At 60.7% G+C, this 230,686-nt stretch carries 186 protein-coding genes, 3 tRNA genes and 1 riboswitch (2 of these 190 only partly in view); of the genes, 103 read left to right on the forward strand and 86 right to left on the reverse strand.

Annotated elements, in window-relative coordinates:
• Both CAQU_RS03455 and CAQU_RS03460 read left to right on the forward strand, forming a co-directional pair.
• Positions 1–811 carry the 3' portion of an NCS2 family permease gene (locus tag CAQU_RS03455; protein WP_075725257.1) on the forward strand. Its footprint begins 638 nt before the window's first position, so 811 of the gene's 1,449 nt are visible here — the last part of the coding sequence; the start codon falls outside the window, past its left edge; its stop codon occupies positions 809–811.
• Positions 811–1,638 (forward strand): TrmH family RNA methyltransferase, encoded by an 828-nt coding sequence (locus CAQU_RS03460; RefSeq protein ID WP_075725259.1) that lies wholly within the window; start codon positions 811–813, stop codon positions 1,636–1,638. Before CAQU_RS03455 ends, CAQU_RS03460 begins: the two co-directional genes overlap by 1 nt.
• An 84-nt stretch (positions 1,639–1,722) precedes the next feature.
• On the opposite strand, the gene CAQU_RS03465 is transcribed toward CAQU_RS03460, so the two are convergent.
• From CAQU_RS03465 to serC, 3 genes are all read right to left on the reverse strand, one after another.
• Complete coding sequence (locus CAQU_RS03465) at positions 1,723–2,700, reverse strand: DUF6928 family protein (RefSeq protein ID WP_075725261.1); 978 nt, start codon at positions 2,698–2,700, stop codon at positions 1,723–1,725.
• Positions 2,701–2,742: 42 nt separating this feature from the next.
• On the reverse strand, positions 2,743–3,954 hold the full coding sequence (gene sepH / locus CAQU_RS03470) for a septation protein SepH (protein ID WP_075725263.1): 1,212 nt from the start codon (positions 3,952–3,954) through the stop codon (positions 2,743–2,745).
• Between the two features lie 165 nt (positions 3,955–4,119).
• A complete protein-coding gene (gene serC / locus CAQU_RS03475) occupies positions 4,120–5,253 on the reverse strand; it encodes a phosphoserine transaminase (RefSeq protein ID WP_075725265.1) in 1,134 nt (377 codons plus the stop codon).
• A 1,060-nt stretch (positions 5,254–6,313) separates the two neighbouring features.
• Here serC and CAQU_RS03480 point away from each other — a divergent pair.
• Both CAQU_RS03480 and CAQU_RS03485 read left to right on the forward strand, forming a co-directional pair.
• A complete protein-coding gene (locus CAQU_RS03480) occupies positions 6,314–7,609 on the forward strand; it encodes a citrate synthase (protein ID WP_075725267.1) in 1,296 nt (431 codons plus the stop codon).
• Between the two features lie 476 nt (positions 7,610–8,085).
• On the forward strand, positions 8,086–8,445 hold the full coding sequence (locus CAQU_RS03485) for an FKBP-type peptidyl-prolyl cis-trans isomerase (RefSeq protein WP_075725269.1): 360 nt from the start codon (positions 8,086–8,088) through the stop codon (positions 8,443–8,445).
• A 93-nt stretch (positions 8,446–8,538) separates the two neighbouring features.
• Here CAQU_RS03485 and CAQU_RS03490 read toward each other — a convergent pair whose 3' ends face one another.
• Positions 8,539–10,041 (reverse strand): carboxyl transferase domain-containing protein, encoded by a 1,503-nt coding sequence (locus CAQU_RS03490; RefSeq protein WP_075725271.1) that lies wholly within the window; start codon positions 10,039–10,041, stop codon positions 8,539–8,541.
• A gap of 148 nt (positions 10,042–10,189) precedes the next feature.
• On the opposite strand from CAQU_RS03490, the gene CAQU_RS03495 reads away from it, so the two are divergent.
• The 7 genes from CAQU_RS03495 (at position 10,190) to CAQU_RS03525 (ending at position 20,087) form a co-directional block, all read left to right on the forward strand.
• Positions 10,190–11,032 (forward strand): aldo/keto reductase, encoded by an 843-nt coding sequence (locus tag CAQU_RS03495; RefSeq protein WP_075725273.1) that lies wholly within the window; start codon positions 10,190–10,192, stop codon positions 11,030–11,032.
• Between the two features lie 242 nt (positions 11,033–11,274).
• The gene (locus CAQU_RS03500) at positions 11,275–12,090 is read left to right on the forward strand and encodes an enoyl-CoA hydratase (protein WP_075725275.1); all 816 of its coding nucleotides are present in this window, start codon (positions 11,275–11,277) and stop codon (positions 12,088–12,090) included.
• A 120-nt stretch (positions 12,091–12,210) separates the two neighbouring features.
• The gene (locus tag CAQU_RS03505) at positions 12,211–14,646 is read left to right on the forward strand and encodes an HAD-IC family P-type ATPase (RefSeq protein ID WP_075725277.1); all 2,436 of its coding nucleotides are present in this window, start codon (positions 12,211–12,213) and stop codon (positions 14,644–14,646) included.
• A gap of 580 nt (positions 14,647–15,226) precedes the next feature.
• Entirely contained in the window at positions 15,227–15,571 is a 345-nt protein-coding gene (locus tag CAQU_RS03510) for a DUF485 domain-containing protein (RefSeq protein ID WP_075725279.1), read from the forward strand.
• A 2-nt stretch (positions 15,572–15,573) separates the two neighbouring features.
• Positions 15,574–17,202: a solute symporter family protein gene (locus CAQU_RS03515; protein ID WP_075725281.1), complete on the forward strand. Its 1,629-nt coding sequence runs from the start codon at positions 15,574–15,576 to the stop codon at positions 17,200–17,202.
• A 347-nt stretch (positions 17,203–17,549) separates the two neighbouring features.
• Positions 17,550–18,644 (forward strand): hypothetical protein, encoded by a 1,095-nt coding sequence (locus CAQU_RS12920; RefSeq protein WP_211276130.1) that lies wholly within the window; start codon positions 17,550–17,552, stop codon positions 18,642–18,644.
• Positions 18,645–18,647: 3 nt separating this feature from the next.
• On the forward strand, positions 18,648–20,087 hold the full coding sequence (locus CAQU_RS03525) for a cation:proton antiporter (RefSeq protein WP_075725284.1): 1,440 nt from the start codon (positions 18,648–18,650) through the stop codon (positions 20,085–20,087).
• A gap of 76 nt (positions 20,088–20,163) precedes the next feature.
• Here CAQU_RS03525 and CAQU_RS03530 read toward each other — a convergent pair whose 3' ends face one another.
• Positions 20,164–21,063 carry a DUF1906 domain-containing protein gene (locus tag CAQU_RS03530; RefSeq protein WP_075725286.1) on the reverse strand — a complete coding sequence of 300 codons (900 nt, stop codon included), beginning with the start codon at positions 21,061–21,063 and terminating at the stop codon, positions 20,164–20,166.
• A 228-nt stretch (positions 21,064–21,291) separates the two neighbouring features.
• Between CAQU_RS03530 and CAQU_RS03535 the strand changes: the two genes are divergently transcribed.
• Positions 21,292–21,873, forward strand: a complete 582-nt coding sequence (locus tag CAQU_RS03535) for a TetR/AcrR family transcriptional regulator (protein WP_075725288.1) — start codon at positions 21,292–21,294, stop codon at positions 21,871–21,873.
• A 78-nt stretch (positions 21,874–21,951) separates the two neighbouring features.
• Here CAQU_RS03535 and CAQU_RS03540 read toward each other — a convergent pair whose 3' ends face one another.
• From CAQU_RS03540 to CAQU_RS03550, 3 genes are all read right to left on the reverse strand, one after another.
• Positions 21,952–24,294, reverse strand: a complete 2,343-nt coding sequence (locus tag CAQU_RS03540; protein ID WP_169836021.1) for a 3-hydroxyacyl-CoA dehydrogenase/enoyl-CoA hydratase family protein — start codon at positions 24,292–24,294, stop codon at positions 21,952–21,954.
• A gap of 10 nt (positions 24,295–24,304) precedes the next feature.
• The gene (locus tag CAQU_RS03545) at positions 24,305–25,510 is read right to left on the reverse strand and encodes an acetyl-CoA C-acyltransferase (RefSeq protein WP_075725289.1); all 1,206 of its coding nucleotides are present in this window, start codon (positions 25,508–25,510) and stop codon (positions 24,305–24,307) included.
• A 110-nt stretch (positions 25,511–25,620) separates the two neighbouring features.
• Positions 25,621–26,796 carry an acyl-CoA dehydrogenase family protein gene (locus CAQU_RS03550; protein WP_075725291.1) on the reverse strand — a complete coding sequence of 392 codons (1,176 nt, stop codon included), beginning with the start codon at positions 26,794–26,796 and terminating at the stop codon, positions 25,621–25,623.
• 605 nt (positions 26,797–27,401) lie between these two features.
• On the opposite strand from CAQU_RS03550, the gene CAQU_RS03555 reads away from it, so the two are divergent.
• Positions 27,402–28,901 carry a 3-oxoacid CoA-transferase gene (locus CAQU_RS03555; protein WP_075725293.1) on the forward strand — a complete coding sequence of 500 codons (1,500 nt, stop codon included), beginning with the start codon at positions 27,402–27,404 and terminating at the stop codon, positions 28,899–28,901.
• Positions 28,902–29,105: 204 nt separating this feature from the next.
• Here CAQU_RS03555 and CAQU_RS03560 read toward each other — a convergent pair whose 3' ends face one another.
• Entirely contained in the window at positions 29,106–29,381 is a 276-nt protein-coding gene (locus tag CAQU_RS03560; protein ID WP_075725295.1) for a cg0963 family protein, read from the reverse strand.
• Between the two features lie 284 nt (positions 29,382–29,665).
• Here CAQU_RS03560 and CAQU_RS03565 point away from each other — a divergent pair.
• The 4 genes from CAQU_RS03565 to CAQU_RS12580 all read left to right on the forward strand — a co-directional run bounded on the left by CAQU_RS03565 (position 29,666) and on the right by CAQU_RS12580 (position 31,372).
• Positions 29,666–29,738, forward strand: a tRNA-Arg gene (locus CAQU_RS03565).
• Between the two features lie 396 nt (positions 29,739–30,134).
• Positions 30,135–30,416, forward strand: coding sequence for a PadR family transcriptional regulator (locus CAQU_RS03570; RefSeq protein ID WP_281248017.1), 282 nt, complete (start codon positions 30,135–30,137; stop codon positions 30,414–30,416).
• Positions 30,417–30,420: 4 nt separating this feature from the next.
• Positions 30,421–31,119, forward strand: coding sequence for a DUF5808 domain-containing protein (locus CAQU_RS03575; protein WP_075725299.1), 699 nt, complete (start codon positions 30,421–30,423; stop codon positions 31,117–31,119).
• Positions 31,112–31,372 (forward strand): hypothetical protein, encoded by a 261-nt coding sequence (locus CAQU_RS12580; protein ID WP_157108885.1) that lies wholly within the window; start codon positions 31,112–31,114, stop codon positions 31,370–31,372. The genes CAQU_RS03575 and CAQU_RS12580 overlap by 8 nt, the downstream gene beginning before the upstream one ends.
• Here CAQU_RS12580 and CAQU_RS03580 read toward each other — a convergent pair.
• Complete coding sequence (locus tag CAQU_RS03580; RefSeq protein WP_075724155.1) at positions 31,323–32,669, reverse strand: IS256 family transposase; 1,347 nt, start codon at positions 32,667–32,669, stop codon at positions 31,323–31,325. The genes CAQU_RS12580 and CAQU_RS03580 overlap by 50 nt on opposite strands.
• A gap of 219 nt (positions 32,670–32,888) precedes the next feature.
• Between CAQU_RS03580 and CAQU_RS03585 the strand changes: the two genes are divergently transcribed.
• Both CAQU_RS03585 and CAQU_RS03590 read left to right on the forward strand, forming a co-directional pair.
• Positions 32,889–33,623, forward strand: a complete 735-nt coding sequence (locus tag CAQU_RS03585; protein WP_211276146.1) for an ABC transporter ATP-binding protein — start codon at positions 32,889–32,891, stop codon at positions 33,621–33,623.
• 1 nt (position 33,624) lies between these two features.
• Positions 33,625–36,165: an ABC transporter permease gene (locus CAQU_RS03590; protein ID WP_075725303.1), complete on the forward strand. Its 2,541-nt coding sequence runs from the start codon at positions 33,625–33,627 to the stop codon at positions 36,163–36,165.
• 103 nt (positions 36,166–36,268) lie between these two features.
• On the opposite strand, the gene CAQU_RS03595 is transcribed toward CAQU_RS03590, so the two are convergent.
• The gene (locus CAQU_RS03595; RefSeq protein WP_075725305.1) at positions 36,269–36,691 is read right to left on the reverse strand and encodes a hypothetical protein; all 423 of its coding nucleotides are present in this window, start codon (positions 36,689–36,691) and stop codon (positions 36,269–36,271) included.
• Positions 36,692–36,844: 153 nt separating this feature from the next.
• On the opposite strand from CAQU_RS03595, the gene CAQU_RS03600 reads away from it, so the two are divergent.
• Positions 36,845–37,156 carry a hypothetical protein gene (locus tag CAQU_RS03600; protein WP_075725307.1) on the forward strand — a complete coding sequence of 104 codons (312 nt, stop codon included), beginning with the start codon at positions 36,845–36,847 and terminating at the stop codon, positions 37,154–37,156.
• Positions 37,157–37,255: 99 nt separating this feature from the next.
• On the opposite strand, the gene CAQU_RS03605 is transcribed toward CAQU_RS03600, so the two are convergent.
• The 4 genes from CAQU_RS03605 to CAQU_RS03620 all read right to left on the reverse strand — a co-directional run bounded on the left by CAQU_RS03605 (position 37,256) and on the right by CAQU_RS03620 (position 39,814).
• Positions 37,256–37,507: a mycoredoxin gene (locus CAQU_RS03605; RefSeq protein ID WP_075725309.1), complete on the reverse strand. Its 252-nt coding sequence runs from the start codon at positions 37,505–37,507 to the stop codon at positions 37,256–37,258.
• Between the two features lie 136 nt (positions 37,508–37,643).
• Positions 37,644–38,156: a dihydrofolate reductase gene (locus CAQU_RS03610; protein ID WP_281248008.1), complete on the reverse strand. Its 513-nt coding sequence runs from the start codon at positions 38,154–38,156 to the stop codon at positions 37,644–37,646.
• Between the two features lie 102 nt (positions 38,157–38,258).
• Positions 38,259–39,056 (reverse strand): thymidylate synthase, encoded by a 798-nt coding sequence (locus CAQU_RS03615; RefSeq protein WP_075725311.1) that lies wholly within the window; start codon positions 39,054–39,056, stop codon positions 38,259–38,261.
• Positions 39,053–39,814 carry a 3'(2'),5'-bisphosphate nucleotidase CysQ gene (locus tag CAQU_RS03620; protein ID WP_075725313.1) on the reverse strand — a complete coding sequence of 254 codons (762 nt, stop codon included), beginning with the start codon at positions 39,812–39,814 and terminating at the stop codon, positions 39,053–39,055. Before CAQU_RS03620 ends, CAQU_RS03615 begins: the two co-directional genes overlap by 4 nt.
• Before the next feature lie 186 nt (positions 39,815–40,000).
• On the opposite strand from CAQU_RS03620, the gene CAQU_RS03625 reads away from it, so the two are divergent.
• Both CAQU_RS03625 and CAQU_RS03630 read left to right on the forward strand, forming a co-directional pair.
• Positions 40,001–45,196 (forward strand): Lhr family ATP-dependent helicase, encoded by a 5,196-nt coding sequence (locus CAQU_RS03625; RefSeq protein WP_075725315.1) that lies wholly within the window; start codon positions 40,001–40,003, stop codon positions 45,194–45,196.
• Positions 45,183–46,079, forward strand: coding sequence for a DNA-formamidopyrimidine glycosylase family protein (locus CAQU_RS03630; protein WP_075725317.1), 897 nt, complete (start codon positions 45,183–45,185; stop codon positions 46,077–46,079). Before CAQU_RS03625 ends, CAQU_RS03630 begins: the two co-directional genes overlap by 14 nt.
• A 54-nt stretch (positions 46,080–46,133) precedes the next feature.
• Here CAQU_RS03630 and CAQU_RS13065 read toward each other — a convergent pair whose 3' ends face one another.
• From CAQU_RS13065 to pgi, 5 genes are all read right to left on the reverse strand, one after another.
• Entirely contained in the window at positions 46,134–46,691 is a 558-nt protein-coding gene (locus CAQU_RS13065) for a TM2 domain-containing protein (protein ID WP_245797285.1), read from the reverse strand.
• 248 nt (positions 46,692–46,939) lie between these two features.
• On the reverse strand, positions 46,940–47,548 hold the full coding sequence (locus tag CAQU_RS03640) for an RNA methyltransferase (RefSeq protein WP_075725318.1): 609 nt from the start codon (positions 47,546–47,548) through the stop codon (positions 46,940–46,942).
• A 97-nt stretch (positions 47,549–47,645) separates the two neighbouring features.
• Entirely contained in the window at positions 47,646–48,881 is a 1,236-nt protein-coding gene (locus CAQU_RS03645) for an MFS transporter (RefSeq protein ID WP_075725320.1), read from the reverse strand.
• Positions 48,882–49,062: 181 nt separating this feature from the next.
• Positions 49,063–49,704, reverse strand: a complete 642-nt coding sequence (locus CAQU_RS03650; RefSeq protein ID WP_157108886.1) for a hypothetical protein — start codon at positions 49,702–49,704, stop codon at positions 49,063–49,065.
• A complete protein-coding gene (gene pgi, locus CAQU_RS03655) occupies positions 49,685–51,331 on the reverse strand; it encodes a glucose-6-phosphate isomerase (protein ID WP_075725324.1) in 1,647 nt (548 codons plus the stop codon). The genes CAQU_RS03650 and pgi overlap by 20 nt, the downstream gene beginning before the upstream one ends.
• 234 nt (positions 51,332–51,565) lie before the next feature.
• On the opposite strand from pgi, the gene CAQU_RS03660 reads away from it, so the two are divergent.
• Positions 51,566–51,961: a hypothetical protein gene (locus CAQU_RS03660; RefSeq protein ID WP_157108887.1), complete on the forward strand. Its 396-nt coding sequence runs from the start codon at positions 51,566–51,568 to the stop codon at positions 51,959–51,961.
• Between the two features lie 68 nt (positions 51,962–52,029).
• Here the strand turns inward: CAQU_RS03660 and CAQU_RS03665 are convergent, their stop codons facing one another.
• The gene (locus tag CAQU_RS03665; protein ID WP_075725328.1) at positions 52,030–52,338 is read right to left on the reverse strand and encodes a chorismate mutase; all 309 of its coding nucleotides are present in this window, start codon (positions 52,336–52,338) and stop codon (positions 52,030–52,032) included.
• 170 nt (positions 52,339–52,508) lie between these two features.
• Here CAQU_RS03665 and pcrA point away from each other — a divergent pair, with 170 nt between their 5' ends.
• Complete coding sequence (gene pcrA, locus CAQU_RS03670; RefSeq protein WP_075725330.1) at positions 52,509–55,034, forward strand: DNA helicase PcrA; 2,526 nt, start codon at positions 52,509–52,511, stop codon at positions 55,032–55,034.
• Positions 55,035–55,149: 115 nt separating this feature from the next.
• Here pcrA and CAQU_RS03675 read toward each other — a convergent pair whose 3' ends face one another.
• Positions 55,150–55,887 carry a M23 family metallopeptidase gene (locus tag CAQU_RS03675; protein WP_075725332.1) on the reverse strand — a complete coding sequence of 246 codons (738 nt, stop codon included), beginning with the start codon at positions 55,885–55,887 and terminating at the stop codon, positions 55,150–55,152.
• A 438-nt stretch (positions 55,888–56,325) separates the two neighbouring features.
• On the opposite strand from CAQU_RS03675, the gene CAQU_RS03680 reads away from it, so the two are divergent.
• The 4 genes from CAQU_RS03680 (at position 56,326) to CAQU_RS03695 (ending at position 61,738) form a co-directional block, all read left to right on the forward strand.
• Entirely contained in the window at positions 56,326–58,218 is a 1,893-nt protein-coding gene (locus tag CAQU_RS03680) for a cell division protein PerM (RefSeq protein ID WP_157108888.1), read from the forward strand.
• 236 nt (positions 58,219–58,454) lie between these two features.
• Entirely contained in the window at positions 58,455–59,093 is a 639-nt protein-coding gene (gene purN / locus CAQU_RS03685) for a phosphoribosylglycinamide formyltransferase (RefSeq protein WP_084562766.1), read from the forward strand.
• Between the two features lie 84 nt (positions 59,094–59,177).
• Positions 59,178–60,734: a bifunctional phosphoribosylaminoimidazolecarboxamide formyltransferase/IMP cyclohydrolase gene (gene purH / locus CAQU_RS03690; protein ID WP_075725336.1), complete on the forward strand. Its 1,557-nt coding sequence runs from the start codon at positions 59,178–59,180 to the stop codon at positions 60,732–60,734.
• Between the two features lie 158 nt (positions 60,735–60,892).
• The gene (locus CAQU_RS03695) at positions 60,893–61,738 is read left to right on the forward strand and encodes an HpcH/HpaI aldolase/citrate lyase family protein (RefSeq protein ID WP_075725338.1); all 846 of its coding nucleotides are present in this window, start codon (positions 60,893–60,895) and stop codon (positions 61,736–61,738) included.
• Positions 61,739–61,829: 91 nt separating this feature from the next.
• Here the strand turns inward: CAQU_RS03695 and CAQU_RS03700 are convergent, their stop codons facing one another.
• The 6 genes from CAQU_RS03700 to rpmB all read right to left on the reverse strand — a co-directional run bounded on the left by CAQU_RS03700 (position 61,830) and on the right by rpmB (position 64,709).
• On the reverse strand, positions 61,830–62,516 hold the full coding sequence (locus CAQU_RS03700; RefSeq protein WP_075725340.1) for a TetR/AcrR family transcriptional regulator: 687 nt from the start codon (positions 62,514–62,516) through the stop codon (positions 61,830–61,832).
• A gap of 14 nt (positions 62,517–62,530) precedes the next feature.
• A complete protein-coding gene (locus CAQU_RS03705; protein WP_075725342.1) occupies positions 62,531–63,460 on the reverse strand; it encodes a putative nucleotidyltransferase substrate binding domain-containing protein in 930 nt (309 codons plus the stop codon).
• Positions 63,461–63,734: 274 nt separating this feature from the next.
• Positions 63,735–63,983 (reverse strand): 30S ribosomal protein S18, encoded by a 249-nt coding sequence (rpsR, locus tag CAQU_RS03710; protein ID WP_075725344.1) that lies wholly within the window; start codon positions 63,981–63,983, stop codon positions 63,735–63,737.
• A gap of 12 nt (positions 63,984–63,995) precedes the next feature.
• On the reverse strand, positions 63,996–64,301 hold the full coding sequence (rpsN, locus tag CAQU_RS03715; protein ID WP_075725345.1) for a 30S ribosomal protein S14: 306 nt from the start codon (positions 64,299–64,301) through the stop codon (positions 63,996–63,998).
• A gap of 3 nt (positions 64,302–64,304) precedes the next feature.
• On the reverse strand, positions 64,305–64,469 hold the full coding sequence (gene rpmG / locus CAQU_RS03720) for a 50S ribosomal protein L33 (protein WP_027013145.1): 165 nt from the start codon (positions 64,467–64,469) through the stop codon (positions 64,305–64,307).
• Between the two features lie 3 nt (positions 64,470–64,472).
• Positions 64,473–64,709 carry a 50S ribosomal protein L28 gene (rpmB, locus tag CAQU_RS03725; protein ID WP_075725347.1) on the reverse strand — a complete coding sequence of 79 codons (237 nt, stop codon included), beginning with the start codon at positions 64,707–64,709 and terminating at the stop codon, positions 64,473–64,475.
• A gap of 1,057 nt (positions 64,710–65,766) precedes the next feature.
• Here rpmB and CAQU_RS03730 point away from each other — a divergent pair.
• From CAQU_RS03730 to CAQU_RS03755, 6 genes are all read left to right on the forward strand, one after another.
• On the forward strand, positions 65,767–66,033 hold the full coding sequence (locus CAQU_RS03730) for a type B 50S ribosomal protein L31 (RefSeq protein ID WP_075725349.1): 267 nt from the start codon (positions 65,767–65,769) through the stop codon (positions 66,031–66,033).
• A gap of 15 nt (positions 66,034–66,048) precedes the next feature.
• Positions 66,049–66,222 carry a 50S ribosomal protein L32 gene (gene rpmF / locus CAQU_RS03735; protein WP_075725351.1) on the forward strand — a complete coding sequence of 58 codons (174 nt, stop codon included), beginning with the start codon at positions 66,049–66,051 and terminating at the stop codon, positions 66,220–66,222.
• 394 nt (positions 66,223–66,616) lie between these two features.
• Entirely contained in the window at positions 66,617–67,309 is a 693-nt protein-coding gene (locus CAQU_RS03740) for a response regulator transcription factor (RefSeq protein ID WP_075725353.1), read from the forward strand.
• On the forward strand, positions 67,306–68,775 hold the full coding sequence (locus CAQU_RS03745; protein ID WP_245797286.1) for a HAMP domain-containing sensor histidine kinase: 1,470 nt from the start codon (positions 67,306–67,308) through the stop codon (positions 68,773–68,775). Before CAQU_RS03740 ends, CAQU_RS03745 begins: the two co-directional genes overlap by 4 nt.
• 255 nt (positions 68,776–69,030) lie before the next feature.
• Positions 69,031–70,635, forward strand: a complete 1,605-nt coding sequence (locus CAQU_RS03750; protein ID WP_245797287.1) for a S1C family serine protease — start codon at positions 69,031–69,033, stop codon at positions 70,633–70,635.
• A gap of 179 nt (positions 70,636–70,814) precedes the next feature.
• A complete protein-coding gene (locus CAQU_RS03755; protein ID WP_075725357.1) occupies positions 70,815–71,384 on the forward strand; it encodes a MogA/MoaB family molybdenum cofactor biosynthesis protein in 570 nt (189 codons plus the stop codon).
• Between the two features lie 270 nt (positions 71,385–71,654).
• On the opposite strand, the gene mscL is transcribed toward CAQU_RS03755, so the two are convergent.
• From mscL to CAQU_RS03770, 3 genes are all read right to left on the reverse strand, one after another.
• Positions 71,655–72,059 carry a large conductance mechanosensitive channel protein MscL gene (gene mscL / locus CAQU_RS03760; protein WP_075728353.1) on the reverse strand — a complete coding sequence of 135 codons (405 nt, stop codon included), beginning with the start codon at positions 72,057–72,059 and terminating at the stop codon, positions 71,655–71,657.
• A gap of 158 nt (positions 72,060–72,217) precedes the next feature.
• A complete protein-coding gene (locus tag CAQU_RS03765; protein ID WP_169836022.1) occupies positions 72,218–72,733 on the reverse strand; it encodes an SAF domain-containing protein in 516 nt (171 codons plus the stop codon).
• A 351-nt stretch (positions 72,734–73,084) separates the two neighbouring features.
• Positions 73,085–73,696, reverse strand: a complete 612-nt coding sequence (locus CAQU_RS03770; RefSeq protein WP_084562770.1) for a 5-formyltetrahydrofolate cyclo-ligase — start codon at positions 73,694–73,696, stop codon at positions 73,085–73,087.
• A gap of 480 nt (positions 73,697–74,176) precedes the next feature.
• Between CAQU_RS03770 and CAQU_RS03775 the strand changes: the two genes are divergently transcribed.
• The 7 genes from CAQU_RS03775 to CAQU_RS03805 all read left to right on the forward strand — a co-directional run bounded on the left by CAQU_RS03775 (position 74,177) and on the right by CAQU_RS03805 (position 81,091).
• Positions 74,177–75,094 carry a UTP--glucose-1-phosphate uridylyltransferase gene (locus CAQU_RS03775; RefSeq protein WP_075725359.1) on the forward strand — a complete coding sequence of 306 codons (918 nt, stop codon included), beginning with the start codon at positions 74,177–74,179 and terminating at the stop codon, positions 75,092–75,094.
• A 15-nt stretch (positions 75,095–75,109) separates the two neighbouring features.
• Positions 75,110–76,360, forward strand: coding sequence for a molybdotransferase-like divisome protein Glp (gene glp, locus CAQU_RS03780; RefSeq protein ID WP_075725361.1), 1,251 nt, complete (start codon positions 75,110–75,112; stop codon positions 76,358–76,360).
• A 61-nt stretch (positions 76,361–76,421) separates the two neighbouring features.
• Positions 76,422–77,108 carry a GNAT family N-acetyltransferase gene (locus tag CAQU_RS03785; protein ID WP_075725363.1) on the forward strand — a complete coding sequence of 229 codons (687 nt, stop codon included), beginning with the start codon at positions 76,422–76,424 and terminating at the stop codon, positions 77,106–77,108.
• Positions 77,109–77,381: 273 nt separating this feature from the next.
• Positions 77,382–78,560, forward strand: coding sequence for a divisome protein SepX/GlpR (gene sepX, locus CAQU_RS03790; RefSeq protein WP_157108890.1), 1,179 nt, complete (start codon positions 77,382–77,384; stop codon positions 78,558–78,560).
• A 156-nt stretch (positions 78,561–78,716) separates the two neighbouring features.
• A complete protein-coding gene (locus CAQU_RS03795) occupies positions 78,717–79,124 on the forward strand; it encodes a DoxX family protein (protein ID WP_075725367.1) in 408 nt (135 codons plus the stop codon).
• On the forward strand, positions 79,121–79,777 hold the full coding sequence (locus CAQU_RS03800) for a zf-HC2 domain-containing protein (protein WP_075725369.1): 657 nt from the start codon (positions 79,121–79,123) through the stop codon (positions 79,775–79,777). The genes CAQU_RS03795 and CAQU_RS03800 overlap by 4 nt, the downstream gene beginning before the upstream one ends.
• Before the next feature lie 126 nt (positions 79,778–79,903).
• Positions 79,904–81,091, forward strand: a complete 1,188-nt coding sequence (locus CAQU_RS03805) for an alpha-amylase family protein (protein WP_075725370.1) — start codon at positions 79,904–79,906, stop codon at positions 81,089–81,091.
• Positions 81,092–81,213: 122 nt separating this feature from the next.
• Here the strand turns inward: CAQU_RS03805 and CAQU_RS03810 are convergent, their stop codons facing one another.
• Positions 81,214–82,743: a dolichyl-phosphate-mannose--protein mannosyltransferase gene (locus tag CAQU_RS03810; RefSeq protein WP_075728360.1), complete on the reverse strand. Its 1,530-nt coding sequence runs from the start codon at positions 82,741–82,743 to the stop codon at positions 81,214–81,216.
• Between the two features lie 63 nt (positions 82,744–82,806).
• Between CAQU_RS03810 and rsmI the strand changes: the two genes are divergently transcribed.
• The 13 genes from rsmI (at position 82,807) to CAQU_RS03875 (ending at position 101,820) form a co-directional block, all read left to right on the forward strand.
• The gene (gene rsmI / locus CAQU_RS03815) at positions 82,807–83,757 is read left to right on the forward strand and encodes a 16S rRNA (cytidine(1402)-2'-O)-methyltransferase (protein ID WP_245797290.1); all 951 of its coding nucleotides are present in this window, start codon (positions 82,807–82,809) and stop codon (positions 83,755–83,757) included.
• A 381-nt stretch (positions 83,758–84,138) separates the two neighbouring features.
• On the forward strand, positions 84,139–85,860 hold the full coding sequence (locus tag CAQU_RS03820) for a BCCT family transporter (RefSeq protein WP_075728364.1): 1,722 nt from the start codon (positions 84,139–84,141) through the stop codon (positions 85,858–85,860).
• A 231-nt stretch (positions 85,861–86,091) separates the two neighbouring features.
• The gene (locus tag CAQU_RS03825; RefSeq protein ID WP_075725372.1) at positions 86,092–86,574 is read left to right on the forward strand and encodes a DIP1984 family protein; all 483 of its coding nucleotides are present in this window, start codon (positions 86,092–86,094) and stop codon (positions 86,572–86,574) included.
• A 385-nt stretch (positions 86,575–86,959) separates the two neighbouring features.
• Positions 86,960–88,051: a zinc-binding dehydrogenase gene (locus CAQU_RS03830; RefSeq protein ID WP_075725374.1), complete on the forward strand. Its 1,092-nt coding sequence runs from the start codon at positions 86,960–86,962 to the stop codon at positions 88,049–88,051.
• A gap of 340 nt (positions 88,052–88,391) precedes the next feature.
• Complete coding sequence (locus CAQU_RS03835; protein WP_075725375.1) at positions 88,392–91,100, forward strand: hypothetical protein; 2,709 nt, start codon at positions 88,392–88,394, stop codon at positions 91,098–91,100.
• Between the two features lie 368 nt (positions 91,101–91,468).
• A complete protein-coding gene (metG, locus tag CAQU_RS03840; protein ID WP_075725376.1) occupies positions 91,469–93,310 on the forward strand; it encodes a methionine--tRNA ligase in 1,842 nt (613 codons plus the stop codon).
• 192 nt (positions 93,311–93,502) lie between these two features.
• Positions 93,503–94,339, forward strand: coding sequence for a TatD family hydrolase (locus CAQU_RS03845; protein ID WP_075725377.1), 837 nt, complete (start codon positions 93,503–93,505; stop codon positions 94,337–94,339).
• 398 nt (positions 94,340–94,737) lie between these two features.
• Positions 94,738–95,886: a resuscitation-promoting factor gene (locus CAQU_RS03850; protein ID WP_075725378.1), complete on the forward strand. Its 1,149-nt coding sequence runs from the start codon at positions 94,738–94,740 to the stop codon at positions 95,884–95,886.
• A 148-nt stretch (positions 95,887–96,034) separates the two neighbouring features.
• Positions 96,035–96,931: a 16S rRNA (adenine(1518)-N(6)/adenine(1519)-N(6))-dimethyltransferase RsmA gene (gene rsmA / locus CAQU_RS03855; RefSeq protein ID WP_075725379.1), complete on the forward strand. Its 897-nt coding sequence runs from the start codon at positions 96,035–96,037 to the stop codon at positions 96,929–96,931.
• Positions 96,928–97,965 carry a 4-(cytidine 5'-diphospho)-2-C-methyl-D-erythritol kinase gene (locus tag CAQU_RS03860; protein ID WP_075725380.1) on the forward strand — a complete coding sequence of 346 codons (1,038 nt, stop codon included), beginning with the start codon at positions 96,928–96,930 and terminating at the stop codon, positions 97,963–97,965. The genes rsmA and CAQU_RS03860 overlap by 4 nt, the downstream gene beginning before the upstream one ends.
• Positions 97,966–98,026: 61 nt before the next feature.
• Positions 98,027–99,880 (forward strand): ABC-F family ATP-binding cassette domain-containing protein, encoded by a 1,854-nt coding sequence (locus CAQU_RS03865; RefSeq protein ID WP_075725382.1) that lies wholly within the window; start codon positions 98,027–98,029, stop codon positions 99,878–99,880.
• A gap of 124 nt (positions 99,881–100,004) precedes the next feature.
• Positions 100,005–101,426, forward strand: a complete 1,422-nt coding sequence (locus CAQU_RS03870; protein WP_075725386.1) for an L-serine ammonia-lyase — start codon at positions 100,005–100,007, stop codon at positions 101,424–101,426.
• A 70-nt stretch (positions 101,427–101,496) separates the two neighbouring features.
• Positions 101,497–101,820 (forward strand): putative quinol monooxygenase, encoded by a 324-nt coding sequence (locus tag CAQU_RS03875; protein ID WP_075725388.1) that lies wholly within the window; start codon positions 101,497–101,499, stop codon positions 101,818–101,820.
• A gap of 76 nt (positions 101,821–101,896) precedes the next feature.
• Here CAQU_RS03875 and CAQU_RS03880 read toward each other — a convergent pair whose 3' ends face one another.
• Positions 101,897–102,403: a hypothetical protein gene (locus CAQU_RS03880; protein ID WP_075725390.1), complete on the reverse strand. Its 507-nt coding sequence runs from the start codon at positions 102,401–102,403 to the stop codon at positions 101,897–101,899.
• A 388-nt stretch (positions 102,404–102,791) separates the two neighbouring features.
• Between CAQU_RS03880 and ppk2 the strand changes: the two genes are divergently transcribed.
• The 4 genes from ppk2 (at position 102,792) to CAQU_RS03900 (ending at position 106,991) form a co-directional block, all read left to right on the forward strand.
• The gene (gene ppk2, locus CAQU_RS03885) at positions 102,792–103,718 is read left to right on the forward strand and encodes a polyphosphate kinase 2 (RefSeq protein WP_245797291.1); all 927 of its coding nucleotides are present in this window, start codon (positions 102,792–102,794) and stop codon (positions 103,716–103,718) included.
• Positions 103,719–104,015: 297 nt separating this feature from the next.
• Positions 104,016–105,437: a chloride channel protein gene (locus tag CAQU_RS03890; RefSeq protein ID WP_075725394.1), complete on the forward strand. Its 1,422-nt coding sequence runs from the start codon at positions 104,016–104,018 to the stop codon at positions 105,435–105,437.
• A 101-nt stretch (positions 105,438–105,538) separates the two neighbouring features.
• The gene (locus tag CAQU_RS03895; protein WP_075725396.1) at positions 105,539–106,615 is read left to right on the forward strand and encodes an enoyl-CoA hydratase/isomerase family protein; all 1,077 of its coding nucleotides are present in this window, start codon (positions 105,539–105,541) and stop codon (positions 106,613–106,615) included.
• A 166-nt stretch (positions 106,616–106,781) separates the two neighbouring features.
• Entirely contained in the window at positions 106,782–106,991 is a 210-nt protein-coding gene (locus tag CAQU_RS03900; protein ID WP_075725398.1) for a DUF6767 domain-containing protein, read from the forward strand.
• Between the two features lie 256 nt (positions 106,992–107,247).
• Here CAQU_RS03900 and pnuC read toward each other — a convergent pair whose 3' ends face one another.
• The 3 genes from pnuC to CAQU_RS03915 are packed head-to-tail and all read right to left on the reverse strand — an operon-like array spanning position 107,248 to position 111,310.
• Positions 107,248–107,937 (reverse strand): nicotinamide riboside transporter PnuC, encoded by a 690-nt coding sequence (gene pnuC / locus CAQU_RS03905; protein WP_075725400.1) that lies wholly within the window; start codon positions 107,935–107,937, stop codon positions 107,248–107,250.
• Positions 107,934–109,589, reverse strand: coding sequence for a DUF6882 domain-containing protein (locus tag CAQU_RS03910; RefSeq protein WP_075725402.1), 1,656 nt, complete (start codon positions 109,587–109,589; stop codon positions 107,934–107,936). The genes pnuC and CAQU_RS03910 overlap by 4 nt, the downstream gene beginning before the upstream one ends.
• A gap of 56 nt (positions 109,590–109,645) precedes the next feature.
• On the reverse strand, positions 109,646–111,310 hold the full coding sequence (locus tag CAQU_RS03915) for a peptide chain release factor 3 (RefSeq protein ID WP_075725404.1): 1,665 nt from the start codon (positions 111,308–111,310) through the stop codon (positions 109,646–109,648).
• A gap of 176 nt (positions 111,311–111,486) precedes the next feature.
• On the opposite strand from CAQU_RS03915, the gene CAQU_RS03920 reads away from it, so the two are divergent.
• A complete protein-coding gene (locus CAQU_RS03920) occupies positions 111,487–112,365 on the forward strand; it encodes a hypothetical protein (RefSeq protein WP_075725406.1) in 879 nt (292 codons plus the stop codon).
• Between the two features lie 120 nt (positions 112,366–112,485).
• On the opposite strand, the gene CAQU_RS03925 is transcribed toward CAQU_RS03920, so the two are convergent.
• From CAQU_RS03925 to phoA, 3 genes are all read right to left on the reverse strand, one after another.
• Positions 112,486–113,613 (reverse strand): permease, encoded by a 1,128-nt coding sequence (locus CAQU_RS03925; RefSeq protein ID WP_245797292.1) that lies wholly within the window; start codon positions 113,611–113,613, stop codon positions 112,486–112,488.
• Complete coding sequence (locus CAQU_RS03930) at positions 113,610–114,494, reverse strand: TIGR03943 family putative permease subunit (protein WP_075725408.1); 885 nt, start codon at positions 114,492–114,494, stop codon at positions 113,610–113,612. Before CAQU_RS03930 ends, CAQU_RS03925 begins: the two co-directional genes overlap by 4 nt.
• A 190-nt stretch (positions 114,495–114,684) precedes the next feature.
• On the reverse strand, positions 114,685–117,876 hold the full coding sequence (gene phoA, locus CAQU_RS03935; protein ID WP_075725410.1) for an alkaline phosphatase: 3,192 nt from the start codon (positions 117,874–117,876) through the stop codon (positions 114,685–114,687).
• 827 nt (positions 117,877–118,703) lie between these two features.
• On the opposite strand from phoA, the gene CAQU_RS03945 reads away from it, so the two are divergent.
• The 7 genes from CAQU_RS03945 to rbsD all read left to right on the forward strand — a co-directional run bounded on the left by CAQU_RS03945 (position 118,704) and on the right by rbsD (position 125,387).
• Positions 118,704–119,321 (forward strand): hypothetical protein, encoded by a 618-nt coding sequence (locus tag CAQU_RS03945; protein WP_075725414.1) that lies wholly within the window; start codon positions 118,704–118,706, stop codon positions 119,319–119,321.
• Positions 119,322–119,496: 175 nt separating this feature from the next.
• Positions 119,497–120,522 carry a LacI family DNA-binding transcriptional regulator gene (locus CAQU_RS03950; protein ID WP_075725416.1) on the forward strand — a complete coding sequence of 342 codons (1,026 nt, stop codon included), beginning with the start codon at positions 119,497–119,499 and terminating at the stop codon, positions 120,520–120,522.
• Positions 120,519–122,072: a sugar ABC transporter ATP-binding protein gene (locus CAQU_RS03955; RefSeq protein WP_075725418.1), complete on the forward strand. Its 1,554-nt coding sequence runs from the start codon at positions 120,519–120,521 to the stop codon at positions 122,070–122,072. Before CAQU_RS03950 ends, CAQU_RS03955 begins: the two co-directional genes overlap by 4 nt.
• A 2-nt stretch (positions 122,073–122,074) precedes the next feature.
• Complete coding sequence (locus CAQU_RS03960; protein ID WP_075725420.1) at positions 122,075–123,046, forward strand: ABC transporter permease; 972 nt, start codon at positions 122,075–122,077, stop codon at positions 123,044–123,046.
• Between the two features lie 47 nt (positions 123,047–123,093).
• A complete protein-coding gene (locus CAQU_RS03965) occupies positions 123,094–123,996 on the forward strand; it encodes a D-ribose ABC transporter substrate-binding protein (RefSeq protein WP_425429703.1) in 903 nt (300 codons plus the stop codon).
• Positions 123,997–124,023: 27 nt separating this feature from the next.
• Entirely contained in the window at positions 124,024–124,980 is a 957-nt protein-coding gene (locus tag CAQU_RS03970; protein ID WP_075725424.1) for a ribokinase, read from the forward strand.
• A 20-nt stretch (positions 124,981–125,000) separates the two neighbouring features.
• Positions 125,001–125,387 carry a D-ribose pyranase gene (gene rbsD, locus CAQU_RS03975; RefSeq protein ID WP_075725426.1) on the forward strand — a complete coding sequence of 129 codons (387 nt, stop codon included), beginning with the start codon at positions 125,001–125,003 and terminating at the stop codon, positions 125,385–125,387.
• Between the two features lie 52 nt (positions 125,388–125,439).
• Here the strand turns inward: rbsD and pth are convergent, their stop codons facing one another.
• The gene (gene pth / locus CAQU_RS03980; protein ID WP_084562780.1) at positions 125,440–126,099 is read right to left on the reverse strand and encodes an aminoacyl-tRNA hydrolase; all 660 of its coding nucleotides are present in this window, start codon (positions 126,097–126,099) and stop codon (positions 125,440–125,442) included.
• A gap of 254 nt (positions 126,100–126,353) precedes the next feature.
• On the opposite strand from pth, the gene CAQU_RS03985 reads away from it, so the two are divergent.
• On the forward strand, positions 126,354–126,722 hold the full coding sequence (locus tag CAQU_RS03985; RefSeq protein ID WP_211276131.1) for an iron chaperone: 369 nt from the start codon (positions 126,354–126,356) through the stop codon (positions 126,720–126,722).
• Between the two features lie 94 nt (positions 126,723–126,816).
• On the opposite strand, the gene CAQU_RS03990 is transcribed toward CAQU_RS03985, so the two are convergent.
• The 3 genes from CAQU_RS03990 to CAQU_RS04000 all read right to left on the reverse strand — a co-directional run bounded on the left by CAQU_RS03990 (position 126,817) and on the right by CAQU_RS04000 (position 129,862).
• Positions 126,817–127,794 (reverse strand): hypothetical protein, encoded by a 978-nt coding sequence (locus tag CAQU_RS03990; RefSeq protein WP_075725430.1) that lies wholly within the window; start codon positions 127,792–127,794, stop codon positions 126,817–126,819.
• A 177-nt stretch (positions 127,795–127,971) separates the two neighbouring features.
• Entirely contained in the window at positions 127,972–128,904 is a 933-nt protein-coding gene (locus CAQU_RS03995; protein WP_157108891.1) for a hypothetical protein, read from the reverse strand.
• A gap of 142 nt (positions 128,905–129,046) precedes the next feature.
• On the reverse strand, positions 129,047–129,862 hold the full coding sequence (locus CAQU_RS04000; protein WP_075725432.1) for a hypothetical protein: 816 nt from the start codon (positions 129,860–129,862) through the stop codon (positions 129,047–129,049).
• A gap of 443 nt (positions 129,863–130,305) precedes the next feature.
• Between CAQU_RS04000 and CAQU_RS04005 the strand changes: the two genes are divergently transcribed.
• The 6 genes from CAQU_RS04005 to CAQU_RS04030 all read left to right on the forward strand — a co-directional run bounded on the left by CAQU_RS04005 (position 130,306) and on the right by CAQU_RS04030 (position 136,503).
• On the forward strand, positions 130,306–131,739 hold the full coding sequence (locus CAQU_RS04005; protein WP_075725434.1) for a glyceraldehyde-3-phosphate dehydrogenase: 1,434 nt from the start codon (positions 130,306–130,308) through the stop codon (positions 131,737–131,739).
• Positions 131,740–131,936: 197 nt separating this feature from the next.
• The gene (locus CAQU_RS04010) at positions 131,937–132,287 is read left to right on the forward strand and encodes a DUF2200 domain-containing protein (protein ID WP_075725436.1); all 351 of its coding nucleotides are present in this window, start codon (positions 131,937–131,939) and stop codon (positions 132,285–132,287) included.
• 337 nt (positions 132,288–132,624) lie between these two features.
• Positions 132,625–133,626 carry a hypothetical protein gene (locus tag CAQU_RS04015; protein WP_075725438.1) on the forward strand — a complete coding sequence of 334 codons (1,002 nt, stop codon included), beginning with the start codon at positions 132,625–132,627 and terminating at the stop codon, positions 133,624–133,626.
• Between the two features lie 147 nt (positions 133,627–133,773).
• Complete coding sequence (locus CAQU_RS04020; RefSeq protein ID WP_075725440.1) at positions 133,774–134,745, forward strand: hypothetical protein; 972 nt, start codon at positions 133,774–133,776, stop codon at positions 134,743–134,745.
• An 81-nt stretch (positions 134,746–134,826) separates the two neighbouring features.
• Positions 134,827–135,006, forward strand: a complete 180-nt coding sequence (locus CAQU_RS04025; protein ID WP_075725442.1) for a hypothetical protein — start codon at positions 134,827–134,829, stop codon at positions 135,004–135,006.
• Positions 135,007–135,171: 165 nt separating this feature from the next.
• Positions 135,172–136,503: a glycoside hydrolase family 16 protein gene (locus tag CAQU_RS04030; protein ID WP_075725444.1), complete on the forward strand. Its 1,332-nt coding sequence runs from the start codon at positions 135,172–135,174 to the stop codon at positions 136,501–136,503.
• Between the two features lie 249 nt (positions 136,504–136,752).
• On the opposite strand, the gene CAQU_RS04035 is transcribed toward CAQU_RS04030, so the two are convergent.
• Both CAQU_RS04035 and CAQU_RS04040 read right to left on the reverse strand, forming a co-directional pair.
• Positions 136,753–137,397: a 50S ribosomal protein L25/general stress protein Ctc gene (locus tag CAQU_RS04035; RefSeq protein ID WP_075725446.1), complete on the reverse strand. Its 645-nt coding sequence runs from the start codon at positions 137,395–137,397 to the stop codon at positions 136,753–136,755.
• 407 nt (positions 137,398–137,804) lie between these two features.
• Positions 137,805–139,562 carry a hypothetical protein gene (locus CAQU_RS04040; protein ID WP_075725448.1) on the reverse strand — a complete coding sequence of 586 codons (1,758 nt, stop codon included), beginning with the start codon at positions 139,560–139,562 and terminating at the stop codon, positions 137,805–137,807.
• Positions 139,563–139,700: 138 nt separating this feature from the next.
• On the opposite strand from CAQU_RS04040, the gene CAQU_RS04045 reads away from it, so the two are divergent.
• A complete protein-coding gene (locus CAQU_RS04045) occupies positions 139,701–140,651 on the forward strand; it encodes a restriction endonuclease (protein ID WP_075725450.1) in 951 nt (316 codons plus the stop codon).
• Between the two features lie 55 nt (positions 140,652–140,706).
• On the opposite strand, the gene CAQU_RS04050 is transcribed toward CAQU_RS04045, so the two are convergent.
• The 10 genes from CAQU_RS04050 to CAQU_RS04095 form a co-directional block, all read right to left on the reverse strand.
• The gene (locus tag CAQU_RS04050) at positions 140,707–142,431 is read right to left on the reverse strand and encodes a hypothetical protein (protein ID WP_075725452.1); all 1,725 of its coding nucleotides are present in this window, start codon (positions 142,429–142,431) and stop codon (positions 140,707–140,709) included.
• Between the two features lie 100 nt (positions 142,432–142,531).
• Positions 142,532–143,290 (reverse strand): hypothetical protein, encoded by a 759-nt coding sequence (locus CAQU_RS04055; RefSeq protein WP_075725454.1) that lies wholly within the window; start codon positions 143,288–143,290, stop codon positions 142,532–142,534.
• Between the two features lie 375 nt (positions 143,291–143,665).
• The gene (locus CAQU_RS04060; RefSeq protein WP_075725456.1) at positions 143,666–145,768 is read right to left on the reverse strand and encodes an N-6 DNA methylase; all 2,103 of its coding nucleotides are present in this window, start codon (positions 145,766–145,768) and stop codon (positions 143,666–143,668) included.
• Between the two features lies 1 nt (position 145,769).
• Complete coding sequence (locus CAQU_RS04065) at positions 145,770–146,225, reverse strand: PIN domain-containing protein (protein WP_075725458.1); 456 nt, start codon at positions 146,223–146,225, stop codon at positions 145,770–145,772.
• A 631-nt stretch (positions 146,226–146,856) separates the two neighbouring features.
• Positions 146,857–147,867, reverse strand: a complete 1,011-nt coding sequence (locus CAQU_RS04070; RefSeq protein WP_075725460.1) for a hypothetical protein — start codon at positions 147,865–147,867, stop codon at positions 146,857–146,859.
• 24 nt (positions 147,868–147,891) lie between these two features.
• Positions 147,892–148,021: riboswitch (SAM riboswitch) on the reverse strand.
• A 160-nt stretch (positions 148,022–148,181) separates the two neighbouring features.
• A complete protein-coding gene (locus CAQU_RS04075) occupies positions 148,182–149,657 on the reverse strand; it encodes a PepSY-associated TM helix domain-containing protein (RefSeq protein ID WP_075725462.1) in 1,476 nt (491 codons plus the stop codon).
• A 707-nt stretch (positions 149,658–150,364) separates the two neighbouring features.
• Positions 150,365–151,282, reverse strand: a complete 918-nt coding sequence (locus CAQU_RS04080; protein ID WP_075725464.1) for a siderophore-interacting protein — start codon at positions 151,280–151,282, stop codon at positions 150,365–150,367.
• Positions 151,283–151,322: 40 nt separating this feature from the next.
• Positions 151,323–153,554, reverse strand: coding sequence for an ATP-binding cassette domain-containing protein (locus CAQU_RS04085; RefSeq protein WP_075725466.1), 2,232 nt, complete (start codon positions 153,552–153,554; stop codon positions 151,323–151,325).
• The gene (locus CAQU_RS04090) at positions 153,554–154,135 is read right to left on the reverse strand and encodes an ABC transporter permease (RefSeq protein WP_157108892.1); all 582 of its coding nucleotides are present in this window, start codon (positions 154,133–154,135) and stop codon (positions 153,554–153,556) included. The genes CAQU_RS04085 and CAQU_RS04090 overlap by 1 nt, the downstream gene beginning before the upstream one ends.
• A gap of 184 nt (positions 154,136–154,319) precedes the next feature.
• Positions 154,320–154,814, reverse strand: a complete 495-nt coding sequence (locus tag CAQU_RS04095) for a DUF2798 domain-containing protein (RefSeq protein WP_075725470.1) — start codon at positions 154,812–154,814, stop codon at positions 154,320–154,322.
• A gap of 600 nt (positions 154,815–155,414) precedes the next feature.
• Here CAQU_RS04095 and CAQU_RS04100 point away from each other — a divergent pair.
• From CAQU_RS04100 to CAQU_RS04115, 4 genes are all read left to right on the forward strand, one after another.
• The gene (locus tag CAQU_RS04100) at positions 155,415–156,308 is read left to right on the forward strand and encodes a hypothetical protein (RefSeq protein WP_157108893.1); all 894 of its coding nucleotides are present in this window, start codon (positions 155,415–155,417) and stop codon (positions 156,306–156,308) included.
• 450 nt (positions 156,309–156,758) lie between these two features.
• A complete protein-coding gene (locus CAQU_RS04105; RefSeq protein WP_075725475.1) occupies positions 156,759–159,443 on the forward strand; it encodes a DNA methyltransferase in 2,685 nt (894 codons plus the stop codon).
• Between the two features lie 38 nt (positions 159,444–159,481).
• Positions 159,482–161,518, forward strand: coding sequence for a DEAD/DEAH box helicase (locus tag CAQU_RS04110; protein WP_075728372.1), 2,037 nt, complete (start codon positions 159,482–159,484; stop codon positions 161,516–161,518).
• 4 nt (positions 161,519–161,522) lie between these two features.
• Positions 161,523–162,740 (forward strand): GIY-YIG nuclease family protein, encoded by a 1,218-nt coding sequence (locus tag CAQU_RS04115; RefSeq protein WP_075725477.1) that lies wholly within the window; start codon positions 161,523–161,525, stop codon positions 162,738–162,740.
• A gap of 352 nt (positions 162,741–163,092) precedes the next feature.
• Here the strand turns inward: CAQU_RS04115 and CAQU_RS13275 are convergent, their stop codons facing one another.
• Positions 163,093–163,308 carry a DUF4357 domain-containing protein gene (locus CAQU_RS13275; RefSeq protein WP_075725479.1) on the reverse strand — a complete coding sequence of 72 codons (216 nt, stop codon included), beginning with the start codon at positions 163,306–163,308 and terminating at the stop codon, positions 163,093–163,095.
• Positions 163,309–163,500: 192 nt separating this feature from the next.
• On the opposite strand from CAQU_RS13275, the gene istA reads away from it, so the two are divergent.
• Together istA and CAQU_RS04130 are read left to right on the forward strand one after the other, a co-directional pair.
• Complete coding sequence (istA, locus tag CAQU_RS04125) at positions 163,501–165,129, forward strand: IS21 family transposase (protein WP_075725481.1); 1,629 nt, start codon at positions 163,501–163,503, stop codon at positions 165,127–165,129.
• Positions 165,122–165,874 (forward strand): ATP-binding protein, encoded by a 753-nt coding sequence (locus CAQU_RS04130; RefSeq protein ID WP_075725483.1) that lies wholly within the window; start codon positions 165,122–165,124, stop codon positions 165,872–165,874. The genes istA and CAQU_RS04130 overlap by 8 nt, the downstream gene beginning before the upstream one ends.
• Before the next feature lie 81 nt (positions 165,875–165,955).
• On the opposite strand, the gene CAQU_RS04135 is transcribed toward CAQU_RS04130, so the two are convergent.
• From CAQU_RS04135 to CAQU_RS04155, 5 genes are all read right to left on the reverse strand, one after another.
• Positions 165,956–166,921: a GIY-YIG nuclease family protein gene (locus CAQU_RS04135; protein WP_075725485.1), complete on the reverse strand. Its 966-nt coding sequence runs from the start codon at positions 166,919–166,921 to the stop codon at positions 165,956–165,958.
• A 233-nt stretch (positions 166,922–167,154) separates the two neighbouring features.
• Positions 167,155–169,164 (reverse strand): DUF2075 domain-containing protein, encoded by a 2,010-nt coding sequence (locus tag CAQU_RS04140; protein WP_169836023.1) that lies wholly within the window; start codon positions 169,162–169,164, stop codon positions 167,155–167,157.
• A gap of 303 nt (positions 169,165–169,467) precedes the next feature.
• Positions 169,468–170,445 (reverse strand): ribose-phosphate diphosphokinase, encoded by a 978-nt coding sequence (locus CAQU_RS04145; protein ID WP_075725488.1) that lies wholly within the window; start codon positions 170,443–170,445, stop codon positions 169,468–169,470.
• Between the two features lie 94 nt (positions 170,446–170,539).
• On the reverse strand, positions 170,540–172,012 hold the full coding sequence (gene glmU, locus CAQU_RS04150) for a bifunctional UDP-N-acetylglucosamine diphosphorylase/glucosamine-1-phosphate N-acetyltransferase GlmU (protein WP_075725490.1): 1,473 nt from the start codon (positions 172,010–172,012) through the stop codon (positions 170,540–170,542).
• A 451-nt stretch (positions 172,013–172,463) separates the two neighbouring features.
• Positions 172,464–173,738, reverse strand: coding sequence for an MFS transporter (locus CAQU_RS04155; protein ID WP_075725492.1), 1,275 nt, complete (start codon positions 173,736–173,738; stop codon positions 172,464–172,466).
• An 837-nt stretch (positions 173,739–174,575) separates the two neighbouring features.
• Here CAQU_RS04155 and CAQU_RS04160 point away from each other — a divergent pair.
• The 3 genes from CAQU_RS04160 to CAQU_RS04170 all read left to right on the forward strand — a co-directional run bounded on the left by CAQU_RS04160 (position 174,576) and on the right by CAQU_RS04170 (position 178,831).
• Complete coding sequence (locus CAQU_RS04160) at positions 174,576–174,800, forward strand: hypothetical protein (protein ID WP_075725494.1); 225 nt, start codon at positions 174,576–174,578, stop codon at positions 174,798–174,800.
• Positions 174,801–175,422: 622 nt separating this feature from the next.
• Entirely contained in the window at positions 175,423–176,499 is a 1,077-nt protein-coding gene (locus CAQU_RS04165) for a hypothetical protein (RefSeq protein WP_157108894.1), read from the forward strand.
• A 295-nt stretch (positions 176,500–176,794) separates the two neighbouring features.
• On the forward strand, positions 176,795–178,831 hold the full coding sequence (locus CAQU_RS04170; RefSeq protein WP_075725498.1) for a hypothetical protein: 2,037 nt from the start codon (positions 176,795–176,797) through the stop codon (positions 178,829–178,831).
• A gap of 356 nt (positions 178,832–179,187) precedes the next feature.
• Here the strand turns inward: CAQU_RS04170 and CAQU_RS04175 are convergent.
• Positions 179,188–179,259 (reverse strand) — tRNA-Gln (locus CAQU_RS04175).
• Between the two features lie 144 nt (positions 179,260–179,403).
• Between CAQU_RS04175 and CAQU_RS04180 the strand changes: the two genes are divergently transcribed.
• The 3 genes from CAQU_RS04180 (at position 179,404) to CAQU_RS04190 (ending at position 186,459) form a co-directional block, all read left to right on the forward strand.
• Positions 179,404–180,078, forward strand: a complete 675-nt coding sequence (locus CAQU_RS04180) for a TetR/AcrR family transcriptional regulator (protein WP_075725500.1) — start codon at positions 179,404–179,406, stop codon at positions 180,076–180,078.
• A 189-nt stretch (positions 180,079–180,267) separates the two neighbouring features.
• Positions 180,268–184,134: a transcription-repair coupling factor gene (mfd, locus tag CAQU_RS04185; RefSeq protein ID WP_084563158.1), complete on the forward strand. Its 3,867-nt coding sequence runs from the start codon at positions 180,268–180,270 to the stop codon at positions 184,132–184,134.
• Between the two features lie 318 nt (positions 184,135–184,452).
• Entirely contained in the window at positions 184,453–186,459 is a 2,007-nt protein-coding gene (locus tag CAQU_RS04190; RefSeq protein WP_157108895.1) for a hypothetical protein, read from the forward strand.
• A 140-nt stretch (positions 186,460–186,599) separates the two neighbouring features.
• On the opposite strand, the gene efeB is transcribed toward CAQU_RS04190, so the two are convergent.
• From efeB to efeU, 3 genes are all read right to left on the reverse strand, one after another.
• Positions 186,600–187,847, reverse strand: coding sequence for an iron uptake transporter deferrochelatase/peroxidase subunit (gene efeB / locus CAQU_RS04195; RefSeq protein ID WP_075725504.1), 1,248 nt, complete (start codon positions 187,845–187,847; stop codon positions 186,600–186,602).
• A 3-nt stretch (positions 187,848–187,850) separates the two neighbouring features.
• Positions 187,851–188,993: an iron uptake system protein EfeO gene (gene efeO / locus CAQU_RS04200; protein WP_075725506.1), complete on the reverse strand. Its 1,143-nt coding sequence runs from the start codon at positions 188,991–188,993 to the stop codon at positions 187,851–187,853.
• 209 nt (positions 188,994–189,202) lie between these two features.
• Positions 189,203–190,051 carry an iron uptake transporter permease EfeU gene (efeU, locus tag CAQU_RS04205; RefSeq protein ID WP_075725507.1) on the reverse strand — a complete coding sequence of 283 codons (849 nt, stop codon included), beginning with the start codon at positions 190,049–190,051 and terminating at the stop codon, positions 189,203–189,205.
• A 597-nt stretch (positions 190,052–190,648) separates the two neighbouring features.
• Between efeU and CAQU_RS04210 the strand changes: the two genes are divergently transcribed.
• Positions 190,649–191,410 (forward strand): MazG nucleotide pyrophosphohydrolase domain-containing protein, encoded by a 762-nt coding sequence (locus tag CAQU_RS04210; protein ID WP_075725509.1) that lies wholly within the window; start codon positions 190,649–190,651, stop codon positions 191,408–191,410.
• Positions 191,411–191,634: 224 nt separating this feature from the next.
• On the opposite strand, the gene CAQU_RS04215 is transcribed toward CAQU_RS04210, so the two are convergent.
• Entirely contained in the window at positions 191,635–192,060 is a 426-nt protein-coding gene (locus tag CAQU_RS04215) for a hypothetical protein (protein ID WP_075725511.1), read from the reverse strand.
• Between the two features lie 483 nt (positions 192,061–192,543).
• Here CAQU_RS04215 and CAQU_RS04220 point away from each other — a divergent pair, with 483 nt between their 5' ends.
• From CAQU_RS04220 to CAQU_RS04245, 6 genes are all read left to right on the forward strand, one after another.
• A complete protein-coding gene (locus tag CAQU_RS04220) occupies positions 192,544–193,332 on the forward strand; it encodes a lytic transglycosylase domain-containing protein (RefSeq protein ID WP_075725512.1) in 789 nt (262 codons plus the stop codon).
• 443 nt (positions 193,333–193,775) lie between these two features.
• Positions 193,776–195,059 carry a phosphopyruvate hydratase gene (eno, locus tag CAQU_RS04225; RefSeq protein WP_075725514.1) on the forward strand — a complete coding sequence of 428 codons (1,284 nt, stop codon included), beginning with the start codon at positions 193,776–193,778 and terminating at the stop codon, positions 195,057–195,059.
• A 188-nt stretch (positions 195,060–195,247) separates the two neighbouring features.
• A complete protein-coding gene (locus tag CAQU_RS04230; protein WP_075725516.1) occupies positions 195,248–195,937 on the forward strand; it encodes a septum formation initiator family protein in 690 nt (229 codons plus the stop codon).
• 175 nt (positions 195,938–196,112) lie between these two features.
• Positions 196,113–196,670: a DUF501 domain-containing protein gene (locus CAQU_RS04235; protein ID WP_075728374.1), complete on the forward strand. Its 558-nt coding sequence runs from the start codon at positions 196,113–196,115 to the stop codon at positions 196,668–196,670.
• A 6-nt stretch (positions 196,671–196,676) separates the two neighbouring features.
• Positions 196,677–197,645: a Ppx/GppA phosphatase family protein gene (locus tag CAQU_RS04240; protein ID WP_075725518.1), complete on the forward strand. Its 969-nt coding sequence runs from the start codon at positions 196,677–196,679 to the stop codon at positions 197,643–197,645.
• Positions 197,646–197,775: 130 nt separating this feature from the next.
• Positions 197,776–197,849 (forward strand) — tRNA-Leu (locus CAQU_RS04245).
• Positions 197,850–198,015: 166 nt separating this feature from the next.
• Here the strand turns inward: CAQU_RS04245 and CAQU_RS12585 are convergent.
• On the reverse strand, positions 198,016–198,228 hold the full coding sequence (locus CAQU_RS12585; RefSeq protein ID WP_075725520.1) for a hypothetical protein: 213 nt from the start codon (positions 198,226–198,228) through the stop codon (positions 198,016–198,018).
• A gap of 662 nt (positions 198,229–198,890) precedes the next feature.
• On the opposite strand from CAQU_RS12585, the gene CAQU_RS04255 reads away from it, so the two are divergent.
• Positions 198,891–199,703 carry a Bax inhibitor-1/YccA family protein gene (locus tag CAQU_RS04255; protein WP_075725522.1) on the forward strand — a complete coding sequence of 271 codons (813 nt, stop codon included), beginning with the start codon at positions 198,891–198,893 and terminating at the stop codon, positions 199,701–199,703.
• A 312-nt stretch (positions 199,704–200,015) separates the two neighbouring features.
• Here CAQU_RS04255 and CAQU_RS04260 read toward each other — a convergent pair whose 3' ends face one another.
• The 3 genes from CAQU_RS04260 to CAQU_RS04270 form a co-directional block, all read right to left on the reverse strand.
• Positions 200,016–200,519: a hypothetical protein gene (locus tag CAQU_RS04260; protein WP_075725524.1), complete on the reverse strand. Its 504-nt coding sequence runs from the start codon at positions 200,517–200,519 to the stop codon at positions 200,016–200,018.
• A 166-nt stretch (positions 200,520–200,685) separates the two neighbouring features.
• Positions 200,686–201,210, reverse strand: a complete 525-nt coding sequence (gene greA, locus CAQU_RS04265) for a transcription elongation factor GreA (RefSeq protein WP_075725526.1) — start codon at positions 201,208–201,210, stop codon at positions 200,686–200,688.
• Between the two features lie 415 nt (positions 201,211–201,625).
• Entirely contained in the window at positions 201,626–202,063 is a 438-nt protein-coding gene (locus tag CAQU_RS04270) for a DUF4307 domain-containing protein (protein WP_075725529.1), read from the reverse strand.
• A gap of 411 nt (positions 202,064–202,474) precedes the next feature.
• On the opposite strand from CAQU_RS04270, the gene mca reads away from it, so the two are divergent.
• The 3 genes from mca (at position 202,475) to CAQU_RS04285 (ending at position 204,691) form a co-directional block, all read left to right on the forward strand.
• Complete coding sequence (mca, locus tag CAQU_RS04275; RefSeq protein ID WP_075725531.1) at positions 202,475–203,344, forward strand: mycothiol conjugate amidase Mca; 870 nt, start codon at positions 202,475–202,477, stop codon at positions 203,342–203,344.
• Positions 203,345–203,507: 163 nt separating this feature from the next.
• The gene (locus CAQU_RS04280) at positions 203,508–203,777 is read left to right on the forward strand and encodes a hypothetical protein (protein WP_075725533.1); all 270 of its coding nucleotides are present in this window, start codon (positions 203,508–203,510) and stop codon (positions 203,775–203,777) included.
• A gap of 143 nt (positions 203,778–203,920) precedes the next feature.
• Positions 203,921–204,691, forward strand: a complete 771-nt coding sequence (locus CAQU_RS04285) for an isoprenyl transferase (RefSeq protein WP_157108896.1) — start codon at positions 203,921–203,923, stop codon at positions 204,689–204,691.
• A 120-nt stretch (positions 204,692–204,811) separates the two neighbouring features.
• Here CAQU_RS04285 and coaA read toward each other — a convergent pair whose 3' ends face one another.
• Positions 204,812–205,738 carry a type I pantothenate kinase gene (gene coaA, locus CAQU_RS04290; protein ID WP_075725537.1) on the reverse strand — a complete coding sequence of 309 codons (927 nt, stop codon included), beginning with the start codon at positions 205,736–205,738 and terminating at the stop codon, positions 204,812–204,814.
• Between the two features lie 157 nt (positions 205,739–205,895).
• Here coaA and glyA point away from each other — a divergent pair, with 157 nt between their 5' ends.
• Entirely contained in the window at positions 205,896–207,200 is a 1,305-nt protein-coding gene (glyA, locus tag CAQU_RS04295) for a serine hydroxymethyltransferase (protein ID WP_075725539.1), read from the forward strand.
• An 87-nt stretch (positions 207,201–207,287) separates the two neighbouring features.
• Here glyA and CAQU_RS04300 read toward each other — a convergent pair whose 3' ends face one another.
• Positions 207,288–208,070 carry an alpha/beta fold hydrolase gene (locus CAQU_RS04300; RefSeq protein WP_075725541.1) on the reverse strand — a complete coding sequence of 261 codons (783 nt, stop codon included), beginning with the start codon at positions 208,068–208,070 and terminating at the stop codon, positions 207,288–207,290.
• A 70-nt stretch (positions 208,071–208,140) separates the two neighbouring features.
• Positions 208,141–208,518 (reverse strand): DUF5997 family protein, encoded by a 378-nt coding sequence (locus CAQU_RS04305; protein WP_075728376.1) that lies wholly within the window; start codon positions 208,516–208,518, stop codon positions 208,141–208,143.
• 236 nt (positions 208,519–208,754) lie between these two features.
• On the opposite strand from CAQU_RS04305, the gene CAQU_RS04310 reads away from it, so the two are divergent.
• The 4 genes from CAQU_RS04310 (at position 208,755) to CAQU_RS04325 (ending at position 212,204) form a co-directional block, all read left to right on the forward strand.
• Positions 208,755–209,618, forward strand: coding sequence for a type 2 periplasmic-binding domain-containing protein (locus CAQU_RS04310; protein ID WP_075725543.1), 864 nt, complete (start codon positions 208,755–208,757; stop codon positions 209,616–209,618).
• Positions 209,619–210,049: 431 nt separating this feature from the next.
• Positions 210,050–210,730 carry an LGFP repeat-containing protein gene (locus tag CAQU_RS04315; RefSeq protein WP_075725545.1) on the forward strand — a complete coding sequence of 227 codons (681 nt, stop codon included), beginning with the start codon at positions 210,050–210,052 and terminating at the stop codon, positions 210,728–210,730.
• Positions 210,731–210,952: 222 nt separating this feature from the next.
• Entirely contained in the window at positions 210,953–211,498 is a 546-nt protein-coding gene (locus CAQU_RS04320) for a GNAT family N-acetyltransferase (protein WP_075725547.1), read from the forward strand.
• A gap of 250 nt (positions 211,499–211,748) precedes the next feature.
• Entirely contained in the window at positions 211,749–212,204 is a 456-nt protein-coding gene (locus CAQU_RS04325) for a hypothetical protein (protein WP_157108897.1), read from the forward strand.
• Here the strand turns inward: CAQU_RS04325 and CAQU_RS04330 are convergent.
• The 5 genes from CAQU_RS04330 to CAQU_RS04350 all read right to left on the reverse strand — a co-directional run bounded on the left by CAQU_RS04330 (position 212,201) and on the right by CAQU_RS04350 (position 217,269).
• Complete coding sequence (locus CAQU_RS04330; protein ID WP_075725549.1) at positions 212,201–212,425, reverse strand: helix-turn-helix domain-containing protein; 225 nt, start codon at positions 212,423–212,425, stop codon at positions 212,201–212,203. The two genes, CAQU_RS04325 and CAQU_RS04330, sit on opposite strands and share 4 nt — an antisense overlap.
• Positions 212,426–212,428: 3 nt before the next feature.
• On the reverse strand, positions 212,429–212,926 hold the full coding sequence (locus CAQU_RS04335) for a DUF2975 domain-containing protein (RefSeq protein ID WP_075725550.1): 498 nt from the start codon (positions 212,924–212,926) through the stop codon (positions 212,429–212,431).
• Between the two features lie 218 nt (positions 212,927–213,144).
• The gene (locus CAQU_RS04340) at positions 213,145–214,776 is read right to left on the reverse strand and encodes an MDR family MFS transporter (protein ID WP_075725551.1); all 1,632 of its coding nucleotides are present in this window, start codon (positions 214,774–214,776) and stop codon (positions 213,145–213,147) included.
• A 124-nt stretch (positions 214,777–214,900) separates the two neighbouring features.
• A complete protein-coding gene (locus tag CAQU_RS04345; protein ID WP_075725552.1) occupies positions 214,901–216,490 on the reverse strand; it encodes an MDR family MFS transporter in 1,590 nt (529 codons plus the stop codon).
• Between the two features lie 122 nt (positions 216,491–216,612).
• A complete protein-coding gene (locus CAQU_RS04350; RefSeq protein WP_075725553.1) occupies positions 216,613–217,269 on the reverse strand; it encodes a TetR family transcriptional regulator in 657 nt (218 codons plus the stop codon).
• A 530-nt stretch (positions 217,270–217,799) separates the two neighbouring features.
• Between CAQU_RS04350 and CAQU_RS04355 the strand changes: the two genes are divergently transcribed.
• Complete coding sequence (locus CAQU_RS04355) at positions 217,800–218,948, forward strand: hypothetical protein (protein ID WP_075725555.1); 1,149 nt, start codon at positions 217,800–217,802, stop codon at positions 218,946–218,948.
• Between the two features lie 106 nt (positions 218,949–219,054).
• Here CAQU_RS04355 and CAQU_RS04360 read toward each other — a convergent pair whose 3' ends face one another.
• The 8 genes from CAQU_RS04360 to glpX form a co-directional block, all read right to left on the reverse strand.
• Positions 219,055–223,053 carry an AMP-binding protein gene (locus CAQU_RS04360; RefSeq protein WP_075725556.1) on the reverse strand — a complete coding sequence of 1,333 codons (3,999 nt, stop codon included), beginning with the start codon at positions 223,051–223,053 and terminating at the stop codon, positions 219,055–219,057.
• Positions 223,053–223,286 carry a phosphopantetheine-binding protein gene (locus CAQU_RS04365; protein WP_075725557.1) on the reverse strand — a complete coding sequence of 78 codons (234 nt, stop codon included), beginning with the start codon at positions 223,284–223,286 and terminating at the stop codon, positions 223,053–223,055. The genes CAQU_RS04360 and CAQU_RS04365 overlap by 1 nt, the downstream gene beginning before the upstream one ends.
• Positions 223,287–223,367: 81 nt before the next feature.
• Positions 223,368–225,041, reverse strand: a complete 1,674-nt coding sequence (locus CAQU_RS04370; protein WP_075725558.1) for a (2,3-dihydroxybenzoyl)adenylate synthase — start codon at positions 225,039–225,041, stop codon at positions 223,368–223,370.
• Positions 225,042–225,075: 34 nt separating this feature from the next.
• Positions 225,076–226,320, reverse strand: coding sequence for an isochorismate synthase (locus CAQU_RS04375; RefSeq protein ID WP_075725559.1), 1,245 nt, complete (start codon positions 226,318–226,320; stop codon positions 225,076–225,078).
• Complete coding sequence (locus CAQU_RS04380) at positions 226,310–227,122, reverse strand: SDR family oxidoreductase (protein ID WP_211276132.1); 813 nt, start codon at positions 227,120–227,122, stop codon at positions 226,310–226,312. The genes CAQU_RS04375 and CAQU_RS04380 overlap by 11 nt, the downstream gene beginning before the upstream one ends.
• 34 nt (positions 227,123–227,156) lie before the next feature.
• Positions 227,157–227,792, reverse strand: coding sequence for an isochorismatase family protein (locus CAQU_RS04385; protein WP_075725560.1), 636 nt, complete (start codon positions 227,790–227,792; stop codon positions 227,157–227,159).
• Between the two features lie 237 nt (positions 227,793–228,029).
• A complete protein-coding gene (locus CAQU_RS04390; RefSeq protein ID WP_075725561.1) occupies positions 228,030–229,427 on the reverse strand; it encodes a class II fumarate hydratase in 1,398 nt (465 codons plus the stop codon).
• Between the two features lie 414 nt (positions 229,428–229,841).
• Positions 229,842–230,686 carry the 3' portion of a class II fructose-bisphosphatase gene (gene glpX / locus CAQU_RS04395; RefSeq protein WP_075725562.1) on the reverse strand. The gene runs 160 nt beyond the window's last position, so 845 of the gene's 1,005 nt are visible here — the last part of the coding sequence; its start codon lies off the right edge, out of view; the stop codon is at positions 229,842–229,844.

The raw sequence follows: 230,686 nt of genomic DNA on the forward strand, positions 1-230,686 counted from the left end.
CGGTGGCTTGTTCATCGGCATCGTGGTGACCACCATCATCGGCATGATCGTGGAGTCTATGACCCACGCTGGCCCGTCCTTTGTGGACGGTAAGCCGAACCCGCAGGGCTGGAATTTTGCGGTTCCGACGCTGCCTGATTCTTTTGGTGGCCTGCCTGATTTGTCCATTGTGGGCAAGGTGGATCTGTTGGGGGCGTTTGTGCACGTCGGTGTGCTTAGTGCTTCTTTGCTGGTGTTCACCCTGGTGTTGGCGAACTTCTTCGACGCGATGGGCACGATGACCGCATTGGGTAAGCAGGCTGGTTTGGCCGGCGAGGACGGCACTTTGCCGGACATGAAGAAGGCCCTGGTGGTTGAGGGTATGGGCGCGATCGCCGGTGGCGTGTCGTCCTCGTCCTCGTCGACGGTGTACATCGATTCCGCGGCGGGTATCGCCGATGGTGCGCGCACTGGTTTGGCGAATGTGGTGACAGGTTCGCTGTTTTTGGCGGCCATGTTCCTAACCCCGCTGTATGAGATTGTTCCCATTGAGGCGGCCGCGCCGGTGTTGGTTGTGGTGGGCGCGATGATGATGGGGCAGATCAAGGATATTGATTTCTCCCGTTTCGATATCGCGTTGCCGGCGTTTTTGACGATCGTCGTGATGCCGTTTACCTACTCCATCGCTAACGGTATTGGTGTCGGCTTTATCGCTTATGTGCTGCTGGCTGCTGCCCGTGGCCGTGCACGTGAGGTGCACTGGCTGTTGTGGGTGATTGCGGTGCTGTTCATGGCGTACTTCACCATCGATCCCATTATGAGCTTGCGCTAATGGTGTCTGTGATTCGGATTGAGGATCCGCTGGATCCGCGCCTGGATGATTACCGGGATTTGAACCGCAGTGATTCCCGCCCGGATCTTCCGGGCGGGAAGGGCTTGGTCATTGCCGAGGGCTTGTTGGTGGTTCCGCGTTTGTGTCAGTCGCGTTTCCCGGTGCGTAGCGTCGTCGGGTTTGGTTCGCGGTTGGCGAGCTTTATCGACGAGTTTGGCGATCCGGGGGTGCCGGTCTATGAGGTGACGCGCGAGGTGTTGGCGCAGGTTGCCGGTTTTGATTTGCACCGGGGTTTGTTGTGCGCTGCGGATCGTGCGCCGGCGTTGTCGGTGGATGAGGTGTTGGAGGGGGCTCGCAGCGTGGTGGTGTTGGAGGGGGTGGGCGACCACGAGAACATTGGCAGTATTTTCCGTAATGCTGCTGGTTTGGGGGTGGATGCTGTGTTGTTTGGGGCGGGGTGCGCTGATCCTTTGTATCGGCGTGTGGTGCGCGTGTCCATGGGGCATGTGTTGCGTTTGCCTTTTGCCCACATGGAGGGCACCCGTACGACCTGGCAGCGTGGCTTGGATGAGTTGAAGCAGCGGGGTTTTACGGTGGTGAGTTTGACTCCGGATCCGGCTGCGGTGCATCTTGCGGAGGCTATGGCTGGGGCTGAGAAGGTGGCGTTGTTGTTGGGCGCCGAGGGGCCTGGTTTGACGGAGCATGCGATGCGTGCGACTGATGTGCGGGCCCGGATTCCGATGGCCCCGGGCACGGATTCTTTGAACGTGGCGACCGCTGGTGCGGTGGCGTTTTATGAACGTGATCGGGCGCTGCGGTTGGGCTAGCCCCAGCATGCATGCGTGCGCGGCCTGAAAAAATTCCCGCTGGTGTGGGGTTTTCAGGCCGCGTGTGCGTGTGTGGGGTGGTGTTTAGTGGGTGGTGGGGGTGTCGTCGGTGGGGGGTGAATCGGTGTCGGGGAGGTCGCCGGCGAGGATGTCTTCGGGGTCGAGGGGGGTTTCGGGGCGGGTTTTGTGGGGGCGTTGTGGGGGCGCGGTGCCGATGATGGTGGCGGCTTTGTTGCGGGCTGCGTGCAGGCTGTTGCGGGTGGCGGTGAGGAAGTTGTGGGAGCTGCGCCGGATTTTGTCTTTGGTGCGTTCCAGGTTGCTTTCGAGCTCGTCGAGGGGTTGCCCGTCGTAGTTTTCGTAGTCGTCGTAGTCGCGGTCTTGGGCGAGGCCGAGTTTGGTGCTGGCGGCGGTGACCATGACGCCGATGCTGGGGGGCCGGTTGGGGGCGACTTTGGGTTGTTTGCGGCCGTCGATGGCGAAGGCTGCGACGTGGATTGGGGGGTGGGTGGAGTTCAGGTCGACGCCGATCCAGGCGCGTTCGGCGGCGCGTGCCAGTTCGGCGGGGGCGAAGGGCAGGGTGATGGAGCTGCGGGCGTTGCTGTTGGGGTGTTCGCCGGACCAGTAGGGCGCTTCGAAGGTGCCGGGCAGGCCGGTGTCTTCGAGAACTTGGTCGGGTAGGGCGCTGAGGGCTCTTTTGAGGGTGTTGCCTTGGAGGTGGGCGAAGGCGCCGAAGCCGTCGTTGATGCGCCAGGCGATGGCGTAGGTGTCGGCGGCGGGGACGGAGGAGAGCAGCCAGCTGGGCAGCTGGGTGATTCTTTCGATGTCTTCCAGGGCGGTGTGGACGACGGTCACTCCGGGGAATCCGCCGATGTAGAATTCGCCTTTTCCGGCGGCGGCGGAGCGGTTCATGGTGAATTCGCCGATGGGGGTGATGGGCCAGCGGGGGTTGAGCAGCGCGAGATATTTGCGGCCGAATCCTCGGTCGGCGGGGCCTGCGGAGGCGATGACCGATTCGGGGTCGGCGGCCGTGACAAACCAGACGGTGACGTGGGTCAGCGACACGGTGGCTGCTCTCCTAGGGGTGCTGGTGTGGTGGGGGTGGGGTTATTTGCGGGGGCGTTTGGTGTTGGCGCGTACGCCCAGCAGGACGTCTTCCCAGTGGGGGGTGACGGCTTTGCGTTTGGGGGCTTTTTTGGTCGGCTCTGGGTGTTTGAGGAGGCTTTCGCCTTCCAGCAGTGAGTCGTCGTCGCCGGTGAGGGTGGTGGTGTCTTCGCCGATGACGGGGAGGTCGTCGCGGGTGCGTTCGGTGCTGGTTTCTTCTTCCCCGGTGGTGGGGGCGGTGAGGTCGTCGTTGACGACGCCGAGGTTGCCGCGGCCGGCGCGGCTGATGGTGCGCACGGGGCGGGCGAAGTCGGGGTCGATGAGGTCGGCGGCGAGGGCGTTGCGGGCGACGGCGGTTTCGGGTGATTGTCCGCGGCCGTGGTAGGACCATTCGGCGGTGTTGGTGGACAGTCCGGCTTTCCAGGTGAGGACGACGACCCATTGGTGGGAGGCGTCGCGGTAGGCGTCCCAGTGGGCGCTGGTCAGGTCGAGGTCGCGGGCGGCGAAGGCGGTGGCGATGACTTCGAACAGGGTCAGTGGGCTGGGGCCGTCGTCGCGGACGGGGTGGGCCCTTTTGGCCATGTCGGCGATGCGGGCGCGTTCGAGGAGCACAGGGTGTGCGAAGGGCTCGATGCGGGAGCGTGCCACGTCGGCTTCTTCGGCGACTTCGTCGATGGTTTTGCCGGAGCGGATGCGTTCCTGGATTTCGCGGGGCCGCAGGGTGAGCGGGTTGGAAAGGCCCGGATCGGGGGTTTGTGCTTCGCGGCGCGGCTGTGCGGCAGGTGCGGACTGCCCGGGGTCTTCGCTGTTGTGGGTGTGCTGGGTATCGCCGGTATCGCCGGTATTGCCGGTGTCGCTTGCGGTGGCTGTGTCACCGGTGTCGACCGTGTCAACCGAGTCAACCGTGTCGCCGGTGTCGCCGGTGCTGTTTTCGCCTGCGGCGGGGACGGGGGCGGCTGGGTCGCTGTTAGCGGTATCGGCCCCGGGGTCAACGGCGTCGCGGGTGGCGGAGGAGTCGTCGCGGGCGGAGCTCAACGCGGTGATGGGGGTGGCGGCTGGGGTGCCGGAGATGAGCGATTCCAGCGCGGCGCGCACCTCGTCGGTGACGGCGAGGAAGAAGTGGTGGGTGTCTTCTGTGCTGTCGTCTCGCTGGGCCTCACGAAATACCAGCGAGGAGGCGTCGGAGTCATCGGCGATAAGAATGAGCTCTCGCATAAATGGGTCCTCTTGTTCTCGTGGGAATGCGGCAACGCGCCGGGGTGAATAACACCACTGTAACTGACGAACGCGCGGTACCGGGAAGTTTTTCCACTCGGTACCGCGCGTTGCGTGCGGGTGGCGGGGAGCACCTTGGTGTTGGTGTTCCCGGCCGGGGAGGCGTTATGCCTTGCGGGCGAGCCCGTTATCGAGGACGTAGTCGATGGCCTTGGTGAGGGTTTCGACGTCGGCGGTGTCGATGGCGGGGAACATGCCGATGCGCAGCTGGTTGCGGCCCAGCTTGCGGTAGGGCTCGACGTCGAGGATGCCGTTGGCGCGCAGGATCTTGGCGATCTGGGCGGCGTCGACGGTGTCGTCGAAGTCGATGGTGCCGACGACCAGGGAGCGCTTGGCGGGATCCTGGACGAAGCAGGATGCCTCGGCGCGGTTGTCGGCCCAGGAGTACAGGGCGGTGGAGGAGGCGGTGGTGCGGGCCACCATGCCGTCGAGGCCGCCGTTGGCGTTCATCCACTGCACCTGGTTGTCGAGCATCAGCAGGGTGCCGACGGCCGGGGTGTTGTAGGTCTGGTTCTTGCGGGAGTTATCGACTGCGGTCTGCAGGTTCAAAAACGCCGGGATGAAGCGGTCGGAGGAGTTGATCTTCTCGATGCGCTCGATGGCGGCGGGGCTCATTGCGGCGAACCACAGGCCGCCGTCGGATGCGAAGCACTTCTGGGGGGAGAAGTAGTAGGCATCGGCCTGGGACATGTCGACGGGCAGGCCGCCGGCGCCACTGGTGGCGTCGATGAGAACCAGGGAGCCCTCGGAGTTTTCGGGGCGCACCACATCGACCATGGCACCGGTGGAGGTCTCGTTGTGGGCCCAGCCGATGACGTCGCAGCCGTCCATGGCGATCGGGGCGGGCGCGTCGCCCGGCTCCGCGTTGACGATGGTCGGCTCGTCCAACCAGGGGGCCTTCTTGGAGGCGGCGGCGAACTTCGAGGAGAACTCGCCGAAGGTGAGGTGGCCGGACTTGTTCTCAATCAGGCCGAAGGTTGCGGCATCCCAAAATGCGGTCGCACCACCCAGGGAGAGAATGATTTCGTAGCCATCCGGCAGGGAGAACAGTTCGCTCAAGCCCTCACGAATGCTGCCGACGACGTTCTTGACCGCCGGCTGGCGGTGGGAGGTGCCGATGATGGACTGCTTGCCGTCGACGATCGCCTGGATCTGCTCCGGGCGGACCTTGGAGGGGCCACAGCCGAAACGGCCATCGTTGGGCAGAAGTTCGGAGGGAAGGGTGGGGAAATCAGACATAAGCGGTGCTTTTCTGTTCGACTTTAGGGGACTGGCACGCCGAGAAAACTTTCCCGCACAATCACGCCCGGCTGGGGCGGACGGCCGCCGCCTGGCGGTGGTGCGGGGAAAAGGGGGACTGGCCTTGCCTGACTCCATACTCTAGCGGTGCCGGTGGGGGTGTCGCTGCGCGCGGGGTAGGCGGGCGGGGGTGTGTAACAGCAGATGTGAAAAGTATCGGGTGTTGCAACGTTGCGAAGATTGCGCGAACGCGTGCAGCGCCCCGCATGGTAGGGGGTAGTAAGTGGGGGTAAAAGTTGGGGCCGTGGCCTGGGGTTTTGTCGCACGAATCGATTCCCGTTGACCGCGCCCGGATTTTCTGTCGTGTTCATCACAGCTTTGGTGCACTGTGGGGCAACCCACGGAGCTTTGTCGGGCAGGTTCTGCGCGCTGCGAGTGGGCTTACCGGCAGGAAGCCCTGCCGCATATGCAGGCTCGGTGGATAAAAGCACCGGGCCGGTATAGCGTGAACCGCACGCCCTTTCTGAAAGTGCTACTTGCACAACGGCTACAACGGCCGGTGCCGACTGTGAACAACGGTCGCACCCGAGGCGTTGTGACCGGGTGGCAGCGTGGCAGCGTTGAGGAAAGCGGCAGTGTACCGACGAAAGCGTTCGCGTCTCCCACCGGAGAACACAAAGAAATACTGGGCCCTCGCGCCGCGCACCACCCCGAAATGCGACACTCAACGTGTTCGCCCGGGGGCGACGCGGTCGAGACCACCGCAGCATCGGCCAGCTCGAGGCGACCTCGCGCCACCCCAACCTGGCGGGATCATCCACGGTGCCACCCGCCAACAGGCGGATCGCACCAGATGGCACCAACGCCTATGGGGTGATTTTTTCGGGTCGAACGCTGCAGGTTAGAGCCCCCTTAGTGTCAAAAGTGGGAAACTCGCGAACTTACCGGATAACATCACCGGAATCAGTGGGCGCCACCCCTCGCGGGGTGGGTAGGCACGAATGTAACCCGTTCGTTGCTCGCCCCGGCGCCCAAGAAGAATAAATGCGAAAGGCACACAGTGGCATCTGACAACAAGGACAAGGCAGTTCTTCACTACCCCGGCGGCGAGTTCGAAATGGACATCGTCCGCGCTACCGAGGGTTACGACGGCATTGCGCTCGGCAAGATGCTCGCCGAGACCGGCATGGTGACCTACGATCCCGGCTACGTGAGCACCGGCTCCACCGAGTCGAAGATCACCTACATTGACGGCGAGCAGGGCATTCTGCGCTACCGTGGCTACGCCATCGAGGACCTGGCAGAAAAGGCCACCTTCAACGAGGTGTCCTACCTGCTGATCCACGGCGAACTGCCCACCCAGGAGCAGCTGCTCAAGTTCAACGATGAGGTTCGCCACCACACCCTGCTGGACGAGGACTTCAAGAAGCAGTTCTCCGTCTTCCCGCGCAACGCCCACCCCATGGCCGTGCTGGCTTCCTCCCTCAACATCCTCTCCACCTACTACCAGGACGAGCTGGACCCGTTGAACCCGGAGCACCTCGACAAGGCCACCGTGCGCCTGATGGCTAAGGTTCCCATGCTGGCCGCCTACGCACATCGCGCCCGCCACGGCGAGCCCTACATGTACCCGGACAACTCCCTCAACGCGCGCGAGAACTTCCTGCGCATGATGTTCGGCTTCCCGACCGAGCCCTACGAGGTCGACCCGCTGCTCGTCAAGGCCCTCGATCAGCTGCTGATCCTGCACGCCGACCACGAGCAGAACTGCTCCACCTCCACCGTCCGCATGGTCGCCTCCGCGCAGGCCAACATGTTCGTCTCCGTCGCCGCCGGCATCAACGCCCTGTCCGGCCCGCTGCACGGCGGTGCAAACCAGGCCGTGCTGGAGATGCTCGACGAGATCAAGGCCAACGGTGGCGACGCCACCGACTTCATGAACCGCGTGAAGAACAAGGAGCCCGGCGTCCGCCTGATGGGCTTCGGCCACCGCGTGTACAAGAACTACGACCCGCGCGCCGCCATTATCAAGAAGACCGCCCACGAGGTCCTGGAGAAGCTCGGCGGCGACGACACTCTCGAGCTCGCCATGAACCTCGAGGAAATCGCACTGGCCGACGACTACTTCATCAGCCGCAAGCTGTACCCGAACGTCGACTTCTACACCGGCCTGATCTACCGCGCCATGGGCTTCCCGACCGACTTCTTCACCGTCCTGTTCGCCATGGGCCGCCTCCCCGGCTGGATCGCCCAGTACCGCGAGCTCGTCGAGAACCCGGCCTCCAAGATCTACCGCCCCCGCCAGGTCTACACCGGCGAAACCCTCCGCGAGTTCATCCCCCGCGACAAGCGATAAGGCCACCGCGCACCCCCACAAAGTGGGGGATAGGCGCCAGTCGCCACGCACACAACGCCCCGCACGTACGTTGCCCTCGCACCCCACCAGGTGCCGCAACGCAAACGGCGGGGCGTTGCCCATCACCAGCCAAAAACCACCAACACCCGCCTGGGTCACACCCCCACCACCCGGCACCCCGCCCGGGGTGCCCCTGGGTAAAAAGGGGCGATTTCTGCTCGGAGTCGCTAGGATAGTGGGGCACAACAGCGCGGCCCTGTGCCGCGCCCAACCATGCACCGGGGCACGCGAGGTACGAAAAAGTCTTCCCGGCACCACCGCCGAAACCACTTTTTAGGACATCGCCTGCGCACCCATGCGCCCGCCCCACCACCCGCACACCCGTGCAGGAACCCGCCCGCCAGGCAGCATCTGCACGCGCCGCGGGCACATGGTTGGATCGCTAACAACTTTTGCTTTATGCACAAGGAGCCACAATGGAAAAGCCCGTCATCGAGGTCCCGCAGGGTCCCAAGCCGGAAGACATCGTCATCAACGACCTGGTCGTCGGAACCGGCAAAGAAGCCACCCCCGGCAGCACCCTGACCGTCCACTACGTGGGCGTCGACTTTGAAACCGGCGAGCAGTTCGACTCCTCCTGGGACCGCGGCCAAGCCATCGAATTCCCCCTCGACGGCCTCATCGCCGGCTGGCAGGAAGGCATCCCCGGCATGAAAGAAGGCGGCCGCCGCCAACTCATCATCCCCCCGGAGGCCGCCTACGGCCCCGCCGGCTTCGGACACCCCCTGTCCGGCTGCACCCTGATCTTCGTCATCGACCTGATCGAAGTGCACTAAACCCCACCCCTTAAAAACAGGCTGTGGCCCCGACCAAACGGTCGAGGCCACAGCCTGTCACTGTTTTCAAGGGCAACACACGCCCGATGCCCGCTAGGCGGGAGAATCCCCCAGCTGCTCATAGTGGCGGAAACGCTGCTCCCGGCCCACCCGCTGCGGCGCATTATCCAGCTCCCACAAAGTGTGATCGATCGCAGCAATCACCCGCTCCACAAACGCCTCAGGCTCCTCCGCAGCATCCGGGTTCTCCGGGATCAACGCATCAACAATGCCCGCAGCCCGCAAATCACGCGCCGACACCCCCTGCTCCTCCATCATCTGGGGCGCATGAGTGGTGTCGCGATAAATAATCGCAGACGCCCCCTCCGGAGGCAGCGGCGACAACCACGCATTCTCAGCAGCCAACACCCGATCACTGGGCAACATCGCCAAGGCGCCACCGCCACAGCCCTGACCCAAAATGATCGACACCGTGGGCACATCCACATCCACCAGCTCGCCCAAAGTACGCGCAATAGAGCCCGCCATGCCATTTTCCTCGGCGTGCTGGCTCAACTCCGCACCCGGCGTATCGATGATGCTGATGAGCGGCAGCTTCAACTCGTGCGCCAGCGCAATACCGCGACGCGCGAAACGCAACGCCGCCGGCCCCAACTCATCCTCACCATGCGGGGGCTGCGCATGCCGATCCTGGCCAATCAACACCACCGGGCGGTGCCCGATGCGAGTAATCGCCACTGTCACCGCCGGCCCCACCCGGCCATCGCCAGTACCCGACAGGGCAATCAAATGCTTACTCAGCTTGCCCGTGAGATCCCGCAACCCGGGACGGTCCCTGCGGCGCGTGATCTCAATGGACTCCCACGCAGAGCGCTGCAGCTCACCGGCATCTTGCGGCCACGGGCCCAAATCATGATCCGGGTGCGTCGGACGCAACACATCCACAATCTTGATCACCGCATCCCGCAGCTGGCTAGGATCCAGCACCCCATCAATCACCCCATGGGCAGCCAAGTTCTCACCCGACTGCACCCCCTCGGGCATGGGGGTGCCGGTGGTCAACTCCACCACGCGCGGGCCTAAGAAGCCCAACAACGCATCCGGCTCCGCAAACGTGAAATGACCCGCAGAACCCCAGGAGGCCATCACCCCACCGGTGGTGGGATTGCGCAAGTACACCAAAAACGGCAAGTGGGCGTCCTTGTGGCGATACACCGCGGTCGTAATAGAGACCATCAGCGCAAAAGCCGGGGTGCCCTCCTGCATGCGGGTGCCACCAGAAGACGGCGAAATCAGCAACGGCAACTGCTCTTGGGTGGCCCGATGAATACCAGCAATGATCCGGCGGGCCGTGGCCGCCCCAATCGAACCGCCCAAGAAACCAAACTCGCTGAGCACAAACGCCACGCGGGTGCCCTTCACGGTGCCCTCGCCGGTAATCACCGACTCGTCCACCCCGGACTTCTCCCGGGCCCGCGCCAGCGACGCCCGGTAATCCTCAGAAATGTCCCCATACTCCGGGGGAGTATCCCAACTGATGAAGCTGTCGGGGTCGAGAACCTGGTCAATAAGGTCATGTGCGGATGTGCGACTCATGACACAACACGGTAGCCCCGGTGTCGAAACCTGTCCGGAAAATCACCCAAAAACACCCCCACCACCCCCACCGCTGCCGGCCCCACACCACCCCAACCCTTCACGCCCCGCCCGTGGCCCCTGCACAACACGGCCCGGAAGTGTTTCAATGGTGGGTATGACGAAGATGCTGACGCTCAACGACTCGACCCCCATGCCGCAACTCGGCTTCGGGGTGTGGGAACTCACCGGCGATGTCGCCTATAACTCTGTCCGTCGCGCCATCGAGGTCGGCTACCGCCACATCGACACCGCCTCCCTGTACAAGAACGAAACCGAGGTCGGCCGCGCCATCAACGATGCCGTAGCCGCCGGCGACGTCACCCGCGACGAACTGTTCGTCACCACCAAACTGTGGAACGACCAGCACCACGAACCGGAAGTCGGCTACCAGCAATCCCTGGAACGCCTCGGCCTCGACTACGTCGACCTCTACCTTTTGCACTGGCCCTGCCCGGCCCAGCGCTCCATGGTCAAAGCCTTCGACGGTATGGCCAAAATGCAGGGCTACGGCACCGTGCAATCCATCGGCGTGGCCAACTTCTACCCCGAGGCCCTCGACGAACTGATCACCCGCTGCGGAATCGTGCCGGTGGTCAACCAAGTCGAGCTCCACCCCGGCTTCTCCCAAAGCGACATCCGCGCCGCCGACGCGGAGCGCGACATCGTCACCCAGGCGTGGTCCCCGCTGGGCCGTGGCAGCATCCTGGACAACCCCGTCCTCGTCGACATCGCCCGGGAACTCGACGCCACCCCCGCACAGGTCTGCATCGCTTTTGTGCTCGGCCTGGGGCTGTGCGCCCTGCCCCGCAGCAGCAACCCGGAGCGCATCGAGGAAAACTTCCGCGCCCAATCCCTGGTGCTCAGCGAGGAGCAAATGTCCCGCATCCTCGCCCTCGATAGTGACGAAAATCGCATTGGTCCCGACCCGCGCGTCTGGCCCGAAAGCTAGGATCACAAACATACCCCGGCGACAACCGACAACACTGCCGAACCGGCACCCAGCACGGTTGACAGCTCGCGGGCGTTTCCCCACCTTCAGCGGTGGCGGGCGCGCCCGCGTTTGCCTATCTGCCCACCTGTGAGTACCCCGCAGTATTCGCGGTGCCGGGGAAGACCACACCCACCAGCCCCTGTCAGCGCTCGCGCTGGCCCAGCCGAATCAGAAGACACCACAAAGGGGGATCTGCGCACATGACCGGCCAGGATCTGCACGCACAACTTCACGACACCTTGCGCGCCCACACCTCCGAGGTGCTGCGCCTCGAGGTCGACCGCCACGTCCTCATCGCCACTATCACCCGGGAACACAAGCGCAACGCCCTCGATGAGCACACCTGCAATGAGATCGCTGCCGTGCTCAATGACATTGCGGCCGTCGATGAACAGCAGCCCGTCGACCCGCCCATCCGGGCGGTGCTGATCCGGGGCGAGGGCAGTGCTTTTTGTGCCGGCGCAGACCTGTCGGGCTCCGTATACGGCGACACCTTTCACGCCGCACTGCATGGCATGCTGCAGTCGATCATCTCCTTCCCCTACCCGGTCATCGCGGACGTGCAGGGGCCTGCGGTGGGGGCGGGCACCCAGCTGAGCTTGGCCTGCGATTTGCGGGTTGTGGGCCCGGCAGGCTGGTTCATGGTGCCGCCCGCCAAGCTGGGTTTTGCCCTCGACAACTGGACGCTGCGCCGCACCGAGCACCTCGTCGGCGGCGGTTATGCCCGCACCATCATGCTCGCCGGGATGAAAGTCGACCAGGAAAAAGCCCTCGTCAGTGGGTTTGCCTCCAGCGGTGGGGATAGTGCTGCGGCGCTCGAATTCGCCCACCAGGTGGCCGGTGGTGCCCCGCTGTCTGTCAAGCACCTCAAAGACGTGTTGAACGACGCCGGCTACGGCTTCGAACTGACCGCCAAACAGCAGGCCGCCTACGAGCAGTGTTGGGCCAGCCAAGATGCCCAGGAAGCACGCACCGCGCGCGCCGAAAAACGCGCCCCGCACTTCCGCGGGCACTAAACCCCCAAACAGCGCACCCCACCCGCACCCCGGGCCGATAGGCCACGGTGGCGCGGGTGGTTTTTCTTCTCGCATCTGCCCCGGTGGGGGATAAGCGGGGATCTTTTAAGATAAGTGGGTATGACCGTTGTTCACGAGTTGACGCTTCGCACCACCACGGCCCCCAGCGGGCTTGACCCCCAAGACGTCGACGAACGGGTGCGCCGCGGCGAAGCCAACGAAACCACCCGAACAACGGGACGCACCACCGCAGACATCATCCGCAGCAACCTGCTGACCCGCATCAACGCCATCCTGGGCGTGCTGTTTGCCTGCGTTATCTTCACCGGATCCATCGTCAACGGCGCCTTCGGCCTGCTGATTATCGCCAACTCCGCCATCGGCATCATTCAGGAACTGCGCGCCAAAAGAACCCTCGATAAGCTCAGCATCCTCGCGGAAGCCCCGGCCACAGCAATCCGGGGCGGCAGGCCCCAAAAAATCCCCCAGCACGAACTAGTCCTTGATGATCTGGTGTCGGTGAGCGCAGGCGACCAGATCGTGGTTGATGGGGTGGTCCGACACGTCACGGGTCTCGATGTGGACGAGTCGATGCTCACGGGCGAATCCCTCCCGGTGCACAAATACCCGGGCGATACCGTACTGTCCGGCTCCTTCGTCACCGCAGGCTCCGGCGTGTACCAGGCTGTCGCCGTCGGACGTGACTCCTACCAGTCGAAACTGGTGGAAGAAGCCGGCGCTTTCAGCCTGACAGACTCCGAGCTGATGAAAGGCATCGACAAGATCCTGCGGGTCATCACCTTCCTGCTCATCCCCGTCGGTCTCCTCACCATCTGGGTGCAGCTGACGGAAACCGGGGCAGAACTCAACCGCGCCATCCTGGCGATGGTGGCGGCACTAGTGCCGATGGTGCCCGAAGGATTGGTGTTGATGACCTCGGTGGCATTTGCCGTCGGGGTGGTGCGCCTAGGCAAACGCCAAGCGCTCGTCAATGAACTGCCCGCCATCGAAGGGCTCGCCCGCGTCGATGTGGTGTGCGCCGACAAAACCGGAACCCTGACCGAAAACCGCATGGTCATGACAGGTATTGAATGCGCGGACGGAGTGGAAGAACCCCTCATCGCGGCCGCCCTGGATGCGGTAGCCCGCGCCGATGACGCCCCCAACGACACGATGCGCGCGATTGCCGAAGCACTCAGCCACCGCCAGCAAGAACACTCTTACCAGGCCCAATGCGTGCGCCCCTTTGATGCGGCGGTGAAATTTTCCACCTGGCAGCTATCCGCCGAACACCACCAAGAAGATCTATTTGTTCTCGGCGCCCCCGACGTTGTGCTCGGCCCAGGAGCCCTGGCCACAACCGCCAACACCCTGGCCGCCAAAGGCCTGCGCGTGCTGGCCTGCGGTGCTGTGCGGTCGGATAACGCCCTGGCGCAAGCCAACGGGGCGGTGCCCGACGACGCAGTCGTGGACCAGCCCTGGGGACTCGTCGTGGTAGAACAAGCGATCCGCCCCGAAGCGCCCGCCACGGTGGAGTACTTCCAACGCCAAGGCGTGGAAGTCAAAATCATCTCCGGAGACAACGCCACCAGCGTCGGCGCGGTCGCCCGCGCGGTGGGAGTAACCGGAGAAGTCGTCGATGCCCGCGATTTGCCCCGCTGGGAAGACGACCCACAAGCCTTCGGTGAGGTGGTCGCCCGCGCCCGCGTTTTCGGCCGGGTCACCCCAGAACAAAAACGCGACATGGTGCGCGCCCTGCACCGCCGCGGACGCACCGTCGCGATGACCGGCGACGGCATCAACGATGTGCTCGCCCTCAAAGAAGCCGCCATCGGTGTTGCCATGGGATCCGGGGCCGCAGCCACCCGCTCCGTCGCGCAACTGGTCCTGCTGGATAACTCCTTTGCCACGCTGCCCGAAGTCGTGCGCGAAGGCCGCCGAGTGATCGGCAACATCGAACGCGTCGCCAACCTCTTTCTCACCAAAACTGTTTACTCGATTGTGCTGGCGCTGGTGGTTGGCCTAGCCACCATGAACTTTCCCTTCCAACCCATCCACGTCACCGTGGCGGGCTGGTTCACCATCGGTATCCCCGGATTCATCCTCTCGCTAGCGCCGAACGCGGAGCGCGCCCAACCAGGGTTTGCGCGCCGGGTGTTGCGCTTGGCGATTCCTTCGGGCGTGATTATTGGTGCCCTAACCGTGGCGTTGTGGCTGTGGATTAATCCGGGTGCAACGGCTTCGGAACAGGCGCTGACCCAAGCCTCCACGGCGGCGTTTGCTGCGCTGATCATCATGGGGGTGTGGGTGCTGGGCGTGGTGGCCCGCCCATGGAATGCGTGGCGGGCATCTTTGGTGTTGGCATGCGCGGGCGCCTACGTGCTGATCTTTACCTATCCGCCGCTAGCGACCTTTTTGAAGCTGGACGCCACCAATGCCGTGCTGATGCTCAAGGGGATTACGGCCGGCCTGGTGGGTGCTGGCTGTATTGAGGCGACGTGGTGGATTGGCCGGGTGGTGGGGGCTTTGCGAGTCCGCAACGCTGCGAAGAAATAGTGGCAAAGCGGGGGATCTTTTGGGGCGGGGCAATATATGATGTCTCGCCCCGCGATAGGGATGAGGGGGCTGGGGTTCGCCGACGGTGGTGTTTGTGGGGCGGTGGGTGGCGTGGTGGGGGAGTAATGCGGCCCATCTCTAGCCCTTTCGGGGGACTGTTTGATGGCTATGCACGCATTAACAATTGCAATGTGCAGCTTTGCAAAGTTTGCAAGTAGCGAAAATGAGATAAAACGGGGGTGAAACAGGGGAGGGGATTTTTCCAGGCTGGCCGATTTTCGGGGGTGATTTGCGAAAGCTTCGAAGAAAACTTTCGGCAAGTATTTACACATTGCAATGTGAGCTATGTAACTTTCATAACACAGCGGTTGTTTATGACTAGCGCCACAGTCTTGCGGCCAATCCCTCCTCCTTCACATCAGCGGAGGGTGCAGGTCACAACACCGGAGGCGAACCGATGGGCCACCACCGCCAGGAACATCCTGGGCTGCAAGCGCGCCACTCGGCACAGTTTCCCGGCACCGCTGGTCAAAACACCCATCCCTACCGTGACGTTTTAAGAAAGTGAGTTGAGCTACACATGAGCGCACAAGCGACGCCTCGTGACTCGCGCCGTGAACCCACGGCCGCCGAGTTCCGGGCCATGCAAGCCAGCCCCGAATTCCAGGATCTCAAGCACACCTTCCGCAAGTTCACCTTCCCGATGACTGCGTGCTTCTTCATTTGGTACGTGATCTACGTGCTTCTCGCGATTTACAACCCCGGCCTGTACTCCAAGTCCATCGCCGGCAACGTCAATCTCGGTGTGTTCATGGGCCTCGCCCAGTTCCTGACCACCTTCATCATCACGGCGCTCTACATTCGCTACGCGAACACCGAGATCGAGCCCCGTGCCACCAAGATTCGTGAAGAGATGGAGGGCTAGAGATGACTCACTTCACTTTGCTCGCGCAAGACGCAGCCGACGCCCCGAACGTCGGTAACCCCATCCTGAACATCGGCATCTTCGTCGCGTTCATTGTCATCACCATGGCAATCGTTATGCGTGCCGGTAAGACCACCTCCGAGGCTTCCGACTTCTACACCGGTGGCGCCCAGTTCTCCGGTAAGCAAAACGGCCTCGCCATCGCGGGCGATTACCTCTCGGCCGCATCCTTCCTCGGTATCGTCGGCGCCGTCGCCCTCAACGGATACGACGGCTTCCTCTACTCCATCGGCTTCTTCGTCGCTTGGCTGGTGGCCCTCCTGCTGGTCGCTGAGCCGCTGCGAAACACCGGTAAGTTCACCATGGCCGACGTTTTGTCCTTCCGCCTGAAGCAGAAGCCGGTCCGCCTGGCTGCAGCCTTCGGCACCCTGGGCGTGTCCCTGTTCTACCTGATCGCTCAGATGGCCGGCGCTGGCTCCCTGGTGTCCGTGCTGCTGGACATCCACGACCGCACCACCCAGTCCATCATCGTCGCCGTCGTCGGCGCCGTGATGATCGCCTACGTGCTGCTCGGCGGCATGAAGGGCACCACCTACGTGCAGATGATTAAGGCCGTCCTGCTGATTGCCGGTGTCGGTGGTATGACCATCGCCATCATGATCGGCGTGAAGGGCAACTTCTCCGAGCTGCTGCAGCAGGCTGTCAACATGCACGACGGCAACCACGCAGTGCTGGATCCGGGCCTGAAGTACGGCAAGACCTCCACCACCAAGCTGGACTTCGTCTCCCTGGCGCTGGCTCTGGTGCTCGGCACCGCCGGCCTGCCCCACGTGCTGATGCGCTTCTACACCGTGCCGACCGCTAAGGAAGCACGCCGCTCCGTTACCTGGGCTATCGCCCTGATCGGTTCCTTCTACCTGATGACCTTCGTGCTGGGTTACGGCGCTGCCGCCCTGGTCGGCCCCGAGGCCATCAAGGCTGCACCTGGTGGCGCAAACGCCGCCGCACCGCTGCTGGCTCTCGAAATCGGTGGCCCCATCGTGATGGCTCTTATTTCCGCAGTCGCCTTCGCTACCGTGCTTGCCGTCGTCGCCGGCCTGGCGATTACCGCCTCCGCTTCCGTGGCACACGACATCTACCACTCCATCATCCGCGACGGCCAGTCCACCGAGGAGGAGCAGGTCCGCGTCTCCCGCATCACCGTGGTGGTCATCGGCATCATCTCCATCGTGCTGGGCATCCTGGCCATGGGTCAGAACGTCGCCTTCCTGGTGGCCCTGGCGTTCGCTATCGCAGCATCCGCCAACCTGCCGACCATCCTGTACTCCCTGTACTGGAAGAAGTTCAACACCACCGGTGCACTGGCCTCCATGTACACCGGCCTGATCACCGCCCTGGTGCTCATCATCTTCTCCCCGGCAGTTTCCGGCTTCGAGAAGTCCATGTTCCCCAACGTTGACTTCCACTGGTTCCCGCTGAACAACCCCGGCCTGATCTCCATCCCGCTGGCCTTCATCGCCGGCTTCGTTGGAACCATGGTTGGTAAGCCCGACAACTTCGACGACCTGCAGGCCGAGATGGAAGTTCGCTCCCTGACCGGTGTCGGTGTCGAAGCCCCGGTCGACCACTAAGAGACGTCGCTGCGACGGCGGGTTGTAAAACCCTTAGCCACACCAGCCGCCTGGCACGTCACAGGCCACGCGCAGGCCGCCCCGGCGGCTCGGTGACACGCTGACACAACCCGCCTGGGGTCCTCGCCCCAAGCGCCCGGCGAGAACCCCACGCGGCACTCGCAGTACCTAAATTCACACACCCCGCCCGCTGGCTTTTTACGACGTATAGAAAAGCCAAGCGGGCGGGGTGTTTTGTGAGCGAAAACCCACCGCCGGTGAAACGTTTTTGAGAAGAGCACAAGCGAATTACAGCGGTGGGGTCAGATGTAGCTATTTTCAGTCCCACTAGGTTTATGATGTTCTGCATGACCTCAGCGCCCCCGGGATCCACGCGGTCCCCGCACCACCACTGGCTGATGAAAGTGCCAGTGGTGGTTTCTGTGTGCGCGCTCGCCACCTTGCCGTGGGTGATCGCCCACGACTCCAGTGGTCAAACAGTCAAAACCGCCCCGCAGAGTTCTCAGCCGCGGGCGACGGGGAGTAATGCCCCCAACCCGCAGACGGTGAAGCTGTCGGACGAGAACCTGCAGTTGTTCGTCAACAATCCCACCGGCTCGCAGGTGTCTTACACCCGCCTGTCGGATGGTTTTCACACCGGCACCGCAACGGAGCGTTTTGCGCGGCCTGCGCTGTCGCTGATCAAGCTCTACATCGCCGACTACGTGGTCGAGCATGGCACCCCGGAGGACACAGAGGAAGCCATCGAGATGATTGAGGTCAGCGACGATGCGGCGGCTGAAGACCTTTATGCCCGTTACCCGGACGCAATCGATGCGACCGCCCGCAAATATGGCCTGTTGTCCACCAGGGCATCCGAGTCCTGGGGCTATAGCGTCACCAGTACCTATGACGTGGTTTCCTATATCACCCAAAAGCTGCGCGATGATCCGCGCAGCCCGGTGCTAGCGGCGATGCGTAAAGCGCAGCCGGTCGCGGCGGATGGTTATGAGCAGGACTTCGGCACCGCTATTTTGCCGGGCGTGCAGGGCTCGAAGTGGGGCTGGTCGAATGACCTGGATCTGCATTCCTCGGTGTCTTTCGGCCCGGACTTTGTTGTCGCTGCCGCGGTGACAGGCTCGGCGGATGATTTGACGAAGCTGGTGCGCACTCAGATGGGGAAGTATTTCGATATTCCTCCGGCGCCGCCGACACCGTCGACCTCGCGGGCTAAACCCACCGGCCGTCCGACGACTTCTAGCGAAAAACCCGCGGGCAGTGTGTCGACTTCTCGTGAGTCTGCTTCCGGTAGCAGTGTGGCTACGAGTGAGCCTGCTCCGCTATCATCTGCCCGAACACACAGTCCCGCTGTGCAGGGACCGAAACCCATGTCTGCGGCGCCGTCGGCGCCGCGACCGTCGACCTCAGCTTCGCGCACGACCAGCGCAACGAAAGGCCCATAGAACATGACCATCCTCGCATCGGGAGCATCCGTCGAGCCTGGCGTCATCGTCTCCATCATGTGGATTGCCATCGCGGCACTGCTGTCGCCACTGTTGAGTTTTTTGACTCGCAAGCGTGTGCCGGGCGTGGTGTTCATGCTGGTGCTTGGTGTGCTCATCGGCCCGGAGGTGCTTGACCTGGCCCATTCGGATGGGTCGAATGCGCTGCTGCGCGAACTCGGCTTGGGCATGCTGTTTTTGCTGGCCGGCTGGGAGATTGATCCGGATACGATCCGTGGCAAGCAGGTCCGCAGCGCGAGCGCGGTGTGGTTATTGTCCCTGGTGCTGGCGGTGTCTGGTTCCTTGGTGTTTTTCGGAACCGATGACATTCTTCGCAGCATCGTGATGGGTATTGCGGTCAGTTCCACCGCGATGGGCACCCTGTTGCCGGTCATTAAGACCGCAGGTGTGTCGGATTCGCCGGTGGGGCGCGGCGTGCTGGTTCATGGCGCGGTCGGTGAGCTCGGCCCGGTGTTTGCGATGGCGTTGCTGCTGTCGACCCGCGCGACGTGGCCGACTCTGGCGTTCCTGCTGATCTTTATGGGTGGGGCGCTGCTGGTGGCCTTTGTGCCGCGCACTGTTTCCCGCCTGGTGCCCTGGGTGGGGCGCGCGGTGCGCGACGGGGCGAGCCACACCTCGCAGACGATTATGCGCGCCGTGATTGTGCTGTTGACCGCTTTGATGGCGTTGGCTGCGGTGTTCGAGCTGGATGTGGTTTTGGGCGCGTTTGCGGCCGGCATCATCCTGCGTGGGCTGGTTCCGCCGCGCGCCCGCAAGACGGTGGAGGCTCGCCTGGATGTGATGGGTTATGGCCTGCTGATCCCGGTGTTCTTTATTACCTCCGGTATGTCCATCCAGATCGATGAGGTCAAGGATGCGCCGTGGCTGGTGGTGATGGGTGTGCTGGTGATTCTGGTGGCTCGTGGCCTGCCGATTTTCCTCGCGGAGCGTTTCACCGATACCGGTTCCGGGATTGTGGGCCTGCGCGATCAGCTGCAGTTGTCGTTGTATTCCGCGACTGGTTTGCCGATCATCGTGGCGGTGACCGATGTGGCTGTTAGCCGCGACCTGATTGATGAGGGCGTTGCCTCGATTTTGGTGTGCTGTGGCGCGGCAACGGTGTTGCTGTTCCCGATGATGGCGTATTTTGCCGGTACTTATCTGCCTGGGCCGGACGATGAGGAAGACTGCCCCGTGCAGAAGGAAAACGCGGCCCGGGAAGAGCACGACGAGTACAAGCAGGAAACCAGCGCTGCGGAAGCGAAGGCGAAAAAGGAAGCGACTGTCGGCGCGCAGGCCGCCGTGGAGCCTGTGGCGGAAAAGAAGCGCCCGAAGTCCACTACCGGTGCCGATAGTGAGATCACCATCGATGATGATCATCCCTCCAACAACAAAGACGACTAGGTTTTTCTAGGCGCACACAAGGCCTCAACCCCTGGAAGGAAAAAACGGGGTTGAGGCCTTGCGTGTTTGTGTGGGGCTAGCTGGACAGGGAGGAGCCGCCACCGGCGAGCTTGCCGAGGAGGGGGCCTAGCTCGTTGAGGGCTTGTTGCTCCTCCGGGTTAAGCCCGAGGGCGTCGCCCAGCGGGGCGGTCAGCTCGGGGTTGTAGATGGGTTGCTCGATGGTGGTGTCGGTGTGGGTTTCGGGAACCCTAGGTGCCACTACCCCGGGGCTCCACTGTCCCCAGTCGCGGGTGAACACGTCGTTGACGTCGCAGGTGATGCCGTCGACGGTGACCTGGCGGTTTTGGGGCAGCTGGTGGATGTTGGCCCGCGGGTGGATACGCCCCTGGGAGCCCCAGTCGTGCATCCAGTAGAACTGCCCGATGCCGTCGTTGACGCACCAGTCGACGACGTTGTAGTTGCCGTACACACCCAGCTGGTATCCCGCAGCTGCCAGCGCGGTTTGGGAGGCCACGAGGAAAGGCTTGATCTGCTGGAGGTATTGGGCGCGGGTGGGGTTATCGTCGATGGCCATGTAGATGGGGCGGTTGATGGGGCCGCCCGCCGCGCGGTGGAGGGCGATGGCTTGGGGAACGTGCTGGGCGGCACCGGCGGCGCCGGCGCGCCAATCGGCGGTGGGCCCAACGCCGAACTGGTACACGCTGGCGATCGAGAGCTTATTGGCGGCGAAGTCGTTGGTTTCGGTGCGCCGGACCGGCTTGCCGAGCATCCACGCAGCACCCGGCCGGGCGGTGGAGACATAGCGCACGGCGCCGATGTAGCCGGCGGCGGCGACGGCCCGCCCGCTGGGAACACCGGCGGAGTAGTCCAGTACTTTGCCGATGACTGGGCGGGCGTGCGCGGGGGCCGCGCCGATGGTGGTGGCGCCGGCTAGTGCCAGTGTGCTCAAAAGGAAGTGTCGGCGGGTGATTGCCATGAAGTACTCCAGGTAGAAAGAGGGGCGTTTGCGCGTGGGGCGAACGAGGGTGCGGGTGGGGTGTCGAAGGCAGCGCAGCTAACACCATGAGCAACGCTAATTCAATCCAATCGCATAAAAGAACTGCTGTCACTTTAGCAACAGTTTGGGGGTGGGGGTACCGCACTACCGCAAAAAGTTCCCCTTAACCCCCACCGCTGCGACGAAAACCCTGCACACCATGAAACAATGGGAGACGTGAAACAGGTCGAACGCAAAGCCCAGATCCTCCAAGCAGCTCTGGCGCTTTTCGCCGAGCGCGGCTACTACGGCACCTCCATGGCCGACATTGCCGCCAGCATCGACATGCGCGCCTCAAGCCTGTACAACCACTACTCCTCCAAACACGAGCTGCTGGCGACCATCATGACCCACAGCCAAATGGACCTGCTCGCCGCCCACGGCGCCGCCCTGGCCGGAAAAGCCACCCCCACCCAACAGCTGGCGGCCAGCATGGATTGCCACCTCACCTTCCACGCCCAAAGGCAGCAGGAAGTCCTCGTCGCCAACCGCGAAGTGAAAATGCTGCAAGACCCAGAACGCACCATGCTGACCCAGCTGCGTCGCGACTACGTCTCCCGCTGGGTAAACATCCTGGAGCGCGGAAACGCAGCCGGCGAATTCACCTGCGAAAAACCCCGCCTGACCGCCTACGCACTCATCGACATGGGCATCGGTGTCGCCATCTGGTACCGCGCTGACGGCGAATACAGCCTGGAAGAAATGATCGCGCACTACCAAGACATGGCGCTGCGCACCGTCGGCGCCTAACCGACTCCAACCCCTCCCAAAAACCAAAAAGGCCCAACCCCCAAAAACAAAAGGGGATTGGGCCAAAAACAGCGCGGGCTAGCGCCTTTTACGTCCCGCACCGCTGAGCACCGCCGCAGCACGCTCCGCGTGACCGGGCTGACACAACAGGGGAGCACACAGCGCGCAATTGCGCTGCAAGTAGGTGGCCTCAGAAAGAATCCCACCAGCAGCCGAGGTGTCCGCACCAGCCTCAAGCAGCTGTGCAAGCGCATGGGCGATACGCCCATCAACCTCATCGGCACCGTCTGCAGACTCCAACCACTGTTCAGCCAAACCAGGCTGGCCAGCGCCGACCTTATAGGCCACAAACTCAGCCGCAGCTGGAGCCACATAGTCACGCGCCAACTCGCGCGCCACCACAATCGCCTGATCCAACACACCAGCACCTAAAGCGATGACCTGATCATGCTCACCCAGCAAACCCGCAGCACTTAACGCATAAGCGCCCTTCATCGGCGTGGTCTCCAGACTCAAAGCAAACGCCTTTGCCAAAGCCCGCGCGTCACGATCCGGCGATTCATCCAGGTGCGCCCTAATCCGCTGTGCCGCGCGCAGCGGGCCAGACCAACCGGGGAACAACCCCACCGAACGCTCCGGAAAACCAACCACACAGTCCTGATGGAACACCGCCGCATCAGTATGCAGCAGCAGCTCCAACCCACCCCCCAAGGCGAAACCCCGCACCGCAGCAACAACAGGGAACTCCGCCTGACGCATCCGCGCAAACACCCGCGCACCAGTGTCAATAAACTCACGCAAACGCGCCTCATCGCCATCAGCACCAGCCTGCGCCAAGGTCCCCAAATCGGCGCCAGCACAAAACGCGCGCGGATCATCCGAAGCCAGCACCAACGCGCGCAACCCCAAGGGATTGCCGTCCGCGCACACTCGATCCAGCAACTCAAACACGGCCGGGCTCATAGAACCACGCTTCGTCAACGCGCTGAAAATACCCGTGCCATCCGGCAACACAATCAACTGCGCATCATCATTTTTCTCCCCAACCCCACACTCAGCAGCCAACGCAGCAATCGTCTGCTGGCCCGTCGTGCTAGGCCGATCCACCACCTGCCCGGTAGTAGAAAGACACTTACCCGCAGCCGGATAAAAACCACCAGCAGCCGCCGCGGTACGCAAAAACTCCGGCACCTCAATACCATCAGCCTCCATCCGGCTGATGACACCATCAAGGCCCACCCCATCCGCAAGCGCAAAAGGCCCCTGCTTCCAGGAATAGCCATGAATCATGGACTGATCAATGTCATCGACATTATCGGCAATCTCCGGGGCAATACTCGCGCAATAGCGCACCACCTCCAAAAACACCGCCCGCGCATAACGACCACCCGGCGAATCCGCATCCACAACACCCGCCGTATCCGCAGCCATCAGCGCAGCATCCTCCACGGGGCGACGATCCCGATACGTCATCGACTCCGGATCAATGACCTGTTCACGACCCTTATAGATACCCGACTCGCCAGTACGGCCCGTCAGCCCCCGCTCAATCAGGCCAGTAAACAACGGATGATTATCCACCCGGAAACGCCGATAAGCATCAAACTCATCGACCTTCGTCAAAAAACTTCCCCACACATCAGGCACCAACTGCAAACCAATGTAGTCAAACAGACCAAACACACCAGTGCGCGGAGTAGTGAAAATGCGCTGATTGATAGCATCCGCCAACTCCGGAGAAATGTCCTGCTCAAAAGCCAAAATCGCGGCAGCAGCCATCCACAAATTCCCCACCCGGTTGGCCAAAAAACCCGGAGTATCACGACACGGCAAAGCCACCTTACCCAGCTGGTGCGTAATCACCTCCGAGATATGCTCAACCACCCCCGCATCAGTGCGCTTACCAGAAACAACCTCCACCAAATTCATCACACGCGGCGGATTAAAAAAGTGCGTAATCACAAACCGTCGCGCCATCGACTCACCCATCTGCTCCGACAGCTGCGCCAAAGGAATAGTGGACGTATTCGAACTCAGCACAGCATCAGCAGACAACACAGCCTCAAGACGGGCATACACATCCCGCTTCACCTCAAGGTTTTCGAAAACAGCCTCAATCACCCACTGGCTATCAGCAATCCTTTCGAAATCATCCTCCGTATTGCCCACCGTGACGTTGTCCGCAAAATCCGGGTGAGTAAACCCACCCCGCTTCAGCTGCAACTCAAGACCCCGCCGCGCACGAGCATCCCGATCTGAGCCATCCGGAACATCCAACAGCAAAACCTGCACCCCATTCGACGCCAACAGCGCCGCAATGCCAGAACCCATAGAACCCGCCCCAATAACCGTGGCCTGGCGGATGGGATTATCGATCGTGATCGTGTGCGGCGCAGTCACCGCTCGCGCAGAAATACTCATAACGTCCTCCCTACTTCGCGCCATCGAAAGCAAGATTCTCAACAACCAGGGCAATACCCTGGCCACCACCGATACACAACGTGACCAAACCGAAACGCACATTGTTCCGACGCTGGTAATACAAAGCCTTAGTCGTCAAAATCGCCCCAGTAGCACCCACCGGGTGACCCAAGGCGATCGCCCCACCCTGAGGATTCGTCTTCGCCTCATCAAAACCAAGCTCGCGACTCACCGCCACAGCCTGCGCAGCAAACGCCTCATTGGACTCAATCACCCCAATGTCATCCAAGCTCAGACCAGCATGCTGCAACGCCTTCGGCACCGCCGCAACCGGCCCAATACCCATGATCTCCGGGGGCACACCAGCAATACCCCACCCACGAATAACCCCCAACGGGGACAACCCATGCTCCTGCACCGCATCCCCAGACGCCAACACCAACATGCAAGCACCATCATTAATGCCCGACGCATTACCCGCCGTCACAGACCCACCCTCAGCAAACACCGCAGGCAACTTCGCCAACGTCTCCACCGTGGTCTCACGCGGATGCTCATCAGTATCAAAACTGACCTCCCCCTTCCGCGTCTTCACCGCAACCGGCACAATCTGATCAACAAACTCCCCACCAGCAATCGCCGCCGCCGCCCGAGACTGACTCAACTCGGCAAAACGATCCTGATCCTCACGACTAACGCCATACTTCTCCGCCACATTCTCCGCAGTCACCCCCATATGACCATTACCGAACGGGCAGCTGAGCAAACCAGTCAACCAATCCGTCAACCGACCATCGCCCATCTTCTTGCCACGACGCATCCCATCAACGGTGTACGGAGCCTGGCTCATCACCTCACTGCCCCCAGCCAACACCACATCCGCCGTGCCAGAAGCAATCTCCAACGCGCCAGAAATAATAGCCTGCACCCCCGAACCACACGCCCGATTCACATTCAAAGCAGTCGCCGAATCCGGCACCCCCACACGCCGCCCGATATCACGAGCCACATACAAAGTCTGCGGACTGGTCGCAATGATATTGCCGACCACCAAAGAATCAACGTGGCGGGCATCAAGACCAGCCTGAGCCAACGCAGCCTCCGCAGTGATCGCACCAAGCTCTGCAGGACTAAAACCGGACAAGGAACCCATGAAAGTGCCAATGGGTGTGCGCTTAGCAGCGCAAATGTAGATATCTCGAGCCACGTTGCTCATCGAAAACCTTTCCACATGCGACACCAAAACGATGCGCATGCTGTGGTGAAAAGTGCCCCGCAGCAGCAGGACACGCGAAGGGGAGGGAGGTGTAGGGGTGGCGCGCCGGGTTAGACGAAGGCGCCCTTGCCGGTGATGGAACGGCCGACGATGAGGGATTGGATGGAGTCCGTTCCTTCGTAGGTGTGCAGCGTTTCCATGTCGACCATGTGGCGGATGACGTGGTTTTCCAGCAGGATGCCGGAGCCTCCGAGCATGTCGCGGGCGTCAGCGGCGATGGTGCGCGCCAGGCGGGTGTTGTGCACCTTGGCGAGGGAGGCCATCTCGGGGGTGAGTTTGCCGGCAGCCTCCAGGTCTGCGAGGCGGCGGCAGTGCAGGGTCATCGAGGTCACCTGCTGGAGCATGTCGGCCAGGCGCTGTTGGATGAGCTGGAAGTGGATCAGCGGTTTGCCGAACTGGACGCGCTCGCGGGCATGCGCCAGGGCTGCCTCGTAGCAGGCAATGGCGTGGCCAAGCGCCATCCACGCCACCCCGGAGCGGGTGGCGGACAGCACGGCGGAGACATCCTTGAAGCTGGAGACCCCCGGCAGGCGGGCGGAGTCGGGTACTCGGCAATCCTTCAGGGTGATCAGGGATTGGTCGATGGCGCGCAGGCAGGCTTTGCCGGTGATGACCTCGGCGGAATAGCCCGGGGTGTCCTGCGGGACGAGGAAGCCGCTGACCCCACCGTCCGGGGTGCGCGCCCAAATGATGGTGAGATCTCCGGTGGCGCCGAAGCCGATCCACCGCTTTTGCCCATTGAGGACCCACTCGTCGCCGTCCTTGGTGGCGCTGGTTTCCAGCGAGACCGCATCGGAGCCGTGGTCAGGCTCGGTCAGTCCGAAAGACCCCAGAATCTTCGCGCTGGCCAAGTCTTCGAGGTACTTGTCCTGCTGTTCCTGCGAGCCATACGTGCGGATGGCGCGCATGACCAGGCCTGCCTGGACGGCGATGATGGAGCCCATGGATCCGTCGATGCGGGAGATCTCCATCAGGACTAGGCCTGCAGCCAAGGGGGAGAGCTGGGTGTGACCGGCAATGTCGAGGCCATCGTTGAAAAGGTCGAGTTCGGCCATGCGGTTGATCAGGGCGCGGGGCGTTTCGCCTTTTTCCCAGTGCTCGTTGATGACGGGCAGGCAGTCGGCCTCAAAGGCGCGGGCCCGCTGCCAAGCGTCGAGGTCTGCGCCGGAGACGTCGTCGAGGACGCGGTAGTAGTCGGTGCTGGGGCCGAGCAGATCGTGGCTCATGTGAAACTCCTAAAAGTGGGGGACTGCGCTGTCGCTTACCCTTTGCGGGACAAGCCGCGGATAAAGGGTGGCGATCCTGCGCGGTCGGAAGCGTGGTGGAAGAGAAAAAGAAGACGACGAGAAACAGCCAGGACTGCTGGGGTTGTTCTCGTGGTTTTGGGTGTTGTCACGGTCATTGCTGCAAGCCGCTGCCCAAAAAGTGGTGGCGGTGGCTGCTGCCGGCTCAGCGCTTGGGCGCTGGCATCACAATCTGTTGTGCGCTGCTGACGTCGCGGGACGGTCAGGCAGTTGTCGTATTAGCTCTAAAACTAATCACCATTCGTATTTGCGAGTATGACCCCAATCACTTTTACGCGCAAGCACTTTCGCGAAAAAATATGCAAAACACCCCCAAATGCGAAGACGGGCATAAAAATTTCAGGGGAAAATCCGAAAATGTGTTGACGGACACAATTTTTGAGCACTAGGCTATCGTCAAGCTCATTAGTGAAAGAACGAATCGCCATTCGTATCCGATTTTCGTTTGTCACATCCCCACCCCAGGCCCGCCCAAGGCCCGGTTCCATCACCCCCACAAAGGACCTTCCTGGAAAGAGGATCACCACATGAGCAAGAACAAACTCGTCACCACCCTCGATGACGCACTCGCCGGCCTACAGCCCGGTATGACCATCACTGTCGGAGGCTTCGGTATCTGCGGCAACCCCTTCACCCTCATTGAGGGAATCGCGGAACGCGGCATCGGAAACCTCACCGTCTACTCCAATAACCCCGGCTCCCACCCGGAGCGTGGCCCCCTCGGCTTGGCGCACCTGGTCGAACGCAAGCTGGTCAGTCGCTTCGGTGGCTCACACAACTCCTTCAATAAGGAATTCGAGCGCCAGTACCTCGCCGGGGAGATCGAAGTTGAGCTCATTCCGCAGGGCACCCTGGCGGAAAGGATGCGTGCCGGCGGCGCCGGCATTCCCGGCTTCTACACCGCCACCGGAACCTCCACCTTCGTGGCCGAAGGCGGGTTGCCGGAAATGTTTGACGGCCAAGGGGGAGTGAGCAAGCAGTCGCAGCCGAAGGAAACCCGGGTGCTGGAATTCCAGGGCCAGGAACGCGAGTATGTCTTCGAGCGCGCCATCACCTCCGATTTTGGTTTCATTCGTGCTCACAAGGTCGACAAGGCCGGCAACTGCGTATTCCGCAATACGGCGCAAAACTTCAACATGGAAGCCGGCATGTGTGCCGACATCACGGTGGTGGAGGCGGAGCACGTCGTCGAGGTCGGGGAGCTTGATCCGAACGAGATTCACCTGCCGGGCATTTTCGTCGACCGCATTCTTCAGCTCACCCCGGAGCAGGCGGAGAACAAGCCCATCGAGATCGTCATCACCCGCCCGAAGGGCGGCGAGGATCCCACCGAGGCTATCGCCCACCACGAGCCGCTGGTGCGGGAGGACGGCAAGGGCTGGACCCGTAACGGCATCGCCGCCCGTGCCGCCCTGGAGCTCAACGACGGCGACTACGTGAACCTTGGTGTCGGCATTCCCACCTTGGTCGCTAATCACGTGCCCGACGGGGTCGATATCACCCTGCAGGGAGAAAACGGCATCCTGTCCATCGGCCCCAGCCCCACCGAGGACGAGGTCGATGCGGACCTGATCAACGCCTCCAAGGCCACCATCACGCTGCTGCCCGGCTCTGCGACTTTCAGCTCGTCCATGAGTTTCGCGATGATCCGCGGCGGCAAGATCAATGCCGTGATTCTCGGGTCCTTGCAGGTGGCCGAAAATGGCGATATTGCCAACTGGGGTATTCCGGGTAAGAAGATGAACGGCATGGGCGGGGCCATGGACCTGGTCAACGGTGTCGATCACGTCATCGCCCTGATGGAGCAGCGCTCCGACAAGCACACCGAGCCGAAGCTGCTGCACCGCTGCACCTACCCGCTGACCGGTTCCCAGTGCGTCAAGCGCGTCATCACCGACCTGGGTGTCTACGACATCACCGAGGACGGTTTCCTCCTGGTAGAGCTCGCCCCCGGAATCACCGTCGAGGACGTGGTGAATCACTGCCGAGTTGAGGTGAAGATTTCCGACAACCTCAAAACCAACTAGCCCTGCACCTGCCCGCTGGCCTTGACCCGGAAAACACCTTCCAGTTCAAGGCCGGCGGGCAGTGTTCGCCATCTGGCCATATAAGGGCAGTGGGCGCACAAAAAGGGGCTGGTCTTGCTGAAAATCTGCAAGACCAGCCCCATTTTTCAGGTGCGTGAGAGCCACCTGTTCTTCGCGCGGATGCGCGGAGATTGTGAAAGCTTTTTACTCGTCGTCGGAGTCGTCGAACATGGAGTTACGGTCGTTCGGGGTGAGCTGACCGTTCATGTCGGAGAAGTTCTTGGCGATGGTGCGAGCCATGAACATTTCGCAGGCGCCGTTGAGCTTCTTGGCGTCGTACATGTTCAGGGTGAGCAGGCGCTCCTTGGTGCCGTCCTCGTTGAGGCGGTCGATCTCGAGGTACTCGAAGTCGTTCTGGTCGGCCAGGGTGCACAGAACCTTGTTGCCGTTGATGTCAGTGAAGGTGGGCTTTGCGGTCATGGAGTTCCCCTTGAAAGTTACAGTCAGCGCAGCACCAAACAATCACGTCTGCGCTGTAGTTAATACGGTTACTATCCACCCTAGAACGAATCCACCCGGGGTGCCCGGAATCCGCCCAAAATGTTTGCAGATTCACCACCTCAATTACCCCCAAAAGGGTTGCTTGGCGTGCGCGGGGCCTAGGGGATGGGCGAATGATTGCCAGCGTTGAGGGATGCTGTAACCTATGTGTCAGCGCGCACCAGTGGCCCCACTTTTGTGGGGCTGTCAGTTGGTGGTGTCTGGCCCTAGTAGCTCAGTGGATAGAGCACGGCTCTCCTAAAGCCGGTGTCGGAGGTTCGATTCCTCTCTGGGGCACAATTTTCTACCGCTTATCGCGTTTGGCCCCGAACGAGGTTTTCCTTCAGAATTTTGACGAAGGGTTTCTCGTTTGGGGTTTTGGTTTGGGGGACTAGGGGGATCTAGAGGGTTTCTCCATCGTCCAGGTGTTGGAATCGCATTCAACTTAGTTGTTCGTGCCGTGGTGAGCGTTTTGTTCCTGACGGGGGGATTGTGGGGTGTTTTCTGGGGTCTCGGGGCAGGTTTATTTGGTAATTGCTTGCAACATCAGTGGTGGTCATCTAGTGTCAGATTTAGTACCTTGCTTTGCAAGGTAGTGGGTTTTGGAAGCCCATCACGAGCGCATAGAAAGGCAATGCCACGGCAGAGTCACAACTCCGAAAGGGAGCCCTGGAATTAATCGTTCTAGGGGTCATAGAAATTCAACCCACCTATGGTGCGGCCTTGATTGAGCGATTAAGCGAACTAGCCGGAATCGAAATCACAACAGGAACCCTTTACCCATTGCTGGCCAGATTAAAAAAACAAGGTTTTGTCGAGACCGAGTGGGAGCAATCGCCAGTAGGGCCACCACGGAAAATATATTCGCTGTCTTCAAAGGGGAGATCGAAATTGTTGGATCTTCACGGTGAATGGTCTGCAATCGCAAGATCAGTCGACACGGTCATGGCCCACATTCAGGACAAGAAAGTTTAGGGCGATGGATTTAACACAGTTTTTTCGACCTGACCAGCAGGGTGGCTATCGCATTTTTGGTGTGCCGGTCGCTTTTGGTAGAGGCAGCCAGGAAAGAATCTTAAACCTGTATGAAACGGAAAATCCTGAGATCTTCGTGCCGAAGGTTGTCGGGGTCGGTTGGGATATCAACATTGGTGCCCTAGCAGTTAAGGCCGGGCTGTTACGTCCGGATGATTCGCTACCCGATATGCGAAAGTACGTCGATAAGGCTACAGAACGGTTTCTTGCGCATGCCCCAAAGATCGGCGCAGCACTAACTGTTGTCAGTGCGATTCCCGTGGCCAAGCTGGCGGAAGCTCCCACGAGTTGGCATCTGTCGGGAAAGCCAAGGAACCAGCGACCTGGACCGGTTGCTGCCCTCTTTCCGTGCCTCGTGAGTGTTTCTTCCGCTGTTATTTCGACGCGCGCAATGCAGCGAGGACAAAAGCAGTCGCCAACAGGGGCTGAATTACTTACTGCTTCTTCAGCCCTTGGAATGCAGATGATGTGCATGTTGAGTGTGCAGGCGACACGGTTGTCTGCGGCGCGCCCCAACGCAGTAAATCCCTGGCCCTTGCTCGCGGTTGTTTCCCTCCCGCTGAGCACAGTTGGCATTTTTGTCGCTCTAGTTCACACAACACTTGCAAACATCAACCGGGAAATGGAGAACCACCATGAATAACGTCGATAACCTGCGGGATTTACCACCATCGGTCTTAGTTATCGTCTCAGCGCTCATTACCCTGCAAGCAATCCTGATTTTGGTTTCATTGTGGAAGCTCTGGCGGACGAAAATCGACAAGATTGCAGGTTATTCAAAGCTTGTTTGGTTGATCGTCATCTTGATGGGGGAGTGTGTCAAGTTTTTTGTGTGTGAACTTCGGCTTACAGGTAAGGCTCGAACCGATCCGGGTAATGTGCTGACAGCTGATTGATGGCCGCAACCCACCCAGTCACACGCACCCCCTCAACAAACCGGCTCGTTCCCGCACGGGCACGCCCGGCCTTCTTTTTCGTTTTCTCCGCCTGCCGGTCCTCGATGTGGCAGATCATCAACCACAACGCCTTGACCGCGGCAGCATCATTAGGAAACTGCCCCCGATTCCTTGTCGCTTTACGCAACTGCGCATTCATCGACTCGATCGCATTCGTGGTGTAGACAACCTTCCTCGCCTGCGGCGGGAACTGCAAAAACGGTATGAAACGCTCCCACGCATCCCGCCAAGCCTTCACCGCCTGCGGATACTTCAGCCCCATGTCGCTGGCATCAAACTCGTCCAAAAACGCAAGCGCCTGCTCTGCCGTTGCAGCGGTGTAGATCTTCTTCAAAGCAGCCGCGACCGCGCTACGGTCCTTTGCCGCCACCCACCGCAGTGCGGTGCGGATCAGGTGCACCACACAGGTCTGCACCATCGCATCAGGCCAGGTGGCCTGCACCGCCTGTTCGAAACCTTTCAGCCCATCACAGCAGACGATGAACACATCTTTGACCCCACGGTTAGCCAACTCCGCACAGACCTGGGCCCAAAACGCCGCGCCCTCATTGTTTGCGATCCACAGCCCCAAGATCTGCCGGGTACCCTCCATGGTGATGCCGACCGCCATATAGCAGGCCTTGTTGACGACCCGGGCACCATCACGGATTTTGATGCGCAAAGCATCCAGGTAGATCACCGGGTAGAACTCCTCTAAGTCCCGGTGCTGCCAGGCAAGTACCTCATCTAGGACCTGGTCGGTGATCTGGGAGATCGTCTCATGCGACAAATCCACACCCAACGTGGTGGCCAGGTGGTGCTGGATGTCACGAAGGCTGGTGCCTGCGGCATACAGAGAGATGATCAGGTCGTCGACATCGGTGATCCTGCGGGCTCCTTTGGGCACCATCCGTGGGGTGAAGCTGCCGCTGCGATCCCTGGGCACGGTGATGTCGATAGGCCCGTACTGGGACTGGACGGTTTTGTTGTAGGAGCCGTTGCGGTGATTGTCGGCCGTGCCGTGGCGGGCTTTGCCTGTGCGGTCTCCTGCTTGGTAACCGAGGTGGGCGTCCATTTCGGCTTGCAGTGCGGTGTTGATCCCGGTCTGGATCATCGAACGCACCATGTCGTTGATGTCGGTTGATGATGTGGCGAACTCTTTGAGGATCTCGGCGAGTTCAGGGCTGGACATCAGTCGCTTCTCTAGTTGTTTAAGCCGGGCTTTGTCTTGCGGGTCGCGGGTGGTCATGGTGGTCATTGTGGAGCATCCTCCTCGATGGGTGGTGATTTAACACGTCACACACAAACCATCTGACACTCTCGCGCAGGGGGCAGGGATGGGAGGGGTTTTGGTCAGGCTTTGGGCGAGCCGGCGTCTGCGCGCCTTTAGGGGTATTAATCAGGGTCTTCCCCGATGTGCTGTGTTGTTGGACGGTGAAAACTAGAAAGTACAAGGTTTTCCAGCCAAGGAGGCATGATGAGCACACCGGGCACACCGATTGTGGAGCTTCGGAAAGTGACGAAGGTTTATGGAAGCGGCGAAGCTTCCGTGAAGGCTTTAGATGGCGTCGATGTGACTATCGGCAGGCAGCAGTTCACGGCGATCATGGGCCCCTCGGGTTCCGGCAAATCGACGTTATTGCACGTGTTGGCGGGTTTGGACAATCCGACTTCCGGGCAGGTGGTGGTTGATGGGCATGACATCACCTCCATGGATGATGACGCGTTGACGGTGTTCCGCCGGGAGGAGATTGGGTTTATTTTCCAAAGCTTTAACCTGGTTCCCACGCTGAGCGCAGAGGACAATATTTTGCTGCCGATGAAGCTGCGGGGGCACACGCCCAGCGCGGAAGACAAGCAGTTTATGGCGAAAGTGATTCGTATGCTGGGCCTAGAGAATCGGCTGCGCCATAGGCCAAAGGAGATGTCTGGCGGGCAGGTGCAACGCGTCGCGGTGGCGCGGGCTTTGGTGGCTCGTCCGGCGATGATTGTTGCTGATGAGCCGACGGGAAACCTTGACTCGGAGTCGACCGCTGAGGTTTTAGAACTGCTGCGCTCGGCTGTCGATGAGCTCGGGCAAACGGTTGTCATGGTGACCCACGATGAACAAATTGCGTCCCAGGCAGATCGGATTTTGGTCGTCAGGGATGGCCGTATTGCTCAAGATCGAGTCCCACTGCGCAGCACCAGCCCGGCAGGGGAGAAGCACTAAGATGCGTACCCTTTTGCTGAGCAATATCACCAGTCATAGTCGTAGATATGTGGCCACCGGGATCGCCGTGGCTATTTCAGCGATGTTTGTGTTCGCGGCGCTGATTTTTTCCTCCGCGCTCAACCATTCCCTCACCAAAGGGATCACGAACACCTACGAAAACGTCAGCGCCGTTGCAAGCATCAACGATGATGTTTTGGAAGCGGCTCGAAACGGTGAAGACGGACAAAAGTATCCTTTCGATGCTGCGGAGGTAGAAGATTTTCTGCAGCACCAGCCGGGGGTCGCGGGGGTGTATCGGGAAACTTTTAGTTCTGCTTTTATCAGGACCTCTGGCAATTCAATTTTGAACGTCAAGTATGTGCCGCCAACGCCGTTCTATCGCCCGTCGTTGGATTCAGGGCAGTGGCCTAGCAATAACACCGAGGTTGCGTTGCCCCATGATTACCTTGAAGCCTGGGATTTACACGTGGGCGATCGGGTGTTTTTGGAGCCTTTGACCTCCGTTGCGGAGCAACCTTTAGTTGAACTGACGATTTCTGGCAGCTATCAATCGGCGAAGGGGCGGATCAACGGGCCGTACATCACCCACGAGCTGTACAACCAGGTTTTTCCGGGAGAGGAAACGTCTAACTTTTTTATAGCTGCGGCTTCCCCTGATGACACTGCGCACGCCCAGCAGGATTTTGTTTCCCGTCTGCGAGCTGAGGTTGACAGCTCGGATGCTCCGGTGGCCAGGGCTATTGCGCAGTCAATGACTGTGCTGACTGGGGTTGATGCGATGCAGGTGGATCTGGACAGGATTGAGTCTCAGCGGGCTGCTGCTTCTGCTGTGCTGCTGGTTTTCCCACTGATCACGATTTTTGTGGCAATCATCGTGATTGCCAGCAGTTTTAGGGTGCTTCTTCAGCAGCGCAGGAAGGAGTTGGCGCTGTTGCGTTCCCTAGGTGCTACGCGCCGGCAGGTACGAAGGCTTTTGCTGTGGGAGGCTGCCGTTTTAGGCGTGGTTGCGGCCACGATTGGTGTCGTGTGTGCGGCTGTGATCGGGGTGGTTGGGTTGAAGAGCACCGGATATGCGGATTCTTTTGGTGAAGCGTGGGGATCTGTAAATCCGCTTGATGCGGTGGCTGTCCTTGCGGGGGCGGTGGCTGTGACTGTGCTTGTTGGTGTGCGGCCTGCTGCCGGATCCGCCCGAATTTCGCCGATGGCGGCGTTGGCTCAGGCACACATTGATTCTCAACCGCCTGCTGCTGGTCGGAAAAACATCCTTTTTGGTGGGATTCTGATTGCTGTTGGTGTGGCTGCTATGGCGCTTGGATTGACGGTCTTTGCCGGTGAGAACAAGGGTTTTGTGGTCGCAGTTTTGGGTGGTTTGGTGTCTTTGTTGGGGGTGTTGGCCATTGCGTCCACGACGTTGTGGCGGGTTACTGGCCTGGTGGGTGCCCCTTTTAAGGCTGTGATTCCGCAGTTGGCTGTGGCTAATACTGCCCGTAATCCGCACCGGACTGCCGCGACAGGAACCGCCAGCATCATCGGTATTACGTTGATTGTGCTGTTGTCGGTGGGGGCTGCCTCGACTAAGCAGACCCTGATGTCCGAAATTGACTACAAGCGCCCATACGACCTAGTGGTTGCGGATTCTGGTCGGGTTATCGGTGACGATACTGTGACTGCTTTGCGAAAAGCTGCGGGAATTGCCGCGGTGGCTGGTGTGCACACGGCACCGGTGGAGGTTTCTGCGCACAGCGGTGGCACGCCCACGATGATGACTGCGTGGGCGGCCAGTGATCTTGATGATGCTGTGCACGCACCGATTCCCCAGCCGAGAAATGGTGAGGTGGTGGTCTCGCAGGGTTTCGCCGAGGGCGAGCGGGTCACTGTTTGTCCTGCGGAAGCTGCGACTGACAGGTGCCACACGTTGTACGCGAAGATCTACCCTCGCTTAGGCGACTCCGTGATGCTTTTGACCGAAGCTGATGCGCGCGCAATCGTGCCGGATATCACCACGAATGTGGCGGTGGTGAAACTAGCTGAAGGCGCGCGAGCCGATAAGACCAGCGCCGCTATTCACGAAATTGTTCCTTCCGCATCGGTTAGTGGCAGTGCGCAGGAGCGAGAAGCCTACATCGAGATGATTGACCAGGCTTTTAGCGTGGTTGCTGTGTTGGTTGCGATTTCGGTGCTGGTTGCGCTTGTCGGCCTGGCGAATACGTTGTCGCTGTCGGTGCTGGAGCGAACACACGAAAATGGTCTGTTGCGTGCTTTGGGTTTGCGCCGCAAAGACATGCAGAAGATGCTGCTGGTTGAGGCAGTGCTGATCAACAGCACTGGCTTGTTAGTCGGTCTGTTGCTGGGAACGGTGTACGGCATTGTGGGTTCCTATGCCCTGCCGGTAGAGGTTCATGCGCATCATATTTCGATCCCGTGGCTGATCATCGCCTCGGTGGTGTTGATCAGTACGCTGGCGGCTGTGTTGTCGTCGATTGTGCCCGGAAGACGAGCCGCCCGGGTGTCGCCAACCCAAGCGTTGGCTGCTGAATAAGAAAAGATCCGAGTGACCACGGGATGCGCGGTCACTCGGATTCTGTGACGACTTCTTTGACGACATTGCCAACAGGAGGGGGCACAGCCGGGTGCGATGTGTCCTAACGCGGGACTGCCGGCGGGTGGTGCGTTTTCCGGAACACCAGCACGCTGCCCACGATCAGCAGCACGAGGTGGGTGACCCACAGGGCTTTTTGGGCGAGCGCGTCATAGGGCGCCTCCAGCGGCTGGAAGGCATAGAACACCAGGTGGGCGGCTATGAGTGCGACAAACACTAGCGCGCCGGCCCGGGCAGTGTTTTTGGTGGTGAACGCGGCGATGAAAGAGACGATCCCTGCAGCCAGTGCCACCGCAAGGTAGGTCAGGTTCAGCAGGAACACTGCCACCTCGGTGGTGTCGCCACCGAGAGTGCGACTCATGATGATTGCTGCGGTGATGGCGATGGTGGCGATCCACCACAGCCAGCCCGCAAACCGGGCGGAGTTTTCCCGCCGGAACACAGATGTGGAGGTACTGCCGCGCATGAGGTGCTCCTTCCCAAAAGCGTCTGGGTTGTGGCCGGGGTGGGGAGGCGACGCCCAGTCGGTGGAGGATGGGGCTTTTTAGTCTAGTCACCCGAACAAAAATCCGACGGCGATTTTCAAACAGGGCATTACTTGCGGCGGTAGGGTTGAGTCATGATGCTGGATCGAATGCTACGTCGCCGCACCTACCATTTTTTGATCGATGGCTATCGTTTTCAGGCGGTGGTGTCCCCGTTGTCGTTTTCGGTGGAGTGGGTGGATTGCCCCAGTGTGTACGTACCCAGCGGGTATTCCTCTACTGCGATGCTCGGCGGCGGTTTTGGCCCACAGCGACTGATGACTCGTTTGCTGGCGTGGTTGCGGGCGCCGCTGCCGAGTGAGGAGGAGATCCGCGCAGACATCGAGTCCTGGTTGGAATCCACCTTGGAAGACGCCGCTGAGGACGGGGTTGATCTGGGCCGCTAGGCCCAATAGTTGGGTGCTATGAAAAACCTCCCCGGCGCTGGTGCCACCGAAAAGGTGGGGTGCGCGGGGAGGCTTTTTAAGGCTTTGAGCGGGATTAGCCTAGCTAGTGAGTTCTTCCAGCTTGGCGCGCACGGCAGAAGCCGGCGGGTTGGTGACGTGGGTGCCGTCGGAGAACTTCACGGTCGGCACCACGCGGTTGCCGTCGTTGACGGATTCCACCCACTTGGCGGCCTCTGCATCCTGTTCCACATCAATGTTGGTGTACGGGGTGTTGGTGCGATCCAAAGCCTTGGTCAGGCGCTGGCAGAAGGGGCACCAGGTGGTGGTGTACAAAGTGACGTGGTTGCTCATAGTGTGAAAACCTTTTCTGGTCGAAACGTGTAAGAACTTGGTGCAAGTCTATGTAAAAAGCGCGCCATCGTGGGGAATGAAACCGCACACGGATGCGCGGTGGGGAAGTAGCAGCGCCCCGATGAGTTGGCGGGTGCTAGCGGGTATAGCGCACAAACCGGAAACGCACCGGTGTGTCATGCGCACCCACACTCACATAACCTTTTTCGGAGGTTTTCCATTCCCCAACCTCAGCTGCCGTGAAACCCTGCAGGTCAGGGGCGTGCACTGCGGTATCGCCTAGGTCTTCGGCAAGGAGCACATCGATCTCGGTGACGATGACCTCGTCGACCTGGTCAATGGTGGCCGCATAAATGGTGCCACCGCCGATGATGAATCCGTCCGCGGGCAAAGAGCCCAGATCCTCCTGCACCCGTGCACCGGAAGACCACGGTCCTGGCGTGCGGGAAGAAATCACAATATTGTCCCGCCCGGGCAGGGGGCGAAAACGCGGCGGCAAGGACTCCCAGGTTGCCCGCCCCATCACGACCGGGTGCCCGGCGGTGGCGTTTTTGAAATGCGCCAGATCCTCCGGCAAGTGCCACGGCATGTCTTGGCCATCGCCGATGATGCCGTCCGTCGACTGCGCCCAAATAGCCTTCAAACTCAAAGCCTTTGTCCTTATCTTTGAAAAAATGCACCCCACACGCGCGCGGGGCATGAACAAAGCCCACGCCAACTCAGCGTCGGCATGGGCTGTGCGCATGGTGAGCTACACCGCGACCTGCGCGCGGATCAGCGGGTGCGGGTCGTAGCCGGTGACCACAATGTCATCGAAGGTGTAATCGAAAATGCTGGGCTTGTGGTTGAGCTCCAGCTGGGGGTAGGGGCGCGGCTCGCGGGACAGCTGCAGCTGCACCTGCTCCCGGTGATTGTCATAGATGTGGCAATCCCCACCGGTCCATACGAACTCGCCGACCTCAAGGCCGGCTTGCTGCGCAAACATGTGCGTCAACAGGGAATAGGACGCGATGTTAAACGGCACGCCCAGGAACATGTCCGCGCTGCGCTGGTATAGCTGACAGGATAGTTTCCCATCGGCCACATACAGCTGGAACAAAAGGTGGCACGGCGGCAATGCCATGTTGTCCAGCTCGGAAACATTCCAGGCGGAGACAATATTGCGGCGGGAATCCGGGTTGTTTTTCAGCATGTCCAGCGCGCCCGCAATCTGGTCAATGTGGCGCCCATCAGGGGTCGGCCAGCTGCGCCACTGCACCCCATATACCGGACCCAAATCCCCATCCTGATCAGCCCACTCATCCCAAATGGTGATGCCGTGCTCATGCAGGAAAGAAATATTCGACTCGCCCCGCAGGAACCACAACAGCTCACCAACTACCGACTTGAAGTGCACCTTCTTCGTCGTGATCAGGGGGAAAGACTCCGCCAAATCGAAACGCATCTGCTGGGCAAATAGGGAAGTGGTGCCGGTGCCGGTGCGATCGTCTTTGTGGGTGCCCTCCCGCATGATGCGGGCCAGCAAATCCTCGTAGGGGGTCGCGATCATGCGAAGCTTCCGTTGGCCTCACGGAACTCGGCCGCGAACTTCAACATGTCCTCCGCCAACTCCGGGCGACAAATCAGCACGTCCGGCAGGTAGGTGTCCTTGTTGTTGTAGGTCAACGGGGACCCATCCAGGCGGGAGCAGTGCAGGCCAGCAGCCAAGCACACACCCACCGGGGCGGCAGAATCCCACTCGTACTGGCCGCCGGCATGCACATAAGCATCCGCATCGCCCAGCAACACGTGCATGGCCTTCGCACCAGCCGAACCCATCGGCAGGGTGTCAAAACCCATTTTCTCCGCCACGAAGCTTGCGACCTGCGGCGCACGGTTGTGGCTCATCACGATCTTGCGGGACAGCGGGCCTCCCACCGCCTTGGCGTCCTCAGAGGTAAACACCACGCCCAAGTCCGGCAAACCAACCGCGGCATGAATCGGGCGGCCATTTTCCACCAGGGCGATGTGCACCGCCCAGTCCTGGCGGCCCGTCGCGAACTCCTTCGTGCCGTCCAACGGGTCGATGATCCACACGCGATCCTTAGCCAAACGCGCCGGATTATCCGCCGCTTCCTCCGACAGCACCCCATCGTCGGGGCGGTGCTGGCTCAACACCCGCGCAATCCAGTTCTGGGCCAGATCATCGCCGGCATCACCCAAGTTACGGCCACGCAACAAGCCAACATTGCGCACGCCCTTGAGGATTTCACCCGTGCCCTGGGCAAGGCGGCGGGTCAGGATGGCATCATCAACTTTCGCAGTCATGCCCTCAACACTAGTTGGTTTTTCCTCCGCACGCGCACCCACGCCGCCCACGCCCCGCGGGTGCAAAAACCAACCGCAGGTTGTAGCCCACCCGCTCCACGCCCGCACCCACCCCACAGTGCATCCGCTAGTGTGCCCGGCGCCTGCTCAACAACCCCTTGCGGGCCGTGTTTTACAGTGGGGGGCATGGTTGATTCGGCGTTGACAGGCTTCCGCCCAGAGGTAGCCACCTGGTTTTCCGAGGTGTTTTCCGCACCCACTGCAGTCCAACGCGGCGCCTGGGAAGAAATCTCACGCAACCAACACGCCCTCATCGTCGCCCCCACCGGTAGCGGTAAAACCCTCGCCGCCTTCCTGTGGGCGCTGAACTGCCTGGCCGGCAAACCCGGCCAGCTGCCCCTGCCCGATGTGCTGGAAAACCCCCGGCCGGCCCCACCGGCAGGCGCCGACACAAACGCCGACACCCCTGACTCCACCGCTGTCCCCACTGCCGGCGACCCCAGCACTCCCAGCACCGGGGTGCGCGTCATCTACATCTCCCCGCTGAAAGCCCTTGGCGTCGACGTCGAACGCAACCTCCGGGCGCCACTGACCGGTATTAGCCGTACCGCCGCCCGCATGGGTCTACCCATGCCCGAGATCCGCGTCGGGGTCCGCAGCGGCGACACCACCGCTGCGGAACGACAAAAACAACTCAAAAACCCACCAGACATCCTCATCACCACCCCCGAATCGCTGTACCTGATGCTGACCTCCAAAGCATCCCAGGTGCTGCGCACCGTCGACACCATCATCATCGACGAAATCCACGCCGTCGCCGGCACCAAACGCGGCGTGCACCTAGCGCTGTCGCTGGAAAGGCTCGAACACCTCTGCGCCACACCCCCACAGCGCATCGGACTATCCGCTACCGTCAGGCCGCTGGAAACCGTCGCACGCTTCCTCGGCGGGCACCGACTCGTCAGCATCGTCAACCCGCCCGCCACCAAAAAGTGGAACATGTGCGTGCACTCCCCGGTGCCCAACATGAGCGACCTTCCCACCCCGGAACCCGGCTCACGCATCGGCGAAAACCTCGTCGACGACCAACTCGGACTCACCGCGCCCCTGGACGCCCGCGCACCCTTTGAGCCGGACAATCAACCGGGTATCCAGCCGGACAGCCAGCCGGATAGCCAGCCAGAAAACCTTGGCGCGATCGCCTCCGCCATCCTCCCGCCCCCTACTCACACCCCCGCCGAGCAACAGCCAGAACAGGCCACAGACCCCGGGGCGCTGTGGGCCACCCAAGGGCCGGTGGCCACCCCGGTTGCGGGCACCGTCCACTTCGACGACACCCCCGCCGAGACCCCCACCGCCCCCACGGCGCCCGCCCCCGGGGAATTCACCGACGCCGACGAACAAGCCTTTACCCTGCAAGGCACCACCGCCACCGAAAACTCCATCTGGCCCTTCATCGAAAACGCCGTCTACCAAGAAATCACCACCGCCACCTCCACCCTCGTCTTCGTCAACTCCCGCCGCACCGCCGAACGACTCACCAGCCGCATCAACGAGCTCTACGCCAGCGAACACGCCCCCGAACAACTCAGCGCCAGCATGCGCCGCCCACCGGCACAGCTCGGCAAAGTCGGCGACGTCGCCGGCACCGCCGCCACCCTCATCGCCCGCGCCCACCACGGATCCGTCAGCAAAGACGAACGCGCCACCACCGAAGCGATGCTCAAAGCCGGCGAACTCAAAGCCGTCGTCGCCACCTCCTCCCTCGAACTCGGCATCGACATGGGGGCAGTCGACAAAGTCGTCCTCGTCCAATCCCCGCCCAGTGTCGCCAGCGGCCTGCAACGCGTCGGACGCGCCGGCCACAACGTCGGCGCCGAAAGCACCGGCAGCTTCTACCCCCTCCACCGCGCAGACCTGATCTCCACCTGCGTAGTCGTCGACCGCATGCGCCGCGGCGACATCGAAGAACTCACCGTCCCCACCAACGCCCTCGACGTACTCGCCCAACAAACCATCGCCATGGCAGCCCAAGGCGAGATCACCGCCGACGACTGGTACGACACCGTCCGCAAAGCCATGCCCTACGCGCAGCTGCCGCGCCCCGTCTTCGACTCCGTCATCGACCTCGTCAGCGGCGTCTACCCCTCCACAGACTTCTCCGAACTCCGCCCCCGCGTCATCTACGACCGGGTCAGCGGCATCCTCAGCGCCCGCCCCGGCGCCCAACGCATCGCCGTCACCTCCGGCGGCACCATCCCCGACCGCGGACTCTTCGGCGTCTTCCTCGTCGGCGGCGCCGACGGCGGAGCACCCCGCCGCGTCGGCGAACTCGACGAAGAAATGGTCTACGAATCCCGCGTCGGCGACGTCTTCACCCTCGGCGCATCCTCCTGGCGCATCGAAGAAATCACCAAAGACCAAGTACTCGTCACCCCCGCCCCCGGCCACACCGGCCGACTACCCTTCTGGAACGGCGACCAAGCCAGCCGCCCCTACGAACTCGGCCTCGCCATCGGCGCATTCCGCCGCACCGCCCTCAACGATCCCACCACCCTCGACGCGATAGGCATCGACGACTACGCCCGCAACAACGTCACCGACTACCTCACCGAACAACAACAAGCCCTCGGCGTCATACCCGACGAACGCACCCTCGTCCTCGAACGCTTCCGCGACGAACTCGGCGACTGGCGCGTCATCCTCCACACCCCCTTCGGCCGCGCCATCAACGCCCCCTGGGCGCTCGCCGTCGGCCACCGCATCGCCCACACCACCGGCATGGACGCCCAAGCCGTCGCCGGCGACGACGGCATCATCATCCGACTACCCGAATCCGACACCGAACCCGGCATCGACCTATTCACCTTCGACGCCGACGACATCGCCACCATCGTCACCGAACACGTAGGAAACTCCGCCCTGTTCGCCTCCCGCTTCAGGGAATGCGCCGCCCGCGCCCTCCTCCTGCCACGCCGCCACCCCGGCAAACGCGCCCCCCTATGGCAACAACGCCAAAAAGCCGCCCAACTCCTCGACGTCGCCAAACGCTACCCAAGTTTCCCCATCATCCTGGAAACCGTCCGCGAATGCCTCCAAGACGTCTACGACCTGCCCCACCTCGAACACATCTGCCGCGAAATCGCCGCCAACACCATCCGCATCGCCGAAGTCACCACCGACACCCCCAGCCCCTTCGCCACCTCACTGCTGTTCAACTACACCGGCGCCTTCATGTACGAAGGCGACAGCCCCGCCGCCGAAAAACGCGCCGCCGCCCTCGCCCTCGACCCCGCACTACTCGCCCAACTCCTCGGCGACATCGAACTCAAAGACCTCCTCGACCCCGACGTCGTCCTCGAAGTCTCAGCACTAGTCCGCCGCACCCACCCCACCCGCCAAGCCACCACCCCCGAACACCTCATCGACGCCCTCCACACCCTCGGCCCCATCCCCGTCGAAGAACTACACCACTACGTCACAGAAGAACTATTCTCCCCAAACCTGATCGACAACCTCCTCGCCCTCCCCGGCCACCGCGTCATGCAAGTACGCATCGCCGGACGCGAACACCTGGCCCTGACCCAAGAAGCCGCCCTGCTACGCGACGCCCTCGGAATCCCCGCCCCACCCGGAGTCGCCGCCCACCCCGACACCATCCCCGACGCCGCCGAACAACTCATCAGCCGCTACGCCCGCACCCACGGGCCCTTCACCACCCAAGACGTCGCCGACGCCTTCGGCCTCGGCTACGCCATCGCCCACAACACCCTGCACCACCTCGACGGCATCAACGACGGCCGCTACAGCGCCGACACCCCACAATGGTGCGACACCGGCGTCATCCGCATGATGCGCACCCGCTCCCTGGCCAAAGCCCGCCAACAAGCCGAACCGGTCTCCCACACCGCCCTCGCCCGCTTCATCACCGACTGGCACCACATCGCCCCCACCGGCGCCCGCCCCACCCTCCACGGCGTCGACGGCGTCTACCAAGTCCTCGAACAACTCGCCGGCGTCCGCCTGCCCGCCAGCGCCTGGGAAACCCTCATCCTGCCCAGCCGCGTCGCCAACTACCACCCCAGCATGCTCGACGAACTCTGCCTCTCCGGCGACGTCACCATCCACGGCGCCGGCCAAGCCGGCAGCAACGACCCCTGGATCATGCTGCTCCCCATCGACTACGCCGCCGAACTCGCCCCACTCACCACCACCGACGACCCCCAACACAGCGGCCTGCACGAAAAACTCCTCACCATCCTCGGCAGGGGAGGAGGCTACTTCTTCCCCGAACTCGTCGCCGAAACCAACGGACCAGACGACGACGGCCTGGTCATCCCCGGCACCACCAACGAACAAGACATCCGCCGCGCCCTCTGGGAACTCGTCGAACGCGGCCTAGTCACCCCAGACGGCTTCGCCCCCATCCGCGCCCGCCTCGCCGGCGGCACCACCGCCACCACCGCCCACAAAAAACGCCGCACCCCCAACCGCTCCCGCCTACGCATGGGCCGCACCAGCTTCGCCCAAGAACACCGCGCCACCAGCACCCCCGCCGACATGCGGGGACGCTGGTCACTGGCCACCACCCCCAACCCCGAACCCACCGCCCGCTCCGTCGCCCACGGCGAAGCCTGGCTCGACCGCTACGGAGTCGTCACCCGCGGCAGCGTCGTCAGCGAAGACGTCACCGGCGGCTTCGCCCTCGCCTACAAAGTGCTCTCCACCTTCGAAAACAACGGCAAAGCCCTCCGCGCCTACGTCATCGAAGGCCTCGGCGCAGCCCAATTCTCCACCACCGCCATCATCGACCGCATCAGAGGCCACCAAGACAGCGCCGACCAAACCGGCTGGCCCAGCGGCACCACCGAACCTAACACCTACCTCCTCGCCTCCTGCGACCCCGCCAACCCCTACGGCGCAGCCATCCCCTGGCCCGACACCATCCGCGGCAGCCGCGCCGCCGGCGCCATGGTCACCCTCACCGACGGCGTCCTCACCGCCCACCTCAGCCGCGGCGGCAAAACCCTCCAACTCGTAGAAGACCTCCCCGCCGGCATCACCACCGCCGACACCATCCCCCGCATCATCGCCGCCCTAAGCGACGCCATCGCCCAACAACGCATGCAAGCAATCACCATCGAAACCATCAACCACACCCCCGTGTTCGACTCCCCCCACATGGCCCACCTCCGCGCCGCCGGAGCCGCACTGACCCCCAAAGGCCTCAAAATCACCGCCGCCACCACCGCACCCAGCCCACACACCCGCCCCCACAACCGCCGCGCCACCGACCTCAACCCACAAGCCACCACCAGCGACATCCCCACCCACAACAACCCCTTCGGCACCACCGGAAGAGGACGCAATGCCCGAAGGTGATTCCGTCTACCAACTCGCCCGCCGCCTACACCCCCTAGTCGGCGCCACCGTCACCCACACCAGCCTCCGCGTCCCAGACCTCGCCACCACCAGCCTCACCGGCCACACCCTCAACAACCTCTGGCCCTACGGCAAAAACCTCTACATGCAATTCGGCGACAACATCCTCCACACCCACCTAAAAATGGAAGGAAAATGGGCACTACACCGCCAAGGCACCACCTGGCGCGCCCCCGGCCACACCGCCCGCGTCGTCCTCCACTTCAACACCCAACCCCCCAGCGAACTCGTCGGACACAGCCTCGGATTCGTCCGCCTCCTCCACGTCAACGACTACCCCGAACACATCAAAAACTTCGGCCCCGACCTCCTCGCCGCCACCTTCGACCACGACACCGCCGCCCACAACCTCGCCAAACGCCCCGACCGACCCATCGGCGCAGCACTACTCGACCAAAGCAACCTCGCCGGCATCGGCAACGAATACCGAGCCGAAATCTGCTTCCTCTGCGGCGTCCACCCCGGACAAGCAACCAAAAACACCAACATCGACCAAATCCTCACCGTCTCCCGCAGACTCATGTGGGCCAACCGCCTATCACCCATGCGCGTCACCACAGGCGTGAAAAAAGCCGGCGAAAACTCCTACGTCTTCGGCCGCGCCGGACGCCCCTGCCGACGCTGCGCAACCCCCATCGTCAAAGACACCCTCGGCGGAATCGACCGCGGCGGCGACAGCGGAGAACTAGAAAGAATCATCTGGTGGTGCCCCCAATGCCAACCCACACCCCCACACTGGCAATACGACCACCGACTCACCGGCGCCGGACTCATCAACGACCTACCACCACACCACCCCACACATCGAAACACCGCCACCTAAGCGCCTCAAAGGCAACCAAGGCGGCGGCACACAACCCAACACAGCGGGGGAGCACTAACCCAAACGACGCCCCGAGGAATCAGTCGCCAAGCGACCATTGCGGGTCAAAATCATAAAGAAATCAACCAACGCCCAAATATTGACCGCAAAAATCAGCAACAAACCATCATCAATCACAGACAACACCACCCCAGCAAAAGACAAACCCAACTTAATAAACCCCTGCTTGGTGTAACCCAAGTAGAAATCATGAATGCCAAAAGCACCAGTGAAAAACGCCAAAATAGCCGCGATCGCCATCCGCTTATCCGACACCTGCGGATAACCCAACCCACCCGGGGCGAACTGGGACCCAGTAGGAGCAAACATCTGCTGCGGGGCATAGCCAGCCGGCTGCTGCACCACCGCCGGATCAGCTGCAGGCTGCTGATAACCCGCCTGCACCGGATACTGCTGCTGGAATCCACCCTGCGGGGCCTGCGGCTGCTGGTAGCCACCCTGCGGAGCTTGCGGCTGCTGGTAGCCACCAAAAGCGTCACCAGGCTGAGCACCAAAACCAAAAGAACCATTCGGCTGCTGGGGCTGACCAAAATTACCGTGGGGAGTAGTCATGAAAAATACCTTTCACACCAAGACGCACACAACGTCTCAACAAACAGGGAAACCCACCGGGACACCCCGGGTGGGAAAGAAAAACGAAGCGAAAAAATCTTTCCTCGTAACTTCTTTTCTGTTGTCTTAGATGAGCACGCGGGCGAAAAGGTTACACCGCAAACTTTTCCCACCAACGACACAGCGCCCGGCGCCCCCCATTGGAGAAACAACGGGGGCGCGCCGGGCGCTGAAAAGTCGCGGGAAAGCTACTGTTGCTGCGGTTGCTGTTCGGCGGGGGTGGCTTCGCCGTCAGCGGGGGCCGGTGCCTGTTCCTGCGGCTCGCCGGCAGGCTGATCTTGCCCCGGAGCTGCCGGATCGGCACCTTGCTCAAGTTCTTGGGAGAAGAAAGGATCTTCCGGCAGGTGCATCTCCCACTTGCCGGCGTTAAAGACAAACTCCATCGGCTCGCTGGCCTGGTGGTAGCTGGACGCGGCTGCAGCATCAGTGCACAAATCAACCGTGTCGGTGGGGACCTTCTTCACGTCGATCCAGCCGTCCTTGTTGCCGATGACCAGCAACTGCTGGTCGTCTTTCGGGCCTTTTTCGGGATAATCCTCCACCGGCTTATCTACCTGGTATTCGATCATGCTGCGCGTGGTGCCGGGGCAGCCAACGACGTAGAAATCGACCGGGTGCTCAGAATCGGCGTACAGGTCCTCAATGCCGAAGGTTTGCTTCGTCATCAGGTCGGCGTCTTTCAAACGATCGTCAAAACTGTTGTCCACTGAGGCGCCACCGCTGGAGCAAGCAGAAAGCCCCAGCAGTGCGGCAGCTGCGGTCAAGGAAACGGCGCGACGGAGGTGTGAAGAGCTCATGGTGGGAAAGTCTAGCGCACATCAGCTGTGCAGCAACTGCCACAGTGCCCGCGCGCACCCACCGTCACGGGGACATCCGGCCTGGTGAACAGTGCTTTTAGGCGCGTCCGGGCGGGATCAACCCCAACTGCTGTTCCACCGTCGTGTTGCGGGTTGCGAAAAAGCCACCCACCGCGACGATCGTCAACACCACGGCGGTAACTACGTTGGGCCACACCCACCCGGCGACGTGTTCGTGCAAAATGCCATAAAACAGCGGCCCGCCACAGGCGATGGTGTAGCCGGCGCCCTGCCCGAAAGCAGACAGGGCAGTTGCGCCGGCCATGGTGCGTGCTCGCACATTGACCAAGGTCAAACCCATGGGGAAGGTGCAAGGTCCTAAAGCGGAAATGATTACCCACAACCAGGGTGCGCGCATGGGGGCCAGGGCGATACCGAAGTTACCGATGATGAACAGGATCAGGAAGAACACGATCGCTGGGAAAGGATCTTCGAAACGGCCCACCAGCCACGGGCCGATGAACGCCAGAGCCAGACCCAGGCCGGCCCACACCGACAGCATCAGGGCGGCGAACTGGGGACTGGCGCCCCCATCGACATACATCTGGGGCAAAAACAGCATCATGGCGTAGGTCGCGAAGGAGGTGAACCCGAACATGGTGGCTAAGCCCAGGCCGACTGGGGTTTTCCACACGGGTAGCATTTTCTCTCCGCGTTTGGAAGCCTGGTCCGCAACTTTCGACCTGGGGGTGGCTAGAAGGGGAATCCAGGCCAGTGCTGCGAGGATTGCCATCAGTGACCAGGAGCCTAGGCTGATTCGCCAGCCGTGCCCATTGGTGCTGGAATCACCCCACAGTGCCAGCGGTTCGGCGAGCAGTGGGGCGCCGGCCATGCCGATCTGCATTACCACCAAATACGTCATGGACCAGCCGGGTACCCGGGATGGGTAGAAAGCCCTAACTGCCAGGGGGAGCAACGCATTGGTCACGCCGATCGCGAATAGTGCGCACAGTGAGCCGGCGAACATTCCCGTGAAGGTGGGGATCGCTACTCGGAGGATCTGGCCGCCAGCGGTGAGCACCATCGCAAGAAACAATGCGCGCGGGATGGTGAGAACTTTGAGCAGTTTTGGGCTTGAAATCGCGGAGACCGCGAACATGGCGGTGGGGATCATTCCCAGCACACCAATCTGGGTGCCGCTTAGCCCCAGGTCATGCATCAGGCGTGGCAGCAGTGGGGAAAGTCCGGTGACTGCCGCTCGCATGTTCAGCGCCGTCAGGATGATGGCAAGTCCAGCTACCCAATGAGGACGAACACGCGATGAAGATGTCATGGAGGGACATTGTAGGCGCTTAGCCGTAATCAGTTTCAAACTGGGCGGGGCAGGACAGCGGTGATTGAGCTTAGGGCAGTCCTAAAGCTGGAAGCGATGGCACAAAAGAAGGCGCCGACTGCCTCATATAGGAAGCAATCGGCGCCGATCTTTAAGGGGGCGTCGAGTCGATGACTGTCCGCTAGTTGGTTGGGATCTTGAAGTTTTCGCCTACCTGCGGAACCTGGTTGGCCGGCGAAGCCGGGGCGGGGTTGGGATCCATCTGCTCCGGGGTGCCCGCGTGGTCTTGACCGCTGTGATCCTGACCGGGGTGGGTGCCGGAGTGGCCTTGGCTCGGGTGGACGCCCGCGTGGCCTTGACCGGTGTCATCGGTGCTGGCACTGGTGGTGGTGCTGGTGGGGCTGGCGTACCAGGAGCCATCGTCGTCCTTGGTCATCTTCAACGGGGTGGTGATGTCGGTGACTTCCCACCCAGTCGAGGACTTGCACAGGTTGAAGCGACTCAGGTCATACGTGCGAATCTTCGCTTGGTTTTGGGCGTCGAAAAGCAGCAGCGCGGACTTGTCCTCGTAGCCGTCTTCCGGGTATTTCGCCGGTGCGGAAAAACCGAGGGTTTTGGCGAGGTCCTTTGCGGAGGTCTTGGGGCAGACGATCAAGTACCGCGTTTGATCATCGGTGTGGCCCAAGGTCACCGTCACCTGTTTCGCATCCCGGCTTTCCAAGTCGCCGAAGGCAAGGTCGCTGGTCAACGTGGAACACCCGGCTAGCGCCAACGCGAAGGGAAGCGCTAGCCCGAGTGTGCGCTTAGCCTTCACGGTTGGCACGGAACCAGGAGATCAGGCTGTCGGTGGAGCTGTCGCCAGAGTCGACGTTCTCGTCGCCGTTGACGGCGGGCAGCAGGTCGCCGGCCTGCTTCTTGCCGAGCTCAACGCCCCACTGGTCGAAGGAGTTGATGTCCCAGATCACGCCCTGAACGAAGACAATGTGCTCGTAGAGGGCAATCAGCGAGCCCAGGATGAAGGGGGTGAGTTCCTCAGCCAAGATGGTGGTGGTGGGGCGGTTGCCGGGCATGACCTTGTGAGTCACCAATTCCACCGGCACGCCTTCTGCGGAGATTTCCTGCTCGTTCTTGCCGAATGCCAACACCTTGGTCTGGGCGAAGAAGTTGCTCATCAGCAGGTTGTGCATGCTGCCGGTGCCGTCGGCGGTGGGCAGATCCTGGCGGGGGCGGGCGAAACCGATGAAGTCCGCCGGGACTAGGCGGGTGCCCTGGTGCAGCAGCTGGAAGAAGGCGTGCTGGCCGTTGGTGCCGGGCTCACCCCAGTAGATTTCGCCAGTGTTGACGCTCACGGCGGAGCCATCGCGGCGCACGGACTTGCCGTTGGATTCCATGGTCAGCTGCTGCAGGTAGGCGGGGAAGCGAGCCAAATCCTGGGAGTAGGGCAGCACGGCGTGAGTGTCGGCGCCGTAGAAGTCGCCGTACCAGACTCCGAGCAGGCCCATCAGCACGGGCAGGTTCTTGTCGAGCTCGGCGGTGCGGAAGTGGACGTCCATGGCGTGGAAGCCTTCGAGGAAACGCATGAAGTCCATGGGGCCAATCACGGCCATCAGGGACAGGCCGATGGCGGAGTCCACGGAGTAGCGGCCACCAACCCAATCCCAGAAACCAAACATGTTGCGGGTGTCGATGCCGAATTCGGCTACCTTTTCCGCGTTGGTGGACACTGCCACGAAGTGCTTGGCGACGGCCGATTCGTCACCGTCGAAAGCCTCAAGCAGCCAGCGCTTGGCGGCGTGGGCGTTGGCGAGGGTTTCCTGGGTGGTGAAGGTCTTCGAGGCGACGACGAACAGGGTGGAACCCGGGTCGAGGTCGTCGACCTTGGCGTGGAAGTCTGCGGGGTCAACGTTGGATACGAAGCGGGCGGAAATGCCCGCGGTGGCCTCGGAGCGCAGGGCCTGGACTGCCATGGCGGGGCCCAGGTCGGAGCCACCAATGCCGATGTTGACGATGGTCTTGATGGTGTGTCCGGTGTGTCCGAGCCATTCGCCGCTGCGCAGTGCGCGGGCGAAGTCACGCATGCGGGACAGCACGTCGTGGACGTCGGCGGCCACATCTTGACCATCGATGCTCAGTTCGTCTTCGACGGGCATGCGCAGGGCGGTGTGCAGCACTGCGCGGTCTTCGGTGTTGTTGATGTGGGTGCCGTTGAACATTTCCTCACGGCGCTGCTCCAGGCCGGCGGCCTTGGCCAGGTCAACCAGGAGGGACACGGTTTCGGAGGTGATGAGGTTTTTCGACAGGTCGACGTGGAGGCCCGCAGCATCGAGGGTGAGGGACTCGGCGCGTTGTGCGTCGGCATCGAACAGTTCGCGCAAAGTGGTGTGCGCCAGCTCGTTGTGGTGGGTTTCAAGCTTCTGCCATTGCTCGGTGCTGGAGATGTCGAAAGACATGCGTTTCATTCCTTGTGTGAGATAAAAACTGTGGTCGCTTCACCTCGAATAAGTCGGCGTGGCTGAATCCATGCGCAACCGTTTCGGTGAACCGGCCCTGTTCTTTCCTAATCTAGTCGCCTGCAGCGATTTACGCCTGTGCAGGTGTGGACAGTCCTGGGGCGTGGTGGTGTGGGGTGGAAAAAGTGTGCGGAAACCATTGACATGGCTGTGCTGGCGCTGCACAGTGAGAGCATGGAACACCGCACTGATTCATCGCAGGACAAGGAAGATAAGGACAAGGCGCCGTTGGCGGGCACTGTGTCGTGGAATCTTGACTGTGTGCCCGAGCAGTTGGCCGCTCAGCTTGCTGAGGCCGCGGCGGAACACCGTGTGTCGGTGGAGACCCTCGTTGTTGAGGTGTTGAGCGAGTATGTGCGGTGGGAGCGTTTGGCGAAGCTGCGTGATCGTTCGAGCCACGATGAGTATGACGAGTCGGAGCAGGGTTTTACGTCCTGGACGGAGCAGGTGGAGTTTTTCCATGCGCGCTTGCGTTCCCGCGCGGAGTCTGCGGCTGATGGTGTTGAGGTGGAGCCCCCGGTGCAGCGTCCGGGTGTGACTCGTGGTGGGCAGGGTCCTGCGGAGGGATGAGAAATAACTGACGCCCTGCTTCCCGTGTGTGTTCGGGCAGCAGGGCGTTGTGGTGTTTTTGGGTTAGGTTAGCCGAGTTTCCCGCGGCCCATGCGCAGCAGGATGGATGCGAGGGCGGGGCCTTCTTCGCCGATTTCTTGGCGGAATTGGTTGATGATGGCGACTTCGCGGGTGTGGACCAGTTTGGTGCCGCCGGAGCCCATGCGGGTTTTGCCGATGGCTTGGGAGACTTCGGAGCGGCGTTTGACGGCGTCGAGGATGACGCGGTCGAGGCGGTCGATTTCTTCGCGATAACGACGGATTTCCGCGTCGGAAAGGGGATCATCGGTGCCGGAGGGCACCCGGATGTCAAAGGTGTCGTTCGCTTCTTGTGTCATAGCCCCATATTTTGCCACAGCTTGCGTGGGGAACCAGTTGCGTTTTACCCCCAGTTGGGCGGGGTGTGGCTGGGGCGGGTGCTGGTGGTCGGTGGCCGGTGGTGTTTCGACCCGGTGTTCGACGGGGCAACTGCTGCGCTTGCGCCGTGGGCGGTAGGTTATAGGGCACTATGCCACTTCAGAATCCTTTTTCTCGTCCGTCTGTGTCTTCGTCTTCTTCCCAGGGGGTGGGGGCTGCTTCGACTAGCGGGGCGCACCCGTTTTCGCCTGGAGTGCGTGCGGGGGCGGATCCGGCGGCTGCGGCGCAGCGTTCGGCGGAGAAGCTGGTTGAGGGGTTGAATCCGCAGCAGCGTGAGGCGGTGGAGCACATTGGTTCGCCGCTGTTGATTGTGGCGGGTGCGGGCTCGGGCAAGACTGCTGTGTTGACCCGGCGAATTGCGTATCTGTTGGCCTTGCGCAATGTGGCGCCGTGGGAGGTTTTGGCTATTACCTTCACGAATAAGGCTGCTGCTGAGATGCGTGAGCGGGTGGGCCAGCTGGTGGGCCCGGTGGCGGAGCGGATGTGGGTGGCGACGTTCCACTCGACGTGTGTGCGGATTCTGCGCCAGCAGGCGCAGCTGGTGCCGGGGCTGAATACGAATTTTTCGATCTATGACACCGATGATGCGCAGCGTTTGTTGGCGCAGATCGCAAAGGATAAAGGGCTGGATGCGAAAAAGTTCACGCCCCGGGCGCTGCTGAATGGGATTTCGAATTGGAAAAACGAGCTGATTGGCCCGGAGGAGGCGCTGGCGGAGGCCAAGGCCACGCATAACCGTTACGAGGAGGTCATTGCTGAGGTCTTTGGGGAGTATCAGCGGGCGCTGCGGCAGGCTAATGCGGTCGATTTTGATGATCTGATTGGTGAGGTGGTGCGGATTTTCCAGCAGCATCCTCCGGTGGTGGAGTATTACCGGCGCCGTTTCCGCCATGTGCTCATCGATGAGTATCAGGACACTAACCATGCGCAGTACATGCTGGTCAGTGCCTTGGTGGGTACCGAGGTCACGGCTGATGGTTTGCAGCCGAGTGAGTTGTGTGTGGTCGGTGACGCGGATCAGTCGATTTATGCGTTCCGTGGTGCGACGATTCGTAATATTGAGGAGTTTGAGCGGGATTATCCGCAGGCGAAAACCATTGTGTTGGAGCAGAATTATCGTTCCACCCAGATGATTTTGGATGCGGCGAATGCGGTGATTGATCGTAATGATGGTCGTCGTGCGAAGAAGCTGTGGACGGCGCAGGGCGCGGGGGAGAAGATCGTCGGATACGTGGCCGATAATGAGCACGATGAGGCGCGTTTTATTGCCGGCGAGATTGATGAGTTGGTGGATCGGGGGATGGCGTATTCCGACATTGCGGTGATGTATCGCACGAATAATGCCTCGCGTGCGATTGAGGATGTGTTTATTCGTTCGGGTATTCCGTACAAGGTGGTTGGCGGTACGCGCTTTTATGAGCGCAAAGAAATCCGGGACATCATTGCGTATTTGCGGGTGATTGAGAACGAGGAGGATGCGGTGAGTTTGCGCCGCATCATCAATACTCCGCGCCGTGGAATTGGGGATAAGGCCATTGCGGCGGTGAGTTTGCATGCGGAGACCCATCGGGTGAGTTTTGCGTCGGCTTTGCATGCGGCGGCCCATGGGGAGGTTGATGGTCTGTCGACCAGGGGTAAGTCTGCGATTGCTGGGTTTAATCAGTTGCTGGATGGGTTGCGGATGGCTGCGTTGTCGGCGCGTGACGAGGTGACGGGTTATCCGGATCTTGGGGTGGTGGTGAGTGAGGTGTTGGATTCGACGGGGTATCGCGATGAGTTGGCGAAGTCGAATGATCCGCAGGATGCGGCCCGGCTCGACAACGTCAATGAGTTGGTGGCGGTGGCCCGCGAGTTCGCTTCAGAGGCCGCGAATCTGCGTGCGTATGAGGAGATGGATGGCGGCCCGACTCCTGCGGAGGATGGCCAGCCGGAGCCGGGGAGCTTGGCGGCGTTTTTGGAGCGGGTGTCTTTGGTTGCGGATGCTGACCAGTTGCCTGATGGGGAGGAGTCCGTGGTGACGTTGATGACGTTGCACACGGCGAAGGGTTTGGAGTTTCCGGTGGTGTTTTCGGTGGGCTGGGAGGATGGCCAGTTCCCGCATACTCGCTCTTTGGGGGATCCGACGCAGCTGCAGGAGGAGCGGCGTTTGGCTTATGTGGGTATTACGCGCGCGTGCCAGCGTCTGTATGTGACGCGGGCGATGATGCGTAGTGCGTGGGGTAGTCCCGTGACGAATCCGCCGTCGCGTTTTTTGGGGGAGATCCCGGATGCGGTGATTGATTGGCGCCGTGAGGCCCCGGAGTTTGATGCGTGGGGTGAGCCCTCCTACGGGTCGTATGGTTCTTCGTCGGGCTATGGCGCTGCGCGTGGTTATGGGTCTTCTTATGGTTCTTCTGCGAAGCCGAAGCGGCCGCGTGGGGGGATTCCTAAGGCGAATGTGGGAAAGAAGGATTTGCAGTTGGTGGTGGGGGATCGGGTGGTGCACGACAAGTATGGGTTGGGCACGGTGATGGAGGTGTCGCATGGTGCGCCGGCCGATACGGTGGTGGTTGATTTTGGTTCTTCGGGCACGGTGCGTTTGATGCTGTTGGGTAATGTGCCGTTGGAAAAGCTGTAGCTTTTTCGCTGTGGTGGGGCCTTGCCGGATGGTGGGGCCCCATTTTTTTGGGGTTGGGTGGGGGGCATGAAAAAACCGCCTCACGAGGTGTGAGGCGGTTTGTGTGTGGAGTTTTTTAAACGCTGATGCCGCGTGCGGCGAGCCACGGGATGGGGTCGACCGCGGAGCCACCACCGGGGTGTACTTCGAAGTGGAGGTGCACGCCAGTGGAGAATCCACGGGAGCCCATGCCGGCGATTTTGGTGCCGGCGGTGACGTGTTGGCCGACGGAGACGTCGATGGTTTCCATGTGGCCGTAGACGGTGATGGTGCCGTCTTCGTGCTTGATGCGGACCCACTGGCCGTAGCCGGAGGCGGGGCCGGCGTCGATGACGGTGCCGTCTTCGACTGCGAGGATCGGGGTGCCGAGGGAGTTGGCGATGTCGATGCCGGAGTGGAAGGTGCCCCAGCGCGGCCCGAAGGGGCTGGTGAGGATGCCTTCGGCGGGCTTGACGACCTGCGGTGCGCGGGCGGCTTCGTCGGCTGCCATGCGCTCAGCGTTGTACTGGATTGCCTTGGAGAGCTGGTCGGCCAGGTTCAGTACCGGCTTGAATTCGGCGATCTCCAGGATCTGGGGGGCTTGGTCGAAGATGACCGGAGCTGCGTTGTCGGCGGCGAGCTCGTACTGGGGGGTTGCCTCGCTGTGGGCGGGGGCTGCGTCGACACTGGTGTGTGCGACGGCGGTGCCTGCGGCACCTGCGGTGCCGACAGCAGAAGTCGCAACGGCCAACAGGGCTGCGCGGCCCTTGGTGGTGTGCGAGACGCTGGTCTTACGGTGTGCGCCTGCACGGTTGCGCTGAGCCTGCTTTTGCATTGAAGCCTCTTCCTCAGGGTCCTACCGGGATTACGGTGGTTGTTGGACGGGGAATATCTAACGGTGTTGTGCGTTGATATTTTCGTCCTGCACTTGCCTGGCATCTTTCTTTCGGCTGATGTGCCGGTGGAAGGTGTCTTGTTGGCGGTGCGGTGGCGGTTGCCATCGAGTGGACCACATGCAATCGTGACCATCCCGTTATCTAACGAGAGTCAACGATAACGGTTTGGTTGCGGTCGGGCAACCCGTTTGGGCAAAAATCAGGCTTTATGGTGCAGTCGTGACTTCAGGAGTGAACGTTACGTTCGTTATCGAATCGTTACTGAAAATTGCGTGCCGTGTCTTCCGGGGTGGTTGGGGTGGGGGCGAGGGGTCAAATTTTGGGGTCTGTGGCACGCCTTCCTGTATTGGGGTGGACAACGTGGCACAGTGGGGCGGGTGAGTAAGAAGACAAGCCCACAGGCGCGATCTGCCCGCAATCCACGCCCCGGCCGCCGTCCGGAGAAGACGGTGAGGGCGCGTTCCGCACGGGGGTCTGGCGCCTCCTCGCGCGCCTTGGAGGGGGCTGTGGTTGAGGGGTGGAAGCCGCTAGTGCGGGGCTACTGCCTCCCGATAATCGTTCTCAATGTGATAGTGGTCACTCTTGTGATTGCTGTGGCGTTTGGGGCGTTATTGATTTCTGGATCTTCCTTCGTGGCGCTGCCCGCGACGATCGCCCAACTGTTTTTGCTTACCCTTGGCTCACCGGTGTCCTCCCGGGACACCACCTTGGGGGTCGTCCCGCTGCTGCCCGCCTTGGCGGTGTGGCTGGCTACTGCCCACCGGGTGCGCGGGGTCATCGGCGGCCGCATTAGTTTGCGCCAACTGTCGGTGTTGGGCGCCTCCACCATCGCAGTACCTCTATTACTGGTCTTCGTCGCCTACGGCATGCTCATCGATGCCTCCGCCGTCATTCCCGTCGCTGTCCCACCCATGGCAACCTCCGTGGGGCGAGTGGCGCTGCTCGCGGCGCTGGCCTTCGTTGCCGGCGGCGGAGTAAAGCTGTATTCGGCGCTGGCCCGCAAGTTCTTACTCCCCGAATTTTTCGTGCACGGCGTGGCCCTGGGCGCGCGCTTCGTGGCTTACTCCCTCGTGGTGTGGGCTGTGGCCGCGCTGGCCGCGGTAGGCCTGCACTGGGAGATGGTGGCCGAATTCCTCGACCACTTCCCCTCAGCCGGGGCACGCACCGGCATCGGCGTGCTCAGCGTGCTGTACCTGCCCACCATGGCCGCCGTAGCACTCGTGCTCGGCGGACTCGGCTACCTGATGATCGGCACCACCTTCGTCAGCCTGGGGCAGGAAACAGTCCTGCAACAACAACTGCCACCCCTGCCGCTGTTCGCGGCCCTGCCGCAAACCACCTGGCCGGAATGGCAACGCCTCGCCATCGCCACCACGGTGAGCATCCTGATCGCCTTCCTCGTCGCCTACCGGGCCCCACGCACCAGCCCCACCTGGGCCAAAGTCTTTGGGCAGCTGGCGGTAGCCACCGTGTCCGTCGCCGCGGGCGTGGCCGTGCTGGTTTTCATGTCCACCGGACAAATCGGCGTGATGGGCAACCTCACCGCCTCCCTGTGGCCGGCAATGCTCAGCCTGGCCGGCTTCTTCTTCGCCGGCAGCCTCTGCGCCCTGGTAGTCACCGCACTGCGCGAAAACCGCACCCGCGACACCACCCCAGCCGAAGCTGCAGCCCAGCCAGACACCTCAAACGCCGACGCCGAGGAACAGCCCGACGACCAGCCGCACCCGCAGCAGGACGGCGAAGCTGACGCGGAGACAGACGGTGACACCGACCCGGACGAAAATCCCGCGGCACCCGCCGATGAGACACTAGCCGACGAGGCGGCAACAGGCAGCGCCGATCAGGACGAAAACGCGCACTCCCCGGCCACCGAGCCCCTCGACGCCACCGCGTCCGAACAGTCCACCACTCAGACAGATTCCGACACCGCAGCCCCAGCAGACGATGAGGCAGATGCGCACAGCGACGAGTCGGCCCGCGCGGAGACTTCCGATAACAGCACAGGCACAGCAGGCGCAGAGGATGTAAAGGATGCAGAGGGCGCAGAGGATGCAGATGCAGAGGGCGCAGAGGATGTAGAGGGCACAGCAGTAAACAAGGAACCGGACGCACGCGACGACGCACTCCAAGCGGACAACGCCAAACACGCCGGTGGTGCCGAAGACCTTGAAGCGGACGCCGAAACCTCAGACGAAAACGCAGACGGAAACGCGGATACAGGCACAGGCGAAAACGCAGACAAAAAAGATGCAGAGGAAGACAACCCCTAAACACCCCAGCAGCCAATTCCGCCCCACCGGATAAACCCAAAAACCGTCAGCAACACAGCTGACAGTGCTCCTCAATCGGTCACCGCGTGCGGAACAAATCTGCATTTCAGCATCCAACACCAACCCCCAGCCCCACCCAGCCTGAGGAAAAACCCCAGCTAGTTGGGCTTCCGGGGGTAGCTAAACCCCCGAGCCTTTTAGCAAAGGGGGTACCACCGTCATCTAAGATATTCCGCGTGACCCCAACTACCACCGGTAAAAAACCACGCCTGCGCATCGTCGTACTGGCCTCCGGCGCAGGCACCCTCGCCGAAGCCATCTTCCGCGCAGCAGGAGACAACTACCAGGTCGTAGCACTGGTCACCGACACGACATGTCCGGCACTCGACAAAGCCACCGCCGCAGCAATCACCTCGACGGTGGTGCCGCTGTCCGACTACCCCGACCGCGACACCTGGAACACCGCGCTGACCCGCACGGTCTCCCAATACCAGCCAGACATCGTCGTATCCGCAGGATTCATGCGAATCCTCAACGCGTCGTTCCTCCAGACCTTTGACTCCCGCGTCATCAACACCCATCCCGCACTCCTGCCCGCCTTCCCCGGCGCACATGCAGTGCGGGATGCACTGCATTATGGGGTAAAAATCACCGGCACCACCGTCCACGTCGTGGACACCGGCGTCGACACCGGCCCCATCATCGCGCAACAAGCAGTCCCCGTCGCACCCGACGACACCGAAAGCTCGCTGCACGAACGCATCAAAAAAATCGAACGCGAACTCATCGTGACGGTCCTCAACGACAACCCCCTCGCCGCTATCGCCGCGGCACTGAACACCCGGGGCGATGGCGCCCCACACCACAACCAGTGACCACCACTGCAACGGTGCGGTGCCGCACACACGCGGCACCCACCACCTCGACAACAAACTGTGTGAAAGCGACGGCAAACCACCATGAGTGATGACAAGAAGGCCATCAAACGCGCCCTTATCAGCGTGTACGACAAAACAGGACTCGAAGACCTTGCCCGCGCGCTCAACGACGCCGGCGTGGAAATCGTCTCCACCGGATCAACCGCCTCCACCATCTCCAACCTCGGCATCCCCGTCACCCCCGTCGAAGAACTCACCGGGTTCCCCGAATGCCTCGAAGGCCGCGTCAAAACCCTGCACCCCAAAGTGCACGCCGGCATCCTCGCCGACACCCGCAAAGCCGACCACCTCGCACAGCTCGACGACCTCGGCGTCGCAGCCTTCCAACTCGTCGTCGTCAACCTCTACCCCTTCACACAAACCGTCGCCTCCGGCGCCGACTTCGACGCCTGCGTCGAACAAATCGACATCGGCGGGCCCTCCATGGTGCGCGCCGCAGCCAAAAACCACCCCTCCGTCGCCGTCGTTGTCGACCCCAACCGCTACCAAGACGTCACCGCCGCCCTCAACAACGGTGGCTTCACCCGCGAACAGCGCACCGCACTAGCCGTCGACGCCTTCCGCCACACCGCCGCCTACGACGTCGCCGTCGCCACCTGGCTCGGTGAACAACACAACGACGAGGAATACCAGCCCTGGATGGGGCTGTCCCTCAACCTGGCACACACCCTCCGCTACGGCGAAAACCCCCACCAAACCGCGGCCCTGTATCTCGATCCCGCCAACGCCACCGGGCTGGCCCACGCCACCCAGCTGCACGGCAAGGAAATGAGCTACAACAACTACACCGACTCCGACGCCGCCTGGCGGGCCGCCTGGGACCACGAACGCCCCTGCGTCGCCATCATCAAGCACGCCAACCCCTGCGGCATCGCCGTTTCCGACGAATCCATCGCCGCAGCCCACCGCGCCGCCCACGCCTGCGACTCCGTCTCCGCCTTCGGTGGCGTCATCGCCGCCAACCGCGAAGTCAGCGTCGAAATGGCCAAACAAGTCGCCGAAATCTTCACCGAAGTCATCATCGCGCCCTCCTACGAAGACGGCGCCGTCGAGGTCCTTAGCCAAAAGAAAAACATCCGCATCCTCGTCGCCGAAGCCCCCCACGCCGACACCAAAGAACTCCGCCAAGTATCCGGCGGCATGCTCGTCCAACAGCGCGACCTCGTCGACGCCGAAGGCGACAACCCCGCCAACTGGACCCTGGCCGCAGGCGAACCCGCCGACGCCGACACCCTCGCCGAACTCGAATTCGCCTGGCGCGCCGTCCGCGCCGTGAAATCCAACGCCATCCTGCTCGCCCGCGACGGCGCCACCGTCGGCGTCGGCATGGGTCAAGTCAACCGCGTCGACTCCGCCCGCCTCGCCGTCCAACGCGCCGGCGCCGACCGCGCCCGCGGCAGCGTCGCCGCCTCCGACGCCTTCTTCCCCTTCGCCGACGGTTTTGAAGTCCTCGCCGAAGCAGGAGTCCGCGCCGTGGTCCAGCCAGGTGGTTCCATCCGCGACAACGAAGTCATCGAAGCCGCCACCAAAGCAGGCATCACCATGTACCTAACCGGTGCCCGCCACTTCGCGCACTAAAACCCACCACCAAAAGCCCTGTGCACGCCTCCCCACAAGGGGGCAGCACAGGGCTTTGGCATGCGCCCAACCCACCCACAACCCCCGCCCCCGGGGCATACTAGAAAACACCAACCACCAAACCAAACCACCGAAGATTCGCACAGGAGAAACCCCACATGCCACGCCTCAACCCCGGACCCGCAGTCCTATTCGTGCCCTCCAACCGGCCCGAACGATTCGCCAAAGGCGCAGCAGCCGCCGACACCGTCATCCTCGACCTCGAAGACGGCGCCGGCAACTGCGACAGGAACGAAGCCCGCAGCAACATCGCCAACAGTGGACTCGACCCACAACACACCATCGTGCGGGTCTGTGGCCCCGACGACGAAGGCTTCGCCGACGACGTCGCAGCCATCAAAAACACCAACTTTCACACCATCATGGTGCCCAAAGTCCAAGCCGAACTCCCCGACATCCTCGACGGCTTCGACATCATCGCCATGATCGAAACCCCCACCGCCGTGATCAACCTGCCCCACATCGCCGCCGACCCCCGAGTCGTCGGCCTATTCTGGGGTGCTGAAGACCTCACCCAATTCCTCGGCGGCACCCACTCCCGCATCCAACCCGACGAAGGTGGCCCCACCGGCCGGCCCGGCCCCTACCGCACCACCATGTCCGTCACCCGCTCCCTGATGCACCTCCACGCCGCAGCGAACGGAAAATACGTCCTCGACGCCGTCCACGCAGACTTCAAAGACGATGCCGGACAATACGAAGAAGCCGCCGACGCGGCGCGCAGCGGATTCGCCGGCACCTGCTGCATCCACCCCGCCCAAGTGCCCGTCATCCGTCGCGCCTACACCCCAGACGAACACCAACTGCAATGGGCCCGCCGAGTCGTCGAAGAAGCCCAAGCCCACCCCGGAGCTTTCAAACTCGACGGCGAAATGATCGACGCACCCCTGATCAACCAAGCCCACCGGGTGGTTAGCCGCGCCGACAACATCAACCCGGCCTAAACCGCGCCCAACAACACAACGGCGGGTGACGGGAAACCACCGCAGTTTCCCGTCACCCGCCACGCGGGAAAAGCACAAGCACACACGCCAACTATTTCTCGTCGGCGTTAGCCTCCGCCTGATTGAGCACCCCAACACACCAAGCAACCCGCTCTGCCGGAAGCTCCGCGCCAATCACCTTCAACGCGGCATCAGCCAACATGATGGCCGTATCCGGCAAGGCCTGCTCGCCGGAAGGAGAAAAGGGGGCGGTGCCATTGTTTGGGCGCATCTCCGTCACCGTCTGGGAAAGCAAAAACGGCAGCTGTGCCCGCGGGTCACCCGCGCCGACAATATCCTCGGCAATTTCCTCAAACACCCGCGCCAGGGCAGCCCGCTCATGGTGGAACTCCGCGAACTCCTCACTGACCGCAATCGGCAACTGGTACAGGCGGCCCAAGTTCCACCGGGAACTCAGCAACAGGCGCGCCTCGGCCGCGACTAAAGCCCACAAACGCAGACTCGGAGTGCCCCCGGCCTCCGAAAGAGTTTCCGCAATCTGCATCGACGGCTCCGTGGTGGACTTCAGCAAGCTGATAAAAATATCCGACTTGGAAGGGAAGTGGTAGTACAAAGAAGCCTGCCGAATACCCACCGCATCGGCAATCTGGTGCGTCGAGGTGGTGGCATAGCCCTGGGTGGTGAACAGCTCAGCAGAGGCGTCGAGAATCTCCTCCCGAGCAGTACTTCCTTTCCTGCGGGGGCTGTGTTTGCGGGGGCGTCCAACTGCGCCAGCCATAAGACAATGATCCTTTACGCATCGTGGTGGCGGGCAGCAACGCTACGAGCCACATCGGCTAGTTCACGGCAGCTTGCGCCAAGCAGGCTGCGCTGGATGAGGGGGAGGTTGCTAAAACGCTGCGGCTTAACACCGGTGCGAGTAGACCACAGGAACAGATAGGTGCGCATACCGGCTGCCCACGCCTGATTCAAGCTGGTAGCTTCCGCTTCGGTCAACACGCCTCTGGCGGCAGCCACCGCGAGCCGGGTCGGTGTGTGCGTGGAGCGCACCCCGGCCGCGAAACCAGCCCACCGGGCCAAACGGGCTGCAGGAACGACAAGGTGCTCGCGGATATCAAAAACCACATCCTTGTCCGGCAACCCACTTTTTACCGACAAGGCCGGCGGACGATGAGACAAGGCATCGGCGCGCAAAACATCTGCAACCACCTTCAGCCCGCTATCGCCACATTCGGCGCGAGCAGCCACATTGATGGCGAAGTTGCCCCAGGTGCCGGCGTCGTTGATCAGACCAAGCACCTCCGCGTCACGGCGCGCCACCGCATCGCTGGCCTCCAGCTGCCATTGATCAGCGCTGCGGGCGGGCAGGGGAGTACGAACCGTCAGGCCTGCACTGCGAAGAAGCTCCGCCGCCTTGTCCTGATCACTGTCGGTGCCCCACGTCAGCAAGCGCACCCGGGAATCAACCAAGCCCTCGAGACGACCGAAAGCACCCGAAGGATAAAACTGTGCCTCCGGGCTAGCGTCTTCTTTGAGGGCAGGGGAGTTGAGCACCTGGATGACGATGGTCGAAAACCACGCGCCGAGTTCTTTGGCGTCTCCGTCGTGGTGGGCGGCCTGCTGAAGCAGATCGTGGGCATCAGCGAGAATGCCACGAGCCATCGCAGTGCTCACGCACTGGGGGGCCTCAGCGGCGAGCTGATGGAGGGAGTCATGCAACATGGATTATCGCTTTGCGCCGGGGTGGATGGGGAGTAAGAGTTCGCACGTCCGGTTGGGTCGGTGCGGGTTAGCAACATTTACGGTGAATTCACCGGATGGATGTTTCTCACATAGTACAAGCACCATGGCCTGTAGCCGGTGCTCGGTGCCTAGGTATGCGTAAAGCCCACCGGAAATAACCGGTGGGCTTTAACAGTGGGCGTCGGATCGAAATTCAACGCCCGTCGCATCAAGTGCGATAAAGGCTGTCAAACTGTCCTTGCGACCGTCGTGTTTAGCGGCTGGTGAAAGGCAGGAGAGCCATTTCGCGAGCGTTCTTCACGGCGGTGGCGACCTGACGCTGCTGCTGCGGGGTCAGGCCGGTGACGCGGCGAGAACGGATCTTGCCACGATCGGAGATGAACAGGGACAGGGTGTTGATGTCCTTGTAGTCCACCTCAGAGATGCCCTTAGCCTTGAGCGGATTCTTCTTGGGGCGGCGGGACTGCTCCATCCGCGCCTTCTTCATGTTGGTGCGCTTCATTAGAAAACTCCCTTACCAGCTGGACTTACGAACGCCGGGAAGCTCACCGCGGTGAGCCATCTCACGGACACGGACACGAGACAAACCGAACTTGCGCAGGTAACCGCGCGGACGGCCGTCGGCAGCGTCGCGGTTGCGAACGCGGACCGGGGAGGCGTCACGGGGCTGGCGGTTCAGCTCGTACTGAGCGTCCAGGCGCTCCTCGTCGGTGGAGTTGGGGTTCTTGATGATGGCCTTGAGCTCGTTGCGGCGCTCCGCGTAGCGGGCGACGATTTCCTTGCGCTGCTCGTTCTTGGCGATCTTAGACTTCTTAGCCATGAATTATCGCTCCTCGCGGAATTCGACGTGCTTGCGGGCGATCGGATCGTACTTCTTCAGGGTCATACGATCCGGGTTGTTGCGCTTGTTCTTACGGGTGACATAGGTGTAACCGGTGCCAGCCGTAGACTTCAGCTTGATGATTGGACGAATATCATTACGTGCCATCTGTTAGATCTTCTCCCCACGTGCGCGGATCGCGGCAACGACGGACTCGATGCCATCGCGATCGATAACCTTCAGGCCCTTGGTGGACACAGTCAGGGTGATGGTACGGCCCTCAGAGGGCAGGAAGAACTTGCGGCGCTGCACGTTGGGATTCCAACGGCGGTTGGTGCGCCGGTGCGAGTGCGAGACCGACTTGCCGAAACCCGGCTGACGTCCCGTGACCTGGCAAATTGCCGACATGGACTTTCTTTCTCCTAGCCGCCCACGTGCAACGGTGGCCGCAGCCGCACCAGAAAACAACTTTCCGGGGCGCGACCAATGCCAGCTGACGGGGCGTTAAACGAACATTTTGACAACAGCAAGGGACAACCATACATGTTTTTGGCCGTGTTTCCTAATCGGGATTCTCATACCACCCCGCGGTAAGGAAGCGTCCCCGCGACACAGCGTGAAGCGATCTTCGATTTTGGCCATGTCGACTGTTATTAGTGTGACTGCTGGCGTGGAATGGTGCACTTGGGGCGATTGGCTCCGTGCGGACCGTCATGCTTCTTTGCAAGCGAAGAATCTGACAATCGTTCACGGGGAGCGATTCTTCACCCTCGTTGGTGCTCGCGGGATCGCGTGCCTCAAAGCTTTTGTGACGGGCCGAAGATGACTTTCGAGGGACTGTTGGCGTCTGAAGACAAGGTGGATTGCTAGCTGACGTCATCGCGCGCGGCATTCAACCCGTTTCCGTATATATAGGGACGGCGTGAAATGCGGTGGGGTAGGGCGAGCTTTGTTGTGCTGTGCGGTCGCTTCCAAGACCCTTATTCGTTTATCGTCACGGTCGGGGTTCGATTGGTTTTCCTGCCGGGTTTTCTTCGCCTGCCCGCGCTTGCCCTGCTCGCAGGATAGGCGTGGGCGTATTTTTAGAGGACATGAGTGTCCTAACCCGGTAGAGTCGCTGCAAGTGATATCGCCGTTTTTATCGTTCTAGATGTGCGTTTAGAGGGCGTGTTGCTAGTGGAGGCAGGGGTGGCAAAGGGGTAGGGGTAGTGGGGATTTAGGTTTTTGGCGTTGCTAACTGTAGGATTCCCTAGAGTTGCCCACATATGGGCTCCGCTCGTAGACACCATTTCTGTTAAACGCAGCCAAGGAATGACTCTCCACTTAGTTCACCTTGAGTGTTGAGAATGCTGCGCTTAACCGGCGAGGTCTCGGTTCCGGCGGCTTATCAACAGGAACCACTCTCCGGCTTCCAGGCTGGAAGAGCTCTACGGCAATGGTCAACCTTATTTTTAAAAGGATCGGTATGAAGAAGGATATCCACCCTGACTACCACCCGGTGGTCTTCCAGGATGCCGGCACGGGCTTCAAGTTCTTGACCCGTTCCACCGCCACCTCCCAGCGCACCGTCGAATGGGAAGATGGCAACGAGTACCCGCTGATCGTCGTTGACGTCACCAGCGAGTCCCACCCGTTCTGGACCGGCGCACAGCGTGTCATGGACACCGCTGGTCGTGTCGAGAAGTTCCAGCGTCGTTACGGCAACCGCGCTCGTCGCACCAAGAAAGACTAAAGGAGGGAAAGAAAAATGGCAGTTCCGAAGCGTCGCATGTCGCGTGCTAACACCCACTCTCGCCGCTCTCAGTGGAAGGCCGACAATGTCGCCCTCCAGGAGGTCAAGATCAACGGTCGCGCTCACCTGATCCCGCGCCGTCTGGTCAAGGCAGCTCAGCTCGGCCTCGTTGAGGTTGAGCAGTTCTAAGAGCCTTGTGAGACTCCATCGCCTTCGTGTTGAAGGTTGATAAGTAGAAAACCCGCTATCTACCATTGGTAGGCAGCGGGTTTTTGCTGTGACGTGCACTATTGGGGTGGGGGTGGAAAGTTAAGGGTTTCGTTAATTTTTTGGTTTCCGTGGGGTTGTTGAGGGTTTCCATGGGTAGACTAGTTTCTTAGTATCCGAGCTGTTTCTGGGTCAGGCGCTCTAGAAAAGCCCGTTGTTTTTACTGTGGGTATATTTCAGGGCTTCTGCTTCCAATGGGGCTTGGATGATTGACGTAACGTTTGAAAGTTCGTCTAGTGTCTGAACACCGCTTGTGGCGGTGTCTTTGGCACGTTGATCGCATTAATGTCGGTAGTTTTTCGCACGCAGAGGCACAATGAAAATTCTTGTAGTAGATGACGAGCAGGCCGTCCGGGAATCACTGCGCCGGTCTTTAACGTTTAACGGCTACACGGTTGTGCTTGCCGAAGACGGCGAACACGCCTTGAAGATGATTCAGTCCGAGCAGCCAGATCTGGTGATCTTGGATGTGATGATGCCGAGGCTGGATGGTCTTCAGGTGTGTCGCACGCTCCGCGGAGACGGTGATGACCGACCCATTTTGGTGTTGACGGCGCGCGATGGTGTGTCCGATCGTGTTGCCGGCTTGGATGCTGGCGCCGATGATTACCTCCCGAAGCCTTTTGCGTTGGAGGAGCTTTTGGCGCGTGTGCGTAGCTTGTTGCGCCGTGCTGCGGCGGAGGCTACGACGACGCAGTCGACTGCGCGTCTGACGTTTGAGGATTTGCGCCTGGATCCGGAGACTCGGGATGTGGTCCGCGGTGATCGTCAGATCAGCCTGACGCGGACGGAGTTCGCGTTGTTGGAGTTGTTAATGCGCAACCCGCGTCGCGTTTTGTCGCGTACTGCGATCCTGGAGGAAGTGTGGGGTTATGATTTCCCGACTTCCGGCAACGCCCTCGAGGTGTACATCGGTTATCTGCGACGTAAGACTGAGGCTGGAGGGGAATCCCGTCTGATTCACACTGTGCGCGGTGTGGGCTACGTTCTGCGGGAGACTGCACCGTGATTTTGAGAAAAACTGTGGGCCGTCAGGCTCCGCAGGGCGTGAATCGTTCGTCGCGGAGAACTTCGCTTCGTTGGCAGCTGTCAGTGGTGACGGCGTCGATGGTGGCGTTGGCCGTGCTGGTGATGTCGATTGTGGCGTACTGGACGGTGTCTGCTTCTTTGTCGCACCAGGTCGATGAGGATCTGGATGCGAAGGCGAATTCTTTGCTGTCGAAGAGTTTTGATCCGAATTTTCTGATCAACCCTGGCGCCGAAGTGGCGATGTTTAAGGTGTACAACCCGGACATCCGTATCGCTTATTTCGGGGCGGGGTCGATGGCTGGTGTGGGCGACCCGATTGACTTCCAGGATGAGGCAGCGGTGCTTCAGAATGAGAAGGATCGTACGGTGCGCACCGCCGGTAATGAGCGCATTTTGGCTAAGCGTAATGCTGCGGGTGCGCGGGTGATTTTGGCTCAGGATATGGGGCCGACTCACCAGATGATTTCTTCGTTGGGCATTGTGCTGCTGTTGATTGGTGGCTTGGGCGTGCTGGTTGCGATTGCTGCCGGTGCGGTGGCTGCCACGGCTGGTTTGCGGCCGGTGAAGCGGTTGCAAAACGCTGTTGATTATGTGGCTCGTACCGATGATTTGCGTCCGATTGCGGTGGAGGGCACTGATGAGGTTGCGCAGCTGACGAATTCTTTCAATGGCATGTTGAGCGCGTTGCAGGCTTCTCGAAACCGACAAACTGAGCTGGTTGCTGATGCTGGACATGAGTTGAAGACTCCGTTGACGTCGCTGCGTACCAACATTGAGCTGTTGATGATGGTGAGTCAGGCGGGCGGCGCGCAGATCGCGGAGCAGGATCGTCGTGATCTTGAGCGTGATGTGATTGCTCAGCTTGATGAGTTGTCCACCTTGGTTGGTGACTTGGTTGATTTGGCTCGTGAGGATGGTCCCGAGAAGGACTTCGAGTGCGTCGATTTGGTTGAGACCGTGGAGACGTCTTTGGAGCGTGTGCAGCGGCGCCGTTCCGATGTCACGTTTGATGTTCGTACCACTCCGTGGTTTATCGAGGGTGATTCTTTCGCGTTGAGTCGTGCGGTGTTGAATCTGCTGGATAATGCCGCGAAGTGGTCGCCGGAGGATGGCGTGGTGCGGGTGGTAATGCAGGAGCGTGGCGGCCAGTTGGCGTTGACGATTTCGGACTCTGGCCCGGGTATTCCGGTGAATGAGCGTGAGAAGGTCTTTGAGCGGTTCTATCGTTCGATTCAGTCTCGTTCGATGCCGGGTTCCGGTTTGGGCTTGGCAATCGTGAAGCAGGTGATTAATCGACACAATGGCACGATTGTTGCCAGTGAAAGCGATGATGGCGGCACCATGATGACGGTGACTTTGCCTGGTGGTCCCGATGTTGAGTCCCATCGGACGAAGAATGAGGCTTCGCGCGCGAAGCGCTCTAATGGGTGGGGCTTCCATATTTAGCCCCCTTGTTGGTTGTGTCCGGCCGTGTGTTTCGCCCTTTGCGGGGTGGGGCAGACGGCCGGTTGTTGTTTTTGTCGGGGGTTGTGTCTGACAGATTGCCTGGGGTGGGTTAGCCTGGGGCGCATGCGGTATTCCGCCTGGGGAGGCCGTAGTTTCGCAATAGCTGTCAAGCCACAGGAAACGCGGAACTTTTTAATAAAAATTTGAATTTATCTTTCCAGCCCTTCACCAGTGCGAAGGGTCATTATTTGTTCTATGCGATACGAAGACATGCCCAAGAACCCCTTCCACAATGATGACGCTGCTTCCGAGGCTCAGGCTTCGCAGCGGCGCGCTGAAGGGGAGTACACCCAGCCGCGGGATGCTGTGGCGCAGCAGCCCCTGACGCCCTCCCAGTCGAATTCTGCGCCGCAGTGGGGTGGTGATGCCGCCATCCAGGATGCTCAGCAGCAGCGCAGCGATACCGCTGCGGACTCTGCCCCGGCTCAGCCGTACAGTTCGGTGGCGAAGCCGCCGGTGGCTCCGCGGACGTTGGCGGATGCTGCGGCGCAACAGGTAAACGATGTGCGGGAGACCATAAGTTTTGATGCCGTTCCGGAGCAAGCTCCCCGGCACTATGCGCCGGCTGGCGCTGCGGGTGGTTTCAGCGCTCCCCGGAATCCTTATGCCTATGAGGCGCAGCAGCCGCTGGCTGCTGGTGGGGCTGGTGGTGTGCCGCCGACCGGGCAGGGCTTCGAGGGGCCGGCTTTTGCTCAGCCTGCCCCGCAGGGCCACAAGGCTGTGAAGGAAAAGAAGAAGGTGTCTTTGGGCACCGCTTTGGCGATGATGTTGGTGGGCGCTATTGGCGCTGGCACTTTGACTGGTGTGGCTGCTACCCAGTTCGCCCCGGAGAACAGCACGGCTGTTAATGCGTTGAATGAGCCGACGATTCACCGCACGGCGACTAAGGAGCCGGGCAGTGTGGAAGATGTTGCCTCGAATGTGTTGCCGGCAGTGGTTTCTATTCGGGTGGCTGGCCCGTCTGCTGTTGATGAGGGGTCGGGGTCGATTATTTCCTCCGACGGCTATGTGTTGACCAATAATCACGTGGTGGATGCGGCCTCGCAGGGCGGGCAGATTCAGGTCACTTTAAATGATGGCCGCACTTTTGGTGCGGATCTGGTTGCCGGGGATCCGTCCTATGACGTGGCTGTGATTAAGTTGCGCGATGCCAAGGATTTGCCGGTGATCAACTTCGGTAATTCTGATGACATCAAGGTGGGCCAGCAGGTTGTGGCGATTGGTTCTCCGCTGGGGTTGTCTGCGACGGTGACCTCTGGCATTGTTTCGGCGTTGAATCGTCCGGTGCGGGCTTCTGGTCAGGCTGGGGGAGAGTCTTCGTTGATTGATGCGATCCAGACTGATGCTGCTATTAACCCGGGTAACTCCGGTGGGCCTTTGGTGGATATGTCGGGCAATCTCATCGGAATGAATTCGGTGATTGCGTCGATGTCTCAGGGTGGTTCGGAGGCAGGTTCGATTGGTTTGGGTTTTGCTATTCCGGTCAATCAGGCCCGCAAGATCGCCCAGGAGCTTATCCAGGACGGTAAGGTGACTACTCCGAAGATTGGGGTGCGTTTGGCACCGCAGTCCCGGGTGAAGGGCGCTGTGGTGGGGCAGGTTGATGAGGGTTCGCCGGCCCAGGAGGCGGGTATTGCTCCGGGTGATGTGATCATCGGTGTTGATGATCGTGCGACGGATTCGGCTGATGCGCTCATCGCGGCTATTCGTTCTCACAATGTTGGCGACAAGGTGACGTTGAAAGTTACCTCAATTGACAACCAGAACGACGTGAAAGATGTGCCTGTCACGCTAAGCTAGGGAGAAATAGACACAGGCGCCCCGCGCTTCCTGCTTTGTGGGAAGCACGACGCTGGTCACCGGCATTGCGAACTTGTGTCCGCGGTGCCGGTGTCCGCGCATCTGCCCTCCGTTTGGTGGGGTGTGGGGTGCGGTGTGCACAGTTTTGTATAGCGTCCCACCTAGATTAGGACCCCGCCATGGAACACTCCTCACACGCCCCCGTTGATCTTGATGGCATCGCTGAGCCGGATCCGGAGGTTTTGCGCGCCGAGGAAAGCGACGGCGGCGCCAAGCCGCAGCGTCGTGCGCTCGTCGTGTTAGTTGGTGATTCGATCACTGACCCGGATTCCACTGCCCGCCTGGTGACTGAGTTGCTCAACGAAGACGATTTCACCGTCGATGCGGTGGTGGGGGTTCCTTCCAAGGGCAAAGCGATCCGCAAGGCGTTGGAAACTGCTGTGGTCGGTGGCGCGGATTTGGTGCTCACCATTGGTGGTACTGGGGTGGGGCCGCGCAATAAGACCCCTGATGCGACCCGTGCGGTGCTTGACCAGATTCTGCCTGGGGTGTCCCAGGCGTTGCGTGCGTCGGGTTTGGCTTGCGGTGCGATTGATGCTGGTACTTCTCGGGGTATTGCGGGAGTGTCCGGTTCCACCATGATCGTTAATCTGGCGCCGTCGCGGTCTTCCATTCGTGATGGTATGGCGACGTTGGGTCCGTTGGTGCACCACGTTTTGGATCAGCTGGATCAGTGGACCTGTGAATAGGCCGGAGCCGAAAGCTGCGGGGTTGCGTAAACGGTCCCGGCGGAAGCCGTCCGTGGAAAAATCGGCCACCGGTGGTGACTTGGCGCCGGAGTTGTTGCGCACTGAGCGGGCTGTCGGGCAGAAGAGTTCTGCAGGTTTTGATGAGCAGTTCTGGCGTGAGCAAATGCCACCCCATTGGGGTGTGAGTCGTTAAAGGCAATTAAAAAACCGCGCTTCCCGTGTGACGGGGGCGCGGTTTGTGCTTGTCAGCGGTGAAGCTGATGAAAGCTATTAGATGTTGCGAGTCTTGAGCAGGTCGCGGATCTCGGTGAGCAGCTGGGTGTCGACTGCGACTGCTTCCTCTTCTTCCTCGACGGCGCCGGCGCGGGCAGCCTGGGCGGCCTTGACCTTGTTCATCGGGACGACGATGAGGAAGTAGACGATGGCGGCGACGATGATGAAGTTGATGGCGGCGGTGATGACGGCACCGAAGTTCATGAAGGTGGCTTCGTTGCCGGCCTTGATGAAGAAGCCGAGGCCGTCAGCGTCGGCGCTGCCGAAGGAGGCGATCAGCGGGTTCACGAGGTTCTCAGTGAAGGCGGTGACGATAGCGGTGAAAGCGGTTGCCACGACCACTGCGACGGCGAGGTCGACGACGTTGCCACGCATGATGAAGTCTTTAAAGCCCTTGAGCATGAGGATCTCCTTGTAGGTGTTGTCCATTTGGGGTAGGGCAACACGCTCAAAGGCGTGGGCCCGCCATTCCACACGGTGTGGTTGGTGTAGGTGAGCTTAATGGGAAAGGCCCGAAAAACCTAAGAAAAAACTAAATCTCTTACTGGGATGCGTGTCCACTAGGGGTCGTTGTGGGCGCGCGCCCCTGTGACCACAACCGCAACAGGGGTATACATTGAGATCGCTGCCACTTTCCGTGCGTCGCTTTCGGGGAGGGCAATCAGGACGGCCGTGGCGTTTTTCCCGGCCGTGCTTTCCGTGGTGGAAATAATGGTTCCACCAGCGGATATGACCCGGGGTTCTGAAGTGTTTTCGTCGGCAACGACCACGGAGACCACATCGCCATGCTGCAGCAGTGGAGCCAGAGCTGGGTCCGCGAGGGGCAGGGGCACCATATTGCCTGGCTCGCTTCTGTCGTTAATGGTGTTTATCGTCACAAATGTGTTAGTGAGATCCTCTCCCAGCACATTGAGGGGTGAAAAAGTATCACCCGTTGTTAATCCGTGGGCAGCGATTTTTCCGACGATTGCATCCTTGTCGAGATGTCCTTCGGGGGCGAGGCCGGCGGGTTGGGTGCGGGTGGTGAGGTCTGCTGCGGTGATCTTGTGTCCCGCGATGATGTCGTGCGCGGCCACTGTCACTGTTTCGCTTTTCTGGCTGATCGCACTTGCAAGTGCTGCCAGGAGGAGGGAAAGGGCCAGAACTCGGCGCAGGAAAACCGTCCTGCGCCAGCTGGGGGTTAATAGGTGGGGTGCAAAGATTTTGCGAAGTCTGGGCTCCAGCTTGTGTCCTGGGGTGAGTGCTGAAGGTGTTGGGCTTTGGGTGGTGGGGTCGGGGTGGCCGGATTGGGGGTTCATGTTGTTGTGACGCAGCAACGCCCCACTGCTGGTTCTGGGTGAACCGCGCGTGGGGCGTTGCTGGGCTGCGCTGGGGCGAGCCGTCGTCGGGGTGGTGCGCTATGTGCGCGTGGGATAAGGGGTTGGTTTCTAGTTTTTGGTTCCGTTGCACCAAAACAAACCGGATGGCGTGATGACGCCACTGACCCGCATGTCGTGTTCTTCCACGGGGAGCTCATTGAGTACTTCCTCGTCGTAGAGCAATGCGATAACGGGCGCATTGACGTCTACCAGTGCACGGTCGTAGAAGCCGCCGCCTTGTCCCAGGCGGTAGCCGTCGCGGGTGCACGCGAGGGCGGGAACAAAAATGAGGTCGCACGTGGAGAATGCGTGGCCGCCGGCGACTGGTTCCTGTGCCCCAAAGGAGGTTGGAATCAGTGGGCCGTCAGCCCAGCCAAGATCCATTTCCGCATCTTCGAGGGTGCGGGGGATCAGTGGCCTGCAGTGTTTGGAGAGTGCTGGCAGGAGTGATTGTCCGCCTGGCTCTCCGGTTGTAGGAAAGTAGGCCGCGACCTGAGCGGCGCCATGTGATAGCGACGCGGCATGGGCAGCGATTGCGTCGTCCAGTTCGCCGTGGGCGCGGAGTTGCCGCGCCTGGCGAATCTGCGCGCGAATGGACTGCTTGGCCGCGGCCATTTGTGCGCTGTTGGCGGAAACGGCCGTGGTGACCTTGGTTCCGCGCTGGTTGGATGATGTGCCCATGACTCCACTGTACGACTGCTAGGTGTTATCTTTTGAAAAAGGATAGCCTTTTGCTTACGTGTTTTGCAGCGTTTTTTACAAAAAGCCTGGCAGTTGCCTGTTTTTCTAAATGGAAAATATCTCAAAAAACTTCAAGCATGATGTGGGGAATACCTGTTTTTCGTGCATGGATGTTGAAAAAGTAGTTTCAACACCGGGCCCCACCAGATAAGGTGCGTTTCATCTTATGTGTTTTGGGGTGTGGGGGTGGCGTTGGCGGGGGCACGTTTCGGAGAATGTTCCGATTTTTGGGCGGGGGTTGGGGTAGTGTGTGGGGGTAGACGGGCGCTATGAAAAAAGTGATTAGCCCCACGTAACTATGTGTGTGGCACCACAGTATAAAGCTTTGACCAGCAAAGTTTCTCGGTGGTTGCCATGTTCACTAACTGAGGGCAGTGTGCCGCTAATGTGCTACTGCCCGCAAATGTAAAGTGTGCGTTTATGAATCTTCCCATTGCCGATCACAAATGGTCCGTGAAGACGGTCGTCGTTCCGGCAGCAGGAATGGGTACGCGATTCCTGCCCGCCACCAAGACGGTTCCGAAGGAACTTCTTCCCGTCGTTGATACCCCCGGTATCGAGGTCATCGCCAGCGAAGCTGCCGCTTTGGGTGCAAGCAAGATGATCATCGTCACCGCCCCGAAAAAACAGGGCGTGCTGGCACACTTCGACCCCTACCCGGAACTCGAGGCCCTGCTAGAGGAACGCGGCAAGTCCGCCCAGCTGGAAAAAGTCCGCCGCGCCCCTAACCTCATCGAGGCCATTCCGGTGACCCAGGAACGCCCCTTAGGCCTGGGGCATGCGGTCAGCTTGGCGGAAGCAGAACTGCATGACGACGAAGACGTCGTCGCGGTGATGCTCCCCGACGACTTGGTCTTGCCCCAGGGCGTGATGGAAACCATGGCCAAAGCCCGCGAAAGCGTCGGCGGCAGCGTGCTGTGCGCCTGCGAGGTGCCCCGCGAGGAGGTCTCCAACTACGGCGTGTTTGAGGTAGAACCCGTCGACGACCCGGCCACCCCGGGGCTGAAAAAAGTCATCGGCATGGTTGAAAAGCCCGCCGTGGAAGACGCTCCCTCCAACTACGTGGCCACCGGACGCTACCTATTGGATCGAGAAATCTTCGACGCGCTGAGAAAAATCACCCCGGGTGCTGGTGGCGAACTGCAGCTGACCGACGCAATTGCTATGTTGATCGACAAGGGTCATCCGGTACATATCGTGGTCCATGACGGCGCGCGTCATGACTTAGGTAATCCGGGCGGCTACATTCGTGCCTGTGTGGATTTCGCGTTGCGGGATCCCCAGTACGGTCCGGGTCTTCGCCGCTACCTTACGGCCCGGCTTTCACAGGAAGACTAGAAACCCACACCCATCATGCGCAGCGTCGAAGAACAGCTGGTCAGAGTCACCAGCCTGCCAGTGTCCCCGGAGCCTGTCCGGATCGCAATCTCCGAGGCGTTGGGCTTGATGTGTGCCGAAGAAGTCGAAGCCACCCGCCCACTGCCGGGCTTTCCCCAAGCCGCCATCGACGGCTATGCGGTGCGCGCCGTGGACGTGGGCGGCCAACGCCCACTATCGGGAGCCGAACCCGTCGCAGTGAACTCGGTGAGCCTGCCGGTCGTCGGCGAGGTGGCCGCCGGCTCGGCGCAACCCTTGCGCCTGCAACCAAAACAAGCCGTCCGCGTGTGGACCGGCGCCCCGCTACCCGCCCTTGCGGATGCGGTGCTGCCACTGCAGTGGTCGGATAGGGGCACCAATCGGGTGCGCCCCACCCGCTCGGTGAAATCAGGAGAATTCGTCCGCCGCGTCGGCGATGACATTTCCCCCGGCGACGTCGCCGTCCAACCCGGAGACATCCTCGGCCCCGCACAAATCGGCCTGTTAGCGGCAGTGGGGCGCTCCAAAGTGCTGGTCTACCCCCGCCCCCGCGTCTCCGTCATCTCCGTCGGACGCGAACTCGTCGACATCGACCGCGAACCCACCCTCGGGCAAGTCTTCGACGTCAACTCCTACGCCCTCGCGGCCGCCGGCCGCGAAGCCGGCGCCGACGTGCACCGCGTCGGCATCGCCGAAGGTGAACCCCGACGAGTCCGCGACATCATCGAAGGCCAGCTACTGCGCAGCGAAATCCTGGTCATCTCCGGCGGCGTTGGCGGCGCCGGAAGCGAGGTCATTCGCAAAGTGCTCGCCGAAATGGGCGACGTCGACACCGCCCGGGTCGCCATGCACCCCGGCAGTGTGCAAGGCTTTGCCAACATCGACGGCAAACCCGTCTTCCTCGTCCCCAACAACCCCGTCTCGGCGCTGGTGATCTTCGAAATCTTCATCCGCCCCGTCATCCGCCAAGCACTCGGCAAACGCTCCGCGCAACGCCGCTACGTGCGCGCCCGCAGCGTCAACCGCATCCAATCCCGCTACGGCCGCCGTGGATTCGTCCGCGCCAAACTCATGCGCGACGCAGACACCTCCGACTACCTCGTCCAAGGCCTCGGCGGCGCCACCGGCGCCCCCGCCCACCTGCTCGCCGGCATGGGAGAAGCCAACGCCATCGTGCGGATCCCCGAAAACGTGGAACTCGTCCAGCCCGGCGACGTCGTCGACGTGCTGTTCCTCTCCCAACGATGAACCACCCCCACCCACACACCGGCCACGCGCCCCACCGGCACCACCGCACCAGCGGAACAGCATGCTAAACCGACTGCGATCCCTACTCAACGGCGAACTACCCGCCCGGCCCCACCCAGACCACCCCGGCTGGCCCGGGAAAGTCGGCGACGTCCTCCTCGCCGACGGCGGCCTCGTCACCGTCCGCCCCCTCAAAGTCGGCGACTTCAGCTCATGGCGCCGCATGCGCCTCGAAGACGAACACCTCATCCGCCCCGTGGAACCCACCGTGCGCGGCAGCTGGGCCGAGGCCCACACCCGCGCCTCCTTCATGGAACAACTCGCCGGACTGCGACGCCTAGCCAGCTTCGGACACGTGCTACCGCTCGCCATCGAAGTCGACGGGCTTTTCGCCGGACAACTCACCATCGGCGGCATCGAACGCGGAACCGCCCTAAGCGGATGGGTCGGCTACTGGGTATCCAGCCGCTACACCGGCCGCGGTGTTGCCCAAGCCGCCCTCGCCCTCGGCGTCGACCACGCCTTCAACAAAGTCGGACTCCACCGCCTCACCGCCACCTTCCTCCCCGACAACCCCACCTCCGGCAGCGTGCTCAAAGCAGTCGGTTTCCGCCGCGAAGGCTACCTCCGCGGCAACCTCCACATCGACGGGCGCTGGCGCGACCACGAATTCGTCGCCCTGCTGCGCGAAGACTACCCCGAGACCGCAATCAGGCGCCTCCAACAACGAGGCACCCTGCGCCACTAACCGCAACTGTGCTGCACCACCACGACAGCAATAGTGGGATTTCGTGGGGAAACCTCCCGCCGGCTCGGTGTGGCTTCACCATTGTCGCCAGCAACGCACGATAGGTTTAAAGACACCGTGCGAAGGCACCACTATCCGTGGCGTTGCACCAACAACAGCCCATCCCACACCGGGAAGGCACACCAGCGACGCACGGGGTCTTTCACAACCGGAAAAACCCGCACACCGCGCGAGTTTTTCCCAAGAAAACACTGCTAGGGGTTAGTAAAGAACATGTCCTCAACATTGGGTGTTGCCCTGCTGATTGTGCTGTGGCTTTTCGTCCTGGCACCAATCTTCGTGCGCAACCAAAAGCCAATCCGCAAAACCACGGAGGCTTTCGACCAGACCCGCGTCGTCGTGGCCGGTGGCCAAGAACCCACCCGCCCGCGCCGCCCGCGCCTGCTGCCCACCGACGTGCACGTTAGCCGCGAGGAAAATAGCGAAGCCGAAGACGTCGAAGAACACGACATCATCATCGACGATGACTTCACCCCTCGCCGAAACGACGACGTCAACGCACTGCAGGTCCTCGACGGCGCCATCGAAGAACCCGTCGAAGCGAAAGCCACCTCGACGACCGAGGCCAGCGACGCCGAAACCGAACGAGAAGCAGAAGCCGCAGCAGAAGCGGAGACTGAAACCGCAGGTGAAGTCGCCTTAGCCCCGGCAGAAAACACCCCGGAAGAGCGAGAAACCACCCCCGCGCACACCGCCGCCGACGCCGATGAAGACGGGGAGGAACTGGCAAGTGTCAGCACCCTCTACGCGGATGCTGAGGATGCCATCGACATCGACGACTCCTACTTGAGCCCCGCCGATCTTTTGCACCCAGAGGCCGACTACGAGGACTACCCGGACGCTTCCGAGTACTCCCAGCCCGCCGCAGACCCCGAGGTGCCGGCCGCGGCCACGCAGCTTCGCGACGAGGACCTGGAACTGACCGACGAAGACTACGCCTTCGCCCAGTCCCGTCGCTCCCGCACCGCCTACAACCCCGAGCGCGAAGCCGAAAAATGGGCCAAGCTTGCCCAACGCCGCCAGCGCACCCTGATCGGCTTCGGTGTGGCCGTCGTGCTGAGTTTCCTTGTTGCCGTACTGGTGGGTAGCTTCGCCTGGGTACTGCCGGTGCTGGCCATCGGCTTTTCCATCGCCTACATGGTCGCCCTGCGCAACCAGGTGGTGGTGGAACGCCAACTGCGCGCCCAGCGCATCGCCCGCCTGCGCCGCCAACGGCTTGGCGTGCGCACCGCCGGCGACAACTCCCACGTGCCGGATCGTCTCCGCTCCCCGGGCGCGATCGTGCTCGAAGCCGATGACGACTGCCCGGATTTTGATGAGCTCGATGTGATGTACACCGGCCTGCACATCGAGGAAGAACTGCCGGTAAGCCACGACCGCCACGCCGTCTAACCCCCCAATGGGGACACTTTAAGCAGACAGTTTTCACCCCGCCGCCACACAGAATCGCACCCCGATGATGTGGCGGCGGGGTTTTTGCTGGCAAGCAGCGGGCGGCGTCGTGTAGTTGAGGGGAAAAAGACTACCCATCGACTAAGGTAAAGCGCCATGGATAAGCCAGTCGTGAGGGACTCAGCCCTACTCTTTCTCCGCCTCGTTGTGGGATTCGTGTTTGTGTTCCACGGCTGCATGGTTTTCTTCGGGCATGGCGGCGTAGACGCCACGGCCGCGGACTTCGCCGCCAACGGGGTGCCCCAACCCCACCTGTCCGCCTACATCGCCGGGGTCAGTCAAATCCTTGGCGGCGCCTGCCTGCTGATCGGGGTGCTCACCACCTTCGCGGCCGGCGCGCTGGCACTGTTTATGATGTGCGCGATGTACTTCGTGCACGGCGAACACGGCTTTTTCGTCGGCGATAATGGTCTGGAATACCCGCTAGTGCTTACCACCGCCTTGCTGATGATCGTGGTGTTTGGTGCCGGGCGGGCCAGTTTGGACGAAGTGCTGTCGCGATGATCGAGTGCACGCAGGTACAGGCCGCGCTGTCGGCCCGACTCGATGGGGAACCAGTCGGGTTGGATGATGATGTCATCGACGCCCACGTGTCCGGCTGCCAGCAGTGCGCCACCTTCCTGGAGCGCGCCGCCCTATTGAACCGCTCGCTGAGCATCAACAGCCAGCCCGCGGCCATCCCGGATCTGTCGGATGCGATCCTGTCCACCGTGGAGCCGGAGTTTCGTCGCCAGGCCGCCAGCCGGGCGGCGTGGGTGATGGCGGCGCGGGCTTTACTAGTGGTCGTGGGGGTGCTGTTCGTGTGGTTCGGGGTGCGCACCTTTGCTGGCAGTATCGGGGTCGAGGACCCGCAGACCCAGGCGCTGGCGTTGGATGCCGCGGCGGTGCGCATGACACTGGCCTTTGGAGCATTGTTTGCGGCGTGGCGTCCCGGTGCCATGGGGTATTTGATGCCGATGTATGGGGCGCTATTTGCATTCAGCGTCGGCCTGCGGGTGCGTGACGTGCTGTTGGGCACCATCACCGTCGGCGAGGTCACCTTTATCGCCCTGGTGGGCGTGGCGGCGGTGGCGCTGGTGGTGGGCTGGATGGCTAATTCTGGGGCGGTGGCTATTCGCCAGATGTGGCAAACCCTCAGCGCAACTCCGCGCGGCTAGAGCGAAGCACCTAAAACATTGGCGGCGCCGGTGGTGCCGCCGATGGTGTCTTTTGCAACAGGCGGGGGCTCATCGGTGGTGTCATCTTGCCACGCACAGGTGGGGTGCTGGACTAGATTTGGCAGTGTGAGCTTTTCAGATCATGCAATCCTTTGGCACGTGTACCCGCTGGGATTTGTCGGTGCGCCGATCCGGCCGGAATCCCCCGAAGATCGCGGGGTGGGGCATAGGTGGGGGCACCTGGTGGCCTTTTTGGACTATGCGCAACAGTTGGGCACCAACGTGATCCAGCTGGGCCCGATTTTCCAGTCGGCCTCCCACGGTTATGACACGCTGGATTTTTTCGCCATCGATGACCGCCTGGGGGATGAGGCGGATTTTGTGGAGTTCATCGCCGAGTGTGAATCCCGTGGCCTGAAGGTAATTGTCGATGGGGTGTTTAACCACGTGGCCGCGGGAAGCCAGTACGACACCGCCCCGCTGGTGAGCGACACCGTGTTTGAGGGGCATGGCAGTTTGCGGGAGCTCGACCACAGTCGTGCCGAGGTGGTCGATTTGGTGGTCGAGGTGATGAGTTATTGGTGTGAGCGTGGGGTTGCGGGGTGGCGTTTGGATGCTGCCTATGCGATGCCGCCGGAGTTTTGGGCGCAGGTTGTGCCGCGGGTGCGGGAGAGGTTCCCGCAGGCGTGGTTTGTGGGGGAGATGATCCACGGCGATTATGCGGATTATGTGCAGCGTTCGGGGTTGGATTCGGTCACCCAGTATGAGCTGTGGAAGGCGGTGTGGTCGAGCATTAAGGACCGGAACTTCTTCGAGTTGGAATGGAGTTTGCGCCGCCATAACGAGTTTTGCGCGGTGTTTCGCCCGATGACTTTTGTCGGCAATCATGATGTGAACCGGATTGCGACGACGGTGGGGGCTGATGGGGCTGCGTTGGCGCATGCGGTGCTGTTGACTGTGCCCGGGGTGCCGGAGTTGTATTACGGCGATGAGCAGGGTTTTACGGGCACGAAGTTTGAGCGGGTTGGTGGCGATGATGAGGTGCGGCCGAGTTTTCCGCAGTCTCCGAGTCAGTTCAGCCCGCTGGGGGAGAAGATGCACCGGTGGGTGCAGTTGTTGATTAGTGTGCGGCGTCGTCATCCGTGGCTGGTGGATGCGCGGGTGGAGACCCTTGAGGTCACTAATGAGCAGTTGGGGTATGCGGTGATCGGTGCGGAAGACTCGCAGCGTGTGGAGGTGTGGCTGGATGTGGCTGCGGGTTCTGCCCGGGTGGTTGAGTCTGGCCAGGTGGTGGCGGAGTATCCACACTGCTAGGTGATGGCAGGCTGCAGGCTGTGGGCCTGCAGCGTGTGAGCATGAAAAAGCCTGCTCCCCCGCGTTGTCCTTGTGGGTTGTGGTGACAGGGGCGCGCGGGGGAGCAGGTGAGGTGGGGTGGATTATTTCCAGCTGGGCATCCACAGCAGGGAGTCGAAGATGGGTTTGGGGAGGGCGATGCCGTAGATGATGGGTAGCCAGAAGAAGAAGCTGGCGACGCAGAGTGCGAGGTAGACCTGGACGAGTCTTTCGCCGGCGAGGGTGTTGCCTTTGATGCCGTGGGTGCGGATGCGGTCGAGGGCTTGGGCGAGCAGGATGAGGGTGAAGGGGACGAGGCCGGTGGCGTAGAAGAAGTACATTTGCCGGTCGTAGCCGATGACCCAGGGGATGAATCCGGCGGCGAAGGCGTAGAGGGGCAGGGTGGTGGCCCAGGTGTGTTTTTTCAGGGTCATCCACAGTGCCCACAGCAGCACGGGGATGGTGAGCCACCAGACGGTGGGGACGCCGAACATGTAGATGAGGCGGTCGCAGGTTTGTCCGCCGAAGCAGGTGATGTCGCGGTCGGAGAGGTAGAGGATGGGGCGGCCGCTGACCAGCCAGGTGAAGGGTTTGGATTCCCAGGGGTGGTGGTGCCCGTTGGAGGTGGTCAGGGAGGCGTGGAAGCTTAACACGCTGCGGTGGTAGTAGATCCAGCTGCCCAGTGCGTCGGGCAGGAGGGAGAGGTAGGAGTCGTCGTCGTAGAGGCCTTGGGCGCGGGCGTGGCGGTAGACGCTGGTTTCGGAGGCGAACCAGGCGCGCCAGCTGAGGGCGTAGATGATGATGGGGACGATGACGATGGCGAAAAAGCTGGCGAATCCGTCGCGGGTGATGGCGCCGATGAGGGGTTTGGTGATGGTGTAGCGGCGGCGTAGCCAGTAGTCGTGGGCGACGAGGTAGAGGCCGAAGAAGGCCATGTAGTACAGGCCGGACCATTTAACGGATAGGGCGAGTCCGCAGCTGACGCCGGCGGCGAAGCGCCACCAGCGAAAGCCCATGTAGGGGCCGAGGTCGGTGTGGTGGAGCAGGTTGTGGGTGTAGGCGGCGTGGAAGCGGCTTAGGGTGTCTTCGTGGTCGCGGGCGAGCGCGTAGGTGGCGGTGAGGACGAAGAGGGTGAGGAAGATGTCGAGCATGCCGAAGCGGGAGGCGACGACGAGGACTCCGTCGATGGTGGCCAGCAGGGCGGCGATGCCGCCGACCCAGCGGGAGCGGGAGATTTCGCGCCCGAGGAGGTAGATCATGACCAGGACGAGTACGCCGAAGATGGCGGTCATCAGGCGCCAGCCCCAGGGGGTGTAGCCGAAGATGTATTCCCCGAGGGCGATGAGTTGTTTGGCTAGTGGTGGGTGAACCACGAGCCCGTATCCGGGGTTGGATTCGATGCCGCCGATCAGCGGGTTGCTGGTGGATTGCACCATGTCGAAGGCCTGGGGCACGTAGTGCTTTTCATCAAACACGGGGGTGCCGCTGCCGGTGGCCCGGCCGAGGGCGGTGAATCGGCTGATGATGCCGGCGAGGGTGATCAGCACCGTGATGATGGTGTCGGTGCGGGTCCATGCCAGCCGGGGGGTTGGCGCGGGGATGTCGCGGGCGTAGCGGGGTGGCCCGGCGGGCAGCTGCGCGGCCCCCGTGGTGTCGGCGTCGGCGGTCGTGGTAGTCACGGCTAAGGATTGTAGGGCATGCTTAAACGCATGGATAGGCAGCAAGCAACCCCTGATATGACCCCCGCGCACGATGCGAGCCCTCATGGTGCTGGCGTGGCGAGCCCGCATGAGCTTCTCGATGAGGTGTTGCAGGCGCCGCTGCCGCAGGGCGTGGTGATTGCTGCGACGCCGTTGGGAAATATCGCGGATGCGTCGTTGCGGTTGATTGCGGCGTTGGCGAAGGCCGATGTGATTGCCGCGGAAGACACTCGGCGTACGCGGGCGTTGGCTAAGGCGTTGGGGGTAAGTCCGCGGGGCAGCATTGTGTCGAACTTCGATCACAATGAAAAGGAGCGGGTGGGCATGCTGGTGGAGCGGGCGCGCACGGGCACGGTGCTGGTCGTCACGGATGCTGGTATGCCGGTGGTCAGCGATCCGGGGCTGAACGTGGTGTCCGCGGCGCACGAGGCCGGGGTGCCGGTGACGTGTTTGCCGGGGCCGTCGGCGGTGCCGACGGCGTTGGCGTTGTCGGGATTGTCGGTGGGTAATTTCATCTTTGATGCGTTTGCGCCACGCAAGTCGGGTGCGCGCGCCCAGTGGCTGAAAAGCTTGGAGCACGAGTCCCGGGCGGTGGCCTTTTTCGAGTCGCCGCACCGGATCGCCCAGACGATGGCGGATATCGCCCAGGTGTTGGGCCCGGATCGTCGGGTGGCGGTGTGCCGGGAGCTGACCAAGACCTATGAGGAGATCAAGGTGGGCCCGGCTGCTCAGATGGCGCAGTGGGCGGCCGATGGGGTGCGAGGTGAGATCACCGTGGTGATCGATGGGGGAGCAGCAGCGGCCGTCGATGAGGCGGATTTGGTGGGCTTGGTGTTGGCCAGGGTCGAGGCCGGTGAGCGGATGAAGGCGGCGGCCAAGGAGGTGGCGGCGGCGCATGGCGGGAGTGCGAAGAAGTTGTACGACGCAGTGCTTGCCGCGCGGGGCTAAGCCGTGATGGAGGGTGGCGCGTACGCGGCACATCTATAGGTGTTTAATGGACTGCATTGCCGCTTTTTTCACTTTTGCTTACTAAACTGCCGGCAAAACAAAGCAATTGTTACCTAATTGTTATTTACTTGGCTTTCCACTGGGTGTTACCTGGTAGTATCCTGCCCACCACTTTGGTGACACTTTTGGGGCAGTGGGGTGTTTTCCCAGGTCGATAAAAGTGTGAGTTTGAATCTTTCGCGCTCATCACCCACGGTGGTACGCATGACCGACTCTGACCTAAACCCCCACAACCCTGGGGATGAGCAAGAAACGCAAGCGCACGCAGCTGCTGCGGACGCGGCCGACCAGACCGTCTTTACCGACGACTCGGCGACCGCCATGCAGCAGCTGGCCGTGATGCTGGAAAACCACGAAGAAATCCCGGACCCTGTCGAGGAAGAAGTGGTCCTCGACGGCGAAAGCGACAGCGCGCCGCTGAATCTCGGCGTCGTCATCCCGGCGATGGCCGTGGTGTTGGCCGTGGTGGTGTGGGGCCTTTTCGGTTCCGAGTCCTTCTCCACCTTCGCGTCGAACTCCCTGGGCTTCGTCGTCGATACCGCCGGCTGGGCCTTCGTGCTGTTCGGCACCATCTTTGTGTTCTTCATCTTCGCCATCGCCCTGTCGCGCTTCGGCACCATCCGCCTGGGACGCGACGATGAGGCGCCGGAATTTTCCACGGTGAGCTGGATCGCGATGATGTTCGCCGCCGGCATGGGCATCGGCCTGATGTTCTACGGCACCACCGAGCCGCTGACCCACTACCGCAATGGCGTGCCCGGTCACGCTGAGCGTGAGGTCGGCACCGCGTTTGCGACCACCCTGTTCCACTGGACCTTGCACCCCTGGTCCGTGTACGCCATCGTCGGCCTGTCGATTGCTTATTCCACCTTCCGTATCGGCCGCAAGCAGCTGCTGTCCGCAGCCTTCGTGCCGCTGATCGGCGAAAAGGGTGCGTCCGGCCCGCTGGGCACCTTGATTGACGTGCTCGCCATCGTGGCGACCGTGTTCGGTACCGCCGCCTCCCTGGGCATTGGTGCCGTCCAGATCGGCGCCGGCCTGGAAGCTGCTGGCATCGTCGAGGATCCCTCCAGCCGCACCATCTTGACCATCGTGCTGATCTTGACCCTGGCATTTTTGATCTCCGCGATGTCGGGCGTGGGCAAGGGCATCCAGTACGTGTCCAACGCCAACATGGTGCTGGCCTCCATCCTGGCGATCTTCGTGTTCGTGCTCGGCCCCACCGTGACCGTGCTCAACATGCTGCCCACCGCGATTGGCAACTACCTGCAGACCTTCTTCGAGATGGCGGCCCGCACCGCCGACAGTGCCGACGGCACCGCCGGTGAATGGCTGTCCGGCTGGACCATCTTCTACTGGGCATGGTGGATCTCCTGGAGCCCCTTCGTCGGTATGTTCCTCGCCCGTATCTCCCGCGGCCGCACCATCCGCGAATTCATCGTCGGCGTGACCCTGGTGCCCGCCGCCGTGACCGTCGTGTGGTTCTCCATCTTCGGTGGCACCGCCATCCACCTGGAGCAGGTCGGCGAGTCCATCTGGGGCGACGGCGATTCCAAGGCCCAGCTGTTCGATCTGCTGCACACCATGCCCGGCGGCAAGGTCGCAGGTTTTGTCGCCATGATCCTGCTGGCCACCTTCTTCATCACCTCCGCCGACTCCGCCTCCACCGTCATGGGCTCCATGAGCCAAAACGGTCGTCTGGAAGCGAACCGCTGGATCACCGCCGCCTGGGGTGTGCTCACCGCAGCCATCGGCCTGACCCTGCTGATCTCCGGCGGTGACGACGCGCTGAACAACCTGCAAAACGTCACCATCATCGCCGCCAGCCCCTTCCTGCTGGTCATCATCGGCCTGATGTTCGCCCTCGTCAAGGGCCTGTCGGACGACCCGCTGTACCTGGACCACAAGGCACAGCAGAAGTTCGCCATGAAGCTTGCCCGCGAGCGTCGCATTCACGCCGAACACGCCCGCCGCGAAGCCCGCAAGGCAGCCCATCACCACGAGCGTGGCCACCGCCTGCGCAACCTGGCGCACAAGAAATAACCGGCCCAGGAAATAACCCGCTTAGGAAATAACCCCCTCGGGGCACCCGCCTGAAGCGAACTCGCACCACCGTCGACCCCTTCCGCACCCCGGAAGTGGCGGCGGTGGTGTCTTTTTCGCACCCTCTACCCGTTGTTGTCCTCACGTCCGCGTCTATACGGGTACCGTGTTTGTTAATCACCTAGCTCAAGCGCCTAACTCGCGCCCCGGCACACCACGAGGTTTTAGCTCATGAAACTTGCAGAAGTACTCGCCGTGCGGGCGGATATCCAAACCCGCATGCGGCAACTGCTTGAACGCGCCACCAATGTCATCCGAGTTCAAGAAGGCGAGGAGCCCGCAGAGTCTCCCCAAGACCTGCTGGGCGAATACGACGCGCTCAACGAAAAACTCGTCCGCCTCATCGCGATGATCAACGACATCAACAACAACACCGTGCTGCCGGGTGAAGACATCACCGTCACCCAAGCCATCGCCCGCCGCGACGGGCTGCAGCGCGAGCAGCAGTTCTATCAGCTGCTCGCCGACAACGCCTCAGAGCGCATCGACCGCTACTCCCGGACCGAGATCAAACTCGTCGCCACCTACCCCGTGGCCACCTTGCGGCAACGCGCAGATGCGGCTGGAAAGAAATTCCGCCAGCTCGACGTGCAACTCCAAGCACTGAACTGGTCGGTCGACGTTCCAGAAGACTTCAGCGCCGACTGGCAATAACACCAGTGAAGTGTCGGTAGCTATCAGCGGGATACACCCACCGCAGGCGCGGCCTGCTCCCATTTGATCTCAGACTCTGGGCCGGAGTCACCTCAACCGTGTACGGCCGGGATCGAGCACATGGGCACCGTGCAGCGTGTATCGAGTACAACCACGTATCCGGGATAGCGAGGGAGGGAACGGGGACACCACAAACAACACCACCAATCCACGCCGCACCATCGAGTGTGGCGTGGATTTCTTTATATCCACCACTGTGCAGCTAAACACATCCGTTTTCACTAGGTGTCAATAGCTATACTCGCGACTATGACCCCCGAGGGTTCCAACAAGGGTGCCGTCCGAACAGATCCCCCTTTTTTTGCTTCGTTGGAAGGAGCACATCATGAAAGCTGCAGTCACCAGAGCAGTTGGCCAAGGATTCACCGTCGAAGAGGTCAACCTCGCACAACCCCAAGGCCGAGAAGTCCTCGTGGAGGTCAAAGCCTCCGGCTTGTGCCACTCCGATCTGCACATCGAACAAAACGGCTTCGACTTCCCCTTCCCGGTGGTCCTGGGCCACGAAATCTCCGGCGTCATCGCCGCCGTCGGCCCAGAGGTCACCACCATGGAGGTCGGGCAGCACGTGGTTGCCTGCCTCATCCAGTTCTGTGGCGCCTGCGAGGAATGCCTCTCCGGGCGCACCTACCAATGCCTGAACCAGGCCTACACCCTGCGCGGCCCGGATGAGGCGCCCCGCTTGACCGACGCTGACGGCGAGCCGATCGCCCAGTTCTTCGGCATCAGCGGCTTCGCGGAAAAAGTGCTCGTGCACGAAAACCAACTGGCGGTCGTCAACAACGAGATCCCCTTCCCGCAGGCGGCCATCTTGGGCTGCGCCACGGTCACCGGCGCCGGTGCCGCCATCAACACTGCGCAGGTGCGCGTCGGCGACCGGGTCGCCGTCATCGGTACCGGTGGCGTGGGCCTGAATGCCATCAGTGGTGCCGCACTTGCCGGCGCCCGCCACGTCATCGCCATCGACATCGACGACACCAAGCTGGAAGCGGCGAAGAAGTTCGGCGCCACCGACGTCATCAACTCCTCCACGGTCGATCCGGTTGAGGCGGTCAAGCGGCTGTGTGGCGGCGTCGACCACGCTTTTGAGGTCATCGGCCTGGAGCAAACCCAGCAGCAGGCCTATGCCATGACCGCGCCTGGTGGGCGCGCCTACTTCATCGGTATTGCCAAGCCCGGCACGACCCTTTCAATCGATACCTCCCTCGGCATCCTGGCCGCCCACAACGGCGTCCAGGGCGTGTGGATGGGCTCGAGCAACATCAAGCGCGACATTCCGATGTATGCCGACATGTACGTGCAGGGGCGCCTGAATCTGGATGACCTGATCACCCAGGAAATCAGCATCGACGAGGTCGACCAGGCCTACGAGCAACTGAAGAAGGGCGGAATCATCCGCTCGGTGATTACCAAGTTCTAAAAGTTCTCACCCCTTGCTGCGTGCAGTACTGCAGGCAGCCAGATCCCCTCGTGTGCGTGCGAGGGGATCGTCGTTTAAAGGGTGGATGGGGCGCTCGCATAGTGGGCGCGGTGGCGGTAGCTGGTGGCGGTGGGTGGTGGCGTTGTGCCAGCTTGCGGGGCATCCCCCCGGATGGGGGAAGGGGTGGGGGAGTTAGGTCATACCAAAAAATAGGGGATGTGCAGCACGGTTGCTATGTTTGCACAACGGATGTCATTTAGTCGGGTTTTCTTTTTGTGTTGGGCACCTAATATTAAGCGCGTCCGAAACTAGTTTTTTGACGCAAGGATTGAGCATCGACATGACCACCCGCCTGAACAACCGCGGTCAACTGCAACGGCGCCGCCAGCGCCTCGCCGGGGCTGCACTGGCCGCCGCCGGCATCATCACTGGCAGCCTGGTGATTGTTCCCCCAAGCCACGCGGACGATGGGGTTGACCGCACCAACGACTACGTCACCGGGGTGACCGCGCAACGCTCCGAGGCGCAGCCCGGCGCGCCGCTGGTTGTTGGCGAGAAGTTGTCTTTTGGTTTCACCTTTGATGCTTCCCAGTTCGCTTATACCGATAAGGCCGCTAAGCCTGGTGATTTTATTCGGGTGCATTTGCCGAACTGGTTGCAGTTCAATGGTGCGAATGTGGCGATGCGCACGGCCTCGGATGAGGTTGTGGCTAATTGTGAGCAGCAGGTTGGCCCGGATTTGACCTGTACGTTTACGAATTTTGTGCTGGAGAATCCGCAGGATATTTCGGGTTGGTATAAGTCTGTTGCCACTGTCGTTGAGGTCAGCGATGAGGTGGTGGACAACATTACGGTGGGTACTCAGTTGGTGACGCCGAATAAGGTTGTTGGGGTGGATGAGGGAACCCCGGTGCCGGCGCCGGTTCCGCCGGTGGGGCGGCAGGCGCCGGATGAGAAGACCCGCACGAATGAGTCTGCTGCGAAGTGGGGCGAGTTCATGGATGTGCGGGAGTTCACCAACGGCACCAGTGTGTTTGGGTGGTTTATTTCCACCCCGGGTACTGGTGGGACGATCACGATTGTGGATCCGATGCCGCGCCCGCAGGCGCGTGCCGAGTACCTGGATGGTACGGCCGGCTATAAGCAGTCGGTGGAGGTGCGGGTGCGCGATACCGCCCGTGAGGGGGAGGACGGCGGTAGCTGGAATCTGGCTGATGATGCGCAGCCGGGTACTGCCTGGCGTTTGGATAACTATGAGGTGAATTGGTCCGTGGACGCCGATGGCCGCAATGTGGCCACGGTGGTTATCCCGAACACGGATAAGGCGTTTACTTATCGGGTGGGCATTTATACCGGCACGGTTCCGGACGCCTATAACGATGGCACCACTATTGAGAATGTGGCCTCTATTGATGCGCGCACGACTGCTGGTCGTGTGGAGGTTCACCCGCAGACCAGTGCTGGCGGTACGGGTAATCCCTCTATTGCTGAGGTGAAGGTGTTCAAGGCGTTGCGCGGTGAGGGGGATTCTCCGGCGGAGGATACTCCGTACACGGTGATTGCGACGTGGAGTGAGAATGGGGTGGAGAAGTCCCGTGAGCTGACGGTGACCTCTACGTCCCCGGCGGTGTTGTCGGGCTTGCCGGCGGGCACTGTTGTCACCCTGGTGGAGAAGGCTGCTGCGGCACCCGCGGATGCTGGCTTCGAGTATGAGGGGCAGGAGTTTGGCGCGGGTCGCTTCGGTGACGAGCAGGCCGATTGGTTCCAGGCGGAAGGCAATAAGGCGGTGGTGACTGCCGACGGTGGTAAGAGCCGCGCGGTGTTGTTGACTAACCACTTTGGCCCGAAGCTTGTTTTTGTGCCCTTCAGCGTGCATAAGACGGTCACCGGTGTGGAGAACCCGGCAGGGGAGTACACGGTCTACGGCACCTGTGATCAGGATTCCCGCGACGGCAAGATCACCGCTGGTATCGAGTTCCCGGTGACCGTTACGGCAGGTGCTGACGTTGTTGTTGGTGAGTTTCCTCAGGGAACCACTTGTGACATCGTCCGCGAGGACACCGATAAAGCCCGCGTGGATGGCTACACGCTGACTGCGGAGCTGCCGAAGCCGGTTGTTCTGGGGGCGGCTGCCACCGCTACCGTGGCGAATACCTACACCCCGGTTGTTCCGTCGAGCACTCCGCCGACCACCCCGGTGGAGCCGACTCCCTCCGAGCCGACCACTCCGCCTACAACTCCGGCTAAGCCGAGCGAGCCCAGCAAGCCGAGTGAGCCGAGTAGTACTCCGGTCAAACCCACCCCCTCGGAGCCGACGACCCCGTTGAAGACCCCGTCGACTACTCCGGTTAAGCCGAGCGAGCCCAGTAAGCCGAGTGAGCCGAGTAGTACTCCGGTCAAGCCCACTCCCTCGGAGCCGACGACCCCGCTGAAGACCCCTTCGACAACTCCGGCTAAGCCGAGCGAGCCCAGTAAGCCGAGTGAGCCGAGTAGTACTCCGGTCAAGCCCACTCCCTCGGAGCCGACGACCCCGCTGAAGACCCCGTCGACTACTCCGGCTAAGCCGAGCGAGCCGAGTAAGCCGAGTGAGCCGAGTAGTACTCCGGTTAAGCCCACCCCGTCGGTGCCGACCACGACTACAAAGACCACGACCCCGGTCGTGCCGACTGTGCCGACTACTCCGCCGAGCCCATCTGCCGGCTCGAGCAGCTCGGTTCCTTGGTGGGTTGTTCTGATTCCGTTTGTGCCGTTGGTGGTTGGTGGTGGCTCCAGTGTGGTGGAGTCCCCGGCGCCCACCCCGGTTGTCGACAACACTCCGGATTCTGAGGTGGCCCCGTCGCCAACTCCGGTGGCTACTCGCGTCGAGCGCCCCGAGCCTGCCCAGCCGGTTAAGGGGCTGCCGCGCGGTACGACGAGCGCTGCCCAGCCGCCGGCATCTCAGCGTCAGCTGGCCAATACCGGTGTTGCATTGGAAGGTCTGCTGGCGACCGCTGGCGCCTTGCTGGTGCTGGGTGCTGCCGCGTTTGTCGTGGGTCGGCGCCGCGCCTAAAAATTGCCGCGGCGGCCGGTGCTGATTGGTGCTGGCCAGCTTCCGGCCAGGTGGGGCTGTGGCTCAATGAAGTCGTGATGAGCCAAAAGCGCCCTTTAAGGGCCTTTATCAGCCACCCCAGTATCCCGTGTGTGGTGATGCTGGGGCGGCTGTGCTGTGTGCGGCCCTATTAGTGGGGGTCTTATTGCGGGTGGAGAAAACTAGTGGGGCAGGGGAGTGCGGGGTTGGCTGTTTTATGGGGGTGCAGTGTGCTGTGCGGGGGCTGTGGTGTGCCGTGCGTGTGTTGTGGTGTGATCGCTGGTTATCGCTTGGGCAAAACTGGGGGTGGTTTACGGCCCAGCGCTTGGAGTCAACTAAGGTAGATGACCATGACAAAGTCTGTGCTCACCGCTGTTGCCTGGCCGTACGCTAACGGCCCCCGCCACATCGGCCACGTCGCCGGTTTCGGCGTGCCTTCCGATGTTTTCGCCCGCTACCAGCGAATGGCTGGCGCGGACGTGCTGATGATTTCCGGCACCGACGAGCACGGCACCCCACTGCTGGTGCAGGCCGAAAAAGAAGGCGTCAGCGTGCAGGAGCTGGCTGACCGTTACAACCGCCAGATCGTCACCGACCTGGCCGGCCTGGGCTTGTCCTACGACCTGTTTACTCGCACCACCACCCGTAATCACTATGCGGTGGTGCAGGAGCTGTTCCGTGGTTTGTACGACAACGGCTACATGCTCAAGGAGACCACCATGGGTGCGATCTCCCCGTCGACGGGCCGTACCCTGCCGGACCGCTACATTGAGGGCACCTGCCCGATTTGCGGCGCCGACGGTGCCCGCGGCGACCAGTGCGATGCTTGCGGCAATCAGCTGGATCCGGCGGATCTGATCAATCCGGTCTCCAAGATCAATGGCGAGACCCCGAAGTTCATTGAGACCGAGCATTTCCTGCTGGACCTGCCGAGCCTGGCTGAGGCACTGCGGGTGTGGCTGCAGGGGCGCGAGGACTGGCGCCCCAACGTGTTGAAGTTCTCCCTGAACCTGCTGGATGATCTGCGCCCCCGCGCCATGACTCGCGATATTGACTGGGGTGTGCCGATCCCGATTGAGGGCTGGCAGGACAACAACGCCAAGAAGTTGTATGTGTGGTTCGACGCGGTGGTCGGCTACCTGTCTGCCTCCATCGAGTGGGCGTACCGCAGTGGGGATCCGGAGGCGTGGAAGCGTTTTTGGACCGCTGAGACCGCCCAGTCCTTCTACTTCATGGGCAAAGACAACATCACCTTCCACTCCCAGATTTGGCCGGCCGAGCTGCTGGGCTACCGGGGTGAGGGTGCTAAGGGCGGCGAGGCTGGCGAGTTCGGTGAGCTGCAGCTGCCGACCGAGGTGGTCTCCTCCGAGTACCTGACCATGTCCGGCTCGAAGTTCTCCTCCTCCAAGGGTGTGGTGATCTATGTCAAGGACTTCCTCGCCGATTTCGGCCCGGATCCTTTGCGCTACTTCATCGCCACCGCCGGCCCGGAAAACACCGACACCGACTTCACCTGGGACGAGTTCGTTCGCCGCGTCAACAACGAGCTGGCTAACGGCTGGGGCAACCTGGTCTCGCGCACCGTGGCGATGGCCGCGAAAAACTTCGGTGCTGTGCCCGCCCCGGGCGAGCTGAGCGAAGCCGACCAGAAACTGCTAGACCTGGCCGAAAACGCTTTCGCCGTGGTCGGTGAGCACCTGGAGCACTCCCGCTTCAAGGCCGGTATCACCCACGCCATGCACGTGGTTGGCGAATGCAACGCCTACCTGGGTGAGCAAGAGCCCTGGCACTTGGCTAAGGACCCGGAGCAAAAAGAGCGCCTGGCCACCGTGCTGTGGGTTGCCCTGCAGGTGATCTCTGATGCCAACACCCTGCTGACCCCCTACCTGCCGTCCACCGCGCAAAAGGTGCACGAAACCCTAGGACGCACCGGGGTGTGGGCCGCCATGCCGAAGGTGGTGGAGGTCAGCGACGACATGCCGGTGGAACCGGTCGGTGTGGGCGTGCCCGAAAAGGGCCGCACCTACCCGGTCATCATGGGCGACTACCAGGCAGGCCAGGCACACTGGGGTCGCACCCCGATGGTGGCCGGCGTGGAGCTGAGCAAGCCGAAGCCGCTGATCCAGAAGCTCGACCCCGAGCTTGGTGAGACCGGCCCCGAATGGGCCCCGGTCCAGCGCGACGAGGCCTAAACCAGCCCCCACCCGCGAGCCTTTGCGGCCTTAAAAGACTCGACATCCCCGGTGCGTGCCCTTGAAGTAAGGGTGCGCGCCGGGGATTTTGGGTTTGGGAGTGTTGGATGCCGCGCATCGACGCGTGGGCACATAGGCTCGAAAGGTCAATCCGTGCACAGATAACCAGCGTGGGAGTGAAACCAGACAACCATGGGTAAAAAGAAGCCTCGTCCAATTCCGGTTCCGGCAGAAAAAATCCCCGGGCTCATCGACGCCCACACCCACCTCGCCTCCTGTGGGCTGCACACCGGTGAGCAGATCCGGGAATTCATTGCCCAGGCTGCTGTAGCCGGGGTGGAGCGCATCTGCACCGTGGGCGATGGGCTGGATGAGGCGGAAGCCGCCCTGCGTGCAGCACACGACAGTGATGCCGTGTATGCGGCCTGCGCGATTCACCCGACCCGTGCTGGCGAACTCGACGATGCGGCGCGCGCCCGCCTGACGGAGATGGCCGCCGATCCCCGGTGTGTGGCCATTGGGGAAACCGGCCTGGATACCTATTGGATTAAGCACTCCGATACCTGCGCCGACTTGGACACCCAGGAAGAAGCCCTGCGCTGGCATATCGATCTGGCGATCTCTAGCGGCAAGGCGTTGATGATCCACAATCGCGAAGCAGACGCGGACTTGTTGCGGGTGTTGGCGGATGCGCCGCAGCCGAAGGAAACCATCCTGCACTGCTTCTCCTCCCCGCTGGATGTGGCGGAAGAAGCACTAGCGCGTGGCTATGTGCTGAGCTTTGCCGGCAACGTGACTTTTAAGCGCAATGATTTCTTGCGGGAAGCGGCGCGTTTGGCGCCGGCGGGCCAGTACCTCATCGAAACGGATGCGCCCTATATGACCCCGGAGCCTTTCCGTGGGGCGAAAAATTCCCCGGCGTTAATCGGCCACACGGCGTTGTGTGTGGCGCAGGCGCGCGGACAGGATGTCGCGGAGACTGTGACGGAGATTAACTCCACCTTCTCGCGTGTCTATGGACTCGCCTAGCACTCACCTGACTGTGGCGCAAGGGGATGGGAGTGAAAGAAAGGTACTCCTGTTGTTATTTTGGGCCACTACCTAGTTGGGTGTGTCCTGAAATACCTAGACAACACGGCTTTGTTACCGTATCGTGACATCAGACGTTCGGCGGGTGCCACGCCGACACGGCCCCGGTTTCACCCCCACATGAGGGAAAATCACCACCGTGTCATTTAGTGCCACTGCCCCCAGCAACAGCCGGGGGTGGCTAACCGCCGTAAAAGACACGCTCAAACACCCCGCCCACTCACATTGCATCCGGGCCAAACCCCCGTATGCACGATGTGGAACTCTTTGTTTTTAGCGAGCAAAGCAGTCGCGGTGGTCGCCCGAGCCCCCTTTTGATGTAAGTGAGTTTGTAGCTAGTGCACGAGCACAAGAAGTCCCGAATCAATCGCATTAACACCACCCGCAGCGTTCCGCTGCGACTGGCCACCGGCGGCATGCTCGCCACCTTGCTGGTCAGCGGTGGCGTGGCCCTCAACAGCAAAAAAGACATCACCGTGGATGTCAACGGCGAACAACACACCATCGCCACGCTGTCCGGCACCGTCGACGGGGCCCTGAAACAAGCCCACGTCCAGCTCAGCGCCAAAGACATGGTCAGCCCCTCCCCGAACGAGCGGCTCGTCGACGGCCAAACCATCACGGTGCGCGCCATCAAGCCGGTGGCCGTCATCATCGATGGCAAAGAGCAAACCATCGACACCACCGCCCTGACCGTCGATGAACTCATCAACGAACTCGGCAACGTCGGCTCCAGCGATAAGATCTCCGCCGACCGCACCACCAAAATCCCCGTCGAAGGCCTCACCCTCGACGTGACCACCCCGAAGCAGCTCACCGTCAACGACGGCGGGCAGGAAAAGCCGGTCACCGTGGCCGCTAAAACCGTCGGCGATGTCCTCGCCGACCAGGGCATCACCCTCGGTGATGAGGACGTCGTCGAACCCGATGTGAGCGCCCCGGCCACCAGCGGCCAAACCATCACCATCACCCGCATCCGCACCGACATCCTCAGCGAGACCGGCAAATACGACGCCGAACCCGTCATCGTTGACGACCCGGAGCTGGAAGAAGGCGAGCAGGTCGTCGAGGTCGAAGGCAAGCCCGGCACCCGCAAGACCATCCGCGAAGTCCGCTACGAAAACGGTGCTCCGGTCTCCGACACCGTCCTGCAGACCGTCGATCTGGTGCCCGCCACCGCCGCCACCATCAAAAACGGCACCAAAAAGCCCGCCCCGGCAGCCCCCGCAGTCGCCGCCGGCGGCACCGTGTGGGACACCCTCGCCATGTGCGAATCCACCGGCAACTGGGCCATCAACACCGGCAACGGTTTTTCCGGCGGACTCCAATTCACCCCGTCGACCTGGCTGGCCTTCGGCGGCGGCGAATACGCCCCCATGGCCTACATGGCCACCCGCGAACAGCAGATCGCCGTGGCCACCAAGGTGCAGGCCGCCCAGGGCTGGGGCGCATGGCCCGCCTGCACCGCCAAGCTGGGTATTCGCTAACACCCACGCACGCACTCACTTCTACACCCCGTCACCCAGGCCTATCACGCGCCGCGGTGGCGGGGTTTGTGCATCCCACACAATCGCACGCTGGCAACGGGTGCGAACACCTCAAAAGCACAGCCCATGCGGTAGATTGAGAAACACTATGGTGGCGAAAGACAACACACAACCGGCGAAACTGCTCGGCCCGCAACAAATCCGCGAACTCGCAGGCACCCTCGGGGTGGTTCCGACGAAAAAACTCGGACAAAACTTCGTCCACGACCCCAACACGGTCCGCATGATCGTCGACCAGGCCGGTGTGACCGCAGACGACCACGTCCTCGAAATCGGCCCCGGCCTCGGCTCGCTGACCCTAGCCCTGCTCGACACCGCCAAAGACACCACCGTCTGCGAGATCGACGCCCGCCTGGCCGCCCAACTGCCCACCACCGTCGAAACCTTCGCCCCCGACCACGCGGACAAACTCACCGTCATCCACAGTGACGGCATGAAGCTCAACCACGCCCTGCTCGAAGACGCCGGCGCACCCCTGCCCACCGCATTGGTGGCCAACCTGCCCTACAACGTCTCCGTCCCACTGCTTTTGCACCTGCTGGAAGAATTCCCCTCCATCCGCAAAGTGCTGGTCATGGTGCAACTCGAAGTCGCAGAACGACTCGCCGCCACCCCCGGCAACAAGGTCTATGGTGTGCCCAGCGTCAAAGCGCGCTTCTACGGCGACGTCCGCCTGGCCAACACCATCGGAAAAAACGTCTTCTGGCCTGCCCCCAACGTCAACTCCGGCCTGGTCCGCATCGACTGCTTCGGCGAAGACAACCCCGCCGAGTGGAGTAGGGAACAAGCCCGCGAGGTCTTCCCCCTGATCGATGCGGCCTTCGCACAACGCCGCAAAACCCTGCGCGCAGCCCTGTCCGGCCACTACGGCGGCGGCGCCAACGCGGAGCGTGCCCTAAAGGCAGCCGGCATCGCACCCAACGAGCGTGGCGAAAAACTCCACGTCGCCGACTTCGTGCGGCTGGCACAGGTAGGCACCCCATGACCGCCGAGCACCACGCCACCGTGCGCCCCACCCCTAACGACCAAGCACGCAAACACCCGCACCCGTTCAACATGAACCAACGCATCCGCCCCGGCGCCACCACCTACGAAGAAACCGCCCGGGCCAAGGTCAACCTGCACCTCGCAGTCGGTGATGCCCGCGCCGATGGCTACCACGAACTCGACACCGTCTTCCAATCCCTGTCGCTGGCCGACACCATCGCCATCACCCCATGCGACCACTACCCGGCTGACGGTGAATCCGTGGTGAAAAACCTCAACGTCACCGGGCCCTTAAGCCACGTCATCCCCACCGACCACACCAACCTGGCATGGGGTGCCGCCGAAGCCTTTGCCGCAGCAGCACGAAAAAAGGGCACCATCGTTGCGAGGGTGTCCATCCGCATCACCAAAGGCATCCCCGTCGCCGGCGGCATGGCCGGCGGATCCGCCGACGCAGCCGGAGTGCTGCGCCTACTCAACCGCATCTATTCCTACCCGCTGAGCAGCGAAGAACTCCTCGAGATCGGCCTGGGGCTGGGCTCCGATGTGCCTTTTTGCATCCTGGAAGGCACCGCCCGCGCCGGCGGGCGCGGTGAAAAACTCACCCAGTTCACCCTCGCCCACACCCTGCATTTCGCACTCGCCTTCCACCGCCGCGGACTATCCACCCCCAAAGTCTTCGGCACCCTCGACCGCATGCGCGACAACCAGGAACTCACCACCCGCGCCGGAGACCCCCGCGCGCTGATTGCTGCCCTGGAAAACCCCCAAGCCAGCATCGACGACATCGCGCAGCTCATCGACAACGACCTGCAAGCACCCGCCCTGAGCATGAACAGCGCACTGTCACACTGCCTGGAGGTCGGACGCGCAGCCGGTGCGGCCGCCGCCTTCATCTCCGGATCCGGACCCACCTGCGCCTTTTTATGCCACAGCGCCGAACACGCCCGCGCGGTCGCCGAGACCATCACGGACGCCGGTGCCGCCGACGACACCGCCTGCGCACACACCACCCCAGCTGCCGCTATCTAACGCCCCACCACAGGCAGCACCCACCACCCATAACCCCCAACCCAAGGAGCAACACCCCGCCGTGGCGAACCTGATCAACCTGGAAAACGTCGACAAAACCTACGGGCTGAAAACCCTGCTCGACCACGTCAGCCTCGGCATCCAAACCGGCGACCGCATCGGCGTCGTCGGACTCAACGGCGGCGGCAAATCCACCCTGCTGAAAGTACTTTCCGGCCAAGACACCCCCGACGCGGGACGCGTCTCCCACGCCAGCGACCTGCAACTCGCCGTGGTCACCCAAGACGCCAACCTCAACCCAGACGACACCGTCGCCGACGTCGTCCTCGGCCCGCTTGGCGTGGCCACCTTCGAATGGGCCTCCAACGCCCGCATCCGCGACGTCCTCCAAGGCCTCGGCATCGTCGACCTCGGGCTTGAGACCAAAGTGGGATCCCTCTCCGGCGGCGAACGCCGCCGCACCAACCTCGCCGCCGCACTCGTCCGCGACCTCGACCTCGTCATCCTGGACGAGCCCACCAACCACCTCGACGTCGAAGGCGTGCAATGGCTCGCCGAACACCTCCTAGCCGCCAAATGCGCCCTCGTCGTCGTCACCCACGACCGCTGGTTCCTCGACACCGTCGCCACCACCACCTGGGAAGTCCACGACGGCGTCGTCGACGTCTACGACGGCGGCTACAACGACTGGACCTTCGCCCGCGCCGAACGCGCCCGCCAAGCAGACGCCGCCGAACAACGCCGCCAAAACCTCGCCCGCAAAGAACTCGCCTGGCTACGCCGCGGCGCCCCAGCACGCACCTCCAAACCGCGCTACCGCATCGAAGCCGCCGAAGCGCTCATCAAAAACGTGCCCGCACCCCGCGACTCCGTCGAACTCATGGCGTTTTCCAAACAACGCCAAGGCAAAATCGTCGTCGAACTCGAAAACGCCACCATCACCACCCCCGACGGCCGCACCCTGGTCGAAGACCTCACCTGGCGACTCGGCCCCGGCGAACGCATCGGCCTGGTCGGCGTCAACGGCTCCGGCAAAACCACCCTGCTCAAAACCCTCGCCGGCGCACTGCCCCTCACAGACGGCCGCCGCAAAGAAGGAAAAACCGTCCGCCTCGGCTGGCTGCGCCAAGAACTCGACGACCTCGACGGCGACCGCCGACTCCTCGACGCCGTCGAAGACGTCGCCTCCTACGTCGACCTCGGCAAAAAACAACTCAGCGCCTCCCAACTCTGCGAACGACTGGGCTTCAGCCCCGCCCGCCAGCGCACCCCCATCAAAGACCTCTCCGGTGGCGAACGCCGCCGCCTGCAGCTAACCCGCGTGCTGATGAGCGAACCCAACCTGCTGCTGCTCGACGAGCCCACCAACGACCTCGACATCGACACCCTCCAAGAGCTCGAATCCCTCCTGGACTCCTGGGCCGGCACCCTCGTGGTCATCTCCCACGACCGCTACCTCATCGAACGCATCTGTGACTCCACCTGGGCGCTATTCGGCGACAAAAAACTCACCAACCTCCCCGGCGGCATCGAAGAATACCTCCGCCGCCGCAGCCAGCAAGCAAAAGCCGAAAAATCCGGCGTACTCAACCTCGGCGACAGCGCAGCAACCAGCGCCAAAGACAACGCCGATGCGGCTGCCGCCGCAGCTGCACAACCGGCGGCAGCCGCCCCCACCATCAGCGCCGCCGAACACCGCCGCATCACCAAAGAACTCGCAGCCTTAGAACGCAAAACCCAAAAACTCGAGCAACAACAAGCAAAAATCGAAGACCAGATGGCAACGCTCGCCGCAGACCCCAGCGCGGAAGCCATCGACAAACTCGCCGAACTGTCCGCCACCCTCGGCGAGATCAACAGCGAAAAAGAAGAACTCGAAATGGCGTGGATGGAACTCGCCGCCGAACTCGAATAACAACCCCCACCACCGACAAACCCCGCCAGCACGCAACTTTCGCAGGCGGGGTTTGTCCGCACTATCCCCGACTCAAAGGACTGACCCGCACGGGTGTGTCAGATCACGATTACACTCAGTGCACATGACAGTCTCCGCCTTCGACCTGTTCAAAATCGGCATCGGGCCCTCCTCCTCCCACACCGTAGGACCCATGCGCGCCGGGCTGGATTTCGCCCGGACACTGCATGGCCAGCTTGCAGCATCCCACGTTTCACCTGCCAGCCACCCGGAGACCATGCTGGCCGATGGGGCAGTGACCGCCGGGCCGGGCATCACCATCATTCTCTATGGGTCTTTGGCCGCCACCGGCGCCGGCCACGGCACCCTGGGGGCGTGCCTGATGGGCCTGGACGGGGCGGACCCGGAAACCGTCGACCCGGACTACCTCGCGCAGCGGCTAGAAGAGATCCGTACCAGCCGCACCATCTACCTGGCCGGCGATAAGAACCTGCCGGTGACCTGTGGGTTTGAGGACATCATTTTGCGGCCCGCCGTGGTGCGCAGCATTCACACCAACGCCGTCACCTTCGTGTTCGGTGAGGTCAAACAGACCTACTATTCCATCGGCGGTGGTTTCATTCGCACCAAGGATGAGATTCCCACCCTGGAGGAAATTTCTGGCCCCTATTGCTACACCTCCGGCGAAGAACTGATCACCCTGGCCGAAAAGGAAGGGTTGAGTATTTCTGCAGTGCAGCGTCAATGCGAGCGTTCGCTGCGCACGGATGAGGACATTGATGAAGGGCTGCTGCGGATTTTTCATGCGATGGATGCCTGCGCAAAACGAGGTATCGCCACCACCGGCATGCTGCCCGGAGGCCTGGGAGTCCACCGGCGTGCCGCCGGCTGGTACGAACAGCTCATCGTCGACGACCCGGAGCGCACCGCCGAATTTTCCGAAGACTGGGTCAACCTGGTGGCCCTGGCCGTCAACGAGGAAAACGCCGCCGGCGGGCGGGTGGTGACAGCCCCCACCAACGGGGCCGCCGGCATCATCCCGGCGGTGCTGTATTACGCCCGGCATTTCACCCCGGCCGGCCGCGCGGACGAACTCGACACCATCAAACGTTTTCTGCTGGCCGCCAGCGCCGTGGGCTCCTTACTCAAAGAACGCGCCAGCATTTCCGGCGCCGAGGTTGGCTGCCAAGGAGAAGTCGGCTCCGCGACGTCCATGGCGGCCGCCGGCCTGGCCGAAATCCTCGGCGGCAGCCCCCGGCAGGTGTGCAACGCAGCCGAGATCGGCATGGAGCACTCCCTGGGGCTGACCTGCGACCCCATCGGCGGGCTGGTTCAAATCCCCTGCATCGAACGCAACGCCATTTCCGCCGGTAAAGCAATCAACGCCGCGAAGATGGCGCTGCGAGGAGACGGCACACACAAAGTCAGCCTGGATGACGTAATCGAAACGATGCGCCAAACCGGGGCCGACATGTCCGAACGCTACAAGGAAACCGCCGGCGGGGGACTAGCGATCACCGTCGCCGTGAACGTGCCCGAATGCTAGCGCCCCGGCAAACTTTTCCCGCACCGCGCGGACAGTAATGCGGGGGCAAAGTTTTGCTAGCCTGGCGCACATGATCTTGATCAACGTGAAATTCACCCCGCTGCCCGAAAACGTCGAATCCTTCCCCCAGATCGTCGCCGACTTCACAAACGCCACCCGCGCCGAGGATGGCTGCCTGTTCTTCGAGTGGTACCGCTCCACCGAGCGCCCCAACGAGTACATCCTGGTCGAAGGCTTCAAAGACGATGCCGCAGAAGCACACGTGAACTCCGCACACTTCAAGGCTGCCTGCGAGCTGTTCCCGACGGTGCTGGAAAAGACCCCGGAGATCATCAACACCCTCATCGAGGGCAAAACCGAATGGGACGAGATGGCCGAATTCAAGGTCAACTAGCCCCCACAGGCTTTACCGCCTGAAAACTACTGCCGCCGGCGCCCCAGCGCATCGGCGGCAGTTGTCTATGTTTGAGCTATACCGGGCTGCCGGGCTGTTTGAGGCGGGCTGCCTCAATGGCCTGCTTTTTCAGCTGCTCATCATCAGCGCTTTTCTTGCCCCAGCTTTCGGGGCTCCACCACTGCCAGTTGATGGTCCAAAACCTCGGCGGAAAAAAGTCTTTCTCGGTGGCCCCGGTAAACAGGGGATCGTCATCAGCCATGTTGGCTATCTTCCAGACCTGATACACCCAGGCGATGATCGGCCAGACCACCAGCGCCCAGAACAGCTGCTTTGTATCCGGGCCGTCCTCAACTCCCAGCAGCCCCAGGCCGAAAGCTAACAAAAGGGGCAGGCCGACAGAGAAGAAATACACCCGCCACGCCCGGGAACGCTGCCCCAAAAACGCCCACTGAATCCCCGTCAAACCAGACCAGACCGCCATCTTGTAGGCGCGGGATTTGGTGCGCTCGACCGCTTGTCCATCGACGATCTCGGGAAGCAGGTCAAAGCGCTGTGGCGGAGTGTATCCGAATAAAGCCATGACGCTTCCTTCCTTGTCTCGACACATCAAGCCCTATCTAGCCCCCGCATCGTCGGCGAAGGTGAGCAGGTGAATATTTAGGCTGGGTCAATCGTACTCAACGATGAGCCCGACGGTCAGCCTAGTGGGGGAGCGCACTGGCACAAGCCGCGAGGAATTGACACCGGCTGTGACCCACTGCGTTTGGCGCATGGGCCGGAAAACCTACCACACGGGGTTGGCACCCACCGGAGGAATAACTCACCACCACAACACCCGTGAAAGGCCTTGCCAAGGTCGTGGTGAACTGGCAGTTTTTCCCCACAGCCCCAGGTGGGGTGGCGGCGATTTTCGGGTGTGCTGGGTGGGGGTGACATGGGGTGTGGTTTCGGGCCAGACGCGCATTAGGGTGGATGGCATGGGAAAGAAAAAAGAGTCATCGGAAAGCCGCCCCCCGAAGCTGTCGAAAGAAGCTTATGAGGCAGAGCTCAAGCGCCTCCAGGCCGAACTCGTCGACATGCAGCAGTGGGTTGTCGAAACCGGCGCCCGCGTCGTCGTGATCATGGAAGGCCGCGACGCTGCGGGCAAGGGATCCGCCATCAAGCGCATCACCCAATACCTCAACCCCCGCACCTGCCGCATCGAGGCTCTTCCCGCCCCGAACTCCCGCGAACAGGGCCAGTGGTACTTCCAGCGCTACGTGGAAAAGCTGCCCACCGCCGGCGAAATCGTCATCTTCGACCGCTCCTGGTACAACCGTGCCGGCGTGGAACGCGTCATGGGCTTCTGCACCTCCCAGGAATACCGCCGCTTCCTGCACCAGGCCCCCATCTTCGAGCGCCTGCTCGTCGAAGACGGCATTATGCTGCGCAAGTACTGGTTCTCCGTCTCGGACGAGGAACAAGTCAAGCGTTTCAAGTCCCGCCGCAACGATCCTTTGCGCCGCTGGAAGCTGTCCCCCATGGACCTGCAGTCCATCACCCGCTGGGAAGACTACTCCCGCGCGAAGGACGAAATGTTCGTCCACACCGACATTCCTTCCGCGCCGTGGTACACCGTCGAATCCGAGGACAAGAAACGTTCCCGCATCAACGTGATTTCCCACCTGCTGTCGACCATTCCCTACGAGAAGATCGACCGCCCGCTGCCGGAAATCCCCGAGCGTCCCGTCTCCACCAACGACTACGAGCGCCCCCCGCGCGAAGACTTCCGCTACGTCCCGGATGTCGCCGCCGAACTGGAACGCGACAAAGTCGATGAGGACAAGACCGACAAGTCCGACAGCAAGAAAAACAAAAAGTCCAAGAAGAAGTCGAAGAAGTCCAAAAAGGACTAGCGCCAAAGCATAACCGCGACGCACTAAAGGGGCGTGCCCACCAATCGGGCACGCCCCTTTTTACGTGCACTGGATTCCTTGAAGAAGCCACCCCGAAAGTGGCCACAGCAACCGGTCTGTCCAAGAGGTCTATTGTGGTTGTGGTCAGTCGCGCGCACGGCACGGAAGAAGCCACCGCCACCCACACACCTCAAGGGCCCCCAAGAGCGCCCAGGCGACGGTGATCACACAGCTGGTGGATTATTCGACCGGCCGCAGCCGCCAAACACACGTGTCGTTGAAGGTATAAAACCCAAGATGCCAAAGCCAGCATTCATCCCCACTGCCAGGCAGCGGGGACGTCAACGCTTCAGCGTGGCAGAAATCGTTCGCTTCCGCCGCGGTGGCCTCTACTTGATGGCAGTGATCATCGGAATACTCGCTGGACTAGGAGCAGTCGCCTTCCGCTACGGCATCCACTCCTGGGAATACCTACTCACCGGCCAACAAGACGCCACCCTGCCCATCGCAGACGACCCGAAAGAAGCCTTCGAACTCACCGGGATACTCGCCCCACTAGGGCGATGGGGACTCATCATCGCCCCCGTGATCTCTGCGGTCATCTACGCGCCCCTGATGTACTTCTTCGGCGCCAGCGAATGCGGGCGCGGCGTTGCCGGAGTGATGTACTCAGTGCGCAAAAACTACGGGCGAGTCAAATTCACCCCAGCCGCCACCACCACCGCCGCCTCAGCACTCACCATCGGCGGTGGCGGAAACGTCGGCCCAGAAGGCCCCATCAGCGAACTCGGCGGGGCAATCGGACACGCCGTGTCCACATGGTTTCACGCACCCCGCACCACCGCCCGACTACTAACCGCCACCGGTGTAGCCGCCGGCGTATCCGCCGCCTTCAACGCACCACTAGCCGGAGCATTCTTCGCCATGGAAGTCATCCTCTTAGACTTCACCAGCGAAACCTTCGTCTGCGTAGTCATCGCCTGCGTCGCCGCCACCATGACCAACAAACAATTCGTCGGCGACAGCCTCTCCTTCACCCTCCACCAAGACCTCACCCTCGCCCGCGACACCGACCTCGGCTGGGTCATCGTCCTAGCCGTCATCGGCGGAATAGTCGGCGTCGCCTTCTCAAAAATCCGCTACCTCGCAGAAGACGCAGTCGACCACATCTGGCGCGGCCCAGTATGGCTGCGCCCCATCCTCGGATCCATCATCCTCGGCGCAGTCCTGTTCGCCGTACCCGCCGCCTACGGCGAAGGCGACGCCGTCCTCAACGGCGCCCTCCGCGGTGAACTAGCACTCCAACTCGTACTCATCCTGTTCGCGGTGAAATTCATCGCCACCGCCCTGACCGTCGCCATCGGCGGCGTCGGCGGAACCTTCGCCCCCAGCCTATTCATCGGAGGCATGCTCGGAGCAATCTTCGGCGCCATCGTAGAACCCTCCAACGCCTACGCCATGGCCATTTTCGGCATGATCGGCATGGGCGCAGTATTCACCGGCGCCGCCCGCGCCCCCATGACCGGGGTGCTACTCATCATGGAACTCACCGGACAATTCCGGCTCCTCCTGCCACTAATGCTGGCAGTCGTCATTGCCACCGGCATCGCACGCCTGCTCTCCGAGACCACGATCTACACCGAGGCGTTGGCGCGACGGGGCGTGGATCCGGTGCCACCCCCGCCGGTGGCCTATCGGGCGCACACTCAACCGTCCTAAAGGTTTTAAGCCGGTTGGTTGGCACCTTGGCAGCCGTTGTATGCAGGATTTTTTCTCTAATCGCCACACAGAATCGTTGTGATGTGGAACACTAGGAAGCTATGAACGCTTCACACACTTCTGCACAGACCACCGGGGACCAGTTCGTCAACGTGTCGGTCCGGAACACCACCGGATGCATCGAGCTGAATCGCCCCAAGGCGCTGAACTCTTTGAACCACGACATGATTAACACGATCGCCGAGGCCATCGAAGGGTGGCGCGATGACGACTCGGTTCACCGGGTCGTGATCTTCTCCTCCACGGAGCGAGCCTTCTGCGCCGGCGGTGATGTTCGATCCGTGCGCGACGCCGGGGTCGAGGGGGATTTCGCCGCGGGAGACCAGCTCTTTGTTGACGAGTACGTGATGAACAACGATCTGGGCCAGTTCCCCAAGCCCATCGTGTCCGTCATCAACGGTGTCGCCATGGGTGGTGGCTTGGGCGTGAGCTGCCACGGCTCCCACCGAGTGATCACCGAGCGAGCCTTTGCGGCAATGCCGGAAATGGCCATCGGCTTCATCCCGGATGTGGGCATGACCTACATGATGGAGCACATGGTCGGCACCCGCGGCAAGCCCTCGCGGGCACTAGCGGTGTTCCTCGGGGTGACCGGCTGGCGCCTGAGCCCGGCGGACATGATCTGGTCGGGCATGGCCACCCACCACATCGACTCGGCCAACACCGAGGAGTTCATCCAGGTCACCATCGAGGAATCCCTGGATGAGGCCCTGGAGCGCTTCGCCACCGAGCCGGCAGAACAATCCAAGCTGGCGGGTCTCATCGACGATATTGAGGCCACCTTCAACAAGGAGACTTGGGCGGAGATCCAGCAGGCGCTGGAAGATCACGGCAATGAGGAGTTCAAAAACCTCGTCTACGAGCACATCGAGAAGTCCTCGCCGACCTCGGTGGTGGCCGCGGTGGAGCTGTTTGCCGCGAACCTGACCGCCACCACTTTGCGCCACGCTCTCGACAACGAGCTGGCGTTGGGTAACTACCTGCGCCGTGGCCACGACTTCCCGGAGGGCGTGCGCGCGGTGCTGATCGATAAGGATCGCAACCCGAACTTTGAGCCTAAGAACTTCGAGGATGTCGACGTGGAAGCTATTCGTGGTGTGCTTAAGCGCGACTCCTAGAAGGCAAGCACACGTGTCGCGCTGAGACGCTGTTGGTGCGTGTGATTGCAGTTCGGCCCCCGATCCACCTGCTCGGGGGCCATATTTTTGTGGGTTGTGAGCGGCGTGCGGGTGGATGGCGTCACAGCCCCTGCGTATCACTCGTTAGGGGGAGTAGTTTGGGGGTATGGGCACCGCACACAACTCCGGTACTGACGGCGCAGGGCGCCGCGGTTCCCGTGCGCCGAAATGCCCGATTCGCTATGGCTTTCCCTGCACTGCGTGTCAGCCGGGCGCATCGGGGCCACAGGATTGCCAGCTGGTGATGCTGGTGCGCGAAGACCCGGAGCTCAAAGAGCTGATGAAGGAAATGATCGCCAAGCACCGTCAAAACTAGTGAGCTTTGCTCATGCCGGTATGTCTAGGTTGAGCGTGGAAGAGTGTTCTTATTGACGGTTTCGGGATCGCATCGGTGTCGGCATTGCCGTGGGGGTACTGCGCCACTAGGGGGCGGCAGTGCAGGTGGCTGCACATTATCTGCAGGAAAACCGACGATAGGATCGTCCAGTTATGCTTCGCGATGGTGGTGTGTTTAAGGCATAAAAATGCCCACCGGCTTCCGTGTATGCGAAGCGGGTGGGCATTTTCAGGTGTTAGTGGGTTTTGGCGCTGTTTTGGGTTTTCAGCCAGGTGAAAAAGCCCCACAGCACGAAGCCTGCGTAGAAGATGTACAACGCGGCCGAGGGGTAGTAGCCGGCCATGAGTAGCAGCGGCACGCCGACGATATCGACGCCGATCCAGATGAGCCAGAATTCGGTCCAGCCCTTGGCCATGCCGAAGGTGGCCAGCATACTGCCGACGAAAATCCAGGCGTCGGCCCACGGGCCCCAGGAGCCTAGGGCCTGGAAGATGAGGGCGCACACCAGGGTGCCGACGACGGCGACGATGAGCATGCCGAGGCGTTCTTTGGTGCTGGCCCAGTGGGGTTGGACGGCGGCGGGCTCGGAGACGATGCTGCGGGAGGGGTCGAGCTCGTCGGATTCTTTCACGCCCTGCTTGGAGGCTTTGGCCCATTGGTACCAGCCGTAGCAGGAGACGATGAGGAACATGACTTGTCGGCCGGCTTGGCCGTAGAGGTCGAGGTCTTGTGGGGTGTGGAACACCCCGCCGAGGAACACCGTGAACAGCAGCAGGTTGCCGATGATGCCGACTGGCCACGCCCAGACGACGCGTTTCATGCCGCCGTAGGCGCTTAGGAGGCCGAAGATGTTGCCGACGATTTCCCGCACGAGGATGGGGACACCACCGATGGTGAGGGTGGCGCCGAGGAGTGTTTCGATCACGTGTTGCTCATTTCGATTCGGCCGGCACCATTGTCGCTCAGCGCGATGGTGTAGCCGTCAAGGGTGACGGTGAGGGTGTGCGGCTGTGTTGGGTCGGTGTGGAAGCTTATGCCGTGGCGGGTGAGGAAGATCCGCATCGCGCTGAGGGGATCGTCGATGGGGTGTGCGGTGTGGATCACGTCCCACAGGATCGCTGCCGTGATTGGCGGCGGGGTGATCGCGGGGTGCGTTAGCAATGCGATGGCGTCGACACCGGGGGCGATGCTGGCGCGCACACTGACCGGCCGGGCGAGTAGCCCTTTGGCGACGGTGATGGCCTGTGAGGTTGCGTCGTCGTTGGGTGGCGCCTGGGTGAGGTCTGCCACCGCGTTGGCGTGGCCGAATTCCCAGATGGGTCGCACTGCATCTTTGGCGGCTTGGGGGAGGTGCGGGTCATCCCACGTCCAGCGCCAGCCTTCGGGGCCGATGGTGGCAATCACCAGGGCACCGGCGATGGTGGGGCCGGTGGGCGTGGTGATGTGGGCTTGGCCGCGCATGACATCGAGGGTGATGGTGGATTGGGGCCACAGCTGGTTGAGTAGCACTTGCCCGAGCGCCGCATCGAAAACGCCGTCGCGCACCAGGTCCTGGTAGGGGGTCGCGGGGGTTGCCGCTGCCGGGTGTGGATTGGGCTGCGTAGGCGCGTCCGGGCGCGCAGGTGGCGCTTGGTCTGGGGTGGGTGCGCTGGTGGTTGCTGCTGCAGCAGGTGCAGGCGCGGGTGCCGGCGCAGCTGCCGGGGGCATGGGTGCTGCGGGCATGGCAGGCGCGGGGCCTGCCGGGGGTACCGGGCTTGCCGGGGGTACTGGGCTTGCTGGGGATACTGGGATTGCCGGGCTTGCAGGCATTGCTGGGCTGGCCTGCTGCGGGGCTGCTGGCGGGGTCACTGGCGCCACCAGCTCATCGGTGTCGATGGTGGATCCATCTTCGGCAACGATCAGGCTGCCGTCCTGTTTAATACCGATGCCGTAGGCGGCCGCGTATCCCAGCACCGCGCGGGAGAGATCCACCCCCGCAAGAACCGGGCGGGCAATCTCAACGGCCTGGGCAAGCTCCAGCTTTGTCTGTTCCAAGGGCACGATGACCACATCGGCTTCGTTGGGGGCTTGGCCCTTTTCCGCGGGCTCGTAGGCGGCGAAAAGCAGTAATGCGTTGCCATAAAGGGTGCGCACCGCGCCGAGGAACACCTCGCTGATGGTGGTGGTGCCGGACAGTGCCTGGTGCACCTCGTCGGCGAGCACCACGTCCTGCGGCTGCGGTGGGGTGACCTGCCAGGTGAACTCTTCACCCACCACGTGGCCGATGATGAATCCGGCGTGATCGATGGTGTGGTTGCCTTCGAAACGGACGGTTACCGGCTGGGGCGTGGCACCAGGAGAGATGTTGTCCAGCTGGGCATTGTCCACCTCTCCAGCAGCCACATCTGGCGTGGGGTCAGCTTCAGCTGGTTGCTGAGCTGTGCTGGTGCGCTGGCCGGAGATACCGAAACTCACCCGGGGGCTATAGCCGGGCGGCATTGCCAAGCTACGCCACAGGGCGACGACGCGAACGTACTGGTCGATGACGCCATCGGTGGCGATATCCTGCAGCGTCATGGGGGTATCAGCAAAGCTCATGCGAAAAGGCCTTAAAGAAGAGAAAACGACACGGGCACACGGTTTAGTTCTGCCGACTAGTCGGCGACCAGCGGCTCGAGAACGAACTCGGGGTGTTCCTTCTCAATGAACTGCAGGCGCCACTTGTCGCCAAACAGGGCCACCAGCTCACCGTCGGTGCGGGTAAACACCTCGCATCCGCGCTGCTTGGCCAGCTCTGCGGCGGTCTCCGGGGTGGTGCGGCGCGCCACCGAGTAGGGGATGGGCTCGGCGACGGTTTCCACGTTGTATTCGTTTTCCATGCGGGCCATCATGACCTCGAACTGCATGGGACCCACCGCGGCCATCACCGGGGCGGCATCACCGCGGGCATCGTTTTTCAGGATCTGCACCACGCCCTCAGAAGCGAGTTGATCAAGGGCCTTGCGGAACTGCTTGTACTTGCCCAAAGATTTTGCGCGCAGGGTGCGGAAGTGCTCCGGGGCGAACTGCGGCATCGGCGGGTACTGCACCTTACGGCCCGCATAAATCGTGTCGCCCGGCGCCAGGGAACCCGCGTTGACCAGGCCCACAATGTCGCCCGGGTAGGCGGCCTCCACCGTGTTACGGGTGCGACCAAACACGGTCAGTGCGTACTTGGTGGAAAAGCTGCGCCCCGACTGGGCGTGCGTGACCTGCATGCCGCGGGTGAACTCGCCGGAAACGATACGCATAAACGCCAGGGAGTCGCGGTGGTTTTTATCCATGCCGGCCTGCACCTTAAACACCACACCGGAAAACGCGTCCGCGACCTCACGGTTGGCATCGAAAGCAGCCGTGGCTTCCTCAATCGCCTTATCGGAGGACGCGCGCGACGCGGGTGCTGGTGCCAGCGCGCACAGGGTGTCCAGAATCTGGTGCACACCGAAGTTCAACATGGCGGAGGCGAAAATCACCGGGGAGGTGGTGCAATCCAGGAACAAATCCTGATCGTGCACGGCACCATCCATCGTCATCAGCTCGATTTCCTCCGCGCAGGTATCCCACGCCTCGCCCTCGCGCTGCTGGGCCTCGTCGGGGGAGTAGTGCTCCTCCGGGGCGATGGTGGAACCACCGGCAGTACGGATGAAGTGGATGTACTCATCGGCTTCACCGTCCTCGGTCACGCGCGCCAAACCACGGAAGTCGCCGGCCTCACCAACCGGCCAAAACAGCGGGGTGGGCTGCAAGCCGATCTCGTTGACGATGTCATCCATCAACTCCAGTGGCGCCATGCCGGGGCGGTCCCACTTGTTAATCACCGTGACAATCGGCAAGCCGCGGGCCTTACACACCTTAAACAGCTTCAGGGTCTGCGGCTCCAGGCCCTTGGCGCCATCGATCAACATCACGGCCGCATCCACCGCGGTCAACACACGGTAGGTGTCTTCAGAAAAGTCCGCGTGGCCGGGGGTATCGACCAGGTTGATCATGTACGGCTCGCCGTCGTGGCCCTCGGGGGCGTACTCAAACTGCAGCGCCGAGGACGCGATGGAAATACCGCGGTCTTTTTCCATCTCCATCCAGTCCGACACCGTTGCTTTACGGCCGGCCTTGCCGTGCACCGCACCGGCCTCCGAAATCACGTGCGCATGCAGCGCCAACGCCTCAGTCAACGTGGACTTACCGGCGTCGGGGTGCGCAATCACCGCGAACGTACGACGACGGTTCGCTTCCTGGGTGATGTGGGCGGGAGTGGCAGTAGCGGCAGTTGAGTCAGACACGGAAGCAAACTTTACCTAAAGGCTGCACAAATAGCCCTACTGAGACCACCGCCGACAGGGGAGTACTCAACCCCACCCCCACTTGTACTCCGATGAACGGGTGAGTTAACTGGAAAACACCAGCGCCGTCACCGTCGACCGCGCACACAACACACGCAACCGAAAGCTTTGCCACCATGCGCACCACAAAACTTCTGGCCACCACCATGGCCGCCGCACTGTGCCTCGCCGCCACCGCACCCGCCCACGCCGCCACCCCGCGGGTCGAAAACTTCACGCACGTTGATGGCACCAGCGCACTCGGCTGCGTCATCGACTTCAATCCCAGCCCGGCGGACGTGCAGGCCGGACAAACCGGGGTGCTTGGTGACTACGCCAAACAACTGGGGTCTTTGGAAAATGACGTGCGCCTTGCACTGCTGGCACGCATCGACAACCAGCGCCTGAGCGATGCCGTGGTGGCCGTCGAGGCTGGAAAACTTTCCCCCGAAAAATTCGAGGCCATCGCACGCGAAGCCGTGGCGGCCGACAAAGAACTAGACGACAGTGCCCTGGTGTGGCTCACCCCAGGCAAGGCCACCACCGCCATGACCCAGGCAATGAACCAGAACTACGAAGACTTCGTCACCAAGCTCGATGCACTGGATCGGCCACTGAGCTACGGGGAGGCCCGCGACGCGGCCTCCCAAGGCTTTGTCATTCCCGGTTCCCGGATTGCCACTAAGGACTCCTTCGGGACCGAGTGGGCCAACCCGCAGGCCATGGGTAAAGCCACCCCGACAACCGCTGCACTGGCCACCGTCGTCAAAGAACACGCCGCAACAGACAGCAAGCTCAACGAATTGGCCGCGCAGATCCGCACCGCCACCATCACCGAGACTCTCAATGCCTGCATGAGCGAATTGGATAAGCGCGGAGTCTCCCACGACGATTCCCACCACGGCAGCTCCACTGGCTCGGCCGAGGAAAAGCTCAGCAATCCCCTGATGATCATCTTCGGAGCAATCGCTGACTTCTTCGGTTTCCTCCGCTCCCTGTTTGCCGGCTCCTCCTAGAACAGGCAGCACCATCCAAAAAGGGTCGGCCCCTCACGCCAAGTGTGTGAGGGGCCGACCCTTTGATTGTGTGGAGTTGTTGCGCGCCGCGACATGCAGCGGCTGATTTTTCGCAGGACGCTAGAGGCGCCCGAAGACGACGAAGCCCACAAACATGGCCGACACGATCGCACAGACTGCGACCACCGCCACGAAACGGCGGGTAAAAGCCGCCCCAAAAGTGCCGGACTGCATGCTGATGAGCTTGATATCAATCACCGGCCCCACCACCAAGAACACCAGCTGTGCGGTGGGGGACACAGCAGTAAACGACGCCGCCACGAACGCATCCGCCTCAGAACACAAAGCCAGCAAGATCGCCAAGACAGCCATCAGCGCAATCGCCATCAACGGCTCCTTGCCGACGGTGACAAACCAGGTAATCGGAACAAACACCTTCACCATGGCGGCGATCATCGCGCCAATCACCAAAAACCCACCAGCCTGGGTCAGATCCGCCAACGCGGCGTGTACGAAAGCCACCCGGCGCGAAGACCCAGCCTCGGCCACCGGGTGCGCGCAATTGCACCCAGCCTCGTTCTCGTCGCTCACACCAGCAATGCGCTTTTTCAGCCCGGAGTTGTCGCCGACCGCCAGCCACAACCAGCCCGCCAACAGCACCGCCACAAACGAGGCACCAAAGCGCGCCCACGCCATCGCCGGCAGGTCATAAAACGCCACCGCCGTGGACACAATCACCACCGGATTCAACGACGGTGCGGCCAACATAAACGACAGGGCCGCCGCCGGGGAAATACCGCGCGACATCAAAGAACGTGCCACCGGAACAGAGGAACACTCACACCCCGGCAAAGCAATCGCCGCCGTGGTGGTCAGTGGCACCGTCAAGAAGCTACTGCGCGGGGTGATCCGGCGAATCAACTCCACCGGCGCAACCGTGGCGATCGCGGCACTCACCAGCACACCCAGCACCAAAAACGGCAAGGCCTGCAAGGTAATAGCCACCGTCAAAATCGCCCACGACTGGGCCTTACCCGACAAATCCACCAGCGGGTCAGCCGCGCTACCAGGGCCGGTGCCCAACTGCGACCACCACGCAATCACGCACCCAACAACAGCAATCGCAATCGCCACCAGAATGCGACGCGGAAACCGCGCCGCACGACCCGCACCGGGTGGCACAGGGGAGGGAGAAACAACAGAATTACCCGCAGGTGTGCGGGAGACAACAGGAGAAGCGGTCATCATAGGTACGGCACCTTCGGAGCAGACATCGGGGATACAGAATCAGCAGAAATCACCAACAAATTGCGGCCATCGGCCTCAGTTGCCACCCCATCAACCGTGCCGGTCACCTTCACCCAAGAATCCGGCGCAAACCCCTGGGAATCACCCACCCCAGACACCGCCACCGTGTACGCAATCGCATCGGCAGCACAGCAATAAATCTTGAAACGACTCACAAACAACTCGCCCGGCTGCGCCACATCACCCCGGCCAGTCTCCGGGGAAACAAACCCCTCAAACGTCACAGATTTACCCGCCAGCTTCGACATCTCCCCGAAATTAAAACGATCCGACAGCTGCTCCAAGGTCAGCTCATGGGTTTGGCCATCCGCCAAATCCTTAAAACTAATCTTCGCGGTCCCACCCGCACCACCCGCCGCACTGGCCTGACGCGTCCGCGACTGATCCCCCGTCGTGGTACTGGACAACATCGAACCCGCCAAAGGCTGCGGGGCCGCCACCACAATCAGCGCCACCGGCACCAACAACGCCACCCACACCCGGGAACGCGCCGTCACCACCTGCTGATGCCGCCACAACAACGCCGCCGCAGCACACAGAACAATCAAGGCGCACACCACCGCGAACACCGGATGCCAAAAACCCTTAATGAAATACGCAATCCGGCCACTAGCAACCAGCGCCAAACCACACATTCCCAACACAATCCACGTCACCAGTGCGCCGGTGGGCAGGGGAGAAGACTCCACCCCACGGTCGCCGTGATCATGGTCGTGCTGCACAGCAGCACCGCAACAGCCAGCATCACTTGGCGCATCCACCGCCACACCCACAACGGGCAGCGGCACACGCGCAGACTCATGCACAGGGTCATTTTTCACAGCGCTTAGAACCTTCACTTCACACCCACCACCGGATAAGACCCGTGGCAGGCAACAAAACAACAACACTCACACACAATCGGCGGCGAAAAACTCCTCGCCGCCACACGCCGGGCCACCCCCAATACGGGGCGACCCGGCACAGCAATCCACCACCGATGGTGAACCGCCAGAAAAACTCAGGCGCCGGCTAGCCGCCGATCTTCTCGCGCTCCTTACGGCTGGCGAAGTACGCCGCCGCAGCGACCACCACCAGCACCAGCACACCGACACCAACCAGCCACCACCGCGACTGCGTCGAAGCGGGAGCCGCCTGGGTTTGACCCAGCTTGGAGCTCAAATCGATCTTCGGATTGTCCTTGTACAAATCCAGGCTGTTAGCCAGCACGTAGTGAATATCGGTCTGATCCAGCTGGCCGACCACGGCCTGCGCGCCGGGGCCTTCGGCGGCCACGCGCAGTTGCGCGCCGGTGTGGGTTTGGCCGCCGAGGGCGACATCGTCGTCGTTGCTCTTGGCGGTGGCGTAGTTGACGGTCATGTCATCGCCGTCGACGGTGGTCAGCTTGGTGGTGCGCCCGGCGGTCAGTTTGCCGTTGGCGGTCAGCTGGGAGGTGTGGGCGTGGTCTGCGGTGAGCACGATCAGGGTCGGCTCGCCGGTCTTTTCGACCCATTCGCGGGCGGCCTGCACGGCCTGGTCCAGCTGGTAGGCCTCACCGATCTGGCCGCAGATGTCGGCGTCGTGGTCGGCCTTGTCGATGGAGGCGGATTCGACCTGGAGGAAGAAGCCCTCGTCGTTTTGGAGCAGATCCAGGGACTTCTTAGTCATGTCGGCCAGGGTGGGCACGTCCTTGCCACGCTCGGGGTTGAGGTTGCAGGATTTCGCGTCTTCCTTGGCGCCGGTGACGGTGGGGATGGACTGCTCGAACAGCCGGGGCAGGTTCTTTTCGGAGAACAATCCCAGCACTGGTGCGTCCTGGTCTGCTTGTGCCACAGCGTCCAGTTCATCGCGGTTGGTGACCACGTTGAAGCCCTGGTTCTTGGCGTTGTCGAGCACAGATACGCCCTTGGTCCACTGGTGGCCGGCCCAGGGGCCGTCGACCTTGACTTCCTGGTTCATGTACTTCGCACCGCCACCCATGGTGACGTCGGCGCGGGTGTCGATGAGCTGCTCGGAGATCGAACCTAGGCCGCCGTTTTCGCGCCATTGGCCATCGAACTCAGGCCCTTGGCATTTGTCGGAGTTTTCCTCCTGGTTGGGCCCGTAGCACTTGCGGTGAAGCGCGTGTGCGCCGACGGCTGCGGGGGTGGCGTCTTGGATTTCGGAGGTGGTGACGTTGCCGGTTTTCAGGCCCTTGGCTTTGGCCAGCTCGATGAGGTTGGGCACCGGGTTGCCGGCAACATCCACGCCGATGGCGCCGTTGTAGGACTTGGTGCCGGTGGCCCAGCCGGTGGCGGAGGCGGCGGAGTCGGTGACGTATTCGGGGCCGGAGCCGTCCGGGTTGAGCGCGAAGGTGGTGTAGGAGCCGGTATACGGCAGGGCGTCGATGCCGGGGAAGCGGCCGTTGGCGCCGTAGAGGTAGTTGCGCGCGGAGGTCAGCTCGCTGTCGCCGGTGCCGTCACCGATGAACAGGATGACGTTCTTGGCCTTCTCCTTGGCGGCGTCGGTGCCGGCCAGCGGGCCTTTCTTTCCGAACTGTGCGCAGTCGCCGGGGCCGGGGGTGTCGGCGCCGTAGCAGGTGTTGGACAGGTCCTGCGGGGCCGCGCCGTCGTGGATGGCGGCGGTTTTGGCGTTGTCCGGGATGGTGGCGAAGCCTTCACCGGCGGGGATGTCGTTGATGCCGAGGGAGTTGGCGAGGGTGAAGAACAGGTCGGTTTGGTCGGTTTGTCCAACGACGTTTTCTTCGCCGGGGCCGAAAGCTGCGACGCGCAGCTGGGAGCCGTTGTGCTGCTGGCTGGCTTTGGGGTTGTTGACGACCTCGTCGACGGGGATGGTGCCGTAGCCCAGGGTCATGCCGAGTCCGTCTGCGGTTTTCAGGCGGGTGGTGGCGGAGACGGAGTCGGTGGCGTCGTAGACGATTTGGGTGGAGTGGGCGTGGTCGGCGGTAACGGCGACCAGGGTATTGCCGTCCTTCTTAGCGAAGTCCATGGCTGCCTTGACGACTTCGTTGAGGCGCTCAACCTCGCCGATGGCGCCACAGGAGTCGGCGGCGTGGGAGCGCTTGTCGATGGAGGCAGACTCCACCTGGAGGAAGAAGCCTTTGTCGCTGGTGGGGTCGTTGAGCAGGTCGATGGCCTTGTTGGCCATGTCGACGAGCTCCGGCTCGTTGCCGATGTCCTGGGTGGTGCACTCGGTGGGCTTGTCCTGGCTGCCGCCGGGTACTGCCTTGGAGGGAGCGAAGCGGGTGGTCATGTTCTTGTCGTGGAACAGACCCAGCACCGGTGCGTCTTGGTCGGCCTTAGTGATGGCGTCCAGGCCTTGCTTATCGGTGACGACTTGGTAGCCGTTGGCTTTGGCGTTTTCCAGCACGGTTTTGCCGGCTTCCCAGTTGGCGGGGTTATCCAGGAAGGGCTGTTTGCCGGGGCCGGAGTGGCTGACGGTCTGCTCGAAGGCTGCCTTACCGCCGCCGAGGACGAGGTCGGGGCGGGTGTCGACGAGCTGCTCGGAGATGGAGCCGAGGCCGCCGTGGTTGCGGTATTGGTCCTGGAAGGATTCGCCTTGGCAGCTTTCGGAGTTTTTCTCTTCTTCCGGGCCGTAGCATTTGCGGTTGGTGACGTGGGCTACCAGTGCTGCGGGGGTGGCGTCTTGGACTTCGCTGGTGGTGACGTTGCCGGTGCGCATGCCGGCTTTTTTGGCTTTTTCGAGCAGGTTTTCCAGCGGTTTGCCATCCAGGTCGACGCCGATGGCCCCGTTGAAGGTTTTGGTGCCGGTGGTCCACGCGGTGGCGGAGGCGGCGGAGTCGGTGACGTAGTTGAAAGAGCCGTCCCGGTCGATGGAGTGGTGGGTGTACGTGCCGGTGGAGGTGAGGTTGTCCAGGCCGTCAAAGCGGCCGGCCGCGCCGTGGAGATAGTTGCGGGCCATGGTGATTTCCTGCTGGCCCATGCCGTCGCCGACGATGAGGATCACGTTTTTAGCGCGCTTGTCGCTGCGCTGTGGTCCTTGGGGTCCGTATTGGGCGCAGTCGCCGGGGCGGGGTGCGCGGACGGTGCCGTCGGGGTTTTTGGTGTTGCAGCTTTCGGGGCCGTTGTAGCCGATGCCGTCGAGCATGGTGGGTTTGTCGGCGGCGTGGGTGGGCGGCAGGGTGGCTGCGATCAGTAGGGCGCAGGTGCTCAGGGCGGTGGTTGCTGCCCAGCTGCGTTTTTTGGCGCGATGCGGCGCGGTCATAAAAAGCCTCTCGTACACATTTTTTGGCGTGGGAAAAACTGTTTGTCGCTTTTTCCGTGAGCCAGTGTATGAGTGCCAATGGCTGTCTTTAAGGGGTTGGTTGGGAACTTTTTATGAAGGATTTGTTAATGGTTGTTGAACTGTATCTGGCGTTTGTGATTGCGGTTTTGTGCGATATTTTGTGCCCTCTTTAATGGGTTCACTCCCAGGGTGGGGGAGAAGCCTGCATATCGCCCTTCCCGCATCAGCACAGTTCAAAGGGGGAGGCGGTGGTCAACTTCGTTTTGCCGGCCCATGCTGAATCTGCTTGCGGTGGGTGTGCTTAAGTGTTTATGGCGGGTAAAAATGTGGGGTTTTTCTTTTTGGGTGCTGTGCCTTTTGTGGGGGTGGAAAAGAATGTCAAATAACTTTTGGATTTTGTGCGGGGATTTTTCTCGCATTTCGGGGATGTCGAGTTTTGGGATTTTCCGGCCCGGGTGCATGAGCGGAAACTAAATGAAATAAAATATCAAAAAGGGATCTGTTAGATCACGACCCAGCCAACTTCGCCGCCGCCGGCGGCCGCCCGCCCCCACCTGCCGACGCCTTGCGAAACCCCACCCGCGGATGAAGATTTGTAACACGTGCCCCACCCGTCACGACTTATCGTGCAACGGGTCACCATTGCCGTTTTTAATGCGTTGTTTACGCCAAAAAATGTCTACGATAACCCGTTGATACCACGCGATCATCGCGCTGGTTGTGGCTTGCACCCCCGGCCTTGGCGGGGCGGATGCGGCGCCCCCACAAACCCTTTTCTGTATCTGTTTTCCCTGAGGAGAATTCACATGGCTTTGAAGCGTCGTATTGCTGCGACTGTTAGTCTCGCACTCGCGGTCAGCGTGATGCCCGCAGTGTCTGCGCACGCGCAGGACACCGCCACCACCGACACCGCCGCCACCGCACCGGCTGCCACCGATCAGGCTGGCCAGTCCGGCGATTCCGCTGAGGGCAGCAAGGATTCCGCTTCGACCACCGACACCGCGGATGCCGGCACTCAGACTGGCGCCGATGCCCCCGCCGAGGGCAACACCGGGGTTGCCGAGGACACTGCGACCACTCCCGCCAAGGAAAACACCGAGGCTGCTGAGACCACTCCCGCCAAGGAGGATGGCTCCAAGGAGTCCACCGGCACCACCCCGGCCACCAACACCACTGAGCAGCCCGCCCCGGGCACTGGCACCACCCCGGGTGACAACAACAACGGCACCCACCGTCCCACCACCGGCGAGCTGTCCTCCTGGGCAACCGGCTCCGTGAGCGGCTGGGGCGGCCTGGTGTTCTTCTCCGTCTCCAGTGTCGTCATCCTGATCGCCATGGTGTCTGTCATGGTCGCTGAGCTTCTGCACCTGCCGCTGCCCTTCGGCCTGAAGTCCCCGCAGCCGCCGGCAATCAACCACCGCTAAAGCGGAATTCTTTCAAAAGCCCACGCATTGATGCGTGGGCTTTTTTCGTGTGTTGGGCCACTTGCTTTGGAAGATATGACCCAAACCACTTGACGGCATTTTGGAGCTACGTTAGTCTGCGGGTGTGCAAACGTTTGCACCAGATTGTGAAGTCAGTTGGAAGTGAGGTGAGCTGATGCGCTCCGCCACATTAAGAGATGTCGCCCAGGCGTGTGGCATTTCAATTTCAACTGTCAGCCGAGCCCTTGCCGGCCACCCCAAGATCTCCGAAGAGACCAAAACACGGGTCGAAACGGTCGCGAAACGACTCAACTATCGCCCAAATCGTCAAGCACAAGCATTGCGGGGATCGGCTACTCAAGCCATAGGTTTGATTGTTCCGGGCGTGGGAAATCAGTACTTTGCGTCGCTTGCTGATGTGATTCAAAAGCAGGCTGCAAAAAACGGGCTAAGCCTGATCATGGCTAGTTCCGATGATGATCCAGAACGGTTGAAAGAAGCCCTGGACATCATGATTAACCAAAGGATCGACGGTCTCATTGTCGTTCCGCATATTGGAACTGAAGAAGTTCTACAGCAACTCGAAAAAGATGGAACTCCAGTTGTCTTGGTAGACCGTCGATTCGAAGAATACGACGCGTCCCAAAGCGTTTCACTGGCCTACGTTGATTCGGATCCCGAACCCGGAATATTTGAGGCAGTCAAACTACTGGCAAAAAACGGGCGAAAGGTTGGCTATCTAGCCGGCCCTCAAGACACATCTACCGGTATTCGGCGGCTTCAAGCTTTCAACAAAGCATGTTCCTCGTTGGGAGTCACAGGTGAAACCTACAACGGCGGATACGAGGAGGAGCAGGGCTTTCAAGGCGCAGGGATACTCCTGGATCGCGGATGCACGAACCTTCTGGCAGGGGACTCGATGATGACCGTGGGTGCCCTCAGAAAAATTCTGGCTGAAGAACTCCAGCTCGGAAAAGACATCTGCTTGGTAGGGTTTGACGATTTTCCAGTCTTTGAACTCCAAGAAACCCCCATCACGATCATCGATCAAGACGTTCGGCAAATGGGTAAACATGCCTTTTCGCTCCTTTACGAAAAGATGTCCAGCGTTCAAAACCATCAAAGCATCGAACAAAAACATCAAAGTCTTCCAACAAAACTAGTTTTGCGGGCATCTACTCCAATGGAGGTGGAGAAATGAGCGAAGCTCAAACTGTGGTCTCGCTAGAGTCCGTGAGTAAATCCTTCGGCCCCGTCAACGTGATCGACCGAGTCGATCTCCACGTTCGAGCAGGCCAGGTCCATGCGCTACTAGGAGAAAATGGCGCTGGAAAGTCAACGCTGATCAAAATGATTTCCGGCGTGCACCAGCCCGATTCGGGAACCATCACAGTCGACGGCAAGGTCACTGAGATTCCTAATACCAAGGCCGCTGAAGCCCTAGGCATTGCCACGATCCACCAGGAACTCAACCTCGTTCCCACGATGAGTGTTGCCGAGAACCTGTTGCTTGGGCGCACACCTTCCCGTTGGGGACTGGTGAACCGTAAACACATGCAGAGCATGGCCAAAGCGGCCCTGGATCTCATTGGAGTTGACGTCGACCTAGATGACACAGTCGGAAGCCTTGGTATCGCCCGGCAACAGTTGGTCGAAATTGCAAAAGCCCTCACGATGAATGCTCGCGTTCTCATTCTTGATGAACCGACGGCCGCATTGACGGGCGCCGAAATCGACAACCTGTTCAAGGTCATCGAAGACCTCAAAGAAAAAGGTGTCGGGATGGTCTTTATCTCCCACCACCTGGACGAGATCGCTCGAATTGCCGATACCGTGTCCGTGCTTCGTGACGGTCAATTCATTGCCGAAGTACCGGCAACAACCTCTGAAAAAGAACTCGTTCGGTTGATGGTAGGTCGAGATATCGATGACCAATTCCCGCGTGTGCGACCTGAAGAAAGCTCGTCCACCCCGCTTCTAGAAGTCAAAGGGCTTACTCGAAAAGGCGCGTTTAGCGATGTGTCCTTCGACGTTTTCCCTGGGGAGGTCCTCGGTATCGCCGGCCTGGTTGGGGCTGGTCGCACCGAAGTTATCCGTGCTATCGCCGGCGCCGACAAAACAGATTCTGGAACAGTGCACGTGCGGGGCAAAAAGGTCACGAACGGCAGCATCAAGGACTCCATCCGATCCGGAATTGGTCACGTTCCAGAGGACCGAAAGTCCCAAGGACTTATCCTCGACGCCCCGGTGTCGGAAAACCTGGGGCTAGCGACGCTGAGTAGTACAGCCAGGTTCGGTATCGCAGACCGTCGCGGACAAAAGCGTCGCGGCGAAGAAGTAGCTGAAAAACTCCGGATCCGAATGGCCAGTATCAATTCCCTGGTGCGAAATCTCTCCGGCGGTAATCAGCAAAAAGTGGTCTTCGGGCGCTGGGTGCTAGCTGGCTCTGAAGTGCTCTTGCTGGACGAACCCACTCGTGGCGTCGACGTCGGCGCAAAAGTCGAAATCTACAACATCATCAACGAAGTCACCGCCCGCGGAGGAGCCGTGGTCATGGTGTCTAGTGATCTCCCTGAAGTTCTCGGAATGTCGGACAGACTGCTGGTCATGTCCAACGGCCGCGTGACTGGAGAACTAGACCCCCACGTTGCTTCGCAAGATGACGTCATGCATTTAGCAGTCTCGAATGTGGATTCTGCGGTTGAAGAATCATCGCTCGAAAGCAATGCAGTAAGCAGGAAGGACAACTGAAGATGACACAGCAGAAAGTTAAAACTCCGAGAAAAATTGGTCCAGTCGTCGACTGGCTTATGAACAACGGTGCTCTCGTAGGGCTCGTCGTTCTGTGCGTTGCGCTGTTCATCGCCACACCACACTTCCTCACGGTTCAGAACCTGCTCAACGTGGGTATTCAAGCCGCCACGGTTGCGATTCTCGCGTTTGGCATGACCTTTGTCATTGTGACTGCAGGTATTGACCTCTCCGTTGGTTCAGTGGCTGCATTCGCGGCGATGGTATCCGCATACTCGTTTAGCGAACTGGGGCTTCCTGGTTGGCTGACCGTCATCGTCGGCTTGGGCATCGGCCTGTTGGCTGGCTTGTTGTCGGGTCTTTCCATTGCCTATGGAAAGCTCCCAGCCTTCATCGCTACCTTGGCGATGATGTCCATTGCCCGTGGTGCCACGCTGGTGCTTTCTCAGGGCTCCCCGATCCCTAGCGCTCCTGCGGTGAACTGGATGGGTTCCACCAAGGCGGGAGTTCCGGTGCCAATTCTGATGATGGTGCTCGCGGGGCTGGTGTGCTGGTTCATTCTGAGTCGCACCGTAATTGGCCGATCCATGTATGCCATTGGTGGAAATGAGGAGGCTGCACGACTGTCTGGCCTGCCAGTGAAGAAGATCCTTGTCGTGGTCTATGGCCTGTCGGGCATTTTCGCTGGCCTTGCGGGCCTGGTCATGACTGGCCGACTTTCTTCCGCGCAGCCGCAAGCCGCCGTCGGGTACGAGCTTGATGCAATCGCTGCGGTGGTTATCGGCGGTGCCTCACTTGCCGGTGGCTCCGGTAAAGCAACTGGAACGCTTATCGGCGCAATCCTTCTGGCCGTGATCCGAAACGGCCTCAACCTCATGAACGTCTCAAGCTTCTGGCAACAGATTGTCATCGGCTGTGTCATCGCACTAGCCGTCGGCTTTGACGTCATTCGAAACAAGACTGAAAGGGCATAACAATGCGCTCATTTACCAAAAAGACTCTGGCTGTTGCATCTGCTGCCATGCTGACCCTGGGTGTAACTGCATGCAACCGCGAATCTTCCGATGATGCCTCCGGCGGCGCCGCTGGCTCGAACGTCACTTTGGCGCTGTCGACCCAAACCAACCCGTTCTTCGTGCAGCTGCGTGATGGCGCTCAAGATAAGGCCAAGGAACTCGGTCTCAACCTGAACATCCAGGATGCTTCCGACGACCCGGCAACGCAGGTCAACCAGCTGAACAACGCCATCACCTCTGGCGCGAAGGTTGTCATTGTCAACCCGACTGACTCGGACGCGGTGGTTCCCGCCGTGGAAGCGTTGAACAACGCGAACATTCCTGTTGTTGCAGTAGACCGCAGCGCAAATGGTGGGGACGTCGCTTCCTTCGTTGCATCGGACAACGTTGCTGGTGGAAAGCAGGCAGCTGACGCGTTGGCAAAGTCCATCGGCGAGCAAGGCGAGGTTCTGGTGCTGCAGGGCATCACTGGTTCTTCCGCTTCCCGAGACCGCGGTAAAGGCTTTAACGAAGGAATCGCCAACTACCCGGGCATCAAGGTGGTTGCCTCCCAGACCGCAGGCTTCGACCGCACTCAAGGCCTCAACGTCGCCACCAACCTGCTGCAGGCGCACCCGAATGTGAAGGCCATCTTCGCTGAGAACGACGAAATGGCACTCGGCGCCCTGGAAGCTCTCGGTGCTCGTGCCGGCAAGGACGTCATGGTCGTTGGCTTCGACGGAACCAGCGATGGACTCAAGGCCGTTCAGGATGGCCGCATGGTTGCAACCATCGCCCAGCAGCCGGGCGAGCTAGGCGCTAAGGCTGTCGAGCAGGCAGCCAAGCTCGCCAAGGGCGAGGAAGCTGAAAAGGAAGTTCCCGTCGAGGTTGTGACGGTGACGAAGGAAAACGTCGCCGACTTCGAGTAAGAACTTCTTCTAGGAAAGGGCCCCTCCATGGGTGCAGAAAGTTACGCAACAGCGTCGTTTGATGTGGCCGTGGTGGGGTCCATCAACGTTGATCAGGTGTTGCGCGTCGACCGTCATCCAACACCTGGTGAGACCGTGATGGGCAAGTCACTTAATCTCACCGCCGGTGGAAAAGGCGCCAATCAAGCGGTTGCTGCCGCTCTGCAAGGAGCCGCGGTGGTGTTTGTTGGTGCGTATGGCAATGACAGTTACCAAGACATCGCCTTGGAACACCTGCGTCACAGCGGAGTAGATCTCGGCGGAACTAAGCAGGTTGATTCTGCTACCGGTTTCGCGGCCATTCAGGTCAGCGATGATGGGGAGAACTCGATCGTTGTATTTGCAGGTGCTAACGCCCATGTTGATGGCTTATTCGTTCAGGACCAGGCTGACGTAATTCGTCGTTCGAGCATTCTGCTCATGCAAGGTGAGATCCCCGCCGATGGTTTTAAAGAGGCCGTCGAGATTGCGTCGACTAGTCGCCGGCGCATCGTCGTGAATCTCGCGCCGGTGATCCCCGTCGATCACGCAGCGCTTCTCAAAGCGGATCCACTTATCGCCAATCAGCATGAAGCCCGCTTGATTCTGTCGGAATACGGTGTTCGGGGGTCTGAAGATAGCGATTTTGACACCATCATCCAACAGTTGTGCAACGTTGGTTTTGCTTCCGTAGTTCTCACCTTGGGCGCCGATGGAGCGTTGGTTGCCGAAAAAGACGAGCGCGGGAACGTCAAGACCGAGGCTGTTGCCTCGCCACGAGTTCACGCTGTTGACACCACTGGTGCTGGTGACGCCTTCGCCGGTGCGCTGGTGTCTCGCCTTGCGAAAGGGGACAGCCTTCAAGATGCAGCGAAACATGCGGTCAGGGTCGGCGCCTATGCCGTTCAAAAAGCTGGTGCCCAAACGTCGTATCCCGATCTGTCGTCACAATTACCGAGTTTTTAGCCTGATGTGGAGGTAGTGAAATGAAGCGCAGCGGATTAACGAATCCCCAGCTTCTGCGCGCGATCGCCCAGCTGGGGCACACAGATACGTTCGCTATTGCGGACGCTGGACTGCCAATTCCCAAAGATGTCGAGGTTGTCGACCTCAGCATCGATTTTGGTTTCCCCGAGTTCGTAGACGTAGCACAGAGAATATTGCCGTCAATCGTTGCTGAAAAAGCCGAGCTGGCACTCGAAGCTCCGGAGGGAGTTTTGCACGTCGTTAGCGACCAACTTCAAGACGCTGTGATCGAGCAGTGCTCACACGAAGACCTTAAACGGAAACTTCGTGACGTAAAGTTTGTTGTTCGCACTGGATCAGTGACTCCCTATGCCAATGTGATCGTTCACAGTGGGGTGCCGTTCTAACAGGGGACACACAAGTAGTGAGGTGTTTCAGGTAGAGACCTGGGACACCTCATTACTTTTCTGAATGGATCACATTTTGTGCCTTGCCTAGGCCCTCCGTGACGATCATTTGGGCGCCACGTGCTGCACGGTCGATTTCTGTCTCCGGGTCAAAAGAGATAGCGCCCAGTACATGTTCGGTGACTGATTGTCCTGGGGCAGGACGATCGATACCACATCGCACACGAACATAATCCCGAGTGCCCAACTGTTCTGTCGTCGATTTCAATCCGTTGTGGCCGTTTTCGCTGCCGCCCTGTTTCAAACGCACGGTCCCAGCAGGTAGGTCCAATTCATCGTGAATGACGATGACATGATCCGGGGCAATATCCCAACGTTTGGCCAGTTGACCTATCGCCAAGCCGGATTCGTTCATATATGTCGTCGACCGTACGAGTGCCACCGATGTGCCAGAGATTTCTTGCACTCTCACGAGAGCTTTGGTGCCCGGCAGTTTCTCCAAGGGGCCGTCGATCATGGCGTCAACCACCATGTAGCCGACGTTGTGGGGCGTTGCCTCGTACTGGGCGCCGGGATTTCCCAATCCCACGATCAGCCACTGCGGTACGACGGCCTCAGCTGTGTTTGGGCGGGACGCGTCGCCGTGGGGTGCTGCGGTGCCGCCGGCGAAGATGGCGCGCACCTTGCGTGCAAACTCGGTGAAAAAAGACATGGGAAAAATCCTAGCTGCCCACCATCACGGCCTGCGCCCCTGACCCCGCCCCACGCACTGCGCCCATCGGGTTCGAAAGTTGATGCGCGAAAGTTGATGCGCGCGACATGAAGATCCCTTGCGGCACACAATTAGCCACCGTGGCCCGGGTGGTGGCATGCTGCTAACCACCACCGGCGCATCCCGAAAGCAAACAGGGCGCCTGGTACTTTTTCTTCCCTTTGCTGTGACAACTAGGAATGCTGAAAAACACCGTGACTATCTCCACCGTTGAGCAGTGGCTTGACACTATCGCTGTTGATGACAACCGCGCTTTTGCGCGCAAGGTTTTGGATTGGATCGGTGCGACGTATCCGGATTTGCGCTGCGAAATCAAGTGGAAGCAGCCGATGTTTATCGCTGATAAGACTTTCATCATTGGGTTTTCTCATTCCAAGGACAATCTGCTGGTTGCCCCTGAGGTGATTGAGCCGTATCAGGAAGCGATCGTCGCGGCCGGCTACACCCACGGCAAAAAACTCTTCCGCATCCCCTTTGCCGGTGAGGTGAACTATGAGCTGCTGGCGCAGATCATTGACACCAACATCGAGGAAAAGAAGGGCTCTACCCGCTTCTGGCGCTAGTGGCCCACTCTTGAAGCACAAGCTCCCGCGCACATACCCCACCGGTGGTGGGGGAGAAAAGTGCGCGGGAGCTTTTTCTGACTTGTGCTGCTGGCTAGTAGATCAGGGTGATACGGGCGTTGGTGCCGCCGGCACAATCCAGCCGGCCGGGGGCTACCGCCACGCAGCTCATCTCGTAGTCTTGCCCGGTCACCGGGCTTGCGACCGTGACAGTGCCGCCGTTGTCTTTCAGCTCTGCTGCAGCGTTGGCGGTGTTGATGGCGAAGGGGCAGGAGGTGGTGTCGGTGGTGGTGTAGGCGGTGAAACCGCCGCCCGTGCCGCACTTTTTCGCCCCGCTGGGAGGCTCAGCCACCGGGCGCGGCTCGCTGGTTGAGGTTGGTGCCGCGGCCGAGGAGGACGGTGCTGTGCTGGAGGAAGACTTCGCGCTACTGGAGGTGGGTTTTGAGCTGGAGCTGGCGCTGGAGCTCGGCTGCGCGCTGCTGGTGCTGGGCTTCGTGCTGGAGGAAGTAGCCGGGGCGCTGGAGGTGGGTTTTTGGGTGCTGGTCGGCACGGTGACGGTGGAGATCTCCGGCACCGTCATCTGGGTAGGGGTGGGTTCCTCACTGTCGCTAAACACCCCAAGCAGCCACAATAGGGCGCCCACCGCGCACAGAATCATCACAATCAGCAGCACGAACAACACGGTGGCACCGCCGGAGGCTTGGCGGGGCTGTGCGCCGCCAATGTTGGTGCTGACCCGCCCGGCGGCCGCCTCACCGGGGCTATGGGCCCCTGGCGCACCGTGTGTGGCCGGACCGTAGGCGGCGGTGGGCTGGCCGGCGGGAACCGGAGGAAACACCGTGGTGGGGGACTCGTCGACGAACTCGTCGTAGTATTCCTCATCCGGCTGGCCTGGCTGGGGCAGATCCGGGCGCCGATACTGCGGTTGGGGGCCTGGTTGTGGTTGGGTCGGCTGTGTGCCTCCAGGGGTGTCACCAGGGGGCGCGCCGGCTGCATCATCGCCGACTGCTGGGAAAATCCGGGTTTCGTCGTCGCCTGGACGATGCTCATCGTCACGGGGGGTGTTGCTCACGCGGACTCCTCGGGTGGGGACAAAATGCACGCCGCCTGGGTCCGGCGGGTCATGGACGCCGGGGGTGGGGCGCCGCACCCGCCGGGAGGTGGCGTCTGGAAGGCCTCACGTTACCGGGTTTTTCTGGCAAACGCCTTAAGGTTTCGCCCGGAAAATCGCTGCCGGGGTTGCGTCTGCTTAGCAGGTGCCGGTGGCTACCAGCCCTGGATTATCTGCCAGCGCTGCCCCCAGCGCCGAGGCCACTTGAGACAACAAGGCGGTACCGGATTCGAAGGAACCATCTGGGGCGCGCGTTGCGATGGCCACACCAATCGGCCCGGAGGCAGTATCCACCGTGCCGAATTGGCGCACATAGTAGGTGCCGTCGACATCCGGGCCCCACCCGCCTTTAAAACGGGCGGAGGCAATCTGGCCCAAACCCCAGGACTGGGAGGGATCCACCTGCCCCATCAGCTCGTAGACGGCGCCGCCGGTACAGGGCAAGGAAAACGCGAATTGGGCCTGTTGTTCCGGGGTCCAGGGGGTTTGGCCGAAGGGGCTGAATTCCGGGCGCGGGGCGGTGGCGGGGACCACCGCCTGGTGATCGATTTGGGCGCCCACCGCATCGGCGGCTAATTGTCCAGCACCTAGACCATTCCACAAGGCTTTGGCCGCCTCGTTATCGGACAGGGTGATCGCCTGCCGCAGCTGGCTAGACTGCGCCACCGCCGGGTCGGCGGCAATGGCCGCCATGCCCAACGGCACCTTAATGGTCGACCAGGCAGGACCCGGTTGCTTGGTGGCGCTCACATGGACGGTGTTGCCATCAAAAATGGCGACCTCCGTGACTCCCTGTAGTACCGGCTCTAAGGAGGCCAGCACCTCATCAAAAGTATTGCCCTTCACCTCAGCCGGGGCGGGCACCGGATCCGGGGCGGGCTGTGGTGGCAGCTGCTGGCGGGTCACCGTCACCGTGGTGGTGCTGGTCGATGAACCCGCACCCCGATCGATCGTGCAGCCGCCCAAAGCTACTGCCGATACGCACAGCGCCACCGCCAGGCAGGTGCGGAAGATAGGGGCAGAAACACTCAGGCGGGTGCTACGACGCGGGGTGGGTAACGAGGAATTCACGACAGCCAACTCACAAACACTTCAAACATTTTTTAAACAAATAACCCCGACCACCCGCCGCATTCCACCAGTATGGCGGTCAGCGCGGCGGATGGTGCGGGTGTTGGGGGAAACGGCGGCGACTATGCGTTGTGAAAAACGCTTAGGAGGGCAGGATGTGGACGACGGCGTTGTTGCCGCCTCGGCAGGTAAACCAGCCACCATTGTTCGTGCACGTCATGGTGTAGGTGCGGCCAGTGACCGGGCTGTATACATCCACCACGCGCTGGCCGCCGGTGAACGGGCCGCCCAGCGAGTTGTAGACGTTCATCGAGAAGGGGCAACTGGTCACGCCAGTACCGGCGTACACCGACATGCCATAGCCGCTACCGCAGTGCGTCCAGCCGGCCTGCGGGGTCACCTTCTGCACCGGCGGGGCCTCCACCGGGGGAGCCACCGGGGTGATTTCATCAACGGTGACCGTGGAGGTCTCCACCTCCACCTCATCGCTGACCAAACCGAAAGCGCCCATGAAGTATGCGGCGACCGCACCGATGATCAACAACGCCACCAGCACCAGGCCAATGATCAGGCCAGTATTGCTTTTCTTCGGCGGCTGCTGGGCGGGCATCGCATAGCCTGGCATCGGCGGCTGGTTGTACATCGGCTGCTGCTGAAAACCAGCTGGGGGCGCCTGGTTGTACATCGGCTGCTCAAAACCGGGCTGCATTGGTGCCTGGTTGTAGCCTGCCTGCTCGTAGCCTGGCTGCGGGGGAACCTGCGCGTAACCCGGCTGCTGAAAACCACCCTGCGGGGCAGCCTGGTTATATACCGGCTGCTGATAACCGCCCTGCGGGCCGGGTTCGCCGAAACCCTGCTGGGGGTAGCCCTGCTGCATGCCGGAGTCACCGACCACAGGAAACTGGGTGGTGTCGTCGTGCGGCGCACCCGAATCGGGGCGGGAAGAATTATCAGACATGGTGATGCAGGGTCCTTTACCGTCAGGGAGACCAGAAGAAAACAAACAACAGCGCCGGGCGAAACACGCAGGAAAACATCACCCCGTTAGGGGGATATCCGCCCGGCACCAAACACTTCAACCCGGGTTGCATACCGGGGCCGAACAACGCGCGTGGCGCACGCGCGCTGAAGTTTGCAAAAAATAGTGTGCCACCAGGGCATAAGGTGCAACGAATGGGCAACCCCCGCAACACCCCCGCTTGTGTTGGCGCTCACGGGGAAACACGAGCGATTGGCTGCGGAAACCCCACCACAATCCCGGCGTGAGCAGCAACACCCCCGGGGGTGCCACAAAGGGCTTCGAAGCTCACATTTTTTCGTTACTGTTGTTTGACGTAACAGACGAAAAACCCCGGTTTTTTGACTTCGAATCACCCCAAATTGACGTGGAAGGCTCACCCCATGCCCCAAAACGACTGGAACGCACGCATCGAACTCGCAGAAAAGATGATCCCGCTTCTGGGTTCGCTGCGCCGCAACAACAACGTCGTGACCTCCATCTACGGATCCTTGCTCGATAACGCCACCGCGACGGACATCGTCAAGTCCCACCGCTACGCGCGACGCATCTCCGGCGAAGAGCTCGAACTGGCAAAAACCTTCCCCATCGTCGAAGCCCTGACCACCCTCGACCTGGGCACCTCCTCCATCGACCTGGGTGAACTGTCCGCCCGCTTCGACGCCTCCGGCAGCGACGACCTCGAGGCCTTCCTTAAAGACGAGCTCTCCGAGGTCATCGGCACCAAGGACGACTTCCAGCCCGTCGACGTTGTCCTCTACGGCTTCGGCCGCATCGGCCGCCTGCTGGCCCGCATCCTGCTGGCCAAGCAGTCCTACCGCGGGGTTCGCCTGCGCGCCATCGTCGTTCGCAAAAACGGCGACCTCGACCTGAAAAAGCGCGCCAGCCTGCTGCGCCGCGACTCCGTCCACGGCGCCTTCGACGGCACCCTCAAGGTCGACGAGGAAAACAACATCATCTGGGCCAACGGCACCCCGATCCAGGTCATCTACTCCAACGACCCCGCCACCGTCGACTACACCGAATACGGCATCAACGACGCCATCGTCGTCGATAACACCGGCCGCTGGCGCGACCGCGAAGGCCTGTCCCAGCACCTCAAGTCCAAGGGCGTATCCAAGGTGCTGCTGACCGCCCCGGGCAAGGGCGATCTGAAAAACATCGTCTACGGCATCAACCACGAGTCCATCGAGGCCAGCGACGAGATCCTGTCCGCTGCTTCCTGCACCACCAACGCCATCACCCCGGTGCTCAAGGCCGTCAACGACCGCTTCGGCGTCGAGTTCGGCCACGTCGAAACGGTGCACTCCTTCACCAACGACCAGAACCTGATCGACAACTTCCACAAGGGTGAGCGCCGCGGTCGCGCCGCCACCCTGAACATGGTTCTCACCGAGACTGGCGCCGCCAAGGCCGTGTCCAAGGCCCTGCCCGAATTCGAAGGCAAGCTCACCGGCAACGCCATCCGCGTTCCCACCCCGGACGTCTCCATGGCCGTGCTCAACCTGACCATGTCCAAGGACGTTTCCCGCGAGGAGGTCAACGAATACCTCAAGCAGGTCTCCCTGCGCTCCACCCTGCGCCAGCAGATCGGCTACATCCACTCCCCGGAGGTCGTCTCCAACGACTTCGTCGGCACCACCCAGGCAGGCATCGTCGACGGCCTGGCCACCATCGCCTCCGGCAACCACCTCGTCCTCTACGTCTGGTACGACAACGAGTTCGGCTACTCCAACCAGGTGATCCGCATCGTCGAGGACATGGCCGGCGCCCGCCCCAACGTCTTCCCGCGCCGCGCTGAGGTCGACGCCGTCTAAGAACTCAGCATTTCGGTGAGGGCGAAGTCCCTCCCGCGCGAAAGAATCCAACCACCCGCAGACACCTCGTCTGCGGGTGGTGTCGTTTTTCTGCCAGACGCGAAGCAGACAGCCGTCGCGTGGAACACCATAGACTGAACAATCCACCAGCAGTGGCGCCCGTCATCTTTAGCGATAAGCACAACCCCAGGAGTCCTATGAACGCCCGCCTGTTTGCCATGCGTTTCGCGGATCTATACCCGGCATACGTCAACAAGGCCGAAGGAAAAGGCCGCACCCGGGATGAGGTCGACACCATCATCGCCTACGCCACTGGTGTGAGCAGTGAAGATCTCCACGCACTGGTGGAAGACCCAGAATCGTCCACCACGGTGGGGGAGTTCTTCGACCAAGCAACCCTGCCCGCCAATGCCCACCTCATCACCGGCAGCGTGTGTGGGGTCAAGGTCCAAGAGGTCGACGATCCCACCATGAAGAAGATCCGCATCCTCGACGAGCTCATTGATGAACTGGCCAAGGGGAAAGCCATGGAGAAAATCTTGCGCTAGACCTCTTCGCAGGTTCGCCGGATCGGACGTTCGGATAGTGAAACGAGCGAGCGAAACCCCCAATAAAGTGACCTGGCTCATGTTATGGTGGCGAAAAATACGCAAAAGCCCTCATGGAAACCCCCTCGTCCACGCCGGCGAGGCGGCACCGGCGTCGAGATTCGATGCCAGTCGAGCCACGGTCGCAAGGAGGTCGCGATGCTTAAGCCCACGATCCCGCCCACGAAAATGACACTTCCCGGTCACGCCGCCGAGAAAACTCCGACCAGCAAGCAGCGTGCACGTGATGCTGCACCAGTGGATGCTCGCATGAAAGAGCCGATGAGGCAGGCCAGCCATGTCCGATGAACCGAAGGACAACCTGCCACCGCCTGAGGAAGGCCACGAACAGGCAGACAAGGCACAGGGCACGCCGGAGAAGTCTCCTGAAGGACAGACACCATCCAGCAGAGCAGTGTGGGGCTGCTTCTTGATCCCCGTGGTGGTGCTTTTCGTGGGAGTGATCGCAGTCGGGGCCTTCATCACTTACATCAACCGTTCCTTCGACGAGATGATGGAGGAGACGGATCGGCAGTTTGCCGAATCAAGAAAATCCGAAGAATACGATCCCGCCTTCAGGAAAGAAGAAAGACTCGCCTACTACCAGCAGCTGACCCACCACCACTGCCCATGGGTAGACCGATTAACACACGACGGGGAAGCCATCGATCATGCAGCCCTCGCCACAGAATCAGCCGACACCGGATACAAGTCCATCGCTGGACTTTTTGATGGGCTCCTCCTGGACACCACCACAACGCTCGGGATCGACTGGGATAGCGAAGACATTCGGCGCACTGGCCCGGAATTTTTGAGCTGTACCTGCATTGAAGACCCAACCCTGACCCCCTTCTTGGTGGACCAGGAATTTACCGTCTGGGGCAACGATCGGATAGGCAAACAAGAAGTGTTCGACATCGCGACCAAGATGGACCAGCGTCTACGCGACGCAGGCTACGAAAACATTGGCGATAAGCCCCCGCGCAAACCGGCAGGCGACTTTAGCAGCACCTACCGCTTGCCACAGTCCCAGGAAGCGCCACTCGACGTGGACTTGGTGGACACCAGCGACAACGGCCGTCACATGGGGCTCGCGGTGAAACCGCGGCCTGACGTCACTGAGATTCAGGTCTATGTTCACCCCATCAAAGTCGAGGTAGAGATCAACTCTGCCTGCATTGTCGCAGGATCGGAACGATCGAAGCCCCCGTCAAATGATGATCTGCTCAAAGAACTGGAGATCGACCCCGCAGAACTCACAGACGAGATTCCCCAGCACCCAACCGAGACAAAGAAGTAGCCCGCTGCACCGCCGACTACGACGCCGAGGCCTACTTCACTTACGAAGAAAAATACGGTGAGTAGCACCCTAAAAAGCACGGAGAAAAAACAAAACACTCACCGAACAACGCACGCTCAACCACAGGGCTGATCGAGAGGAGCCAACATGTCTCGCACCCCAGCTCCAGAGCCAAACCCACAAACCACCAAAAATGACCCCGCCACCACACCCAGTCCTAAAAAGAACAAAGCGAAACTAGGCTGGTTCATCCTCGGGCTGATGGTCCTCGCCCTCCTGCTCGCAGTGGCAGTCGGTCTTTTCCTCAAAGACCTCGGCGACGAATACGTCGAGGGAATGGAAAAGTCGAACAAAAGTCTCGAACTGCACAAACACCAACGCGACGCCAACTACGACAGCAGGCTGTACAGTGCCCACTTCCAACAAATGACCCATCACCACTGCCCATGGCTAGGCGATGCTGACAATCACCCCCAGCCGTCGACCATGAACTCGGCGCACGCCGAAGTCAGCGCCCTCCTCGAGGGAATCCGCGCCGATATAGCCGAGACAACCGGCACATCACTAGAAGACGTCAAGGCCTACCAACCAAAAGCACTGCGCTGCTGGTGCATGGAAGACCTGGATCAAGACACAGTCACAGTCCAGGAAAGCCTTAACGCCCGCATCCAGGACAAAGCCCACATGTCGCGCACCTTAGAAAAAATCGTTACGCGACTTCATGCAGCCGGATACATTCCCGAAGACCAGCACCCGGCAGGCGATAAGGAATACCCCACCGGTAGCTACATCCTCCCCGACACGAAAGAAAAGCCCTTAGATGTCACTCCCGTGTCACCCGGGGTTAATGTGCGTGGATACCACCGGATTGATGCCACACGCGTGAAACTAACGACCACCAGCGACCTGCTCCACGTGCGCATCGACAGCGCGTGCGCGCCGGGATCCCCTGAACTCGTTGCATCAGGCACTCAGGCGTATGACGACATGGTGCGGGAAAACGGGGCTGATGTCGCGGCCCTGGGGCACGACCTGATATCCGTCCCGGATCCGGAGACTGAATTCATGCGCTGTGAACAAGGCTACGACCCGCAGTTGTACTTCGATCTTCACAAGTAGCTTCGCGTCAACGTGTGAGGGGGCAGGCGGGGGCACCAAAACCGCGCGCGGGGAGTTGTCTTAGGCTAAGCTTTTCGTTTTGTGAGTGTGCAGAAGCTTCGTAAGAAAGCCGAAAAGGGCCTGAAGAAAAAGAAGTGCTGCAAATCAAAGCCGCGCTGCAAGGGCTGTCCCGTGGTGTTGCACCGACTGTGTAAGCAAAATGCGTTTGAGCTCGACGACAAGGCGCTGAAGAAGGCCATCAAAAAGGCCCGCCAGTGGTAACCACCCGAACGGCAAAACGCTCCATCCCTACCGACACCAAGCAATAGGTGTGCGCGAAGTGGTTGGCGGGTGTCAACTGGTGCTGGTGGGCGGCGGCAACCAGACGCTAACTGATAGTTTTTGTCTTTTTTCATTCGGGTGAGTGCTCTGGAAGAATGACACGCCATGACCATGCGCCCCCGCACACGAACCCTAGCCCTGGCACTGGCCGCCATCACCACCCTGGCAGCACTGCCCGCCCCTGCCGCATCTGCGGAAGAACAGCAGCCCGCCGCCTGGGCGCCCACCATCGATCCGCCCACCGACTCACTGGCCGCCAACCCGCTGTCCGCCCCGACTCGGGAGCACATCGGCCGCGAAGCGCGCATGGCCACCGATGAGGACATTTCGACCACCTTGGACGACGATAGCGCTGTGGCGGACTGGAAGTTCATGGAGCGCCGCCACTACTACAACGACAAGTTGCTGGTCTCCAGGAAGTACACCTCCTTCGAGGATGGGGTGCTGGACATCAAGACTCGCCGCCACTGCGTCAGTGGGGATGAGACACCCAGCGATGGCAACGTCTCTACCGCGCCGTGCCCGGCAGGAACCACCACCCTGTACACCACCAGCCGCATGCAGACCCCCTTGATTCCCAAGGGCAATATGCGCATCCAAATTCGGGCCAAGAACACCACTCCGGAATATGTGCCTGGCATCCGGCCTTCGCTGTGGTTGCAGTCCGAAAGCCCGTACTGCCACAACGACCAGTCCTCCCGCTACGGCGAATACGACCTGGTTGAGTACTTTTCCGCCTACCCGGACAAGCAACACTCCAATACCCACATCGGGTGCGTGAACATCGGGCACCGGCCGGAGATGGTTTCCCGCAATACGGTGTGGGACAGCCCGATCGTCAACGAGTGGCACACCTGGGGTCTGGAAGTTTTCGATAACCAGATCGTCTACACCCTCGACGGCAAGGTCGTCGTCGGCCCCACCGACGCCGAAAACTTCAATGTTGTCAGCCCTAAGATTTTCTCCGAGGTCCTCGACCAGCGCTACCGCATCATCCTGGATACCTTCCTCGAACCCCAGGGCACGCTGTGGATCGCGGGAGTCAAAGACAACAAGGATTTCCCGGAGCACCACTTCCTCATCGATGAGATCCTCGTCGAGCACGAGGTCGACGATGAGGGAAACATCGTCCAGCCGGAGAAACTGACGGATCCTTTCCCGAAGGTCTTCATCCCCGGTGGCAGCCACGATCAGTTGGGTAGCTCCCTGCCGGTTGGCAGCACCCCGATTCCTGCGATCACCGGTGAAAACGTCGCCAAGTTTGTTGGGATCTTTGCCGGTGTTGCAGCACTGATCGGTGGGGTGTGGGCCCTTATCAACCACTTTGGGCTGGCTCCACAGGTGGAACTGCCGTTTGATCCGCCCCAGTTGCCGCCGCTGCCGCATGTTGAACTGCCGCCCGAGATCGCAGCACTCATCCCCGCGCACGAGCGCTAAAACAACAAACGAGAAAACCACGGCGCCCGAGGCTTTTTGCCCGGGCGCTTTTTGTCGCATAACCCGCCTTTGCCCAGACATCATCGGCCTTCGTAGTGGGGGAGAAGAACCCCACTGTGGGTGACCGCGGGTGTGTGAAAAGCGACCGGGACATGAAAAGGCCGGTGCCCGCAGAACAACAATCTGCGGGCACCGGCCCCGTTCAGCTACGCGGCTTGAAGGTCAGCCAGGTAGGAAGACGAGTGTTTTTTACTCGTCAGCAGCGGAGGTCTCCTCGACCTCAGCGGCATCGTCTTCGGTGCCGTCGGCGTCTTCGCCTTCTTCGCCCTCTTCCGGAACGTCAGCTTCCTCGGGAACGACAACGTTGATGATGAGCAGCTCGGGATCGTCAACCAGGGTGACACCCTCAGGCAGCTTAACGTCAGCAGCGGTGATGGTGTCGCCGATCTCCATGCCCTCGACGGAGACAACGATCTCTTCGGGGATGTTCATGACGTCGGCCTCGACCTTGATGACCTCGGCGTCCTGCATGAGCATTGCGCCAGCGGCGATCTCGCCCTCGTGGATGACCGGGATCTCGACCTCGACCTTTTCGCCGCGCTTAATGGCGAGCAGGTCAGCGTGGTCGATGTTGAAGGTCAGCACGTTCTGATCAACGGTCTTGATCATGGCGAGCTGCTTGTCGCCCTCGACGTCGATCTCGACGACGGCGTTGGTGCCGTGGTTACGGACGATAGCGGTGAACTCCAGGCGGTCAACCAGGATGTGAGCCGGCTCCATGCCGTGGCCGTAGATGACCACGGGGATCTGGCCTGCGCGGCGGGCGCGGCGGGCAGCGCCCTTGCCGAACTCGTTACGGGCAGCAGCGGAAAGTGCAATAGCCTTGTTAGACATAAAAAGTCTCCTTGTGAAAAGACGTGGGGATGGTGTCAACCACCCACTTAGAAAGCGGGGGTTGTCGTGTCATCCGCAGCTCTTCTTCGTGCATCAAGGCAACAAAAAGAGCCGCGAGGTGCTCGTCGAGTACTTCGCAGCTCACAAATCTGTATCTGGTCAACCCAGTATGAGTGCAAAATCGCGTCGATAACGGCCAACAACCAACACAACTTTTCCCAGCGTGTGGGGGTGGAAGTGTGTGAGTCGGTCGGCCCTCGCCGAGACTGGATGTACTTTACTCGAATTGGGGGCTGACCTGCAAATCCTCCCGCCACATGCCAGTAGCGTGGGAGCCACAGCAAACAAGCTGTCAGCAACCAGCAACCAACAACCAGCACGTGGCAAGGCTTAGCGTCGGCCTCGGCTTAGAGGAACCCTCCATCGCTTGCGTCAGGATCCTCATCGTCGTTGAGCAAGCGTTCGATTTCTTCGGCGAACTCCTCACTGAAGCTGCCCCCAAACAGGCTGTTGTCGTCGTTGAGCATCTCCTTGGCCTGATCCAACGACAACGGGTCATCCAGGTGCCGATTGGTGACCTCGCCCATCAGCTCATCAAGATCGATATCATCCAGACCTACGCCCTGATCCATGCGCTGTTGCACCAGCCCGGCTAATTCCTGGGTGACCAGGCCCATCATCAGCTGCTGGTTGAAAAACTCTTCCACAGTTGCCGCGCTGGAGCCGTAGAAGAAGGCCGCCAGCTTGGCGCGGGATTGCTCATCCGGGTCGACAAGGAGCTTGTCGATGGACGACAGCCGCTGGGCGACATCGCCGATGAGGGTGTCGTGGGGCTGCATCCCCAACATGTCCCAGAACAACAGGCAGGTGGTGGGGTAGAAGTTCAAATTCACCGGCACCCCATCGTTGGCGAATAACGGAATGTCCTCCGCCAGGGCCGCCAAGTGGTCGATGAACTCGTCCACCGAAAACGGCGCAACGATGGTGGAATCAAACAGGGTGCCAATCATTTGGGGCTGCCGATCGGACACGATGTCCTCGGCCTCGGGGCGACCGTGCGCAAGCGCAAAAATAACACCAGCCACGCTCTTGATCGACAAGGTGTCCACCACCGGGTGCAACACCTGAAAGAGGCGGTCTTCCTGGGCGCGGGTCATCGGTGGCAGACCAAGAGTCATCATTGCGGTCTCGGCCAACACCTGCGTTTCGCGCAAGAACACCTCGGCGACCACTTCCTGGTAGGCGTCCGCATCCAGCCGTTCGGGGCCGAAAGGATCAAAGATTTTCACCAACTGGCGCCGCAGAAGGAAAGCGTTGAGCTGATTTTCCTTACACGGCCCGCGCAGTTTGAAACGTTTGACCGCGGGATGCATGAAGGTTGCCTTGCCGGGCATGTCCTCATCCCAGAAGTACTCCGCCGGATCGGTACTGGGCTGGCGGATCAACAACCCCTGTTGGGCGATGAAGGTGGCTTCCTTGATGGCGATGTCCTGATCAGGGTTCGCCACCGGCTCCAGCAAGGACTGGCACAGCGGGGAAGGATCCACCACCAACTCTGGGGTGGACAAAATATCCAACGCCTTGGCGCGCTCGGCTGGGCGCAACCGTGCGACAATCTGGTCGCCCACATCAGAAAAGGTCTGTAAGACGTCCCACTCGAGCAAAATCTTCTTCGCCTCGTCTCCACCTTCACGCATTTTCGCCTCGGGGGCGGCAGAGATCTTGTTGTGGGCGACTTCGATAGTGGAGTAGTACTCGGTGAGCTTGTGGGTCTGCTGGTTGATCTTTGCGCGCGTTTCCGGCAGTTTCTCCATGAACTTCGCGTCGCAGTTCCGGCAAATCACCCGTTCGCCCTCGAGGTATTTCATCAAGTCCGTGCGCGTCTTGATCAGTAGTGGCCCCTCGCAGGTCGGGCAGCACACATCACCCAAGATCATGGCGGTGCAGCCCACCGCTGAAATGTTCACGGTGGACGCACCCCAGGGGTGGGACTTGATTGAGCGCGGATGCTCAATCGCCCAGATGGGTTTGCCGGTATTGCCGTCGAAGCCGTGGAATTCCCAGTACAACACGGAGATGGCTTGGACGACCTTGGGCACGGACTCCTCACTGACCACACGGAAAAACGCTCCATCGGGGAGTAAGGCCTGGAAGGTGATCGTCATGCGAAGCCTTTCAATCGTGTGGGAGGAGTTTTCCGTCGTCTAGTTTCACAGCATAAATGCCTTCATCCTTTGGCAACGACAAACTACGACTTAGATATGCTCGGGTTCAATGATTCCGAATGATTAGTGAAGGCGCTGATGATGCAAGCAAACAAGAGCTTCGTCCCAACCACTGATGAGTTTCGTCCATCTGTGCTGCGGGTTCTTAATGACGGCGCCACACGATCTTTCAAAGAAGTCACCGAGTTAGTTGCCAATCAGGAGGGACTGGATGAAGGGGCTCGAAATCAGGCAATTCCCTCGGGTGGCAAGCGATACGTCAATCGCATCGTCTGGGCGTGTTCGGGACTAGCGAAAGCCGGCTTGATCCGTCGTCCCAAGCGGGGCTTCTATGAGATTACGTCTGACGGGCTCACCGTCGATGAACGGAATTTGAGTTCCTATTCCGAAAACGACATGTTGGAATGGCCACAGTGGCAGGCATACCAAAATGAGGTGGCGAGTAGACGGGCTAAAAGCGCTGATGGGGAACAAACAGAAAGCGTCGACGAAGACAATTCGGATCCCATAGAACAGCTAGAACACACCGTCGATTCTTACAACGCACGGGTTGAAACCGAATTGCGACGGGCGTTGCAGGAAGCTACTCCGGAGTTCTTTGAAAAAGCTGTTGTCGAATTGCTGTGGGCAATGGGCTATGGCGGCGCCCACGGTGAAAAACAGCATGTGGGGAAAAGCGGTGACGGCGGCATCGATGGCGTCATCCGGCAGGACGCCCTCGGCTTGCAAAACGTCTATATCCAGGCGAAACGCTATGCGGACCACAACAATGTTCAACGTCCTGCTATCCAGCAGTTCTACGGCGCTCTGGCATCAAAGGGCGCGGAACGCGGCGTGTTTATTACGACCTCTGGGTTCAGCGACGGGGCTATTCGGGAAGCAAATAATTACAGAGGCAATATCGTGTTGATCGATGGTATTCGCCTCACTTCACTGATGCTTGCTTACGGAGTGGCCGTGCAAAAGGTTAAGAGCATTTCGATTTACAAAGTCGACGAAGACTTTTTCGATTCCGACTTCACTGCTTAAGCCCAAGAACTGACGCACCGAAGATTCATTCGGTGCGTCAGTTCTTTCGCTCCTTTTACATCGGCAGCTTGAAGTCATCGTCGCTCAGGAACTCGTTGACTTCCTCCAACAGGATGTCCGGAATTCCTGCCGGAACGGTGCTTCCCGGTGCGAGATACAAGCTGCGCGCTTGCTCTAGGGAGATGGGCTCATCGAGCAAGACTTGGGTCATCTCCTGCTCAGTGATGGGGCCGGAGAAGTCTTGTTCTGAGGCCGAACGGTCTCGGCGGAGACGAATCTTCTCCGACACCAACAAGGGCGCGATGATTCGGCCGAACTGTTCCTTTAAGGTCGGCGCCTCAGCTTCGTGGAGTAAATACGTCAGGCGCTTGTAGGCGCGTGGGGTGCCTTCGAAGATGAGGTCTTCGATAGTCGACAACCTTTTTTCCACGTCGGCCACGGTGGTCCGTTCCGGGGTGAGACCAAGGACTGCCACAAGCAGGGTGGTGACTTGGGGGAAATGTGCCCGATTCACCATGTTTTTGCTGCCCGTGAAGCTGTCGATGCTGTCGATGGTTGCGGTGAAAAGCTCAATGAACTCATCAACACTGTGTGGAGCGACGATGGTGGAATCACCCGTGGTGCCGATCATCGCGGGAGTAAAACGGTGCATATCGTGGGTGTCCGCCCGACCATGGCACAGTGCGAAAGCAAAATCCACGATGGATTGCGGCGTCAAGGAGACATCGCTCATTTTCAACACCACGTTCAGCCGCATCACATGGCCGGGGCTTAAGGGCGGAAGGCCCACGGATTTCATGGATGCGCTGATGAATTTGAGGCATTCTGCGTCCAGGGCGCGCCGGAAGACTTTGAGATACTCTTCCTCCGGCAGGGGGTCGTCACTCATCGGGTTGAAGCAATCACCGAGCGCGAAGCGCAGCAACGCCGCGTTGTGTTGATCCTCATCGCATGGTCCGCGCAGTTTGCTCAACCGCACCGGCGGGTGCGTGAGCGTTGCGCGGGTTGGGTGCTCGTCGTGCCACACGTAATCCTCCGGGTTGTCACTGGGGTAGTAGACCAGCGCACCAAGCCTGGCGCACGTCACGAAGGCGTCATCGGAGATGTCGTGCAAGACAGTTGCCGGCGCCTGATGGCGTGACTGGGTGATAGCCGACGGCATCAAGGCAACATCCTGGGTTGTGAGCAGCTCAAACAACCACAACCTGTTGCCGGGAGGCAGCTGGCGTGCGTACTCGTCGATGGTGTCCTCATATGCGCGGGCGATGTCCCACCGCAGCAGTGCTTGGCGGGCAGCAAAGCTTTCAAGCTCTTCAGGATGATTCGCCTTTTTCAGCTCCTCGACGTAACGCTCAAGCTCTGAGCGTTGGCAAGCACGACGCAGGGCAAGCTCATCAATGTGCGCGCTGACCTGGTTGACCTGTTCCTCGAAGCCGTCCCTACAGTGTCGGCACGAGACTGTTTCTCCCTTAAGCAGCAACTCCAGATCCTCGCGGGTAGCTAGGACTAAGCGCCGACCACAGCTCGCACAGGTTTCCCCGGATTCAAACCGGGCGGTCACCCCGACGGCTGCGATTTCGTGCACTTCACTTCCCCAGGGCCCAAGCACGATGAGGTTCGGGTCCTCAACAAACCAACCCACCTGCGATTGGGGCGAAACCCCAAAATAGAACTCCCAGTACATCAGGCCAATAGCCTGCACATCCCGTGCGGTTGTCTCGTTGAGTTCTAGGACAAACATCGAGCCGTTGGGCAAAAGTCGTCGATAGATGGTGGACATGGCAAAACCTGCTTTCTATGACAGGGAGAAGGAGTGAAAAGGTTTCGGCGCGGGTGCGCGCCGGGGTGCTGCCACCGAAAGCGGTGGCAGCGAAAAGGAATCAGGCGGCCTGTTGGCAGGGCTTATCCGCGGAAGCATTGAGCTCGACGGCGGTGCCGTCTGCGTTGCGGGGATGTGGGTTAGCTGGGTTAGCCGCCGGCGTGGTGTTGGCGTGAGCTTCACCTTGCGGCAGTGCTGCTGGTGCCCAGGTGCTGGTGATGAGGACTCCTGCAAGGCGCGCCAAAACATTCGCGGTAAGGAGCTCGACCGTAAAACCGTCCTGTGCCACCGTCTGTTGTGCTGGGTGGATGCCAGCCAGATGCGCGAAGCCATGCTCGCGAATCATGGCCGATAGCTGCAGGTAGACGTCCGTGGACACCGATAGCGGTGGTGCGACCAGCGCGATGACATGGGTGATATCAGCTGATGCTGGGTGGCGCAGCATGGAGGCGACCCGCTCAATCAGACCCGGGCTGGAGTCGTGGCGTTGGCCGACACCAGTGGTGATCACCTGTGGCTCACCGATGGTGGCTTTCACCAGGGCGTAGCAACCAGCGCCCTGCAGCTCGGCGATGTCTGCTGCCGCATCGATGGCTTCCACCGGAATGATGTAGGCGGACAGCACACCATCGCGGGCAGACAGCCTACGAATGGGGTTATCAGGGGATCCGCACATCTGGAGGTGGATGCTGCGGGGCGCGTCATCAAAGGAGGATTCCAGCACCCGCATCTCAAAAGAAGAGGTGTTGATGGACTGTGGTGGCTGGATAGTGTTGAGCCACGCGTATTTGTCGTCAGTGGTGTCCCAGTAGAAAAACATAGGGGTTGTCCTTTCTTAAAAGGAGGCTTGAAGGTGCGCGTCGACCACGAGGGGGTGCTCGGCGGCGGAAAAGAAAGTGGGAAGGCCCGCAGAGCAGTACCCGGTAAAAGGGGGAGCACTGCCGGGGCCCAACAAAGGGGGCAGGCGTTTTTGGGTGCAGGAAACCACCGGTTGTCACTGGCACAGGTGTGACACCGAGAAAACAAAAGACCTTGAGCTGTGGCGATCTAGGAGTCGTCCACCGGAAAACCGTGGGGTGGACGCAAATTAAGGAACCTAGAACACAGCGCCTAGAAGAAAACCCCCGAGAAAAAGCAGTTTCCACCGGGGGCCACCGCTGCTGACAGCCGTGGCCCCGCGGGTGATGCTGCGGTGTTAGTTCACCGCAGCCAGTGCTGCGAGATACGCGCTGTGCGCGTCATCGGTAAGGCTCGACAGCTGGCGGGCAGCATCCGCCATCTGGTTGAGCTGGGCTAGCTGGCTGACGATGCGCGCCTGATCTTCAGCGTCGTAGAGGGGGATTTTCACTGCATCAACGGAAGGAACGCCAACGCGGGACTTCTCTACTGCCGATTGCGCATTGAGATGTGCAGCAATAGCTGCGGCGACAATGACAGGATCAAGGTTCTTCAGTGTCACGCGGAATGCAAGCCATCCCTCGGATGCAACCAAGGTGGCGTCCCCCAGAACCTCGGGGTCAAGGTCCTGTTCGGTAATGACATGGATGCGCTGACCAATCTTGTGTACCAGCACATCTCCCACCTGCAACGCGTCCCAGCGGGAGGAATCGCCCACAAACTTTGGTTCCAAGTCTGGCTTGCGTTGCAACGCGAATGGCAACACCTTCGTGCCGGAGGACTCATCGGCATCACGACGCAGGATCACCGGGCGCAACTTCTTCAGCGCACCCTCATCCAGCAATTCCTTCACCGTCCGCGCGCGCGGCGCACGCGGAGGGACATCCCCAAACTCAAGGTTGGGCGCATCACCCATGCGGGATACCGCCTCGATCACGGTATCGCGGGCAGATACCCACTGCGCCGAGACTTCTTCGGGATCAACAGGAGCGGCCGCCAACCTGTCGGGGAGGATCTCGCCACCAGCGGTCACCAACTCCGCCAACCCCACCCGGGCATGCGGTACCGGCAAGTCCTGACCTGCGCGCAAGGCACGCAACCAGTCACCGACCTGGGTTTCGGGATCTTTCACCTGGGAGGCATCCACCGCCACAAAGCTGGGATCGCTTGCGGTCGCGCCGGGCTTTTTCAGCACCCACAGCATGGGTGCGACGCGGGTGTAGGTAAAGAAGGCACTCGGCAGCTGGATGACAGCTTCCACCGCGCCGGTGGCTACGAGAGTCTCCCGGAGACTGCGGGAAGTCTTCTCGAATCCGGTCATAGGGGGTGCCAGCACATAGGCGTGGCCGTCTGCGCGGGCGCTGTTGTAGCTGTGGAGGAGAAAACAGTTTTCCGCGGTGTGGCGCATGGTGATGTTGAGCCCGGACTCGGCGACGATCCGGTCGCGAGTCTCCGCATCGACGACCATTCCGAAAGGCCCTTCGCTGACCACGATGTCCGCATCCAGCCCACGGGTGTCATCACTGGTGAGCGAGTCTGCGAGCAATACCTGGAGGGGAAGTTCCTCAAGATAGGTGCGCAAGACTGCGACCATGACAACGTATGGGCTGATCTCCGCGCTGATGCCTGTGAAGTCGGCAAAGCTGGTGTCGTGGTTCGGCTCGGAGACAATCGCGGCAAGCTCGGCGAAGACTCCACCAATTCCACCGGTCGGGTCGTAGACCACAGGGGAATCGACGTCGGTGGATGCTGCGGCTTGGGCCAGGAGTGTGGCCGGGGCGGATGCGGGGTGGCCGTACCAACTATCGCGGCCACGACCTCCCGTGGATAGGAAGAAGTCGAGTGCCAGCCGGGACAGTGCCGGGTAGTCGTCCACCCCGAGGGACTCCAGACCGTGGATGAGGTCTGCAAACGAGGCGGTGGGATCCTCGCGGCCAAAGCGGGTCGGCCAGTAGGTCAGGCATTTCTCGGGAAGCTCAACGGGGAAGTCTTCCGCCAGGAAGGCAGCTTGCAGATCTTCCATGCTGGGGTTTTCCAAAAACTGCGACCAGTTAAAGGTGGTGTTGGCCCCGTGCGACCACTTCCTGACTGCCAGTGCCGCCAGCACCAGAGAAGCGGACTGTAGTGGATCGTCGAAGGACTTGGCGAAGGGGCGCACAATCGCCTTGAACTGTGCATCCTTCAGCGCAGCCTTGGACTTTTCGTCCAATTGGTCGTGGGCTTCCAACCAGGCGACAACGTCGTTGTAGTTAAAGACCGGCTTGCGGTCGGTGGAGGTGGGGGCGGGTGCCGGGAAGTCCTCGTGGCGGGAGCGCCAGTTGGATACGGCTGCGCGGGAGACTCCTGCGAGTGCCGCGATGTCTTTCAGGGCCAGTGTGCCCTGGGGGGTGGGGTTGGTCATCTTAGGCAGCCTTTCCGAAAGTATCGGGTTCTTGGGTGGTGGGGGAGGTCACGACGGTGGTTGCCGCAAACTGCAGACGCTTAGCCAAGGCGCAGGCGTGGGAGTACACGGTGGTGGGGATTCCCTGGCCGGCGAGGTAGGAGACCTTGTCTGAGTAGATTGCGTCACCGCTGACGAGGAGGATTTCGCTATAGCGGGCTTCGACCGACTCTTCGAGAACTTCGAGGAGTTGCAAGTCCGCACCGTTGTGGCCGCGTCCTGCAAGAACCCGATGATGTCCCCAATCCTTACACAGATTAGTGACTGTGGTGACGTCCGAGGCAACGACGATGTGGTCGGAGTCTGAGAAGCTGAGCCAGTTGCTCAACATTCGGTAGCACCAGGTGGATTGGGTGACGGTGGCGACGGGGCCTCCGTTGAAGTTCTCGATGTCGACGAGAATGAGTCGGCGGTTCATGGGGTCTTCCTTTCGATAAAGGGGCGTGTGAGGAGAAGTGATTTCGTTTGTGAACGATGGTCGGCAAGGAGTTTTGTAACTCTTGCGGTGAACCTTTGTTCACGCCGTTGATATGAACTATAGCTACGTACACAAGCAAAGCGCAAGCCAAAACTACGTACACAATCTAAAAAATCTACATAATGCCAGCTAGGGGCTAAGAAAAAATTTTGAAAATCCTACGTACACACACCCCGCAATGGGGTGAAAACACGGCAAATCGACCCCTAAAAACACGCTGTGAACGTAGAAACTCGCCCTGTGAACGTGAAAACTTCCATTCAGTAGGCCTTAACAAGGCTCATGCAAAGGACTCACGAGGCGAAGGCGCCTAAAAATGCCTGTTCACAGCAGCTCGCGTCGCTCGCCATCGCCAAAAGAAGACCCATGGGTTACGTGTGTACACACCCCCAGTTGGGCACACGGCACCGCTCCGCCGCGGGCATTCACGCTCCCCAAACACTCAGCGTTCAACCCTTACCAGCGAGCACACAACTCGACCGCACACAGCGCACACAACAAAAGCACGCACCCCTTAAAAGAAAGGGGTGCGTGCTCTAAGTGCCCAGAGTCACCTGGGGGTCATGGAAAGCTAGCGCTCATCCGTTAAGGATTGCCGCACGGGTGAGGGTACGGCGATCTGCCGGAAATCCTCCGGACAAATGTCAGCCTCGGATAGTGGAATTCGCCCCAAGGTGCCGGACATATAGCGCTGGTGTAGCTGCGCATCGCAAGCCTTGAACTCGACATAGAAGCGAGGATCCAGCGACAGCGGATGATGGCGGCCAAAAGGAAGTGGACCCATGCGATGAGGCTCCAGATGTAACGCTTCTTCCCGGGCACCGTGATAGTTGAAATGAGTCGGGCAGGGAATAGGGGTGGTTTGCTTCAAATCCTGCACCCGCACGGTGTCTGGAAGCCACCTGTCATTCGGGGTTTCCAAATGCAGCATCCCAGCCGTCGAGTTATAAACCATCGGCAAACCATTTTCCGCGGCCTCAACAATGTGCGTCAGGGCAGTCGCGTCGTGATGCCACAAAAGAGTTCGGGCCTCACCGGCCCTCACCACAAGAAGCTCCTTGAAACAACCCAGGATCTGTACATTCATGCCGAAGCTCCTAGCGTTCCAGTTACGACGATGATCGTGTGCGCCGGGATAAGACCAGCAGGGGTAGTGCACGGAATCTGGGGTGAGCTCAGAGTGATCGCATGCCACCGGGAGGCCATGGGCTGCCATGTCGATTTCTTCACCGCGTTCAATGCGGTCAATGATGTTTAAGGCTTGCTCTGTGGTGAACAGTGGCTGCTCAAAGACGGCTTCTTTGCGGGCGCGTTGAAGATTCGCTTTCGTTTGCCTGCGGAGCTCTTCGCGACGAATCGCTGCGTGGTCGATCTTTCTAGAAGGTGTTGGCTCAAGGTTCTCAATGTGAAGATCGACCGGCCCTTTCTTTAGTGCCGTGAGTAGGTCGCCGATGCCGACATGGCGCAAGTTGGGAAGCGCGTCGTTAGAGGTGGAATAGGAGGAACCTACGGGGTCATCCTCGAGTTGGTAGAGGTCTGCCATGATGGTAAAACGGGCAGGCGAGGGGGTGGGATCCGACATGGATCTGCTCCTTGGGGTGAAAACGTGCGTTACTTTCGCCGGGGCGGGTACGCCTGACGCGGCGACGGATCTTCTCTCGGGGGCACCGCGAAAAACGCTTGCGGTTGCCAGTCGGCCAGCCGAGAGGCTTAAGAAAGGGCCGAACTTCTTGATCGCAGAGACAAACCTATACAGCTCTGTCTAGTTTTGTCAATAGATTTGAAGAAAAAGCCAGCTAGAAAGGCAAAAAAAATAACGCCCCACGACAGCCGCAAACAGGTGAAGAGTTTTCCTGTTGCGACCATTGTGGGGCATGAGAAGGGGATGGGGATCTCCTAGCTGCTGGGGACAGCCGCCTTGTCCTGCGACAGCTCAGCGCTCGCCTCATCTGGGCTACTTGCTTGGATGCGGCGCTTGCCGCGGAACAGGTACTTCCACAACAAATCGATGGCGACCATGACCAACAACGTGATTCCGAACAGCGGTGCCAGCACACCATAGGCCACCAACGCCGTCACCAGGATGATACCGGGCACGCTGAGCAGCGCGCGGAGATCCTTGACCTCTGGGGCGCTGCGTCGCGCCCTTGAGAACCACATCTGATAGCCCTTGATCGCCACCGCGATGATCGCTAGCGCGAGTGCCACCAGCAATAACTGGTTGGGCAGACCGAACAGCAAACCCATGTGGGCTTGAATCAGCCAGTAGGTCAGCTTCGCCATGAACGGGAAGTCCGCAAAATCCAACCGGGAGGTGGCTTGACCGTCGACGCCACTGATGGTGACCGCGTCATAACCCGCGCGGTAGGGTGCTCGGGTTTCCTGCGCGATCCAGGTAGAGGTTTCGTCCTTCGGCGGGATCAAGGTGATCGGCAGAGTCAGCTTGTCCTGTGCGGTCAGTGCCACCGCGTCGATATCACGTGCAAAGGCTGCGGTGTCAGCGTGGATACCGGTGTAGCTCGACGGGGTATTTGCCGGGAGTGTTGCCTCTGGCTTGGGGGTTGACCATCCCATGTCTTTTCGGATGGTGGCAATGTTTTCGCCAGCAACACCAGACCAGGTCAGTCCCGTGATTGTCAGGAACAGCATTCCGGCAATCGCCCACATGCCCAGCGCACTGTGGGCGCGCATCAAGGCTTTGCGGCCCGTACTGCGCGAGGACTGTTCGCCCTCGCGCAGGCGGAACATGGACGCGAGCCGACCGGGTGCGCGCTGCACTCCAAACCACAACACCGCTCCACCGACGGCCAAAAAGCCCATCCAAGCGGCAGCGGCCTCAGAGTAGAAGCGCCCCGGCTCGCCAAGCCACAGGTTTTTGTGCCCAATGGATAGCCATTGGCGGAAAGGAAGCGCACCGGATCCGCCATAACTGGTGGTCGTACCCAAAACCTCACCGGTGTGGGGATTGACGAATACCGCCCGCTTGGTGCCCTTCGGCAAAGACTCATCAGCAAACAACACCCGGGTGGAGGACTCGGCATCCTTGCCGAGCATGATGCCCGCCAAGGGCAGTTCCCCAACGGTGCTTTGGGCTGCGGCAACCTGCTGGCTGACCGGCACATCCGAAGCCGCTGGATCGCTCGGCGCGGACACTGTCAGCAGGTGCTGATTGCTCATGGTCTCTACTGTCGGGGCAATTGCATAACCCAAACCGGTGAGTGACGCGACGATGATGAAGGGGGCGGCAAAAATACCGGCGTAGAAATGCAGGCGCGCCAGGATCGGGCGAATGCTTGCACGCTTGCGCGAAGCGACAGATCCAGAAGATTTCGACGAGGATTCTTCTCGCGCGGTGGAGGTCGACAAGGTCATGGGGAAAGTTCCTCACGCATAAAGCTAGGGCCATCTACCACTGCCTTGGCAGCGCACATAACAACTCGAGCGCAGCACAGCACAGGACTAATACCACTAGGGCATACACCCTGGATGAGGCTATGAGCTTATTTAGGCAGTGGTTGTGACAAGAACAAAAATGGGTGAAGAACGCGTTCTCGGATACACAAGTCGAAACACTCCGCGGGTTAGTTCCCACTTAGTCATTAATGAAAACTTCCATTACCCCCGACCTATCACCTGACCGGGTGTAGGTCAGGTGCGGTAGTTACCCCTGGCGCGCGTAAAAGAAAACCCACCCCGGGATACGGGGCTCAGTTCACAAGTCTTGTGCTAGGGCGGACTGCACCCCAACCAACAGGCCCGAGTGCGGCATAAACGCCGGCTCCGGAATTTCACCGTGGCGCCACGGCGCTGGATCAAGCGCAGTCAATGCACGACTAGTTCAACCAGTAGGTAGAACCTTCCAAAGCCTGCACACAGGTGTGCCGGCAGCCGAAAAATCTTCAAGCTGATGCCTGTCCTGTAAACGACAACACCAAACACAGCTGGTGCTTAAAAAATTTTCGAGCCACAAGAACCCTTGAGAGGCTGCTCGCAGTGGGGGAGGGCGTGCGCGCAAAAGGCACCTGGGAAGATTTTTATTCCCTTCAGCCCGAGGTGCCTTTGATTCAGCAGTGTTGTTCCTACAGGATCTCTTCGAGACGCTGCTCAACAGCTTCTGGATCTTCCCCCTGTGCCATGGCGTCCCGCATGACACGCAGGCGGGTGAGATCGGAAGCAGTGCCGCTGTGTTCGCGGCGCCAGTACCCGAAAACTTGTAGCCGCTGTTTCGGCAATTCCCACACCTTTTTCGCGTGCGCCCGAATCGGTTTCATCTCTCCGCTTTCGCCACACGCCCACACCGCATCACACGACCATTCGCCCTGCACAACACGGCCGGAAAGCTCACCCGTCTGCGCTGAGCAGTGGTGGATTTCCACGTTGGAAAGAAATGGGTAGTCGTGATCCAGATGTGCCGGATCTGCACTGGTGATGACGGTGGCGGTGGTGAAGACTCTGTGGTCGCGCAGGATCGACAAGGCAGCCGGCAACGCCGTGGCATCGGCTACCAGCAGCAGGTGTTGGCACGCCTCGGGCACACGGTGCTGGGTTGGCTCCCAGGAGTAAATCGCATCACCGACGTTGACGGTGCTCAGCCATTGCATCACCGGTGAAGTCGTGCCGTGTTCGACGAAATCGACGGCAAACTCGCTGCGCTCAACGTCGTAGTCAGCAACGGTATAGGCGCGCGATGCCGTCTTCGGCGCCTGCTGAATATCTGCAAACTCTTCTGGAGTGACGGGAATTTCCAGTCGCAACGCCAAGTTCGGAACCGACCAGTCGTAAGTTTTCGCGGTGCTGTCGACGGCAAACCACAACCTGGTCAGATCGGCAGCGCGCTTTTCGCGCCGAAGAATCCGAAGGTGGAGGAATGTGTGGTTGCCGTAGAAGCGCTGAGGGCTGTCCGCTGGAGTATGGGACAGATCCTGTCCGGTGGCATCCGCTGTAACCAGTGACAGAAGTTCGACGACTTCGGTGGTGCTGAATTTTTCGGTGTTCATGAAAGCTTCCTAAAGTTGCTGGTGAAAAAGAAAAAACGAGTTAAACAATCGACCATAGGGTCTGGCTGAGGGTGGGCAGTGCGAGCAGGAAAGCGATGAACGTGCACAGGAGCAACCAGTCGAGGAGCGTGAATGCTCGATCGTGGCGCAAGGTGCGGGTGGGGGTAGCTCCAAAACCTTTTGAATCCAGCGCATCCGCCAGCTGCTCACTATCGCGCAGCGAAGCAACCGACAGCATGGCCAGCACAGCCAGAGGGTTGGCCCGGGACCGGTGGGAGCGGGTCAAAAGGTGGCGTTGGTGTTTTGCCAAGGTGTAATCCCGTTTGATCCTGGTGACGAAGCGGGAACCATAGGTGCCGACATCGACGAAGCGGTAGGGGATATGAAAGACCGACAGCACAGTGTCGATGATCTGTTTGCCGTCGAGCCTTGCGCCGAAAGCCACCACAGACAGGGCCAAGGTGGAAAACTGGGCTGCCGGCAACAGGGCTCCTAGTGCGCGGTCGGCGTTCCACCATGGCAGCCCAGGGGGTTGATTCACCCACGGCAAAAACCCGACCCATGTCAGCAGGCCAAAACCAACCACCACCGATAGCCCCCGGATGAGCCAAAGTGGCTTTTTCGCCCCAATTGCCGACAGTGCAGCAATAACAATGAGCACCCCGGCAACAATGGCAAGCTCGTGAAGGTTCGTGCGTCGTGCGGCAGCAATCCAGACAGCGATCAGGCACAGCATTTTCACCAGTGAATGCACCTGCAAGCGCGGTTGGACTTTAGAAGTTTGTTGCTGCACCTCGGGCGTTGGGTTTGAGGAAACCGGCTTGAGCTGCAGCGTTTGAGTAGGACTGAGAGCGTGGAGAAACTCCTGATCGTGGGAGACCACCAGGCAGGCCACCTCGCTTCGGCACTTCCTAATTGCCTCCACCATGCTGGCGGTGCCGATTGCATCCTGGGCGCTGGTCGGCTCGTCGAGCAACAGCAGTGTTGGCCGGGAAGCAAGCGCTGCGGCCAGGGAAAGGCGCTGGCGGAGCCCACCGGAAAGGCTCATCGGGTGGTTGTCCAAACGATCGGTTAACCCGAGGGTTTCCACGATGCCAACCACCTCGTCTCTGGCCGTTGTTTCAAGCTCATCAAGCCGGTGGACCCTATCGGCGCTTGCCGCCGCGGCCAAGACTTGCTCCACCGTGTCCTGTGAATACAGGCTGCTCGCCCGCTGCGGAACCCACCCAATTCCACGGGAGATCCGCTCAGCTGCGGGTGGCTGGATGGTGCCGAGAGGCTTTTTGGCGTCGGCAATGCAGGACAGCAGAGTTGTTTTGCCGCTGCCATTGGGCCCCCACACCGCGACCAGATCACCGCGGCGAACCTCAAAAGTCACCGGGTCAAGCAAACGCTGCCCGGAGTCAAGGGCATAGGAGACTCCAGTGGCGGATAACACCAACTCGGAGGAATGCGGTGCAACGGTTGTTGGGGTCTGGGGATCTGAAAGGGGAGTTGGTGCAGTGCGGAGCACCAGATCGCCATCGGTTCGCACCCGATGCTGGCGCAAAAGATCTGCCTGCTCGTTGAGGGCGTGGTCGAAATCGCCGTCGTAGACCAGCTGGCCTTGAGGATTAAGCAGCAGCATCCGATCAGCCAGACCCCGGTGGCGTTCGGGCCGGTGATCGATAGCCAAAATACTCACCGCCGACTTGGCGCGAACATTAGCCAAAGCCTGCCGGAAAAGTTGTTGTGCTTGATCATCCAAGGCAGCGGTGGGTTCATCCAAGATGATCAGCGATGCCCCCTGTGCGATAGCGGCAGCCAGTGCTAGGCGCTGCTGCTCACCGCCGGACAGCACCAACGGATCAGTGGTGGGGGAGAGATGATCTAATCCCACCCAGGACAAGATCTCCGCACACACCTCGGTGGTCTCATCGATGGGAAGTCCTTGGTAGTCGCGCGGTAAGGCAGGCTCCATGAACAGCTGCTGGGCACACATCTGTGCGTCGGGTTGCTGCCACACGCACGACACCTGGCGGGCCCACTGGCTTGCCGGGACAGCGTCAAGGCTGTGACCGTTGAGGGTGACAGTGCCCTGTTGCCAGCCGTGCACACTGGATTCCAGCAGGCCAGTCAAAGCGAACGCGATGGTGGTTTTGCCGCACCCTGAAGCGCCCGCTACCACGGCATAAGAGCCTTGCTCTAGGCAGAAGGACAGGTCGGTGATGACCGGCTGCTCGGGCTCGTAGCCAATGGTGAGTCCAGTGACCTGAAGTCCGGGTGATTCCATTACGCCGGACGTTTTGCTCGAGAGGATGCCGCCAAACCTTGGGGATCCACGCCGGAGTGGAAGATCTTTCGGGCCACCAGGAACGACAAAGCGCCGTATACGACGCCGAGGGCAATCTTGATGGCGATGCCAACCAGAATCAGGTTCAGGTCCAATGTTTCCCTGGCAGTGCTGACCATGAACAGGGAAAGCCCTTGAGACAATCCGGCTGTCGCCCCGGCGATAAGAGACCACATCAGCACAGGACGCCCAAAGAGTTCTTTATCTGTTTGGCGGAGAAGGTTTTTGCCGAGGAAGGCGACCAGTTCGATGAACAGCGCAGCAAAAAGGGCTGTCGCCCCAAAGCCGATGAGTGCAGTGGCGAATCCCGTCAACGTGGCAACTCCCGGGCGACGGATGAGAAGTACCGCGGCGATGGAACCCCAGAAAAATGGGGTTGGTGCAGGGTATGCGAGCCACGGGATGGTGCCGGACAGCACCGAGTTCAGTACGATCGCAAGCCAGACAAACACTGCCGATGCGGCTGCCAACACCACGCAGGCCATTAGGGATCTCGTGGTGAGTTTGCGTCCTTTGCTCAAAGTAGGATTCCTTGTCATTAAAAGGCAAAAACTAGTAGAGCCTAACCTTATAGTGCATGGAATTGGTGGTCAATAAACGAGCTAAGTGTTTTTAACGTTTTTTGAAAAGAAAAACGCGGAAGCTCCCACAAGGGGAAGCTTCCGCGTTAATGCCACGGCATGCCAGCACTGGCACCAGGAAAAACTAGACCTGTACCTGCATGAACGCGGCACGCTGTCGAGTGCGGCGTCGGTGCATGACCTGCTTGAACACAAAGCGAACGATCGGACCGGCAATGATCAGCTGCAGCGGCAATGCAGCAACAAAGTTGAAGGGAATGTTGTGCGCCCAGGCCGACCACACGCTGGAGCTGAAACCTTCCTGCATGATGGCACCAAAGCCACTCATCAAGACCACCATGAACACGATCATGGTGGTGGAAATGGTGCCAATCTTTGCCCACAGCGGCCAGGAGGGCCGGATGATTTTTCCGGCCAGCGCCTTCGCGGGTTGTCCAACGACGAGGAAGTCCAACGTGAAAGCAACTACGAGAGCGAGGGGGAAGCCGATGATGGTGGCGCGGAGCGCTTCGGAAGTGAAGCCGTACACGGCGACCATGTTGTAGAGACTCATGCCGGCCACCATGATGGGGCACATAAGCAGGGTGAAAAGCAGGGCTTGCTTCGGAGTTTCGGGCATAGAGATGTCCTTAACAATAGGGTGACAATCGGGAATGTCCTCACCGAAAAACCCTATGGGCTCGGATCGCGCGCCGGCGTTACTGGGGCGTGATGCGAGGGACCTCCCCCAAACGGCTGTTGTGCCGGCCGGGAGGTATCGGACGAAAGAACAGCCTACATTTTCGAGCCGTTTAACTGCAAGAGTCTTCTTGACTTTCGGTTGCGACGCTTGGGGACGTAAGGGTTAAAAGGCTCCGTGGACTAAAGGCCATTTCTGGCGAGTGAAACTCGCAAATTTCCAACGGTAGTAGTTAGAAAAAATTTACTCGCGACTGGTCTTATATCGGTGGTTTACCTTGGCTATTTGTAGCTCAGTTTCTAATTGTAAACCGCTTCTTGTTTAAAACTTGAGAGATTTTTCGCATATGAATATTGGATCAGTTGATCAGGGATTTTGGCAATGTTTTTAAATCTCTAACTGGCTGTTCTGGACATTTGTTAGTTGATCTCTGAGCTAGTTTCAGTTGTAGGCCTGAGAGCTGCAAGGAACCTGAACGCTCGATGGAGATAAGGCTACTTTAGATCTACCTTAATTAGGGTAAAGATGAATAATGAGCTCATGATGATTGAACGTGCAATTGACTTTGGGCGCCCACGTCGAATGCGATGCGGTCGGTGCGGATATGAAGAGCTGGTGAGCTTGCCTTGGATGGAGCGGGGCGATAGATGTCCAAAATGTGGAGTCGAATGTTCCGATGTGCTGTGTGTGCGTCCCGTGCACGCGCCTGACGATCCGGCCATCGTTGATGATCTGGTGGCAAGGATGTGCTGGTATCACACGAGTACTGTTCCGAACTGGCCACAAAAGAATTTCGACCCGCTAAAAGATGTTGGTGCTGATTACTACGATGATTTGGTCAAAACAATAGGTCGACGTGAAGCGGGTATTTGGCTAGAAAAAGAGAAGTCAAAGGCTCTTCATGTTGGCACTTATGAAGCTGCTATTGAAAATATGTTGCGTCGGATAGTGGGCCAGCCTGAGCAAAACGAACAGTTCTTCTTATACCGTGTGGTGCTGCATGCAACTGCTGGGATTGAACCCGGTGTGCACGATGAGGAAGCGGATTTTTCTGGTGGCATGAATGCGGATGACTTGCTCACCGGCAATAACCTTATTTATCGGTATCTGAATGAGACTGAAGATGAAGGTTCAATTTCCTTAGCTATAAAGCCAGAGGCGATCGAATCAGTGGCTGGTATTGAGATTCCATTAAAGCAGCAGCCTTCTCTGACTTCAAAGCTTGACCTTGCTGTTTTCGACGCTGGCAAGTGGATCGATGAAGGTCAAATCCCGACTTACATCAAAAAACGTTTAAAAGACAGTTATCTTCAAAGGCGTTCGGAGATGGGTGGACGGTCGAGTTCAGAGTATCTCCTAGGCTTGATTGGTCTTGTGCAAAACCCCTCGGAGGTTCTTTTGATGCTCGATAAAGCGGAGCGTCGAATGATTTAGAGAGGCGTTTCTAAATAAAATCTTTAGATTCTCTAGCGGAAATATGCTTAGGAAACTGTTCTTCAACCTCTATTAATGAAAAAGCGAGCTGCTGGCGACAGTGAGAACCATAGCGAGCACGAACCTAAGGGGCATCTTAGTCGAGCCGATAGCGTGTGTAATACCCTGCCGCAGCTACGATTTTTGATTTTCTGTCGAAATAAACCTTGCTTTGGATGTTTCAAAAATATCGTGTTTAGCGATGTTTTGAGTCGCCCGAGACGATAGGCTAGACGGCAGCAGTTTTTCTGCTCCATGTAGTTCACTAAAGCCTGTGTTGGCTACGTGGCAGTATTCTCCGTTTGTAAAACGTGTAGCACCTTCTGGTCGCATGCAGCAAATGGTTTTCACGCGAATTGCGTTGCTAGTAAACGAAAATCTTCCCCAAAAAGAAAGACCGATGGAAGACTTATGGCTGCTCGACTGAGCCTTCAAGACATCGAATCCCGTGTTGAACAGCTTTCGGGTCGTGAGGAGTACTCAAGTGAACTTATCTATGACTTGTTGCTGGCTTACGGTAAGCCAAAATCAACAGTTACGCGATTGCGTAAAGGGGATACCAACGTCGCAAGCGATCCGACTTCTGACGTCCTGCTGAAGAACGTTGTGGATTTTCGAGTTACCGACAGCAATCTAATGAGTGCTGTCACGATGCTTAAGGAAGATCCAGAGGTGCAGCGGTTTAGTCCGCGGTTTGTCATAGCAACAGATTTGAAAGAGCTAAGCGCTATCGATATGCGTACAGGAGAATCCCTGTTGACTCCTGTAAAAGAAATTGACCAGCATTTTTCCTTCTTCCTCCCTTGGGCCGGGATGGAAAAGACACAGTTCATTTCGGAGGCGCATGCCGACATCAAGGCTGCTGAGCGCATGGGGAAGCTGTTTGATGAGCTTCACAAAGCAAACCCTGAGATGCTGAAAGTGGAAGGCGGGCGTCATGCGTTAAATGTGTTCTTTACACGGCTACTTTTTTGTTTCTTCGCGGAAGACACAGGGATTTTTGAGGCCAATCAGTTCACGAATGCGCTGGCCTCTCATACGCTAGAAGACGGCTCCGATACTGCGCAGATGCTTGCGCGTATTTTCTTGGCGCTTGATACTGCTCGCCCTGAAGATAAACCCAGTTATCTGAGGAGATTCCCATATGTCAATGGTCAATTGTTTACGGTTCGTGAACATGAAATAATTCCTGAATTCACTTCGAAAGCGCGCCAAATGCTAATCGAGCTAGGCACTCTAAAGTGGGAGGAAATCAATCCGGATATTTTTGGGTCGATGTTCCAGACTATCGTCAGCACTCAAAAACGATCCGATTTGGGACAGCACTATACCTCGGTACCCAACATTTTGAAAACCATTGAGCCACTATTCATGGATGCATTGCGCGACGAGTACCGACGGAGTATCGACAGTTCCAAACGGCTTGAGAAGTTGCTGGATCGCATAAGTGAGATCAAGATATTCGACCCTGCCTGTGGGACAGGTAATTTCCTTGTTATTGCATATAAAGAATTGCGACGACTGGAACATTCTATCCTTGAGCGCATGGCCGAGCTGGATTCTAGGCATCAAGTACTTTTTACATCATCACGAATCAACATTCAAAACTTCTATGGAATTGAAATAGAAGACGTTGCGGCTGAAATTGCTGTTCTCTCATTGTGGATTGCCAAGCATCAAATGAATGTTGAATTCAAAGATAAGTTCGGCGTTGAAATCCCCTTAATTCCGCTTAGGGAGGCGGGGCATATTGTTTCAAAAAACGCCTGTCGTATCGACTGGAATGATGTTTGCCCCAACGAGGAAGGGGGTGAAATCTACCTTATTGGAAATCCTCCCTATAAAGGCGGGAAGTCAGCTCCGAAAAAGCTCAAAGAGGATTATCCGTTCGTATTTCAAGGTAGGCCTTATTCGAAAAATCTCGACTATATTGCGTTGTGGTTCATAAAAGGAGCTGAATATATTGCGAAAAGTTCAGCAAAATTATCTTTTGTAACCACAAATTCTGTTGCGCAAGGTGAGCATGTTTCTTTGATGTTCCCTTACATTTTCAGTCTTGGTCTTGAGATTGGATATGCTTACACGTCTTTCAAATGGTCAAATAATGCAAAGCGGAACGCAGGGGTGACGGTTGCAGTAATTTCATTGCAGGCGAAGACTGGAGGGCCGAAGCGAATTTACACGGATGGAGCGTATAGGGAGGTTAGTCAAATTAATGGCTACCTTGCTGCGGGGCCGCATATCTACGTAAAACCCGCCCGGCGCCACACCTCGCCTTCAATGCCGCCTATGTGTCTCGGGTCAATGCCGAAAGATGGGGGAAATCTAATTCTCACAAGGGAAGAGAAAAATGATCTCTTGCGAAAATGGCCCAATCTTGCATATCTCGTGAAGGGGTTTGTTGGCGGGGCGGAATTTATTAAAGGGTTGGAACGTTTCTGCTTGTGGATTTCTGATGAGCAACTTGAAGCGGTTAGTTCTGTGCCGGAAATTCAAGAGCGCTTCGATCGTGTTAGGGAATACAGGATGGAAAGCGCCGCTCAGAGTACAGTAGATTACGCTATTTACCCAAATAGATTTAAGCAAATTTCCTATCGCCCTACGGATTCAATTATTTTCCCACGGGTATCGTCCGAACGGCGTGAATATATTCCGATTGGATACTTGGAATGCGATGTAGTTATTGGTGATTCAGCCAATGCAATCTACGACGCTGAGCCGTGGCTTTTTGCTTTGCTGACCTCTCGAATGCATATGGTCTGGGCGCGGGCGGTTGGGGGTCAATTGGAAACACGATTTAGGTACTCGAATACGCTAGTCTATAACAATTTCCCTGTTCCTCCGTTGTCTGATGAGGCGAAGGTAGAACTGGCCGACGCTGCATTTCGAGTATTGGACGTTCGTGAGTATCACTGTGAATGCACTTTGGCTGAACTTTACGATCCTGAAGAGATGCCGATTGACCTCCGTGAGGCTCACCAACAGGTTGATCTGTTAGTTGATTCGTTGTATTCCAAACGTGTTTTCACCTCTGACGAGGAACGCTTGACTAGATTGTTTGCCCTATATGAGGAAATGGGCGAGAAAGAACACTAGTTTTTTCTACAGAACGAATGGGTAAAATGATGAGTATTATGGGTAAGACGGAAAACATAGTCGACGTAGTTTACGATCGAACTGGGCGCTCGGTAAACACCAACGAACTGGGAATGCGCGAGATGCAAGCTCGCGCTTTCGAAGCCCGACTGTCCCAGTATTTGCTCATTAAAGCGCCTCCGGCATCTGGAAAATCCCGGGCGTTAATGTTTATCGCATTAGACAAGCTTTATAACCAGCGCCGACGAAAAGTCATCGTTGCTGTTCCTGAAAAATCAATCGGGGGTTCGTTTAAGAACACCGGGCTTGTTTCGAATGGTTTCTTCGCTGACTGGGATGTCAAGCCTTGGAACAATCTGTGCGATGCGGGATCTTCGAAAAGTAAGGTGGAACAGTTCGTATCATTCCTTAAGCCTGCGCCTGATGGCCCCAATGATGCGATCCTGGTGTGTACGCATGCCACGCTGAGATTTGCGTTTGAGAAGCTCGCTCCGAGTGATTTTGATGGCTGCGTATTGGCTATCGATGAATTTCACCACGTGTCGGCTGACACAGACGACAATCGCTTGGGAGCCCTGCTCGCTGAAGTGATGAGAGGCTCTGATTGCCATATCGTGGCAATGACGGGTTCTTACTTCCGTGGTGACACGGTGCCGGTGCTGCTGCCTGAGGTAGAAGAAAAGTTCACACATGTCACCTTCAACTATTATGACCAGCTCAATGGTTATCGTTACTTGAAGTCCCTCGGTATTGGGCATCACTTCTATCAGGGGCGGTACCTGGATGCTATCAGCGAGGTATTGGATCTCGACAAGAAGACCATCATTCACATCCCGAGCGTGAACTCTGGCGAGTCTACAAAGGACAAACTCGAGGAAGTTGGGCACATCCTCGACGTCATCGCCGGCGCAGAGGATCCCGGCGCATCCGCGGTTGTGGAGCGTGAACCTGAAAGCGGAATCCTACTGGTTCGCAATGAGCAACTCGGGCGAACACTTCGAGTGGCAGATTTGGTTGATGATACTGATCAGAAGCGCCGTGCGAAGCTCCTGGAGTACCTTCAGGACGCCGCAGAGAACCGTGACGCAGTGGACATCATTATTGCTCTCGGTATGGCTAAGGAAGGTTTTGACTGGCCTTTCGCGGAGCATGCCCTCACCGTTGGGTATCGAGCATCCCTAACCGAAGTTATTCAGATCATTGGTCGTGTGACTCGCGATAGTGAGGGGAAACGGCACGCACAGTTCACTAACCTCATCGCTGAACCTGAAGCGTCTCAAGACGATGTGACTGCATCGGTTAACAATATGTTGAAAGCTATTACTGCGTCTTTGCTGATGGAGCAGGTTCTTGCCCCGAATTTCACCTTCAAAGCAAAGAAGCCGTCGGGGGATGAAACGAAAGATAATCCTGGCACATTGCGTATTGCTGGTTTTAAGGAACCTAAGACAGCTCAAGGAAAGCAAATTGTGCTAGATGGGCTCACTGATATCAAAGCGCATCTTTTGCAAGATCCTAATTTTGCGAAAGCGGCAATGAGTCCGGACGTCCAACCGGAAATGATCACAAAGGTTCTGATTCCGAAAATCGTACGAGAGAAATACCCGACTCTGCCTGAAGAAGACGTACTGGCGGTTGCGCAGCATGTTGTCGTGGATGCGGTTGTGAAGAAGAGCAATATCACTCAAGTTGGTGAGGATCGTTTTATAAAAATGGCCGCCAGATTCGTCAACATTGATGATCTCAATATCAATCTGATTGAGTCGATTAATCCCTTCCAAAAGGCATACGAAGTGCTGTCGCGGTCAGTAACTCCAAACGTGCTTCGTCTTATTCGCGATGAAATAGATGTAACGAAGATTGATGTAACCGAAGAAGAAGCCCGCGTCGAGTTACCTCGAATTACTCAGGCGATGAAGAATCGACCAGGCTGGAGACCAGACAAGAATAGTGAGGATCCGCGCGAAGTTCGCGATGCAGAAATTGTGCTCTACATGCAGCACCGGATCCGGCAGCGAGAAGCTCAACGACGTGCTGCTGCTGTGGAAAACAGTTCTTTGAGTGCGGAGAAATAGACGCGTGGCTAAGAAGTTTAACCGTAACCGCCCGGATAAGCCGGTAGAAACCGATGATTTTCTCGATTCTTTCAGCGCGGAAGATCTTGAGTTTTTCCGTGAGCCAGAGAAACCGTTACCGGTAACGAGTGTTGACCGTCTGGAGCGTGCTTTCCAGGAGATTGTTGAGTTTCGACGTTTACATGGGAGGTTGCCGTCTGCAGAGACGCGCGAGATAGCTGAACGGAAGCTCGGCGCACGTCTTGCTGGGATCCTTGCTAGCCATAGGAAGCTCGAAGCGCTTCGCCCTCTCGACACAGAGTTCGGCCTGCTAACTCCGACGGAATCCTTTGAAACCTTTGATGAATTGTTGGAATCTGATTGCTTATCTGATCTGGTTTCAGATGACGACGCGGATATCTTTGATGTATCGACTTTGCCTGAGGTAGCGACGAGAAATTCACAACCGGGTGACATCGAAAGACGGAAGAAATGCCCGGATTTTGAGACCTTTGCCCCACTTTTCAAGCGTATGCATGAGCAACTTGCAGACGGTTCGATGCGGCTTGTGCCGGAGTCCAGCATTACTGCAATCGTGCCTGGAGCTTACCTCGTTGTTGGAGGAGTAATGGTATTTATCGCGGAGGTCAAGGAACCTGAATACAAGGTCATGAATGGCAAGGAGGTCAAGCGTGAAAGAATGCGAGTGATCTTCGAAAACGGTACAGAATCCGCAATGTATCGCCAGTCTCTAGCAGTTCGACTAGGTTTGCAAGAAGGGAAGCGGGCAGTGCCTTCGGTCCTGGATTCCTTACTTGTCGGAGATGATGACGTTCTGACAGGTAACATTTATGTTTTGCGCTCGTTGAGTGAAAAAACAGAGATCACCTCAATTCCGAACTTGTATAAAGTTGGGTTTTCTAGAGGTTCGGTGGAGAAAAGAATTGCTAACGCGAAGCGCGAGCCAACCTATTTGATGGCTCCTGTAGAAGTGGTTGCAACCTACCAGACCTACAATTTGAAGACCTCAGCGCTAGAACACCTTCTCCACAGAGTTTTTGCGATGGTGAAGTTGGATGTGACGATCATCGGACTCGATGGGAAGGCGCACCATCCTTCAGAGTGGTTTAGCGTTCCCTTTCCTGTTCTTGATCAAGCTATTGAGGCCATCATTGATGGCTCCATCGTGAACCTGTCCTATGATCCTGAGGATCAGAAACTTATAGAACGCGACTCTGCTTAGCGTTGTATTGACCCTGTGTCTTCCTCGTCGTGGAGTGAGCGGTGTGAATACGCATTCAGGATCAACGGGTTTGCACCGTTTAGAAATTTGGTTATCGAATCGACTCATCGCGAATCCACTAGCTCTTTATTAGTAGATACAGGGTAAACGTGTAGGTAGTAAGTGAAGGCTTGCGTAGGTTATCAGCGCTAGCCAGCAGAAAGCCCTATTTTTTCATCAGTTTTTTGATGCACTTTTGTTGTAGACCTGCAAGTTTTCTTTTCTTAAGAAGGGGTTCTACCCGCTTTCGTGGCGATCTCAAAGCAGAAAAGTCTTTTCGGAGTTTTCTTTTAAAAAATCCTCGTAGCGCTTCTTATTTGTCTCTATGAAAAGCATCTCGTAAAAGCGTGCCATTTTTAGTTTTCCACGTGATTTTACCGTTGCGTGAGTTTCCAGCCACAAAACGCGCGGCGGCGCTGGAGGACGTGAAAGTGATGTCTTCCCTAACAGTGCTATCTGTAACTGCGTCGCCTTGAGCAGCGCGGAGTGTATTGACGGCGGTTTCCGTACAAGTGCAAAATCGCATCATCGGATAACGCGATTCGCACTATCTGGTAACGCTCAACAACGGGGGTAATGCATCCACCGCGATGTGGGATCACGCCCGAATCAAAGGCCAAGCCCCCTGCCAAAACGTCCGGCACCCGGTTGAATGACAAGCGGCCGGTGGCGCGGCTTGTGCCACCGGTGACACGTTTGCACACCGCAAAGGACGCTCATCATGGCATCCAACATCAAGCGGCTACTGACCGCCGTCTACGACGGCTCAATGAGCCACAGGCAAATGCAACAAGCATTCCAGTGCTCGCCGCGCACCATCCAAAACTGCAAGCAACTCATCGACGATCACAACCTGACCGCCGACAAGATTGCCGCCCTCAGCGACGCCGAAATCACAGCGCTGCTGCCAGACAAACGCCGCACCCGCACCAACGACAGCTACCTGCCCCCAGACGTCGAAGCCATCCACCGCAAAGCGGCCAAGCACGACAAAACCTTCACCCTGCGCTACGAGTGGGAAACCTACCTCCACCAAGCCGAAAAAGCAGGATGCAAGGCATATAGCTACGCGCAGTTCTGCCGCAAAGTCACCGCATTCGTCGACGTCAACAAACTGACCCAAACCCTCACCCACGCACCAGGGTTTGAACTCCAAGTCGACTGGGCCGGCACGAAAATCCTCTACGGACACCTCGACGATCCTGCAAAAGCCAGCATCTTCGTCGCCAGCCTCCCACACTCCGGCCTGATCTTCGCCACCGCCACGAAAGACGAAAAACTGCCCGCCTGGCTAGACTGCCACCGGCAAGCACTGGAATACATCGGCGGGGTACCTGCCACCGTCACCCCAGACAACACCAGCACCGCCACCTTGATGTGGGCCGCGGACAAACGCCTACGGGTGATCAACCCCAACTACCAAGCGTTCGCCGCCCACTACGGCTTCGGCATTACCCCCGCCAGGCCGCATCGCCCCACCGACAAAGGGCACGTGGAAAACGCCGTCAAAATCGTCACCACACGCATCATCGCCGTCCTGCAACAACAGTGGTTTACCACCCTCGACGACCTCAACACCCGGCTGCGGATTCTAGTCGACGACCTTAACACCACGCCCATGACCAACAACATCAGCAGGGCTGAACTATTCGACGACTTCGAACGCGAAAGCCTTGGCCGGCTACCCGATATCGCCTGGACCAACTGCACCTGGGCGAAAGCCATCGTCGGACACAACTATCACATCCGCTACGACAAGCAGAACTACTCGGTGCCCTACGCACTGGTGGGCAAAACGGTGAAAATCCAAGCCACCGACACCACCATCACCATCTACTGCGAAGGCAGTGAAGTTGCCCGGCGCAGCCGTTGCACCGGCCGGCAAGGCAGCTTCACCACCGACATCGCACACATGCCGGATGCTCACCAACAGACTCGCTCCCACTGGTCTAGGAAAAGCCTTATCGGACGTGCACGACGTTTCGGGCCCCACACCGAAGCTGTGATCACACAACTTCTCAATGGTGTCGACCACGAAGCACAGGCGTATCACGCCTGCGACAACATCCTAAAGCTTGGCCGCAACAAAAAGCTGCACAGGCTTGAAGACGTCTGCGCAGACCTCATCGCCACCAACACCCCAGCGTCGTTTACCCGCATCGACGCACTTATGCGACGCACCACCCCACCACCGGCTGCGCGCCCACGCCCCCAGGCTGGCAAAACCAACCGCCACGACACCCTCCACCATGGCCTGCGCGGTGCCGACGCCTTCACACTGCCCACCACACAGCCGACGGCAAACACCAACCCCGCCGCCGACCAAGCCAAGGACAACCACGATGACTAGCCCGAACACCGCGTTCCCGGCCATGAGCGATGACGACTACGAGCTGTTTAAACAGTTCCGCATCACCGCCATGGGCGAAGCGATCCGCACCCTTCTGGAAGACCCAGCCACCGCAGGTCTGACCGGATCCCAAATCATCCGCTACGGCCTGCACAGTCTCAAACACCACCGCGACAACGTCCGGCTGGCAAAACGCCGCAAAGCCGCACACCTGGACACCTCGACCGCATGCGTGGAAAACATTCACTACGACTCGAATCGTGACCTGGACAAAGCCACCATCGATGGGCTGGCACAACTGGACTGGGTCCGCCACGGCACCAACGTCATTGTCCAAGCCCCCTGCGGTGTGGGCAAAACCTACATCGTCAAAGCTCTCGGCCTGGCTGCCTGCGAAAACGGCTACGACGTGCGCTACTACACCCACCACGGGCTGATCAGGGCGATCGAAGAAGTCACCGACGACACCGGCGCCTACTACCAGCTCATCGACGACCTCAGCACCGTTGATGTCCTCATCATCGATGACTTCGCGTTGGGCAGCTACGCCGATGCCCACACCCGCGCGATCGCTGACGTGCTCGACCGTCGTGAAAGCTCCGCCACCGTGCTGGCCAGCCAACTGCAGCCACAGGACTGGTACCGCGCGTTCGACAACCCGGGTTTTTCTGAAGCAATCCTCAGCAGGTTGCTTAAGCACCCGATCGTTGTCGCGATCAACGGCACGGACCGACGCAGGCAATAACCCACCACCCCCATGCATCACCCCCGCATCCACCGGTGAAAGTTCACCGGGTGCGGGGGTGATGCATGTCCGTATGCGGTGTTACCAGATAGTGCGAATCGCGTTACTCCGGCATGCGCCTCTGCAACAAGTAGCTGTAAGCGGGGAGCCGGCCAATAGTACGAACTCCTTTGGGCCTTGCCACAAGCCACGGGCGGGAGTGCTATGTCCTTTCACCCGCATATAGAAGACAACCGCGTCATGGGTCGCGTCCATATCGATCTCCTCTGAGAAAACAGCCTCGTGCTGTGTGAGAGGTTGTTTGGTCTTCGTGTTTTGCTCCGCGGCAGTTGCTTGGTTGGAAGTGGCTGGGTGCTCGTCGGGTTCTCTTTCCGCTTTCAGTGATTCAACAGTCGGATGCTCTGGGGCTGGCTTGAAAGTAGGGGATTTGGATGCCACTGTTCCCGGATCGACAGCATTATCTGCTTGGCTATCAGAAGTTTTAGACCCTTGAACCTTGGCTTTGTCTTCGGTTGGTTCGAAAACGTACCACCCCAGCGTTGTCAAAATAAGGCGTGCATCTGACACGCATTTGGACAGCATCTGGCGATGGCGTTCAGTTCCCTCACTAGCACTTGGAGTGTAGCTATTGGCTACCTGGAAGCGACCGGATTTTTGGGCCAAGCGAGTAAAAGTATTCTCCAAGACGTCGAGTTCAGTCGCATTGAACTGAGCTTTTTCTCCAAGGATGAACAATGCGTGAGTGGCCCATGTGTGGCGACCCTGCTTGATGTGTTCCCTGACTCGCCCGATGGCGCCCTTGCCGTTGGCGCGGTTATTAGCTTGCCCGATATAGGCGTTTCCCTTGTGCCCTGGAATGCGCTCAACCATGACATAAATTCCAGGGTGGTTGAGTTCCGAGTGGTCGGCGTAGTCGTCAAAGGATTCCCGTGGGACCACATAGATGGTGGGGATCACGGTGTAGGGGATAGCCGCTCGAATTGACCCATCGGCCCGTTGCTCAAGAAGTTGTAGCTCGATAACTGTGGGATCCAAAGTGGGTGCCATCGTCTGGGGCCTTCCTCGACCGAATCCTCGACTCATTGAAGCTTGTCTCGAGTGCGTAGGCATTTCGGCTGATGATTTTTTGTTAGCTAGGTTGGTTTTTCCTATTTTCGCATGTGCTCTGAGCAGGAGCCATCTTGGATGCTTTCCTTCCGTTTCGATCTAAGATAATTACTCATCTAGCTGAACAACAGAAGCGTTGGAAGCGTTGTGATTGCTAGAGCACGTGTTTGCGGCTACCGTTTCGCCGGCAGCGCTTCGACACCAAAGTCGAAAAGTGCAGGCTTGGATTGTGGCGCGAAATCAACTGTGTTGCCGGGCCGGCTGCTGGTCGTCTGCTTTGGATCGCTCTCGACTATCCGGTTATCTGCGGGGCTGGCGAGAACAGGGAAGAACTTCTTGAGATGTTCCCTTAGTGCGTCATCGCAAACATAGAAGAACGTGCCCCGAATACCGCGGGTGGCCAGCACGTAGTAGGCGTTGAGTACAGCGTTAAAAATGTCTTCGTCTGTGGCTGGATTGTTTTTGGTTCCTCGCGTTGCGCCGGTGTCGGCGAAATGTTCTCGTCCGCCGAAAGCCACGGTTTCTCGGACTGGGTCGTAGGTGATGTCGGGGCCGATGATGACTCCGGCGTAGTTGAGATCGTATCCCTGGACCGTGTGGATAGAACCCACCTCGTTGATGGCGTTGTCGCTGCCCATCCAGTCTTCGATGGTGGAGTTCCATCGCAAAGGAATGCCGTCGATCTTCCAGTCGTAATCTGGCATGACATAGTTGGGGTCTTTCTTGCGCCGCTTTCTCGCCTTGACCTTGTTCCTTTCCCACGGCCACGCGTAACCTGCAACGATCCGTGCAAGGTCAAAAGTGTCGTTGCGGTCCTTGATGAGGGAGAGCATGTCCGCAAGGTCGTCAACGATCGCCAGCTCGTAGTTGGTGTACGCCGTGGGCGCGGGGTCATCGTTGAGGCTGAAGATGGCGCGAACGTATTCGGAGTAGGAAGGCAGGTGTTCCACCGAGGCGCCGTATTGGCCCGGTTGGTCCTGCGTCTGGAGCTGGTGCGGGTTGTGGGCCGTGGCCAGTGGTCCCGCGGCGACCGCCTTAACCCGAACCTGTTGTGCGAGTGAGAAGAACAAACCTTCACGTTTCGCCTGGGCGATGGTGTTGGCAACGACATCATCAGGTAAGTCCGACACGCGCACTGCCTGCTGCGGGTCGAGCAAAAGTATTGCCAGACTGCTGCGGCGCTGAACCCAGTCCAGCTCAGTAATGGTGCTAGTTTCTGGATCCTCTCCAAGAGAGGCGAGAACCTTTTTGACTTCTCCATTCATGGATCCGTAATTGCTGCGCTGCCTAAGCCGGTGGGCTTCATCCACGACGAGAATGTCGTATTGCTTTAGCGGGGATTTCCCTGTTTGCCCGTCGAAAGCGTTGTGCTCACCGATGAGACTCGCGTCGTCGGTTTCTCGACCGACTTTCAGCGGCGAGCGGATCTCAATGTTTTCCATTCCTGGCGTGTGCTTGAAGACCTTGGCCAGGGTTGTGCGCAGCGCAGACTGTGGCATGAGCAAACAAGACACCAGTTTGCTGGCTATGGCTTTGTTCTTCGGGGTGTAGAAGTCGGCGAAGGGATCATCATCGTGGATGAACTCGTCCTCCCATGCGGCGATATCCCGCAACGCTTTGAGCAAATAAATCGCCACGATGGTCTTGCCAGTGCCTGGTTCACCAGAGATAACAATGGTGGTGGCAGGGGAGTTGCTTGCCCGCTGGGTAGCGAAATCAATAGCGAAGATACGAGTGAGGATGGCGCGGACAGTGTCGGCTTGGTCCTTTTGCAGGGCTTTGAAAGGAGAGAACTTGTAGAACTCGGAATTCAGGACATCTTCCAGTTCTTTGGTGAAAACTCCCTCGTCTTTCAGCTGGCGGTAAACACCCGGGAACCCGCGGGCGTAGAGCTCCCGTTGGTAGTAACTGGATTCCTTCATCGCGGTGACGGTGTTTTTTACCTGCCGGGTACCGTCGCCGCTTGCGGCTTGAATGAGCCAAGACTCTAAATGCAGGCAGGCCGACTTGTTGAAAGCGTCGTTAGCGATGACCCGCACCTGCTCCATGTCTTGGAGTTTTATGTTGGTGTTGCGGTGCTGTTCCAATCGGGTGCCGACGTGGATGGTCTCCCCGATGTAGATGTCCTCATCATTTGTGATGACGTAGACCACCGGCCAGTCATTGAAGATGTTCGCAGGCACACCGGGGCGATTGTCATCGGCGCGATAACTGGTGCGATAGAGGTGGTAGTCGTCGAAGCTCATTGGCGAAAGGGATTTTGGCTCAAAGCCGGTGAGATCTCTTCTGCGCCACGAGCTCACAAAAGTGGAGTTCGTGGCGCAGGGAGTTGGTACTTCAATAGCTTAGGAGAGATAGGGGAGTTGGGGAATAGATCCGGTGGAACAATTCAGCGTGCAACGAAGGAAAACAAAACCCGACTCCTGGAAGTCCTGGTGAAGGATTTCTGGAATCGGGTTTTAGAGAAAGGGGGGCTTTAAGCCGACTTAGGCCTGGCCCTCGAACAGCTGGGTGACGGAGCCGTTCTCGAAGACTTCCTTGATGGTCTTAGCCAGCAGGGGAGCGATCGACAGGACAGTCAGGTTGTCCCAGCCTTCGGTGTTCTGGGGCAGGGTGTCGGTGGCGATGACTTCCTTGGCGCCACACTGGGACAGGCGCTCGCGGGCAGGCCCGGAGAACACACCGTGGGTGGTGGCGATGATGACGTCGGTGGCGCCAGCTTCGCGGAGCACGCCGACAGCACCAGCGATGGTTCCGCCGGTGTCGATCATGTCGTCGAGCAGGACACAGGTCTTGCCGGCGACGTCACCGACGACGCGGTTGGCGACAACCTGGTTGGCAACATCCACGCTGCGGGTCTTGTGGACGAAGGCCAGCGGGGCATCGCCCAGGGTCTTGGCCCACTTTTCTGCGACCTTCACGCGGCCGGCGTCCGGGGAGACCACGGCGATATTGTCGAGGCTGTAGTTGGCCTTGATGTAGTCGGTCAGGATCGGCATGGCGTGCATGTGGTCGACGGGACCGTCGAAGAAGCCCTGGATCTGGTCGGTGTGCAGGTCGACCGAGATAATGCGGTCAGCGCCAGCAGCGTAGAGCAGGTCGGCGACCAGGCGGGCGGAGATCGGCTCGCGGCCGCGGTGCTTCTTGTCCTGGCGGGCGTAGGGGTAGAACGGCAGGATCGCGGTGATGCGCTTGGCGGAGCCGCGCTTGAGCGCGTCGATCATGATGAGCTGTTCCATCAGCCACTTGTTCAGCGGCTGGGTGTGGGACTGCAGGACGAAGGCGTCGCAGCCACGCACGGACTCTTCGAAGCGGACGAAGATTTCGCCGTTGGCGAAGTCGCGTGCGGTCATGGGGGTGATTTCGATGCCGAGCTCATTGGCGATGGCTTCGCCGAGCTCCGGGTGCGCGCGCCCGGCAAACAGCATCAAGTTGCGCTTGTTGTCAATCCAGTTAGCAGTCATAAGTGTCGACCTGCTGACCCTTCCTCATTGGGTGTGTCCGAGAAAATCTTCCCAGTGGGTCACAGGCGTGGTGCCTGTGGCCGTGGAGGTTTTTCTAGGATTCGGTTTTTTCCTGGGCTTTTTTGGCTGCGTCTGCGGCCGGGGTGCCGGGGCGTTTCTTTTCGACCCAGCCCTCGATGTTGCGTTGCGGTCCACCAGAGACCGCGAGCGCACCGGCAGGCACATCGTCCCTGATTACTGTACCCGCTCCGGAGTAGGCGCCATCACCGACGGTCACCGGAGCGATGAACATGGTGTCGGATCCGGTGCGGACATAGGAGCCGATGGTGGTGCGGTGCTTGTTGACGCCGTCGTAGTTGACGAAGACGCTGGAGGCGCCGATGTTGGATTCTTCACCGACGGTGGCATCCCCGATGTAGGTCAGGTGCGGCACTTTCGAGCCGCGCCCGATCTGGGCGTTTTTGGCTTCTACGAAGCCGCCGAGTTTGCCGCGCTCCCCGAGCTCAGTGCCGGGGCGGATGAAGGTGTAGGGGCCGACGGTGGCGTCTTTACCGATGACCGATAGTGAGCCGTGGGTGCGGACGACGGAGGCGCCGTCGTGGACTTCCATGTCGATCAGGGTGGTGTCGGGGCCGATCTCGCAGTTGTTGCCGATGCTGGTGCAGCCGCGCAGCTGGGTGCCGGGCTGGATGAGCACGTCCTGGCCGATTTCGACCTCGACGTCGATGAAGGTGGTGTCCGGGTCGATCAGGGTGGCGCCACCGCGCATGGCCTTTTCGCATAGGCGGCGGTTGAATTCTTTGGCGATGGCGGCCAGCTGTACGCGGTCGTTGACGCCGGCGATCAGGTGGGCGTCGTCGATGCGGTGGGCGCGCACGACTTTGTCGTTGCTGCGGGCAATCCCGATGACGTCGGTGAGGTAGAACTCGCCCTGGGCGTTGTTGGTGTCCAACTGGCCGACGGCGCTGCGCAGCAGTGCCGCGTCGAAGGCGTACACGCCGGAGTTGATTTCAGTGATGGCTTTTTGGGCCTCGTCGGCGTCTTTTTCTTCCACGATGGAGGTGACTTCACCATCGCTGGTACGCACGATGCGGCCGTAGCCGGTGGGGGAGGCGATGGTGGCGGTCAAGACTGTTACCGATGCGCGCGGGGAGGTGGTGTGCTCGGTGAGGAGATCGCGCAAGGTATCGGCGTTGAGCATCGGCACGTCGGAGGTGGTCACCACCACGGTGCCCTCGAACGCGCCGCCGTGGGCGCGGTCGAGTTCTTCCAAGCCACAGGCCACAGCGTGGCCTGTGCCGTTTTGTTCTTCCTGCACCGCAGTCAACACGCGCTCGGTGCCGAAGACCTGGTTCAGCTTTGGGGTTTCATCCTCAATGGCGGGCACCACCTGATCGCGGCCGTGGCCGACCACGGCGACAATGTTGTTTTTCGCAACACCCGCCGCGGCGTGCAAAGCGTGGGCCAGCATGGTGCGGCCGGCAACGCTGTGCAGCATCTTGGGGCGGGAGGATTTCATTCGGGTTCCCTGGCCTGCGGCCAGGATGATGACGGCAACGTCAGTCAAGGTGGTGTTCTCCGATCGAGTCAGCTCGGCATTATTCTAACTTCCCACTTTTCCACACTCTTTCCATCGGCGCGTACCGCACACGCACACCCTTTCGCCCAGCTTTACTCTCACCTTCACAAAACCCCTGGCCAGCACGCAGCAAGCCACCTGTGAAAACGATGCCAGAGGTCATTATCACGCTGCTTGCAGCCCCATAACAGGTGCCGGTGCCGGGGTCTGACATCGCGGTGAAGCGATGAGTGCCCTGCAAGACCATGGAGAGCTACACCATGAAAGGCCATGCGCGGCAGCACCATGAAAGGCCAAGCGTGGCAGCAGCATGCTGTTGGGTTGTGCCCGTGTGCTGCTGTGCAGTCGTGCGGGTAGCCAAGCCCTGGCCGGTGCGGTGGCAGGGTTGGGAAGAGTGCGGTCGGCGGCAGTGCAGGGTGGGCTGTTTTTGCTTTGGGTTTTAAGCCTTGGCGGAGACTTCCTGCATGCGCGAGCCGAAAAACACGCCCACCAGGCCGATGGCGGCCAAAAAGCCCAGGGCTGCCTCCGGGGACAGGGACGCAAAAGCACCAGAGATCGCGCCCACCAACAGCAACACCACTCCCATTGCACTGTTGGCCACGGCCACATACTCAGTGCGCTTGTCGCCTTCGGCCATGTCGACCACATAGGTCTTGCGGGCTACTCGAATGGCGGTGTGGCACAGCGCGATTAAGAAGAAAGCGGCCGGCAAAATCACGCCGCTGAAAGTGCGTGCGGGGGAGTGCTCCAGCAGGATCAGTGCCACCAGAATCACGCTGACTGCCAGTGCCCCGAAGGTCATGGTGTTTTTGGAACTGCGGTCAGAAAGCCAGCCAGATACCCGCCCACCTGCCAGGGACGCCACCCCGGAGGCCAAAACGAAGGGAGCAAGCCCGGTCAGGGCGTCGCTGTGGCGGTGGCTCATGGTCACCACAAAAGTGGGCGATAGTGCAGAAACCAACAGCAGGGAGCGCACGATGACGAAGTGTCGGAAAGGCGCGTCGTCGCGTAGCAGTTTCAGTGCTGCCCGGCGGGGCTTAGCGCGTTTGGTGCCGGCGGTGTCTGGCTGGTCAATGGTGCGGGTGAACACGAATGCGGCGATAGCCCAACTGGCAGCCCCCGCCCCGATCAGGAGTGCGAGAGCCCAGCTGGGCAGGCCACTGCCTGCCACCTTCAAGCCCAGGCCCACGGTGACAGCAATGCCACCACCCCAGGCGGTCGCCAGGCCGCTGACGCGGCCGCGCCGGCCCTTGGAAATGGTGCGCCCTTGCACATCCTTAGAGGTAATGGAGCACACCGCCCGCGCCAGGGCCAGCACGCCAAGCAGCACCACCACCGTCAGGCCCAAGGCCATGCCCTCTAATTGCCAGGCGGCTAGGGCGATGCCGAGAGCGGCAGCTGCTTGGCCGGCAGCCCCCAACGTCCACAGGCGCACCCGGTTGGGGCGGCTTGCTAGGGCGGCACTGATTCGCACCTGGGGCAGCATGCTGCCGGATTCCCGAATCGGTACCAGCAAGGCGATGAGGAACCCGGGGACACCGCCGGCGTGCAGCACCCAGGGCAGGATGGTTTTGGCGTTCACGAGCTGGTCGCCGACGTTTTGCAAGCCCTGGGCGGCGATGAAGACGCGGGCGTTGTGGGCCTCGGTGGAGGAAACGCCAAGCGCGGTGGCTCGCTGTGGTGCGGCGGGAGTGTCGGCGGTGGTCAACGGCATGAACCTTTTCGCTGTGTGCAGGCAAGCCTGCGGTGGTCAAAACCTCAAAGCAGGCTGATGAATAGGGCCTGATGTTGGGATGACAGGCTACCTTCTGGAAGAAAAAGTGTCCTGGTTGTACAAGCTTTGCTTGGAATCCATTTGTGGAAAAAAGATCTTTTACCCCTCACGGGGTGGCTTGTGGGGGCCAGTCGCATTGTTGTGTGGGGGTGATTTTGCTTGTTGTGGGGGGTGTTTGCTCGGGGTGGCTTTGTTGGCTGCGGTGGTTTTGTTGGCTGTGGTGGATTTGCGTGCTGGGGGTGGGGTGGATGTGTGTGCCGGGGTTGTGGTCCGAGATTTTCGTTGGGGATGGGGATTGTGGTCGGGGCAGGTGGTGTGGGGGTGTGGTCGGGGCTGGTGGTGTGGGATGTGGGATGTGGGGCAGGTGGGTGAGGGATGGGGTGGAGGTGAGGGTTGGGGTGGAGGTGACGTGTCGTTGTTATTTTGTGCGGCCGGTGGGGGAGTCTGCTGAACGGGTGATTGTCGCGATGGGGGCATTGCGCCGTGGGGTGTGAAAAATCACAAGGGTTGGGTCGGTGTAATCGGCAGCTGAAACGTATGGGTGGTGTGGTGTGTGGAAGGGGGTGTCGAAATGCTTTTGACCTGCGGGAAGTGTGAATTTATTGCGAGTGCTTGGGTGATGGCTGTCGGTGTGTGATGCCGGTGTGGGCAGCCTATAAATACAGTTGCAATATCAAATAAGACTTTATTGACAATCTTGGCCTATGGTTTGGGGTGTTCGACAAAGCAGCACCCCAGCAACGTCACGCCACAGTTTTTCCAAGGAGCCTTAAAAACATGCGCAACCGCACCACAATCGCCGCCATCGCACTCATGATGACCGCCGCATCGCTGACCGCCTGCTCCGCAGACAACACCGCCTACGGCCGTGTTGCCTCCAGCTCCGGCATCGACACCTCCGCCGTGTCCTCACTGAGTGCCAAGACCCCCGGCGGTCGCGTTGCAGCACAAGGCCTCGTCAACGACGTCGCATCCACCCCCGTGGCACAGGCACACCGCTAAAACGCGGACTTTATCCCCGCCCAATCCAACACACGTCACAGCGGAGAAACCCCCCAACGCCCCATGCCGGGCTACGTCACCAGCCGTCACGTGCACCACCAGCACTGTGGCGGCTTTGCTGTAGGCAAAAACAAAATGCTGGGTTAAGCCTCAACATACCGCTGCACTTTTTTCATCGTGCGCATCACCCATCGCGGCCTCAATCTGTGCGCCACCTGCACTTGGGGCCAGAAAAACCCGTTAAGTACGTGTGCTTGCAGCAACGCCATAATCCCCATCGTGGTTTCTTGAAGGCCGACTTAATACGCCGGCAGGTGCTGTCTGCGCAGCTAGAATCGTCAAGAAAGAACCCACCGCAATAAGCATCCGCCTGATATCGACAGGTGTGCAAAAACAGTCAGCTGGTACACCACGGTGCGATGACCGCAGCGAAGATGAAAAACACTTTTCAGCCGGTGGGCGCAAGCACAGGAGCGTTAAAGCAGTGTCGGATTTTCCCACACCACCGACCCCACCCAAGGGTCGCGCCATCGGTGTAGGTCAAAGCCATCGCAGCGCTTCACACAACGCGCATCCGGGTGGAAAATACGTTGGCAGTGTCGCCTTTATCGCCCACAGCATCATGGCCGTCATTTTTGTGCTGCTCGGCCCCATTGACCTGCTGCTACCGCTGCCCCGGGTGATTCCCTCCCCAATTCTTACCGCCATCGCCATCCTGGTGTTAGGCGCCTTAAGCGCACGTATTCCGCGCTGGAGCAGCGCACTTTTGGCTGCTGTGGCCACAGCACTGTGGGTGGTGCAGTTTCGCCTCGTTGGGTTTTTCGATCTGCCAATTATCGATCTGACCACCGTCATCCTCCCCGCCCGCATCGCCGCCGCCCGCGAAGCACACCCGGTGCTCTACCCCCTGTATGACACCCTCACCCACCTTCTGCCCCTGATCGCCGGCACCGCCATCGCCGCAACGCTCAGCAGCATCCTGCCGACCCGCACCCGCCCGCCCGCAACCCAGGACAGCGCCAATTATCCGGCCGGGGGACACCCGTCTTTTCCGGCACCACACCACGTCGCACCCACCGGCGACACCCATGATCTTGAGAAGGCCAAGCCCCTGGAGAAAACCACGCACCTCCCGGCCATGGCCGCTGGCGGCAAAACCCAGGCTGAAACCACAAGTGCACACGCGGCGGTGCAAGACCGCCAGCCCCGCACCCGACTGGTCGCGCCAGGGGAGTCCTTCCTGCAACGGCACGTGATCTGGGGGATTGTGGCCTCAGCCTTGGTCACCGTGGCGGTGTTCTTCCTCGTCCTGCCCGACAGTGAGATCGTGCGCAGCTCGTTGATGGGGTGGTTTTTCCTCGCCGGCATGCTGGTGCTGTTTATCGCCCAACGCGGTGGGGTGGTGGTGTTTTCCACCCTCACCGCCCTCGGGGGCATATTTGTCGCACTCACCCTATGGCTGCGGCTAAGCCTAGGTCACGGTTTTAGCAACCTCGATGGCCTGTGGCATGCCGCGCTGCTGCTGGTCGTTGTGGCGGTGCCGGGGCTAGTCATGCTGATCAGTGGCACCGCCGGGCTGGTGGGGGTGCTACTGCGGCGAACAAAGCCCCCACACGCCGCACCCCCGCTTGCGCCGGTACCACCGGCACAGCCCACAGCTGTGGCGCAGCCGAAAGATTCAACTTCCAAACAGTCGTGAACAAGCTCGCCAGTCGGGGGTAGTAACCAATGGCTGCCCTAACGGTGGGTTACACCCCAAGGCTGTGCTGTTTATGGGCAGCTCAACGCCCATATTAAGCGGTGTTTGGGACAGTTCTGCACTCACCCCCGCAGGTGTGTGTATGCGTAACGTGGCAGATATCGATTGGCGATAAAGCTAATCAATAACCCCCTTGTGTGCGGGGTGCTGCAAGCAGCATTTCTGCGCACTAGCCCGCACTGGCCCGCACAAGCCTTTGCCTCTGCCTTTGCCTGCACCAGGAAAGACCTCCACCATGAGCACCACACCGCCACTGCACCCCGATCAGCCCGAGCACGGTGCACGCCCCGATGCGCGCAGCACAAACCCGCGCCCGGTGGCACAGCCTGAGCACAGCGCCCCGCAGCAGGCTGGCGATGGGTTAGCGCCATCTGCTTTCGAGCCCGCGGCGGGCACCACGCCAGCAGAACCTGGCGGTGGGTTCGGCCAGCGCCTGGAATACGCCACCCGAAACTTCTTTAAAACCCGGCTGAGTTGGGTTGCTGTTGCCGGTGTGGTCTTGAGCGTGTTGCTCATGCCCGCCTGGATGCTGGGGCCCGGGGCGCTTGCTTTGCCGGATTTCACCATGGCGATGATCCCCGGCTTTGTGATTTTTGGGGTGCTGCTGTCCATGAGCTCGCCCAAAACCACCCGGTGGGTGCTGGTGGTGTGCGCGACGATGTGGATCATCGCCCAGGGCTTCCACCTCTATGTGGGGGAGCCATCGCTTAGTGCGGTGCTTGAAACCAGCCTGGATTACGCCGAAGAACCCGATCTCAGCGTGATTGCCGAAAAAATGACCGCCCACCCGGAACTGGTCGGTCTTAACGACATCAGCAGGTGGCTGCTGTCGGTGTGGATTCCCGGCACGATTATGGCTGTGGGGGCCCTGCTGCTGCGGCGCGACACCGCGCCCACCGGCATGAAGGCCACCCCTACTGACCCCACTGGCCCCACTAACTCTGCTGACCCCACTGACTTCGCTGACACCACTGGGCCTGCTGACACCACTGACTCGGCCGATAGCACTGTGGGTCAGGTCGACGCGCCGGCGGGCGCGACTGCGGACGCTGCATCGTGTCTTACTGCTGCCACGCCGACGGTGGGGCAGTGGCAGTCCACCCAGCCGGAAGCTGGCACAGCCAACGGCACCAGCCACCCGCAGGCCACGCACGCACAGCATCCCGCGCCCCCGGAGAACACACCAGAGTTGGCCACCCGCCGCGCTGCACTGCGCGAAGCAGCGCTGGTCATTAGGCGCGTCGGCCGCACAGATCAGCCCTTCTTCAGCCGAAAACTCGTCATCGCGATCCTTATCGGCATCATCGGGCACGAAGCAGCCCTCCAAGCCGGCATCGCTTTTTCCGCCCACTACGGCTACGGCACAATCGACTGGGAACAGCTGCCATACCGACTGCTGGGAACACTGCTAGCCGCCGCAGTGGCCGTCGCCATCGTGTTCGCCGCCCGGCGCGCCAGCTGGACGGCAGCGCTGCTCATGATCGCCCCCACCGCCGCACTGACCGCCGTCACGGGCAGCGCCATGGTCATGTCGGGGCCAGTCATCTGCATTACCTGCCTGGCGCAACCCGCGGCCTCCCCGATCCTGATTGCCGGACTGGCCTGCCTTGTCCTGCTCATCCTCGCCCCCGCACGCCGCGAACCCGATATCGCAGCCCTGGCCGAACTCGCCCGCATCGACGGTATCGACCCCACCAACCCCACCCCCACCCGGGCGTGGGCCAAATCCCGCACCGCCAAAGAAACCTACGGTGTTGCCATCACCATCATCCTTCTCGCGCCCTTGCTTTCCATGCTGCGCTTCAACGGCAACCTCATGTGGTCTTATAGCCAACTGGTGCTCGCCATCACGGTTGTCGTTCTGGGTCTGTTGCTGTGGCGTGCCAGCACCACACTGCTCGTCAGCCTCGCCGTCCTCGCCGGTATTGCCGAAATCCTCGGCAGCTACGCCTGGCCCGCCTGGTACTACGTGGAAAACGAATACGGATACAGAAAAATCCCCTACCAGCTCGCGGACCTGAACTATGCGTGGGAGCTCGTCGCACTCCTGGTCGCTGCCACCTTGCTGGCCAGCCTGACAGTGCTGCACGCCCACCAATCGGATGTGCGCATCGCCGTAGCTAACAACGCCGAAAAGCTCAGCAACCACACCGCGCCGCAGCAACCAGCCGCCACAACAACACACCCCGCAACACAGCCCACCCCGACACCCCGGCACGGCGCTGAGACGCACACAGCCGGCGATGCGGAAGCCGATACCGGCGCTAGTTAACCACCCCACCACTGATCCGACCCCGCCACAGCCCTAACCCGCCCGTCTGTAGCCTCGGCCAGGTGCGGGCAGGGGGTTGGTGGCAGGGGAGTTGGTGCAGGCCTTCAGGGAGCTAGTGCAGCTTAGGCGGGCTGGTGGGGCTAACGGGGGCTCGTGGGGGAGCTAGCGTGCGCTCGTGCACACTAGCGGGTAAAGGCGGGTAAAACAGGGTTTCACCTGGGGAAACAACCCGCCGATAGGACACAAAGTAGGCCTATAGGACAAAAAGTGTGTCCGCGCGGGCCACAGCCAGCACGGACAAAGCCCGTGTGGATGAGACTGAAAAAATCTCACCCACACGGGCTTTGCCATAGTTGCTTCCCTGCTAGGACTCGAACCTAGAAAGACGGCACCAAAAACCGTTGTGTTGCCAATTACACCACAGGGAATTGCGTCGCTAATGTTAGCACACCTTCCCCCACCCACCCACAAGGGTCACAAAACCCCACCACAAGGCATAAAAAATCCCCACCCACCCCCACCACGACAGCCCATCACCACCACACAAGCAACCGTGATTTAAGCTCATAACCATGGTCAGGCAACGGATGAGCGGCAAACAACGACGAGAACAACTCATCAGCATCGGACGAGCACTGTTCGCCGAACGCGGATACGAAGGCACCAGCGTCGAAGAAATCGCCGCCCGGGCAGCAGTCAGCAAACCCGTCATCTACGAACACTTCGGCGGAAAAGAGGGCCTCTACGCCGTCGTCGTCGACCGCGAAATGGTGCGCCTCGAAGCGGTCATCACCAACGCCCTCGACACCGGGCGCACCCGCCGCCGCATCGAACAAGCCGTCCTCGCACTGTTGACCTACGTCGAAGAACACACCGACGGCTTCCAAATCTTGGTCCGCGACATCACCCCCGGCGGGGAACGCACCTACTCCACCCTCCTCAACGACGCCGTCGCCCAGGTCTCACACATTCTCGGTGGCGCCTTCGAACAACGCGGACTCGACCCAGACATGGCCGTCCTCTACGGGCAAGCGCTCGTCGGCATGGTCTCCATGACCGCCCAATGGTGGCTCGATACCAAAACCCCCGACAAAGAAATCGTCGCCGCCCACATCGTCAACCTGTGCTGGAACGGACTCGCCGGCATGGACAGCAACCCCCAACTCAAAAGCCTCGAGCACCCCCTCGAGACCACCACCAACAACCCCACACCAGCCAACTACGACAGCGCCACCGAATCCGAGTAGCCTACCAACCGTACCGGCCGCCCCCACCCCACCACAGGGCGCAACACCCACCCGGGGAACACCACTTACGGCCCACCCCACAGGTGCCAACCACACCCGCGCCTGGCGCCGCCCGCACCCCACGGCCCGCACCCCCACCATGCCGACCCGAAGGACCACCTCGTGAACCAGCCCACCTCCGCCGTTGCCATGCTGTCCGGACTGCGCGCCGTCGCCGCCACCGACCCCAAACTCACCGGCATGCTCACCCACACCGGGCAGCCGCTCCACCTCACCGGGCTGCCCCAAACCCGGCCCTGGGCACTAGCCACACTCGCCACCAAAGTCCCCGTCCTCGCCGTCGCCGCCACCAGCCGCGAAGCCGAAGACCTCGCCGGAGAACTCCGCGCCATGCTCGGGGAGACGGCCGTCGCCTACTACCCGGCCTGCGAAACCCTGCCCCACGAACGACTATCCCCCAGCAAAGACACCATCGGCGCCCGCGCCCAGGTCCTCGCCCACGCCGACCGCACCAAAATCATCGTCACCACCGCCCGCGGACTCGCCCAACCGGTACTCAAAAACGACCCCGGGCGCACCCCCATCACCCTCACCGTCGGCGAAGACAGCGACTTCGATGAGCTCGTCGCCGACCTCGTCCGCTACGGCTACCACAGCGTCGATCTCGTCGCCGCCCGCGGCGAATTCGCCACCCGCGGCGGCATCATCGACATCTTCCCAACCACCGCCACCCACCCCATCCGCGTCGAATTCTGGGGCGACGAAGTCACCGAACTCAAAGAATTCTCCGTTGCCGACCAACGCACCCTCGCCGACAAACAACACCAACACCTCGAGATCTACCCCGCCCGGGCACTGATCATCGACGAACAAGTCGCCGCCACCGCCCAAGCCCACGCCACCACCTACGCCAGCCACCCCACCCTGGCCGAAATCTTCACCAAAATCGCCGACGGAATCGCCGTCGACGGCATGGAAGCACTCATCCCCGAACTCGCGCACAGCGACCTGGTCTCACTGCCCGAACTGCTGCCCCGCAACACCCACCTGGTCGTCCTCGACCCGCAAAAAGTCCGCACCCGCGTCCACGACCTGCAAAAAACCGACGAAGAATTCCTCGCCGCCGGCTGGGAAGCCGCCGCCATGGGCGCCAACGGCCCCATCGCCGCCGAAGGCCTCGACCTCACCGCAGCCTCCTTCCGCTCCTACGACTCCCTGCTGAAAAACGCCAGCACCAACGGGGCAGTATGGACCTTCAGCGTCCCCGGCATGCTCGAAGAAGGCACCGACGAAGACGACACCCTGCCGCTGGACTACCAGGCCGCACCCCAACCCCGCGGCGACATCAACGACATCGCCTCCATGATGGCGATGCTGCAAGCCCACACCCGCGACGGCGGCCGCGCCGCCTTCATCGCCCCCACCAAAGCCGTCGTCAAACGCATGGTCGACCGCTTCCGCGAAAACGGCATCCCCACCAAAGTCGCCACCGCCGGCTGGGAACCCACCCCCGGCGAAGTCACCCTCTACCAGGCATTTAGCCATGCCGGCCTGATCTTCCCCAAACCCGGCAAATACGGCGAGACCATGAGCCTGCCGCTGGTCGTCATCACCGAAACCGATCTGACCGGCAACCGCGTCGGCGACATCGCCGGCGCCAAACGCAAACCCGCACGCCGCCGCAACCGCGTCGACCCGCTCGCCCTGACCCCCGGCGACCTCGTCGTCCACGAAACCCACGGCATTGGCCGCTTCGTGAAAATGACCGAGCGCACCATCGACGCCGGCGACGAAACCTCCCGCCGCGAATACGTCGTCCTCGAATACGCCCCCTCCAAACGCGGGCAGCCCGGCGACCAGCTCTACGTCCCCATGGACGCCCTCGACATGCTCAGCCGCTACACCGGTGGCGACGCACCCACCCTGTCGAAAATGGGCGGCTCAGACTGGAAAAACACCAAAAAACGCGCCCGCGCCGCCGTCCGCGAAATCGCCGCCGAACTCGTCCAGCTCTACGCCAAACGCGCCGCCACCCCAGGCCACCCCTTCGCGCCGGACAGCCCCTGGCAAAAGGAGATGGAAGACAACTTCCCCTACACCGAAACCGAAGACCAGCTCGCCGCCATCGACGCCGTCAAAGAAGACATGGAAGCCCCCCGCCCCATGGACCGCGTCATCGTCGGCGACGTCGGCTACGGCAAAACCGAAGTGGCCGTCCGCGCCGCCTTCAAAGCCGTCCAAGACGGCAAACAAGTCGCCGTGCTCGTGCCCACCACCCTGCTGGCACAACAGCACCTAGCCACCTTCGAAAACCGCACCGCAGGATTTCCCACCACCATCCGGGGACTCTCCCGCTTCACCAGCACTAAAGAAGCCAAAGAAACCCTCGCCGGGTTGGCCGACGGCAGCGTCGACATCGTCATCGGCACCCACCGCTTGCTGCAAACCGGCGTGCAATGGAAAAACCTTGGCCTGATCATCGTCGACGAGGAACAGCGCTTCGGCGTGGAACATAAGGAACACATCAAAGCGCTCAAAGCAGCCGTTGACGTGCTCACCATGTCCGCCACCCCCATTCCCCGCACCCTGGAAATGTCCATGACGGGCATTCGGGAAATGTCCACTATCCTCACCCCGCCCGAAGACCGGCACCCCGTGCTGACCTACGTCGGCGCCCAAGAAGACAAGCAAGTCGCCGCCGCGATTCGTCGCGAACTGCTGCGCGATGGGCAAGTGTTCTACGTGCACAACAAGGTCAAAAGCATCGAAAAACGCGCCCGGGAGCTGCGCGAACTGGTCCCCGAGGCGCGCATCGTGATCGCCCACGGCCAAATGAGCGAAGAACAGCTGGAAAAAACGGTGCAAGGCTTCTGGGATCGCGAATACGACGTGCTGGTGTGCACCACCATCGTCGAAACCGGCCTAGACATCGCCAACGCCAACACCCTCATCGTGGAAAACGCCCACCACATGGGGTTGAGCCAGTTGCACCAGCTGCGTGGGCGCGTGGGGCGATCCCGTGAACGCGGCTACGCCTACTTCCTGTACCCCAAAGACATCACCCTCACCGAAACCTCCTACGACAGGCTGGCCACCATCGCCAGCAACAACGAGCTCGGCGCCGGCATGGCGGTGGCGCGCAAAGACCTCGAAATGCGCGGCGCGGGCAACATCCTCGGCGCCGAACAGTCCGGCCACATCGCCGGTGTTGGCATGGACCTGTACATGCGCCTGATCAAGGACGCCGTGGCGGCGTTCAAAGCCATGGCCAATGGGGAAGTCATCGACGGCACCGACAACACGCCCCGAGAAATCCGCATCGATCTGCCCGTCGACGCGCACATCCCGGCCGAATACATCGCCAGCGAAAGGCTGCGCCTGGAGGTCTACCGCAAACTCGCCGAAGCCAAACAAGAAGCCGATCTCAAAGCCACCGTCGAGGAAGTCACCGACCGCTACGGCAAGCTGCCCGAAGAGGTCGAACGCCTGCTGGCCGTTGCCCGACTGCGGTTGGTGTGCCGCGACGCCAAACTCACCGACATTGGAATGCAGGGCACCCGCATGAAAATCCACCCGGTGGATCTGCCGGATTCCAAGCAGGTGCGGCTGCGCCGCATGTACCCCGGCGCCACCTACCGGGCGGCCGCCCAGGCGATACAGATGCCCATGCCGAAAAAGGGCACCAAGGTCACCGATCCTTTGATGCGCGACGAGGAACTCATCCAGTGGTGTGCGGACTTTGTGGCCACCATGTTCGACGTCGAGGGCATCGATGTGCGCAACGGCCAGGTGCGCTCCCCGGAAGCGCCCCGCATCACGGAAGCCAAACCCGCCACTAAAGCGCGCACGAGCTCCCGGACCGCCAGCGCTACCGGAGGCTTTTCCTCCCGCGCGGGTCGCGGAGGTGTGTCCGGAGCGCCACGGTTGGGCCAATACGACCCCAGCAGGGGAGGGCGCAGTGATGTGCAAGCCAAGGCGGCGGAGCGCAGGGCGCGCCGCAAGCGCCGCGATGACGATGATGGGCCCGTGAGTGGAGTTTTCAGCTTCCGGGGCTAAAAGTCAGTTTTCATTAAGACTGCTCTTAGGTAGCACAATCGGTGCCACCGCTATCCAGGCGATAGTTGTGGCACCCGTTACTGAAAACCGGTGATGTAATGAGAAAGACACTGGTCAAGGGGTAAAAAATACCTCCAGCGTGTACCCCCATGTATCACATAATGGATGTCATATTCGCATAGGCTAGAGAGATAGATTTTCATTGTCTCTCTGCAACTCATGGGACTTCCCACTTTTTCTCCTCCTCACCCGTTCGGTGAGTGGGGGAGCAGAGAGGCGGAAGACAAGGGTTCGTCAAAAGGCTGGTGCGAAAAGGTTATGCAGTATTTACAACCGACGTCCTCATCAGCGTGTGACGGCTGTGCATCAGCAGCTGGTTTGGAAGACCTCGAGCAGCAGGAGCGCACCTTCCCTTTCAGCCTGCGCTATCTGACCGACCGGGCGTTTTTGATCCACGTCGTTATGGCGTGGGTGGCCCTGTTTGCCGTGCTTCCCGCCCTGCTGTTGGTGGTGCCCTATCTACCTTTCCCGCACCACCCCGCCCTGGTGAGCACCTTCATCATCGGCACCGGCTGGTTTTTGTACAGCTTCGACGAGACCACCCACAAAAAGGCCATCACCGCCTCGCTGTTGGGGTGGATTGCGTTGACGCTGTGGCGGGAGATCCAATTCCATTTCATTCCCAGTGTGGCTGTGCTGGCACCGGGGCTTTCCCCGGGGGTTGCGGCCGCGGTTGATGTGACCTCCGCGGTGCTGTTTACCTTCCTGATCACGGCCGTGGTCGCTGTACCTTTGGCGGCGGCAGGATTGCTGATGATTCACTCCAGCGTCGACACCCCGGTGCCCCTGGAGCCGGGCAGCGTGATCTTGCGTTCGGTGACCGTCTCCGAGGTCAAAGCCTTCCTGTTGACCGCCACAGTGTTGGTGGTGTTTAGCTTTTCCGCCCTGGTCTTGATGCTGGCGCTGCTGCCGGACTGGGTGAGTTTTTCGCTGTACTTCGATTTGGCGTTGGTTGGTGTGGCTTTCGCCTTTGCCTTGCGCAGGCTTTCCTGGTGGGTGTTTGGCATTGTGGCCGTGGTGGGCACCACCGTGTCGATGATCTTTTTGTTGTCCGATCTGGATCTGTTGTCGGACACCGCGCTGTCCCTGCTGTTCCTGCTGGAGCTGCCCATCAACGTTGCTGCCGTCACCGGTGTTGCAGGTGTCTTCGCCTACGCCTTTGGCGCTCACCGGGGTCGCGAGGCCTCCCTTGCCAATCCCTATACCAGCGACAATCCCCCGCGAAACGTGTTGAACTCCTCCGGGGCGGGGGAGATGCTCATCAGTGAAGACGATTCGGCCTTTGACACCATTCGCCTGCGGGTGTTTGTTGGCTCCCCGGGGTTTTATGTGGCCCTGGTGCTGTTGATCGTCACGGTGAGTATCTCCTACGGTGGCTTAAGCAATCTGATTGTCACCATGCCGACCAATACCGCCGCCATCGGTGCGATGGTGATGGTGTCGATGGGGGTCTTGGCGCACATCCCGCAGCTGACCCGCATTAAGACGTTGATTGCCGCCACGTTGACCTGTGTGGTCATCGAGGCCGCCTGGATCGCGTGGGGGCAGGCTTTGGCAGACAAGCTGGATAGCTTCGGCGAGCTGAAACTGGCCGACAACATGCTGTTCATGCTCTTTGTGACGATTTTGCCGGTTGCTTTGGGCATCGGGGTGGGCGCGTTGCTCGCCTTGTTGCTGCCGGTGACCAAGGTGGTTTCCGTGGCGGTCTCCCCGAACCGGGCCGAGGATTCTTATCGCCTGTGTCCGAGCTATCAGCCCTTCATGACGCCGTGGATGGTGCGGGCGATCGGCAGTGGCCTGGTGGTGTTTGTGGTGGTGTGCTTCCTGAAGTATCTGCCCTGGACCAGCCAGACCACCGTCGCAGTGCCCAGCGGTTTCAGCTTCGGCATGGCGGTCGTTTTGATGTGGGTTTTGCGCCGCGCTCACCGGCGCACCTATGCCCTGTTTTTGGCGGGGGGAGTGGTGATGCTGGTGTGCCAGATCTTCATCGACTACCACTCGCTGGAGGGCTATCTGACCTACCTGATGCTGTTTTTGACCCCGCTGCCGTGGATCGTGGTGTGGGCCGGGCTGATGGGGCTGCTGGCTTTCGGGTTGCGTTCCCGCTACCCCGAGATGGACTTCAGCGTGGCCGAGCCAGTGGTTACAGATGAGTTTTTCCACATCATTGACGATGAATCAGATTCGGACTCATCTAGCATCGCTAAGGCGGATTCGGGCCAGCCGCCCTCAGATATTGAACGCGCCACACCGGATACGGTTTAGCCCTTAACACGAAAAAAGATCCTCGTTTAGTAAGGCGGTGCGCCCGGTTTTTGCGGTGTACCACGCACAACGCCCGGCCGATGTTCGCCCCTTCTTAAAAGGGCGGGCACCGGCCGGGCGTTGCGTTAAGCGAGGGACTGTTAGGCGGTTTGCTCGAACAGTTTCTTACCCCAATAGTCGTCGGGGCCTTCCACTCCGCCGGGGCAGGCGAAGATGGCAGAGGACTCGTAGCGGACGTATTCGTTCATCTTGTCGCCCTTGGACAGCTTCGACTGGACGGGAATGAAATCCCGTTCGGGGCTGGCGACGAAAGCGATAAAGAACAGTCCGGCGTTGAGGTGGCCGAAGCCATCGGAACCGTCGACGAAGTTGTAACCGCGGCGCAGCATGCGGGCACCATTGTTTTCGGAGTGGTGCGCCAGGCGGGCGTGCGCATCGTTGGGGATGACCGGCCCATCAGTGCCGACATACTCATCAAGCGGTAGCTCGTCGTACTCGTTGCTGCGGCCCAATGGGGCGCCTTCGAGCTTGTCGCGCCCGAAGGTCTCCTCCTGGTCTTTAAGCACCTGCCGATCCCAGTTCTCAATGAGCATGCGGATACGGCGGGTGATCAGGAAGGAACCATTGTTCATCCAGTCGCCGGGCTCGTGGACCCACACGTGCTTGTCCACCAGGTCGGTGTATTCGACGCGCAGGTTGTTGGTGCCGTCTTTAAAACCGAAAAGGTTACGCGGGGTCTTCTGGGCCTCAGTGGTTGAGGAGGTGCGACCAAAACCGAGCTGGGACCAGCGGACCGCAACCTTGCCGGTGCCTTCCTTGGCGAGCACCCGCACCGCGTGCACCGCGACCTGGGGGTCGTCGGCGCAGGCCTGGATGCAGATATCGCCCTTGCTGATCTTCTCGTCGATCGCGTCACCGGAAAAGTGCGGCAGATCGTTGAGCTCAGCGGGTTTTGCGGAGGCGAAACCGAAGCGATCATCGAACAGGCTGGGGCCGAAGCCGATGGTGATGGTGAGGTTCGCGGCGGGAAGATCCATGGCCTCGCCGGTGTCGGTGGCGACCCAGAAGTCGCCCCCGCCGACAGCGCCATCTTCCGTGGCGAGCTCTCCTTCAGTCATGCGGCGGGCCATGGCGGTCCACGTTTTGAACAGATCTTGAAGATCCGCACGTGTTGTCCCATCCAGCACATCGAAGGAGACGAAGTGCATGCGGTCTTGGGCCGCGGTGGTGATGCCCGCCTGGTGGATGCCGTCGAAGTCGACGACGTGGTTGGGGATGTGAGCCTGGGCGCTGGGGCCGGAAGGCATGACAGAGAATCCCGCCACACCAGCCACGCCGAGCCCTGCGCCCGCCAGGAATCCGCGGCGGGAGATCTCTGCGTTATTCATGATTTACTTCGCGACCAGTTCCTGCACCTTGGCAACGTTCAGGGTCAACGCGTCGAGAGCGTTGGACAGCTCCTTGCGCTGATCTTCGGTGACGGTGGAGTAGTTGACGAAACCATCGCCCTCACGGTAGCCGTCGAGCAGTTTCTGCACCTTGGCGAAGTCAGCGTTGATGGACTCCAACAGCTTCGGATCACGGGCATCGATGGCCTTTTCCAGGGAGGCAATAGCGGCCTTGGAGCCGTCCAGGTTGGCCTGGAAGTCGTAGAGGTCGGTGCCGGAGAAGACATCTTCCTCACCGGTGATCTTGGAGGTGGAGATCTCGTCGAGCAGCTCCTGGGCGCCACCGGCGATCTGGGCCGGGGTGATGGTGTAGTCCTTGGAGTCGACACCCTTGACCAGCTCGTCCACGTCGGCAGTCAGCTGCTTGGCGTCAGCCTTGGTCTCGTCGGTGATCTTGCCGGCCTGGAACAGGTCCTTTTCGATCTTGTGGAAACCGGTCCAGGTGTCGCCCTCTTCCAGGTCGCGCTCGCGCAGGTCGAGGCGCGGGTCAAGATCGTCGGGGAAGGACTCGGCGACCGGCTCGATGCGCTCGTAGGGGGTACGCACGATCGGGAACAGAGCCTTAGCGCCTTCCAGGTCGCCGGCGTCGATGGCGTCGGTGAACAGTTTGGTCTGCTCCTGCAGGGCCTTGGTTTGGGTGCGGACGTAGGCGATGTAGCCGTCGACTGCCTCAGCAAGAACCGCGTCGCCGTCGGTGGCGGACTTGGATTCACCGGTGACCTTCAGGGTGGAGGAAATGCCCTCGCCGACCATGCCGGGCTTACAGGTCAGGGTGTAGTCGCCCGGGTCGGTGATCTGGACGGTCAGCTTACGGGTCAGGCCGGGGCCAATGTTTTCGACCTCGCCCACCACGCGGCCACCGGAGGTGTAGACGTAGAACTCGGTGACCTTCTTGCCGTTGTTGGTGACCTCGAAGGTGGAGGTGCCGGTGGTGGTTTCGGTGCCGGAGATTTCACAGCTGTCATCGTTGGCGGTGACGGTGAAGTTCGACGACTGTGCCTCGTCGACCTTGTCGGCGCAGGCAACCAGAGTTGCGGGCAGGGCGAGGGAAAGCGCCGCCAGGGAGATAGCCTTGGAAAGCTTCATGATGGTGTCAAGTCCTTGGGGTAGAAAACTAGTGGTCTTTTGGGTGAGTGTGTGCCCCACTTTTCCCGGCCGGTTACAGCCTGGGTGGGGCGCGCATAAAGAAATATGGATTTATTGTCGGCGCTTGCTGCCCGTACGCAGCTGCGGTGTGGGGTGGGCGCCGAGTTTGTGGGGCGCGCGGCGGCCGGGGCCGGGGCGCGCGCTGGGGGTTAGACGGTGGCGGGCGCCGGGGTGGGGTGGGTGGTGGTGTGCGGCTGTGTGGTTTTTTGGGGCCGCAGGAATAGCCACAGGGCGAGCACCAGGTAGACGGCCCAGCCGATCATGGAGGCGATGGTGGGGGCGGGGACCAGGTTGAAGATGCCTTCGATGAGGGTGGCGGCGGTGCTGCCGGGCACGAGGATGTGGGAGATGTCGAAGGCGAGGTTGTTGAGCCCCGGCAGCACGCCGGCTTCTTGCAGGTCGGTGATGCCGTAGCGGAGGATGCCGGCGGCGACGACTACGAGGAGTACACCGGTGACGGTGAAGAAGACTTTGAGGTTGATTTTGAGTGCGCCGCGGTACATCAGTGCTGCGAGGACGACGGAGAACACCATGCCGAGTGCGAGCCCGAGGAAGGGTTTTGCGAATGCCCCGTTGGTGAAGGAGTCGAAGACGAGCAGTGCGGTTTCGATGCCTTCGCGCACCACGGCAGTGAAAGCGACGACGATGACGGCGAAGGGGCCGACGTTGATAGCGGATTGCATCTTGCCGGACAGTTCCTTGCTCATGTTTTTCGATGCCCCGCGCATCCACAGCAGCATCCAGGTGACCAGGGCGACTGCGACGAGGGAGGCGATGCCGCCGACGAGTTCTTGGCCGGTTGAGGTCAGGGTTTTGGTGCCCAGTTGGATGGCGAGGAAGGTGGCGATGGTGGTGCCCAACGCGGCGGCGACGCCGATCCAGACCCATTTCAGTTGGTCGGTGCGGTGGCCTTTAACCAGGAAGGCGACGAGGATCATGACGACCATCGATGCTTCGAGGCCTTCGCGAAGGCCGATGAGGAAGTTGGCGAACAGCATGTTGGGTATTCGTCCTTGGCAAGGTGTGACGCGAGGTAACCGGTGGCCGTTGTGGGTCTTGTGGTGACCTGTGGCGGCTGGTGGTGTGCCCTGCGGGGTGCGGGGCGGTCTCGGGTCCGGGCGGCTATCGAAACGTGCGGGTGGGTGTGTGCCTGGGATGCGCTGGCTTGAACGATTCGTGGGTCGAAAAAGTGAGCGCAGGGTGTGCACACCGTGCGTTAGCAGTGCGGTGCTTTTTTAGGTTAGGCGCACCCACCGGTTCTAAGGCTAGACCCCTGTGTGGGTTTTGTGGTAGCCATGCCTTTGTTTATTCAGGGTGAGAAATGCCACGTCTGGCACTCTTTCGGGTGATGCGGCGGGGGTGGTGGCGTGGCAGCGCAGGCGCAAAAGGGGAGTGGTTCGAAGCGTGGAAGTGGCTATCAATACAAAGGCGGATGCGCCGGTGAGTGATTGCCGGGGGTGTGTTGGCGTTGTGGTGCGGGGGTAGCGTTGCTGCTTTCCACCAGAGAAAACGCATGGGTGTTGGGTGCTTGGGGGTGGGTGTTTGGTGGTGGGGTTTCGTCTCGTGGGGCGCTGCGGGTCGCTATGCTCTAGGCCATGTCTGTTGTTCTTCTCGATCCGCGCTGCCCCGACACCATTCCCGTGGACGCCATCGCCGTCCTTAGGGGTGAGATTCGTTACACCGATGAGGTGGGGGTGCATGTGCGCTGGGTTGTTGGCGATATTGCTGCCCGCGCGGCGGCGCTGCCGCCGGCGGTGGGGGTCGCTGCCGATGAGCCGGTGTTGGTGTCCTCCAACGAGGATGATCCGTTGGTGCGCGAGGCGCTGGCGCGCGGGGAGAAGCTGTATGCGGCGGCGTCGCGGGGGCAGGAGGTCATCCCGGAGCGGCTTCGTGCGATCGATGAGGCGATGGCGGTGATGCGTCGCGCCCTGGAGATTGGCCAGTGGGAGCGCAGCCAGACTCACCAGAGTTTGATTCCGTATTTGCGGGAGGAAACCGAGGAGCTTATCGAGGCGATTGAGAACCAGGCCGGCGGGGCGGGGATGTCACGCGAAGCGGAGCTGCGCGACGAGCTGTCGGATGTGTTGCTGCAGGTGCTGTTCCACGCCCAGATCGCGCAGGAGCGGGGCGCGTTTGATTTCGGTTCGGTGGCCGACGCTTTTGTGGCAAAGATGCGGGCGCGTGCGCCGTACTTGTTTGATGGCACCACGGAGATTGTTTCCATCGAGGAGCAGCAGCGCTTGTGGGAGGAGTCGAAAAAGCCGGCGTTTGATCCTTTGACGGCGGATTCTTCGCTCCTGCCGCCGCTGGTGGGGCTGGGGGAGTTGCAGCTTCCGAAGGAACCGACCCTGGATTAGTAAATTGCGCCCCTATGTGAGGGCGCCTGTGTATTCGCTGGCGTGTGGGACTGTTTCGGTTCCATGCGCGCTGGGACTTCGGGCTGAAAGCTGCGCCATGTGTGCGATGGTGCGCGAGGGGTGGGTCTGTGGCGGGCTGTGGGTGGTGAAAAAGGGGCCGGGCACGGCACAACCCGCCGTCGGTGCGGTGCCGGCGGCGGGTTGTGGGGGAAGGCTGGTGGTGGCTACTGCTGCTTGAGCAGGGGGCCGAGGATAGCGGCCATGTCGCCCAGCTTGCTCATCTCGCTGGAGCCCATCTGGGAGGACAGCTGGCTGAGCTGATCTTTTTTGACCAGGCCACACTCGTCGGCGCGGGCTGCCAGGTCGGTGGAGACCTTTGCGCCCACCACACCACTTTGGTCGAGCTGGCCGGCGACAGCGGCGATCTTGGTGGCGGTCTTGGTGCGCAGGGATTCGCGGGTGTCGTTCGGGTCGAGCAGACCGAAGCCTTCCAGCAGGGCCTTGGTGTCATCGCAGGTCAGTGCGTTGGCGGTGTTGGTGCCGATGACCAGGCCGAGGATGGTAGCTTCGTTGGCGGCGTGTGCCGGGGTGGCCAGGGAAGCGGTGGCGATGGCTGCTGCGGCAGCGGAGGCAAGAACGCGCTTGATCATGTGGTTGAAACTTTCGTTGTCGAGGGGGAAGAAAAACGAAGAAAAACAGCTGGTGCTGCTCCGGTGGGGATGCCGTAGCACCCACTCCACACCTGTTACTGGTGGGGTCTTTGTGAAAATTGAACACTATTGTGACTAATGGGGCAAGGGTTCGGGTGGGAAACGGGGGTAAAGCTCACCCCACCCCGCCTCACCCCGCCTCACCTCGTTCCACTTCATGCCGCCCCGCCACAACCACAACCGCAGCCACAACCGCAGGCTCAGCCGCAACCGCACCGACTTTTTTGGCGCGCCTCCCGCGCCGCGTGAGATTTCCTGGTTCCCGCAAACTGCCCCCGCTTGCCGCATCACACTTCCCGCACCACCGATGCTGGGTGTGCGCTGGGTGCGCCGACCTGCATGAGTGTCGGCAGTCTAAAAAGATGCTGATGATCCCCGCCTATGTGCCCACCCAAAAAGAACAAGGCGGTAGGATGACGTCTCATGGCTGCAGGCAGAAAAACTCTGCGCGGCTGCTTTTTTGCAGCGGTGCTCGCACTGATCATGATTGTGGTGATGATCGGTGCTCTCATTGCCGTACTTGCAGGTCGGGTAGATTTCCCCTCAAACGAACCGGTCCCCGAAGATGTCCCGCCAGCGCACGGCGCCCAGCCCCCAGCCATAGATATCGACGCCCCCGGGCGTACCTCCGTCGCGCTGTATGAGTGGGCTGCCCCAATCGCCGCCGACACTGGAATTTCCGTACCGGCGCTCGCGGCCTATGCCAACGCCCAGCTGATCGCGGAGAAATCCTGGCCCGACTGTCATCTGAATTGGACCACCCTGGCGGGCATTGGTTACGTGGAAACCCGCCACGGCACCTATACCTCAAAGCTGCTCGGGTCCAAGCCTTCCATCGACGACAACGGATTCGTCACCCCCATCATCGTGGGCGTGCCACTGGATGGCTCCCCCGGATTCGCCGAAATCCGCGATACCGATCAGGGGAAATGGGACGGGGACTCCGAATATGATCGCGCCGTTGGTCCCATGCAGTTCATTCCCGAAACTTTCCGCACTATCGGCATTGACGCCAACGGTGACGGGGTTGCCGACCCTAACCAGATCGACGATGCGGCGGCATCCGCCGCCCGCTACCTCTGCCTCGACGGCCGTGATCTTGACACCCCGCAGGGGTGGACAAAGGCCATCTACGCCTACAACCACTCCGGCGACTATCTCGTCAAAGTCCGCAACGCGGCCGCCCACTACGCGCTGCGGGAACATCCCTAAAGATTTCCGGCTGCGCTGGCGCTTTCTAGCGCGCAGGGGTGCAGCCTGATGGTTGGTGATGATTGGTGATGATTGCGGGGGCTTGGGCGTGGGTTTTGGGGTGGGGGGCAGCGGTGGGGCGCGTTCGGGTGTGGGGAAGTGGGGCGACTAAAGCGACATTTAAAAAGTCCGATTGCTTCCGATTTGTTGTGTTTGCTCGGACATGTGGGAGTGCTATCTCTCACATTTCTGGCGCTGTGACGCAGGTGGAGTGCCCCCGAAAAAATAACTGGCGTCACGAATCCACAAAAAGTGGAACAATTGACACTATCGGTGCCCACAGCCATCGACGTGCGGTTGCCGCCAGCAACCACACCACGCAGCCTCAGCACAGTGCACACGCACATGAGTCACGGTTATGGGTGCCCCGACGAACATCAATACCTACTGGCTAGGAGGCCCAAGTGGCTGAAATTATGCACATCTTCGCCCGCGAAATCATGGATTCCCGCGGCAACCCCACCGTCGAGGTCGAAGCATTCCTCGATGACGGAAGCCACGGCGTCGCCGGCGTTCCTTCCGGCGCATCCACCGGTGTCCACGAAGCACACGAGCTGCGCGACGGTGGCGACCGCTACCAGGGCAAGGGCGTGCTGAAGGCTGTCGAAAACGTCAACGAGACCATCAGCGACGAACTCGTCGGCCTCGAAGCTGACGACCAGCGCATCGTCGACCAGGCCATGATCGACCTGGACGGCACCCCCAACAAGAAGAACCTCGGCGCCAACGCCATCCTCGGCGTCTCCATGGCAGTGGCCAAGGCAGCCGCCGATTCCGCCGGCCTGGAACTGTTCCGCTACATCGGTGGCCCTAACGCCCACCTGCTGCCCGTGCCGATGATGAACATCGTCAACGGTGGCGCCCACGCCGACTCCGGCGTCGACGTCCAGGAATTCATGATCGCCCCCATCGGTGCAGAATCCTTCTCCGAGGCACTGCGCATGGGCGCAGAGGTCTACCACAACCTCAAGGCCGTCATTAAGGCCAAGGGCCTGTCCACCGGCCTGGGCGACGAGGGCGGCTTCGCTCCCTCCGTCGAGTCCACCAAGGCAGCCCTCGACCTCATCGTCGAGGCCATCACCAAGGCCGGCTACACCCCCGGCACCGACGTTGCCCTCGCACTCGACGTTGCCTCCTCCGAGTTCTTCGACAAGGACAAGGGCGTCTACAACTTCGAAGGTGGCCAGCACACCGCCGCCGAAATGACCGAGGTCTACAAGAAGCTGATCGAGGAATACCCGATCGTCTCCATCGAAGACCCGCTGCAGGAAGACGACTGGGAGGGCTACACCCACCTCACCGCCGAAATCGGCGACAAGGTCCAGATCGTCGGCGACGACTTCTTCGTCACCAACCCCGCCCGCCTGGCCGAAGGCATTGAGAAGAAGGCCGCCAACGCCCTGCTGGTCAAGGTCAACCAGATCGGTACCCTCACCGAGACCTTCGACGCCGTCGAGATGGCACACCGCAACGGCTACCGCTGCATGATGTCCCACCGCTCCGGTGAGACCGAGGACACCACCATCGCCGACCTGGCCGTCGCCCTGAACTGTGGCCAGATCAAGACCGGTGCCCCCGCCCGCTCCGAGCGCGTCGCCAAGTACAACCAGCTGCTCCGCATCGAGCAGATGCTCGGCTCCAGCGCCGTCTACGCCGGCCGCTCCGCCTTCCCGCGCTTCCAGGGCTAAGCCCCTAAAAGCGCCCGGCAGGCCCCTAGCCTGCCCCAACGGCCCTCGCCCCACCAACCACGCCCAGTGGTTGCACCGGCGAGGGCCGTTGCCCGTTTGGGCCCTGACACACCCGCACCCAACCCACAGCCGCGCTAAAGGTGTCTATCCAGGCTTTCCTGACCAAAGCTCGCTAGACTGTGGGCACTATGGCAAAAGGTGACAACAAGCGCAGCCGCGGACAAGTGCCGGTCTCCCGGCGCGAACTTAACCAGCGGCACAAGCAGGCAGTCGCCGCGCTGAAAGCAAAACGCGAACCGATCAGGCCGATTAGTCATGTCGAAATCGCGATCCTGGCCACCGTGTTTTTGGCGGTGCTGGTGATTGTGGCCGTGCCGGTGCGTAACTACGCCCAACAGCGCGGTGAGATCGCGCGTGTCACCGCCAGTATTGCGGCGAAGCAAAAACAAAAAGACGATCTGTCTGCCCAGCTCGGTGAGCTGCAGTCCGATGATTACATTCGTGAGCAGGCTCGTGCCCGCTTCGGGGTGATTGAGCCCGGGGAGACGGCGTTTCGCATTTTGGATCCTGCGTTGGGTGAAAATCCCCAAGCGACGAAGCGGGAGGACCCTGCGGCTCTTGCTGGGCCTTGGTATAGCCAGTTGTGGGCGTCGATTTCTCAGGAAGAGGCCCCGAGCGCTGTTGGTATTGGGCATCCGCCTGCACCCAGTGATGCGGAGACCACGAGTCGGTTGCCGATCGAAGGCCAGCCGCTTCCTACTCCGGCCCCGGAAGAACCTGCCGATCAGGTGCCCGCGCCGGAGGGCAACCCGGAGGTTCCTCCGGTGGATAACGCCCCAGCGCCGGCGCCTGCGCCGGATGCTCCGGCGGCGCAATAGGCAAAAGTTTGTTTGTGGCACCCGTTTAACCGTGTTGTGGTTGGGCGGGTGCTTTGTGGTGTGCCCACTTGTTGGGACGTGACCTAGGTTGCATTGGGTGTTGGGGGCATGACTGTCTCACCTTTGCCGAGGTCGACCATGCCTTGGGGCCGGGTTCATGACAGAATATGCAGTCATGAGCGTTAGCGAAAAAGACATCCTGGATGTAGCACAGCAGTTGGGCCGCACCCCGCGCGGGGTTTTGGAGATCTCCTACCGGTGCCCTGACGGGGCTCCGGGCGTGGTGAAAACTGCCCCGCGCCTGGATGATGGCACGCCTTTTCCGACCTTGTACTACTTGACGGATCCGCGTTTGACTGCCGAGGCTTCCCGCCTGGAGGTCGCGCACGTCATGAAGTGGATGAGCAGCCGGCTTGAAAGCGACGAGGAGCTGCGTGAGGATTACCGCAAGGCTCACGAGTACTACTTGGCTGAGCGCAACAAGATCGAAGATCTTGGTACTGATTTTTCTGGCGGCGGTATGCCCGACCGGGTGAAGTGCCTGCACGTCCTCATTGCTTATGCTCTGGCTGAGGGGCCGGAGCACTTCCGCCTGGGTACCGAGAGTGTGGCTATGGCCGCCGAGCACGCACAGCTGCGCGGTACTGCTATTCCTGCGGATTGGCCGACCTGTGCGGAGCTCGGCATCAACTTGGATGATTTTGATTTCTCTAATGCCGGAGTGAAGCCCTAAAAGCCTATGACCCGTTTAGCTGCCGTTGATTGCGGAACTAATTCCATCCGCCTGCTGATTAGCGAAGTTGCTGTCACCGCTGAAGGCCACGTCGTCGCTAAAGACATCGTGCGCGAGATGACTATTGTTCGTCTCGGGCAGGACGTGGACGCGACCGGAAAGTTCGCCCCTGAGGCCCTCGAGCGCACTGAGAAAGCTCTCGCCCGCTATGTCGAGATCATGAAGGACAACTTCGTCAGCGATGTCCGCATGGTGGCGACCTCCGCCACCCGTGATGCCTCCAATAAGGAGGAGTTTTTCACGATGACTGCCCGCTTGCTGGGGCAGATTGTGCCGGGGCGTCGCGCTGAGGTGATTAGTGGTGAGGAAGAGGCCCACCTGTCCTTCGTGGGGGCCGTCGCCGATATTCCTGCCTCCGAAGGGCCTTTCCTCGTGATTGATCTTGGCGGCGGATCCACCGAATTTATCGTGGGTGAATCCGACGGCAACATCTTGGGCGCGCACTCTGCCCATATGGGCTGCGTGCGACTGTCCGAGCGGATTTTGCGCAGCGACCCGCCCACCGCAAGTGAAATTGAAATTGCCCGCGATACGGTGGCAAAGCGCATGGACGATGTGAAAACCATCGTCCCGTTGGATAAAGCACGCACGGTGGTGGGGTGTGCTGGCACCTTCACTACTTTGTCGGCCCTGGCTCAGGGGCTGGAATCTTACGATCCGCGGGCGATCCACGGCAGTGAGCTGCGCATGGATTCCCTGCGTCATCTCGCGGAGCAGGTCCTGGGGCAGACCGTTGCCCAGCGGGCTCATAACCCGGTGATTCATCCCGGCCGTGCTGACGTGCTTGGCGGCGGGTGCGTTGTCGTGCAGGGCATCATCGATACTCTGAAGCCGATGGGGCATAGCACCCTGCGGATTAGCGAAAAAGACATCCTGGACGGCATCATCGCTTCCCTGGCGGTCGCTGGCGGATAGTCTTCCTCCTGGGCTTTTTGCCCGGTTTCACGATTCAGCTTCTGGGCCTCTCCCTGGGCGATATCACCCGCTGTGGGCAGGGTGCTAAAGTAGTCCCGTGGCGCGCACGACTAGTGGTGCGAAAAGTCACGCCCCTATAGCCCAATTGGCAGAGGCAGCGGACTTAAAATCCGCCAAGTGTCGGTTCGAGTCCGACTGGGGGCACCCCATAGCCTCCGACCTTAAACACAGGTCGGGGGCTATTTCTCTGCCAAGCCCACCGTCGGTGTATCTCAATTCCTTAAAGGTTTTTAAAAGCTAAAACCAAACCCCAGTAGCCCTAGAAAACCTTTCATTCTTAGGCTCGGATCCAGATGGAGGCATAAGGAGCTTATGAAACGGCTTGCTCGCGCATGAAGTATCGGGAGTGAGATTGTTTCACGCTTTCTAGCGAGGCGCTGCTAACAGTCACGATTTCGGTATCGGTGTCTGTCGATTCCAGAGCTCGGTTTACTCGCTCGACCGCTGCTTCGATGGGATCGGCAAATTCACGAACGCTTACGACCCCACTCCTGCGGTTGTAGGTAATGAGAAAAGAAGGCATAGTAGGCGATTTCATTCCTAGGCGGCTTTTAGCGTTGTTAGCTACTTGGTTTCTAAAACTGTTAAAGGGATTGTGCCACGGGGCAACTATTGGGCGGGTTGCATCAGGTCTAGCTGAGCACTTCATCAAGATTCGAGCCAGCAGCCTGGCATTCACAGATTGAAGCTCATCTATCTCATCTAGTGCATTGTGAAACTTTTCCTCACAAGCCCGAAGAGTTGGTGGCGCTGCGGGAATGGGGCGGTAAATGAGACAACATTGCATGCCGTGTGCCAGCGTGCGCTTTGGGGACCTTGTGTTTTTGTCCGTAGACGAATCTCTGTTTCTCGTTAAGCAAGTACCTGGAAGAAACCTTTTAGTCTGCGCATGTGACGTTTGTGTGAAGAAAAGTGATCTGTGGAACTAATTTGGCGAGTTTCGCGTTGTACATACTGAAAAGCCGATACTCTAAGCGTCACGCACGGAAAAACCCCGGCGTGTGCTGAATTGGCACAGTCATTGACACGGTTTGCCCACCAGGGTGAAACCTCGCCCCACGAATGCGGCCCACAAGGGCCGCACACCAGGATTCACACCACGTGCGATGAATCGGTGGGGCAGCAGCTTGGGGTATCGAAAACAACTTTTTCTTCCTCTTACACAGTCGAAAGGAAACGCGCGACGTGCGCAGTTCAAATCCCGTCTTTAGCTCTTTGACCAAAAACTCTCGCGGTCAGGCGCAGGCGTACACCCAGGCTGGCTACGGCCAGGCTGAGTCCTTCAACCAGTACGGTGCAGTCCCCGGCCAGCCGCTGGCTCCCACCAGCCGCGCCATGACCCACGACGATGTGGTGACCAAGACTGGCATCACTCTTGGTGTCATCATCCTGGGTGCCATCGTCACTTTCTTCCTCGGCACTCAGAGCCCCGCTTTGGCCAACATCTTGATGTTCGTTGGCATGATCGGTGGCCTGATCACCGTGATGGTTGCCAGCTTCGGCCGTAAGTACGGTTCCGCCGCTGTCACCCTGATTTACGCTGCCTTCGAGGGCTTGTTCGTCGGTGGTATCTCCTTCTTCTTCAGCGGTCAGACCAGCGCCATCATTGGCCAGGCGATCCTGGGCACGCTCGGCGTGTTCCTGGGCATGCTGTTTGTCTACAAAAACGGCATCGTGAAGGTCACCCCGCGCCTGACCCGCATCATCTCCTCCATGATTATTGGTGTGGTGGTGCTGTCCCTGGGCAACCTGGTGCTGTTCATGTTCACCGGTAACAACCCCCTGACCAACGGTGGCCCGATCGCTATCCTGTTCTCGCTGGTCTGCATCGGTTTGGCAGCAATGTCCTTCCTGACCGACTTCGATCAGGCTGATGCGCTGGTGCGCGCCCAGGCTCCGGCCAACATGGCATGGGGCGTCGCCCTTGGCCTGGCTGTGACCCTGGTGTGGCTGTACACCGAGATCCTGCGCTTCTTGTCGTACTTCCAGAGCCGCTAAGCAGCTAGTAGCTCGCAGGAGTGCCCCGAGGTTTTATTCCTCGGGGCACTCCTTTTTGCATGCTTGGCTGCTAGCCACCCTGGCGCCATCTCAGGCCCTGTTGTACGGGCGGGTGTGGGTAAGTGATGCCCAGGGGTTCTTGATTCGTGGTAGGTGGTTTGCGGGGTTGGGGGCTGGTAGATGATGCGAAGACCGAAAAGCCGCCTGCCTCCACTGTGGGAGGCAGGCGGCTGTGGTTCTGGCTTTGTATCTCCTAGCGCGCGGTGTGTAGCGCGCTATGTGGAGGTTTGCAGCCTTCGAGCCTTGTGCGGGCTAGGGGAGAACGACGACGCCGTCGATGGCGACCTGGGTGAAGGATGCGCCGTTGACGGTTTCGAAGGGGTTGGACAGAACAACCTTCACGCCCGGCTTGTTGACGGTCTTGCCGTCAGCACAGTTCGGCAGGCAGTCGTTGGTGACGCGGGTGGCGGTACCAGCGGCCGAAGTTGCGGTCCAGTCGGTCCACTTGATGTCGCGCAGCACGTCGTTGTTGTCGCCGCAGGCCAGGGAGATTTCGTCGGGGCGCTGCTCGGGGGTGCCGACGCAGTTGATGTAGCCCGGCAGATCGCTGTCAGCTGCTGCGGTGGAGGTAGCAGCAGTGGAGGTGGTGGTCTCCTTGCTGTCGCTGGAGGCGGCAGCGGTGCTGGTCACGGTGGGCTTGGCGACGCCGGTTGCGGTGTCGACGAACTTGTCACTATCGACTTCCCCGGGAGGGGAGCAAGCTGCGATTGCGAGGGCGACAACGCCGATGCCGGCGGCAAGAACGCGATTTTTCATGAGGGTGAAACTCCGTGAAGGTGGGATGGGGCAGTGGAGTCGTGGCCGTGTTTGCTGCGGGATGTTCTCGGCGAGGGATGGTTGTCCCCGCCGCGATACCTTGGGCAAAACGACCCAACGTGAGTTCGTGCGCTGTGGGTGAGTGGGCGCAGGAAGCTGTGGGGTTTTAGTTGTTGTCGCGCAGCGCGGCGTACTTTTCGGAGTTGTACGGCTCTGCGGTGACGATGGTGACGGACAGCTGGCGGCCGTTGGGGGCGTAGTACTCGCGGGTTTCGCCTTCGCGGGCGCCGAGGACGGCCTGGCCAAGCGGGGACTGCTCGGAGTAGGTCTCCAGGTCCTTGTTGTCGGAGGCGGCGGCGCGGGTACCGATGAGGAAGGTCTCCTTCTGCTCCTTGTCGCCGTTGTAGTAGACGTGCACGACGGAGCCGACCACTGCGACGCCTTCTTCGATGCCGGAACGCTCGGTGGTGGAGTTGGCCAGAATCTCGGAGATCTGCTTAATGCGGGCCTCTTCCTGGTCCTGCATTTCGCGGGCTGCGTCGTAGCCGGCGTTCTCCTTGAGGTCGCCTTCCTCACGACGCTCGTTAATCTCGGCAGCAACAACCGGGCGGTGGGCGATCAGCTCGTTGAGCTCAGCCTCAAGCTTCTGCTTGGTTTCCGGGGTGATGTACTGCTTCTGGTTATCTGCCATGTTCGCTGTCCTTGAAAAGAAGGGGAAAAGTGAAAAAGTCCTTGCGCCGCGCCACTTCGGTCACCGGCTGGGGTGGCCTGGGGTAGTGGCGGGGTCAAAGGGGGAGTTGTCGTGGCCCGTGCGCACCGGGCTTTTTGTTGGGTGGCCTGGCGGGCTTGTCAACAAAAAGCCCCGACACTAGCTGGTGCGCACCCATGGCGCTTTGATCCGCGTCGCCGTTGGTGTGGGCGGGCGCGGTCGGCGTCGTGAATGCGCGCAGCCGGTGGGGCCACACGACACCGCACAAAAGTACGGCAAACTGGCCACATTCTAACACAGCCATCTACCCGTTTCGGCAGGCAAGGGGGAGGCATATGGGAAACCCCCGGACACTCGTTGGACGAGCAGCCGGGGGTGGGTTATCGGTGCGGAAAGGCTAGGGGCGGGCCAAGTCGGTGAGGTAGTGCGGCGGGTTTTCGCTGCACCCGTACACGCGACCCGCCACGGGCATTTCGCGGCTGGGGATTTCGACCTGGAAGCGCTGCACCTTGGGCCCGCCGGCGGGAATGATGAATTCGCGGCGGCCGACTTCTTCGACGTTGTAGTTTTGGGCGGTGACGATGCAGTAGGAGTCAACGTCGGTGTTTTTGCGGGTGACGTCCACGTTGAGCAGCAAGGTGGTGTCGTTGGTGCGCTCAAAGCCGCCGGGGGTGGCGGAAATGGTAATGGACTGGCGGGCTTGGAAGTACTGCCAGATCACCACCACGGCGATCACGGCGACGATGACGGCCAGAACGGCGACAATTTTGCCGGAGGCATTTCCGGACTCTTTGGCGGGGGAGTCGTAGCGGGCGGATCGGGTGCGAGCAGCCATGGTGGTGGCGGAGTCCTTTACACTTCAGCACTTCACAACAGGTGGCGGCCGGGTCATAGGCGGGCATGCACCGGGTGCGCGGTGTGGCCTGGTTTCCTATGTCGGCGACCGTTGGTGCTTTCTAGGGTATGTCACTAAACGGGCGCGGTGGGAATTGTGGGCAGTAGAGGAGGGGGTTGCCTGTGGGAGAAATTTGGCTTGAGGCCATGCAGGTGTCGCCCAACCCGAGTTTTTCCCGGGTCTTCGTGGGATGGCGGTGGTGTCTGTTCGTCGTTGGGTTTGGGGTGTTTGTCCTGCTTGTGGGGCTTTCTAGGTGCAGGGTAGAAAATAGACTACTCTGTCCATTGTTGAATGTTTTCCTCGCCCACACGCTGGGCGCGAACACCGTTTTGTGAAAGGCCGGTAACGACCATGTCGACGTCGAACCTGCGAATCATGGCAATCCACGCCCACCCGGATGATGAATCCTCCAAGGGCGCAGCAACGATGGCCCGCTACGTTGCTGAAGGTGCTGACGTGTTGGTCGTGACGTGCACCGGCGGTGAACGCGGCGATGTGCTCAATCCGGGGCTCAACGCCGAGGAAATCGACGATATCGCCGCTTTGCGCAAACAGGAGATGGCCAATGCAGCGCGGGCGCTGGGCATCAGCCACCGCTGGCTGGGATATGTCGATTCCGGTTTGCCGCAGGGCGATCCTTTGCCGCCGCTGCCCGAGGGCTGCTTTGCCTTGGCTGATTCCGATGAGGTCACCGAGAAGCTCGTGGGCATTATTCGCGAGTTCCGGCCGCAGGTGATCATCACCTACGACGAAAACGGTGGCTACCCGCACCCGGATCACCTGAAAGTGCACGAGGTGTCGATGCTGGCGTGGGAGCGCGCCGGCGATGCAGATTTCTACCCGGAGGCCGGCGAGCCTTTCAGCCCGCTCAAGCTGTACTACACCCACGGATTTATTCGGCAGCGGTTGGAGATCTTCCACGAGGAGTTCATCAAGCAGGGCTTGGAAAGCCCCTACGCGGAGTTTTTGCAGCGGTGGAAGACCAACCGTGCGGACATCATGGCGCGAGTGACCACCCAGATTGAATGCGCTGACTACTTCGAAGCCCGCGATGAGGCGTTGCGCGCCCACGCCACCCAGATCGATCCGGCCGGCACCTTCTTCGCCACCGACTTGGAGACTCAGCGCCGCCTGTGGCCGACCGAGGAATTCGAGTTGGCGCAGACCCGGGTGACGACCTCTATTCCGGAAGACGATCTTTTCGCCGGGATCGAGGCTTAACCCCAGCTGTCTCCCCCGCAGCGTATCTGGCCTTCGGTGCGGTGCGGTGCCAAAGATAGGCGAAGGGCGGGCGAGTGTGAGAACATGGGATACGCACCTCACCCATGGGTTGACGCACTGTAGCGATGCTTCCCTCGTAGCGAAAGATGTAGTCTTCTAAGCCATGACCTTTGAACTTCTGGCACAGGCCGAACGCGGCGCACAGATCGGCAGCGAATTCGGCAAGGCCTCGCCGGTGGGCCTGTTCATCATCGTGATCTTGCTGGCTGTTGTGCTTTACCTGTCGTGGTCTGTGTCCAAGCGCATTAAGGCCATGTCGCGCCGGCGTGCTTTCGCGGAGGCCGAGGGCCTGGATCCCTTCGATATTGAAGCCATCGATGCGGCGATGAAGGCCCAGGGCCTGGCGCCGACTGAGAAGCTGCGCTGGATTTAATTTCTTGCCTCTGTGATCCGCACCCGTTTTTCGGGTGCGGTTTTTGTTTATTTCCGCTGCCTGTGGTGGCGATTGTGGGTGGCTGGTAGTAAAAGGGGTCACCCTTGCGCCCGCCGGGGGTGCTTGCCGCTAGACTAAAAACCGTGAAGTTTTTGCCCAAGTTGCTCTACCCGGTCTACGAAGCCCGGCTGCGCCGTGAGATTTCCGGTCGCCCGCATCCAGACCACATCGCCATCATGTGCGATGGCAATCGACGCTGGGCACGTGAAGCTGGCTTCGCAGATGTCAGCCACGGGCATCGCGTCGGTGCCCGCAAGATTGGTGAGATGGTGCGGTGGTGTGCCGAAACCGACGTCAATCTCGTCACCGTCTACCTGCTGTCCACCGAAAACCTGCAGCGCACGAGCGATGAGCTGCAGTTGCTGTTCGACATTATTTGTGACGTGGTGGCCGAGCTGGCCGCCCCGGAGACTAATTGTCGGGTGCGGCTGGTTGGTCACCTGGATCTATTGCCTGACTATGTGCATCAGCGTTTGTTGGATGCGGTGCGCGACACCGACGCAAATACTGGTGTCGCGGTGAATGTGGCGGTGGGCTATGGCGGCCGTCAGGAAATCGTCGATGCGGTGCGCTCGTTGATTGAGGAATCCGCCGAGCAGGGCGATAGTGCCGAGGATGTGCGCGATAAGGTCAGCGTGGAGACGATCTCTAAGCACTTGTACACCTCCGGGCAGCCGGATCCGGATCTGGTGATTCGTACCTCTGGTGAGCAGCGTCTGTCGGGCTTTTTGTTGTGGCAGGCCGCGTATTCGGAAATCTGGTTCACCGACACCTATTGGCCGGCGTTTCGAAAGATCGATTTTTTGCGGGCGTTGCGCAGCTACGCCAACCGCACTCGCCGTTTCGGCAAGTAGCCTTAAAGCTTTCATCCCGGCACCTTCTTTTCCCTTTTTCGAAGGGGGCAAAAGTTCAGGTGCCGGGATTTTTTGTGCTCTGCTTTGGGGTCCTGTTTTTGGGGGCTGTGCTGGGTGGGGCTAGATTTTGCGCAGCCGTACCCGGTCGACTTGGTGGTTGGAGTCTTTGCGCATGATCAATGAGGCTCGTACGCGGGTGGGCAGGATGTTTTCGATCAGGTTGGGCAGGTTGACGGACTGCCAGATTTCGCGGGCCACTGCCCGCGCTTGCTGGTCGCTGAGGTCTTTGTAGTGGGAAAAGTGTGCCCCAGGTTTGGAAAAGGCGGTAGAACGCAGCTGCAGGAAGCGGTCGATGTACCACTGTTCGATGTCGGCGGTGCGGGCGTCGACGTAGACGGAGAAATCGAATAGGTCGCTCACCATCAGGGTGGGCCCGGTTTGGAGCACGTTGAGGCCCTCGAGGATGAGGATGTCGGGCCGGTCGACGTCGACGAATTCGTCCGGCACCCGGTCGTAGAGGGTGTGGGAGTACACCGGGGCGGTGCAGTGCGGGGTGCCGGCTTTGACGGAGGTGACGAAGCGGAGCAGGGCGCGCTGGTCGTAGGACTCGGGGAAGCCTTTGCGGTTGAGGATGCGGCGCTTTTCGAGTTCCTCGGTGGGGTAGAGGAAGCCGTCGGTGGTGACCAGGTCGACGCGGGGGTGGTTTTCCCACCGCTGGAGCAGAACTTGCAAAAGCCTGGCGGTGGTGGATTTGCCGACGGCGACGGAACCGCCGATGCCGATGATGAAGGGCACGTGTTCCACGTCGGAGCCGAGGAAGGTGGCGGTGGCGCGGAAGAGTTCTTGGCGGGCTTTGACCTGGAGGTGGATGAGACGAGACAGCGGAAGGTAGACCTCTTCGACTTCCTTCAGGTCGACGTTTTCGCCGATACCGCGCAGCGTGAGGACTTCTTCGTGGGTCAGCACCTGGGGCATGTTTTCGCGGAGGCGATGCCAGGATTCTCGATCGAAGTCGAGATATGGGCTGAACTCTTGCGGCCTAGACATAGGTTCTATTGTGGCACGGGGGTGCCCACATCACCCGCAATCATTGCCGTTTTTTCCCGTGGCGCGGTTATCATGCAGGGGCATTCTTTCATAGCCCGGTGTCGACGAGGTCTTGTTGACGCAGGGGCACGACCGAAAGGTTTAAAAAGGCCACCTCATGACCGATGCTCGCAGTGCGGATCTCCGCTATCAGCCCCTATCTCAGCTCGACCCGGAGGTGGCGGAAGCCATCGGCGGTGAGCTTGCCCGCCAGCGTGACACGCTGGAAATGATCGCTTCCGAGAACTTTGTGCCGCGCGCTGTGCTGCAGGCCCAGGGTTCGATCCTGACCAACAAGTACGCCGAGGGCTACCCGGGCCGCCGCTACTACGGCGGGTGCGAAAACGTCGACATCATCGAGGATCTCGCCAAGAAGCGTGCCTGCGAGCTGTTTGGTGCGGAGTTCGCTAACGTGCAGCCGCACGCCGGCGCCCAGGCTAATGCGGCTGTGCTGATGGCTTTGGCGGAGCCGGGGGAGAAGATCATGGGCCTGTCCTTGGCCCACGGTGGTCACCTCACCCACGGCATGAAGCTGAACTTCTCCGGCCGCCTGTATGAGGTCGCAGCCTACGGGGTGGATGAGAAGACCATGCGTTTGGACATGGACGCCATCCGGGAGCAGGCGCTCAAGGAAAAGCCGCAGGTGCTGATCGCTGGTTGGTCTGCATACCCGCGCCACCAGGACTTCGCTGCCTTCCGCGCTATCGCCGATGAGATTGGCGCGAAGCTGTGGGTGGATATGGCTCACTTCGCAGGCCTGGTCGCTGCCGGCCTGCACCCCTCCCCGGTGCCGCACGCCGATGTCGTGTCCACCACCGTGCACAAGACCCTGGGTGGTCCGCGTTCCGGCATGATCTTGGCTAAGCAGGAGTGGGCGAAGAAGCTCAACTCTGCCGTCTTCCCGGGCCAGCAGGGTGGCCCGCTGATGCACGCCATCGCTGGTAAGGCTGTGGCGATGAAGATCGCGGCATCTGAGGAGTTCAAGGAGCGCCAGGAGCGCACCCTCGAAGGCGCGCGCCTGCTGGCTGAGCGCCTGACCGCGAAGGACTGCACTGACGCTGGTGTGGACGTGCTCACCGGCGGCACCGACGTGCACCTGGTGCTGGCCGACCTGCGCAACAGTGAGATGAACGGCCAGGAGGCCGAGGATTTGCTGCACGCCGTGGGCATTACCGTCAACCGCAATGCCGTGCCTTTTGACCCGCGTCCGCCGATGGTGACCTCCGGTCTGCGCATCGGTACCCCGGCGCTGGCTACCCGTGGCTTCGACGCTGCTGGCTTTAGCGAGGTTGCCGACATCATCGGCACCGCACTGGCCGCCGGCAAGAACGCTGACGTTGATAGCTTGCGCGCACGCGTCACCAAGCTCGCTGCCGACTACCCGCTGTACGAGAACCTCGAGCAGTGGCGCATCGTCGAGTAATTCGACGTTGATCTGACGCAAAAGGTCGGCCCCAACATCAGGCGATGTTGGGGCCGACCTTTGTGCGGTGAAGCCGAACGGGTGCTCTTAGAGCCGCGCGTGCTCAGAGACGAAGCGCGAGACTGTTTCGTTGAACTCTTTGGCCTGCTCAATGTTGACCAGGTGGGCGGCGTTGTCGATGCTGACGAACTGGGCGTGTTCGATGGAGTCAGCCAAGTCCTGGCACACCTCCGGGGTGGTGGACTGGTCATCAGCCGCGCTGATCACCAGGACCGGAGTCTGCTTCACCGCGGCGAGTGCTTCGTGGGAATCGAAGTACTGCAGGGCAGAAGCCGAGCCGATGTAGCCCTCAGCAGCGGTCTGCGAAATCATCTCGGTGTAGCGCTCGTAGTAGCCCTGCTCGCCGAAAGGCGGGGTAAACCAGCGCTGTGCTACCCCGGCCGCCAGCGCGGACACGCCCTGCTCGCGGACAGTATCAATGCGTTCCTGCCACGTGTCAGGGGTGCCGAACTTCGCGGCGGTGCAGGCAAGAACGGCGCAGTCGACAGCGTGAGCGTGTCGGGTGAGCAGCGATTGCACGATTGCGCCGCCAATAGAAAGTCCGACGAAGCTGGCGTGGGTGATGTCGTATTTCTGCTTCAGGGTGGCCATCACATCGTCGGCCATCTGGTCGATGGTGTACGGCGCCGGGGGCACCGGGGAGGCGCCGTGGCCGGTCAGGTCGACCAACACGATGCGGAAACGGTCTTCCAGTTCGTGCTGTGGCTGCCACATCGAAATATTGGAGCCCAAGGAGCCGACAAAAACCAGGGTGGGTTTGGTGGCGTCGCCGAAAATCTCAGTGTGCAAAATGGTGGTGGGGGTGGACACATCGACCTCCTAGAAAATGATGAAAAAGCAGTCTTTAAGCCGGGGTGATAATGCGGGCTGTGCGGGGTTTTTAAGCTTGCGCGTCGTCGCGCTCGGCCTGGGCTTTTTCGGCGCTGGCCTGGCGTTGCGCAGCGGCGTCGCGTTCCTCCGCCAGTTGGGTGCGGGCTGCGCGAAGCCAGTCCGGCTGATCCTCCAGTAGCGCTTTGATCTCGGCGGTGGTCAGCGGCTTATCCATGTCGTTGCGCTTGAGGGCAGCGATGGTGATGCCCAGCTTTTGGGCCACCACGGGACGCGGGTGCGGGCCGGTGCGGCGCAGTTCAGACAGCCACTGCGGCGGGTCGGTTTGCAAGGCCACGAACTCCTCGTGGGAAAGCGCATTGTCCTGGAATTCCTGCGGGGTCGCCGGGAGGAAAAGCCCCAGCTTCTTCGCGGCCGTCGCAGGCTTCATGCGCTGAGAGGACGCGGGAGTCGCCAAGCTGTGGTCGGCGTCGTCGGATTGCTGGTTGGTCTCGGTGCTCGCAGATACGTCAGTCATAACCGAAACGGTAGCACCTTCCGGCCCCACCCCGGTGGTAGTGCCAAGAAGACCAGCTGTAGAAATGCGAAGAAAAACCAGTCGCCCACCCGCAGGTTGAACCCAAGCGAGCCGAGGGCAGCCACCACCCGCCCCTATACTTATAAGCCATGGAACGGCTGACACTGATCTTTGCCAAAGGCACCACTCCGTCGAAGTGGGTGAACCGCTTTGAAGACCGGGGGCTAGGGGCAATCACCCTGGTCGAACGCGATGATGCCTTCGCCGCACTCATGGCAGCCAGCGACCCAGACGCGCAGGCTGTGTGCGAGTCAACCCCACAAGGCGCGCAGCCCGCTGAAAACCCCGATTCCACCGGCGATGACCCCCACAAGGACCTGGGGGGTGCCGCGAAAGGGGAGCAGCCCGCAGCACCGCGGCCACCACAGCTGCCGATCGCCCTGGTGCGTCTGCCGGATCCCCGGATCAGCGCAGCACTCGAGGAACAACGCATCCACCTGGTGCGCCTCTACGAGGAACAGCCCGGGGTGCTGCTGCCCAAAGACAACGAGCTGACCCTCCTGGACACGCTGAGTCGGGCAGACATTGCCGATGAGACCATCATGTACGAGCCCACCGCCGACGGCCCCGTTGACGTGCGAGCCGTGCGGGAAGCCGTGCTCGTGGTCGCAGCCAATGTGGGCGTGGCCATCGGTCCCCGCCCGCTTTTTCGCAGCCTGAACAACAAAGACACCGAAGCGAGGGACTTTCACGGCGCAGCGCCGACCACCATCGCCCTGGCGTGGCTGCGCGACGACGACTGCGACAGCATCCAAGACTTCGTCGGAATTGCCCGCGGCCGCAAACAAAGTTCATCGCGCACCGCGCAGGCACCCGCTGCCACAGGGAAAAAGAAGCCGAACGCCAAAGCCACCAGCCGTGGCGGGAAAAAAGATCAGCAACGCGCATCGAGCTCACCACGATCCGGGGCGCGCCGGGCAGCTAAGAGAAATACTCGGGGCAGGCGACGCTAAGACCTCGATGCGCCTGCCGGGGCAGTGTGGGTCGCGCCACGGAAAGACTCACACAGTTTTCCTGGAGTAGACCCGGAGACATTTTCGGTGATGCTGAGGGCGGAAACAGCCGCCGGATTTTCAACAAGGATTGACGAATATGCATCCGAGGCCGGTGAGATATCCACCTCAGCGGGGGTGCTAAAAAGGGGTTAATTTTACCCCCGCCAAGGTGTGTGTTCGGCGGCGTTTTCCGGGGAGAAGCGTCGAAAAGATACCTTTTACAAGGTCTTTTATCCTTAAGTGAGACCTTAGTCGGGTAGATCATGTGATAACAGCGAACGCGAATATAAACCGTGCTATTAATCACAAAAACGCATAGTCCCTGGAGCTGTGGCATACTTATTCAGAGCACATTTTCAAAAACTGCTGACAACTTTTAAGGACTTTTCATGAAGAAGACTGCACTTCGCATCGCCGCCGCCACCACCGCCGTGGCTCTGTCCATGGGCATGGCTGCCTGCTCCACCGACGACGTCAAGGACGGCGCCGACAAGGTCGCCGCCGGCGCTTCCGATGCTGCCAAGAGCGGTGCCGACGCTGCTAAGGACGGCGCTGATAAGGCTGGCGAGGCTGCCAAGGATGGTGCCGACAAGGCCGGCGACGCCGCTAAGGACGCTGCCGACAAGGTCAAGGACGGCGCTGACAAGGCTGCCGACGCCGCTAAGGACGAGGCTGACAAGCTTTCCGCCAAGCTGACCAAGGTCACCGACGCCCAGGGCGCTGAGGTTGAAATCCCCGAGGCTGCCAAGAACGAGTGGGAGAAGTACGGTGCAGAGTCCGGCGAGCTGGGCGCTATCACTGAGGTCGTGGAGCGTAATGGAGAGGATTACGTCATCAACTTCAGCAGTGGCGACTCGATCATCTACGGCAAGGACACCGGCGCCGTGCTGCTCAAGGGCATGATTGCCGACACTTGGTTCAAGGACGGCGGCTTCGAAAACCCCATCGGCCTGCCGACCGCACCGGAGATGACCTCCACCGACGGTGAAGGCTGGACCCAGCAGTTCCAGAACGGCACCATCACCTGGACCAACGCCGAAACCGGCGAGTGGCACGCAGTCGTCGCCTAAGAACTCGACTGACTCTTCTTTAGGCGCAGCACACCTGCTGTGCGCTTGACCCCGGCTATGTGAGGGTGGGCCAAAAACCGCGCGTTTTTGCCCCCGCACAGCCGGGGTTTTCAGTCGTTTTACCCCAGCTAGAGCACGCTAAAGCGAAACTTATTGCAGCAATTGTCAAAACTCCGGGGTTGGTGTTGCACGGGGGCTTGCAACATTGGCACAATGGCGGGCATGTCAGACAAGCGGTTTATTATCCGTCCGCTCGAGCAGAGCGATTACGCGCAGGTGCAAGAGATCTACGAACACGGTCTCGACACCGGGCACGCCACCTTCGAGCGTCACGCGCCGACCTGGGAGCAATTCCAAAACAAAAAGATCATGGACACCGTCTTCGTCGCCGTCGAGGAAGAAGACAACACCACCGTGTTGGGTTGGGTGTCCGCCGCACCGGTCTCCCAGCGCGAGGTCTTCCACGGGGTGGTCGAAGACTCCATCTACATTCACCCCGGTGCTCGCGGGCGCGGTGTCGCCGGCGCGCTGCTGGATCGCCTCATCCAGGCCTGCGAAGAGTTGGGCAAGTGGGCTATTCACTCCTGGATCTTCCCCGAAAATGAAGGCTCGGCTGCGCTGCACTCCTCCCGCGGATTCGAAAAGGTCGGCACCTTTTCCCACATGGCGAAAATGCCCTACGGGGAGCTCGCCGGACAGTGGCGCGATACCGATGTGTGGGAAAAACTCTTGCCCAAACCCGACGGCAAGGCCGCACACGAGGCATAAAACCTCAAGGTTTTGAACAAAAAATGGGGGACTAGCCCCCTTCTGCGTGATCCCCGGACAGTCGCCTCGTGCGAGGCTTGCCCGGGGTTTTCTTGTATCCGTTTTTCAAACGTCAGGATTTTTCGTGTCACAGGTTTTTCGACGTCCCAGGTTATCTGCCGGGCTGCCGGTGATCCTGATGGCACTGGCGCTTTGTGGCTGTGCTGCATCGGGCCCACCTGATGGAGCTGACAGTGATGTGGGCGCCGGGGTGGCACAGGTTGTCCTAGATCAGCCCCAAGCCGTGCAATTAGGCCCGCTGAACTTCGAGCTACCGGCCGGTTTTACCCCCGCCCGTCAGCGCGAGGGGTGGGGGCCGTTTACCTCCACCTGGGAGCGCAGCGTGGATGGCGCCGTGGTGGAGCAAGTGCTGGCCGGCGAGTTGGGAACGGTGGAAAGCGCGGACAGCGTGCGGGTGATTGTGCATTCCGCGCTGGCGATGCTATTCGAGGGCTACCAGCCCGGGCAGCCGGCCCAGCGGGAGCTCGGCGAACACGCCACCGTTGAGGAAATGCAGTTCCACTTTGGCGAGGACGGACAAGATTCAGGCCTGCTGTGGCTGATCGCCGACGATCAGGCGCGGGTGGGCGTGGTGGTGGATGCACGCGCTGCCGGCCAGCCCCTGCAGGCCCAGCCGACAATTGCAGCGAGTCTTTTGCTGCACTAGGCGGCTGGCGGCGGTGCGTCGGGCGTGTAGTGCAATAGGTCTCCGGGGGTGCAGTCGAGGGCTGCACAGAGGGCTTGCAGGGTGCTAAAGCGGATGGCCTTGGCGCGGTTATTTTTCAGGATGGATAGGTTGGCGGGGGTAATGCCGATGGCGTCGGCGAGTTCGGCAACTCCGATGTTTTTCTCCGCCATCACCACGTTGAGACGAACCTCGATGGGCATGGTTTAGATCACGCCCGCAAGTTCGCGTTGGTTTTCGCTGGCCTGGACGAGCAGGTATTTCATGACTCGGATGGTTAGGCCGAGTGCTAGCAGTACGACCGCGAGCCCGGTGGTGTACCCGCCGAGAATCGAAGTGCCGGAGACGGTGAAGGTGGCGGTCAGGGAGAGTGCCGCGGCGATAAAGGCCGATGCTGCCAGGACGTTGACGATGCCAAAAGAGCGGGGGTCGAAGATACGGCTGCGCTGGACCCGGAGAACCAATAGCCAAAGGCTTAAGAGGAAGACTTCCCCGCAGACCACGATGAGTTCGCCGATGAGCAGGAGCGGCCAGTAGAGGTGGGCGGCTTCCGGCATGGTCGCGCGGGCGTCGTCGGCGGCGACGGTAAGTAAGATCCCGCAGATGATTCCGCCGGCCATGAGCAGCCCGAGCAGGATGTGCAGGGTGATGAAGGTGGCGGTGTGGGGCCGGGTGCGCGTTTGCGTGTGTGCTGTGGTTTGCATGGCCTATCCCTTGCGGAAGACGTATCGAAAAACAATGTAAGCATATCGTTTAACGATATGATGTGGCAAGGGTTTTCATAGTGTCAATCCCCACGGTATGCGGCGCGGTGGGATGTATAAGGGGAAAGCGAAAAAATGGCGCGCCCGCCGCGAGCACCGGTGGGGGTGCGGGCGGCGGGCGCGGAAGGCAACTGGGGGAGAAAACCTAGCTTTTACCTCTAGGCGGTTTCGGTGCTGGCCGGCTGCTTGTCGGGCGTGGCTGCGGGGCCGGCATCCATGGTGTGGGTGCGCAGCGGCTCGTGCTTGACCAACGCCAGCAGGATGAAGGCGATGACGACCATCGGCATGACGTAGAGGAACACCGGGGTCAGCGCGTCGTTGTAGGCACCAATGAAGGCGTCTTTGATGGGGCCAGGTAGGTGGGAGACGGCGGCCGGCGTGATCTGGTTCGGGTCGATGCCGTGGGCTTGGGCTTGCTGCTGTGCTGCCGGCGGCAGGGCGCGCATGGCCTCGGCGAGGCGATCGGGCAGTAGTCCGCGCAGGTTGCCGACGAACAGGCCACCGACCAGTGCGGAACCTAAAGAGGCGCCGATTTGGCGGAAGAAGTTGTTCACCGCGGTGGCGTTACCGACGACTTCCAGCGGCATGGTGTTTTGCACGATGAGGACCAGCACCTGCATGCACAGGCCCAGGCCCACGCCGAGAATAAACAGGTAGCCGCCGATAGCGACCAGGGAGGTCGCCGGGGTGAGGCGGTGGAACAGCACGAGCGCGATAAACACGACGACCATGCCGACCAGCGGGTAGGCGCGGTAGGTGCCGGTGGTGGTGATGCGCTTACCCGACCAGATGGAGGTGCCCATCATGCCGGCCATCATGGGGATCATCATGTAGCCGGCTTTGGTGGCGTCGAGTTCGTGCACCATTTGCAGGTAGGTGGGCAAATAGCCCAGCACGCCGAACATGGTGATACCGATGACCAGGCCGGCGGCGGTGGTCAGCAGGAAGTTGCGGTTGGCGAAGAAGCTCAGCGGGATCAGCGGGTCGGCCACGCGGGTTTCCACCACGGCGAGGATGATAGCGCTGACGATGAAGACGGCAACCAGGCCGAGGATCTGTGGGCTGGACCAGTCGTAGCGGTTGCCGCCCCAGGTGGTGAACAGGATCAGTGAGGAGGCGGAGATGATCATGAACAGGGTGCCGGCGTAGTCCCAGCGGAACTGGGACTTCTTAGGGGGGATGTCCAGTTTGATCAGGGCCACGGCGATGGCGATGGCGCCGATGGGCAGGTTCATCCAAAATGCCCAGCGCCAGCCGGGGCCTTCGGTGAACCAGCCGCCGAGCAGCGGGCCAAGCACTGCGGATAGACCGAATACGCCACCCATGACACCCATGTAGCGGCCGCGCTCACGGGCGGGTACCACGTCGGCGATGATGGCCTGGGACAGGATCATCAGGCCACCGGCGCCGATGCCTTGGACGGCGCGGCCAATGATGAGCAGCCCCATGGTGTGGGCGAAGCCGCCGATGACAGAGCCCAGCAGGAAGATGCTGAGCGCTGCGATGAACAGGCCCTTGCGGCCGATGAGGTCGCCGAGCTTGCCGTAGATGGGCAGCATGACGGTTTCTGCCAGCAGGTAGGCGGTGATGACCCACATCATGTGGTCGACGCCGCCAAGATCACCGACGATGGTGGGCAGGGCGGTCGCGAAGATCATTTGGTCGAGGCTGGCGAGCAGCATCGCGGTCATCAGTGCGGATAGGATCCACCAGATGCGGCGGTTTTCTTCCGGGGTGATGGTGGAGACATAGCCGTCGGTGGCGGCTTTGTTTTTCTTGGTCAGTGCCATGGTGCGGGGCTATAGCTTCCGTGCGTGGGGATAGGGATGCGGGGGTGATAGCTCGCGCTGCAGCACAGGCTGGTGTGCTGCAGCGCGGAAAGAGGGAAAAGGCCGTGGCAGCGTCGGTGGACGCCTATTCGACGGTGTCCTTGAGGGTGTCTTCGCGCACCTGGGTGAGGATGAGGGCGGCGATGACTGCCAGGGGTGCTAGCAGCAGGAACACCGGGGTCAGGGCGTCGTTGTAGGAAACGTCGATGGCGTGGCGGACGACCTCGGGGAGCTCGGCGACCAGGGAGGGGGTGAGGTGGCCGCTGCCGCCCTGTCCGAGCTGTTGGGCGATTGGCGCGCCGGCCGGACCCAGGCTGGCGATGGCGGCGGGGAGGTTGTTGGCCATTTCGGTGTGCAGATTGGAGACAAACAGTCCACCGACGAAGGCGGAGCCGATGGCGCCGCCGATTTGACGGAAGAAGTTGTTGGCGGCGGTCGCGGTACCCACCATGGTGATGGGGAAGGAGTTTTGGACGATGAGCACCAGGATCTGCATGGCGCAGCCCAAACCGAAGCCGAGGACGAACAGGCACACGCCGACGTGGAACAGGCTGCTGGTGGCCTCCAGGCGGCTGAGCAGCACCAGGGCGACGGCGACGACGAGCAGACCCACGACCGGGTACCACTTGTAGCTGCCGGTGCGGGTGACCAGGTTACCGACCACGATGGAGGTGCCCATCATGCCGGCCATCATCGGGATCATCATCAGTCCGGCGGTGGTGGGGGTCATGGAGTGCACCATCTGCAGGTAGGTGGGCACATACGCCAGGGAGCCGAACATGAACACGCCCACAGCAAGCCCGGCGATGGTGGTCAGGGTGAAGTTGCGGGTGCTAAACAGCTGCATGGGGATCAGCGGGTTGGTGGCTTTGAGTTCCACGGCCACGAAGATCGCGGCGAAAACCACGGCCACGATTGCCAGCCCGATGATGGTGCCGGAGGTCCAGTCGTAGTCGTTTCCACCCCAGGTGATGACCAGGATCAGGGCGGTGGTGGCGATGGCCATGGTGACCATGCCCAGCCAGTCGGTTTTGCCGGGGCTTTGGCGGCGCGGCAGGTGCAGGAAGCTGAAGATGCCGATTAAGGCAATAATGCCCAGGGGCACGTTCAGCCACAGTCCCCAGCGCCAGCCGGGGCCGTCGGTGAACCAGCCGCCCAACACCGGGCCGAGCACGCTGGACACGCCGAACACGCTGCCCATCACTCCCATGTATTTGCCGCGCTGGCGGGCGGGAACCACATCGGCGATGATGGCCTGGGAAAGGATCATCATGCCGCCGCCGGCGACACCTTGGACGGCGCGGGCGGCAATCAGCAGGCTCATGCTGGTGGCTAGGCCACCCAAAATGGAGCCGACAATAAAGAGGCTGACGGCAAACATGAACAGCCATTTGCGGCCCAGCATGTCGCCGAGCTTGCCGAAGATCGGCAAGGAGATCGTCTGGCCCAGCAGGAAGGCGGTGATCACCCACGTCATGTGGTCCACCCCGCCGAGCTCACCGACGATTGTGGGCAGCGCGGTGGAGAAGATCATCTGGCCCAGGCTGCTCATCAGCATGGTCAGCATCAGGGCGATAAAGATTAGGGACACGCGTCCCTGTTTTTCATCCCGCTGTGGGGCATAGGGGGGCGTGCCGGGGGCTGCGGTGGTGTTGTGTGTCGTCTTCGTGGTCATATCGGGTGCCTAGAGATCCTTTTTTTTAAAAGAAAGTCGGTGGGAAAAAGAAAAATGACAATGCGGCTGCTGTTTTCGCCGGCGCCCCGTGGGGGCACTTTGTGGGTGGCAGTAGTAGTGCTTTAAGGCTCCGCCTGGGGTTTGTGGTGCGCGGAGGTAATGGCCTCTAAGTGGGTGTGTGCCCGGTGGCAGTAATCGGTGAGCGCCTCGAAGGACTCGTTGTCGCTGGCAAGCCAGTGATGCATGCCCAATTGCAAACAGCTGGTGGTGGCCATCAGCCAACTGCGGGCTTCAGCAAAGACGTCCTCATCGGGCATCTGGCGCTGGTGGGGATGACTGTTCAAATAGGAGGCAATCGCTTGTGCGTAGGAATCGTGGGCCTCGTTAAACGACGCCATGCGGTCAAAGACCAGGCGGGGATGGTTTTGGCGAATCGCCTTCCGGCGGCGCAGGATCTTGCCGTCGGTGCCCGAGTTATTGCTGATATTTTTTAGCGCCATATCGATCAGCGCGGGAAGCAGGGGCACGTGTTCGTCGGCGGCGAAGCGCTCCATTTCCTCCTGGGTTAGGGGAGTGGGTGCCGGGCCGATCACGGCGGTGTCCTTGGATTCCATGTAGTTAAAAAACGTGCGCTTGGAAACCCCGGCCGCCTGGCAGATGTCGTCCACGGTGACCGCATCGAAGCCGCGTTCCAGCACCAGGCGGGTGGCGTGGTCTTCGATGGCCGCCCGGGTGGCGCGGCGTTTGGTTTCCCTCAAGCTGACGTTTTCTTCCTTCACGAAGGGTAAACCTAGTGCAAACTTGCACCCGGTGCAAAAATTTACCCGGTGCATAAAGTGTGAATTTTCCAACCCTTCATCCGCCATGTAAGACAGGCCACAAATAGCTATTGTGCTGCGCATATACGTCACCACCCCCACGCGTGAACCTCACATCATCGCCCGCGCGCGAGGCGGGTCACTGTCTGCGATAGAAAAATTTGCCCACGGCGACGCCGTACCCATCGACAATGGGCAACGCACCTGCCCGCACTACCCCCGGGGTTAGGAAAATCTAAAACCAGGTTCAACCCGCCCATTAGTCTTATACGCAGCACGAATAGCAGTAAATAGCGACCAGGCAACCCCGCCAGCTTTAAGGCCAACGGGTCAAACACGCCGCCAGTGCTCCACGTGCACCACAACTACACACAAACCCACACAACCCCACACAATCCCCACATAATCCGGGCAAAAACACCCGCCAAAACCAACACGCCACCACCCCCGCGCACCGATAGCCACCCACCACACTTTCGGGAAGGACGACCATGACCCCGCACCGCCACCGGCACCCACACCCCCACACCTTCAGGCGCATCCTTCCCACCCTTGTACTCACCACCATCGCTGCGCTATCTCTCAGCTCCTGCGGGCACTTAAGTGTCAACACACCGCAAAAATCCACCGCAGTCGTCACCGTCACCCGCGGTGCACAACCCGCACAGCCCGCAGCCCCCGGACAATCAGAGCCCGGCGCACCCCAGGCAAAAATCACCGACAACGCCGACAATTGCGGAATCAACCCCACCGCACCCGAAATCCTAGAGCTTGCCAACATCGACCCCAGCAACACGATGCTGCCCTGGGAACTGGTCACCACCGACTTCGACGCGTGCGCCGACTACTCCTTCGCACTCATCGTCCGCGGCCCCGTCGATAACCCCGGCTCCAGCTCCGCGAACTGGCTCGAACCCCGCGCCGTGTTCTTCCAGGGCAACAAACGCATCGCCGAACACGCCTTCCCCTCCGGGCGGGCCCGCGTCGATCACGTCGGTGGCCCCCGCTTCGACGTCTACGAACAACGCGACTGCTCAAACGCCACCGGTGCGGTCGATACCATCAAACACATCGACGTGGCAAGCGGCACCGCGCAAGAAGTCGGCGAAACCAAACAGCCCGGCTGTACCACCATGTCCGTGCTGGGCAAAGCTGTCCCGCTCGGACAGATCCCCGAAGGCCTAAGCGCCCACGGCGGCCAACAAGCCGCGGGCACCAACCCCCAAAACACCGCCATCACCACCGCCAACGGCAACATTCTCTTTACCGACCCCACCCACTTTTTCACCTGCGGCGGCACCGCGCCCGGTGTAACCCCGGGCAGCTTCGAATGCTCCCGCACCGACGGCGGCTTTTGGGACAACGCCCCCAACCAGTGCGGCATCTTTGCCGGGCGCGACGAAAGCAAAACCAACACCGTCATCATCAACGGCGAAAACAACCAAGCCTGCCTGACTGTCACCGACTCCTTCGTCTGGAACAACAGCGACATCAACCCCGACAAAAAACCCGCAACACCACCCACCGGCCAAGCCCAACTCGGCAACCCCACCGCCACCTGCACTACGGGCAACGCCGTCGTTGACTGCACTTGGCCCGGCGGGCACTTCACCTTGACCCCACAAGGCTTAAAGCCCTAACCCACCACAGCTAGCCTGCGGCGGTGAGGCGAAACACCACACACCCCACCGCCAGCGAAGGCGCGCCCCGAGCACCACACCAGCACCCGGGCGCAAAGCCACATACCTAAGGGGACAACACCTCCTCGGCGACAAAGCGCAAACACTGCGGCGACACCATGCCCGGATGATCCGTATCCACCGCATGCACCACCAGCGCGGAAGCAAACCCCTCCCACGCGCGCGGATCCAAGCCCTGCGGATTATCCACCGCCTGCAGCATCACTAACTGGCCATCAAAAAACGGTGTCTCATGGGCCCGCATGATCTGCGCATGATGCGCAATCAAGCCCAAAATCGCCGACATCCGCTCCCGCGGAAACTGCGAAAACACCCCACCACTGCGCGTCAAACGATCCGCCGCATCCGCAAAAGACACCACCGGATCGCGCTGGTCCACAGCCACACCAGCCATCGCCAACAACCCCTCCAACAACTCGCCCTCACCCGGGGCAGCCACATCCCGCCACACCGGCGCCGGATACGCATCCAACAACACCACCCGATGCACCAGTTGAGGATGAGTCGCCGCAAGATCCTGCGCAATCACCCCGCCCACAGACCAGCCCACCACATCCACGCACGAGTAGGCGCCACCAGCAACCAGCTCAGCCACATGGGCGGCAGCCCGCGCCGACGCATCCCGAATACTCGACGCCGCAGACCCCGCAACCAGACCCGGCGCCTGCACCGCAATCACCGGGCGATCCGCCGGAAGCCACGACGCCAACCCGGCATAAGCCCACCCCAAACCACCCGCCGGATACAAACACACCACCGGGCGCCCACCAGCACCAGGACGCAACACCAACACCTCCGCCGCAGCCACCTGCCAACTATCCCCCTCACCGGCAATACAGCGCGCCAAATCCTGTGGGCACGGATGCGCAAACACATCAGCAATCGCCACCTGGCGGCCCACCACCCCGGACAACTGGGCCGCCACCTCAATGGCCGATAGGGACGTGCCCCCACACTCAAAGAAATTCGCCGTCGGCGCCATGCGCGGCAGACCCACACATCCCGCCATCACCGCACACACCTGCGCCGTCAACGGATCCCCCACCACACCATGATCCCCACCGGTCCTATCAGGCGCCCCCACCGCAGCCACCGGGGGCAACGCCCGCCGATCCAACTTGCCAGACACCGTCAACGGCACCGCAGAAATAGCCTCCAGCACCGAGGGCAGCATAAACGCCGGCAACACCTCCGCCAGATGAGCCCGCACCTCATCCACCGCCGCCACAGCATCCACCCCCACCGCCGGCACCACATACAAACAAACATGCTTCTGGCCAGACACCTCACGCAGCACACACGCAGCATCCGCACATCCCGCAACCGCGCGCGCCTGCGCCACAATCTCGCCCAACTCCAAACGCTGGCCACGCAACTTCACCTGACCATCACGGCGCCCCTCATACAACAACCCATCCTCCGACAGGCGCGCCAGATCCCCCGTGTCATAAAAACGGCCCCGCGCCCACCACGGCACCTCCGCCACAGCACCAACACCACCCCAGGCAATGGGATCTTCACAAAACACCCGCTCGGTGCGCTCCACATCATCGACATAGCCACGCGCAACCTGCACCCCACCCAACACCAACCGGCCCACCCCACCCGGCGGAGTCAGCCGCCAAGAATCATCCACCACCAGCGCAGAAGTCCGCCACACCGCATCACCAATCGGCACCACCCCAACCGACTCATCCGCCCAACACGCCGTCACATCAATCGCAGCCTCCGTCGGGCCATAAAAATTCGCCACCCGCGCCCCCAACACCTCAGCCACCCCCACAACATGATGACGCTCCAACGCCTCCCCAGAGGTCACCACCACCGACAAACCATCAGGAGCCCCCAGCCGCTCCCACACCGACAACGCCGCCCCCAACGCCGACGGCACAAAATGACACACCGTCACCCCCGCAGCCTGCAGCACCCGTCCCAACACCACCGGATCACGATGCGCATCCACCGGCGCCACCGCACACCGCAACCCAAAAGTCACCGGATACAAAAACTCCCACACCGACACATCAAACGCACACGACGTCTTCTGCACCAACACACTGTCAGCATCAAGGCCCAAAAACTCCGCCTGCCAAGCAAGCCGATTAGCAATAGCCTCCTGGCCCACACTCACCGCCTTCGGCAACCCCGTCGACCCAGAAGTAAACAACACATACGCCTCATCGCCCGCGGCCACCCCAGCACAGCCACGCTCACACAACTCAGCTGCCGCCACAGCATCCACCACGCCCGCACCCACCACTGCCTCATCCACCACTGCCTGGGATGACACATCCAAGCCCACCACGGCAGACCCGCCAGGAATAAAAGCAACCTCCGCGCGCGCAGCAGAATCCACCAGCCACAGCCTCGGCGCGGTCTTTTCCGCCATATAGGCGCGCCGGGACTCCGGCAAATCCGGGTCGACCGGCACCCACACCACCCCAGTGGACGCGCAGGCAGCAATAGCGCACAGCAACGCGGGGCTACGCGGCAGCATCAGCGCCACCCTATCGCCAGGCTCCACCCCGTGGGCGGCAAAAACAGAAACCACACCATCCACGGCGCGATAAAACTCAGCCCACGTGATCCACTCGCCATCCCACCACAAAGCATCATCATCCATGCGCTGCTCGCGGTGCAGGCGGGCACGCTGCGCCCGGCACAGCGCCGGCAACGGCATCGTGGCCTCTGGAGTGACCTCCTGGCGGCCAATGGTGCCGGCAAGCGTGGCAATATCCTCCTCATCGACCAGCGCCGGCAGATCAATGCGCGCCGGGTTAGGACACGCAGCCCAGGAGACGCCAATACTCCTGATCATCCCGGCAAGCCGCCGAGTATGCGCGAATAACACCTCCTCCTGCTGCTGCCGGTGCTCCGGGGACACCTGCGACAACACCAAAAGCTCCGCGGCACCGGCACCGGTGGGCTGATAAATCACCTCCACATCATCAATCGGGCCCACGCACAAAGTGTCAATACAGGCCACGCCACCGGCGATCGGCACCCGGGCAGGGAAGGGGCGAACATTAATACTCGGCCCAGTCAACGCCGCCGACGCATCCTCCCGCGGCAGCCGCGCCCGAAACACCTCCACCGGCACCCCAGCCAGACTGCGCGCCAGCTGCAACCCAGCCTCCACCTGCGCCAACAGTGCCGCATCCAGCGGGCCGGAGGGAATAAGCAGCGGCGACACCGTCACCTGCGGCGCACACACCGGCCGCACCCCCAACGCCCGATTCATCTGCGGCATGCCGACCACCACCGGCCCCTCATGCAAAGTCAACCCCCGCGCATAATCCGCCACCACCCAACTCAACAGGGAAAACTCGCTGCAGTTCAGCTCCTGCGCGCACCGGCGGAAAAGATCCACCTCCTGCTTCGACAACGCCACCCGGGCCCGCACCGTCACCGCATCCACCGGATGCCGACCCATCACCACCGGCGGGGACGACTCCTGCGCGCCCAACGCAGCCCACCGCCGCTCCAGCTCGCCCAGCGCAACCTCCTGCTGCTCACTGGGCACACCATGATCTCCCTGCCCCGCATCAGCAAACGGGTACGGCGGTAACCCAACCCCCTCCATAGTGGCCGCAACGCAGCGAATCACCCAGGAGACAAAAGAAAACATCACAAAGCCATCAACGGCCACATGATGCGCACGAATCACCCAAGTCACCCCGGCAGATGAAGGAAAAAGCAGATGCGCGCACACATCCGGGCCCTGCAACTGCTCCGGATTGCGCGGCACATAATGCGTGAAATCCTCCACCAGCGCCCGCTGCTCCGCCTCACCCTGCGGGGCAGCCACCACCACAGTCGGGGCCTGCGGGGCGGACACATCCACCACCACATCCACCCCATCTGAACGATAGGTGCCCGTCAACCCCGCACACGAGGCGGTCGCCCAGGAAATCACATCCCGCACAACCTCCACGTCCACCCCCGCAGGAAACGTGATCTTCTCCGCGCAATACATCGCCGAAGAATCAGGGGCCAAACAATGAGCCAACCACACAGAACGCTGGCACGACGTCGCAGAAAGCATCAGATCGAACCCTCACCGCACACATATGACTCCCAATCGCGCAAGCACGGCAGCGAACTAATGGTGAAAAAATCCACCTCAGTTCCCTTAGCCCGCCACTGCTCAATCAACGTAATCAGCCGCATGCTATCCAACCCCTGATCCGTCAAAGGGGCCGCATCATCCAACGCCTCAACAGACACACCCAACAGGGCAGCCACATCGGCACGCAATTCCACCGGGGACAAAGACATCTTTAAAAAACCTCACAAAAAATTCGAACACAGCAGGCCAGCTGGCGGCCGCCGAGAAAACAACACAATAGGATTAGGCACTTACCCCACACGCTGACTACTCAGCAGCTTGCGCGTCGCAGCACGCGAGGCCTTACCAACATTCGTGGTCGGAAAACTCGGGCGCACCACCACCTCATCCGGCAACTTAAACGCCGCAACACCGCCAGCCGACAGCACCTGGCGAATCCGCTGACAGGAAAAGCGCTCATCATCACACAGCGCAGGGTCCTGCGGGATGATCACCGCGCAAATGCGCTCCCCCAAGTGCTCATCACTCACCCCCAGCACCAAACAATCCGCAACCCCATCGACCCCCAAAATCAGGTTCTCCACCTCCTCGCAGGAAATCTTCTCGCCCGCACGATTGATCTGCTCCTTCGCCCGGCCCTCCACCACCAAATGACCCGAAGGCAGACGCCTGACCACATCACCAGTGCAATAAAAACCCTGATCATCAAACGACGACGCAGACACCCCACCGATATAGCCCCGAATCGTGTACGGGCCCCGCGTCCACAACAAACCAGCACACCCATCGGCAACCGGATGGCCATCGTCATCCAGCACCAACACCTCATCCAACTCGGACATCGGATAGCCCTGAGTCGTCGTCACCAACTCCTCCGGATCATCCAAACGGGTGTAGTTCACCAGGCCCTCAGCCATCCCAAACACCTGCTGCAACTTACATCCCAACACCGAGCCCACCCGCGCAGCCGCCGAATCAGCAAAACGCGCCCCACCCACCTGCAGCACCCGCAACGAGGAAAGATCCCTTACCGACGACTCCGCCGCCTGCAACCACAACATCGCCAACGGCGGCACCAAACTCGCCATCGTGACCCCCTCCGACTCAATCAACGCAAACGCACTACCCGGCGTCGGATCCGGGGCAAAAACCACCGTGCCGCCCGCCGACAACACCCCCAAAATCCCCGGAGAACTCATCGTGAAATTATGCGCAGCAGGCAACACCACCAGCATCTTCGTCTCCGCCGAAACCTCACACACCTCCACCGAACGGCGAACACTAAACAAATAGTCAGCATGACTGCGCGCAATCAACTTCGGAACCCCAGTCGTACCACCCGACAACTGAATAAGCCCCAAACCAAAAGGATTCACCACAGCCGGCTCAAGCACCGGCAGATCCCCACCCTCACCAGGCGCACACGCCACCACCACAGCAGCACCCGTGCCCGCCACACGCACCGCCTCCGCAGCAACCTCCCCATGACGCGTCAACCCAAAACGCTCAACCGTCACCACCGCGGATGCCCCACTAGCCTGCAAAAAATGCGACAACTCAACCACCCCATGCGCAGGCAACGCATGCACCGGAACCGCCCCAAGACGCACCACCCCAAAAAACGCCCCCACATACTCCACCGTATTAGGACAAAACAGCACCACCCGGTGCCCCACACCCACCCCCACATTAGCCAACTGATGCGCCACCGCATTCGCATACGCATCCAACTGCGCATAACTCAGCCGCGCCGGCGGCTGACCCGGACACGCCGCTACCGGGCCCACCACCGCCTCACGCCCACCCCACGCGCGCACCGAATCCTCCAACAACGACGCAAAGGTATCCGACGTCCACACCCCAGCCTCCACATAACGACGCCGCACCTCAGCCGGATACAACTCATCCGCAGTCACCAAAGGCTCATCAGCACAGGGCACAGCAGCAGACAAAGAATCACTCATCACAAACAACCTTCCTAACAACAACAACGATCTTTTAAGCGGAAATCAACGACTTCGTCAGCTGAGAATGCGGACTACCCATCACCCGCAACAGCGGCGCCACAAAAGTGGACAACTTCGTCGTGGTCTCCCGGAACTCCTCCTCCGGAGTCGAACCAGCCACAATCCCGGCACCAGCAAACGCATACGCCATCCGCTCATGAACAATGCCCCCACGCAACGTCATCGCCCACTCACAATCACCACCGGCATCACACCAGCCCACCACCCCCGCAAACACCCCACGCGGGGTTGGCTCCAACTGCCTAATCAGCCGCCGCGCAGCCGCCTGCGGCCACCCACTGACCGCCGGCGTCGGATGCAAAGCACACAACACATCCCAGGAACTCACCCCCTGGCGCAAGGTGCCCGACATCTTCGTACCCAAATGCCAAATCACCGGAGTCCCCACCACCTCAGGGCCCTCAGGGATATCCACATCAACACAAAAACGCCGCAACACCCGCGCAATATCATTCGTCACGTGCGCATGCTCATTCAGATTCTTCGCACTCGACGCCAACTGCTCAGCACGCCGCGCATCCTCAACCGGATCCGCACTGCGCGGAACACTGCCCGCCAAAGGAAACGTCGTCACCTTCCGGCCAGACACCTTCAACACCAACTCCGGACTCGCCCCCAACAAATGCGCCACATCATGCGGCGCACCCACCAAACCATCAGCCACAGCAGAGACCTCCAACGCCGAAGCCAACGGCCGCGCCGGAGCCTGCACCCCAGCACGCCCCAACAACCACGGCGCGGCCAGCATCAAGTGATACCCAAACGCATGATCATTAACCCCCCACAACTCCTCACGCAGCGCACGCACCGGCACCGGCCGCGACATACAGCCCACAATCTGCCGACTCAACACCACCTTCTCGCAACTACCCCGCTCAATTTCCGCCAAACCACGCGCCACAGTGCTGCGATAACACCCACGCTCCCCAAACCCATCCAACGCCGCAGCACCACGCTGCTGCGGGGCCTGACTAGCGCAAGCCACCGCGTTATCGTGCGACACCCCACTATTGGTGCGGGCCTCGCGCCGGTATTGGCGGGGCACGAAGAGGCGCGCCGGGGCGGCGTTGGAAAAGGGGAGCGCGCCGACGACCATGTCGTTGCCGCACAGCTCGTTGAGGCGGGCGGCGTCCCAGTTGCTGGGGGAGATTTTTCGTTTCAGGCCGTGCGCTTCCAGCAGGTGGTGTGCGGTGGAAAAGGAGAAACTAGCAGGCACTTGCGCCTCCATCGATGACGAGGTCTTGGGCGGTGATGTGTCCGGCAGCATCGGACAGGAGGAATGCTGCGGCGTGGGCAATGTCGGCGGGTTCTGCGATTTTGCCGAGGGGGATGCCCGCTTTGTAGCTGGCGGGGACTCCTTGGATGAGGTCGGTTTCGGAGCCGAGGCCGGCGATCATGGTGGTGCGGGAGGTACCGGGGCTGATGACGTTGCAGCGGACCCCCATCCGCCCCAGTTCGAGCCCTAAGGAGCGGGTCAAGAGGCTGGCGGCTGTTTTGGTGGCACCGTAGGCGGCCATGTTGGCGCGGGGGATTCTGCCGGAGTTGCTGGCGATGGTGACGATGCTGCCCCCACCGTGTGTGGCCATGTGTGCCCCGAACCCGCTGGCCAGCAGGTAGACGGCGCGGGCGTTGACGGCCCACAGGTCGTCCAGGTCGCGGGCGCTGAGGTCGGGGGCGGGCCCGCCGCGGAAGATTCCGGCGGCATTGACAAGCCCGTGCACCTCGCCTGCGGCCAGGGTGGTGTAGATGAACTCTTCGATGGCGGCAGTGTCGGTGAGGTCCAGCCGGTGCACCGGGTGGTTGGGGATCGGGCTGGGGTGGGGGTGGATGTCGGTGGCGATGACGTCTGCACCCAGGTCGTTGAGGTGGCGGGCGATGGCCCCGCCGATGCCGCCGGCGGCGCCGGTGACGACGATGCGGGGGCGGGCCACCTGGTTGATGCTGAAGGTGGGTTGCGCGCCGATGGCTGGGGTGGTGCTGGCGCGGGGAATGGGCGCGGGGGAGGGGGCTGTGCTCACAGCGGGGGCTGCCTTGTCTTTTAGGTGGTGGGGGTTAGTGCGTGGCGGATAGCGCCTTGGTGACGGCTGCGGTGTCGGTGACGACAGCGCAGGTGCGGGCGGCCTGGGCCAGGGCGAAGCGGTGCAAGTCTTCGCTGAAGTCGGCGCAGGCGTCAGCGACCAGGAAGGGGGAGATGTCCTTCATGAAGGCGCTCAGCGCGGTGCTGAGGACACCGATGTGGGCGTAGATGCCGGTGATGATCAGCTGGGTGCGTCCCGAATCGCCCAGCAGCTGTTGGAAATCGGAGCGCTCAAAGGCGTCGTAGCGCCACTTGGTGAGCACGGTGTCCTCAGCCTGGGGGGTAAGTGCTTCGACGATGGCTTCGCGCCCGTCAGCGGAAAGTCCGGTGCCCCACAGGTCGGTGAGCAGTCCGCGGTCTTCGGCCCGCTGGTTGGGTGGTTGGGCGGTGTAGAAGACCGGGATGTTGGCTTTGCGGGCGCAGTCGATGAGCCGCGCGATGTTGGCGGTGGTGCGGTTGATGGTGTCGTTGCCGCGGTAGGCGCTGGTGAAGTATTCCTGCATGTCGTGGATGAGCAGGGCGGCCTTGGTGGGATCCAGGGTCCAGTTGGCGCGGGTCAAGGGGACGGTATCAACCGATGGGTGGGGATAATCCTCAATCGTAGGAATCATTAGCGGCACTCCCTAAAGTTGGCTCAACAAGTCGTGAATTAGGTTAGCTTAGGTTTGTCTTTATGTGTGAGTAAGGCGAAAACGTGGCTACCCTTGCCTATGTTTTCCGGGGTTTTTCTCCGCCGCCTACCCCCGTTTTCTGCCCCCGTGAGGGCATGAAAAAAGGCCGTTTGCCCCACCAGGTGGTGGGAGCAAACGGCCGTGAAAGCCGGGCGGTGTTTTTCGCCCTAGGTGGCTTTACTTATCGCGGTCGGTGTTGCACATGGCGAGCACGTCGAGGCGCTTGTCCAGCTCTTCCTCGGTCAGCTTCTCACCATCGACGAAGCCGAGGTCGATGACGGTCTGGCGGATGGTCTTACCTTCCTTCAGCGCAGTCTTGGCGACCTTGGCGGCGTTTTCGTAGCCGATGGCGGAGTTCAGCGGGGTCACGATGGACGGGGAGGACTCAGCCAGGGTCTTCATGCGCTCGGTGTTGGGCTCAATGCCGTCGACGAGGCGCTCTGCGAACACGCGGGAGGTGTTAGCCAGCAGGCGGGCGGACTCGAGCACGTTGCGGGCCATCATCGGGATGAACACGTTGAGCTCGAAAGCGCCCTGGGAGCCGGCGAAAGCAACACCGGCGTCGTTGCCGATGACCTGGGCGGCAACCTGGGTGGCGGTCTCACACAGCACCGGGTTGACCTTGCCCGGCATGATGGAGGAACCGGGCTGCAGGTCGGGCAGGTGGATTTCTGCCAGGCCGGTCAGCGGGCCGGAACCCATCCAGCGGATGTCGTTGGCGATCTTGTTCAGGGACACGGCGACGGTGCGCATCGCGCCGGAGAATTCGACCAGGCCATCGCGGGCTGCCTGTGCCTCAAAGTGGTTGACGCACTCGCGCAGCTCCTTGACGTCGGTTAGGTTGACCAGCTCGGCAACAACCTTGCCGCCGAAGTCGGCGGGGGTGTTCAGGCCGGTGCCGACAGCGGTACCACCGATGGGCAGTTCGCCCAGGCGCGGCAGGGTAGCCTCGATGCGCTCGATGCCAGCCTCGATCTGGCGGGCGTAGCCGGCGAACTCCTGGCCCAGGGTGACCGGAACGGCATCCATCAGGTGGGTGCGGCCGGACTTGACGACCTGCTCCCACTCCTTGGCCTTCTTGGCCAGGGAAGCGTGCAGCACCTTCAGGCCGGGGATGAGGTCGGTGACGGCAGCTTCGGTGGCGGCCACGTGGGTGGCGGTCGGGAAGGTGTCGTTGGAGGACTGGCCCATGTTCACGTCATCGTTGGGGTGAACATCAACGCCGGCCTTGGCACACAGCGAAGCAATCACTTCGTTGGTGTTCATGTTGGAGGAGGTGCCGGAACCGGTCTGGAAAACATCGATCGGGAACTCAGCGTCGTGCTTACCCTCAGCGATTTCCTTAGCGGCGGCGATAATGGCGTTAGCCTTTTCCTCGCTCAGCAGACCGCGATCCTTGTTGACCTGCGCGCAAGCAGCCTTCAGCAGGCCCATGGCGCGGATCTGGGTGGCCTCAAGGCCACGGCCGGAGATCGGGAAGTTCTCCACGGCGCGCTGGGTCTGGGCACGCCAGAGAGCGTCGACGGGGACCTTCACTTCGCCCATGGTGTCGTGTTCGATGCGGTACTCGGTCATGTAAAAACCACCTTTGTTGGGGTTGGAAGACTTTTTCAATCTCAAAAGGAAAGGGTGCTCTGAGGCACTGCCTTTAAGTATGACTGATTTTCAGCCCCAGGGTAGGGCTGTGAGTTAGCAGAGCTGCCCCCAAAGCCTGTGATATTGTTCACTGCCCTGTGGGGGCGTTACCCCACCCGAGAACCCCCGCCACCGTCTTCCGCCAGGCGAAACAAAGACCTAGCCAAGACCCGCGCACGCCCCACACATGCAAAACCCCCATCCACCCCCACCCCGCACAATGCGGGACTGGGCAGATGGGGGAGGGCAGATGGGGGAGGGCAGATGGGGGAGGGCAGATGGAGGCAGGGGCGCATCCGGCGCCAAAAGGGCGAGCACGCCGAAAGGCGCCGAGCGGCTTAAGGAGAAAATCTCCTAGGAGTAATCCACCACCGAGTACTCCTGCAGCTTCTGCAGCTGGTGCACGGACTCGATGTAGCGCACGGTGCCGGAACGGGAACGCATCACCAGGGAACGAGTGGTCGCACCGTTTTTGCGGTAGCTCACACCACGCAGCATATCGCCATTGGTCACGCCGGTCGCCACGAAGTAGCAGTCATCGCTCTTGACCAAATCGTTGGTGCCCAACACGGTACCCAGCTCGTAGCCGGAAGCCTTGACCCGCTCGATTTCCTCATCGTTGGTCGGGTGCAGCACACCCTGGATCTCGCCACCCATGCACTTCATAGCGCAAGCAGTGATGATGCCCTCCGGAGTACCGCCAATACCCATCATGATGTCGATCGCGTTGTCATCCTTTGCAGCCGCAACCGCACCAGCGACGTCACCGTCGCGAATCATGCGCACCTTCGCGCCCGCACGACGAATATCAGCAATCAGATCATTGTGGCGGGGACGATCCAACACCACCACGGTCACATCAGAAGCAGCAATGCCCTTCGCCTTAGCAACAGCATTGATGTTGTACTCGACCGGAGCGTTGATATCGATGGAACCCGCAGCCTCGCGACCAACCGCGATCTTCTTCATGTAGAACACAGCGGAGGGATCGTACATGGCGCCACGGCGGGCAGCAGCCAACACCGAAATCGCATTCGGACGACCCTCGGCCATCAAGGTGGTGCCGTCAACCGGGTCGACAGCAATATCGACCTCGGCACCCACACCGGTGCCGACACGCTCGCCGTTGTACAGCATCGGGGCTTCATCCTTCTCGCCCTCGCCGATGACGACGACACCATTCATATCAACGGAGTTGA

The sequence above is a fragment of the Corynebacterium aquilae DSM 44791 genome, assembly GCF_001941445.1.
Classification (GTDB): domain Bacteria; phylum Actinomycetota; class Actinomycetes; order Mycobacteriales; family Mycobacteriaceae; genus Corynebacterium; species Corynebacterium aquilae.

What these genes read in the sequence shown, in the direction of transcription:
- CAQU_RS12920 (WP_211276130.1), top strand. Translation starts at nt 17,550, where the DNA reads ATGACCTCAGCGCCCCCGGGATCCACGCGGTCCCCGCACCACCACTGG.
- CAQU_RS04065 (WP_075725458.1), bottom strand. Translation starts at nt 146,225, where the DNA reads ATGAACCGCCGACTCATTCTCGTCGACATCGAGAACTTCAACGGAGGC.
- CAQU_RS04005 (WP_075725434.1), top strand. Translation starts at nt 130,306, where the DNA reads ATGCCCCAAAACGACTGGAACGCACGCATCGAACTCGCAGAAAAGATG.
- rpmF (WP_075725351.1), top strand. Translation starts at nt 66,049, where the DNA reads ATGGCAGTTCCGAAGCGTCGCATGTCGCGTGCTAACACCCACTCTCGC.
- CAQU_RS03960 (WP_075725420.1), top strand. Translation starts at nt 122,075, where the DNA reads ATGACACAGCAGAAAGTTAAAACTCCGAGAAAAATTGGTCCAGTCGTC.
- CAQU_RS03825 (WP_075725372.1), top strand. Translation starts at nt 86,092, where the DNA reads ATGAAACTTGCAGAAGTACTCGCCGTGCGGGCGGATATCCAAACCCGC.
- pth (WP_084562780.1), bottom strand. Translation starts at nt 126,099, where the DNA reads ATGTCTTTTTTCACCGAGTTTGCACGCAAGGTGCGCGCCATCTTCGCC.
- CAQU_RS04315 (WP_075725545.1), top strand. Translation starts at nt 210,050, where the DNA reads ATGAAGAAGACTGCACTTCGCATCGCCGCCGCCACCACCGCCGTGGCT.
- mscL (WP_075728353.1), bottom strand. Translation starts at nt 72,059, where the DNA reads ATGCTCAAGGGCTTTAAAGACTTCATCATGCGTGGCAACGTCGTCGAC.
- CAQU_RS03660 (WP_157108887.1), top strand. Translation starts at nt 51,566, where the DNA reads ATGGAACACCGCACTGATTCATCGCAGGACAAGGAAGATAAGGACAAG.
- CAQU_RS03590 (WP_075725303.1), top strand. Translation starts at nt 33,625, where the DNA reads ATGCGTACCCTTTTGCTGAGCAATATCACCAGTCATAGTCGTAGATAT.
- efeB (WP_075725504.1), bottom strand. Translation starts at nt 187,847, where the DNA reads ATGAATAACGCAGAGATCTCCCGCCGCGGATTCCTGGCGGGCGCAGGG.
- CAQU_RS04345 (WP_075725552.1), bottom strand. Translation starts at nt 216,490, where the DNA reads ATGACCACGAAGACGACACACAACACCACCGCAGCCCCCGGCACGCCC.
- CAQU_RS04365 (WP_075725557.1), bottom strand. Translation starts at nt 223,286, where the DNA reads ATGTCTTTGTCCCCGGTGGAATTGCGTGCCGATGTGGCTGCCCTGTTG.
- CAQU_RS04060 (WP_075725456.1), bottom strand. Translation starts at nt 145,768, where the DNA reads ATGACCAACCCCACCCCCCAGGGCACACTGGCCCTGAAAGACATCGCG.
- CAQU_RS03700 (WP_075725340.1), bottom strand. Translation starts at nt 62,516, where the DNA reads ATGGCTGGCGCAGTTGGACGCCCCCGCAAACACAGCCCCCGCAGGAAA.
- CAQU_RS04190 (WP_157108895.1), top strand. Translation starts at nt 184,453, where the DNA reads ATGCAGTATTTACAACCGACGTCCTCATCAGCGTGTGACGGCTGTGCA.
- CAQU_RS03530 (WP_075725286.1), bottom strand. Translation starts at nt 21,063, where the DNA reads ATGGCAATCACCCGCCGACACTTCCTTTTGAGCACACTGGCACTAGCC.
- CAQU_RS03575 (WP_075725299.1), top strand. Translation starts at nt 30,421, where the DNA reads ATGGATTTAACACAGTTTTTTCGACCTGACCAGCAGGGTGGCTATCGC.
- mfd (WP_084563158.1), top strand. Translation starts at nt 180,268, where the DNA reads ATGCTGTCCGGACTGCGCGCCGTCGCCGCCACCGACCCCAAACTCACC.
- CAQU_RS03615 (WP_075725311.1), bottom strand. Translation starts at nt 39,056, where the DNA reads ATGATCGCGACCCCCTACGAGGATTTGCTGGCCCGCATCATGCGGGAG.
- efeU (WP_075725507.1), bottom strand. Translation starts at nt 190,051, where the DNA reads ATGCTGTTCGCCAACTTCCTCATCGGCCTTCGCGAAGGCCTCGAAGCA.
- greA (WP_075725526.1), bottom strand. Translation starts at nt 201,210, where the DNA reads ATGGCAGATAACCAGAAGCAGTACATCACCCCGGAAACCAAGCAGAAG.
- purH (WP_075725336.1), top strand. Translation starts at nt 59,178, where the DNA reads ATGAGTGATGACAAGAAGGCCATCAAACGCGCCCTTATCAGCGTGTAC.
- CAQU_RS04370 (WP_075725558.1), bottom strand. Translation starts at nt 225,041, where the DNA reads ATGAGTGATTCTTTGTCTGCTGCTGTGCCCTGTGCTGATGAGCCTTTG.
- CAQU_RS03675 (WP_075725332.1), bottom strand. Translation starts at nt 55,887, where the DNA reads ATGCAAAAGCAGGCTCAGCGCAACCGTGCAGGCGCACACCGTAAGACC.
- rbsD (WP_075725426.1), top strand. Translation starts at nt 125,001, where the DNA reads ATGAAGCGCAGCGGATTAACGAATCCCCAGCTTCTGCGCGCGATCGCC.
- CAQU_RS03630 (WP_075725317.1), top strand. Translation starts at nt 45,183, where the DNA reads ATGCCCGAAGGTGATTCCGTCTACCAACTCGCCCGCCGCCTACACCCC.
- glp (WP_075725361.1), top strand. Translation starts at nt 75,110, where the DNA reads ATGCGCAGCGTCGAAGAACAGCTGGTCAGAGTCACCAGCCTGCCAGTG.
- CAQU_RS04270 (WP_075725529.1), bottom strand. Translation starts at nt 202,063, where the DNA reads ATGGCTGCTCGCACCCGATCCGCCCGCTACGACTCCCCCGCCAAAGAG.
- CAQU_RS04080 (WP_075725464.1), bottom strand. Translation starts at nt 151,282, where the DNA reads ATGAACACCGAAAAATTCAGCACCACCGAAGTCGTCGAACTTCTGTCA.
- CAQU_RS03665 (WP_075725328.1), bottom strand. Translation starts at nt 52,338, where the DNA reads ATGACACAAGAAGCGAACGACACCTTTGACATCCGGGTGCCCTCCGGC.
- CAQU_RS04075 (WP_075725462.1), bottom strand. Translation starts at nt 149,657, where the DNA reads ATGACCTTGTCGACCTCCACCGCGCGAGAAGAATCCTCGTCGAAATCT.
- phoA (WP_075725410.1), bottom strand. Translation starts at nt 117,876, where the DNA reads ATGACCGCGCCGCATCGCGCCAAAAAACGCAGCTGGGCAGCAACCACC.
- CAQU_RS03485 (WP_075725269.1), top strand. Translation starts at nt 8,086, where the DNA reads ATGGAAAAGCCCGTCATCGAGGTCCCGCAGGGTCCCAAGCCGGAAGAC.
- rpsN (WP_075725345.1), bottom strand. Translation starts at nt 64,301, where the DNA reads ATGGCTAAGAAGTCTAAGATCGCCAAGAACGAGCAGCGCAAGGAAATC.
- CAQU_RS03515 (WP_075725281.1), top strand. Translation starts at nt 15,574, where the DNA reads ATGACTCACTTCACTTTGCTCGCGCAAGACGCAGCCGACGCCCCGAAC.
- CAQU_RS03625 (WP_075725315.1), top strand. Translation starts at nt 40,001, where the DNA reads ATGGTTGATTCGGCGTTGACAGGCTTCCGCCCAGAGGTAGCCACCTGG.
- CAQU_RS04040 (WP_075725448.1), bottom strand. Translation starts at nt 139,562, where the DNA reads ATGACGATCACCTTCCAGGCCTTACTCCCCGATGGAGCGTTTTTCCGT.
- CAQU_RS03830 (WP_075725374.1), top strand. Translation starts at nt 86,960, where the DNA reads ATGAAAGCTGCAGTCACCAGAGCAGTTGGCCAAGGATTCACCGTCGAA.
- CAQU_RS04170 (WP_075725498.1), top strand. Translation starts at nt 176,795, where the DNA reads ATGAGCACCACACCGCCACTGCACCCCGATCAGCCCGAGCACGGTGCA.
- CAQU_RS04135 (WP_075725485.1), bottom strand. Translation starts at nt 166,921, where the DNA reads ATGGCACCCACTTTGGATCCCACAGTTATCGAGCTACAACTTCTTGAG.
- CAQU_RS04085 (WP_075725466.1), bottom strand. Translation starts at nt 153,554, where the DNA reads ATGGAATCACCCGGACTTCAGGTCACTGGACTCACCATTGGCTACGAG.
- CAQU_RS03860 (WP_075725380.1), top strand. Translation starts at nt 96,928, where the DNA reads ATGACCGCCGAGCACCACGCCACCGTGCGCCCCACCCCTAACGACCAA.
- efeO (WP_075725506.1), bottom strand. Translation starts at nt 188,993, where the DNA reads ATGAAGCTTTCCAAGGCTATCTCCCTGGCGGCGCTTTCCCTCGCCCTG.
- CAQU_RS04360 (WP_075725556.1), bottom strand. Translation starts at nt 223,053, where the DNA reads ATGCTTTCTGCGACGTCGTGCCAGCGTTCTGTGTGGTTGGCTCATTGT.
- CAQU_RS03900 (WP_075725398.1), top strand. Translation starts at nt 106,782, where the DNA reads ATGGGCACCGCACACAACTCCGGTACTGACGGCGCAGGGCGCCGCGGT.
- CAQU_RS04100 (WP_157108893.1), top strand. Translation starts at nt 155,415, where the DNA reads ATGATGATTGAACGTGCAATTGACTTTGGGCGCCCACGTCGAATGCGA.
- CAQU_RS03750 (WP_245797287.1), top strand. Translation starts at nt 69,031, where the DNA reads ATGCGATACGAAGACATGCCCAAGAACCCCTTCCACAATGATGACGCT.
- CAQU_RS04055 (WP_075725454.1), bottom strand. Translation starts at nt 143,290, where the DNA reads ATGTTTTTCTACTGGGACACCACTGACGACAAATACGCGTGGCTCAAC.
- CAQU_RS04240 (WP_075725518.1), top strand. Translation starts at nt 196,677, where the DNA reads ATGACCCGTTTAGCTGCCGTTGATTGCGGAACTAATTCCATCCGCCTG.
- CAQU_RS03945 (WP_075725414.1), top strand. Translation starts at nt 118,704, where the DNA reads ATGGCTTTGAAGCGTCGTATTGCTGCGACTGTTAGTCTCGCACTCGCG.
- CAQU_RS04330 (WP_075725549.1), bottom strand. Translation starts at nt 212,425, where the DNA reads ATGCCCATCGAGGTTCGTCTCAACGTGGTGATGGCGGAGAAAAACATC.
- CAQU_RS04095 (WP_075725470.1), bottom strand. Translation starts at nt 154,814, where the DNA reads ATGCCCGAAACTCCGAAGCAAGCCCTGCTTTTCACCCTGCTTATGTGC.
- CAQU_RS03580 (WP_075724155.1), bottom strand. Translation starts at nt 32,669, where the DNA reads ATGACCACCATGACCACCCGCGACCCGCAAGACAAAGCCCGGCTTAAA.
- coaA (WP_075725537.1), bottom strand. Translation starts at nt 205,738, where the DNA reads ATGTCTAGGCCGCAAGAGTTCAGCCCATATCTCGACTTCGATCGAGAA.
- rsmI (WP_245797290.1), top strand. Translation starts at nt 82,807, where the DNA reads ATGCTTAAACGCATGGATAGGCAGCAAGCAACCCCTGATATGACCCCC.
- CAQU_RS03880 (WP_075725390.1), bottom strand. Translation starts at nt 102,403, where the DNA reads ATGGCTTTATTCGGATACACTCCGCCACAGCGCTTTGACCTGCTTCCC.
- CAQU_RS03870 (WP_075725386.1), top strand. Translation starts at nt 100,005, where the DNA reads ATGACAGTCTCCGCCTTCGACCTGTTCAAAATCGGCATCGGGCCCTCC.
- CAQU_RS04105 (WP_075725475.1), top strand. Translation starts at nt 156,759, where the DNA reads ATGGCTGCTCGACTGAGCCTTCAAGACATCGAATCCCGTGTTGAACAG.
- CAQU_RS03640 (WP_075725318.1), bottom strand. Translation starts at nt 47,548, where the DNA reads ATGAGCTCTTCACACCTCCGTCGCGCCGTTTCCTTGACCGCAGCTGCC.
- CAQU_RS03785 (WP_075725363.1), top strand. Translation starts at nt 76,422, where the DNA reads ATGCTAAACCGACTGCGATCCCTACTCAACGGCGAACTACCCGCCCGG.
- CAQU_RS04280 (WP_075725533.1), top strand. Translation starts at nt 203,508, where the DNA reads ATGACCTTTGAACTTCTGGCACAGGCCGAACGCGGCGCACAGATCGGC.
- mca (WP_075725531.1), top strand. Translation starts at nt 202,475, where the DNA reads ATGTCGACGTCGAACCTGCGAATCATGGCAATCCACGCCCACCCGGAT.
- CAQU_RS04145 (WP_075725488.1), bottom strand. Translation starts at nt 170,445, where the DNA reads ATGACTGCTAACTGGATTGACAACAAGCGCAACTTGATGCTGTTTGCC.
- CAQU_RS03820 (WP_075728364.1), top strand. Translation starts at nt 84,139, where the DNA reads ATGCAGCAGCTGGCCGTGATGCTGGAAAACCACGAAGAAATCCCGGAC.
- CAQU_RS04320 (WP_075725547.1), top strand. Translation starts at nt 210,953, where the DNA reads ATGTCAGACAAGCGGTTTATTATCCGTCCGCTCGAGCAGAGCGATTAC.
- CAQU_RS03845 (WP_075725377.1), top strand. Translation starts at nt 93,503, where the DNA reads ATGGGTAAAAAGAAGCCTCGTCCAATTCCGGTTCCGGCAGAAAAAATC.
- rpmG (WP_027013145.1), bottom strand. Translation starts at nt 64,469, where the DNA reads ATGGCACGTAATGATATTCGTCCAATCATCAAGCTGAAGTCTACGGCT.
- CAQU_RS03560 (WP_075725295.1), bottom strand. Translation starts at nt 29,381, where the DNA reads ATGACCGCAAAGCCCACCTTCACTGACATCAACGGCAACAAGGTTCTG.
- CAQU_RS04070 (WP_075725460.1), bottom strand. Translation starts at nt 147,867, where the DNA reads ATGTCGGATCCCACCCCCTCGCCTGCCCGTTTTACCATCATGGCAGAC.
- CAQU_RS03875 (WP_075725388.1), top strand. Translation starts at nt 101,497, where the DNA reads ATGATCTTGATCAACGTGAAATTCACCCCGCTGCCCGAAAACGTCGAA.
- CAQU_RS12580 (WP_157108885.1), top strand. Translation starts at nt 31,112, where the DNA reads ATGAATAACGTCGATAACCTGCGGGATTTACCACCATCGGTCTTAGTT.
- rpsR (WP_075725344.1), bottom strand. Translation starts at nt 63,983, where the DNA reads ATGAAGCGCACCAACATGAAGAAGGCGCGGATGGAGCAGTCCCGCCGC.
- CAQU_RS04235 (WP_075728374.1), top strand. Translation starts at nt 196,113, where the DNA reads ATGAGCGTTAGCGAAAAAGACATCCTGGATGTAGCACAGCAGTTGGGC.
- CAQU_RS04050 (WP_075725452.1), bottom strand. Translation starts at nt 142,431, where the DNA reads ATGTCCACCATCTATCGACGACTTTTGCCCAACGGCTCGATGTTTGTC.
- CAQU_RS04010 (WP_075725436.1), top strand. Translation starts at nt 131,937, where the DNA reads ATGAACGCCCGCCTGTTTGCCATGCGTTTCGCGGATCTATACCCGGCA.
- CAQU_RS03895 (WP_075725396.1), top strand. Translation starts at nt 105,539, where the DNA reads ATGAACGCTTCACACACTTCTGCACAGACCACCGGGGACCAGTTCGTC.
- CAQU_RS03525 (WP_075725284.1), top strand. Translation starts at nt 18,648, where the DNA reads ATGACCATCCTCGCATCGGGAGCATCCGTCGAGCCTGGCGTCATCGTC.
- CAQU_RS03740 (WP_075725353.1), top strand. Translation starts at nt 66,617, where the DNA reads ATGAAAATTCTTGTAGTAGATGACGAGCAGGCCGTCCGGGAATCACTG.
- CAQU_RS04230 (WP_075725516.1), top strand. Translation starts at nt 195,248, where the DNA reads ATGGCAAAAGGTGACAACAAGCGCAGCCGCGGACAAGTGCCGGTCTCC.
- CAQU_RS04390 (WP_075725561.1), bottom strand. Translation starts at nt 229,427, where the DNA reads ATGACCGAGTACCGCATCGAACACGACACCATGGGCGAAGTGAAGGTC.
- CAQU_RS12585 (WP_075725520.1), bottom strand. Translation starts at nt 198,228, where the DNA reads ATGCCTTCTTTTCTCATTACCTACAACCGCAGGAGTGGGGTCGTAAGC.
- CAQU_RS03965 (WP_425429703.1), top strand. Translation starts at nt 123,094, where the DNA reads ATGCTGACCCTGGGTGTAACTGCATGCAACCGCGAATCTTCCGATGAT.
- CAQU_RS04155 (WP_075725492.1), bottom strand. Translation starts at nt 173,738, where the DNA reads ATGCCGTTGACCACCGCCGACACTCCCGCCGCACCACAGCGAGCCACC.
- metG (WP_075725376.1), top strand. Translation starts at nt 91,469, where the DNA reads ATGACAAAGTCTGTGCTCACCGCTGTTGCCTGGCCGTACGCTAACGGC.
- CAQU_RS04335 (WP_075725550.1), bottom strand. Translation starts at nt 212,926, where the DNA reads ATGCAAACCACAGCACACACGCAAACGCGCACCCGGCCCCACACCGCC.
- CAQU_RS03705 (WP_075725342.1), bottom strand. Translation starts at nt 63,460, where the DNA reads ATGTTGCATGACTCCCTCCATCAGCTCGCCGCTGAGGCCCCCCAGTGC.
- CAQU_RS03585 (WP_211276146.1), top strand. Translation starts at nt 32,889, where the DNA reads ATGAGCACACCGGGCACACCGATTGTGGAGCTTCGGAAAGTGACGAAG.
- CAQU_RS03950 (WP_075725416.1), top strand. Translation starts at nt 119,497, where the DNA reads ATGCGCTCCGCCACATTAAGAGATGTCGCCCAGGCGTGTGGCATTTCA.
- CAQU_RS04045 (WP_075725450.1), top strand. Translation starts at nt 139,701, where the DNA reads ATGATGCAAGCAAACAAGAGCTTCGTCCCAACCACTGATGAGTTTCGT.
- CAQU_RS04340 (WP_075725551.1), bottom strand. Translation starts at nt 214,776, where the DNA reads ATGGCACTGACCAAGAAAAACAAAGCCGCCACCGACGGCTATGTCTCC.
- CAQU_RS03540 (WP_169836021.1), bottom strand. Translation starts at nt 24,294, where the DNA reads ATGAGTATTTCTGCGCGAGCGGTGACTGCGCCGCACACGATCACGATC.
- pcrA (WP_075725330.1), top strand. Translation starts at nt 52,509, where the DNA reads ATGCCACTTCAGAATCCTTTTTCTCGTCCGTCTGTGTCTTCGTCTTCT.
- CAQU_RS04020 (WP_075725440.1), top strand. Translation starts at nt 133,774, where the DNA reads ATGTCTCGCACCCCAGCTCCAGAGCCAAACCCACAAACCACCAAAAAT.
- CAQU_RS03695 (WP_075725338.1), top strand. Translation starts at nt 60,893, where the DNA reads ATGCCACGCCTCAACCCCGGACCCGCAGTCCTATTCGTGCCCTCCAAC.
- CAQU_RS03490 (WP_075725271.1), bottom strand. Translation starts at nt 10,041, where the DNA reads ATGAGTCGCACATCCGCACATGACCTTATTGACCAGGTTCTCGACCCC.
- CAQU_RS13065 (WP_245797285.1), bottom strand. Translation starts at nt 46,691, where the DNA reads ATGACTACTCCCCACGGTAATTTTGGTCAGCCCCAGCAGCCGAATGGT.
- CAQU_RS03545 (WP_075725289.1), bottom strand. Translation starts at nt 25,510, where the DNA reads ATGAGCAACGTGGCTCGAGATATCTACATTTGCGCTGCTAAGCGCACA.
- CAQU_RS04215 (WP_075725511.1), bottom strand. Translation starts at nt 192,060, where the DNA reads ATGATCAAGCGCGTTCTTGCCTCCGCTGCCGCAGCAGCCATCGCCACC.
- CAQU_RS03795 (WP_075725367.1), top strand. Translation starts at nt 78,717, where the DNA reads ATGGATAAGCCAGTCGTGAGGGACTCAGCCCTACTCTTTCTCCGCCTC.
- CAQU_RS03970 (WP_075725424.1), top strand. Translation starts at nt 124,024, where the DNA reads ATGGGTGCAGAAAGTTACGCAACAGCGTCGTTTGATGTGGCCGTGGTG.
- CAQU_RS04305 (WP_075728376.1), bottom strand. Translation starts at nt 208,518, where the DNA reads ATGAAGCCTGCGACGGCCGCGAAGAAGCTGGGGCTTTTCCTCCCGGCG.
- sepX (WP_157108890.1), top strand. Translation starts at nt 77,382, where the DNA reads ATGTCCTCAACATTGGGTGTTGCCCTGCTGATTGTGCTGTGGCTTTTC.
- CAQU_RS03620 (WP_075725313.1), bottom strand. Translation starts at nt 39,814, where the DNA reads ATGACTGCGAAAGTTGATGATGCCATCCTGACCCGCCGCCTTGCCCAG.
- CAQU_RS03955 (WP_075725418.1), top strand. Translation starts at nt 120,519, where the DNA reads ATGAGCGAAGCTCAAACTGTGGTCTCGCTAGAGTCCGTGAGTAAATCC.
- rsmA (WP_075725379.1), top strand. Translation starts at nt 96,035, where the DNA reads ATGGTGGCGAAAGACAACACACAACCGGCGAAACTGCTCGGCCCGCAA.
- CAQU_RS03510 (WP_075725279.1), top strand. Translation starts at nt 15,227, where the DNA reads ATGAGCGCACAAGCGACGCCTCGTGACTCGCGCCGTGAACCCACGGCC.
- CAQU_RS04310 (WP_075725543.1), top strand. Translation starts at nt 208,755, where the DNA reads ATGGAACGGCTGACACTGATCTTTGCCAAAGGCACCACTCCGTCGAAG.
- CAQU_RS03550 (WP_075725291.1), bottom strand. Translation starts at nt 26,796, where the DNA reads ATGAGCCACGATCTGCTCGGCCCCAGCACCGACTACTACCGCGTCCTC.
- CAQU_RS03925 (WP_245797292.1), bottom strand. Translation starts at nt 113,613, where the DNA reads ATGATGACCGCTTCTCCTGTTGTCTCCCGCACACCTGCGGGTAATTCT.
- CAQU_RS03775 (WP_075725359.1), top strand. Translation starts at nt 74,177, where the DNA reads ATGAATCTTCCCATTGCCGATCACAAATGGTCCGTGAAGACGGTCGTC.
- CAQU_RS03495 (WP_075725273.1), top strand. Translation starts at nt 10,190, where the DNA reads ATGGTGGGTATGACGAAGATGCTGACGCTCAACGACTCGACCCCCATG.
- sepH (WP_075725263.1), bottom strand. Translation starts at nt 3,954, where the DNA reads ATGCGAGAGCTCATTCTTATCGCCGATGACTCCGACGCCTCCTCGCTG.
- CAQU_RS04015 (WP_075725438.1), top strand. Translation starts at nt 132,625, where the DNA reads ATGTCCGATGAACCGAAGGACAACCTGCCACCGCCTGAGGAAGGCCAC.
- istA (WP_075725481.1), top strand. Translation starts at nt 163,501, where the DNA reads ATGGCATCCAACATCAAGCGGCTACTGACCGCCGTCTACGACGGCTCA.
- CAQU_RS04385 (WP_075725560.1), bottom strand. Translation starts at nt 227,792, where the DNA reads ATGATTCCTACGATTGAGGATTATCCCCACCCATCGGTTGATACCGTC.
- CAQU_RS04035 (WP_075725446.1), bottom strand. Translation starts at nt 137,397, where the DNA reads ATGTCTAACAAGGCTATTGCACTTTCCGCTGCTGCCCGTAACGAGTTC.
- CAQU_RS03535 (WP_075725288.1), top strand. Translation starts at nt 21,292, where the DNA reads ATGGGAGACGTGAAACAGGTCGAACGCAAAGCCCAGATCCTCCAAGCA.
- CAQU_RS04130 (WP_075725483.1), top strand. Translation starts at nt 165,122, where the DNA reads ATGACTAGCCCGAACACCGCGTTCCCGGCCATGAGCGATGACGACTAC.
- CAQU_RS13275 (WP_075725479.1), bottom strand. Translation starts at nt 163,308, where the DNA reads ATGATGCGATTTTGCACTTGTACGGAAACCGCCGTCAATACACTCCGC.
- CAQU_RS03595 (WP_075725305.1), bottom strand. Translation starts at nt 36,691, where the DNA reads ATGCGCGGCAGTACCTCCACATCTGTGTTCCGGCGGGAAAACTCCGCC.
- CAQU_RS03600 (WP_075725307.1), top strand. Translation starts at nt 36,845, where the DNA reads ATGATGCTGGATCGAATGCTACGTCGCCGCACCTACCATTTTTTGATC.
- CAQU_RS04220 (WP_075725512.1), top strand. Translation starts at nt 192,544, where the DNA reads ATGGCTGCAGGCAGAAAAACTCTGCGCGGCTGCTTTTTTGCAGCGGTG.
- CAQU_RS04165 (WP_157108894.1), top strand. Translation starts at nt 175,423, where the DNA reads ATGGCCGTCATTTTTGTGCTGCTCGGCCCCATTGACCTGCTGCTACCG.
- CAQU_RS03755 (WP_075725357.1), top strand. Translation starts at nt 70,815, where the DNA reads ATGGAACACTCCTCACACGCCCCCGTTGATCTTGATGGCATCGCTGAG.
- glyA (WP_075725539.1), top strand. Translation starts at nt 205,896, where the DNA reads ATGACCGATGCTCGCAGTGCGGATCTCCGCTATCAGCCCCTATCTCAG.
- CAQU_RS03890 (WP_075725394.1), top strand. Translation starts at nt 104,016, where the DNA reads ATGCCAAAGCCAGCATTCATCCCCACTGCCAGGCAGCGGGGACGTCAA.
- CAQU_RS04260 (WP_075725524.1), bottom strand. Translation starts at nt 200,519, where the DNA reads ATGAAAAATCGCGTTCTTGCCGCCGGCATCGGCGTTGTCGCCCTCGCA.
- CAQU_RS04355 (WP_075725555.1), top strand. Translation starts at nt 217,800, where the DNA reads ATGACCCCGCACCGCCACCGGCACCCACACCCCCACACCTTCAGGCGC.
- CAQU_RS04110 (WP_075728372.1), top strand. Translation starts at nt 159,482, where the DNA reads ATGGGTAAGACGGAAAACATAGTCGACGTAGTTTACGATCGAACTGGG.
- CAQU_RS03505 (WP_075725277.1), top strand. Translation starts at nt 12,211, where the DNA reads ATGACCGTTGTTCACGAGTTGACGCTTCGCACCACCACGGCCCCCAGC.
- CAQU_RS03730 (WP_075725349.1), top strand. Translation starts at nt 65,767, where the DNA reads ATGAAGAAGGATATCCACCCTGACTACCACCCGGTGGTCTTCCAGGAT.
- CAQU_RS03910 (WP_075725402.1), bottom strand. Translation starts at nt 109,589, where the DNA reads ATGAGCTTTGCTGATACCCCCATGACGCTGCAGGATATCGCCACCGAT.
- CAQU_RS03835 (WP_075725375.1), top strand. Translation starts at nt 88,392, where the DNA reads ATGACCACCCGCCTGAACAACCGCGGTCAACTGCAACGGCGCCGCCAG.
- CAQU_RS04180 (WP_075725500.1), top strand. Translation starts at nt 179,404, where the DNA reads ATGGTCAGGCAACGGATGAGCGGCAAACAACGACGAGAACAACTCATC.
- CAQU_RS04030 (WP_075725444.1), top strand. Translation starts at nt 135,172, where the DNA reads ATGACCATGCGCCCCCGCACACGAACCCTAGCCCTGGCACTGGCCGCC.
- CAQU_RS03500 (WP_075725275.1), top strand. Translation starts at nt 11,275, where the DNA reads ATGACCGGCCAGGATCTGCACGCACAACTTCACGACACCTTGCGCGCC.
- CAQU_RS03460 (WP_075725259.1), top strand. Translation starts at nt 811, where the DNA reads ATGGTGTCTGTGATTCGGATTGAGGATCCGCTGGATCCGCGCCTGGAT.
- CAQU_RS04000 (WP_075725432.1), bottom strand. Translation starts at nt 129,862, where the DNA reads ATGTCTGATAATTCTTCCCGCCCCGATTCGGGTGCGCCGCACGACGAC.
- CAQU_RS03555 (WP_075725293.1), top strand. Translation starts at nt 27,402, where the DNA reads ATGAGCAAGAACAAACTCGTCACCACCCTCGATGACGCACTCGCCGGC.
- CAQU_RS04160 (WP_075725494.1), top strand. Translation starts at nt 174,576, where the DNA reads ATGCGCAACCGCACCACAATCGCCGCCATCGCACTCATGATGACCGCC.
- CAQU_RS03800 (WP_075725369.1), top strand. Translation starts at nt 79,121, where the DNA reads ATGATCGAGTGCACGCAGGTACAGGCCGCGCTGTCGGCCCGACTCGAT.
- CAQU_RS03605 (WP_075725309.1), bottom strand. Translation starts at nt 37,507, where the DNA reads ATGAGCAACCACGTCACTTTGTACACCACCACCTGGTGCCCCTTCTGC.
- CAQU_RS03770 (WP_084562770.1), bottom strand. Translation starts at nt 73,696, where the DNA reads ATGGGCACATCATCCAACCAGCGCGGAACCAAGGTCACCACGGCCGTT.
- CAQU_RS04210 (WP_075725509.1), top strand. Translation starts at nt 190,649, where the DNA reads ATGTCTGTTGTTCTTCTCGATCCGCGCTGCCCCGACACCATTCCCGTG.
- rpmB (WP_075725347.1), bottom strand. Translation starts at nt 64,709, where the DNA reads ATGTCGGCAATTTGCCAGGTCACGGGACGTCAGCCGGGTTTCGGCAAG.
- CAQU_RS03645 (WP_075725320.1), bottom strand. Translation starts at nt 48,881, where the DNA reads ATGACATCTTCATCGCGTGTTCGTCCTCATTGGGTAGCTGGACTTGCC.
- pgi (WP_075725324.1), bottom strand. Translation starts at nt 51,331, where the DNA reads ATGTCTTTCGACATCTCCAGCACCGAGCAATGGCAGAAGCTTGAAACC.
- CAQU_RS03920 (WP_075725406.1), top strand. Translation starts at nt 111,487, where the DNA reads ATGCGCACCACAAAACTTCTGGCCACCACCATGGCCGCCGCACTGTGC.
- serC (WP_075725265.1), bottom strand. Translation starts at nt 5,253, where the DNA reads ATGTCTGATTTCCCCACCCTTCCCTCCGAACTTCTGCCCAACGATGGC.